Genomic DNA, 227,203 nt, shown 5'->3' on the forward strand with positions numbered 1-227,203 from the left:
TGTCGAACAGGCCATCTTCCAGCATCAATTTGGCGCCCCAGCTGGCATCCTGGCCCGGTTGCACCAGGCTCGAACCTTCCTCGGCGGGCTGGAAGATGAACATGACGGTGCCTTCAAGCTCCTCCTGCATGCCTGCCAATATCTCGGCAGTGGCCATCAACATGGCAGTGTGGGCATCATGCCCGCAGGCGTGCATTACATCGACCTCGGTGCCGTGGTAGATGCCGGTCGCCTGGGAAGCGAAGGGTAGGCCGGCGGGCTCTTTCACCGGCAGGGCGTCCATATCGGCGCGCAGAGCAACCGTGCGGCCGGGCTTGGCGCCCTTGAGAATGCCGACCACACCGGTGCGGCCGACCTCGGTCTGTACTTCCATGCCGAGTTTCTTCAGGTGTTCGGCGACCAGTCTGGCGGTGCGGGTTTCCTGTTCGCCCAACTCCGGGTGCTGATGAATGTCCCGGCGCCAGTCGATGAGTTGTGATTCGATTGCTGATGAATCCTTGCGGATCTGCTCTTCAAGGGAGGAGGGAGTGGTCTGTGCAGCAGTATGGGCACTGAATACCAGACCAGTCAGCAGTGCGGAATAGAGAGGTTTGCGTAGAAAGTTCATATGGTTACCTTGGTGTTGGGGCTGTCCTTGCGCATTTGCAGTACCATTTCCCTAGGTCAGACAAGTTTAACGTATTGATGTGCCACCGAATTGCGAACGGAGTAACTGAATGTGTGAATTGATGGGTATGAGCGCCAATGTCCCGACGGACATCTGCTTCAGTTTTTCCGGGTTGATGCAGCGCGGTGGCAAGACCGGACCGCATTGTGATGGCTGGGGTGTGGCGTTCTACGAAGGCAAGGGGGTGCGCTGTTTTCATGATCCGGCGCCCTGCCATAGTTCCGCTGTTGCACAGCTGATCGAGAGTTATCCGATTAAGTCGGAGAATGTGATCTGTCATATCCGTCAGGCCAACGTTGGCCGGGTCAGCCTGGTCAATACTCATCCATTTACCCGCGAGCTATGGGGGCAGTACTGGACCTTTGCCCATAACGGTCAGATCAATGACTTTGTTGCCGGTCCGGGGCCTTTCCAGCCGGTTGGCAATACCGACAGCGAAGCTATCTTCTGCGATCTGCTCAATCGCCTGCGTGGGCGCTTTGCTGAGCAGCCTGATCAAGCGCAGATACTGGCGTCGTTGACTGAAGCCTGTGCCGAATATGCGGCGCGCGGCGTGTGTAATATGTTGCTGAGCAATGGGGAATGGCTTTTCACGCTGTGCACCACCAAGCTGGCGTGGATTACCCGTCGTGCGCCTTTCGGACCCGCCCATTTGCGGGATGTGGAGATGGCGGTGGATTTTCAGGAGCACACCACGCCGAATGATGTGGTGACCGTGATTGCCACTGAACCGCTGACCAGTAATGAGCAATGGCGTGCCTGTGCGCCTGGGGAATGGCGCTTATGGCAGGGCGGCGAAACCATTAGCCAGGGTATGTTGGCAGGCCGTCGATCTGTCTGAACTCGCGGCAACCAACCCCGTCGTAATTCAGAGTCAGTTGAAATTACGAGGTCATTGCCATGCATAAGCACATCAGCCAATCCGCCCTGACAGATCTATTGAAATGGCAGGGCCAGACTTGCCTTTCGCTTTATATGCCGATGGAGCGCAGATTTCCTGACAGGGAACAGAACCCGGTCCGCTATAAGAACTTGTTGCGCCTGTTGAGTGAACAGCTGGGCGAGGGTGCGAATGCGCAGACACGGCAGTCGCTGCAACAGTTCGAGGGGCTGTTGAGCGACGCGGAGCTGTGGAGCAAACCCCGTGGCGGACTTGCCGTGTTGGCGGGTGGAGACGAATTTCGCGTTTTCGTGCTGCACCAATCGGTACCCGAGCAGGTGCGGGTGGACCGTCAGCTCTATTTGCAGCCGCTGTTGCGTATCAGTCAGACGGACGGCCATTTCCAGTTGCTGAGTCTGACGCGGGATAAGGTGCGGTTGTTCGAGGGCAATCAGGATTCGCTTGAGGAAGTGGAGCTGCATGAGGCGGTGCCGCGTAATCTGGAACAGGCGCTGGGGACGGAGCTGACGCCAAAGGACCAATCCGGCCAGCCGGGTGGGTTCAGTAAGGCGTCGGAAAAATCCGCCGGCATGACCATGCATGAGGCTGGGGGTGGTGGCAAACAGGCTGAAATCAACATTGATCGAGAGCGGTATTTTCGCGTCGTGGACAAGGCGATCAGCGAGCACCATTCGCGGGGCATGCCATTGATTCTGGCTGCGTTGCCGCGCAATCAGGCCGCTTTCCGCGCCGTCAGCCACAATCAGCAGTTGCTGGCAGAAGGTGTTGCTCTCGACCCTGCGCTACTGGATGTTGCCACGCTACGCCAGCACTGCGATGAAATCATGACCCGGCGTTACAACGCATGGCTGGATGGCTTGCTTGAGCGTTTTGGGGCAGCTCAGGGTACCGGCCTGGCTTGTCAGGATCTGAACGAGATCGGTCAGGGCGCTGTTGCAGGACGGGTGTCGCTGCTGTTGGTTGAATCAGGACGCAAGGTGCCCGGGGTGGTCAGCAGTACCAGTGGGGCGGTTGATCTGTATCCGGTCGACGAGGGCGGCGCTGTTGAAAATGGCGCGGATGTACTGGATCAGCTGATTCCGCAGGCTTTGCGCAATGGCGCTGAAGTGGTGGTCGTATCTCCGGGCGTGATGCCAACCGAAGCGGGTGCTGCTGCAGTTTTCCGCTTCTGATCTTTTACAACGAGGGTTGAGATGGAACTTAACCGTTCTGACCTATGAAGAGCGAAGGGGCTATTCCTTCAGAGATCTGGAGCCAAACCACTGCTCTATTCTGTCACTTGCCTGGGTTTTGACATCGTCGGTGATATACACCGAGACGGTAGCCAGCGCGGCTAACAGCACGCCGAGGTCGTCGGTGTAGCCGAGCATGGGCGCAAAATCGGGGATCGCATCGAGCGGGAAAATGAAATAACCCAGCGCGCCATAGATGGCGGTCTTGGCCCAGCGGGGCGTCTGCGGGTCCTGAGCTGCGTAATACAGCCAAAGCACCTTCTCAACCACCTCTTTGCCAGCGGTCTTGGCGTAGCGGGACAGCTTGCTCCATAAGCCGCTTTCACTGAATTTCTTTTCGAAGCTGTGGAATTGTCTGGTCATGGTCGCTCCTGTAGATCATAAGGCGCGCAAGAAAATACGCCTGTGCTCAGACTACAGACCACGACAGACAGTTGAAAGTGCGGATGACTGGAAGGAGAGAGATGCCCCGGGGAACCGGGGCATCTGATAGTGCTTAGAGCAGAACGAAGTTGTAGGTCAGGTAGACGCGAACCTGGTCCTGGTCGCGGCCGCCATTATTCTCAGCAGCGCCGGAGCGCAGGCTGGCGTGACGCAGCGATACACCCAGATCCTTCAGGAAGCCCTGCTGCACGGTGTAATCCAGGCGCAGGTTACGTTCCCACTCGCTGTCGCGCTCGCCGGCACGGGTATCGAAGTCGCTGCCGCGCAGGTACTTGGCGGTGAACTTCAGGCCCGGTACCGTGTCGGCGAAGTTGTAGCTGTACTGGCCAACCCAGGTCTTCTCGCCGGCACGCTCGAACTTGTTGATCTGCGAGTCGGTGATCAGGTAGGCAGTGGCACCGCCACCATTGTTGAGGTAGGCAAAGTCGCTGTCGCCGCTCATCTTCTGGTAGCCCAGGCCCAGGCCGTGGTTGCTCAGCTTGTAGGTGAACATGGCGCTCATGGCGCGGTTGTCTACTTCGCCGTTGTTGTAAACGCCCTTGGCAGCGTAGCCAGCTTCACCACTGTCATTGGCACCGGTGGAGCCGCTGTCGAAATAGCGCAGGTCGGTAATCAGCTGACCGGCACCCAGGTCCAGGGTGTGGACGGCACCGAGGTAATGCTGCTTGTAGTAGTCCTTGAGCTTGGCGAAGTAGTAACTGGCAACCAGATTGTCACCAAGCTGGGCATCACCACCGGCATACTGGAACTTGTTCACGCGCTCGGAACCGCCACCCAGCAGCAGGCCTTCATGGGAGGTGGAGTTACGGCCACTGGCTTCGTCGAACTGACCGAGGCGCAGGGTCAGATTGTTGATTTCCTTGGAGGCCAGCATCGCGCCGCTGTAGGTTTGCGGCAGCAGGCGACCGTCGTTGCGGCTCACTACCGGCAGGCTGGGCTGCAGGCCGCGACCGATTTTCAGCTCGGTCTCGGATACCTTGGCCTTGGCGGCGAAGTCGATCTGGCTGAATTCATTGACGGCGCTGTCGTCATGATCCAGCGGGAACATGGTGCCGGGGTTGCGGCTACGGTCAGCTTTGCTGGTGCGGCTGCCCGAATCCAGGCGGATACCCGAGCGGGCGAATACGTCCAGACCGAAGCCGATCGGGCCCTGGGTGTAGCCGGACTGGAAGTTGAGCATGAAGCCCTGGCCCCACTCTTCATCCTTGGAAACGCCGTCACCTTCACGGTAATCGCCATTGAAATACAGGTTACGCAGGCTCAGATTAGCCTTGGCGTCTTCGACAAAGCCGGCGCTTTGAGCGACAGACAAAGTAGGCAGAGCCAGCAGGGCAGCGGTTACGCTGCTGGCGATCAATGTTTTTTTCATTATGTTATTCCTCGAGTGCACATTCTCAGGGTTGCCCAGCGGGCGGACGTTTTTCAACCGCTGTAACATAGACGTAACAGCTAGAAAATCAAGTAATTAAGACTTGAACCTAGACTAATGTATTAGAGGCTCACTTTTATTTAAAGCCCTATGGCTATTTGGCAGCATCATAGAGTGGGCGTACTTTCGGAATATTGCTCTGCAAATTCTGAATTCGACCCGAAGATGTCGGGTGCGTGCTCATGAACGCCGGTGGCTGACCTTGGGAGGCGCTTGCCATTTTCTGCCAGAGTGTCACCGCTGCATCAGGCTGATAACCCGCGCGAGCGGCCAGTTCCAAGCCGATCAAGTCGGCTTCGGTTTCGTTGGAGCGACTGTTTGGCAGGGTCAGGCCATACTGTACCGCCATATCGGCCACCTGACGCGTACCTTCCCCCAGGCCCAACAGCGAGCCGATTACCTGGGTGCCCATTTGCGTGGTATAGGCGCGGGAAATCGCTTCGCGGCCATGTTCGCGCAAAGCGTGGGCAATTTCATGGCCCATGATCTGGGCTATTTCATCGTTGGTCAGCTTCAGTTTGTCGACGATACCGGTATAGAAGAGAATCTTGCCGCCCGGCATGCAGCTGGCATTCAGCTCATCGCTCTTGATCAGGTTGACTTCCCAGTTCCAGCTGCGGGCATCGGGACGGAAGTGATCCACCTCTTTCACCAAACGGTCGGCAATGGTGCGCAGGCGTTTGAGCATCGCTGCGTCGGTGTTCAGCAGCTTCTTGTTTTTCGCTTCGGTGAGCATTTCGTTATAGGACTCGGCCGCCATTTGATCGACCTCGGTGCTCGATAGCGCACTGAACATGTACTGGCTGCGGTCAACGCCGACAGCTCCGCCCTGGGTGGTTTGGACGCTTTCGCAGCTGGCGAGCAGCATGAACGGCAGACAGCAAAATAAACGAATACGCATGACGGATTTTCCTACCGTAATGTTTGGGTAATGGACGTTCTGCACAATACCAGATCATCGCTGAAGGTTTGACCATTCCTGCCGATAAAGTACTCACGACGGTTTTCACGAGTTCCCCCATGAAATTCAGATCCATACAGTTTTCCATTGCAGCGCTTGCCGGCGCCTGTCTGTTTGTCGCAGTAGGAGGTATGACCCTGTATGCGTTGAATGCTTTTGATCGCAATCAGAGCATGGTTGCCGAGCGCACTGAGCAGATCCTTGACGAGCATGTGCGCAGCGAGCTGGAAGCGGTAGCCAATGCCGAAATGCTGCGTATCCGCCAGCAGCTGGAGCAACCCTTTGCTGTGAATGAACAGCTGGCGCTGCTCAATCGTCAGGTCGGTGATATACAGGATGGTCTGCCGGCGCTGATGATCAGCCGTAAGGAGATGTTGCACTATGTCCGCAAGCTATTGGAGGATCGGCCCGAGCTGCTGGCTCTTTATGTAGCCTGGGAGGCGGGCGCATTTGATGGACTGGATGATTTTCATGCAGGAACCGGGCTGCCCGGGCATAGCCAGAGTGGGCAGTTCATTCCTTACTGGTACCGGGACGAGGATGGCTCGATAGGGCTTGATCTGCTGACGGAGCTGGATGACGAGACACTGTTGGATAACGGTATTCGTGCCGGTGAGTATTATTTTTGCCCCCGAGATACTCAGGGCCCTTGCGTGATTGATCCGGCTCCCTATGAGGTGGGGGATCGTACGGTAATGCTGGCATCCTTTACTGCCCCGATCATGCTCAATGGTGAATTTCTCGGGATTGTCGGTGCGGACCTGTCGCTGGACTTTCTGCAGTCCATGTTGGAACAAAGTAATAACCGCCTGTACGACGGGGTGGGGTATCAGGCACTGATCAGTACCAACGATAGGTTGGTAGCCTGGACAGGTGACGAGGCCGCACTCGGCCAGCCCGCCGAGCAAGTGCTGGATGCTGCTGGGATGGCCAACCTGAAGCGGTTGGCCGATCAGCCGATCTATGAAGTGGACCGGGCCAATAACCAGATCGAACTCTGGATGCCGGTTCCGCTGGGTAACTCCGGTACCCGCTGGGCATTGTTGATCAGTCTGCCGTTGGATGTGGTGATGGCGAAACTGGACGTGTTGGAAGCTGAGCTGGCGCAGCAGCAGTCGAGCGCGACTGTGACCCTGGCGGCCATCGGTGCGCTGATTGCGTTGATCGGCCTGGGCGTGATGCTGCTGGTCGGTTATAGCCTGGCCCGACCGGCACGTCGCCTGGCAACCATGCTTAATGAAGTGGCCCAGGGAGATGGCGACCTTACCCAGCGGCTGGCGGTCGACCGTGCCGATGAGTTCGGCGACATTGCCCGCGGATTCAACGGCTTCCTCGATAAGCTGCAGGGCATGATGCGTGACGTGGTGGACTCGGTGCAGCAGGTGACTGATGCTGCCGAAAACACGGCGGATATCGCCATGCGCACTAATGATGGTGTGCAGACTCAGCTCGGTGAGATCGAGTTGGTGGCAACGGCTGTAACGGAGATGACCGCCACGGCTCAAGATGTTGCACGCAATGCTGGATTGGCCGCAGAGGCGGCAGGCAATGCCCACGGCTCGGCCAGCCACGGGCGCAAGGTGGTGCAGGATACGGCAGACACCATTCAGCGCCTGGCGGCTGATATGGAGCGCGCGGTGCAAACCGTGCAGACCCTGGCCCATGACAGCGAGAATATCAGCTCGATTCTGGATGCCATTCGTGGGATTGCCGAGCAGACCAACCTGTTGGCGCTGAATGCGGCTATTGAAGCGGCGCGCGCCGGGGAGCATGGCCGCGGCTTTGCGGTGGTTGCGGATGAGGTGCGCAATCTGGCATTGAAGACCCAGAGCTCCACCGAAGAGATTCAGCGGATGATCGAGCAGCTGCAGACCAATACCCGGCAGACGGTCAAGGTCATGGAGAAAAGCCGTGTGCGTACCGAGGAAAGTGTCCTGCAGGCCGAAGAAGCTGACGCAGCACTCACCTCGATTACTCAGGCGGTGTCGGTGATCAATGACATGAACATCCAGATCGCCAGCGCAGCGGAGCAGCAGAGCGCGGTGGCCGAGGACATCAACCGCAATGTCAGCACTATCGGTCAGGTCGCCCATTCGGTGGCCGAGGGCGCCGGTGATGCGTCCAGCGCCAGCGCTGGCCTGACCAAGCTGGCCGAGCACCAGCGGCGTTTGATCAATCAGTTCAAGGTGTAGGCTGGGGGGCCGGGACGTAGAGCAGGGGAGCGATCATGTCCCTGCCAGGACCACTAATCCAGCCTGACGGCATGGCCTGTGGGGTTGCAGCAATGGGGGCCTTGAGTGGCGGGGCTGCTGACCGCGGGGTTGACCGGGTACATCAACTGTACCTGGGAGTCGGCATTCAGCAGCAGCGGTTGCAGAGCACTCGGCGCGGTAGCATCAGCTAGCCAGATGGCCTGTTCGGCCTTGTTGAGAGTGACGGGCATGCGTCCGCCCAGGCGTGCCGGGAGGCCTTTGGCAGGGGCCGTGATCAGCGCGCAGCTGTCCCAATAGGTACCATCATCCAAGGCGTAACGGTCCCACAGGCCAGCCAGCGCAAGGCCTCCATTCTGCTGGCGCAGATACCAGGGTTGCTTACGCCGCCCCTGCTGCTGCCAGACATAGAAACCGTCCACTGGGATCAGGCAGCGCCGCTGTACCAGTGGTTCGCGGAACATGGGCTTGTCATGCAGAAACTCGGCCTGTGCGGAGAAGGCTGCGCGGCTCAGGTCGCGCAGCCAGCTGGGCGTCAGATTCCACAGCACCTGGCTGCACTCGAGTTGGCTGTTCACCTTGCGCAGAATCAGCAGTCGATTACCGGGGCAAACATTCCAGTTGGGTTTCCAGTCTTCGGGCATCTCTGCCAGCGGCGCGCTGAACTGGGCGAGTCGGCCGCTCACAGCGGATCTTCCTCGCGACGCAGGTCCAATTGGTAATTTTCCATATCCGCATCGACCCATAAATGAACCAATATGGGTTGGCAGCATACCGAGCAGTCTTCTACATAGCTTTGCGAGCCGCCACTGAGATCGACCAACAGCCTGATCGGCTCGCCACAATGCGGGCAATTGCGGGCGCATTCATCCAACAATGGCATGGGCGTTCTCCTGGAAAGGGGCAATATGGGTAGCAGCCAGAGAGTCTAGCCCGTCCGTCAATTCGACGAAACAGCTACAGGGGAATTGTGAGTCGAATCGCGGCACCGCATAATGCGCGGTTTCCACCCCAAGGTAATGAGGAATACATGGGCGAGTTTGATGCCATCCGGCCCTATGGAGATGTTGAAGTGTCTGAGGTTCTGCAGCGTCTGCTGCGGGATGAGGAGTTGCTGCGGATGCTGGCCGGGTATCGGTTTCCGCGACTCAGCCGCTGGCTGCCGGGGGTAGCATCGACACTGATCGCAAACGGATTGCGTCGCGAGGTCCGCGGTATCGATAGCGTGGATGCGCTACAGCATCGCCTCGAACCCTGGTTGGACAAGGTGATCGAACGCAGCGCGCTGACTGTCACCTACAGCGGGCTGGAGCATCTCAGCAAGACCCAGCCATATCTGTTTCTGGCCAATCATCGGGATATCGCCATGGATCCGGCGTTCGTCAACTACGCGCTGTATCACGGTGGGCATCCCACGCCGCGTATTGCGATCGGTGACAACCTGTTGCAACGCCCTTTCGTCAGCGACCTGATGCGCTTGAACAAATGCTTCATCGTGCACCGTTCGGTTGCCGGTCGGCGGGAAAAGCTCACGGTTTATCAGACCCTGTCTGCCTACATCAACCATTCGATTCTGAGCGGACATTCAGTGTGGATCGCCCAGGCCGAAGGTCGCGCCAAGGATGGCTGTGATCGCACCGATACGGCGATCATCAAGATGCTGTGCATGAGTCGCAAGGGTGAGGACTTTGCCGATGTAGTGCGCTCGCTGAATATCGTTCCGGTGTCCATCGCGTATGAATGGGACCCCTGTGACCAGATGAAGGCACGGGAGTTGGAGCAGCGAGAGCACACCGGTGCTTACAGCAAGCAGCCGGGCGAGGACGACCGTTCCATCGCCATGGGCCTGACCGGTTATAAAGGTCGAGTGCATATTGCCTTCGGCAAGCCTCTGACGGGCGAACATCGGGATGCCAAAAGCGTGGCGGCGGAAGCGGATCGGCAGATTCTGGGTCTGTATCGCCTTTATCCCAGTAATTATCTGGCGATGGAGCAGTTGCTGTCGGAGCAGACGGAGGTCGATATCACTGGCTGGCGCGACCAGTTCGAAGTAGCCATGCTGGCCGCGGAAGAGAAGCGGTTTGCCGAGCGTCTGGCGGCTTGCCCCGCGGAGCAGCGGCTGTGGTGGTTACGACAATATGCCAATCCGGTAGCCAGCCGGCAGTGGGTATCAGACCAGGCGGGCAGCGAGGGTCAGCAGTAGAGCCAGCCCGAGACACACACCACCGACCAGCATGAACATCCGGTTGGCGCGGTGATTGACGGTGACGCCATTCAGCGTCAGTACGCCGCTTGTGTCAGCTGCCAGACGGTCGGCGCGGGCTGTACGCAGTTGCGTGGCGATGATCAGCCAGCTGCCGCTGAGACCATAGAACAACGCCAGGCAATTGAGCACAAAGGCGCTATTGTTCAAATAGTACATCCACGCAACCTGCAAAATGGGCATGCAACTGTCTCCGGATAGATTCGGTGCTCGTGACCCGCGGGTATAGTTGTTATTCTGGCTGGAGCTTGAATAGGTCGATGATCGGCGCGCATTCTAGAACAAACATCAATCAACCTCGATCCATGGCCTTGAAAACCCGATGAAAGGCAACTGCGCAACATTTGTCGCCTCGCCGGGTCCAACTACTCAGGCGCTGACCACAGACTCACCAGGGAGCCGTAAGGGTTTCCTGCACAGATACAGGATGGTGACACCATGAATACACAAATTCTCAAGAGCTGCCTGCTAGGCGCGGCGCTGGTGCTGGGCGGCTGTGCTTCAGGTCTGACCGGCGACACCTACAGCCGCGATGAGGCGCGTGCGCCGCAGACCGTGCGCATGGGTACCGTTGAATCGGTACGACTGGTACAGATCGAAGGCACCAAAACCAATATTGGTACCGGCGCTGGTGCTGTGGTCGGCGGTGTCGCCGGCAGCTCGATCGGCGGTGGGCGCGGTAGCATCATTACCGGTGTACTGGGGGCAGTCGCGGGCGGGATGGCCGGTGCGGCTGCCGAAGAGGGGATCACGCGCAACCAGGGCATCGAGATTACCGTACGCGAGGATGGTGGCCAGACACGGGCCTACGTGCAGGAAGTTGATCCGAACATCTCTTTTGCTGCGGGCGAAAGGGTACGAGTATTGACAGTTAATGGCGTGTCACGCGTCAGCAAGTAGGGTCCAGGGCGGGGTGGTCTCCGGCCCGCTTGCCGGTTTTTATACGGAATTCGGCGCATTGTTTAACTTCTCAGTAGGCCAGCCGTCACCCATGGTGGCGGCTGGCCTTCGTTTTTTATGTGAGAAAGCTGGCCTTTATTTCGATTCCCGCTATTAATTTGTAAAGCTTTTTCGTAGCCCCGCTGCGCTCACTGTGGATAATGGTCGCCCTGCCCGTGAGGGGGAGTAGCTAAAACGTGGAGTCTGAACTGAATGACCTTGGCACTGATTGTCTTACTGCCTTTGATATGTGTTTTCCTGCCATTGTTGGCGGAGAGAAAAGGCCGTTCCCTGTGTGCCTTAGCGACCATGCTGGCCCCGGTACTGGGGTTGGTTCTGCTGTGGAGCCAAGCCTCCACCGTATTCGACGGTGGTGTGGTGGTGCAGAGCTGGTCGTGGATTGAACGGCTCGGGCTGAACATCAGTTTTCGCCTGGACGGCCTCAGTTTCCTGTTTGCCCTGTTGATTCTCGGCATCGGCATTCTGGTCATCATCTATGCCCGTTATTATTTGTCGAAGAACGATCCGATGGGACGCTTCTTCTTCTTCCTGCTGTTGTTCATGGCCGCTATGCTGGGCGTGGTGCTGTCGGAAAACTTGCTGCTGATGATGTTCTTCTGGGAGCTGACCAGTCTGTCGTCCTTCCTGCTGATTGGCTATTGGTCGCACTCCTCGGACGCGCGCAAAGGTGCGCGTATGGCGCTGGCGATCACCGGTGGCGGCGGCCTGGCACTGCTGGCGGGGGTTCTGCTGCTGGGCCAGGTGGTTGGCAGTTACGAACTCAGCGTGGTGCTCGCCTCTGGCGATCTGATTCGCGAGCATGCGCTGTATCCGGTGATTCTGATATTGGTGCTGTTGGGTGTATTCACCAAATCGGCGCAGTTTCCATTCCATTTCTGGCTACCCCATGCCATGGCGGCGCCCACGCCGGTGTCGGCGTATCTGCATTCGGCAACCATGGTCAAGGCCGGGGTGTTTCTGCTGGCGCGGCTGTATCCGGCGCTGTCTGATACCGATCTGTGGTTCTTCCTGGTCAGTGTCACGGGCATGGCCACCTTGCTGTTGGGTGCCTGCACCGCGCTATTCCAGCATGACCTCAAGGGGCTGCTGGCCTATTCGACCATCAGTCATCTGGGCCTGATCACCCTGTTGTTCGGGTTGGACACACAGCTGGCCGCCGTCGCCGCCGTGTTCCACATCATCAATCATGCGACATTCAAGGCCTCGCTGTTCATGGCCGCGGGGATCATCGACCACGAGACCGGTACCCGGGACATGCGCCGGATCAATGGCTTGTGGAAATATATGCCGCATACTGCAACGCTGGCGATGGTGGCGGCATCCGCGATGGCCGGTGTGCCACTACTCAATGGCTTCCTCAGCAAGGAAATGTTCTTTACCGAGACACTCCAGCAACACCAGTTCGGTAACTACAGTTGGATAGTGCCCTTGGTTGCGGTGTTGGCCGGTCTGTTTTCGGTGGCCTATTCGCTGCGTTTCATCCATGACGTGTTTTTCAACGGCAAACCGGTGAACCTGCCGAAGTTTCCACCGCATGAGCCGAGCCGCTACATGAAGATTCCGGTGGAGATCCTTGTCGCGCTGTGCCTGCTGGTGGGCTTGCTGCCGGGCTTTACAGTGGCTGCGCTGCTGGCGGTAGCGGCGAGTGCGACCCTGGGTGGAGACCTGCCGGAATATAGTCTCGCCATCTGGCACGGCTTCAATTTGCCGTTGGCCATGAGTTTTGTGGCGTTGATGCTGGGCGTGCTGATCTACTTTGGTCGGCGTCAGCTATTGGGTTGGTACGTGCATCTGCCGCAGCTGGATGCGAAGGATACCTTCGAGCGCTTTATCCAGCGTCTGGTAAACCTGGCTGCGGTGTTTACCCTGCGTGTCGAGGCCGTGTCGCTGCAACGCTATTTGCTGTGGATGTTGCTCTCGGCACTCTTGGTGAGCGGCTATTGGTTACTGCAGTTGCCGTCGCTGCGCGGCGCGGTGCCGATGACGCCGGTGGACGGTGCTACGCTGGCCTGCGCGCTGTTGCTGATGGCGGCGGCAGCCGCGACGGCGATCTGGCATCGGCGTCGGTTGGTTTCCTTGGTCATGCTCAGCGTGGTGGGGTTATTCGTGGCGCTGGCCTTTGCCCGGTTCTCTGCACCGGATCTGGCACTGACTCAGTTATCCGTTGAGTCTGTCACCATTATTCTGCTGATGTTGGCGCTGTTTTTCCTCCCGCGTACCACGCCAGTGGAGTCATCAGCATTAGGTCGTGGTCGCGACCTGCTGATCGCCGGGCTGACCGGGGCGCTGGTGACCGTGTTGTGTCTGGCGGTACTGACGCGCCCCTATGACAGTATTGCCGGGTTCTTCCTGGCCAACAGTCTGACCGGGGGCGGCGGCACCAATGTGGTGAACGTGATATTGGTGGACTTCCGTGGCTTCGATACCATGGGCGAGATCACGGTACTGGCGATCGCGGGTGCGGCAATCTACGCGTTGATCAAGGGGCTACGCCTCAGCAGGCCGACAATGGATACCGTCGAACGCGCCTGGGCGCGGGACACACATCCCTTCATGTTGGTGAACCTCTCGCGGCTCATCCTGCCGCTGGCATTGATGGTGTCGATGTACATCTTCCTGCGCGGCCACAACCTGCCGGGTGGAGGCTTCATTGCCGGCCTGATTACAGCCGTGGCTCTGATTCTGCAATATATCGCCAGCGGCAATGCCTGGGCGCACGCACGCTGGGGTGTCGATTATCATCACCTGGCGGGCGCCGGTGTTGTCATCGCAGGTCTTACCGGTGTGGGCAGTTGGCTGTTTGGCTATCCATTCCTGACCAGTGCCTTCGATCACTTCGCCATACCTCTGGTGGGTGAAATCGAATTGGCTACGGCGATGCTGTTCGATCTGGGGGTCTATCTGACCGTGGTCGGAGCCACCCTGCTGATCCTGTCCAATCTGGGCAAACTCTCAATCAATGCTGTCAGGGAGCCGCAATAATGGAGCTGCTGTATGCCCTCACACTGGGGGTGTTGACCATGTCCGGAGTCTATCTGCTGTTACGGGCACGTACCTTTCCGGTGGTGGTGGGGCTGACCTTGATCAGTTATGCGGTCAACCTCTTCCTGTTTGCCATGGGGCGGTTGCATACCGGTAAGCCGGCGGTGCTGACTGCAGCAGCTGAATATGCCGATCCTTTGCCGCAGGCGCTGGTGTTGACGGCGATCGTGATCGGCTTTGCCATGACCGCCTTTGCTCTGGTGCTCGCGTTGCGGGGGCAGGGCGAGCTGGAAAGTGACCATGTCGATGGACGGAGAAAGTCTTGATGGGTCATTTACCAATTCTGCCGATTCTGCTGCCCATGTTCACAGGTGCACTGTTGTTGTTGAGTGGTCGGCGCGGTGAGGGGGTCAAGCGCCAGCTGTGCCTGCTGGCGACGTTGCTGCAGATCCCGCTCGCGCTGCTGCTGATGGGGCAGGCCAGCGACGGGCTGCAGGTCTATGCTGCCGGTAACTGGATGCCGCCATTCGGTATCGTGTTGGTGGTGGATCATTTGTCAGCACTATTGCTGATGGTCACCGCAATACTGGCGGCAGCAGCCGTGATTTACGCCATCCGCGGCGATGACCACCTCGGTCCGAACTTCCACGCGTTGTTCCAGTTCCAGTTGATGGGTATCAACGGTGCGTTCCTGACTGGGGACCTGTTCAACCTGTTCGTGTTTTTCGAGATTCTGCTCATTGCCTCCTATGCCTTGCTGCTCCATGGCAATGGATCAGCTCGCGTGCGTTCAGGGATCCACTACGTATTACTCAATCTGTTTGGTTCGGCGCTGTTTCTAATCGCGGTAGGCACTTTGTACGGTGTCGTCGGCACGCTGAACATGGCTGATCTGTCACAGCGCATTGCGTTGCTGTCGGTAGAGGATGCGCCGCTGGTGGGCGCAGCAGCCATGTTATTGCTGGTGGTCTTCGGTCTCAAAGCCGCGGTATTCCCCTTGTATTTCTGGCTGCCGAGAGCCTATGCCGCGGCCACGCCCCCGGTGGCTGCGTTGTTTGCCATCATGACCAAGGTCGGTATCTATTCGATTCTGCGAGTCTATACGCAGATCTTCGGCGAGACGGCCGGCCCACTGGCCCATCTGGCCGAGGTATGGTTATGGCCAGTGGCGCTGCTGACGTTGGCGCTCGGGACTATCGGCGCGCTGGCGGCCGGTACACTGAATGGCCTGGTCGCTTACCTGCTGTTGGTCTCGGTCGGTACCTTGCTGGCGGGGATATCCCTGGGGAGTCATGAGGCCCTGGTAGGCAGTCTCTATTATCTGGTGCATTCCACCTGGATCTGCGGAGCCTTATTCCTGCTTGCAGGTGTCATTTCCCGTTGCCGCGGTCCGCGCTTTGTCAGTCGCCTGGTTCCGGGGCCTGCGCTGCCAAAGCCGATGCTTCTGAGTGGGCTGTTCTTTGTCGCGGCGATATCGGTGATCGGGCTGCCACCGCTGTCCGGCTTCCTCGGTAAGCTGTTGCTGCTGCGTTCTGCTGGTACCGGTGCGGACGCGGCCTGGCTCTATTCACTGTTACTGGGTAGTGGTCTGATCGTGATCATTGCCGCCAGTCGCGCCGGCAGCAGCCTGTTCTGGCGGACCGACCCAGCTGCCAGCGGCGGAGAGCCGCTGGATGGCATGCGTGTGGTGTCGGTGATATTACTGTTGTTGTGTTCACCCCTCCTGGTGGTGTTTGCGGACCCCATGCTCGACTACCTGGATGCCACCGCCAGGCAATTGCTGGATCCTGCGAGCTACACCCAACAGGTTCTGAACAGCCAGCCCACAGCCGCCGGAGGTGGACATTGATGACCGTAAAATCCTGGTTCCCGCACCCCTGGCTCAGTCTGCTGTTGCTGGTGGTCTGGCAACTGTTGATGAATGGGGTGTCGGCTGGCTCATTGATCATGGGCGCAGTGCTTGGCCTGCTGATCCCCATTCTGACTCACCTGTTCTGGCCGGACCCGCCCAGAGTGCACCGGCCGCTGGTGTTTATGAGGTTTGGTTTTCGCGTGCTGGGCGATATTCTCATGGCTAATTTCGAGGTGGCCAGACTGATCCTCGGGCCCAGCCGTCGGTTGCAGCCAGCCTTCGTTGTCTATCCGCTGGAACTGCGCCATGAGTTCAGTATCAGTCTGTTGGCCACCACCGTCTCACTCACTCCGGGCACGGTGTCGGCGGACATCAGCCAGGATCATCGCAGCCTGTTGATACATGGACTGGATGTGCCTGATGAACGGGAGCTGATCAACACCATCAAACAGCGTTATGAGAAGCCCCTGATGGAGGTATTCGAATGCTCCAGAACGTAATCATCATCTGTCTGGGCATGATATCGGTGGCGATGGTGCTCAACCTGCTGCGCCTGTTCAAGGGGCCGGACCTGCCCGACCGCGTACTGGCGCTGGACACTCTGTATATCAACGCCATTGCGCTGATCGTGCTGATGGGCATGTTGTTGCGCTCCAATCTGTATTTTGAGGCGGCATTACTGATCGCGGTCATGGGCTTTGTCGGAACGGTGGCAGTAGCCAAATATTTGTTGCGTGGCGATATCATCGAATAAGGAGCACTCATGGAAAGCGCTATCGAATGGCTGGTGGCTGCCTTGTTGCTACTTGGCAGTCTGTTTGCTCTGATCGGCTCATTCGGCCTGTATAAGTTGCCGGATTTCTACATGCGCCTGCATGGCCCGACCAAGGCGACTACTTTGGGTGTTGGCTCGCTGGTGCTGGCATCCGTATTGTATTTCAGTGCGGCAGGGGAAATCGGGTTGCACGAGCTGCTGATAACGCTGTTTCTGTTCATGACAGCACCCACCAGCGCCAGCATGTTGGCCAAGGCGGCGATGCAGGTGCATGTTCAGCGGGTGGAGCGTACCAAGGGTGAGCCTTGGGAGCAGTAAGAGAGCAGTACGCGATCAGGACGGCATATGCCGGCCTGATCCGTGGCGCTTACTCCGCCAGCGCAATGCTGGTGGGGTAGGGGGTAAGGATGATTTCGACTCGGCGGTTCAACTTGCGGCCGGTGTAACTGGAGTTATCGGCACGGGGCTGGTTGTCCCCCATAGCACGCAGATGCATACGCTGACGCTCGATGCCACCAAGGCGCAGCACGCTGGCCACGGCCTGGGCCCGTTCCAAGCTCAATTTCTGGTTCAATTCATGGTTGCCATCGCTATCGCTGTGGCCTGTCACTGTCAGCTGACTGGCGCCGTCGACCTTGAGAGCTTGGGCGATTTTACTCAGCGGTACCAGACCGGAGGGCAAAAGCAGGGTACGCTTGGGGTGGAAATTGCCGTCTACCGGGATCAGTAAACGGATCTGTTCGCCTTCGCGTTCAACTTCGTAGCCTTGCTGTTCGGCAATGCTGGTGATGTTAACTATGCGCGACTCGGCCCAGGAGGGCGCTGGGGGAGCCTGTACGCTTTCCTGCTTTGAGGAGCAGGCTGCCACGAAAACCAGCGAAGCAAGAGCGAACGTTTTTATGATATTCATGTTCTATCCAGACAGTAGGTAGCGAATTTGAAAGTGCATACAGATTAGCACCGCATAATCGAATTGTGATCATCAAACACAAGCAATTCATCGGTTTATGGCCGATTCTTCAAAGAGGTTCACATTATGGCAGTTTGGTTTGGCCGATTACCGGTATTGGCCGTTGCTTTTTTCACCCTGACACTGACTGGTTGCGCCTCCTGGTCATTCTGGCCATATGGGCAGGAGTCCTCCGGGCAGAAGCGGGTGTCCGGGCTGCTGGAGCGTGGTGATCACTGGACACTCAGAGCCTGTGGCCAGGAGCATGACCGGTTGCTTCAACCGACTCCGGAACTGGAAAAACTGTTCGATAATGTCAGTCAGCCGGGGCAGCTGTCGATGTTCGCGGAATTGCTGGTAACCGAAGAAGAGGGTCGCTGGGTGGTACAGAAAACCCATCGCCTGCAATCCACGGGGCGTGGCTGCATGGACAACAGTGCCAACGCGAGCCAGTGGGTGGGCTTCAGCTACGACCCGGCATGGCGGGTGGATATCACGACGCAGGGTATGCAGCTGACCACCGAGGATACGGAAAACGGTCGTCAATTATCAGTGATCAGCGAACAGCTGCCTGACGGCGTGCTGGGCTTTCGGGGCGTGCAGGATCAAGGCCTGGAGTTGTGGTTGTATCCATCAGGTTGCATCGAGCGCAGTACCGGTGATTACCATCACTTGAGTGCCATCCTGGTGCGTGATGGCCAGCGGCTGCGGGGCTGTGGGTATCAGGGTGCTGAGCCCTAAGCAACTTCCACACAGGGTTAAAACCGGGATGCAGAGCGTCGCGGCATGCACTTCCAAGCCGGAGCGTGGGAACGATCATGTACGCCGTGTGGGGTGGCCGCTCCCTTCAGGCCCCCAGATAGGCTTCCCGGACCTGGGGGTTGGCCAGTAGCTCTTCGCCGCTGCCCTGCATGAGAATGCGGCCGTGCTCCATGACGTAGCCGCGGTCGGCGAGTTTCAAGGCCTGGTTGGCGTTCTGTTCAACCAGAAAGATGGTCACACCCTGACGGCGAAGCTCTTCGATGATCTCGAAAATCTGCTGGATGATGATGGGTGCCAGTCCCAGTGAAGGTTCGTCGAGCAGCAATAATCGCGGCTGGCTCATCAATGCCCGGCCAATGGCGAGCATCTGCTGTTCACCACCGGACATGGTGCCGGCGCGCTGCTGAAAGCGCTCTTCAAGGCGCGGGAATAACGCTAAGGTGGCTTCCAGTTGGGGCTGTATCTGGTCGCGCTCCAGGAAAAAGGCGCCCATCGCCAGATTTTCTTCCACGGTCAGACGCCCGAACACCCGCCGCCCCTCGGGCACTATGGCGATATCACGACGCATGATGTCGCAGGTATCCATGCCTGCCAGTTCTTCACCCAGATAGAGAATCTTGCCGCTGGCGGGCGCAGGATCACCGCACAGGGTCATCAGCAGTGTGGTCTTGCCGGCGCCATTGGCGCCGATCAGGGTGACGATTTCACCAGCCTCTACCTGCAGGCTGACGTTATGCAGCGCCTGGATCTTGCCGTAGAAAGTATTAACCTCATCGAACGACAGCATGGTTCAGGTTTCCCCCAGGTAAGCTTTGATGACATCCGGATTGCGGCAGACGGCATCCGGGGTGCCGTCTGCCAGCGGGCAACCCTGGTTGATCACCACGACATGGTCGGAAATGCCCATGACCAGTTTCATGTCATGCTCAATCAGCAGGATGGTCAGGCCATGCTCGCTGCGCAATTCCGCAATCAACGTCTGAAGATCAGCTGTTTCCCGGGGGTTGAGACCGGCGGCGGGTTCATCGAGCATCAGCAAGGTAGGACGGGTGACCATGCAGCGGGCGATTTCCAGGCGGCGCTGCTGACCATAGGCCAGAGTGCCAGCGCTGCGGTTGGCAAACTCCATCAGGCCGGTACGTTCCAGCCATTGCGCAGCGCGATCCAGCGCTTCCTTCTCGCTGCGGCGAAAGCCCGGTGTTTTCAATAATCCGGCGAGCATACTGGTGTTCATGTGGTGGTGCTGGGCTACCAGCAGGTTCTCCACCACGCTCATCTGCTTGAACAGCCGCACATGCTGGAAGGTGCGGACCATACCCATGCGCGCCAGCTTGAAGCCGGGCATGCCGCCGACTTCTTCACCGCGGAAGCGGACGCTGCCAGCACTTGGTTTGTAGAAGCCGGTCAGGCAGTTGAAAACGGTGGTCTTGCCAGCGCCATTGGGGCCGATCAGCGAGACGATCTGGCCTTCCTCGACCTGCAGCGCCACCTGATCCACTGCCAACAGCCCGCCGAAGCGCATGCACAGGCCTGATACATCCAGTAATGGCGCGGCGGCGGTCATGTGCGCAACTCCATATGCGGACGCTTCATCGGCAGCAGCCCCTGGGGCCGCCAGATCATCATCAGCACCATCAGCAGGCCGAACAACAACATGCGGTACTCATCGAACTGGCGTGCCACTTCGGGTAACAGCGTCATGATGATGGCGGCCAGAATCACGCCCAGCTGCGAGCCCATGCCACCGAGCACGACGATTGCCAGAATGATCGCCGACTCGATGAAGGTGAAGGATTCGGGGCTGATGAAGCCCTGACGCGCGGCGAAGAAGCAGCCGGCGAAACCGGCGAAGGTGGCACCAATGGTAAAGGCATTGAGCTTGACTGCGGTGGGATTAATGCCCAGCGAGCGGCAGGCAACCTCGTCCTCGCGCATCGCCTCCCAGGCACGGCCCACCGGCATGCGCAACAGTCGATTGATGACGAACAGGGTCAGCAGCACCAGTAACAGGGCGAGGAAATACAGGAACATCACCCGGTGCACCGAGTTGAACGAAATGCCGAAGAACTCGTGGAAGGTCTGCATACCTTCACTGGCGCGGCGGCTGAACTCCAGGCCGAACAGGTCCGGTTTGGGGATGCTGCCGATGCCGTTGGGACCATTGGTCAGACTGGTGAGGTTGTTCAGCAGAATGCGGATGATCTCGCCAAAACCCAAGGTGACGATAGCCAGGTAATCGCCACGCAGACGCAGCACCGGAAAACCCAGCAAAAAGCCGAACAAGGCGGCCATGGCCCCGGCGGCAACCAGTCCGGTCCAGAAACCAATGCCAAAATACATCGACAGCAAGGCATAGGTATAGGCGCCCACGGCGTAGAAGCCGACGTAGCCGAGATCCAGCAGACCAGCCAGACCGACCACGATGTTCAGCCCTAGCCCGAGCATCACATAAATAAGCACCAGGGTAGCCATGTCGATGTTGCTGCGATTGCCGAAGAATGGCCAGATTAACGCGGCGGCGATCAGAAAACACCAGACCAGTCTGTGTACTGCCGGTCGAGCGGCCAGGATGCTGAATGCCGCTGGGGTGCGAGGCAGGGCAGGGACGCGGGTCCATAGCGCCCTCAGGTGATCACGGAACAGGTTGAAGAGGAAAATGAACAGGGTGGCGCCGGCAATTTTCAGTGCCGCATCCTGCCCGGCGCCGGTCAGTACCAGGTTGATGCCCTGCTGGTTCAGCCGCACGCCCATCAGCAAGCCGCTGAGTACCACCACAACCACGGCGGAGATCAGCGCCGGTTTAAGATTGCGCATCATACCTTTTCCACCTCCGGACGCCCGAGAATGCCGCTGGGGCGAAACAGCAGGATCAGGATCAGCAAGCTGAAGGCCACCACGTCCTTGTATTCTGCGCTGAAATAGGCGGATGTCATCGCCTCGGCCACGCCGAGCAACAGACCGCCCAGTACCGCGCCGGGAATGCTGCCGATGCCGCCGAGCACGGCGGCAGTGAATGCCTTGAGTCCGGCCATGAAGCCGATATGAGGATTGATTACGCCGTAGTACATGCCCAGCAATACCCCGGCGACGGCCGCCAGCGCTGCACCGATGATGAAAGTCAGGGCAATGATGCTGTTGGTGTTGATGCCCAGCAGGTTGGTCATCTTCAGATCTTCGGCGCAGGCACGGCAGGCACGACCCATGCGCGAGCGAGTGATGAACAGCGTCAGCAAGGTCATACTGATCAGGGTCACCACGAAGATGATGATCTGCATGTAGGACAGGGTGGCGTGGAAGCCGGTGGCGGGACCTATGTCGATACCGCCGCGAACCAGATTGGGCATGGCGATGTCCCGTGAGCCTTGGGCCAGACGGACCAGGTTCTGCAGGAATATCGACATGCCGATCGCGGAAATCAGCGGAATCAGTCGATTACCGCCGCGCAGTGGCCGGTAGGCGACCCGCTCGATGCTGTAGCCGTAGGCACTGGTAACTACCATGCTCACCACCAACGCCGCGATGATCAGCAGTGGCAATGACTCGATACCCAGTAGGGCGAGAGCAGCCAGCACGATGAAGGCAATATAGCTGCCGATCATGTACACCTCGCCGTGGGCGAAGTTGATCATGCCGATGATGCCGTAGACCATGGTGTAGCCGATGGCGATCAAAGCATAGGTACTGCCGACGGTCAGTCCGTTGAGTAATTGCTGGAGTAGATAATAGAAACTGTCGGACATGGCAGCAGACCCTTCCGGTACGTCCTTGAACTCGGAGTCGGCGGTTGCCGCCGACTCCGAACTGCGTTACTTGCTCAGTGCGGTCTTGGTACCGTCTTCGTGCCACTCATAAACAACGAAGTTGAAGTCCTTCAGGTCACCCTTTTCATCAAAAGCCAGCGTGCCGGTGGGAGTGTCAAAGGTATTGTTGCGCAGCGCCTCGGCGACATCCGTGGGGTCGGTGCTTTCAGCCAGGCGTATGCCATCGGCAATCACCTGTACTGCTGCGTAGGACGGGAAGACGAAGGGACCGCGTGGGTCCTGTTTGCGCTCCTTGAAGGCTTCCACCAGTGGTGCGTTGGCCGGGTCCTCATCGAAGGCCTTGGGCAGGGTCACCAGCATGCCCTCGGCGGCCGCGCCCGCGATCGCGCTGATATCGCTGTTGCCGACGCCTTCAGGTCCCATGAAAGTGACATCCAGGCCTTGCTCACGAGCCTGGCGCAGGATCAGGCCCAGCTCGGGGTGGTAACCGCCGAAATAGACAAAGTCCACCTGCGCCTGGCGCAGACGTGCAATCAGTGCGGAAAAGTTCTTGTCGCCGGCGGTAATGCCATCAAAGATCGGCACATCAATGCCGGCTTCGGTCAGCACGTCGCGCACGGCGGTGGCGATACCTTCGCCGTACTGCTGCTTGTCATGAATGACCGCCACTTTTTCGGGCTTGATGTTCTCGACGATGAACTTGCCGGCGGTCGGGCCCTGCAGGCTGTCCAGGCCAATGGTGCGGAAGATCAGTTCATAGCCACGGTTGGTGATATCCGGGCTGGTCGCCGCAGGCGTGACCATCAGAATGCCTTCATCTTCGTAGATGTCGGTGGCGGGCTGGGTAGAGCTGGAGCAGAGATGACCGACCACAAAGCTGATACCGTCGTTGACGATGCGGTTGGCCACCGCGACCGCCTGCTTCGGGTCGCAGGCATCATCGAAGATCACACCTTCCAGCTGGCTGCCATTGACACCGCCAGCCTTGTTGATCATGTCGATAGCCATGTTGGCACCGGTGAACTGCATATCACCATACTGGGCGACCGCGCCGGTGACCGGGCCGGCAAGGGCTATCCTGATGGTCTCAGCCGCCAGGGTCAGACTGCTGACGCCTGCCAGGGCGGTGATTGCCATGAACTGAGAAAGGACTTTGCGATGGGTCTTTTTCATGCCAGTTGCTCACTGTTTTATTGGAGTTGTAGCTGAACTGTAGCGGAGGCGATGCCGTCTGGCCATACCGCCGTGCATATCCCCAACTGGATATTGCATATGACGCTGTGATGGTTACCATGCGCAGCATCCATTTTCAGTGAGGTAGAAAATCATGTCCGCGCCAAGCGAAACCTACGCCGCCATTCTCGGCGCCACCGCTCAGATCGAATGGAATGCTCTGGAACGGCATTTTGCCCGAGGGGAGCTATTGGTGGTTGATCGGGTACTGGATCTGGTGGTCGTCGCCCAGGCATTCATCGACGATGATAGCGAGAAAGTACAGAGCTGGATGGCGAAGAAGCAGTTGGCAGTGGCGACCGACGAGCAGGCGGCGGATTGGTTGGAGCGTAATCCAGATACCCTGTGGGCGGTGGTGATCCGGCCCTGGGTATTGATGCAGGAGCGAGACTGAACGGTCGGGCAGAGTATTACCCCCAGCGCCGCCGCAGCCAGGCGCTCAGCGCATCGACCAGCAGCACCATCACCAGCATCGCCAGGATCACGCTGGACGCTCTTGATTGCTGGAACAGACTGAGGGTGACGTAGAGCATCTGTCCCAGTCCGCCGGCGCCGACAAAGCCCAGCACCGCGGCCATGCGGATATTGTTTTCCCAGCGGTACAGGGTGTAACTCAACCACTGCGCCAATACTCCCGGCAGTGTGCCGTAGCAGAATGCTGCGACCGGGCCGGCGCCAGCGTCGCGCAGGGCGCGGGTCGGGCCGGGTGGGGTGTTTTCCAGCGCTTCGGCAAACAGTCGGCCCAACACTCCGGCGGTATGCAGTGCCAGCGCCAGAGTACCGGCGAAGGGGCCGAGGCCGGCTGCCAGCACCATGAGTGCGGCCCAGACCAGTTCCGGTACTGAGCGCAGGGCATTGAGCAGCAGTCGGGCCAGCATCTTGGCCACGGCGCCGAGCCGCCCGGCCGCCAACAGGCTCAGTGCGGCGCCGGCCAGTGCCGCCAGCAACGTGCCGATAGCGGAGATGGCCAGGGTTTCCAGTGCGCCGTGAAAAATCTGTCGCAGCCAACTGGGGGAGGTGTCCGGCGGGAAGAACGAGCGCGCATAGCTGTTCATCTGCTCCAGGCTGTCGCCCCGAAACAGCGCGGTCAGATCCAGCTTCAACCAGCTGAATGACGCTACCAGCGCCGCCAGCAGCAGACCGACCCACAGCAGGACTTCCAGATGGCGCTTCATGCCAGCCGCCGTCGCAGCAGGTTGCTGAGCTGATCGGCGGCGAGTACCAGCACCAGGAAGGTCAGCAAAATGGTCACCACCTCGCCGCCGGCAAACATGCGGATCGACAGGTCGATCATCTGGCCGAGCCCGCCGGCCCCGACAAAGCCCATGATCACCGAGGCGCGGATGGCGCACTCCCAACGGTACAGCGTGTAGGAGGTCAGCTCCTGCGCAGCAGCAGGCAAAATGCCGTAGAAAAACGCCGCCAGCCGTGAGCTGCCGGCCTGCAACAGTGCCTGGGCTGGCCTGCGATCCACCGACTCGTATATTTCTGCATAGACCTTGCCGAGCATGCCGCTGTAGGTAATAGCGATGGCCAGTACACCGGCGGTCGGTCCCAGCCCCACCGCGCGGACAAACAGCAAGGCCCAGACGATTTCCGGGATGCTGCGCAGGACGATCAACAACAGTCGTGCCGGATAGCGCAATAGATGCCCGAGGCGGCTTGGTTGCCCCCGCGACAACGCCGACACCGACAATGCCTGAGTGGAAGTGAGGCTCAGCGGTACCGCCAGCAGCAGTGCCAAGGCCAGTCCGGCGGTGGCCATGGCCAGGGTTTCCAGGGTCGCTTTGCCAAGCAGGGCGAGAAAGCCCGATGACAAGTCCGGTGGCCAGAAGCCGGCCAGAAAACGGGAAAAGATATCGATGTTGCGCGGATCAACCAGCGTCGCCGGGTTGAACTCGGTCAATACCAGACCGGGCCAGAGCAACAGCAATGCCAGGGCGGTCAGCAGTAACCGGGGCAGGGCCGCCGGATCGCGTGAGCTGGCCGTAACGCCGGGAGGGGTGCCGCTCAGGTGCATCGGCGTGGTGCTTTTGCCGAAACTGCTGGCAGTACCGAGTCTGGATCTGCGTCCATGACAGACTCGTTGAAGCTGTCATTGCTGTACAGCTGATCCAGTTCAGCCTGAGTGACCCGTTCGGCCGGTAGATCGAACAGCACCTGGCCTGCGCGCAGGCCAATGATCCGGGGAAAATGTCGCAGTGCCAGGTCCACTGCATGCAGGCTGGCAACCAGGCTGATCCCGCGCTCGGCCGCGACCTTGCCGAGCAGGCTGAGGGTATGGTCGGCCAAGACCGGGTCCATGGCTGACACCGGTTCGTCCGCCAGTAGCAGATCGGCGCGCTGGTACAGCACCCGGGCGATACCGACGCGCTGCAGCTGGCCGCCGGACAGTTGATCGCAGCGGGTGAACAGCTTGTCCTGCAGATCCAGCGGCTCCAGCGCGGCGCGGGCGCCGGCGGCATCCAGTGGATAGAACAGGGAGATCAGCGAGCGCAGCAGCGACCATTGGCCCAGCCGGCCGGCCAACACCGCAGTGACTACCCGCTGACGCGGCGGCAAGGGTGGGCTCTGGTGAATCAGGCCGATGCGACTACGCAGCTGGCGCAGGGCGCGACCCTGGAGTGCAGCGGGGTTGCTGTTCAGCAGTTGCAGCCGTCCGGCGCTCGGCTCAAGACTCGTACCCAGCAGCCGCAACAAGCTGGTCTTGCCTGCACCGGAGGGGCCGATGATGGCAACCCGTTCGCCTTGGGCAATGCTCAGGTCGATGTCGTGCAGGGCTTGAAAACTATTGGCGTGGGTCAGTCCCACGCCTTCAAGCCGTAGGCTCACTGCAGCAGGCCGGCGGAGCGGGCTGCCTCTTCGATGCCCTTGTAGTTGTCGGCACTGGTTTCAACGAAGCGCGAAGCTCGTTGCAGGTCCAGGATCGCCTTGTGCTCGGGGTTTTCCGGGTCCAGCTTGAGGAAGGCAGCCTTGATGTCCTGTACCAGCTGGGCATCCAGGTCACCGCGTACGGTCCAGTTGTAGTCGAAGTAGGTCGGCGTGGTGCTGTAGACGCGCACCTTGTCGGTATTGACCTTGTTTTCCTCGACCAGTTTGTCCCACACCGAGGTGTTCAGTACGCCGGCATCCACGCGGCCGGCTTCAACCCAGGCGACGGTGGCGTCATGCGCACCGGAAAAGCCGACACGGCTGAAGTCGTCATCCGGGCTGATACCGTCCTGCATCAGGAAGTAGCGCGGCATCAGGTGACCGGAGGTCGAGGATACTGAACCGAAAGCGAAGCTCTTGCCTTGCAGGTCCTTATGGTCATTGATCTCGGGATCGGCGGTGATGAAGGTGCTGGTGAAAACTTCATCCTGCTCGCGCTGCACCAAGGGGATGGCATCGCCGGTGCGCAGCCGCGCCTGGACGAAGGTGAAGCCGCCCAGCCAGGCCATATCCAGCCGGCCAGCGCCCAGTGCTTCAACCACGCCGGCGTAGTCGGATACCGGCTGGAACTTCACTTCCATGCCCAGTTCCTGCTGCAGATAGGCGCCCAGCGGTTCGAACTTGCGCAGCAGTTCGGTAGGTGCTTCATCAGGAATGGCGGATACGCGCAGTACTTTGGTTTCGGCGTGGGCGGGCAAAAAACTGGCGGCAAGGGTCAGGCAAGCACCGGCCAGGATGGCCAGCGGGCGGCGAAAAGTCGACATGTTATGCTCCGGTTCAATAGCGGAAGACTCCCGCCCAGTGGTCGAGGCTGGGCGAGGCGTGGCGCAAGTTTACTGGAACCGAGCGGGCGGGCAAACTGCTATACAGTAATCAGACGATGTTTCGGAGGGTTCATCCATGTCCTGGCCGCTGGCTGCCAATTTATCCATGCTGTTCGCCGATCTGCCCATGGAGGAGCGGTTTCATGCCGCCGCCGACGCGGGGTTCGATGGGGTCGAGATCCAGTTTCCCTATGACTTGCCCGCCGCCACGGTACAGAACCACCTTGCCGCTTCTGGCATGCCACTGGTGCTGATCAATGTGCCCGCTGGCGATCTGATGACCGGCGGCCCCGGCCTGGCCGGTGTGCCGGCGCGGCAAGCGCAGTTTGATGAGGCCGTGGAACTGGCATTGGAATATGCGCTGGTGTTGCGACCGGAAAAGGTCAATGTTCTGCCGGGGCGATTTGCCGAGGGTGTCAGCCGAGAGGCGGCGCTGGATACTCTGGCCAGTAATCTGGGAAAAGCCGCCGCAGCCTTTGCGGACATTGGCGTGTGCCTGGTCTGTGAGGCCGTGAACCGCCATGATATGCCCGGCTTTCTGCTGGGCAGTTCCGCCGAGTTGCTGGAAATGCTGGACCGGGTGGGCCACCTCAATCTGTCGGCTCAGTTGGATCTGTATCACCTGATGCGGATGGGCGAATCGCTGCCCGAGTCGATTGCGCTGCTGGAAGGGCGGATCGGCCACGTGCAGTTTGCCGATGCGCCGGGGCGCGGCGAGCCGGGCACCGGGAATCTGGATTTTCATGAAGCTTTCGGCGCTCTGTCTCAACACGGGTACCGGGGGTGGCTGGCAGCGGAGTACCGGCCGACGTTGCCTGCAGAGCAGTCCCTGCAATGGTTGGTGCAGTGGACCGCCGCCGGTACCTTCAGACTCCAAGGCCGCAGCGTATGACGCGGGCGCGCACCAGTCGCTCGCCAGTCTCATTTTCCAGCCAGCCCAGCGGATTCCAACCCAGACGGTAGGCCGTCACCCGGTAGTGTTTCCCAGCGACAAACTCCCACTGCAGTCCGAGAATACAGGTGCGGCGTCGAGGCTCGGATAACCGGTCTGAACCTCCCGTTCCGCCCGGTACCTCGAATTGGTAGCGCACCTGCAGTTCATGGAGTCCCGGAGGAATATCTGGAAAACGTAACTGGCGTACCAGATCACCATCCAGCCGATAGGCGCGCATATCAGCCCGTGAGCCGCTGTCCAGCATTACCCGTGCAAGGTCGGCAGCCAGCGGCTGTAGCGGGGGGTGGGCGCAAGCGGTAAGTAACAGCGCCAGAAGCGACAGGGCTTTCAAGGACATGCAGGTGCTCCAATGCTCTTTATAAACCGGATTACTGTCCTCCGATCAACCGGGCGCATAGCGCTGGCGGCAGCGCCCTGTGCGCGGCATGCTCCGCGCATCGGGTTAATCGCGCTGCGTACTTTCAGTCAGCGCACCAACAGGGGAACTCAGGCATGCAGGACTTTAACAACAGGGTAGCAGTGATCACTGGTGGCGGCAGCGGTCTGGGCCGAGAGCTCGCGTTGTGTTGCGCTGGTCGTGGCATGAGGCTGGTATTGGGCGATGTGGACGAAGCCGGGATGCAGGAGACCTTGCGTCTGGTTGCAGAGGCGCACCCGGGCACCGAGGCGGTCACCATGCGTCTGGACGTATCCAGGCTGGAGCAGGTTCAGGAGTTGGCGGCGCTGAGCAAGAGCCGCTTTGGTGGCGCACACCTGATCTTCAACAACGCTGGTGTCAGCGTCAACGGACCGATCTGGCAGAGCACGGAGCATGACTGGGACTGGGTGCTCGGCGTGAACCTGTACGGCGTGGTCTGGGGTATCAAGGCATTCACCCCGATGCTCATTGAGCAGAATGAAGGTCACATCATCAATACCGCTTCTGCCGCCGGCTGGCTGAATGGTCCGAGCAGCGGCATCTACAACGCCAGCAAGACCTCGGTGGTGGCCATCTCCGAAACCCTGGCGCTGGACCTGCGCGACGCCCAGGCCAATGTCGGGGTGACCGTGCTGTGCCCGGCTTTCTTCCCCACCGGCATCCACCAGTCCGAGCGCAACCGCCCGGCGGACAAGGCCGACACTGTCGAGAAGAGCGAGGTCTCGCTCAAGCGCGCCGCCGCGCTGAAATACGCCGTCGAGCATGGCCGCATCCCGGCTGCCGATATCGCCGAAATGACCCTCAAGGCCGTGGAGAAGGATCAGTTCTACGTCTTCCCGCACCGCAAGATCAAGCAGCTGGTCAAGCTGCGTGCCGAGGCGGCAGACCGGGAAGAGGGTGTGTTTGATTCGATGAATCCCTGAGGTCGCCGCTACCTGCAGGAGTGGCATCAGTTTTTTCGACACTGGCGAACTGAAGCTTATTGACTACGCTGAGGATGTAATCCCAACGCGAGTCCACATCATGACTTCAGTTTCGCAGGATAGGGAGGGGCGAGCCGCACGGACTTCTGTCGAGGCGCCTCTGGTCTCAAGGCGGGTAATCCTCGGCGGCCTGTTGACCGCTTACACTGCTTCGCTGATTCCCTGGGCGGTGGCGCAATCGGCGCCGGATGCTGATCGTGGTAATTTCCTTGCTCTGTCAGCGCTGATTGCCGGCCGCCAGTCGCTGGATAATGACCTGGCGATGCGTTACTACGATGCCCTGGTGGCAGCCGATCCCGATTTCCCCTCCGCCGTGACCGCACTGCTGACGCTGATCAACCAGCAGCAGATCGATCCGTTGCAATTGCAAGCGATCCTGGACGAAAACCATCCCGAACTGGCGGGCGTGCCGCGCAAGATCGCCACTGCCTGGTTCCTGGGTATAGTCGATGCCGGTGACCGGGTGAAGGTCTTGGCCTATGAGCATGCGCTCAATGCCGACGCCGTCAGTGATGTGCTTAAGCCGCCAAGCTACTGCTTTGGCGGCTACGGCAGTTGGGCCAATAAACCAAGCTGAGGAGCGCCCCGTGTCCGAACAGTTATCTGCTGATTTTGTGATCGTCGGCTCCGGTATCTGCGGCGCACTGACTGCCTTGGTGCTGGCGCAGCGGGGCGCCTCGGTGATCATGCTGGAAGCCGGGCCGCGGGTCGGTCGAGCCGAGTTGCTGGCCAACTTTCGCAACTCTCCCCGGCGCGGTGACTGGATGTCACCCTATCCCTTTTCGCCCTGGGCGCCACATCCGGTCTACCGTCCGGAGGACAACGAGCATCTGGTGCAGGCCGGGCCTTATCCCTATCCGGCGGAATACATTCGCATGGTCGGCGGCACCACCTGGCATTGGGCAGCGCTGGCCTGGCGCTACGTCCCCAATGACCTGCGCATGGCCAGCCTGTATGGGGTGGGCGTCGACTGGCCCTTCGGTTATGACGAGATCGACCCCTACTATCAATGGGCCGAGGAGTTGATGGGCGTGGCGGCGGCAGGGGAGGAGCATCCCGAATCGCCGCGCAGCAAACCTTATCCGCTGGAACCGGTGGCCGAACCCTGGGCCATGCGTCGCATTCGCGAGCGTCTGACCGGCACCTATGCGGTGGCCAACAACCCCGTAGCGCGCAACAGCCGCACCTTCGACGGCCGGCCCGCCTGCTGTGGCAGTAACAACTGTCAGCCCATCTGCCCGGTCGACGCGCAGTATCACGGGGGTATCTCCGTGGCGGCAGCGGAAGCCGCCGGGGTAAGGCTGATCAGCAGCGCGGTGGTCTACAATCTGGAGCACGACGAGCAGGACCGGATCGTCGCCGCCCATTATTACGATCCGGACAAGAACAGCTATCGCGTTACCGGCAAGACCTTCATCGTCGCCGCTAACGGCATTGAAACGCCGCGGCTGCTGCTCATGTCCACCAGCGACCGCTTCCCCAACGGCATCGCCAACAGCACCGATATGGTTGGTCGTCACCTGATGGATCACCCCAGCACGTCGCTGACCTTCGACGCCGATGAGGAGATCTGGCTCGGCCGGGGACCGCAGAGCCCGAGCTCCATCAGCGCCTTGCGCGACGGCGCCTTTCGCTCGGAATATTCCGCCTACCGGCTGGACTTTACCAATATCTCGCGGGTGGACAGCACCACCCAGCGGCTATTGAAAGAAGGTGTCTACGGTCCCGAATTCGAGCGGCGGCTGCGCTACAGCGCGGCCCATGAAATGAGTGTGAAAACCGTACTCGAAGTGCTGCCCGTACCGGACAATCGCATCGCCCTGAGCGAGCGCAAGGACGCCCTTGGTCTGCCGCGGCCGCAGGCGCATTACGATATCGATGCCTATGTCCGCGGCGGCGCCCGAGACGCGAAACAGCACTTCACCCGGATAGCTGAGCTGATGGGCGGCAGTAACCTGCGTTTCACCGCGGATGACTATTTCGCCAACAACCAGCATATCTGCGGCACCGTGAGCATGGGCGATGATCCGGCTGTGTCGGTCTGCGACGGCTGGGGGCGGACCCATGACCACGAGAATCTGTTTCTGGTCGGCACTGGCGTGCTGCCGACCGCCGGTACCTGTAACTCCACCTTGACGGCGGTGGCGGTGGCGTTGCGCTCAGTCGATGCGATGTTGCCCGATCCGGCCATCGCGCGAGAACCCGCGGCGGCTGCCGATGCCTGAGCATCTGAGGACAGGTTCATGACGATCAAGATACTGCCGAAACAGCGCATCTGCCAGTTGCTCAGCGGCCTGCTGATAGCCGCCAGCCAAGCGCTGACAGCGGCCCCCGTGGACAATGAGCCGCTGAGCCATGGAGAATATGTAAGCATCCTCGGCGATTGCGTTGCCTGTCATACGGTGCCCGGCGGTGAGCCATTCGCCGGTGGGGTCAAATTGCCGACACCGATCGGCGACATCATTGCCACCAACATCACGCCGTCGACCAGTGCTGGCATCGGCAACTACAGTCTCGAACAGTTCGATGCCGCCGTCCGCAAAGGCATCCGCGCCGATGGCAAGCGTCTCTACCCGGCCATGCCCTATACCGCCTACGCCAAGGTGTCGGATGAAGACATAGCGGCTGTGTATGAATGGTTCATGAATGAAGTTGAGCCGGTCGAGCAACGGCCACCCGCCACCGAACTGCCTTTTCCCTTCAATATCCGACTGTCCATGGCGGCCTGGAATCTGCTGTTTCTCGATGATGAGCCTTTCACGCCAGACCCGTCCCAGAGTGAGGAATGGAACCGAGGCGCCTATCTGGTCGAAGGGCTCACCCACTGTGGCACCTGCCACACACCGCGCAATTTGCTGATGGCCGAGGATTATGACCGTGCGCTGGCTGGCGGCGCGGTCGGCGTCTGGGCTGCGCCGGATATCACGCCCAACGTGGAGACTGGCATCGGCGATTGGAGCACCGAGGAGATCGTCCAATATATGAAGACCGGCAGCATCGCCAAAAGCCAGGCCTCCGGGCCGATGGCCGAAGCGGTCGACCACAGCTTGCGTTACGTCACTGACCAGGACCTGCAAGCCATGGCCGTGTATCTGAAAAGCGTGCCGGCAGCGGAAACGGATGAGGTGGCGCAGGTCGTCCACACCTGGGGCGAGGCGGGAGATCAGCTGGCCGAGGTGCGCGGTGTCGACTGGCCGGACGACCCGGATCAATTGAATGGTCCGCAACTGTTCGATGCCTACTGCGCAGCCTGCCACCAGGCCTCAGCGCAGGGCACTCCAGACGGTGTCATGCCTGCGCTGTTCAACAACACCGCCACCGGCCGCACCCAGACCAACAATCTGGCGTTGGTGATCCTCGGTGGTATTCATTGGGTAGCCGAAGGGCATGAGATCCATATGCCCGGCTTCGCCCATGAACTGTCGGACCAACAGATAGCAACCCTCAGCAACTATCTTACCGATATGTATGGCAATCCCGAGGCCGAAGTGACCGCCGATCAGGTGGCTGCGTTGCGTGAGGGTACGGCTACGGCTGACGGGCAGCCCGATCTGTTGCTGCTGGCGCGGATCGGCATGCTGGTGGGCGTGGTCGTGGTGATCTTGCTGGTGATCTGGCTGCTGCGCCGCCGGCGTCATAACAGATCGCGTTATTGAAAGATGGCACCTGGGGCCGGTAATCCGGTCGTAAACAGAGACGGCCCCTGTTTTGGAGAATTGCCATGCGACTGACTTATCTTTGCGTACCCCTGTTCACCCTGCTGCTGGCCGGTTGTGGTGATGATGAAGAACCCACTTTCCCGGAAACCAACACCGCACCGCAGACCGAGGAATACGGTACCCCAACCGACCCGACCAATGACCCGATGGACCCCAACAACACCACCGATGAACCACCAGCTGACAGCGGCACCGGCCTGGGCACCGAATACGGCACCGATAGCGGTGAAGTAACCGACCCAGCTACCGGCGCAGGCTCCGGCACCACGCAGTAACCCGCACCCCGCCACGACCGGGCTCCCTCTTTTCAGAAGAGGGAGCCCGGTCGTGGCGAGTATCAATTTCTCCTGCTGAAAATCCAATCTGGCATCAATATTGCTATTAAATCTGCAAAGCTGATCTTGCCGTCAAAATATTTACGGCCTGGAGAATGAGTGATGACGCAGGGTGTTGAGTTCAATCGTCTGATGTTGCAGATGCGTTCCATGCAGGTGGAGGCGATGAGCCGACCACAGCCTGTGGCGCCGACTGCGCCGCAGGATGTCAAGGCCCCGGCATTCGATGACCTGTTGCAGCAGGCCGTCAATCGCGTCAATGAACTGCAGCAGACTACCAGCGAATTGCAGACCGGCTATGAAAAAGGCGTGCCCGGTATCGATCTGGCCGAGGTGATGGTCGCCTCGCAGAAGTCCAGCGTTGCCTTCCAGGCCATGACTCAGGTGCGCAACAAGCTGATCACCGCATACGAAGACATCATGAAGATGCCTATCTGACTCAGCCTGTTGTTTTTGTTTGATCGAGGATTTGATTGATGGATGCTGCGAGCACCCCGAATACCCCCGCTACTCGACCTGACCCGGCTGCCGATACTGTGCGCAAGCCTTTCATGGGGCTGGGTTTTCTGGATAACCTGGCGCAGCTGCCGATGCTGCGTCAGTTTGCCTTGCTGGTTGGTCTGGCCGCCAGCGTGGCGATTGGTTTTGCGGTGGTGCTATGGTCGCAGCAGCCGGAATACCGGCCGCTGTACGGGAGTATGGATAACCTCGATGCCACCCAGGTAATCGAGGTGCTGCAGCAGAGCCGTATTCGTTACAAGGTCGAGCCCAGCAGTGGCGCGCTGTTGGTACAGGCGGACGATCTGGCTGACGCACGCCTGCGCCTGGCCAGTGCCGGCGTCATTCAGGGTGACGGCAATTTGGGGTTCGAGATTCTCGACCGTGAAAAGGGCTTGGGCACCAGCCAGTTCATGGAGGCTACCCAATACCGCCGTGGTCTGGAAGGTGAGATGGCGCGGACCATTTCCAGTTTGTACAACGTCAAGGCGGCGCGGGTGCATATTGCCATGCCGCGCTCCACGGTATTCGTGCGCGATGATCGCAAGCCCAGCGCCTCGGTGCTGCTGGAGATGTATGCTGGCCGCAAATTGGAGCCGGCGCAGGTCATGGCCATCGTCAATCTGGTGGCGACCAGTGTGCCCGAGCTGAGCAAGGATCAGGTCACCGTGGTCGATCAGCACGGCAACTTGCTGTCTGATCAGAACGAATTGAACGAGCTGACCATTGCCGGTCGCCAGTTCGACCATACCCGACGCCTCGAGGATACCTATACCCGCCGGGTGCACAATATCCTGCAGCCGGTGCTGGGCACCGGCAATTACAAGGCGGAAGTCTCCGCTGATGTGGATTTCAGTACCATGGAATCCACATCCGAAAACTTCAACCCCGAGTCGTCGCTGCGCAGCGAGCAGGTGGTCTCCGAGCAGCGCGCCAGCGGTCAGTCGCCACAGGGTATTCCGGGCGCCTTGAGCAACCAGCCGCCGGGTGCTACGCAGGTGCCTGAGCAGGTAATCGACCCCGAAACCGGCGAGCCGGTCGTTGTCGCACCGCCGCGTGATTCGCGAGAGCAGGCAACACGCAACTATGAGCTGGACCGGCAGATCAGCTATACCCGGCAGCAGCAGGGCCGCTTGAATCGTCTGTCCGTGGCGGTGGTAGTGGACAATCACCAGCAGGTCAACGCTGAAACCGGCGAGACGACCAGTGTGCCACTGAGCGAAGCCGAGTTGACCAGTCTGACTCAGCTTGTGCGTAACGCTGTGGGCTACGACGCGGCGCGCGGCGACAGCGTCAGCGTGGTCAACAGCGCCTTCATGCCTGCTGGCGAGGCCGCTGAACTGCCGGAGATACCGTTCTGGACCCAGCCCTGGTTCTGGGATATCGCCAAGCAGGCGTTGGGTATTCTGTTCGTGCTGGTGCTGGTATTCGGCGTGCTGCGGCCGGTACTGAAAAGCCTCAGTGGCGGTAATCGCAATGCGACTGCCGAGGGTGCTGACTACCCGGCCTTGAGTGATGCCGGATTATTGGCGGATGATTTGCGTGACGATACCGTCAGCCTGTCCGGACCGACCAGCGGGCCGGCATTGCTGCCGCCACCGGGGGCCGGATACGAGCAGCAGCTCAATGCAATCAAGGGCCTGCTGGCGGAAGATCCGGGTCGGGTAGCGCAGGTAGTCAAAGAATGGATCAATGCAGATGAGTGAAGAAGCCAAGCGTACACAGAAACTCAGCAAACTCGACAAGGCGGCGATCTTCCTGCTGAGCCTGGGTGAGTCTGATGCTGCTGCCGTATTGCGCCACATGGGCCCGAAGGAAGTACAGCGGGTCGGCAGTGCCATGGCCGGGTTGCGTACAGTACAACGTGATCATGTGCAGCAGGTAATGACGGACTTCATTGAAGTGGCTGGCGATCAGACCGGCCTCGGTGTTGGTGCCGACGGTTACATCCGCACCATGCTCACCCAGGCCCTCGGAGAGGACAAGGCCAACAGTCTGGTCGACCGCATTCTGATGGGTGGCAGCACCTCGGGACTGGACAGCCTTAAATGGATGGAGCCGCGTGCGGTGGCCGATGTCATCCGTTATGAACATCCGCAGATTCAGGCCATCGTGGTGGCCTATCTGGATCCGGACATGGCTGCCGAAGTCATAAGCTATTTCGATCACAAGGTGCGGTTGGACGTGCTGTTGCGTGTCGCTGCGCTGAATACAGTACAGCCCTCGGCGCTCAAGGAACTCAACGAGATCCTCGAAAAACAGTTCGCCGGCAACTCCAATACCACCCGCGCCAACATGGGCGGGATCAAGCGCACTGCTGACATCATGAATTATCTGGAGAGCGGCGCCGAAGCGCAGCTGATAGAATCCATCCGGGATATGGATGAGGATCTGTCGAACAAGATCGAGGATCTGATGTTCGTGTTCGACAACCTGGCCGATGTGGATGATCGCGGAATTCAGACGCTGCTGCGCGAGGTATCGACCGATGTACTGGTCATTGCGCTCAAGGGCGCCGACGAAATGATCAAGGACAAGATCTTCCGTAACATGTCCAAACGTGCCTCGGAACTGTTGCAGGACGATCTCGAGGCCAAGGGCCCGGTGCGTATCAGCGAAGTGGAAGCGGCGCAGAAGGAAGTGCTCGCCATCGCCCGCCGTATGGCCGACGCCGGAGAAATCGTGCTCGGTGGCAAGGGCTCCGAGGAAATGATCTGACGAAGTCCTGCACTGCGCGGATGCAGAGGTGACAGAAAATGACCGAGAAAAAGGACAGCGAGCTGATTCGCGCGGACCAGTTGCAGGTTTTCAACCTCTGGGATATGCCCAGTTTTGATGAAGCACCGCACCATGTGCCGCTTGATGACAAGGAGCCGGAGGAGGTGCTGGAGCCGGAATTAGAGGCCCCGGCTGCGGACGAGCCATTTGACGAGCCGGAGGTGAAACCTTTCACCGTCGAAGAGCTCGAGCAGATTCGCGCCGAAGCCTATAACGAAGGTTTTGCCACTGGTGAGCGTGACGGCTTCCATTCTGGTCAGCTGAAGGCTCAACAGGAAGCCAAGACTCGCGTGGACGCCCGGCTGGCCGAGCTGGAGGGGATTATGGCTCAACTGCTGGAGCCGATGAACCAGCAGGATGAGCAGATCGAAGATATGCTGCTGCAGCTGCTGGAAAGCATGGTTCGCCAGGTCATACAGCGCGAACTGCACAGCGACTCCAGTCAGATTGCACAGGTGTTGCGCGGGGCGCTCAAGGCGCTGCCGATGGGGGCTGACAACATTCGCATCTACCTCAATCCCGCCGACTTCGAGACGGTGAAGCAGATCCGTGAGCGCCATGAAGAAAACTGGCGCCTGCTTGAGGATGATCAGTTGCTGCCCGGCGGCTGTCGCGTCGAGACCGAGCACAGCCAGGTGGATGCCACCCGCGAGACACGTCTGCAGCAGATCATCGAACAGCTTTACGAACAACAGCGCGAACAGCGTGCGCATCCCCCCGAACCCGATCTGATCATTGATGCCGTTCCAACGGAGGCTGACAGTGGGCAGGCCTGAGCGCATCAGCTTTGCCCGACGCCTCTCGCGTTACACCGTCGCTACCGAGTTGCCTGCAGCGCCTGTAGTCGAAGGTCGTCTGATCCGCATGGTCGGCCTGACCCTGGAAGCCGAAGGACTGCAGGCAGCGGTTGGCAGCCGCTGCGTGGTGATCAATGAAACCCCGCAGGGCGAAACCCGCGTCGAAGCTGAAGTCATGGGCTTTTCCGGCAGTAAAATCTACCTGATGCCGGTGGATCGCATGCAAGGTCTGCAGCCCGGCGCGCGGGTGGTGCCTTCTGCCGGTGGCGGCAAGTTGCCGATGGGTAGCGACATGCTGGGCCGGGTGCTCGACGGTATTGGTCGTCCGCTGGATGGCAAGGGCGCCTTCAAATGCGAAGACTGGGTCGACCTCAGCGGCCCGGTGATCAACCCGCTCAAACGTCATCCCATCGAAGAGCCACTGGATGTGGGTATTCGCTCGATCAACAGCATACTTACCGTGGGGCGCGGCCAGCGTCTCGGCCTGTTTGCCGGCAGTGGCGTAGGCAAGAGTGTGTTGCTGGGCATGATGACGCGTTTTACCGAGGCGGATATCACCATCGTCGGCCTGATCGGTGAGCGGGGCCGTGAAGTCAAGGAGTTCATCGAACAGATTCTTGGCGAAGAAGGTATGGCCCGCTCGGTGGTGGTCGCCTCGCCAGCCGATGATGCGCCCTTGATGCGCCTGCGTGCAGCCATGTATTGCACTCGGGTGGCCGAGTATTTCCGTGACAGAGGCAAGAACGTCTTGCTGTTGATGGATTCGCTGACCCGCTTTGCGCAGGCCCAGCGCGAGATTGCCCTGGCCATCGGCGAGCCGCCGGCGACCAAAGGTTATCCGCCATCGGTATTCGCCAAATTACCGGCACTGGTCGAACGTGCCGGTAATGCGGAGGAGGGCGGTGGTTCGATTACTGCGTTCTACACCGTGCTGTCCGAAGGTGACGACCAGCAGGATCCGATTGCCGACGCCTCGCGGGCAATCCTCGATGGCCACGTGGTGCTGTCACGGCGACTCGCCGAGGAGGGGCATTATCCGGCAATTGATATCGAAGCCTCGATCAGCCGCGCCATGCCGCAGATAGTGCCACCTGAGCATCTGCAGCAGGCCCAGTTGCTCAAACAGTTATATGCCCGTTACCAGCAGAATCGTGACCTGATCAGCGTGGGTGCCTATGTCGCCGGCTCGGACCCGATGACTGACAAGGCCATTGCCAAGATTCCCGGCATTCAGGGCTTTCTGCGCCAGGGTCTGCGTGAGAGCTTCAATCTCACCGATAGTCGCGCTGCCATGGAGCAACTGATCAATGAGTGACAGCCGTGTGCGACGCATGGCGCCCGTGCTGGATCTGGCGCTGGAAGAAGAGAAGAAGGCCGCTGGTATGCTCGGTGAATGTCAGAAGCAGCTTGATGATGCGTCCCTCCGGTTGCGTGATCTGGAACATTACAGCGGCGAATACGCCAAGGGTTGGAGCCAGCGCGGCGGGGAAGGGGTCGGGCGCGATTGGCTGATCAACTATCAGGCTTTCATGGCGCAGATGCAGGCGGCTATCGAACAGCAGAAGCAGACCTTGGGCTGGCATCAACAGAGTCTGGAGCGCGCGCGGGACACATGGCGCCAACGCTATCAACGGGTCGAAGCCCTGCGCAAGTTGATTGCCGGCTATCGAGAAGAAGCCCGGGCTCGAGCCGATAAACAGGAACAAAAGCTGCTGGATGAGCTGACTCAACGGGCCTTCGCCCATCGCCGACAACCCGATTGAAGTATGTGTTCAGTATGTGAGCCAGTTGGCATTTACATAAAAGGGTAACCTGTCGAGCGTAGCCTTTACCGGGTTGCTTGGGCATACTCCTGTCGCGCTTCGTGACCAGCGTTGTATGTTTGACCCCCGTTGATTTCTTTACCGGATGCCCCCCATGCCTGAACGACTTTCCGATCTCGATCCGGATGTGCAGACCATGCTCCGTGACCTGATGCAGGATGAGTACGGTATGTTGCTGCAGACCTTTCTGCAGGACACTGACCGGCGCTTATGCCAATTGCATGAGAACCTCGACCGCAATAACTGGGAAGGCTTTCGCCAGGCTGCCCACAGCTTCAAGGGTAGTTGCGGCAATATGGGCGCGCTGGCTCTGCTTCAGGCCTGTCAGCAAGCCGAGGAGGCGGCGGCGAATGCCGACTCTATCACCGCAGCCAATGTCTGCGACCTGATTGACCGCCTCTGCCTGCGCATCAGACCCCAGCTCACCTGCCACCACTGACCGCTCCCTGAGTTTGTGGCCCGGACCTTGCTATATCCATGTATCGCACGTGATTTTTGCGCCTTCATGGAGAATGTCCGATGTCCGCCAGCCACCCCTTGATGGCTCTGATGAGTACCGATGTGCGGCCGACCGCTCGGGTCGATAATGCCCGCGCCGCGTTGCCTGCAGACAGTCACGCTGATTTTGCCGGCTTGTTGGCCGAGCAGCTGCCGGCGGAGCTGAAGTCGGCATTGAATCAGTTGAGCGCTGAACAGCTGGCTGCTCTGGAGCAGGCCACGCTTGCCGCAGACGGCAAGACCTTGCCGCCACAGCTGCAGGATTGGCTGGAGCATTTGCCGCTGGAAGGTGAGGTGGCTGAGCAGACTGGCGAGGGTGCGCTCGGTGTCATCGGGCAATGGATGCAATGGTCGCAGGAGCCAGCCAGCCCGAACGCGGGGCAGGCGCAGACATCCGCAGCAGCTGGAACAACAACGTATACATTGGGTGGTCGCGAGGCAGCCAGCGGTATGCAATTGGCTGTCGATGGCGACGCGGCGGATCCAGACATGGAAAGCGGGCAGCGCGGTCGTGAACAGTCAGCCAGGGAGCAGCTGGACCGGCAGCTGAGCAGAGAGCAGCCGCTCACCAATGATCTGAATCGGCCGTCACGCCAGGCTGTCAACGCTCAACAGAATGCCCAGCAGGATTTTTCCGCCGCGCTGCAGCGCGCCGCTGGCAGCACCGCTGAAAACCAGCTGCTGTCGTCAGCCATGCTCGGAAAACTCGCAGAGCAGCTGGAGCGGACCAGCAGTCGTAGCAGCGGTGAAATCGATACGCTCGATGGTCTGGCGCGACCGGGCTCCTATAGTGCCGCCGCCGCGGCATTGACCGCGCGCCCGGTAGCTGCGCCGACGCAAGCCATGGGTGTACCCTTCGGTCAGCCGAGCTGGGGCGAGGCGATGGTTGAGAAGGTCATGTGGATGTCCAGCCAGAACCTGCGCAGCGTTGAAATTCAACTGGACCCCGCCGAGCTGGGTCCGCTGGAAATTCACATCCAGCAACGTGGTCAGGAATTGCAGGTTCAGTTTGTCAGTCAGAATCCATCCGTACGTGAGGCCCTGGAAGCCCAGATGCATCGGCTGCGTGACATGTTCGGGCAGCAGGGAATGGAACAGGCGGATGTTACCGTGGCTGATCGTTCTGCAGGCGAGCAGTCGCGCCAAGGGGATGGTCGGCCGTCTGAACGAAGCATCGCTCAGACGCAGGGCAGCAGCGCTCTCAATGCCGGCAGCAATGGCGATATCGATGAGCAACCAAGGTCCGCAGCACAATGGTCGCCGGCTCAGCGGCTGGTGGATTATTACGCCTGACGCCAGGCCGAGATGAGTCTGGCCGGGCATTACCCCGGCCAGAGTTGTCTCAGATAATCTTTGTCGAGATGGAGCTCTTCTCTGCCGGCGCTTATTTCCTCTCTGAAGTGCTCGGAATATAAGACATTTCCCACCCATGGCTTTATCCTAGCCGGGCATCTGCAGCCAGCGGCTGCGAGTGCGGCATTTCTGGCATGATCAATGCAGATATTCATATAAACGGGCTTGGCCCGCATTTGGCGACGGAATTTTGTCATGGCAAAGAATCAGGCAGGGGCTGTGGAAACGGCGCCATCCAACAAGCGCAAACAGCTGATACTGATCTGCATCGGTCTGGCAGCATTGCTGCTTTCTGCCGGCGGAGTGGCTTATGCGTTGCTGGCGAACAAGGGCGACAGCACCGCCGCCGTCAGTCAGGAAGCTGTCAAACTGCCGGCGTTGTATCAGCCGTTGGAGCCCGCTTTTACTGTGAACTATGCTCATGGCGGTCGGCAGCGTTACATGCAGGCCAACGTAGTGCTGATGGGGCGTGATCCGGAAGCGATGGCCGCCGCGGCCGAGCATCTGCCATTGATCCGCAACCAACTGGTCATGCTGTTCAGCAGCGCGGAATTTGAAACCCTGATGACGGCTGAAGGCAAGGAGGCGTTGCGCGCACAGGCAACCCTCGCAGTGCAGGAACTGATGGAACAGGAACTCGGCAAGCCGGCTATCGAATCGGTACTGTTCACCAATCTGGTTCTGCAATAGGAATAAGAATATGGCGGTTCAGGATCTACTTTCCCAAGATGAAATCGATGCGCTGCTGCACGGCGTTGATGAAGGCGTCATCGACGACGAGCAGAACGGTGAGCCGGGCGCGGTCAAAAGTTATGATCTGACCAGCCAGGATCGCATCGTACGTGGTCGCATGCCCACGCTGGAAATGATCAACGAGCGCTTTGCCCGTTACACCCGCATCAGCATGTTCAACCTGTTGCGCCGCTCTGCCGATGTGTCGGTAGGTGGAGTACAGGTGATGAAGTTCGGTGAATACGTGCATACCCTGTATGTGCCGACCAGCCTCAACCTGGTGAAGATGAAGCCGCTGCGTGGCACAGCGCTGTTCATTCTGGATGCCCGATTGGTATTCAAGCTGGTCGACAACTTCTTCGGTGGCGATGGTCGGCATGCCAAGATCGAGGGGCGCGAATTCACTCCCACCGAGCTGCGCGTGGTACGCATGGTGCTGGAGCAGTCCTTCGCCGACCTGCGTGAGGCTTGGCAGGCGGTCAAGGACGTGCAGTTCGAGTACGTCAACTCGGAGGTCAACCCGGCGCTGGCCAATATCGTCAGCCCCAGCGAAGTGGTGGTGGTTTCTACTTTCCATATCGAGCTCGATGGGGGCGGCGGCGAGATGCATGTGACTATGCCCTATTCGATGATCGAGCCGCTGCGCGAGGTGTTGGATTCGGGCGTGCAGTCGGATGTGGATGAACATGACGAGCGCTGGGTGCGGGCATTGCGCGAGGAAATCACTGCAGCCAAGGTGCCGCTCAGTGCCTCTGTGGTGCGCCGCGAACTCAAATTACGTGACCTGCTGAGCATGCAGGCGGGTGATGTTATACCCGTGGAAATGCCCGAGCACATGGTGATGTGCGCCAACGGTGTGCCTACCTTCAAGGCCCGGTTGGGTTCGGTGAAGGGCAATCTGGCACTGCAGATTCTCGGGCCGATCACGCGTCCGCGCTGATCGATTCGTAACAGCAGCACTTTTGACAGAGATAAATGAGGATCAGGCAAGATGGCTGAGGACAAACAGGACGACATCAGTCCGGAAGAGCAGGCACTGGCTGATGAATGGGCTGCCGCACTCGATGAGGCTGGGAATGCAAGTCAGGACGACATCGACGCAATGCTGGCCGACAACGGCGGCTCCAAGCCGCTGCCCATGGAGGAGTTCAGTGCTTCCGAGCGTCGTCCATCGGGTGAGCTGTTTGGTGGTGCTGATGGCCCGAATCTGGATGTGATTCTGGATATTCCGGTGACTATCTCGATGGAAGTGGGTGACACCAACATCACCATCCGCAATCTGCTGCAGCTCAATCAGGGCTCGGTGGTGGAGCTGGACCGACTGGCGGGTGAACCGCTGGACGTGAAGGTCAATGGCACCCTGATCGCCCATGGCGAAGTGGTGGTGGTCAACGAGAAGTTCGGCATCCGCCTGACTGATGTGATCAGCCAGTCCGAACGTATCAAGAAGTTGAGCTGATATGCGTCTGCTGCGTGCGCTGACTGCCGCGCTGACGGTATCTGTACCCTTGCCGTTATTCGCTGCGCCGGCGGCGCAAGGCGAATCCGGTACAACGCTGACCGGGCAGCTGGCCCAGTTGGGTATGGGCCTGATCATCGTGGTCGGGCTGATTTTTCTGCTTGGCTATCTGATGCGCCGTGTCGGTCCGATGGCCCCACAGGGCGGGCAGCATATTCAGGTGATCAGCAGCTACCCGCTGGGGCCGCGTGATCGTCTGGTGCTGGTCGACGTTGGCGGGCAACAGATGCTACTGGGTATCTCACCGGGGCGCATCAACACCCTGCATGTATTCGATGAACCCGTGGCCGATGCCGAAGGCGGTGCAGTGGGTGGCGATTTTGCACGTAAGCTGCAGGCGATACTCAAGCGGGAGCGTAAGCCATGATCCGCTGGAGTCTGGTGTTGCTGATGTTGTTGGCACCCTCGGTATTCGCGCAATCGGCGGGTGATCCGCTGAGTTTGCCGGCCATTACCCTGACCACCGACGCCGAGGGCGAGCAGACCTATTCGGTCAGTCTGCAGATTCTGCTGCTGATGAGCGCGCTGACGTTCATCCCGGCATTTGTCATGATGATGACCAGCTTTACCCGGATCATCATCGTATTCGCCATTTTGCGTCAGGCGCTGGGGCTGCAGTCCACGCCGTCGAGTCAGATCCTGGTGGGGTTGGCGCTGTTTCTGACGCTGTTCATCATGGCGCCGGTATTCGAACGAATCAATGAAAGTGCACTGCAGCCGTATCTGAACGAGCAGCTGACGCCGCCACAGGCACTGGAGCAGGCGAGTGAACCGCTGCGCGAGTTCATGCTGGCGCAGACCCGTGAAACGGATCTGGAACTCTTTGTTCGCCTGGCCAAGCGCACCGATCTGGCCGGTCCGGAAGACGTGCCGTTCCACATTCTGGTGCCGGCCTTCGTTACCTCCGAGCTGAAAACGGCTTTCCAGATCGGCTTCATGATCTTCATTCCGTTTCTGGTGATTGATCTGGTGGTCGCCAGTGTCTTGATGGCCATGGGTATGATGATGCTGTCGCCCTTGATCATCTCGTTGCCATTCAAGATCATGCTGTTTGTGCTGGTGGATGGCTGGGCGTTGATCATAGGTACCCTGGCCGCCAGTTTCGCGGTCACATAGGAGCAACGCGAATGACGCCTGAAATCGCTGTTGATCTGTTCCGTCAGGCGATCTGGCTGACCACCGTGATGGTGGCGGTCATTGTCCTGCCGAGCCTGGCGGTAGGTCTGATCGTGGCGGTATTTCAGGCCGCTACTCAGATCAACGAACAGACTCTGAGCTTCCTCCCCCGCCTGCTGTTCACTTTCATGACCTTGATTGCTTTAGGTCCCTGGCTGGTTCGCCAGCTGATCGAGTTCACCGAGCAGCTGTACCACAATATCCCCGGATTGATTGGCTGATGATCGAGTTGGCCGGCAGCGATATCGGCCGCTGGGTGGCTGGCTACCTGTGGGTGCTGTTTCGTATCGGCGCGCTGTTCATGACCATGCCGGTGATAGGCACAGCCTTGATCCCGATGCGCATCCGCCTGTATTTCGCGGTGGCGCTGACCGCCCTGGTGGCGCCGCAGATTGCCAATGTACCCCAGCTGGATGCGCTGGCGCTGAGCACCTGGGTGGTGATCGGCGAGCAGATCCTGATTGGTGCGGCAATGGGGTTTCTGCTGCAGTTGCTGTTCCAGATCCATGTGGTGGCCGGACAGATCATCGCCATGCAGATGGGGCTGGGTTTCGCCTCGATGAACGATCCGGCCATGGGTATTTCCGTGGCGGTGGTGGCGCAGGTGTTCACCATGTTGATCACGCTGCTGTTTCTGGCGATGAATGGGCATCTGGTGGTCATCGAGGTGCTGGTCGAGAGCTTCACCACCTTGCCCATTGGCGAGACGCTGCAGGCCGCGCACTTCCAGACGCTGGTGCTGCGGTTTTCCTGGGTGATGGCGGCGGCACTGCTGATCGGTCTGCCCGCCATTACCGCACTGTTGATCGTCAACTTGTCCTTCGGGGTGATGATGCGCGCCGCGCCGCAGCTGAACATCTTCTCCATCGGCTTTCCGCTGACCCTGGTTTTTGGTTTGTTCATCCTCTGGGTATTGCTCGGCGCCGCGGCGGAGCAGTATCACCTGTTTGCTTCTGAAACGCTGATCTGGCTGCGTGAAATGGTCGGAGCGCGCTGATGGCCGAAGATAGCGGTCAGGAACGCACAGAAGACCCCACGGCGAAACGCCAGAAGGAGTCCCGCGAGAAAGGGCAGGTGGCGCGTTCCAAGGAACTGAACACCCTGGCGGTGGTGATGGTCGCCGCGCTGGGGCTGTTGCTGCTCGGCCCGGAAATGGCTCGCAAGTTGATGGATCTGATGGTCTACAACTTCTCGCTGGAGCGTGAGGTGCTGTTCAGCACCGATACCATGGGACTGCATTTACTGGTTTCCATCCGTCAGGGTTTTAGCGTCCTGGGTCCACTGTTTCTGATGCTCCTGATCGCTGCGCTGGTCGGTCCGGTGATGCTCGGCGGCTGGTTGTTCAGTGCCAAGCTGCTGGCACCCAAAGGGGAGCGACTCAATCCGCTGGCAGGTATCAAGCGCATGTTCTCGATCAAGGCGTTGGTTGAGCTGCTCAAGGCGCTGGGCAAGTTCTTCGTCGTGCTCGCCATGGCATTGCTGGTGCTCTATATGCGCACCGACGACCTGCTGGCGCTGAGCAATGAATCCCTGCCCGGAGCGATTTTCCACAGCGGCTGGGTGCTGGGCACCTCGCTATTGCTGCTGGCCTGCTCATTGATCCTGATTGCTGCGGTGGATGTCCCATTTCAGATATGGGACAACAAGCAGAAGACGCGCATGACCAAGCAGGAGGTGCGTGACGAGTACAAGGATTCCGAAGGCAAACCCGAGGTCAAGTCGCGGGTGCGGCAACTGCAGCGGGAAATGGCCGAGCGACGGATGATGGGCGAAGTGCCCAAGGCCGATGTGGTGATTACCAACCCGACGCACTATGCGGTGGCGCTGAAATACGATCCGGTGCAATCTGGCGCACCTGTGGTGCTGGCCAAGGGCGCGGATTTTCTGGCACAGAAGATTCGCGAAGTGGCGAGCGAGCACGATGTAATCGTTCTGGAGTCCCCGCCGTTGGCGCGAGCGGTGTACTACAGTACCGAGCTGGATCAGCCGATTCCCGCCGGCCTGTACCTGGCGGTAGCGCAGGTACTGGCCTATGTCTACCAGGTACGCCAGTTCCAGGAAGGTAAGGGCAAGCGGCCCGAGCCGATGCCCGAGCCGCCGATACCGGATGATCTGCGCAAGGATGAGTGATGGGCAGTTTGCCGCTTGTGGCTTGCGACCGGGGCGGGTATAAGCAGAACAATTGATACTCATAAACAGGAGCAGGTCGATGTCTGACAGTTCACGTATTTCATTCTTTGCAGTAGTGGCGGCGGCATTATTGGCGTTGGCGCTGGCCTTCATGGCGGTGAGTATCAAGACTGGCCTGCTGCAGTTTCGCGATGCCGATCGGGTGGTCAGCGTCAAGGGTCTGGCTGAGCGCACGGTGGAAGCGGACCTGGCGCTGTGGCCGATCAACTTCACGGTATTGGGCGATGGCCTGGATGCGCTGCAGAGTGATATCGAAACCCAGCAGAATCTGATTCGCTCCTTCTTGTTGCTCAAGGGGTTTGCTGAAGGTGAACTGCAGCTCGCCATGCCGAAGATTACCGATCAGCACGCCAACCTGTATGGCTCGAACATGCCGCCGCAGCGCTATCGTGCCGAGGTGACTGTGCTGGTGCGTACCGGAAACATCGAACAGGTCAAAAGCGGCATGCAGAGCGTTGGTGAGCTGGTCAAATCCGGGGTTGCGCTGACCCAGAGCTACGAACATCAGCCGCAGTTCATTTTCACCGAGCTCAATTCGATCAAGCCGGAAATGATCGCGCAGGCTACTCAGGAGGCGAGGGCGGCAGCGGACCAGTTTGCCCGCGATGCCGGCGCGGAGGTCGGGAGTATCCGTCGGGCTTCCCAGGGTTACTTCTCGATTGAAGATGTGGATCCCTATACGCCGGAAATCAAGAAGGTACGCGTGGTCACCAGCGTGGACTATATCCTGCGCTGAGTGGCGCTCAGGGCAGATCGCTCGATCTGTCCGTTGCCCAATAAGCGCAGCGGAGCCTGACAGTCGGGCGCCCGCGTAATAGACTGGTGCACCCTGTTTGAGAAAGTGGTGTGTTGATGACGTTGTTGCCTTGGTCTCACCTGTGTTCCGCCGGCTTCACTCTGCGTGGCTGGCATACTCCCCCCAGCGGTAAGCCGCTACTGCATTTCATTCATGGCAATGGGTTCTGCTGCCGTACCTACGAGCCGATGCTGACGCTGCTTGCCGAACATTTCGACCTGTGGTTGTGCGACATGCAAGGCCATGGTGACAGCGATCATGGTGGTGCCTTCGTTGGCTGGAACCGCAGCGCTGAACTGGCGGTGGAAGCCTTTGTCGCTGGCAAGGCGATATTCGGTCAGGCACCGCGTTATGCGCTGGGCCACAGTTTTGGTGGTGTGATGACCAGCCTGATCCTGGCTGCCCATCCTCAGCTATTTCAACGTGCGGTGTTGCTGGATCCGGTGCTCTTCCCGCGACGGGAGATACTCAAACGCCAATGGTTGGGCTGGATGGTAAGTAATCCGCTGGCTGAGGGCACGCGCAAGCGGCGCAGTCAGTGGGAGGATCGCCAGACCGCTTTCGGCAGGTTGCAGGGGCGAGGCATTTTCCAAGGCTGGGAAGAGGAGGGTTTGCGCGCGCATATCGAACATGCGTTGCGTGACGAACCGGAGCAGGGTGTGGTACTGAAGTGCGCGCCCAACCGCGAGGCTGAGGTATTCGAGTCCGCACCCCATGGCTTGTGGCAGGCGCTGAGCCGGATTCAGACGCCAGTGCGGCTGATTCATGGTGATCAGACCTATCCCTTCGTGCAGCAGTCGGCTGGGCGCTTGTCCGCTACCAACGCGCACGTCACTGTCGAGCAGTTGCCCGGCGGGCATTGTTTCATGCAGGAGAATGCGCAGCTGGCGGCGCAGCGGGTGGTTGGATCTCTGTTGCCGCAATAATTTGGCGCGCTCCGGCGTCCGAGCAGGCGTTCCCACGCGGAGCGTGGGAACGATCAATGGTGGCAGGTCTGGTGGGAGCCCCGAGGTGGTGGACTCAGGCGGCGACGATCACGTCGCCGTGGTTCTCTGGTTCGATCAGTGCCTGGTGCAGCGCTACCACGGCGGCATCATAATCTTCTTCATTGATGATGCACTGCATTTCCACCTGACGAATCGACTGGTGAATGGCCTGGATGCTGATATCGGCCTTGGCCAGTGCCGCGACCGTTTTGGCCAGAATACCCTTGACCTTGAGGTCGGAACCGATGGCCGAGACGATGGCGATGTTGTGCAGGTGCAGATCGGCCATCGGGTAACGCTCCTTGATCAGGCGAATGGCCCGAGTCAGCGCTTTGCGCGAGCCGGAGATATAGTAGGTGATGCTGTTGGCATCTGAATCCTTGTTCACTACATAGAGTTTCAGCTGCTTGAGCAGGCGGGTGATCTCGATGTCATAGCCGACATCACCCAGCATCTCCTGGTCGAACACTTCCAGTCCGAAAACATCCTTGCGACCGGCGATGATTTCCACGCAGGGCTTCTCGCTGCAGTAGTTCTGGCTGATGGTGGTGCCGCCATGATCCGGCTCGAAGGCATTCTTGATGCGCAGCTGAATCCCGGCCCGACGCAGGGTGCGTGCCGCTCTGGGGTGGATGGCTTCCATACCCAGGTTGGACAGCTGGTCGGCCACGTCATAGTTGGTGCGGCCGATGGTCACCACCTTGTCGACACCCACCTGATTCGGGTCGGCGCTGGACAGGTGATACTCCTTGTGAATGATCGCTTCGCGGGCGCCCGTGCTGGCAGCAATCTGCGCGAAGGTGATTTCGCTGTAGCCGCGGTCGAAGGTATTCATCAGGCCTTCACCGCAATGCGTGTAACCGGTGGCAACCACCAGCTCGCGGTTGAGGTCGATCCCGGCGAAGCTGTCGCTGATCATGTCCTGGAAGGTTTTGGGTTCGCTCTGGTTCCAGCCGGTCAGGTCGACCATGCGCGCGTTCACGTTGCTTTTCTTCAGCGCCAATACGGTATTGAAGGCACTGTGCGCTTCGCCCAACGAGGCGAGCATTTCGCGGACCTTGATCAACTGGCCGGTCAGCTGGAAGTGCCCGTAGGAACACAGTTGCTGAAGGCTCAGCATGCAGTCGCGGGCATCATTGATACGGCCGTTGATGAAGCGGTCGGCTGCCTGGCGTTCATAGTCGGTGCTGAACAACTCGGCATTCTTTTCCAGCATGCGCTCACGGACTTTTTCCAGAGCGTCGGCCCAGGCGTCTTCATTGTCTGCATCAGCGAAGCGTTCATACACGCCAGGCTCGCCGCTTTTCTTGTGCTCGAGCAGCAGGTCGGTCATGCCGCCATAGGCGGAGACCACGAAGATGCGATTATATAATTCAGCGTTACGACGCTCGCCGATAAAGAGGGTGTCCAGTACTTCGTCGAAGCGGCTCATTGAAGTGCCGCCGATTTTTTCTACTGTATGCATAATCCCGGTTCTTTTTTGAAATGAATGTCGTCCCTGCTCACGGATACTGCTGGGGACCGATCTCCAACGGCTCGACCGGGCCGCGCTCGGCGACGAAGTCGGGACGTGGCGGCCTGCCGTCAAAAGGCGTGGTCGGCCGGTTGTCCACATGGTTGTAGACGAAAAACAGATTGCTGCGGGGGCTTGGAGCAATGTTGCTGTTGGACCCGTGCAGGGTATTGCAGTCGAACAGCACTATGCTGCCAGCCTTGCCGGTGGCTTGTGCAATGCCACCACGCTCAACCAGTTTGCTGAGGCTGTCATCATCCGGAATACCAAACTCCTGTCGGCGCAGGGAGCTTTCATAATGGTTTTCCGGCGTTTCTCCGACGCAGCCGATATAGTGTTCATGCGAGCCTGGAATCAGCATCAATGGGCCATTCCAGTGGTGATTGTCGGTCAGGAGCACAGAGCAACTGATGGTGCGCATGCGCGGCAGGCCGTCCTCGGTGTGCCAGGTTTCGAAGTCGGAGTGCCAATAGAACTCCTTGCCCTTGAAACCCGGTTTGAGATTGAGCCTGGACTGATGGACGTAAATGTCGCCGTCCAGCAGAAAGCGAACCAGTCCAGCGGTGCGTTCATCCTGAGCCACTCGGGCCAGCAGCGGATTGCTGTGGTGAATGGCGAACACTGAGCGCAGTGCGCCGCTGCCGGGTTCGCGAATGGCAGCAGGTGATGCCAGCACATCGGGGTCGCGGCTCATGCGCTCAAGCTCCTGCTTGAAGATGGCCACTTCCGCTGCGGTGAAAACGTCCGGCAGAACCAGAAAGCCATCGCGCTCGAAGCGCGACAGCTGTTCTGTGGTCAGCGGGCCATTGTGCGGATTGTTCCGGTAGATCACCGGGTCCATCCGTTGTTGCCAGCTGGGTGCTATGTGCTGGCGTGACGGGTAAAGGTCAGCTTGCACGGTAGACATTGCGTCTCCTGTTCTGGTGAACGTTCAGGTCAGGTCGGCGGGGTAGACACCGTTTTCGTCATGTACTTCGCGACCGGTCAGTGGCGGGTTGAATACGCAGGCCATTTTCATGTCCTCGGTACCACCGCGCAGCATGTGCTCATCGTGCTTGTCGAGAATGTACAGGGTGCCAGGTTCGATCTTGTAGATCTTGCCGTCGGCCAGGGTCTCGATCTCGCCGTTACCGCTCATGCAATACACTGATTCCAGATGGTTCTGATACCAGATGTGCGTTTCGGTTCCAGCATAAATGGTGGTGATATTGAAGGAGAAGCCCATCTGGTCTTCCTTCAGGATCATCCGGGTGCTGTCCCAGGTCTCAGTCACTACTTTGCGTTCGGATGCTTCACAGTCTTTCAGGTTACGTACGATCATGTGTTTCCAATTCCTCAGGATGCTTGGTTCTTGACGTCGGCGCTCATTACCTTGGCAAAGGCGGCGTCAAGAATGGTCATGGCCTTGTCGATCTGTTCTTCACTGATGATCAGCGGGCACAGGCATTTGACGACCTGACTGTGGTTGCCGCTGGTTTCGATGACCAGACCGTTTTCAAAGGCTTCAGCGCAAATGGCGGCGGCGGTCTCGCCGTCCGGGCAATTGATGCCGACCATCATGCCGCGACCCTTGACGTACAGGGAGTCGGGGCCATGGCGACGGACAATCTTCTGCATGCGATCACGAATGATGGTGCCTTTGGCCTTGACGCTGTTGGCGAACTCATCGGTGGTCCAGAAGTGCTCCAGTGCGGCGGCAGCGGTAACAAAGGCGTGGTTGTTGCCACGGAAAGTACCGTTGTGCTCGCCTGGCTCCCACTGGTCCAGTTCACGGCGCATGACGACGACTGCGAAGGGCAGACCATAGCCGCTGAGTGATTTGGACAGGGTAATGATGTCTGGCTTGACGCCCATCTCTTCAAAGCTGAAGAAGGTACCGGTACGGCCACAACCAGCCTGGATGTCATCGACGATCATCAGCATGTCGTGCTTGCGGCAGAGTTTTTCCAGCTTGCGTACCCACTCGGCTGAGGCGGCATTCAGACCGCCTTCACCTTGAACCACTTCGACGATGACGGCGGCGGGCTTGTCAACGCCACTGCTCGGGTCGCTGAGCAGCTTGTCCATCATCGAGATAGTGTTGACCTTGTCACCGAAGTAGTTGGCGTAGGGCATGCGGCTGACGTCGGTCAGCGGTACGCCGGCGGCGCCACGGTGGTGCTGGTTGCCGGTGGCAGCCAGGGCGCCGATGGAGCAGCCATGGAAGCCGTTGGTGAAGCTGATGACGTTGCTGCGCCCGGTCACCTTGCGAGCCAGTTTCAGTGCTGCTTCGACGGCGTTGGTGCCGGTCGGGCCACTGAACTGTACGACATAGTCACCAAAGCCGCGGGGGTTGAGAATGACGCGGTCGAAGGTTTCCAGGAAGCGCTCTTTGGCAGCGGAATACATGTCCAGACCATGGGTCAGACCATCGTGCTGCAGATATTCGATCAGCGCCTGCTTCATTACCGGATGGTTGTGCCCGTAGTTCAGGGTGCCGGCACCGGCGAGAAAGTCGATGTAGGATTTGCCGTCGCGGGTAAACAGCTCGGCGCCGCGAGCCTGGTCGAAGATGACCGGAAAGGAGCGGCAGTAGCTGCGAATACCCGATTCGTTCTGTTCAAACTGTTCAAAAGTGTTCATACAGTCTCCTGGTTATCAAGTTGGACTGGTAAGGCAAAGGGACCGGCGCGATACAGCACTTCGTCATCATGCTGGCCGTTGAAATGGTGGGCCCGACTGAATACCACCTCGGTGCTGGCAGTGACGTCCAGCTGGCGGAAGGCCTTGGCAAACAACGCTTCGGAGGCGCCGTTGCCCGGAGAAATAGTGGTTTCCAGCCAGCGCACGCCCTCAGCGGCGGTACGCTCGATCAGTGCCATCAACATGCTGATACCCAGTCCCTGACCGCGCATGCTGCTGTCGACTGCGACCTGCCAGATGAACAGGGTGTCGGGGCGGGCGGGTGGGCGATAGCCGGAAATGAAGCCGACCAATTCGCCGTCATTGTTATCAGCGGCGATGGCGGTGGCGGAGAAGTCAGTGCATTGCAGCAGGTTGCAATAGACGGAGTTGGTGTCCAGTGGAGGGCAGCGCTCAATCAACTGGCTGAGCGCATAACCATCAGTGGCGACTGGACGGCGTAACGAAAATGCGGTGGAAGACATCGTTTCCTGATATTTACGTGTAAATTCATTTTCATGATAAACACATCCAAAAAATTATCACAACCGGCCAATCTTGTGGCTTGTACGCCATATGAGTGTTTCAGGAATGTTTACAGGTGTTATCTATTTGTCATAAATATCGCTATAGCCCCGCTATCACAAGTGCTTCAGCGGAGTGTCCTCAGGCTGTCCGACGAGCGCCGATGCGTGATTTTCCCGGATGTATTTTTTTCTGTAACAGAGCTCTGACTCGACGGTCAAAGTGGCTGCTATTGCAACCAGACGGGAGAAACTGGTTTATCCTGAGGTCCACTGAACACAATTCTCAGGAGTCTTTCATGGTGTCACCGCGGCGTTCGCGCAAAGAGGATGCTTCCGCTTGGACTGTTGCAGACAGTCGAAGTGTCTACGGCATTCGTCATTGGGGGGCGGGCTATTTCAATGCCAGCGATCGGGGCAATGTCGAGGTGTGCCCGCGAGCTGTTGCTGATGCACCGATTGATCTGCATGAGTTGGTCGGCCAGCTGCGCGGCAGCGGCCTGGATCTGCCGTTACTGTTGCGCTTTCCCGATATCCTGCAAGACCGTGTACGCAAACTGACCGGGGCATTCGAGCAGAACATCGCCGAGCTGGAATATGCCAGTGGGTATACGGCGTTGTACCCGATCAAGGTCAACCAGCAGGAAGCGGTGGTGAAGAACATCATTGCCACCGAAAACGTATCCATCGGCCTGGAGGCGGGGTCCAAGCCGGAGCTGATGGCCGTCCTGGCCATGGCGCCCAAGGGCGGGACTATCGTCTGCAACGGCTACAAGGATCGGGAGTTCATTCGCCTGGCCTTGATCGGGCAGAAGCTCGGTCATAACGTGTTCATCGTTATCGAGAAAGAGTCCGAGGTTGGACTGGTGATCGAGGAGGCGGCTGCACTCGGATTGATGCCGCAGGTCGGGCTGCGTGTGCGGTTGTCTTCCCTGGCATCGAGCAAATGGGCGGATACCGGCGGCGAAAAGTCCAAGTTCGGGCTGTCGGCTGCGCAATTGTTGCGCGTTGTCGAACAGTTTCGTGGTGCTGGGTTGGAAGCTGGTGTGCGTCTGCTGCATTTTCATATGGGCTCGCAGATAGCCAACCTGGCTGATTACCAGCACGGTTTTCGCGAAGCGATTCGTTATTTTGGCGAGTTGCGGGCGCTGGGGCTGCCGGTTGATCATATCGACGTTGGCGGCGGGCTGGGAGTGGATTACGACGGCACCCATTCACGCAATGCCAGCTCGATGAATTACGACATCCATGAGTACGCGCGTACCGTGGTATCGATGCTGCGTGAGTTCTGTGACGAACAGGGCTTGCCGCACCCGCATATTTTTTCTGAAAGCGGCCGGGCGATGACCGCCCACCATGCCGTGCTGGTGGTGCAGGTGACCGATGTCGAGCGGCACAACGATACGGTGCCGCCCATTGACGATCTGGATGAGCTGCCACAGGTGGTACGCGATCTGGTTGGTCTGCTGGGACAGACAGACATCGAAATGGTCACCGAAACCTATTGGCGTGCGACCCATTACATCAGCAACGTGGCGGCTCAGTATGCCGAGGGTAAGGTCACGCTGGCGCAGAAGGCGCTGGCGGAGCAATGCTATTTCGCGTTATGCAATCGACTGCATGCCTTGCTCAAGGCACGCCAGCGCTCGCACCGGCAGGTGCTCGATGAGCTGAATGACAAGATGGCGGACAAGTACATCTGCAACTTCTCGGTGTTTCAGAGTCTGCCGGATACCTGGGCGATCGATCAGGTGTTGCCGATCGTGCCGCTCAATCGTCTCGATGAAGAGCCGTTGCGCCGGGCGGTGCTGCAGGATCTGACCTGTGATTCCGATGGCAAGATTCGCCATTATGTGGATGAGCAGAGCATTGAAAACAATCTGCCAGTCCACGAGTTGCGCGACGGTGAAGATTACTTGCTGGGCATCTTCATGGTGGGGGCTTATCAGGAGATCCTGGGTGATATGCATAACCTGTTCGGTGATACCGATTCAGTGAATGTCTATCAGCTGGAAGATGGTCGGGTGGTGCACGGCGGCATCGAGACCCACGACACCATCGAGGACATGTTGCGCTATGTGCATTTCGAGCCGGATGAACTGATGGCTCTCTATCGTGACAAGGTCGCGAGTGCATGCCTGAACGCGGCGGAGCGGGCGCGTTACCTGGATATTCTGCGTCTTGGCCTGACGCGTTCGTCCTACCTGGGAGGTAACTGATCAATCAGGCGATGTGAAGCCGTTGATACCAGCGGCAGCCAGGCGGGCGCGCAACAACTCCACCTGCGGGTGGCTGAAAAAAGCAACCAGTTGCCTGGCACGATACGGCCCGATTCCGGGCTGTGTCTGCCAGTTGGCCTGAGTGCGTGCTGCCAGTACCGACCATTGTCCTGGCAATTCGGACGCGCCGGCAGGCGGCATGCCCAGCGCCCGCAACCATTGGCTGAAGCTTCGCCCCACGGCCTGTTGCAGTCGTTCAGGCAGGAGAGCTGAACAATGATGAAGCTCAGCCTGAGGATCAAGCCAGTCAAGCAGACCGGTCAGCTGCCCGGCATCAAGCAGGCATTCCCAGGTGCCAAGACCCACGCCCGATAAATCCAATGCATTGGCACTGCTCAGCCAGTCCAGCCGCGCCAGAAACTGTGCCCGACAGTCGCTTTCCACAGTCCAGCAGCTCAGCTGATGATGACGCGCCGGGTCGGGCACCCTCAGTGTCGGGCGATAGGCTGCGCGGCTGATGACCTGTTCCAGTTGTGGAATGGTCTGTCCGGCCAGTTTGATCGAGATCAGATCGCCGGGTAGCACATCAAGCTTTCTCCAACGCTGCAAGGAACCGGTACTGACGCGCCGGATGCGGCGATCATCGAGTTGGACCGGGTCGAGCTGCAGTACCGGCGTGATACGCCCGCTACGGCCGATACTGAAATCCACTCCGCGCACCCGCGCCAGTGCCTGTTGTGGCGGATGCTTCCAGGCAACGGCCCAGTATGGGATCTCGGCTTTCCAGTCAGACCCGTGCGGACGTTTGCCCTGGCGCAGCACCACGCCATCGGTGGCAAAATTCAAAGGCTGACTGAACCAGCGTTGGCGTTGTGTCTGAGCGTCCCGCAGGTCGCTGATCGGCCAGGTGTACTGGGCGGTGTCCAATCCCGCCTGGGTCATCTGCGCCAGGCGCTCACGCATCGGGACCGGGCCGTCTGGCCAATCCCAGACGAATAAGCCTATGCGTTCAAGCTCGTCACTGGTGAGTTGTTGGCGGTTCATCAGTCCGGCAATACGGCTGCGCGCACCGGCGCCACCATCGCGCGACTGCACGTGCTCGGATAATCGCCAGTAAAGCTCACCCTGCAATACCAGATTCACCGGATGCGGCCATTGCTGCAGAACGGCGGGAATGCCTCGCACGGCAGCAGTCCAGTCTTCGCCCTGCCAGCCGTCACCGCGGCTGGTTGCACGCATCAGCCGGCCGTCACGGTATTCCAGGGTGACGGCTACGCCGTCAACTTTGGGCTGGATCCACAGGTCGTCGCGGTGGCGAATCCAGTCTGCTACCTCGGCATCGGTATGCACCTTGGCCAGCCCTGTCTGCGGCACGCCATGCGCATGCTTGCCGGCACGGGGCTGGTACCGGATAGGCACTTGATCGGCAGTACAGGCTCGCCAGTGCTGCAGACGCAACAACGCCTGATCATATATCTCGTCCGGTACCAGCGAACGGCCCTGTTCATGATAAGCCTGATCCCACTGCTGGATTTGCTTAGCAAGATGTTCGACCTCGCTGGGCTGCTCGGCGAAAAGGTCGGGACAATCCGCGCCGGCCAGACGAATGCTCAGACAAAGCCCCACACATACTGTTAAACGCAACATCGCAGCCTCCTTGCCGATTGATCAGTGGGGCAGTGTTGCGGGCGTGGCTGAGGCAAGCAAGCGGCCAGGGCTGGAAATGTGGGCGAGGTGGCATTTTTGGGTGGGGCCCCGGCTACTGGGTGAGCGTGGGCTTGCTGGAGCTAGGGCTCCCACACCCGCCTCAGGCGCTGGCGGGCTGCCGACCAGCCAGCAGACGCAGAATGGCGTTCAGCAGGATCCCGTACAGCGGGACGAACAGCATCAGGCTGATGATCAGTTTGATGACATAGTCGACAGCGGCAATCTCCACCCAGTTGGCGGCCATGAAAGCGTTGTCGCTGCGCCAGAAGGCCACCGAGAAAAACACGAAGGTATCAACCAGATTACCGGCGATCATAGCGGCGCTGGGCGCTACCCACCATTGTGGGAGTTTGCGCAGGCGGTCGAAAACCTGGATGTCCAGGAGCTGGCCGACCACATAGGCGAGAAAGCTCGCCAGCGAGATACGCAGCACGAAGTGGTTCAGCTGATTCAAGGTGTCAAAACCGCGGAACACGCCCTCCTGGAATAGCACCGAGAATACATAGGACACCACCAATGCGGGCAGCATGACCCGAGCAATGACTTTGCGCGCGGCTTGCTTGCCGAGCAGGCGTATGGTCAGGTCGGTGGCCAGGAAAATGAACGGAAAGCTGAAAGCGCCCCAAGTGGTGTGCCACCCAAATAGCGAGAAGGGCAGCTGGACGAGGTAGTTGCTGGCGATGATGATGATAATGTGGAATGCGACCAGGCAGGACAGCGCCATGCGCAGCCGCGAAACGGATGCAGGATTCATGCGTCACCTTTTTGAATGATGGGGTTAGGGAACCCATGTCGCCGGGATGACGACGGCACGTACTATACCGGATTGGGGGCGAGGAGGGCCAGCCTCGCTCCACCCGGCACGTCACGGCCGGGTGGAATGATCCAGACTCAGGTTGCCAGGTGCGGTGTCCCGGCTCTCCGAACAGACCAGAGGGCCAGGGCAATGGCCGGGATGATCAGGAAGCCGCTAAGCAGAGACAGCTCCATATTGGACAAAGGCACGGGACCACCTCCCGGCACCGCGAGAACGAGCCCCCCGGCGATCAGTGAAAGCCGTATTGGCCACTCGAATACCCGGCTGGCGGCAAGATTGCCAACGCCCAACAGCCAGCCCTGCATGGAGCCCGCTATCAGAACAACGCCTGTCACGGCCTGAGCGATCACCACGATAATGTCCTGCCAGTTACCCTGAAAGATGAGGGCGGGGTTCAGCACGAACAGAAATGGAATAAAATAGATCACGCTGCCGAGTCGCATTGCCTGAATGCCCGTCTCCATGGGTCTTGCCCCGGCCAGTGTGGCCGCTGCAAAGGCACCCAGGGCAACTGGCGGAGTGATGTAACTGAGCATGCCCCAATACAGGATGAACAGGTGCACTGCCAGAGGGTTCATGCCGCCTCCGTTGATCAGCGCTGGGGCAAGGGCTACCGCAAGGAAAATGTAAGCCGCCGTCACGGTCATGCCGATTCCAAGGATAAAGCTGGTCAGCGCCCCCATCAGCAGCAATACCAGAACGTTGCCGCCTGCGAGGAAGATCAGGTCGCTGGCGATGGTGCCCGACAGTCCGGTAATCGACAGGGCACCGACAAGCAGGCCTACCCCGGCCAGGATGGAGATCAACTCTGCAAACAGCTTGCCTGACGATGAAAAGAACTCTTTCACATTGTCCCAGCCCCAGCGTTGGTACGGCAGGATCTGGTTGATAGCCAATAGCAACGCGGTAGCATAGAAAGGCGCTACGGCTTCCTGGCGCAGAAAGAACAAGAGCCATATAAGCAGGGCAAACACGAAGATAAAGTACCAGCCCTCTTTCAGTGTTGTTTTCAACGATGGGAGATCTTCTGCCGCGAGGCCTTTGAGGTCATGGCGGGCAGCGTAGGCGTCGATCTGGATAAACAGCCCAAGGAAATAGAGTACCGAAGGTACGACCGCAGCCAGGGCGATTGTGCCATAGGGAATATTCAGGAACGTCGCCATGATGAATGCTGTAGCACCCATGACCGGGGGCATCAAGACACCGCCTGTAGAGGCGCAGGCTTCGACACCGGCGGCATAGGATTTGCTGAAGCCCACCCGGCGCATGGCCGGAATGGACAGCGCCCCGGTTGTTATCACGTTGGTAATCACGCTACCGCTCATGGAGCCCATCAGGCCGCTGGAGAAGACAGCCACTTTGGCCGGCCCGCCACGAACATGCCCCAGCAGCGCGAAGGCAAGGTTGATGAAAAATTTGCCGCCGCCCGTTTGTTGAAGGGCCACACCGAATAACAGAAAACCGATAACCAGGTTGGCGAACGCCTGTAATGGTATGCCCATGATGCCTTCGCGGCTCATGGCGAGATAAATGGCCGTTTGACCGGGGCTTGAGGGAAAGCCCTGTATCGGCCCGGGCATAACGCCTGCGAAGATGGGGTATATGCTGGCCAGGCCGACGATAATCGCTATGGGAAGTCCACCTGCCCGGCGAATGGCTTCAACGACGGTCACCCATAGCATGAAGCTCCAGACCACCGCATATTGCGGTGCAGAGTACTCCCATCCGCGATCGACAATATTCTCCGCGTTATAAACGAAGAAAGAGCAGATGATGATTGCAGAGATAAAAAGCACAACATCATACCAGGGCACCCGGTCTCTCGATGCGGACCGGTTCATTGGCCACAATATAAATACCTGCGGCAACATGAGCCCGACGATGACGTAAAAGAACTGGCTTTCAAGTTGCGTAACGATGTTGATTAACTGCAGGTTGAACAAGTAATCCAGGGTGAGAAGAGTGAGCGCCAATGTAGCCAGACGCGGTATCCAAGTCCAGGCTCCGGTCAGCTGTCGGATGCCGAAAGCCTTCTCTTGTTTATTGTCGACGCTTTGTGGGTGACTCATTGCACGGAAACTCCGAAGTGCTGGGAAGAACCGGCCAGAGACTAACGTTGTCTGGCCGGTAAGCCGGTCTGGTGAATTAACGGAAAATCGGGTCCATTCCCGCCGCGTCTAACGCTGTGGCGCGGGTTTTCATCCACTCAGCCTGGAATGCAACTTCGTCACTCGATGAGTTGTTTGCGACGAAGCTATCCCAAGTGTCGATCAGGATTTGCTGGCGCTTTACAAGCATATCCTGATGCTCCTGCATTTCGTCTGTCCAGTGGCCGATCTCCTTATAGTAATCCACCACGGCATCATGGAATGGAATGACCCAGAACATATTCTGGTTTTCCAGACCATAGCCGGCGGCTCCCGGAACAGTGTCCTTGTAACTATCGTACTCTTCGGTCATTACCTTTATCAGGTTATAAACGGTATTTGAGTCGTAATCCTGGTTGGAGATGAGAATGGGGTAGGGGTAGCTTGCAAAATCCTGGGGGTTGTCCTTATTGATGCCTTCGCCTGCGGCCATCGTTATTACGTGGGGCTGAAAGTAGGGTGCCACTTTCGCCATACGCTTCCAGCCTTCTTTGTTGTCAGCGCTGAGCTCAGGCCAAACGTGACCACGGGGGCCCGCAGCCACCTGCTCTGGAGCGGGGGATGAAGTCGCCGTGAAGGCAGCGTCAGCCTGTCCCTGGATAATTCCGTCAAAGGCTCTGTTGTAGCCGGGAAAATCGACGCGCTCAACATCGTCCCAAGTCAGGTCGCCGAAAGCGAGGAAGGCTTCTGTGCCCAGGTTCAGAGCGGGGGATCCCCTGATCCAGGCTACCTTCTTTCCTTTCAGGTCAGCTGGTGTTTTGACACCAATATCGCCGGCTACGACTACCCCCATGCCAAACTCACCGATTGAGGTGCTGATAACCCGAATCGGCTGAGGACCCCAATCCGGTCTGGAAAACAGAAAAACGCCTTCCGCCGCGAAATAACTTGCAATCCCACACCCACAAAGATCCACACGACCATTTTTCATCGGGGTCATTCTGGAGACATCATTATCTCCGGGGAGAATTCGTATTGATGTGCCAAACTTATGTTTAAGTACGTTTCCAATTGTTACCAGCTGAGCGTAGCTCGCTGAAGAGGTCGGGTAGGCGGTCCAGGCCATGGTGGATGGCAACCCTCCCTCGGAATACTGAGCGGCAAAACTCAACGTGGAACTGCAAACCAGCAATGAAGCGCCGAGTATGTTTCGGATTGCTTTCATAGGAAACTCCGTTGTTTTGTATTTATTTTGGCAACTCTTGTTGTTTCTTCAGATGAACTGCTGCTTCATTTTTTTCTTGGAAATCTTCCCGTTGTCGTCTCTGGCTATGTCGTCCACCAGATTGATGTTTCTTGGTACCTTGTATTTGGCCAGTCGCTGCGACAGGTGGCTCTTTATTGTCGATACGGTATCTTCAGACGGGTTATTGAACTTGACCAGTCCTATGAGGGATTCTCCGTATTCAGGGTCAGGAATACCAATGACCGCACAATCCTGGACCCCTTCTATTTCCAGTAAGACATGCTCTATTTCGGCGGGATAAATATTGACACCTCCCGATATCACCATGTCGGAGACTCGGTCGCACACAAACAGAAAGCCATCGCCGTCAAAGTAGCCAACGTCCCCTACCGTTACCAGTTGGCCCAGCGAAGCTCGTTCTCTTGCCTCCTGATTATTCTGGTAGGTGAATTCCGGATAAGCTGGTTGATACCCGTAAATAACGCCAATATCACCGGGAGCGCACTCGCGCCCATTCTCATCAATGATCTTTATTTCCGCACCAAGCGCGGCTTTGCCAACGCTTCCAGGCTTGATAAGCGAATCCTCGGGTTTCTGGACGGTCAACATCCCGGTTTCGCTGGAGGCGTATGTTTCATGAATGACATTTCCCCACCATTTGATCATTGATGCTTTGAGCTCCGGCGCACAGGGCGCGCCAGTGGACGCGACAAAGTTGACGGATGATATGTCGTACCTGTGCTTTATTTCATCTGGCAGGCGCAGGAGTCTCACGTACATGATCGGGACGAGGTACGCCGTTGTGATCCGATGCTTTTCTATGAGGCGCAAGATGTCTTCGGGATCGAAGCTCTGAGTTAATACCAGTAGCTCGCCATACAGCAGCGTCTGCAACGTCATGCTGTTAGGGGCGCTATGGTACAGAGGGGCCGGCATCAATGTCCTCACGCCAGGTTTAACCCCCCAGGCCTGTTCAGAAAGCTCCTGCATCAATGGAATGTTGTGCGGGGCAAGGGGGAAGCGTCGAACCCCTTTGGGATTGCCTGTAGTGCCTGAGGTATAGGGCATCATCCCTCTGGGGGCTCTCTCAGGGCCGTCGTATGCAGGTTGTTCGTCCAGCCAACTTTCGTAATCTTGCTGTGCTGCGTCCTGAGGATCTACGACCAGAACCGGCATCTGGTCAGGGATAATGCTCTGAATTTCATTCAGAAACTCGGCCTGGATGATGATCGCTTTGGCATTTGAATCGTTGATGATGTGTTGGGCTTCACCGGCTTTAAAGTGCCAATTAATGGCGCAATGATGGATTCCCATGGTACGGCAGGCCATCATTACATCGATGAAGGCAGGGTTGTTTCTCATCATGACGGCGACCACGTCCCCCTCATCCAACCCCAGTGCCGTCAGTCCTCCAGCCAGTTTTAGCCCGCGTAAATCCAGGTCAGATCCTGAGCGAGAGACGCTTTCAAAGATGAGTTCAGCTGTCATTTTTATTCCTGTTATTTATCGATAGCTCGTGCAAAGACACCTTAGGGGTCTTCTGGGTGGTCGACAATGCATCATATTTGTCCCAGACTGTTTCTTGATTGGAAACAATGAGAGTCGGACCTTGGACATTAAAGACTTGAAGATGTTGGTCGCTGTGGTAGAAGCGGGCAGCATGAGCTCTGCAGCGCAGCGTCTGTATACAAGCCGTTCGAATATCAGCCGCCAACTGAAGAAGCTGGAATCTGATTTTCGGGTACAGATATTCAGGAGAACCACGCGCCAGCTGGAACCTACCCAGATTGGCTGGGCAATGTACGAGCACGCCGTCAAAGTGACTCAGGAGCTGAATGCGCTTGAGGCTACTGTGCGAGACATGGGGCGGAGCTTGAGAGGACATGTGCGGGTGAGTGTGCCGATTGGGCTTGGACAGCTGGCCCTGGGAGAAGTCTTGCTCGAATTTTGCAAATTGCACCCTGATGTAACGATACAGATAACGTTCAATAACCGGATTTTCGATCTTCTGGAGGAGGAGGTTGATATCTCTATTCGGATTGCCAATTCGCCACCCGGCAGCTATGTCGCCCGGGAGCTGTCAGACGTTGAGTGGGTTGCATGTGTTTCCTCGCCCTACGTAGAACAGCATGGGAATCCGGCAACGCCTGAAGAGCTGGTAGGCCACCATCTGGTGACGCCGCCGGTAAGGAATAATCGACTGATCCTGGGGTTTCTGTCGGGGCAACAACGGCACGTGATTGAATTGATGCCCAAGCTGCAGTGTGCCGACATGATTTTTCTTAAACGGTCGGTAATTCTGGGTAGCGGCATTGGCGTTCTGCCTTATTATTTGATCAGTGATGAGCTCAAGGATGGAACACTGGTCCGATCGTTGCCGGACTACTCTCCGGATCCGAAGATATGGGGCGACAAGATCTTTCTGATAACTGCACCAAGTCTCTACCCCTCACAGATGGTCCGCGCATTGATGGATTATCTCAAGCAGGCATTTTCTGACGAGGGCGCTGTTGGCGCTCTGATGAAAGGGCAGTTCGGCGGCGCTCGTCATCCCCCGTCCGGGACTTAGATGATCCAGTGGACAGGGGTATCTGCAGCGCGATAAGCGGACGTGTTGGCTGACGACCGACCGGGTCCCCCCCCCCGGCCAGTGGATGCCATGTCGAGCTGGTACGCCACCCCTTCCGGGCATCAACACATTAGCGCGCGTCGTGATACTCCCGTTGCAGAAACGCCAGCAGCAGTGGGTTCACCTCTTCCGGCTTCTGGCTTTGTACCCAGTGACCGCAGCGCTCGATCACATGCTGCTCGACCCTGGGCACGACCTGGGGCATGCGTTCGATGGTGAAGGTTTCCAGTTTGGCGACCGGGTCACGGTCGCCGATGATGAACTGGGCCGGCTGCAGAATCTGCTTGCCGGCCAGATCAGCGGTGCGTTCCCAGTTGCGCTCATAGTTGCGGTACCAGTTCAGCGGGCCATGGAAACCATTATCGATATAGGTTTCAACGTAGACATCGAAGACCTCTGGCGGGCACCAGGCTGGCGGTACTTCCGGGTCGGTGTAATCGTCAAGCCAGCGCGAGTCGGCGGGCTTGTCCGAGATAAGACCGTTGTAGCCACCCGCAGGACGCCCGTGCATCACGGTACGCAGGGTGCGGGGGATATCTGCTTCCAGCTCGGCTTCGGCCGGACCGGGTTCCTGAAAGTAGAGAATGTAGAGGAACTTGTCCTTGAAGCGCTCGCGCATCATGTCAATGACGGGACGCTTCGGCCTGCCGCCGAAAGGAACGGACATGCCTGATACCACCTTGACCCGCTCAGGCTCGAATAGCGCCAGGTACCAGGCGATATTGGCGCCCCAGTCATGGCCGACCATGGCGACCTGCTGATGGCCGAAGTGGTCCATCGCCGCCTGGATGTCGCCGCACAGAGTGGGAATGTCATAGGCTTCGATAGCGGCTGGTGCGCTGCTGCGACCGTAACCACGCATCTCCGGGGCAAAGGCCCGGTAGCCCGCGTCCGCAAGTGCCTGCATCTGGTGACGCCAGGAGTACCAACACTCGGGAAAGCCATGCAGCAGCCAGACCGGCTGACCGTCCTCCGGCCCAGCGACATGTACGCTGAGCTGGATGTCATTGACGTCCAGAATATGTTGTTCTATTTGCAGCATGGTGACGCTCTCCTTCTATTTTCGGCCACTATGGCAAATTCACTGGGCGCTGGCTCCTACATTGGCAGGATAAATAGTGCGCCGGTGGCCCGGCTTATCGTGCTGGGAGGGAGGCGGTCAGGGCAGGACAGCCGAAGCAGGAGTGTCAGTTGCTGGCTGCCAGATGAAACTGCGCGCCCTCTGCCTCCAGAGGCCGCAGGCAGGTTTCACAGAAGGTCAGAGAGTCGAGCAATTGGCCGTGATTGGCGCCGGACACTTCCCGTGGACGGTTGCGTTGCAGGTGGCCACTCAAGGCTTCGATAGTGGTCATGCCGGTGCTGATGGGATACCAGTCCATATCCTCGATACCCCACGCCAGCCCGGTTTCCGGATCCAATGGCGCTGGGGCGGCAGCCTTGGCTCCCAGTAGCTGGGCCGCTTCCTGAAACTCCAGTGCGGTGAGGTCGACAAACTGACTCAGCGGGGTGACGCCCAGCGTCCGGCACAATGTATCCAGCCCCTGCAGGTGCTCTGCCAGTTGCTGCAGAACGGTGCTGTGAAGCTGGAAGTGACGCTGATCCAGGGTGGCGAGACGCAAGACGGCTGACAAGAGGTTCTCCCGATAAGCTGGTGATTCCAGGCAGGCTAGCTTACCGGGACATCTTGCCAGCCGCCACCCAGGGCCCGATACAGGTCCACCGTGGCCAGCAGCCAGGCCGCATGCTGCTGTACCAGACTGTCCTGACTCTGGAAATAGGAGCGCTGGGTATCGAGCAGGTTCTGCAGGTCGATGGCACCGGCCTTGTAACGGGCCTGGGCCAGCTCGAAGGCCAGCTCCGACTCCTCGGTCGCGGCTTGTTGCAGCTGATATTGCCGGCGTGCCTGCTGCAAGGCGCCCAATGCCGTATCGGCATCCACCAGGGCATCCAGAATCACGCGCTGATAGCTGATCAGGGCCTGTTGCTGGCTGGCTTCGCTGATCTCGACCTGGGCGCGCAGGCGCCCGCCATTGAAGATCGGCTGGGTCAGCCCGGCTGCCAGACTCCAGGGGTTCAGGGGGTTATTGACCAGATCCGATAGCACCGAGCTTTGTGCGCCGTAGCTGCCGGTCAATTGAATGCTGGGATAGAGCGCCGTGCGGGCCACAGTCAGGTCGGCATTGGCGGCCTGCAGACGTTGTTCGGTAGCGCGGATGTCAGGACGGCGGCTGAGCAACTCGGATGGCAGGCCGGCGCCTGGTTCGGGGACGCTGATATCGACCAGGTCGGGCAGTTCGCCCAGTTGGAAGTCCGGTCCCTGGCCCAGCAGCAGCGCCAGGCTGTTGCGCAGCTGCAAGGTCTGTTGCTCCAGGGCTGGCAGGTTGGCACGCAACTGGGCGACCAACGCCCGCTGTTGGCTGACCGCCAGGCTGTCATCGGCGCCGTAGCGGTAGCGTGCCTCGACAATCGTCAGTACCTGCTCGGCGGCTGCCAGGTTTTCCCGTGACAGTTGTAGCCGTGACTGGTTCTCGACCAGCTGGAACCAGCTGCTGGCAACGCCTGCGTCGGTGCTGATGGCCAGCGCTTCGAGATCGTAGCGGCTGGCATTCAGATTAGCGGTGGCGGCTTCGACGGCGGCGCGGTTGCGTCCCCAGAAATCCACCTCGTAACTGGCGTTGAGAGTGGCGCCGAAACTGTTGTTGACGCTGCTGCTGCCACTTTGCGATTCGGAGCCACTGCGTCGTCCGCTGACACTGCCGTCAAGTTGCGGGAGCAAGGCCGCGCCACTCTGACGCAACTGCGCATCGGCTTGCAGTAAACGCGTCGCGGCGCTGGCCAAGTCCAGGTTGCCGGTGCGCGCCTGGGCCATTAACTGGGAGAGCTGTGGTGCGTCGTACAGGGTCCACCAGCGCGCTTCAGGCCAGAGCTGCGAGTCCGGCACCTGATTCCACTGAGCAGGTGGCTGCAGCCCGGTCTGCGGCACGGGTGTGTTCAGGCTGCAGCCCGCCAGCAATACGGCGAACGTAAGGGGAAGAAAGTGTCTAGTCCGCACTGAGAGCCACCACTGGGTCAAGATGGGCTGCCTTGTGGGCAGGCATGAAACCGAAAATCAGACCGGTCGCGAAGGCGCAGCCAAACGCCAGTAGAACGGGGCCGGCAGTGAACTGGATCGGCGTGCCGAAGGATTGCAGCATGGCTGCAAAGCCCAGGCCGACTGCGACACCGATGGCGCCACCAATGGCCGAGACCACCATGGCTTCGACAATGAACTGCTGCAGGATATTGCGCGTGCGCGCCCCGGTGGCCATGCGAATACCGATCTCCCGGGTACGTTCGGACACGTTTACCAGCATGATATTCATCACGCCGATACCGCCGACCAGCAGGGAAATTGCGGCGATCGAACCGAGCAGCACGGTAAAGGTGTCCTGGGTGCTGGCGATGTTTTCCAGCAAGGAAGCCATGTTGCGGATCTGGAAGTCCTCGATCCCCGAATGGTTGGCCATCACCGCCTGACGTACCGCTTCCTGGGTGGCGTCGGACAGGCTGAGATCCTCAATCAGCACGCTGATACTGCTCAGATGCCGTGAGCCGATCAACCGGTTGCTGGCCGTATTCAGGGGCACGAAGACCGCATCGTCCTGATCCTGCCCCCAGGGCGTGGCACCTTTCTCCTGCATCACGCCGATGACCAGAAAGGGCACGTTGCGGATCAGCATATATTGGCCCAGCGGATCGGTATCGCCATACAGGTTGGTGGCGACGGTACGGCCGATGACCGCGACCGCAGCGTAACGGCGGTTGTCGTCATCATTGATGAACACACCGGAGGCCAGCGGCCAGCTTTTGGCTTGAGGGTAGGCGGCCGTCGTGCCGGTGATCTGGGTCTGGGCGTCGGTGCTGCCGGCGCGTACGGTGGCGCGGGTATCGACTTCCGGTACCGCAGCGACCACGTTGTCCACCCGTGCTGCAACAATGGCGTCCTCGGGTGTCAGCGTATTGGTGGTGCCGTCGGCCGAGCGCCGTGTATTGGGCGCGCCGGGTCTCACCAGCAGCAGATTGGTGCCCATGTCGCTGATGCGTTCGACCACATCCTGGCGTGCGCCATTGCCGACCGCCAGCATGACGACCACCGAGGCCACGCCGATAACGATGCCAAGGAGGGTCAGCACAGTGCGAAACAGATTGGCCTGCAGCGCACGCAGGGCCATGCGCACCGCTTCGTTGATATCACCGAAAGCGGCCAGGCCCTGTTTGGGGGCAGGGCGGGGGGGGGGCGCTTCCAGCTGTTGCGCGGGACTGGGCTTGCGTCCGCTGTCATGAATGATGCGACCGTCGCGGATCTCGATCAGACGGTCGGCATGACTGGCGACCTCGCGATCGTGGGTGATGACGATCACGGTCTTGCCGCGGCCATGCAGATCCTTCAGCAGCTCAAGTACATCATGGCCGCTCTTGCTGTCCAGTGCGCCGGTGGGCTCGTCGGCCAGCAGGATACGTGCATCGTTCATCAAGGCGCGGGCAATGGAGACGCGCTGCTGTTGGCCGCCGGACAGTTGATTGGGACGGTTCTGCAGACGGTCACCCAGGCCCAGCCCGGTGAGCAGTTCCTCGGCGCGGGCATGGCGTACATCACGCGGCAGACCGGCGTAGATGGCGGGCACTTCCACGTTCTCGGTGGCATTGGCCGAGGAGATCAGGTGATAGCTCTGGAAGATGAAACCAAAGGTGCGGCTGCGCAGACTGGCCAGCTGATCGCTGTCCAGCCCGGCGATATCCTCACCTTCGAACAGATAACGGCCGGTGGTGGGCTTGTCCAGACAACCGAGCAGATGCATCAGCGTCGACTTGCCCGAACCTGAAGCACCCATGATGGCGACGAACTCGCCGGCATGGATATCCAGTGCCACATCATGCAGTACAGTGGTCGACAGCTCGCCGTTGCGATAGGTGCGACCGATGCCTTCGAGGCGGATCAGGGGCTCGCTCATCAGAATCTCGGGCGGCGCTGGCCGCGCTCCGCTGAAGGCGGTGCGCTGGTGCCGCCGGACACGACCACTTCATCACCTTCCTCAAGCCCTTCCAGCACTTCGGCGCTGACTCGGGTCATGGTCCCGACGGTAACGACGCGATGCTGCGGCTGGCCATCGTCCAGTACCTGAACGGTATAGCGCTTGTCTGCGCCGGTGCCCGGCCGTTGCTGCACCGGCTGCAACGCAGATACCGGAATGGTCAGCACATTGTCCGCGGCGGCCTTGACGAAGAATACCTGCGCGCTCATCTGCGGCAGCAGCTTGCCGTCAGGGTTGGGCACGTCGAACAGGGCATTGAACAGCACCACGTTGTTGACGATTTCCGGGGTCGGCAGGATCTGGCGCAGTACGCCTTCACGACGCACGTCCGGTTGGCCGAGCGTGGTGAACCAGACCGGCATGCCGACTTTCAGCTGGGTGATGTCGGCCTCGGATACCTGGGTGCGTACGGTCATGGTGCTCAGGTCGGCAATCTGCACGATGATCGGCGCGGTCTGATTGGCGTTCAGGGTCTGCCCCTGGTTGGCCAGTTGATCGACGACGGTGCCGGTCATCGGCGCGTAGATGCGGGTGTAGTTGAGATCGGCGCGGGCTTCCTTGAGCTGGGATTCCAGTTGACGGATCTGTGCCTTGAGCGCGGCGATCTGAGCGGTGGCGGAGCGCAGGGTGGCGTCGGCCTGCTCCACCGCTTCCTGACTGGTGGCATCGAGCTTGATCAGGTTGCGCTGACGCTCGGCTTGCAGGCGTGCCAGCACTTGAGTGGATTCGCGGTCGGCGAGTTGTGCCTGGAGATTCTCCAGCTGAGCTTCATTGGCTTCCACCTTGGCCAGATAGATAGTGTCGTCTATCTCCGCCAGCAATTGACCTTCTTCGACCTGATCCCCTTCCTCGACGTGCAGCACGTCCAGTTGGCCGGAAACCTGGGTGCCGACGTCAACGTAGTTGAGTGGCTCCAGGGTGCCCAGAGCCGTTACGCTGTCTTCGATGTCGGTGCGTTCGACGGGCGCAGTAACCCGTTCCGGTGCCTTGTCAGTCGGCCAGAAATACCAGGCCAGTCCGACAATGACTGCCAGTACGGCTAACAGCCAGAGAAAACGCCTGGAAGATGACATAGGGTAATTCCTTGATTCGAATCGGGTGCAATGGCGCACAGTTTACCGAGGTGCAGTGTCAATCGGGGAGCCGGCTGGGTAAAGAAACTGTAAAGCCGGGGGGCGATTATTCCAGCCAGCGATACAGCGTGCGGCGGGTGATGCCCAGAATATCTGCAGCGCGCCGTTTGTTGCCGCCGGTGGCCCGCAGCACCTGATGGATGTACTGGCGCTGTACCGTCTCCAGAGCCGGCATGCCTTCCGGATCGCCGCTGACCGAGGGGGGCGATGTCGCTCCGCTACTGGCCGCGGATGCGGGTATCTGATCTGCCGGTTGCTCGCAGATGCGTTGGGGAAGGTGGCGCGCTTCGATCAATGGGGTGTCGCAGAAAGTGGCGGCACGCTCCACGGCGTTCTGCAGTTCACGCACATTACCGGGGAAGGCATAGCTCTGCAGCAGAGCCAGTGCTTCGTCGCTGAAACCCTTGATGCTGCGCTGCTGGCGGGCATTGAAACGGGTCAGGAAAAACTCCGCGAGGCGCTGGATATCTTCTCCCCGGGCGCGCAGCGGCGGTACTTGCAAGGCAAAGGTCTCCAACCGATAGAACAGATCCTCGCGGAAGCTGCCGTCAGCCACTGCCTCGGTCAGCTTGCGATTGGTAGCGCCGATGATGCGCACATCGAGTTGGATTTCATGATCACTGCCCACCGGCCTCACCTTACCATCCTGCAGCACGCGTAGCAGCTTGGCCTGAAGTGAGAGGGGCATTTCGCCCAGCTCATCGAGCAGCAAGGTGCCGCCATCGGCCTGTTGAAACAGCCCGGCTCGTTGGTTGCGTGCGCCGGTGAAGGCGCCAGCGGCATGACCGAAGAACTCGCTTTCCATCAGCTCGCTGGGAATGCCACCGCAGTTGACCACCATATAGGGGCCACTCCTGCGGCTGCTCTGATCATGCAGGGCGCGGGCGACCAGCTCCTTGCCGGTCCCACTTTCACCTTGTACCAGCACCGGGCCGTCGGCCGAGGCGATCTGGCGAATGTTGTGAAACAGCTGCTGCATGGCCGGGCTCTGACCGATAATGCCGTTGAACTGTTCGACCGCCAGCAGGCTGCGGTAGTGTCGGACTTCGTTGCGCAGGCGGCGGTTTTCCAGCAGACGGCTGACCGTCAGCAGAAAATGGTCCATCTCCAGCGGTTTGGTCAGAAAGTCATCGGCCCCCGCCTGCAGCGCCTTGACGGCCTGCTGCACCGAGCCGAAGGCGGTGATGATGAGCACCGCCGGAGGCGTATCGCACTGGGAAAGTGCCGGCAGCAGGCTCAGGCCATCGGCGCCGGGTAGGCGCAGATCGCTGACCAGCAGATCAGGCGTCTCGCTGTGCAGCACCTGCAAACCTTGCTCGGCATCGGCGCAAGCGGTCACCCGATAACCTTCGGCTTCAAGCTCTTCCTGCAGCAGTTCGCGCAGGCCGCGGTCATCTTCCACCAGCAATATGTGGTCCGTCTGAGTCATTGCTGCAGCTCCTTTGCGGTCAGGGAGAGGGGTAAGGTCAGACAAGCCGAGCAACCGCCGTCGGTTCGGTTGCTCAGGATCAGGCTGCCACCGTGTTCTTCGGCTACCGCCTGAACGATGGCCAGGCCAAGGCCGGTGCCTTCACCGGGTGATTTGGTAGTGAAAAAGGGTTCAAGCAATGTTTCCAGACTGTGGTCCGCGGGCAACCCCGGGCCGTCATCAGTCACGCGGATGATCAATGTTCGGGCATCCGCCTCCGCGGTAATGCCTATCTGGCGTTCCGATGCCTGCAGGGCATTGCGTAGCAGATTGAGCAGGGCGAGCTCCAGACGCCCTGCGTCGGCGCAGAAGGCGGGCAGGGTCGCGGGGATATGCGCGCCCAGCGTACGTTCGGCGGCTTCCAGTTCCGGGCGTATTGCTTCAATGACACTTTCAATCAGCAGCGCCGGCGTCACGTCCCGCGGCTGGGTGGCGGCGGGCCTGCAATAGTCCAACAATTGCCGCACCGTGCGAGTCAGACGGCTGACCTGATTGCGGATGCCGTCGAGGTTGCGAAGTTGCTGCTCGTCCAGGCTGCCGGAGCGTTGCAGGCGTCGCGCGCGGCCATCGATCACGCTCAGCGGAGCACCGAGTTCATGGGCAATGCCTCGCGCCATGCTGCCGATGGCGACCATCTTCTCATTGTCCTTGAGCCGGGCTACCAGCTGGGTTTCCGCGGCACGGTGCTCGTCCAGGTCTCGATGTGCCTGTTCGATGCTGTCGAGCATCTGGTTCAGCCCGCGGGCGATACTGGCCACTTCGCTGGGGCCTTCGAGCGCGGCGCGGTGCGACAGATCGCCTTTGGCAACGCGTGCCATATGGGCCAGAAGTTTATCCACATGGCGGCCAACACCACCGTAATGACCGAGCAGGACGCCGGCAAGAATAACCAGGCTGAACAACCCCCAGACCAGCCAGGCCATGATGGTCAGCTGTTGTAGCGCATGCCCGAAGTCGCTGGCGCGGCGGGTGATCTGGATCAACCCCTGGATCTGGCCGGTCGCATCGAACAGCGGCAGGAAATGGGAGAACAGGCTGCGCCCGGCGACCCGGCTGAAAGCTTCCTGGCCTTCGCCGGTGCTGCGAATGCGATCGGGAATGGTGGTGCCGGTCAGGTCGGTTTCGGTGATTCCGGCTGAGGCGATGCGGTTCCCATCAACATCGAATACCGACGCTCCGTAAACCTCGCCCAGCACGAACACCGACCCCAGAGCCAGCTCCACTGCCTGCATATCGCCCTTGTTCAGAGCGGTACCGACGGGAATGCTGATGGCACGGCCAATCAGCTCCAGGTCATTTTTCAGTCGTTGTTCCTGAAACTGGCTGGCCTGACCCAGGCCGAAGCGGATGCCCAGGGCAGTGAGCAGCACTATAGGCAGCACCACGAACACCAGCAGGGTTCGTTGCAGGCCATTAATGCGCAGTCGGGGTTGAAAGGACGAGATTATGTTCATTTTTGACCGGGTAATTTTTGCTCATGTGCAGTATGTATACATATTCTTCGGTGCTGAGTACAGCAGGAGGCTGTGTGTTTTTAGTTTCGTTTTCTATGTTTTACTTTAAAATCAATTAGTTGTGGTGTTGCATGGAAAGCTGGCATGGATAGTGAAAGGTGTTAATTACTTTTCACAGTAGGAGATGCATCTATGAACAATCTCAAAACACTGACCGCTGCCATCGCTTTTGCCACCTTCGGAATCGGCGCACCTGCCGCCATGGCGCAAGCCGGCGGCACGGCTCCTGCTCAGCAATACGAACAGGGTCAGCCAGCTGCTGCACCGATCAGCGAAGAGAACCTGAAAAAGTTCGTTGAGGCTGATGCCGATGTTGCAGAACTGCGTGATGAGTTTTCCGAAAAGCTGAGCAAGGCGGAAGACCAGGAAGAAGCCCAGAAGCTGCAGCTCGAAGCGCAGGAGAAAATGGTCGAAGCCGTACAGGATAGCGATCTGGACGTGCCCACCTATAACGAAATAGCCACTCGCATGCAGACTGACCCAGAACTGCAACAGCGTGCTCAAAGCCTGAAGTAAGGCTGCAGCGAAGTACAGAGGGGAACCTTCGGGTTCCCTTTTTTGTGGCTGTTATTCAGCCTGCAGATACTCGGTTCGCGCGCTGAGGCCATCCTTGAGATGCTCGACCAGCTTTCTGACCTTGGGTGACAGATGCCGTTGCTGAGGATAGAGCGCCCAAACCGCGGTATGTGGAGGCTGGTGTTGGGTGAGCAGGGAGCGCAGGGCGCCGCTGCGCAGATGCTCCTGCACATAATAGTCCGGCAATTGGCACAGACCGAATCCGCGCAGTGCCGCGTCCAGTACGGAGCGCCCGCTGTTGCAGCGCCAGTTGCCGGTGATCCGCACCGGTACCTCGCGTCCGGATTCGAGGAAGGTCCAGGTGTCGCTGCTGCCAATCAGACAATTATGACGGGGCAGCTCTGACAGGCTGTGCGGTGCGCCGTGATGTTCGAGGTACCCAGGTGCAGCGCACAGAAACATGCTGCGTGGCGCCAATCGGGTGGCGACCAGGCGGGAGTCTTGCAACCGTCCGAGGCGGATGGCCAGATCGAACTGGCCATGCAGTAGATCCAGGGTCTGGTTGGTCAGTGACATCTCGATGCGCAATTGCGGATGTTGCTGCATGAAGTCGTTGACCAGCGGCATGATGAACTCTTCGCCGTAGGCCACCGAGCAGGTCATGCGCAGCAGTCCCTTGGGTTCACTGGACAGGTCGCTGATGGCCTGCAAGGCTTCATCACGGGCATCCTGCAACCGTTGGCAATGATGCAGGAAGGTCTGACCCGCTTCGGTGAGAGTGACCCGGCGGGTGCTGCGGTAGAACAATCGGGCCTGCAAGCGGTCTTCCAGTCGGGCGATCTGGCGGCTGACATGGGAGGAGGAAACACCGAGCTTGTTGGCGGCGCCGCTGAAATGGCCCAGCTCGGCAACGGCGACGAACTCGTCCAGCCCGCTCCATTGGCTCATATCCGGCTTTCTCGCATTGATTGTCCCTGTATGGCAATAATGTTTTGTCTGGCAGCCTATTATCCATACTTGGCTGGTTGACTACACTCTCATCTGTTGTTTCATTCATCTGGAGACGGAGGGTCCCCCATGATCAAGTCCCGCGCCGCTGTGGCGTTCGAAGCAGGCAAACCCCTGGAAATCGTTGAAGTGGATGTGGCTCCGCCGAAGGCTGGCGAGGTGCTGGTGCGCATCGTCGCCACCGGGGTCTGTCATACCGATGCCTTCACGCTGTCGGGGGATGATCCGGAAGGCGTATTCCCCGCTATTCTCGGCCACGAAGGCGGTGGCATTGTTGAAGCCGTGGGCGAGGGCGTGACCTCGCTGGCGGTCGGTGATCATGTGATCCCGCTGTACACCGCCGAATGCCGTGAGTGCAAATTCTGCAAATCCGGCAAGACCAACCTGTGCAGCTCGGTCCGCGAGACACAGGGTAAAGGCCTGATGCCCGACGGCACCACCCGTTTCTCCTACAAGGGGCAGCCGATCTATCACTACATGGGGTGCTCGACCTTCTCCGAGTACACCGTACTGCCGGAAGTATCCCTGGCGAAGATCCAGAAAGAAGCCCCGCTGGAAGAAGTCTGCCTGCTCGGTTGTGGCGTCACCACCGGCATTGGCGCTGTTCTGAATACCGCCAAGGTCGAGCCTGGCTCCAGCGTGGCGATCTTCGGTCTGGGCGGCATCGGTCTGGCAGCCATCATCGGTGCGAAAATGGCTGGCGCCACGCGCATTATCGCCATCGACATCAACCCCTCCAAGGCCGACAAGGCACGTGAGCTGGGCGCTACCGAGTTCGTCAATCCGAAGGATCATGACCAGCCGATCCAGCAGGTGATCGTCGAGATGACCGATGGTGGTGTGGATTACTCCTTCGAGTGCGTCGGCAACGTCGATTTGATGCGCGCGGCGCTGGAGTGCTGCCACAAGGGTTGGGGTGAGTCGACCATCATCGGTGTGGCCGGTGCCGGTCAGGAGATCAGCACCCGTCCGTTCCAGCTGGTCACTGGCCGGGTCTGGCGTGGCAGCGCTTTTGGTGGGGTAAAAGGTCGCACCGAACTACCTGGTTATGTGGAGAAGGCGCAGAAAGGCGAGATTCCGCTGGATACTTTCATCACTCATACCATGGGACTGGAAGACATCAACAAGGCCTTTGATCTGATGCATGAAGGCAAGAGCATTCGGTCAGTCATTCATTTCTAAGTCACGGCGAGCGGCAAGCATGAAGCCTGCCGCTCGTATTGAGTTCGGAGAATTTCATGTCTATCGAGTTGATTTCTGCCAATAAGAGTTTCGGCGGATGGAACAAGCGTTATCGGTATCGCTCGGCGGTGCTGGGTGGCGATACGGTGTTTGGTATCTATTTGCCGCCCCGGGCCGATCAGGGCGAGCCGCTGCCGGTGCTGTATTGGCTGTCTGGATTGACCTGCAACGATGAGAACTTCATGCACAAGGCCGGTGCGCAGAAGCTGGCGGCCGAGCTGGGCGTGGTCATCGTTGCGCCGGACACCAGCCCGCGCGGTGAGGGCGTGCCGGATGATCCTGAAGGTGCCTGGGACTTTGGTCTCGGGGCCGGCTTTTACGTCAACGCGACCGAGCAGCCCTGGGCCGGGCACTACCGCATGTATGATCATGTTGTCAGCGAGTTGCCTGCGGTGATCGAGGCGAACTTCCCGGTCTCGGATCAGCGCAGCATCAGCGGTCATTCCATGGGCGGTCATGGCGCACTGATCTGCGCTTTGAAAAACCCGGGACGTTACCAGTCGGTATCGGCCTTCGCGCCCATCACCAATCCAATGGATTGTCCGTGGGGTCACAAGGCCTTCGGCAATTACCTGGGCAGTGATCGGGAGACGTGGAAGCAGTGGGATACCTGTGCGCTGATCGCCGATGCGCCGGAACGTCTGCCGCTGCTGGTCGATCAGGGTGAGGCGGATAACTTCCTCGCTGAACAACTCAAACCTGAAGCGCTGGAAGCGGCCGCGGCAGCAGCAGGGCATCCATTGACCCTGCGTCGCCAGCCAGGCTACGACCACAGTTACTACTTCATCGCCAGTTTTATCGATGATCATTTGCGCCATCATGCTCGGGCGTTGGGGCGGCTTCTTTGAAAGCATCAGGTGTTTTCGCTGGATTGTGGGGAGGGCAAGGTTGGTCGGCAGGGCGGTGCCGACACGCTGCAAGTACATCCCTGTAAGCTCGCGGTCGCCATCCATGGCGACACGACGGTCGGCCCCACCCTGCCGACCAACCTTGTCCAGAGCCTTTTGTAGGGCTGATGGTTTTAAACCTTCAGCGCCCCAATATCCCGCTGCAGAGGCCACTCAGAACATGAAGCGGCAACAGACCTGAGTCTTCGCAACATGCACAAAACCCCGCAACGCTTCTGCCTGTAACCCGGACGCTGTAATATCCCCTTTCGTTTTTCAGCTCAGCAGGTATTCCATGCGCATTGGTCACGGCTATGACGTCCACCGTTTCGGTGAGGGCGACTTCATTACTCTGGGTGGGTTGCGGATTGCCCATGATCGAGGGTTGGTGGCCCATTCCGATGGAGACGTGGTGCTGCATGCATTGACTGATGCCATTCTCGGCGCTGCCGCGCTGGGCGATATCGGTCGGCATTTCCCCGATACCGACCCGCAGTTCAAGGGCGCCGACAGCCGCGTATTGCTGCGCCACGCCTTGTCGCTGGTACATGCCAAGGGTTGGCAGGTGGGCAACGTGGACGTGACCATCGCCGCCCAGGCGCCGAAACTGGCACCGCATATTGACACCATGTGCCAGCGGGTGGCGGAGGATCTGCAGGTCGAGCTCGATCAGGTCAATATCAAGGCTACTACCACCGAGAAGCTCGGTTTCGTCGGCCGCAAAGAGGGGATTGCCGTGGATGCGGTAGCCCTGCTGCTACCCCGATGAGTAGCGATGACAGCCAGTGGCTGGGTCCGCGAGCGCTGGGTGAGCCCTGCGGGCGGGCGGTGCTCAAGGCGCAGCCGGAGGACTTCCGGGTTACTGAAGTACTTGATATTGAATTGAGCGGGCAAGGTGAACACCTCTGGCTGTTGATTGAAAAACGCGATCTCAATACTGAAGACGTGGCGCGTCAGCTGGCCAAGGCGGCCGGCATCAAGTTGCGCGATGTCAGCTACGCCGGCATCAAGGATCGCCGGGCGATCACCAGTCAGTGGTTCAGTCTGCAGTTGCCAGGGAAAGCCGATCCGGATTTTTCCTCATTGTGGAGTGACGCTTTACACTGCCTTGCCAGTCAGCGCCATTCACGTAAATTGCAGCGCGGCGCGCACAGCGCCAACCGTTTTGTTATCCGCCTGAGCAGTCTGAAGGCCGAGCGCGAGCAGCTGGATGCGCGGTTGCAGACTGTCGCCAGTACGGGTGTGCCGAATTACTTCGGCCCGCAACGCTTCGGTCGTGACGGTGGCAATATAGATCAGGCGCGCCAATGGGCTGAGCGCGGCGGTTTGCCTCCGGCACGTGGGACCCGGTCGCGGTTGTTGTCCACTGCGCGTAGCCTGCTGTTCAACCAGGTGCTGGCGCAACGGGTTGGCGATTCGAGTTGGAATCAGCTGCTGGCCGGCGATTGCCTGGCGTTCACGGATAGCCGCAGCCACTTTTCAGCGGAGCGGCTGGCTGCCGATGATCGGCGCTTCGATGAGTTGGATATTCATCCCACGGGCCCTTTGTGGGGCGTTGGTGAGTTGCCGAGCGCGCAAGCTGTGCAGGTGCTGGAGCAGAGGGTGGCGGCGGCTGAGCCAGTACTGTGCCAGTGGCTGGAAAGTGCCGGGCTTGAACAGCAAAGGCGTATCTTGCGCCTCCCCATAACCGGGCTGACGTGGCATTATCCCTCACTGGATTGTCTTGAAATTGAATTCACCCTGCCGACCGGCTGCTTTGCTACCGCTGTGTTGCGAGAATTGCTGGTGTTGGCTGATGAGCCTGGCGGCGGACTGGAAAGTGAAACCTGATGCGTATTCTCATTGCCAATGATGATGGTGTACTGGCGCCGGGGCTGACAGCCCTGCACGGTGCGTTGCACGACTATGCCGATTGCGTGGTGGTCGCCCCCCATGAAGACCGAAGTGGAGCCAGCAGTGCGTTGACGCTGGACAAGCCGCTGCGCCCCTTCTACCTGGAGAACGGCTTTGTCGGCCTCAATGGCACGCCCACCGACTGCGTGCATCTGGGAGTCAACTCGCTGTTTGCCGATAGCGTCGATATGGTGGTGTCCGGTATCAACCTGGGTGCGAACCTGGGCGATGACGTGTTGTATTCCGGGACAGTCGCGGCGGCGCTGGAAGGGCGCTTCCTGTCCAAGCCGGCCATGGCGTTCTCGCTGGTCAGCCGCCAGACCGACAATCTGCCCGCTGCGGCAGCGATCGCCCGCACGCTGGTTGAGGCTCACGATCAGCTTGATTTGCCACCACGTACTATCCTCAATGTGAATATTCCCAACCTGCCGCTGGAACGCATCAAGGGCATAGTGTTGACCCGGCTGGGGCATCGCGAGCGTGCGGCCAAGCCGGTCAAGTGGACTGACCCCCGGGGCAAGGAAGGTTACTGGATTTCCGTGGCCGGAGACGCCGAAGACGGTGGCGAAGGAACCGATTTCAATGCGGTGATGCAAGGTTATGTGTCGGTTACGCCACTGCGTATCGACAAGACGCATTATGAGGTGTTCGATCATCTGGATGGCTGGCTGGGCAATCTGAGGGCGAAAACCCATGCGTGAGGAGCTCTTGAAGAGCGGGATCGGGATGACCTCGCAGCGCACTCGTGAACGCTTGCTTGCGCGCCTGTTCGAGGAGGGCATCCGCAACCTGCATGTGCTCGAAGCCATTCGCCGTACCCCGCGCCATCTGTTTCTGGACGAGGCGCTGGCCCATCGCGCCTATGAAGATACCGCTCTGCCCATAGGGCACAATCAGACGCTTTCCCAGCCCTATATAGTCGCGCGAATGACCGAATTGCTGCTGGGTGGCGGACCCCTGGACAAGGTGCTGGAAGTGGGTACTGGTTCGGGGTATCAGACCGCCATTCTGGCGCAGGTGGTCGAAAGGGTGTTTTCCGTGGAGCGGATCATGCCCCTGCAGGAGCGAGCCAAGGCGGTACTGAAAGACATCAATATTCGCAACGTGGTATTCCGGCATGCCGACGGTAACTGGGGCTGGCCGCAATACGGACCCTATGATGCGATTCTGGTCACTGCAGCGCCTGCTGAAGTGCCCATGGAGCTGCTCAGCCAGCTGGCGGATCGTGGACGTATGGTGATTCCGGTTGGCGAACATGAACAATTTCTCACTGTAGTCACTCGCGACGGGGATCAATTCATCCGTCAGCAGGTCGAACCTGTACGTTTTGTTCCCTTGCTGGCAGGAGCTATCAGCTTTTGAATCGTCTTTTCTCCGAGTATTTACTGATTTTTTTCAAGGGCATGGCCATGGGCGCTGCCGATGTCGTACCGGGCGTGTCCGGTGGCACCATCGCCTTCATCACGGGTATCTATGACCGGCTTCTGGCAGCTATCGGTGCCTGCACTCCAAATAAACTGGTGTGGCTGCTACGTGGCCGGATTCGGGAAACCTGGCAGTCCATTGATGGTGGTTTTCTGGCGGCTCTGCTGGCCGGGGTGCTTACCAGTGTCGCCACCCTCGCGAACCTGATCAGTTATCTCCTGGAGAAGCACCCGGAACTGGTCTGGTCCTTCTTCTTCGGCTTGATCCTGGTCTCTGTGGTATTGGTGGGTCGGGAAATTCGGCGCTGGAATTTCTGGACCATCTCGGTCTTGCTGGCCGGGGCGGCCTTCGCTTACATGATTACCGTGGCGGTACCGCTGCAATGGCCGGTCAATCCACTGATGATCTTCCTGGCTGGCGCCATTGCCATCTGCGCCATGATTCTGCCTGGTATATCCGGCAGCTTCATCCTGCTGCTGCTGGGCCTGTATGCAGCAGTGCTCGGCGCAGTCAGATCCTTCGATGTGGCCTTGCTGACGGTTTTCGCCTTTGGTTGTCTGGTCGGTATTCTGAGCTTTTCCCGATTGCTGTCCTGGCTGCTGCAACACGCACGCAATGTCACCCTGGCGTTCCTGACAGGGCTGATGCTAGGGTCGCTGAATAAGGTTTGGCCATGGAAGCAAACATTGACCTGGCGAGAAAACAGCCAAGGCGTCATGGAGCCGTTGCAACAGATCAACCTGTTCCCAAGCAATTATGAAGTTCTGACGGGAGCAGGATCTTATTGGATCGGTGGCGTACTGTTGATGCTGGCGGCCATCGTATTGGTGCTGGGGCTGGAGTGGTTCGGCCAGCGCATGCGCCAGGATTGAAGCACCAGTGAAAAAAACCTACCCGCGCGAAATATGGGGGACGATTGTGAGGCAATGGAGCAACAGCAGAGCGGGGTTACCTGCAGTCTTGCTTCTGGCAGCGCTGTTGACAGCCTGCGCGGGTCCCATGGGCAGCGTTCCGGTTGATGATCGCAGCCGCGGCGGTAGCCGTGCAGATCAGGTTACCTCGGGGTCCCATACCGTCCGCCGTGGTGAAACTCTCTATCAGATTGCCTTCCGTTACGGCTGGGACTGGAAAGCCCTGGCTGCCAATAACGGCATGCGTGAACCCTTTACCATCTACCCGGGGCAGCGTATCAGTCTTGCCACCCGGACAGGGGGTGTCACTCGCACTGCCACACCAATACCTTCGGCGAAACCAGCAGCCCGTGGACCGGTGAAGTCCACTCCGGTCTCGGTACCCGCTCCGGTTAAAAGCGTGCCGCAGAAACAACCCGTTACAAATAAACCGCCAGTCAGTCCGGCGCCCGCTGCGCTGACTGGCTGGAAATGGCCGGCCCAGGGCCCGCTCATCGCACGTTTCCAGTCGAACGCCAGTTTGAATAAAGGGATTGATATTGCTGGCGAGTTGGGTCAGCCTGTTCTAGCCGCCGCAAACGGTACGGTTGTGTATGCGGGGCGTGGGTTGCTGGGTTACGGGGACATGATCATCGTCAAACATGATGAGGATTTTCTCAGCGCCTACGCGCACAACAGTCGTTTGCTGGTTAAGGAAGGGGAGCAGGTCAGAGTCGGGCAGAAAGTCGCCGAAATGGGTAACAGTGGCACCGACAGGGTCAAATTGCATTTCGAGATCCGCCGTCGCGGCCAGCCGGTAGACCCCCTTGGTTATTTGCCCAAACTGTGAACTTGCTTCAAGACAAATCGGTATCAGCGTTGTCATAATTTCCAGGCACACTGCAGGGAGCACTGGATTGGCGAAGCGGGGTTGCCAATCCCGGCGATAGTCAGCGGAGGCTGACACGCACCGGATTGTATTATGTGATCCGTTCGTGTTTCGACTGAAGATGGGGCATGCACAAATGGCTGTTAATAATAATGCGTCTGATGATCTCGAACTCGTAGATCAGATCAGGCCGGACGAACCCGAGACCGCCGATGAGCCGGATCGTGTTCGAGTTGCCACTCCTCGCAATCACAAGCGCGAAAATGCGTTTGAATTCACTCGGCAGCTTGATGCCACTCAGATGTACCTCAATGAAATCGGTTTCTCGCCGCTTCTCACTCCCGAGGAAGAAGTCTATTTCTCCCGGCTGGCGTTGAAGGGGGATGAAGCTGGTCGCAAGCGGATGATCGAGAGTAACCTGCGCTTGGTGGTCAAGATTGCCCGTCGCTACATCAACCGGGGGTTGACTCTGCTGGACCTGATCGAAGAGGGTAACCTCGGGCTGATCCGGGCAGTTGAAAAATTCGATCCCGAGCGCGGTTTTCGCTTTTCGACCTACGCCACCTGGTGGATTCGTCAGACCATTGAGCGAGCGATCATGAACCAGACGCGCACCATACGTCTGCCGATTCATGTGGTGAAAGAACTGAATATCTACCTGCGCGCAGCGCGTGAGCTGACCCAGAAGCTCGACCATGAACCAACACCCGAGGAGATCGCCGAGCTGCTGGATCGCCCGGTCGCGGACGTCAAGCGCATGCTTGGATTGAACGAACGGGTAGCCTCGGTAGATGTCTCCCTGGGAGCGGATTCGGACAAGACCCTGCTCGATACCCTGGCGGATGACATGGCTGAGGATCCTCTGGAGCGACTCCAGGATGATGACCTCAATGCCAGTATCGATATGTGGTTGTCGGAGCTGAGCGAAAAGCAGCGGGAGGTCGTCACCCGGCGCTTTGGCTTGCGTGGTCATGAAAGCAGCACCCTGGAAGAAGTGGGCCGGGAGATCGGTCTGACCCGCGAGCGCGTGCGGCAGATCCAGGTTGAGGCCCTCAAGCGTTTGCGCGACATCTTTGAGCAGCATGGCCTGACAGGGGAGTCACTGTTCCAGTGACATTTCGCCACCTCCGTGGCGCCAGTGGCATACGAAAACGGGAACCTGCAGGTTCCCGTTTTTCGTTCCTCCATTCTGTGCGAAGATAAGCCGCACTGCGTCAGGCAGCATGGAAAAGGAGAGTGGCGAATGGATTGGAATCACGTGCCGGTATTGGTAATGGTGGCCGCGTTGATCGTGTTGTTGATCTACGGCATCACCCTGTATAACCAGCTGGTCACCATCAAGCATGCGGTCAGTCGAGCCTGGGCCAATATTGATGTGCTGCTGCGTCAGCGTCACGAGGAGTTGCCCAAGCTGGTAGAGGCCTGCCGGCAGTATATGCAATATGAGCAGAGCACCCTGGAGCGGGTCATCAGCGCGCGCAATGCGGTTAGCCAGGCGCGAGGCCGCTCTGACCTGAAACAGCTGGGACAGGCCGAAACCGCGCTGCGCAGTGGGCTTGGTCAGTTGTTCGCGCTCGCGGAAGGTTACCCTGAGCTGCAAGCCAATACCTCGTTCCAGCACCTGCAACAGCGTATCTCCGGATTGGAGAGCGGCATTGCCGATCGTCGTGAGCTGTATAACGCTGCGGTGAACATCAATAACGTGCGTATCGAGCAGTTTCCCGATGTGCTGGTCGCACGAATGTTTTCTTTCCACTGCGCGGAGTTGTTGCAGTTTTCCGAGGCGGAAAAGGCTGACGTGGATCTTCGCCAGCTGTTCTCATGATCGATCTGTACGGCATTTTTCTGGTTTCCAGAGGCGTACACGCCGCTGCGACCGGAGCAAGCTCATTGCTGGCTCTGTGGTTGCTGTATCGCATGTTCAGCCGTTTGCGCCGAGCCCGCTGGGTTGAGGATACACCAACCTCGAAAATCCGCTCCGCAGCTCAGGGGTTGGTTGAACTGGTCGGGCAAGTGGGGGGAGGGGGGCATGCACCGCTGCTTTCTCCCTTGGCCGGCCGGCCCTGCCTGTGGTATCGCTTCAGCGTGGAGGAGCTGCAGCGCCGGGGCAGGAATACGGAATGGCGCACAGTGGAGCGTGGCAATTCCGATCGACCCTTCCTGTTGCGTGATGAGACTGGCAGTTGCTGGGTCCTGCCCGGCGAGGCAGAGGTTCACCCTCGGCTGCGCAGGCGTTGGGAAGGCCATCGGCGGTGGCCACTGGGAAACAAGGCGCAGACCGGTGTGCTGGGTGCGTTGCTCGGGCGTCGCTACCGTTATACCGAGGAGTATCTGCAAGAGCACGACTTTCTCTATGCGTTGGGTTGGTTCGAGAGTCGCGGTGGTGGCCGAGATGCCATGGATCCGCAGTCGGTGGCGCGGCAGATCATCAGCGGCTGGAAGGCTGACTATCCGGATCTGCTGGCGCGTTTTGATCGCAACCGCGACGGCCAGCTTGATCCGATTGAATGGGAGCGGGTGCGGACGGCGGCTGCTCTCGAGGCGCAACGCCAGATACGCCGCGCGGGAGAATCACCGACAGTGCATGCGCTTGCCAAGCCGCCGCATAAGGGACTGCCTTTTCTCTTGTCTGATCACCATGAAGAGGAGCTCAGTCGCAAGCTGCGGCGCCAGTCGGTCTGGAGCCTGGCTGGCATGTTGATCGCGGGCGGTCTGGCGGGCTGGTTGTGGCTTGCTTTGCTGTATTAAGGATGGCTGGGCGACGTGCGTTTCAGTTGCCCTGTTCATAGTCGCGTAACCACTCGATCAGAGCAGCGGCACTCAATGGGCGGCTGTAGAAGTAGCCCTGGCCCTCGTGACAACCTTCCTGTTGCAGGTAGGTCTGCTGTTCGAGCGACTCCACGCCCTCAGCGATGACCTGCATGTTCAGGTTGCGGCCAAGCTGGATGATGATCCGCACAATGTTCTGGTCGCCCGAGTCGGACAGCAGGTCGTGGGTGAAGCTCTTGTCGATCTTGATCTTGTCCAGCGGCAATCTGCGCAGATAGCTGAGTGATGAGTAGCCAGTACCGAAATCGTCCAGTGCGATCAAGACACCGGTGCGCTTCAGTTCATTCAGGTGCCGGGCCGCGGCAGGAATGTCTTCCATCAAGCCGGTTTCGGTGACTTCCAGTTCCAGGCTGTTGCGCGGCAGCGCATAGCGCTGCAGCACTTGGGTGACCATCATTGCCAGGCCGGGGTGATGTAGTTGTACGGTCGAGAGATTGACCGACATGCGCAGATGCGTTCGGCCCGCGTCGTGCCATTCCCGCAGTTGTCGGCAAGCCTGATCCAATACCCATTCACCGATGGCGATGATGGCCCCGCTCTGTTCCGCCAACGGGATAAACAGATCCGGTGGCACCAGGCCGCGGTCGGGGTGATGCCAGCGTAACAGCGCTTCGACGCCCACCACCCGATGATCGGCCAGATTGACCTGTGGCTGATATACCAGATGAAATTCATTGCGCGGCAGCGCTTCGCGCAAGCTTGAGGCCAGCTCGCGGCGCACGCGCATTTCGCTGTCCACACTGGCTATATAGAACTGGTAGCGGTTTCGTGAGCGGACCTTGGCTAACATCATGGTCTGTTCGGCCTTCTGCAGCAGTTTCCCTGCATCCCTGCCGTCTTCAGGGAACAGGGTAATGCCTGCGGTGGCCTGAATGGTTATCCGGTGTTTGTCTATCAGGAGCGGCTGGCCGAGTTCTTCAAGCATCTGTTGCGCCAGCTCGGCTACCTCGTAGGGCTCGTCGACATCGGGGATGACCAAGGCGAACTGATCACCGCCGAGGCGAGCGATACTGGCCAGTCGTCCGCTGTGCGAGCGCAGACGTTCGGCCACGGCGATCAGTACATGGTCGCCGACCTGATAGCTGAACTTTTCATTTACTTCCTTGAAATCATCCAGTCCGCAGCACAGTACAGCGACGCTGCGTTGGCGGCGGTCGGCCTCGGCAAGAATCCGTATCAGTTGGTCCAGCAACAGGCTGCGGTTGGGCAGGCCGGTCAATTGATCATGCCGGACCATGTGGCGCATGCTGGCTTCTGCCTCGTGGCGTTGGCTGCGGTTGCGCTCGATGGAGTCCAGCAGTTCGTTGACCTTGGTGATCCACAGCCCCAGTTCGTTCTTTTCGTGGCCGGTCAACACGGGGATCAGTATTCTGCCCGGTTGTTCGGGGTTGATATTGGCGATGTGATCGAGGATGCGAGCCAGCGGGCGGGTCAACAGGACGTGGTATACCAGATAGACCGCGACGGCCATCAGCAGGGCGCGCAGCAGGCCGGTAATCAGGATGATCAGCGAATTGCGCAGGAAAACCTGGCCATAGGGTGCGGTGTCCAGCGTCAGTCGCAGGTCACCATAAAATTCGTTATAGGGTGCGCGACCATAAAGCCCCGTGCTGAAACTTTGCTCGACATCAAGCACCAGGTCGGTGAGATAACGATAGGAAGAATCGTCCAGCGGGCGTTCGCGACTGGCAAGAGGGGCTTCATCCGGGTGACCGATGGCAGCGAAGCGGACTGCCTTGTGGGCGAACAGGCCTTCAATGACCTGAGTGGCCATCTCCTTGTCGAGACTGAATATCGCCTGGCTGGCCGGATCATGAAACATGGCCAGAATCTGGTTGGCATCTCGAGCGATAGCCTGCCGTTCAGTGCGTAGATCGAACAATATCTGGGCCAGGCTCAACAACATGCCTATCAGTAGCGCCCATAACAACACCAGCTTCAAAAGCTTGACTGAAAGACTGTGCCGGCGATCCACTTTCAACTCAGGCTGTCCTTTTCTCTGTTTACCGCATCATGCATTCGTAACTGAGGTGGCGCAACCGCTGAAAACAAAACACCCCGCACGGGGCGGGGTGTTTTGAAGGGAAACCAGACTCAGCCAGCGAAGTTTTTCGCGACGAAGTCCCAGTTGACCAGATTCCAGAACGCTTCGACATATTTCGGGCGGGCGTTGCGGTAATCGATGTAGTAGGCGTGTTCCCAAACGTCACAGGTCAGCAACGGAGCGTCGCCGGAAGTGATCGGGTTGCCGGCGCCAATGGTGCTGGCCAATGCCAGGGAACCGTCAGCTTTCTTCACCAGCCAGCCCCAGCCGGAACCGAAGGTGCCAATGGATGTTTTGCTGAACTCTTCCTTGAACGCGGCAAAGGAGCCGAACGCCTTGTTGATAGCCTCAGCCAGCTCGCCGGTAGGCTCGCCGCCGCCATTGGGGCTCAGGCAGTTCCAGTAGAAGGTGTGGTTCCACACCTGTGCTGCGTTGTTGAATACGCCGCCGCTGGAGGTCTTGATGATCTCTTCCAGGCTCTTGCCTTCGTAATCGGTACCAGCGACCAGATTGTTCAGGTTGACCACGTAAGTGTTGTGGTGCTTGTCGTGGTGATATTCCAGAGTCTCGGCGGAAATGTGCGGCTGGAGGGCGGTTTTTTCATAGGGAAGTGCAGGTAATTCGAAAGGCATGGTCTCTCTCCATCTTCAGGTTATCGGGGTCGCTTCAGTATTGCGCAGTCCTGGCCGGGGTCTCTTCACGCCAGTCAATGACAGGCGCCGCCCCTGTTTATAGCAGCCAAGATCATAGCATTCTGTATCGGGGCTAGCCATGTTGCATCAGCCTCTGTTGGATCGATTGATCTGTCACGCGGGCCAGGCCAGGGTCCAGGCGACCCGCAGCATCATCGCGGCGACACCGAGGTCGATCAGCCGCCAGGTAAGTGGGCGGCGCAATACCGGAGCCAATCTGGCTGCACCGAGCGCCAGACTGAAGAACCAGACCACGGACGCACTTGCTGCACCGAGGGCGAACAGCCCCGGCAGGCTTTGCTGGGCCCCCACTGAACCGATAAGCACCAGGGTATCGAGATAGACATGGGGGTTGAGCAGGGTGACTGCAAGAGTGGCCAGCAGGACAGTGCGGCGTGAGCGTTCTGGCCGGTCGGCAGCCATGCCGATCAAGCCCTGGTTGCCCAGGGCGCGGTGCAATGCCCGCAGCGCGTAGCCGACCAGAAACACGATGCCGCCCCAGCGCGTGACCTCCATCGCCAGCGGATATTGCTGCAGTAACGAGGCCAGGCCAAAGGTGCCGGCGGTCACCAGCAAGGCATCGCAGGTCATACAGACCAGCGCTGCGCTGAGGTGGTGCTCCCGGCGTAATCCCTGGGCCAGAACAAAAGCGTTCTGCGCCCCTATGGCCATGATCAGGCCGGCTGCGACCAGAAAACCATTTATATAACTGCCGAACCCTTGCATGCCATATTCCATTGTGAAAAAGAGAAGTGGCAGTCTGCGGTGTTATTGAATATAAGAGAAACCAATATTGCTGATGGGATATAAGAATATTTCATGCTGGACTACAAGTTATTACAGGCGCTGGCGGCGATAGTGGAGGAGGGTGGTTTCGAGCGGGCCGCGCGGATGCTTGGGCTATCCCAGTCGGCGATCTCCCAGCGCATCAAGCTGCTGGAGTCGCGGGTTGGGGCACCGGTGCTGCTCAGAGCCACACCGCCCGCACCGACGGAAACGGGCAGAAAGCTGCTCAACCATGTGCAACAGGTGCGATTGCTGGAGCGCGACCTGCAGCGGGAAGTGCCTATGGATGACGAGGCTGATGTCGCACCGCGCCTGCGCATTGCATTGAATGCCGATAGTCTGGCGACCTGGTGGGCTGGTGCGGTGGCTGACCTGTGTGAAGCGCAGAATCTGCTGCTGGAGCTGCTGGTCGATGATCAGGACGTCGGGCTACGCCGCATGCGTGCGGGAGAAGTGGCCGGCTGCGTCTGCGCTACGGAGCAACCGGTGGCAGGTGCGCGTTCTTTGCCATTGGGTGCGATGCGCTATCTGGCGGTGGCCAGCCCGGCGTTCATGGCGCGGTATTTTGCCGAGGGGGTCAGTCATGCAGCGCTGCGCCGTGCACCGGTGATCGTTTTCGGGCCGGATGATCAGCTGCAGCACCGATTTCTGGCCGGGTGTGGCTTCACTGAGAATTTCCCGCATCATCTGTGTCCGTCATCGGAAGGGTTCGTGCGGCTGATCGATGCCGGGCTGGGTTGGGGATTGGTGCCCGCGCTGCAGATTCACTCGGAACTCGCCGCCGGCAGATTGCAGGAAGTATTACCTGGCAATCCGGTGGACGTACCGTTGTACTGGCATTATTGGCGCAATGGTGGACGGCTTCTGGAAGCGCTGACCGACCAGCTTGCGCGCACGGCGTTGCAATGAATCCCTGGGGCGGTATGGGTGGTCAGGGGGCTGCTCAGCGAGCAGAATAGAGGTAGATGAGAAGTGAGGTATAACCGCAGAGGATTGTATGGGTGATGATGATATCCGGGACCTCCCGGGAATTCGCGCAACCGATGATGATCGGGTAACCGCACAGCCGGGAGCGCGTCGCACAGACGCGGAGCCGCCCGTGGTGCGGGCCCGGCGCGAACTGCCGCCGCGCCGACAGCGCAATGGCGCGCTCTGGGCGGTTTGCCTGAGTCTGCTGATTGCTTTGGTCGGGCTGGGCTACTGGAGTCATCAGCAGCAGACCCGTCTTCAGCACCAGTTGGTGGCGACCCAGGAAAGCTTTGCGCGGATCAGTGAGGAAGCGGCGGGTCGGTTGCAGGACATCAGCGGCAAGGTGGTGGCCACCGAGTCCAGTCTGAGCCAGAACGAGCAGGCTCGTATACAACAACTCAACCAGCTGCAAAAGCGGGTAGAGCAACTGACCACGGCCCAACAGACCCAGCAGGAGCGACTGCAGGAGCAGCAACAGGGGCTGGAACGGTTGCAACAGGCGGATGTTGCCCAAGTGCAGCGGTTGACGGCGCTGGATAGCTTGGCAGATACACTCGGTGAGCAGGTCGAGCGCCAGCAGCAAGCCTCCACCGAGCTGGCGCAAAAGGTGGAGTCAGCCAGCTCTGCTCAGGCCGCCTTGCGCAGCGATCTGGAAAAATCCAATGAGCGGCTGCAGGCGCTGGCCAAACTGGAACGCCAACTGGCCGAGCAGGATACCCAGTTGGCTCGCCAACGTGGCGAACTGGAGGCATTGCTGCAGGCATCAGCCGGTGCCAGTCTGGAGCAGGAAATGCTGGTGCTGCGCAGTGAGATCGATGAACGGTTGGCCATGACCGAGGACTCGTTGCAGGCCATCGACAGCTTCCGCCTGCAAACCAACCGCAGTATCTCCACGCTACGCAATCAGCTCGGCAATCTCCAGCAACAGCTGGGTCAGCGCTGATGAATTTTCTCGCCCATCTGCGACTGGGACCGGACGACCCGCAGCAGGCACTGGGTGGGCTGCTCGGTGACTTCGTCAAGGGACCTGTGGCCTCCATGACCTTGCCGGACCCGGTGCGACAGGGTATCTGGTTGCATCGGCGTATCGATGCTTTCACTGACCAGCATCCGCTGGTACTGCGCAGCAAGGCGCGGGTCAGTGGCGAGCGGCGGCGCTACGCCGGGATCATGGTCGATATGTTCTATGACCATCTGCTGGCGCGCCACTGGCATCAGTTTGATGACCAGCCACTGGCTGTGTTCACCGCCCGCATGTACCAGGCGGTGCTGACTCAGCAGACGCTGATGCCAGAGCGGGCGCGAACGGTTCTGGTACGCATGGCCGAGCAGGACTGGCTAGGCAGTTATGCTGATCTGCAGAACCTGCATCAGGCGCTGAACAACATGGCCCGGCGCTTGCGTCCGGCTAACCCGCTGCCGGGCGCGGTTCACGAGCTGGAGCGGGATTATTCAAGCTTCGAGGCCGATTTTCTGGAATTCATGCCCGAGGTGATCGCCTTTTCCGAGGCTCAGGCGGCCGCGCTCAGGGAATCGGCAGATTGGCAGTTGCTGCTGCCGTCTTCCAGTCCCAGCGCCTGAATCACCGCCTGCCGGGCGCTGCGCGCCAGCTCGTTGCGTCCAGCGTGGTTGCTGTTGATCAATGGCAGGAAGTGCAGCTCCACATCAATGACCGAGGAGCCCAGCAAGCGCCATAAATGGCGGGAAAACTCATCATTGTCGATAAACGGGGCAATTGTATCCCGTCGGTCATCGCGGCGGTAAGCCAGAGCTATCGGCTGAATCGGCAGGCTCTGCTCAACGGCGCAACCTAGCAGCCGACCGTGAAAAGTACGGACCCGGTCACCGGCAGTGGTGGTGCCTTCGGCGAAGATCATCAGGTTATGGTCCCGCTGCAGGACATCACCCAGGCGCTGGTTCAGGCTGTCACTGCTGGCCTGCCCGCGCTGGATGAACAGGGTGCCTGCTCGATCCGCCAGCCAGCCCAGCAGGGGCCATCGGCGTACTTCGGCCTTGGCCACAAAACGCACCGGTGCGCGGGCACCAAGCACGATGATATCCAGCCAGGACACATGGTTGCCGATCCACAGGGCGGTACTGGGTACCGGCTGGCCGTGGCAGTGAATGCGCAGCGGCAACAAGCCAAGCAGGCCGCTCATCCACAGACAGGTAATGCGCTGGCGTGGCGGCTCACGCCACCGGACAGGAAGCAATTGGAGCAGCACGGTCAGCAGCAGGCCGAGTAGTACCCAGAGCGCCACGGCGGGTGCCCGCCACAGGCGATGTACTCGCGATATCAACTGACGGCCTTGAAATGGCGGGCATAACGCGGGCACAGCTGTTCCCGGTGCAAGAGGATGAACACGTCGGCGACGTTGAACTCCGGGTCCCAGCAGGGCTCGCCGCAGATCTTCGCTCCAAGGCGTATATACGCCTTTAGCAGGGGCGGTAACTGGGCAGTGATATTGCTCGGCAGATGCAGTTCGGCAAGCGGGCGTCGTGGTATCGCATTCAACCACTCGCGGCTGAGATGGCGCTCGCGCAGCCGTTGCATGATGGCATGCGCCTGAATGCCGCCATCACCCATGCCGATGCTGGCACACCCCATCAGGAAGCTGTAGTTGCGCTCTTTCATCAGTTGCGCCAGTCCTGACCAAAGCATCGAAATGGTCGCGCCATCGCGATAGTCTGCGTGCACGCAGGTGCGACCGATTTCCAGTATCGGCCCATGCAGATGACGGAGCCCCACCAGCTGGAATTCACCCTCGCTGTAAAAGCCGCCAGCCCGGCCTGCACCATTGCTGTCGAGCAATCGGGTGGTGGCAACAACCTGACCACTGTATCGGTCGCGTACCAGTAGATGCTCGCAGTGAACATCAAACTCGTCATGATCCAACCCGTCGAGCGGACTGTGCAGACTGGCTCCACACTCTTCGCTGAAGATGGCGTAGCGAAGCGCCTGTGCCTCCCTGAGCCTGGCGGGGTCGGTGGTCAGCTCGATCATCAGCGGAGCTGAACTGACCTGCTCTCTTGCCTGTGCTACATGCGTCATCACTACCTCCAGCGCAGCATCGATCCTGAGATCATGCTGAACAATCGCCATGTCACGAACATGAACACTATGTGGCGGTTGGGTGACACTGGCCGGAGCTTGACCCAGATCAGTATGTCGGTGGAACTCCTCGCTTATAAAGGCGCCCGTGAAACTCAAGACAAGGAGATGACATGTCGAGTACCCCGAGGGTGCTGTTTGATAACGGCCCGCACAAAGTGTTGTGTTTCGATCAGTTGGTGACCGGAGACGGCGTGCAATCGAACCAGTTTCTGATCATCGATCATGACCAGCATGCATTGTTGGATCCGGGTGGCGATCTGACCTATATGCCGCTGTCGCTGGCATTGAGTCAGCAGATATCCCTGCGTGATCTGACTTATGTGTTCGCCTCGCATCAGGACCCCGATATTATTTCTTCGCTGGACAAGTGGTTCTTGCATACCAATTGCATGGTGGTCTGCTCGACACTCTGGGCGCGCTTTCTGCCGCACCTGTCCGCTGCCTTCCTGACCAGAGCATCCGGCAAGAGCACCACTGAACGCATGATTGCCGTCCCTGACCGGGGCCAGAATATTCCGCTGGGTGACTGTGTGATCAAAGCGTTGCCGGCGCACTTTCTGCATTCGGTAGGTAACCTGCAGTTCTATGATCCGATCAGTGGGATTCTTTTTTCCGGGGATATGGGGGCATCCCTGGTTGATGATGCCGAGCCGGTTACCGATTTTGCTGCGCACCTGCCGACCATGGAAGGTTTCCATCGACGTTACATGGCAGGTAACAAGGCCTGTCGCCTGTGGGCGAATATGGTTCGCCAGCTCCGGCCGAAGATGATAGTACCGCAGCATGGCAGTCCATTTGTCGGGACTGCTATGATCAATACGTTTCTTGATTGGATCAGCCAGCTGCAATGCGGCATGGACCTGATGGAGCAGGACGATTACCGGATACCCTGACGGCAGGTGATAATGGCGGCCTCGATCTATCCATGGCGTGAAGACAATAGCTTCGAACTGATGATGGACGGGGACTGCTTCTTCCCGAGGATGCTGCAAGCCATGGACCAGGCGTGCTTCAGCATCGACATCGAGCTGTATCTGGTCGAATCCGGACGCAGTACCCAGCGGGTCATGGATGTCCTGCTGCAAGCGGTCGCCCGCGGCGTGAAGGTGCGCTGCCGCTTTGACGGCCTTGGCAGCCGTGAGCTGCAGGAGGCCGATCGTCAAGGATTGATACAGGGCGGCGTTGAATTGCGATTCTATAACCCGTTGAACCTGCTGGGCGGGCGCTCCAACCTGCATCGCGACCATCGCAAATTGGTCATTGTTGACGATAACGTGGCATTTATCGGCGGCGCCGGGTTTACCGATGACTTCTGCATCCCCGGCCCGCAGGGTCATTGTCTCTGGCATGAACAGATGCTGAAAGTGTGTGGGCCGGTCGTGGCGGACTGGGTGGAGTTGTTTGAGCGTCAGTGGCGGACCACCGAGCGGCATAATGGCAGGCAACCGGCGCGTCTGCGTCGAGTGCGCGTGCCGCCACATCCGCCGAAGGCCGATGGCCTGGCGCGGGTATCGCTCACCGATGGGCGTACTCACCGAGAAATGGTCCAGGCGTTGCTTGCCAGTATTGCCAGGGCCGAACGCCGGGTCTGGCTGGCTACACCTTATTTTGCGCCGACCAGGCGCATTCGCCGGGCGTTGACCCGGGCCGCTCGGCGCGGAGTGGATGTTCGCTTGCTGCTGTGTGGCGAGGTGACCGATCATCCGGGCGTACGCTACGCCGGCCAACGTTATTACAAGCGGTTGCTGGCTGCCGGTATACGGATCTTTGAGTACCAGCCGCGCTTTCTGCATCTTAAAACGGTGTTGGTTGATGATTGGGTGAGTCTAGGTTCATCAAACTTCGATCACTGGACACTGCATTGGAATCTGGAAGCCAATCAGAACATTATCGACAGTGAGTTGGTCCTGACGGTGGAGCAGAGCTTCCTAACTGATTTTGCCGAGTCGCGGGAATGGACGTTGAATGACTGGTTGACCTTGCCATGGGGGCACCGCATGAAGATCCGCCTGTGGGGATTGATCAATCGCACGGCCATTGTCTGGCTGGATATCAGGCGCTGATATCCAATCGACAGAATGGGCGTGGCGGCTTCAGGCATAGACGTCCTGGTGCGTTCTGGAGCAATTGCGGCCACCTGCCTTGGCCCGGTACAGAGCTTCATCTGCCTGGCTGATGCGCACTTCGAGACTGTCTTCCGGATGGATCAGACAGAGTCCGGTAGACATGGTGCATTGCACACCTTCCGGCAGAGAAGGGTAGCGCGCGTTGGCAAAGCTCAGGCGAATGCGTTCCACACAATGTTGCAGCGTGGCGAGATCACAATTGCCCAGCAGCACCACGAACTCTTCGCCGCCGAATCGGGCGACCATATCGTCGCCGCGCAGGTTGGTACGGGCGATATGCGCAAAGCTCTGCAACACCTCATCACCCGCGGAATGGCCATACAGATCATTGATGCGTTTGAAATGGTCCAGATCGATCAGGGCCAGCCCCAGGGTCTGACCATTGCCCAGCAGGGCCATACGGCGTTGCACTTCATCGAGAAAATGGCGGCGGTTCGGCAGCCCTGTGAGGGTGTCGGTAGTGGCGAGATTCTGCAGCTGCTCCATCATTCCGCGCAACGATTGCTGATGCTGCTGCAAGGTGGTGTGGCGTTGTTGCAGGCGCTCGCGCAACTCTCGAATATAGCTGCCGAGAATGGTCAGCCAGAGCATGAAGCAGGCGAGTACGAACCATTCCAGCAGCGCAATGGACAGCGTCTGCGGATAGAGCTCGAAGCGCATGTTGATAACGATGAGGCTGCCATAACAGACCAGCGCAAACGCAGCGTGGGCCAGGTAGGCAAGGCGCGACAGCTGGAATACACCGAACAGCAGAATCAGACAATAAGCCACCAGAATGGTGTTGCGTACCGGGCCGGCCAGGGCCAACAGGTAGGTCTGTAGCAGCAGGGCAACAATGATCTGTGCGCTGGTCAGACTGGGGTCTTTGAAGCGTAGATTTTGCCCGGTCTTGAACATGAAGAAGAAAATGGCCTGGGTGCCAAAGCCGAACAGATAATGACTCATTGCCATGGCGTTACTGCCGCTATAGGTGCCAGTAGCCCAGGTGGTTGCTATGACGAGATAACATATTCCGTATATCAGCTGCGCCAGGTAGAAGCGCTGCAGGCGCAACGCTTGAAAGCGGGCCTGTCGATCAAAGTCCATTTCAGTCATCTTGGATTCTTTATTAATGGCATACTAACATCACTGTAGCTATCCCTGTCAGGTTTTCCCAGCTTTTTTACCTTGTTATAGCCCAAAGCTATCAGCTCAACGGCTGCCCCGGATTCGCCAGCTCGGGTATACTCTGTCGCCTGCTTTCATTCAGCCGGGGTCTATCGGCCCGGCCCAAGCATCCGTGAACCTGGTCGCATCGCCATTCCTCGGCGAGCCTGCGGCCAGCAAGCCTATAGAGGAGCCTGTCCGAGAATGGCCGTAATCAAGCAAGATGACCTGATCCAAAGCGTTGCCGGTGCACTGCAATATATCTCCTATTACCACCCCGTAGATTTCATTCAGGCTGTGCATCAAGCCTACCTGCGTGAAGAGTCCCCGGCGGCGCGTGATGCCATGGCGCAGATCCTGATCAACTCGCGCATGTGCGCCACTGGCCACCGGCCCATCTGTCAGGACACCGGCATCGTCACCGTATTTGTCAAGGTCGGCATGAACGTCCGTTGGGACGGTGCGACCATGGGTATTGACGACATGATCAACGAAGGTGTTCGTCGCGCCTACCAGTTGCCCGAGAACGTGCTGCGCGCTTCCATCCTGGCCGACCCGGCGGGTAAGCGTACCAATACCAAGGACAATACGCCGGCGGTGATCCACTATCAATTGGTCCCCGGTGATACTGTCGAATTCCATGTTGCGGCCAAGGGTGGCGGTTCCGAGAACAAGGCGAAAATGGTCATGCTCAACCCATCCGACTCCATCGTCGACTGGGTGATCAACACCGTACCGACCATGGGTGCCGGCTGGTGTCCGCCGGGTATGCTCGGCATCGGTATCGGCGGTACCGCCGAGAAGGCTGCGGTGCTGGCCAAGGAATCACTGATGGAGCCGATCGACATTCACGAGCTGCGCCAGCGCGGCCCGCAGAATCGCGTCGAGGAACTGCGTCTGGAAATCATGGACAAGGTCAACGGACTGGGCATCGGTGCTCAGGGTCTGGGTGGCCTGACCACGGTGCTGGATATCAAGATCATGGATTACCCGACCCACGCCGCCAGCCTGCCGGTGTGCATGATCCCCAACTGCGCTGCCACCCGTCACGCGCATTTTGTACTTGATGGCAGTGGTCCGGCCGAACTGGCTCCGCCGCCCATGGATGCCTACCCGGACATTACCTGGGAAGTCGGCAGCGGTGTGCGTCGTGTCAACCTGGATACGCTGACCCCTGAAGACGTGCTGAGCTGGAAAACCGGCGAGACAGTATTGTTGTCCGGCAAGATGTTGACTGGTCGTGATGCTGCGCACAAGCGCATGGTCGATATGCTGAACAAGGGCGAAGAACTGCCGGTGGATCTGAAAGGCCGCTTCATCTATTACGTCGGCCCGGTTGATCCGGTGCGTGACGAAGCCGTTGGACCAGCCGGCCCGACCACGGCCACACGGATGGACAAGTTCACTCGCCAGATCCTGGAGCAGACCGGGTTGCTGGGCATGATCGGTAAATCCGAACGGGGTCCCACCGCCATTGACGCCATCAGAGATAACAAGGCGGTGTATCTGATGGCTGTCGGCGGCGCTGCCTATCTGGTATCCCAGGCAGTCAAGAAAGCCAAGGTGTTGGCCTTCCCGGAGCTGGGCATGGAAGCTATCTACGAATTCGACGTGCAGGACATGCCGGTCACAGTGGCAGTCGACAGCAGCGGTGAGTCAGTGCATATCACCGGTCCGCAGATCTGGAAGCAGAAGATTGCTGACAGTCTGGCGGTGGAAGTGCAGTAATATCTGAGGCGCACAAAAAACCCGGTTCGAAGACCGGGTTTTTTGTGCGTGCTATCTGCTCATCGCGTGTGTGACAGCGCTCAGACGAGTTGCTCACCCACATGCAGCAGCTTCATCGAGTTGGTACCGCCGCGCGAGTTGTAGACGTCGCCCTTGGTCAGCACCACCCAGTCGCCCGGTTTGACGTGTCCCAGCTCCAGCAGCTTGTTGACTGCATGCTGGTTTACTTCACTGGACGGCATCTCGCTGGGGTTGAAGGCAATGCTCTGCACGCCGCGCATCAGCGCCACCCGACCCAGGGTCTGGGCGCTGGGCGACAAGGCGTAGATCGGCAGGTGCGAGCGGATGCGCGACATGATCAGCGGGGTATAGCCACTGTCGGTCAGGGTGATCACCGCAGTGACACCGGGGAAGTGGTTGGCTGCATACATGGCCGCCAGCGCGATGGTTTCATCGCAACGCTCGAACTCCATGTTCAGGCGGTGGCCGGACTGCTGACTGGTGGGGTTCTTCTCAGCGCCGCGGCAGACGCGGTCCATGGCAGCTACGGCTTCCACCGGGAAGTCGCCGGCGGCAGTTTCGCCCGAGAGCATGACCGCATCGGTGTAGTCCAGCGCGGCGTTGGCCACATCAGAGACTTCCGCCCGGGTCGGCAGCGGACTGCTGATCATGGACTCCATCATCTGTGTAGCGGTGATCACTGTCTTGTTCTTGCGTCGAGCACGGGCAATGATGATCTTCTGGATACCGACCAGTTCGGCATCACCGATCTCCACGCCCAGGTCACCACGGGCAACCATGACGCAGTCGCTGGCATCGATCAGACCGTCCAGCGTAGCCTCGTCGGCCACTGCTTCGGCACGCTCGATCTTGGCGACCAGCCAGGCTTGGGAGCCGGCGTCGGTGACCAGTTTGCGGGCCTGATCCATGTCCTTGGCGTCGCGCGGGAAGGACACGGCGACGTATTCCATTTTCATCTCGGCCGCGAGCAGAATATCGGCACGGTCCTTGTCGGTGAGTGCTGCGGCAGACAAGCCGCCACCGCGCCGGTTGATGCCCTTGTGGTTGGACAGGGGGCCACCAGCGGTAACGGTGCAGAGTGCTTCGTCCGCTGTCACACTGTTTACCAGCAACACTACGCGGCCATCATCCAGCAGCAATTCATCGCCGGCGCGGCAGTCGGATACCAGTTGCGGGTAATCGATGCCCACGACATCCTGATTACCTTCATCCAGCGAATGGCTGGTGGACAGGCGGAACTTGTCGCCCACATTCAGGTGGATCCTGCCGTCCTTGAAACGGGCGATGCGGATCTTCGGACCCTGCAAGTCACCCAGCAGCGCAACATGGGTACCCTGTTGCGCGGCAATCTCGCGTACCAGCAGTGCTCTGGCGCGGTGTTCATCATGGGTGCCATGGGAGAAATTCAGGCGGGCTACGTTCATCCCGGCTTTGATCAGGGCTTCTATACGTTCCGGAGTGCTGCTGGCAGGTCCGAGGGTGGCAACGATCTTGGTGCGACGCAGGGTCATGAATGTTTTCCCTTGAGTTACATTTCAGTGGCTTACAATAGATCATACGCTCTATGTATGACAGGCAGAAGCCAACATGACACTGGTCTGACAGGAGAAATGTATGCATCCCCGTGTAATCGAGGTTACCGAGCGGTTGGTGGAGCGCAGTCGGCTGTCACGCGCGGCCTATCTGCAGCAGATGGCCGAGGCGGCGGCGCGGCCGCGGGGGCGCCGCGACCTGTCCTGCAGCAACTTTGCCCACGGCATGGCCGGGTGCTCGGCGGCGGACAAGGACCGCCTGCGGATGGTCGATGAAGTGAATATCGGGATGGTGACCGCTTATAACGACATGCTGTCGGCGCATCAGCCCTATGAAACCTATCCTGCGCAGATCCGTGAAGCCCTGCGTGCCTTCGGCGCTACCGGACAGGTCGCTGGTGGTGTGCCGGCTATGTGCGATGGTGTCACCCAGGGCGAACCGGGAATGGAACTGTCGCTGGTCAGCCGTGATGTCATTGCCATGGGCACGGCGATCGCCTTGTCGCACAACATGTTCGATGGCGCGCTGTGTCTCGGTATCTGCGACAAGATCGTACCGGGACTATTGATGGGCGCGTTGCGCTTTGGTCATCTGCCGATACTCTTTGTACCTGCCGGACCTATGCCCTCAGGTCTGCCCAACAGCGAGAAGGCCCTGGTGCGGCAGCGTTTCGCCGAAGGCCTGGCCACCCGCGAGGAACTGCTGGATGCTGAAAGCAAGGCCTACCATGCGCCCGGCACCTGCACCTTCTACGGCACTGCCAACACCAACCAGATGCTCCTCGAAGCCATGGGGCTGCAATTGCCCGGTGCCTCCTTCATCAATCCGGGCACCCCATTGCGTGACGCACTGACTGTCCATGTGGCTGAGCAGGCGGCGCGGCTGGCGCGGGCAGGGGACGGGAGTCTGGCATCGATTCTGGATGAGCGTGCCTTGATCAACGCGCTGGTGGTCTTGCTGGCCACTGGCGGCTCGACCAACCTGACATTGCACCTGATTGCGATCGGCCAATGTGCCGGCTTGCAATTGAACTGGAGTGACATGGCCCAGTTGTCCGAGGTAGTGCCGACACTGGCGCGGATCTATCCCAATGGTCAGGCCGACGTGAACCACTTTCAGGCAGCGGGCGGTAGTGCTTTTTTGTTTGCCCAGCTGCTGGAAGGCGGATTGCTGCATGCCGATGTGAATACCATCGCCGGTCCCGGTTTGCAGCGCTATACCCAAGAGCCGATGCTGGATGATGGTCGTCTGGCGTGGCGCGATGGCCCCAAGGCCAGCCTTGATGACAGCATCCTGCGCAAACGGCAGACTCCATTCAACGTTGATGGTGGGTTGCGACTGGTGGAAGGTGATCTCGGTCGGAGTGTGATCAAGGTATCTGCTGTCAGCCCCGAGCATTGGCAGATCAGTGCGCCATGCCGGATCTTCGCGACCCAGGAAGCTTTCGTCGACGCCTTCAAGAACAATGAGTTCGAGCGTGATGTGATAGTCGTCATTCGTTTCCAGGGACCGGCGGCCAACGGCATGCCCGAGCTGCATAAACTCACTCCCTATCTGGGTATTCTGCAGGACCGTGGTCTACGGGTGGCGCTGGTGACGGATGGTCGTATGTCCGGGGCATCGGGCAAAGTGCCGGCGGTCATTCATGTCAGTCCCGAAGCTCATGCGGGTGGCCCCATTGCGCGGCTGCGCGATGGTGATCTGCTTGATCTCGATGCTGGCCAGGGCCGTTTGCGGGTGCGAGTGGAGGAGGCCGAATGGCAAAGCCGAACCCCAGCCGTGCATCCACAGCCGGTCCGGCGGGGATGGGGCCGTGAGCTGTTTGCGTTTGCGCGCAGCACTGCCAGCCCGGCGGAGCAGGGCGCCAGCTGTTTTACTGATAGCCTGATTCAGGCCGATGGAGGGACAATATGATGATCGAAGAACAGGCCAGTTCCCACGGGCTGGGTTGGTACACTGCAGCCTCGCCGCAGTTGCAGGCTGAGGCGGTGGCCACGCATATAGTGTCGCTGCTCAAGGAAGCCATCGAACAACGCGGGCATGCCAGCCTGGCGCTTTCCGGCGGACGCGGCCCTGAATTGTTTCTGCGACGACTGGAGCAGAGTCCGCTCGACTGGGAAAAAGTGACTATCACCCAGGTGGACGAACGCTGGGTGCCAGCGGAGCATGAGCAGAGCAATGCTGGCTTGATTCAACGTTGCATGCCGCAGGTGTTGCAACGTGCCACTTGGTTACCCCTATATCAGGGCCGAAGCCCGGAGGCCGATGCCCAGCATTGCCATGCCATGTTCGAAACGCTGATGCCGGTGGACGTGGTGGTGCTTGGCATGGGGCCAGACGGTCACACTGCCTCGCTGTTTCCACATATGCCGAAGCTTGCGGATTACCTGTCCGAGCAGTCACCGGAGCTGTGCATCGCGGTGCCCGAGACAGACCAACGGCTGGCTCGACTGAGCATGACCGCAGCGGTCATCAACCAGGCGCGCAGCAAGATTCTGGCAGTCTCCGGTGAGGACAAGCGTCGACAACTGGCTACCGCACTGGAAGTGAGAGATCCGCTGGCATTGCCGATTGCGGCTTTTCTCACGCCTTCCATGGATATTTTCTACAGCCCTTGAGGCACCCGGACCCTTGAATGAGATTGACTGAAAACACCAGAACCCTTGAGCAGATGTTTACCGGGCAGCGCATCCTGCCGGTACTCAGCATTCAGCGTGAGGAGGACGTGCTGCCGTTGGCTGATGCACTGGCTGCCGGCGGTATCACCAACCTGGAAATCACGCTGCGCACGCCGTTGGCGTTATCGGCTATCCGTCTGCTGACGGCACAACGGCCGGAGCTGTGCGTGGGTGCCGGCACCGTGCTGGATGGACGTCAGTTCCAATCGGTGCTGGATGCTGGAGCGAAGTTTGTGGTCAGCCCCGGTAGCACTCAAGAGTTGCTGACTCTGGGGCTGGATAGTCCGGTGCCGCTCTTGCCGGGGGTGGCGACGGCCTCGGAAATCATGATGGGTTATCGCCTGGGCTATCGCCATTTCAAGCTGTTTCCCGCGGAAGTCTGTGGCGGCGTGGCATTGCTACGGGCTTTTTCAGGGCCCTTTCATGACGTGCGCTTCTGCCCGACCGGCGGGATAACAACCCGGACTCTGCCGGATTACCTGGCGCTGAACAATGTGATGGCCACCGGCGGCAGCTGGATGGCGCCGGTGGCCATGGTGGAGGCGGGAGATTGGGCTGGTATCACGCGGCTTTGTCGGGAGTTTGCCCAAGGGGCTGTCTTATAGGTGGTTGCGTGGTAAGAGAGATGCTGGTCGAGAGGAAGCGTTGATCATACGCAAGGCTCGTAAGCGCGTTCGGCACCCCTGCTGGAGCGGACCGTCGGTTGCCAGGGATGGCAACCGCGAGCTACAGGGACGTACTTGTGCGTGTCCGGTCCAGCAGGGGTGCCGAACGCGCAGACACACAATGCCTTCCGATCAACGCTTCCCAGCACAGGGTCAGTTCGGTTTTGACGGATCCACAAAGCCATCCGGCTTGACGATGAGCACATCGCAAGGCACCTCATCCAGCAGGCGTTCGGCAGTATGCCCGACGAGGGCGCTTTCCAGACGTGAACGGGAAATGGCACCCATGATCAGCAGGTCGACTTGCTGCTGTTTGACAAAAGCCGGGACCGCCTGCTCAGGATAGCCGCGCAACAGATGCTGTTCTGCCGGAGCTATCCCGGCCTGGCTGGAAAACTCACTGAAGGCAGTAGCGTGATGCTCCTGCACCTGCGCCGCATACCCATCATAATTCGCCACCAGACCGGTATCGAATGCCAGGGTGTGGGGCAGGGGGTTGTAGCAATGCAGCGCCTGAACCTCAGCGCCCGTCGCTGCCGCCAGTGAGCGCCCGGTCGCAAGCAGTTTGTAGTCGAGCGCGGCGGGTTTATCCGCCTCGTGCAGGGGGTCGACGCTGACGCCCAATACCTTCAATTTGCCCTCCGGCTGCTTGACCAGCCACAGCGGCGCCGGGCAATGGCGGATCAGATACCAGTCGGTGTTGGTCAGCACCAGACGCTTCAGCAGGTTGTGATGATGAGTGGTCTTGAGTACCACATCCGGCCGCTGCTCGTGGATGGCTCGCAGGATGTGTCGCTCATGGCGTTTCCCCCAGACGGCCGAGGTATTCACCGTAAAACCCTTGGCCCGCAACGGTTTCGCCAGCTGCTCCAGACATTTTTCGCGGTGACCAAGCAAAGTGTTGCGAGCATTGGCCAGGCTGTCGGTATCGAACAACACGCCGCCATCGAGCGCAGGGATATAATCACTCAGAAACAACGTGAAACGCGCTGAAGGATAATGTTCAGCCAGTTGTTCGGCCCGCCGCAAACAGGGTTGATCCGTATCGCTGGTCGGGTCGATTACCACCAGGATGTGCTCAATATTCATTGCGCTGTCCCTCATTTCTGCTGGGTTTCTGTCGGATTGTTCCAACCTTAGCCATTTTCTGCAGTATAGCGCTGATGTAGATCAATCTCGCCTGAACGGGGTATTGTGTTTTGCGCACAGGGCTTGGCCTATGTATGCAGCTGGTCTATTCTGTACGCAGCCTCTTCCAGGGATGAGCCGGCACAGGGAAGCCACATGATGCGCTCAGCTATTGCTATTTCATTACCGCGTTTCAATCACCTACCCGCCCAGAGGGAACTCGACTTTTGGGTGGATGTTGATGGCCGTGGGTATTTTCTGTCGGTGACGGACGTCGGGCAGCAGGGGCTCTTGCTAGCCGAAAAACAGGAACATCGCTGATTATGCAAAGTACTTCTTACCATGGCGCGAGGCCCGAACCTTCTGATCAGTTCAGCCGCAGAATCACGCGACATCAGCTGCCCGCCTACCTGAATGTGTATAACAGTCATACGGGGCGGTTTATGGGGGGCATGGGTAATGTTTCCTGTAACGGTTTCATGTTGATCAGCCCGCTGCCGGTCATGCTTGGCGCGGAATACGATATGCAGTTGCACTTGCCGTCGGCCACCGAAGAGGAAGTGCAGACATTGGTTTTTCGTGCGCTCAGCCGCTGGTGCCGCCCGGATCTGACCCCCGGCCATTACGATGCCGGGTTCAGTGTCGTGGAGAATACGCAGGTTTTTGCCAATCTGGCGGATGCATTGCAGCGCTACTTCACATTCGTGCATGCAGTGGATGCCTGACCGGCCGGCGTAGGTTACCCTGCCGGTATTATCGCAAACGTGCCAAGAACCGCGTTTGCCGTCAGGCTTCTTCAGGACCCCTTCATGAGCAAAAGCATCTTCTGGTACGACTTCGAATCCACTGGTATCGATCCTCGACGCGACCGTCCATTGCAGGTGGCCGGTGTCCGTACGGATGAAAATCTGCAGGAAATCGGGGAGCCGCTCTGCATCGACTGTCGGATTTCCGAGGACATTCTGCCCCATCCCATGGCTTGCCTGATTACCGGCATCAGTCCAGAGCGCGCGTTGAGCGGCTTGCCGGAAGCACAGTTCATCCATCTGCTGCATGAGCAGATGGCCGCACCGGGAACCTGTACCGCAGGTTACAACAACCTGCGTTATGACGATGAAATGACGCGCTTCTCCCTGTATCGCAATTACTTTGATCCCTATGCGCGGGAATGGCAGGGAGGCAACAGCCGCTGGGATCTTCTGGATGCGCTGCGCACCGCCCATGCGCTACGGCCTGATGGCATCAATTGGCCGCAGCTGGACGGGTTCACCAGTCTGCGGCTGGAGTTGTTGACCGCGGCCAATGGTATCGACCACGGTCAGGCGCATGATGCTCTGGCCGATGTGCGAGCGACGATCGCCATGGCCCGATTGCTGAAGCAGGCGCAGCCGCGATTGTACAAATATCTTTATGATCTGCGCAGTAAACACAAGGTCAGCGAGCTGATCGATCTGCAGAGTGTGCGGCCATTGGTGCATGTGTCCGGGCGCTTCGGTCGGGAACGCAAAGGGTTGGCGTTGATACTGCCGCTGGCCTGGCATCCGCGTAACCGCAACGCGTTGATTGTCTGGGACCTGGCTGTCGAGCCGCAACTGTTGCAGGATCTATCGGCTGAGCAACTCTGCGAGCGACTTTATACGCGCAACGATCAGCTGGCACCCGGTGAACAGCGCCCCGGCCTCAAGCTGGTGCATATCAACAAGTGTCCGGTGTTGGCTGATGCAAAAGTATTGCGTGCACAGGATATAGAGCGTCTGCAGCTGGATATGCCGTTGTTGAACGAGCGTGCCCAGTGGCTGGCGCAATGGCGTTTATCCGGACAGCAGAAACTGGCTGCGGTATATACTGACCGCCAACAGGCGACCCAGAGCGATGCTGGCGAACCGGACCCCGAAACGCAGCTGTATGATGGGTTCATGGCGAATGGAGATCGGCAGTTGCTACCGGCTATCCGGCAAGCTGATGGCGCAACACTGGATGCAGCACATTGGCCGCTCCAGGATCAACGCCTGGTGGACATATTGAAGCGCTATCGCGCGCGTAACTTTCCTGAATCTCTGAGTGTCGCTGAGGCCGAAGAGTGGCTTTATTTCTGCGGCCAGAAACTCAGTGGTCGTGCACCAGGTGCGCCACTTACATTTGAAATGTTCATGCAGGATATGGAACAGGCGATGAGTGGGGCGGACGAGACGCAGCGCGAACTGCTCAGACAATGGCAGGAATATGCGTTGGCGCTGATGAATAAATTGAAAATGAAAAGCCCCGGCATATAGCAGGGGCTTTTTCTTGGTATCAACCCGCTGAGTCGAAACTCAGCCCAAAATGGTTGCCCAACCTTCTACTGTTTCCGCACCGTACTGTTCTTTCCAGGCTTTCAGCGTCTTGTGGTTGCCGCCTTTGGTTTCGATGATGTCGCCGGTGTTCGGGTTCTTGTACTGCTTTACCTTGCGAGCCCGTTTGACAACAGGTGCACTGGCGGCCTTACTGCTGGTGGACAGCTTGTTTTGCGGGTCAAGGAGAGCGATAACATCTTTCTGCCCCTTGCCGTACTGTTCCATCAGCTTGTTCAGCTTTTCTTCAAATTCGAGTTCTTTCTTCAGCTTGTCATCATTTGACAGTGAATTGAGACGGTCAGTCAGATCGCGAATGGTTTCTTTGATCTGGCGGTATTCCTGCAACATGGACATGTGGGTTCCTTTTTGAAGTATATGAATCAGTGAGGGTAATAATAGTTTATGGCTGGAGGAATGCACAAGAAGTTAAAGCATTATTATCCTGTTTAAATGAATCTTTTTGTTAAGGTGCATCTGAATACTTCGATACGTCGTTGAGACAGCGTTGAATAATTTGAAAACACACAGATGATAAGTTCCCGCTTTCTTTGAGTTGATGCGGCGAACCGGCTGAAATTTTCCTTGACCCAGCGTAGAATATGCCGCTTTCGAGCTGTAGCCCGACCCTGTGGAGTTGATTTGATGCGCACCTTTCGATTGGTAATTGCCTGCCCCGACCGCGTGGGGATTGTGGCCAAGGTCAGTAACCTGCTGGCAACTCACAATGGCTGGATCACTGAAGCCAACCACCATTCTGACAACCTGTCCGGTTGGTTCTTCATGCGTCACGAAATTCGTGCCGACTCGCTGCCCTTTGATGTGGACGGCTTGCGCGCTGTATTCGCGCCCATCGCGGAAGAGTATGAAATGGAGTGGCATGTCAGTGACTCCGCGCAACGCAAGAAAGTGGTATTGATGGCCAGCCGTGAATCACATTGTCTGGCTGATTTGTTGCATCGCTTCCATAGCGGCGAGTTGGATTGCGATATAACCAGTGTTATCTCCAACCATGATGATCTGCGCAGTATGGTCGAATGGCATGGCATACCTTTCCACCATGTTCCTGTTGACCCGCAAGACAAGAAGCCGGCCTTTGATGAAGTTACTCGTCTGGTGAATGCGCAGCAGGCCGATTGTATTGTGTTGGCGCGCTATATGCAGATTTTGCCTGCCGATCTATGTGAGCAATATGCACGGCGAGTGATCAACATTCATCATAGCTTTCTGCCTTCTTTTGTTGGCGCTCGCCCCTACCATCAGGCAGCGCAGCGTGGGGTGAAACTCATCGGGGCTACTTGCCACTATGTTACCGAAGAGCTGGATGCCGGTCCGATTATCGAACAGGACGTAGTGCGAATCAGCCACCGACATAACGCCGATGACATGGTTCGTCTCGGCAAAGACGTAGAAAAAATGGTGCTTTCCCGTGGTTTGCGCTATCACTTGGAAGACAGAGTGTTAGTTCACGATAATAAAACCGTGGTGTTTGGCTGAGTTTGACCTGCCTGATGCCCCGGCGATAACAGGCGGGAGCGAGACGGCATGCTCAAGTCACTGAAAGTGCGCGACTATATGAATTCCGAGGCGGTGACCTTTTCTCCGGGGACCGACTTGCTCACGGCAGTCGAGCTATTGCTGATGCATGGGGTTTCCAGTGCCTCGGTACTGGATGCCAGTGGTAACCTGGTCGGCGTGCTGTCAGAGAGTGATTGTCTGCGGGGTATTCTTGTTGGCAGCTATTTTGAGGAGACGGGTGGTTCGGTCGGCTCGTTCATGAGCGTGGTAGTCGATACAATCGATGCCGATGCGAATGTTCTCGAGGCGGCGGAGCATTTCGTCAAAAAGAGTCGCCGACGTTTGCCGGTAATGGCGCAGGGCCGTTTGGTGGGGCAGATCAGTCGTTGCGACTTGCTGGGGATACTGAAGTCATTCAATAGCCCCCAGCTGAAGAGCAGGTGATTCACGGCGCGCCCCACTCGGTGCTCGGCTGAAAGAAGGAGCATGACTCGATGGAAAGCTATTTGCAGCTGGGCGGTGCGCAAGGGCGATTGATAGCCCAGCCGCTGAAAATGTGTAATCGTCACGGTTTGATTGCCGGCGCCACAGGCACCGGCAAGACGGTGACCCTGCAGGTACTGGCAGAGACCTTTGCCCATGCGGGCATTCCGGTTTTTGCCGCTGATATCAAAGGCGACCTGTCTGGTGTGGCGGTAGCGGCTGTGCCATCCGAGCCGGTTGACCAGCGTCTGGCCAAGATGCCGGGCCTGGAGTGGCAGCCGGGTTCGGCGCCAGTGGTGTTCTGGGATATTCTCGATAACGCCGGCCACCCGCTGCGTACGACCATCAGTGAGATGGGGCCATTACTGCTGGCCAGCCTGCTGGATCTTAACGACAACCAGCTGTCTGCCTTGTACGGTATCTTCGCCTGGGCTGATCAACAGGGCATGTTGCTGCTGGATCTGAAAGACCTGCAGGCATTGATGGATTGGTTGTTGAAGCATCCGCAAGAGCTTTCCAGTCTGTCTGGCGGCATTTCCACCGCCAGTATTCAGGCGATTCAGCGCCGCCTGCTGATCCTGGAGCAGCAGGGTGCCGAGCGTCTGTTTGGTGGGCCAGCGTTGCAATTGGCTGATCTGATGCAGCGTGATATTTCCGGTCGCGCACATATTCACCTGCTTGAAGCCAGCAGGTTGATTCAGGAGTCACCGCGGGTCTACGCCTCCTTTCTGTTATGGCTTTTGTCCGAATTGCATGAACAGCTTCCAGAGCAGGGTGATGCCGACAAGCCTCGGTTGGTTTTGTTCTTTGATGAAGCCCATCTGCTGTTCAAGGGTACCCCCAAGGCATTGCATGAGCGCATTGAGCAGGTTGTGCGTCTGATTCGCTCCAAGGGCGTGGGTGTTTTCTTTGTTACCCAGTCGCCCAGCGATCTGCCTGATGCGGTGCTCGCTCAGTTGGGATTGCGTATTCAGCACGCGTTGCGTGCTTACACACCCAAGGAGCAGAAAGCGCTCAGGGCCGTCGCTGAGGGTTTTCGCAGTAACCCTGAATTTGATACGCGGGAGGTGCTGACCGAGTTGGGCGTAGGTGAAGCATTGGTCAGCGTCCTGGATGAGAAGGGCCGTCCTTCGGTGGTTGAGCGGACATTGATCGCACCACCGCGTTCACGCATTGGTGTGCTGTCAGAGGGGGAGCGTGACGCGGTATTCCGCTCCTCACCGTTGGCTGGGCGCTATGAGCGTGGTATTGATCGTGAATCGGCCTATGAGCTGTTGGCGACCAGGGCCCAGCAGACCCAGGTGGAGGAAGAGGAGCAGAAAACGCAGAAAACGCCAAAGTCTGCAGCAAAGAAGACCGAGAAGGGCATGCTCGATGGGTTGATCAATAGCACGGTTAGATCGACGCTGCAGACGCTGGCCAGGCAGATTGGCCGGGAACTGGCGCGGGGGTTACTGGGTTCACTGACCGGCCGGAAATAAAAAAGCCGCACTTCAAGGTGCGGCTTTGTGTTTATCCCTGATCAGGCTTCCTGTTCAGCCGGAGCCGATGTGCGGATCAGGTGGTCGAAGGCAGCCAGTGACGCTGTGGCACCTGCGCCCATGGAAATGACGATCTGCTTGAAAGGCACCGTCGTCACATCACCTGCGGCAAACACACCGGGCACCGACGTGGCACCGCGAGCGTCGATCTCGATCTCGCCGAAGCGGGTCAGGTTGACGTCGCTGTCCTTCAGCCAGTCGGTATTGGGGATCAGACCGATCTGGACGAAGATACCGGCTACATCAACGTCAGCACTTTCACCCGAGGCGCGGTCGGTGTAGGTCAGACCAACAACCTTGTTGCCGTCACCACGCACCTGAGTGGTAGCGGCGTTGCGGATGATCTTCACGTTCGGCAGTGAGCGGGCCTTGCGCTGCAGAACCTCGTCAGCACGCAGGGTGTCGCTGAACTCCAGCACGGTGACATGCTCAACGATACCGGCCAGGTCAATGGCGGCTTCGATACCCGAGTTGCCACCACCAATGACTGCAACGCGCTTGCCCTTGAACAGCGGGCCGTCACAGTGCGGGCAGTAGGCTACGCCCTTGCCACGGTATTCCTGCTCGCCGGGCACGTTCATTTCTCTCCAGCGTGCGCCGGTGGCCAGAATGACCGACTTGCTGCGCAGGGTAGCGCCGCTTTCCAGCTCGATCTCAACCAGGCCGTTGCTGGACAGCTTGGCCGCCGTCTGTTCGGTGATCACGTCAATGTCATATTCCTTGACGTGTTGTTCCAGACTGGCAACCAGTTTCGGGCCTTCGGTGTAGGGCACGGAAATGAAGTTCTCGATGCCAACAGTGTCCATCACCTGGCCACCAAAGCGTTCGGCGACCAGCGCAGTACGGATACCCTTGCGTGCGGAGTAGATAGCTGCGGCGGCACCAGCAGGACCACCACCAACAACCAGTACTTCGTAGGGAGCTTTGTCATTCAGCTCGGCAGCGACGCGTTGCGCAGCACCGCTATCCACCTTGTTGACGATCTCAGCCAGTGTCATGCGGCCCTGTCCGAAATGTTCACCATTCAGGAATACGGTAGGCACGGCCATGATCTGGCGGCTCTCGACCTCATCCTTGAACAGCGCACCGTCGATCATCACGTGAGTGATGTTCGGGTTCAGTGTGGACATCAGGTTCAGCGCCTGAACCACATCTGGGCAGTTCTGACAGGACAGGGAAATATAGGTCTCGAAGTGGAACTCGCCTTCGAGGTTGCGGATCTGCTCCAGCAGCGCCGGGTCAGCCTTGGACGGGTGACCGCCAGCTTGCAGCAGAGCCAATACCAGAGAGGTGAACTCGTGACCCATCGGGATGCCGGCGAAACGTACGCGGGGACTTTGACCGGCCTCTGCCACGGCCATGCTCGGGGTACGCTTGTTTTCCACGGCGATCAGATCGATCTTGCCCGACATGTCGGCGATCTCGGCCGCGAGTTCATACAATTCTTTGCCCTTGGGGCTGTCATCTACGGACACGCTGATTTCTATCGGCTTGGCGATATTCTGCAGGTACGTGTCCAGTTGCTTCTTCAGATTGGCGTCCAACATAGTGTGCGTGTCCTTGAGAAAAAGTGGATTTGGAGGAATTCTGGATATAAAAAACCCAGCCCGCCGACTGGGCGCAGAGCGCCGCAGCGGGCCGGGTTATCAGGCAGACTTAGATCTTGCCAACCAGGTCCAGCGAAGGAGCCAGAGTGGCTTCGCCTTCTTCCCACTTGGCCGGGCAAACTTCGCCAGGGTGGGCTGCAACGTACTGGGCGGCTTTGATCTTGCGCAGCAGGTCAGCAGCGTTACGGCCGATGCCTTCAGCAGTGATTTCAATCGCCTGGATGACGCCTTGCGGGTCAACGATGAAAGTACCGCGGTTAGCCAGACCCTGATCTTCGCGCAGGATTTCAAAGTTGCGGCTGATCTGCAGAGTCGGGTCTCCGATCATGGTGTACTGGATCTTGCCGATGGTCTCGGAGCTGTCGTGCCATGCTTTGTGGGTGAAGTGGGTATCGGTAGATACGGAGTAAACTTCAACGCCCAGCTTCTGCAGCTCTTCGTAATGGTCAGCAACGTCGCCCAGTTCGGTCGGGCAAACGAAGGTGAAGTCGGCTGGGTAGAAGAAGAATACGCCCCACTTGCCTTTAACGTCGGTGTCGGAAACGGTGATGAACTCACCGTTCTTGAACGCTTCAGCGGTAAACGGCTTGATTTCAGTGTTGATAACGGACATTGAAGACTCCTTGTTGAGCTTTTGTCTATGGGTTGGAAACAGTGTCTATAGTAGAGCTGTCGGATGGATACTTAAAATGAATTCACTCTAAGCACCGGATAGCTTTTCTCTATATGGCGGCGAGGCTGGGTTTTTCAAGTCTGAATCAATAAAATTGATTTAAGTCAATTCGTATTATTCATTTCATGAATCGTGATGATTCAGCCGCTGATACAAGATAGCCAGAATAGCATCCCGCTCCTAGCCTTTGAGAGTAAGCCCTCGGCATGTCGGTTCAATGAATGCCGGGTTTCACTTTTCGAGGAGGTCATGGGATGGATTTTTCCTACAGCGTCAGAGCCGAAGCACTCCGCCAACAGGTTCGCGGTTTTCTCGACCAACACATTGTACCGCGTCTTGCCGAATGGCAAAGGGAAGTTGCTGCCGGACAGTTTCCGGTGTCTTTCATGGAAGATTTGAAAGCGCTGGCGAAGGAAGAGGGGCTATGGAACCTGTTTCTCCCTTCCTTGCATGCCGGCGAACCGGGGCAGGGGCTGAGTAATCTCGAGTATGCACCGCTGGCGGAAATCATGGGCCGCGTCAGTTGGGCCTCGGAGGTATTCAACTGCAACGCACCGGATACCGGCAACATGGAGCTTTTGCACATGTTCGCTACCCCGGAGCAGAATGCGCGCTGGCTGCAGCCGTTGCTCAAGGGTGAGATTCGCTCGGCCTTCGCCATGACCGAGCCGGATGTGGCCTCGTCCGATGCGAGCAATATCCAGACGCTGATCCGCCGTGAGGGTGATGAATATGTAATCAATGGCCGCAAGTGGTTCATCACCAATGCGTCGCATCCTGATTGTGCCTTTCTGATTGTCATGGGCAAGACTGACCCGGATGGCGAGGCGCGTCGTCAGCAAAGCATGATCATAGTGCCGTTCAATACGCCCGGCGTGGAGCTGGTACGCAATATCCCGGTCATGCATCACCTGGCTCCCGAAGGGCACAGTGAGCTGGTGTTCCGCAACGTGCGGGTGCCGGTGGGCAATTTGCTGGGGGGCGAGGGCGACGGATTCATGATGGCTCAGGCACGCCTCGGGCCAGGTCGGGTGCATCACTGCATGCGTGCGATCGGTATGGCCGAGCTGGCCCTGGAGTTGATGGTGGACCGGGCTCAGGAGCGCAAGACCTTTGGCCGCTATCTGCATCAGCATGGCAGCATATCCGAATGGATTGCCCGCTCGCGGATGGAGATAGAGCAGGCTCGGTTGCTGGTACTGAAAACCGCCTGGATGATCGACAACGTCGGCGCCAAGGGCGCGCGCAAGGAAATCGCCATGATCAAGGCGGTGGTACCGGGCATGCTGAGCCAGGTGGTGGACCGGGCCATGCAGGTGTTCGGTGCCATGGGCCTGACGCCAGATACACCGCTGGCCGATCTGTGGATCAGCTCGCGCTGCCTGCGTATTGCCGACGGCCCGGACGAGGTTCATCTGCGCAGCATCGCCCGCCTGGAAATTGACGGCGCCCAGAACCGGCGTGGCAGCAGCAGCGACTACCTGACCCCGGCGGATATCCTGCGCACCAGGTAGGAAGCTGTTCATCTGGTGGGAGCGGCCGCTCCCACCCATCCCATGCAGGCCCGTATGTACCCCGAATATGGCCGAGTCATGCCCCTGTCTTGACCTTGATCAAAGACCTTTACCGCCATCGAGCGCAGAGTCTCGGGCTGTCTTTGATCACAGGGAGTTCCCATGCAACTGGTCTGTCCTGCAGGTAGTCTGCCTGCTCTCAAGGCGGCGGTGCGTCAGGGCGCCGATGCTGTCTATACCGGCTTTCGCGACGATACCAATGCCCGTCATTTCGCTGGTCTCAATTTCACCGACAAACAATTGGAGCAGGGGCTTCAGTTGATCCGCAAGGAAGGCCGCAAGCTGTTCATTGCGGTCAATACCTATGCCTTGCCGGATGGCTGGCGGCGCTGGCAGCGGGCGGTGGATCAGGCGGCGGATCTGGGAGTGGATGCCTTGATCGTGGGCGATCCGGGCATCATGGCTTATGCCAGCAAACGCTATCCTGCGCTCAATCTGCATCTGTCGGTACAAGGTTCTGCCACCAACGCCGGTGCATTGAATTTCTATCATGAACACTACGGCATCCGTCGCACGGTATTGCCGCGTGTGCTGTCCCTGAATCAGGTGAAGCAGGTGGCAGCATCCAGTCCGGTCCCGGTGGAGGTCTTCGCTTTTGGCAGTCTGTGCATCATGGCCGAAGGGCGCTGTCATCTGTCTTCGTACGTCACCGGCGAGTCGCCGAACCTGTCCGGTGTCTGTTCGCCTGCCCGCGCGGTGCGTTGGCAGGAGGAGCCTGACGGGCTTACCTCGCGGCTCAGCGGCGTGCTGATCGACCGCTATCAGGAGCATGAGGCAGCAGGTTATCCGACCCTGTGCAAAGGTCGCTTCATGGTGCACGGCAAGCGTTTCCACGCGCTGGAGGAGCCAACCAGCCTGAACACCATGGATCTGATTCCCGAGCTGACCAGTATCGGCGTCAAGGCGGTCAAGATCGAAGGTCGCCAGCGTAGTCCGGCCTATGCAGAACAGGTTACTGGGGTCTGGCGCCAGGCATTGGACAGCTACAAGGCCAACCCGCAGCGGTTTGCCGTTGAAGACCGTTGGCGCCGTGTGCTGGATGGCGTATCCGAGGGCAGCCAGACCACCCTGGGCGCGTATCACCGCGCCTGGCAGTAGGAGAGCAAAGATGAAGCTGACGCTGGGTCCGATTTTGTTTTACTGGCATCGCCAGCAGATCATGGATTTCTATGCCGACATGAGTGAGCAACCGCTGGATGTGATTTATCTGGGTGAAACCGTCTGCTCCAAACGCCGTGCCTTGTCGTTGGATGACTGGGTTGGATTGGCCCGCGATGTGCGCGAGGCCAGCGGTGCCGAGGTGGTGTTGTCGGGGCTGGCATTGATCGAGGCGGCTTCGGAGTTGTCGAGCCTGCGGCGACTCTGTGAGAACGGCGAGATCAAGGTCGAGGCCAACGATATGGCCGCAGTGCATTACCTGAGCCGCAAGGGCGTCGAGTTCGTCGGTGGTCCATCGTTGAATCTGTACAACGCCTTTGCCCTGGAAGAGCTGACGCGCAATGGCATGACCCGGTGGGTACCGCCGGTGGAGTGTTCCGCAGACCTGTTGGCGGCGTTGATGCAGCAGGCGCAGGATAATGACCTGGACCTTCCGGAGATTGAAGTATTTGCCTGGGGGCATCTGCCGCTTGCCTATTCTGCCCGCTGCTTCACTGCCCGTGCGGAGAACCTGCCCAAGGATGATTGTGGGTTCATCTGCCAGAACTACCCCGAAGGGGTGCCATTGACGAGTCAGGAGGGGCAGGCGGTATTCACGCTGAATGGCATTCAGACCATGTCTTCGGCGCCGACCAATCTGCTGGCTGAATATGCACGCATGGCGCGTATGGGAATCGATGCGCTGCGGCTGAGCCCGCGTGCGCAGGATATGGCGCAGGTGGTGCAGATGTTTGATGCGGTGCGTCAGGGCGCGAATCCGCCGCTGGCGCTGGATGGCTGTAATGGTTATTGGCATGGCCAGGCGGGCATGCTGCGGGTAGAGGAGGTCGGATTATGCTGAACGCAGCCAATCTATTGCTGCGCGCCGGGGCGCCGGTGCTGCCGTTGAGCCGGCATGTGCCATTCATCGTGCAGAAGAAGGTGATCGAGAAGGCCATGGCACGGCTGTTTGCTCAGCCGCTGGAGGACGGGGAATTCGACGTGCTGCAGGATCGCTGGCTGCGCATTGAAGTAACCGATCTCGGGCTGGGCTGGAGTCTGACGCGGGCTGAGAAGGGGCTGCGCTTGCAGAAGCACTCACCGGTGAACGTGTGTATACGGGGCAACTGGAAGGAGTTTCTGCTGTTGGCCAGCCGTCAGGAAGATCCGGATACCTTGTTCTTCCGCCGTCGGCTGATCATCGAAGGTGATACCGACCTGGGGCTGGCGATCAAGAATCTGGTGGACAGCCTGGATGCGGATCTGATGCCGACGCGGCTGTGGCGGCTGATCAGTTGGTTGGGTGCAGCGGCGAAAGAACAGCAGCATGGGCCCGTGGCATCAGGCGCTCGAGCATAGGCGCGCGCTACTTCGAGTGTCCCGGTTTTGACATTCTGCAAGCGGCGGGCTCGGACGCTGGAGCGTCCACGGCGCGGGCTCCCACGCAGAGCATGGGAGCCATCAGATATAGAGCGCTGGCTCCCTGGTGGATCGTTCCCATGCTCCAGCGTGGGAATGCCTGCCGGGACGCTCCGCGTCCCGGTTTCCGTGGCCTCAGATATTAAACAACGCCGTCATCCCCACCAGCAGTACCAGCCAGCCACTGATCACCCAGCGCAGCCACTGCGGAGCGTGGCGCAGCTCCATGAACTCGTCGATCAACCACTGACCTTTGACGAAGGTGATGGCCAGCACGCAGCCGACGACCCAGGTTCCGGTCATTTCGTGTCCGAGCAACCAGGCGCCCAAGGTCAGTAACAACAGCCCGGCGAGGCCGATTTCCAGTGCGAAGCGTTTCATCGATAGCTCCCTCAGGGCAGTACATATAAAAGCGGGAACAGCACCAGCCACACCAGGTCGACCATGTGCCAGTAGCTGGCGGCGGATTCGCCGGCCATGCGGGCTTTCTCCCGGTTGGCATACTGGCCGCTGCGGTAGCGCTGGGCGACGACCAGCAGTATGGCCATGCCGATCAGTACGTGAGCCATATGGAAGAAGGTGGTGAAGAAATAGAAGAAGTAGAAGGTGCTGGTGCGCAGGTTGTAGCCATTACCAAACAGGATTGCATATTCGCTGATCTTGATGCCGACGTAACCCAGCCCGCACAGCGCGGCCAGTACAAATCCGGTGACCAGCGCCTGGTGGTTGCCTGCCGCGGCACGTCGCACGCCCCGGGCGGCAAAGTAGCTGCCGGTCAACAGAATCAGGGTGTTGATCAGTCCCGCCTCGGGGTGCAGGGTGGCGATGCCGGCACTGAACATCTCTTCCCAGTGTCCCCGGGCAAAAGCCATGCTGCCCAGCAGCAACAGGAAGGCCAGCAGCTCAGCCAGAATGAAACACCACATGGCCAGATCGCCTGGCAGGCGATGTGCCTGCGCGATCTCGCCGGTTTCAGCAAGGGCGGATTCGGAGCTGTACATCAGGCAGTCCTCCCGGTCAGCAAGAGATAGAGTTTCGGCAGCAGGCCAGGCAACTCGGAGGCCTGGCGGATCAATTGGTAGCGCTGTTGACCGAACAGATAGGGCAGATAGTCGGCGGCCTTCTGATCGATAGTCACGCAGAATGGCTGGATACCGGCCTGGCGCGCTTCCAGCAACGCATGACGGGTATCTTCCATGCCGTAGCGGCCTTCATAGACGTCCAGATCGTTGGGCTTGCCGTCAGTCAGCAGCAACAACAGCCGTTGCTCTGCGGGTTTGTCCTTGAGGATGTCGGTGGCCTGGCGAATGGCTGCGCCCATGCGCGTGTAGTAGCCGGGCTTGAGTCCCTTGATACGTCCGTGGATGGCTTCACCCCAGGGTTCGGCGAAGTTCTTGATCAGGTTGAAGCGCACATGATCACGGCGTCTGGAGGAAAAGCCGTACATGGCAAAATCGTCCTGCCCGGCATCCAGTGCCTCGCCCAGCAAATGCAGGCTGTCGCGAATCACATCAATGACCTGATGGGTATTGTCCGCCCAGGCTTCGGTGGACAGCGACAGGTCAGCCAGCACCAGGCAAGACAGATCGCGGTGGCGTGCGGTTTCGCGGCGCCACAGCGCTGGTTGCGAGGTGGCTTGGCCGCGACGCATATCTGCCGCATGGTGCAGACAGGCATCCAGGTCGAGCAGGGTGCCGCTGGCCTGGCGCTTTTCCCAGATGCGTTGTGGCTGCAGGCCCTGGAAGCGTTGTCGAAGATTTCTCGCCAGCGCTTGCAGGCGCTCCGGCAGCGGCGCTGGCTCCGAGTCGCGTGGTAGCATGGGAATGACTCGACAATGATTCTCTCTGAGCTGCTGTTTTTTCCAATCCCACTCGGGATACAGGCAGCCATCATTCAGCTGGATGTCGTCCTCCGAGGCAGAAGGTAGATCCATGTCCAGCTTGATGCGTGAAGCGCTGGTGCTGGGGCTGCGCGACAGGCTCAGGAAATCGAGATCCTCGGCAATCTGCTCGGTATCTTCATCGTCATCATCATCCTGGCAGCGGTCGACCGGTACGAACTCGGACCAGGAGAACAGACTTTCCAGGCGGAAGATCATCATGCCATTGCGTTTCTGATTGTCATCCACATAGCGCGCCTGTTTGCGCTGCTTGCTCTGGCGAATCTTGCCGTTGCCACTGGACTCCCCATCCTTGCCATCATCGTTTGCCGCGGTCGGGCTCAGGCGGGGTTCTTCCGGTAGCGGGTACAGCCACAGCGGGACGGGCCAGGGCTCGCCTGGCGCGGCGGGAAAGACAGATTGGCTACCGGGAGCAAGCAGGGCAGTCTGCAGCGCGGCTTCCCGTTCGGCCTGAGCCGCAGGTAAGCGGGTGCGGGTGCGACGAATATCCACCAGACACTGTGCGAGTGCGTGATACAGGGTGGTCAGACCGGGGTAGGCGGCCAGCGTCTTCAGCACCAGTTGCTGGTTCGTCTGCAACCAATCGCCGTGAACACGGGATTCGGCCTGACTGGCCATGGCGGTCAACCACAGATAAAGATCACGGTTCAACGCCTTGTCGGGAAACACCGCGAGGCTTTCCGGTACCCGCAGTGCCTCGGCTTCGCGCCAGGCCAGGGCATGCCGGCGGCCTGTGCCTGCCAGCTTGTGAGCCAGTGGTCGCCAGGTGTTGATGCTGCGTTCGGTGCTGGCCTTGATGGACAGCCCGGGATCGCCACTGAGAGCGCGGAAGACCATGGCCAGGCGCGGGCCTTCATCCTCGAGACGGACTTGCGCTTCGGGAAATCCGTTGCCGGCCAACCGGGTAATCAGCTTGTGCCAGCGGATACCTACGGCTTCTTCCATTGTCTTTCTCCCAGTGATCGTGGGTTGATTGCGGCCAGAGGCCGAAATCAGGAAATAGGGCGCTGCCGAGCATGAAGCCGCGCGGCAGCGCAGTACTGCAGCCGGTATCGAGCGTATGCTCGATACCGGCGTTGGGTCACGCAGCCGTGATCAGCGCCGGTGACTGTTCACGGGTGTTGCGGGCAACGATGAAACTGTACAGATACATACCCAGGCCGACGGCGAAGCCGATGCCAGCGATCAGTCGCATCCAATACACATGCATGATGGCGTCCTGAGTCTGCATGTAACCGAGCGCGCCAGCGTCATCGGGAAAGCGTTGCAGCTCGATCTGGATCCAGCCAGCCCAGGACAGCAGCAGCGTGATTGCCAGCATGCTGATGCTCATCACCCAGCAGGACCCGATTTCCATGCGTTGCGCCTGCGGACTGTTGCACTCTCGGCCATGCAGCTTCGGCCAGGAGTAGGAGATGATGGCCATGGCAATCATCGCGTAGGCACCAAAGAACGCCAGGTGACCGTGGGCAGCAGTGAGCTGGCTGCCGTGGGTGTAGTAGTTCACCGGAGCCAGAGTGTGCAGGAAGCCCCAGACGCCAGCACCCAGGAACGCCATGATGGTGCAACCAACAGCCCAGGTGACGGCGGCCTTGTTGGGGTGCTCACGGCGACGCTGCTTCAACATGCTGAAGGCGAACAGCACCATCAAGAAGAACGGCAGTGGTTCGATGGCGGAGAAGATCGAACCGATCCACAGCCAGTACTCGGGTGCCCCCATGTAGAAGTAATGGTGACCAGTGCCCAGGATCCCGGAGATCAGCGCCATGGCGATAATCAGATACAGCCACTTTTCCACCACTTCACGGTCAACACCGGTGGTCTTGATCAGGATGAAGGCCAGGATGGCACCGAGGATCAGTTCCCAGACGCCTTCCACCCACAGATGCACAACCCACCACCAGAAGTATTTGTCCATGACCAGCGACACGGGGTTGTAGAAGGCGAACATCCAGAACACGCCCAAGCCGATCAGACCGGTGATCAGGACCATGTTGACCACGGTCTTGCGGCCTTTGAGTACGGTCATCAGGATGTTGAAGATAAAGCCCACAACAACCAGTGCGATACCTACTTTGGTGATTGTCGGCTGCTCAAGGAACTCCCGGCCCATGGTCGGGAAGTACTTGTTGCCGGTGATTTCCGCCAGGGTGGAATAGGGCACCAGCAGATAGCCGAGAATGGTCAGCACGCCGGCGATGGCGAAGACCCAGAACAGTACATAGCCGAGCTTGGGACTCCATAGTTCGGTCTGGGCTTCCTCCGGCACTAGGTAGTAGGTGGCGCCCATGAAAGCGAACAGCAACCACACGATAAGCAGGTTGGTATGCACCATGCGGGCGACGTTGAAGGGGATTTCCGGAAACAGGAAATCGCCGATGATGTACTGCGTGCCGAGGATCAGACCAAACACGATCTGACCGACGAACAAGAGCATGGCAAAGGCAAAGTAGGGTTTTGCCACCGCCTGTGAAGCGTATTTCATGATGTGATTCCTTATGCTGTCAGAGTCTGCTCAGGGGTACTCAGCCTTCCTTGTTCGGCGGCCAGTCGTTGATATCGATCCGCGACGACCAGATCAGGAAGTCCGACATGGCATCCAGCTCTTCTTCGCTCAGGTTGAATTGAGGCATCTGCCGACGGCCTTCCACGCCGGTGGGCATGGCGCCCATCCAGGCGCCGAAATAGGCCCGGAATGCCATTTCGTTGCCCATACCGCGGCGGTCGAATACGTTGACCAGTTCAGGCGCGAAATACGCTCCTTCGCCCATCAGCGAGTGGCAGCCGGCACAGTTGTTGTTCTCCCACAACTCCTTGCCATGGGCGACTGAGGCGGTGAGCTGGTCGCGGTTTTCCCTTTCCGGGATCGCCGTGACCGTATCCACCGTCAAGCCAATGAACAGCAGCATGAAAAACATGCCGCCACCGTAGTAGATGTTGCGGGCCATGCCCTTGGTAAAGCGCTCCGACATATTGATCTCCTCGGGTTATGCGGATTGCATGCTCGCCGGTCAGGCGATTTTTCTGGTTGGTTGTTGTCCGGGTTCGGCAAAGTGCACCCTGACGATGTCCATGATCGCTGCGTGGGCGGTGGGTTCGTCGGTGAGCGGTTGTGCCATGCAGGCTTCGCAGGCCTGACGCGGGTCCATGCCAGCGGCAATCAGCCGGCCGGTATGAATCAGCAAACGGGTTGAGGGGGCTTCCTCCAGATCATGCTGTCCGAGGTGGCGCAGGGCGTTACCCAGCGCGACCAGTTGGTCGGCATTGAGCGGGTCAAGGCCGGATTCGTGTTGCACAATGCGGCTCTCCGCCGCTGCTTCGGGGTAGTCGAAGGCCATCGCTACAAAGCGCTGGCGGGTACTGGGCTTGAGCCCTTTGAGCAGGTTTCGATAACCGGGGTTATAGGACACCACCAGCATGAAGCCGGGCGCGGCCTGGAGTTCTTCCCCCGTTGCTTCCAGTGGCAGAATCCGCCGATCGTCGGCCAGCGGATGCAATACCACTGTGATGTCCTTGCGCGCTTCGATGACTTCATCCAGATAGCAGATGGCGCCTTCGCGCACGGCGCGGGTCAAGGGGCCGTCCTGCCAGAAAGTGCCATTGCTGCCGATCAGGTGCCGGCCAACCAGGTCAGCGGTGGTCAGGTCATCATGGCAAGCCACGGTGTACAGCTTGCGGCCGAGGCGCTCAGCCATGTGCTGAATGAAGCGAGTCTTGCCACAGCCAGTGGGACCTTTGATGAGCACCGGCATACCGAAACGGTCAGCCTGCTCGAAGAGATCAACCTCTGCGCCGCTGGCGTGGTAGAACAACCCGCCGGGCTGTTCGCGGTGGTGGTGTGGGCGGGATGGGTTCATTGATGAGTCCTTGCGGTAATTGCATTTACCGATTACCTATCAAGGACCGTGCCACATATTAAGTGGTTGATTATTAAAGAAATAATAAATATATGGGTTAAATGTACCGATACGGTAAATGGTTGTTTGAACCGTATGTGGTGTTTTTTACCAATTAATGGGGTGTGGTGGTATGTCGCACCCAGTTTGTGCGTCGGCTTGACGCATATGAAGGGGTGTAGGGAGGCGCTCGGGACAGGAAGGGGATTATGTAAGCGTCACGATACGTTCGGTGCTTTCATGTTTGATCGGACTCCGGACGAGTCCACAACCACAGTGCAACGCACGGCAGGAACAGGCTGAGGAACCCGCGCAGCAACATCGGTGCCGGCAATAACCAGATCATCACGATACTGCTGAGCATCAGTACGCTAGCCAGCCATTTGGCCCGGCGCGGTACGGCGCGATGTTCACGCCAATCACGAATCAACGGACCGTACTTGGGGTGAGTCAGCAGGCGCTGTTCCAGTTCCGGCCAGCCGCGAGCACCTGCCCAGGCCGCAAGCAGCAGGAAAGGCGTGGTGGGCAATCCAGGCAACAACACTCCCAGCGCACCCAGGCCCAGCGCCAGCGACGCCACGCTGCGCCATATCAATTTCATCAGCATGTGAATCTAGAGGCTATCAGAGGCAATAATGCTCGCCTTGTGCTCGGTATGCTGCTGACCTCCGGCGACCTCATCCAGCAGATTGCGGATGCTGGGAATACTGATCTGGCGTGCGCGGCTGTCGATCAATCCGCGCTCACGCAGGTTGGCGATGGCGCGTGAGAAGGTTTCCGGCTTGATCGACAGGCGTGCGGCAATCAGGCTCTTGGGCAGTACCAGTTCAATTTCGGCGCTGTCCCCAGCGCGGTCGCGCACCTGACTGACCAGATACAGGGCCAGTCGCTGGGTCGCGTTCTGCAGTGTCAGGTGTTCCAGTTCGTCCAGCCGCTGGTGCAAACGCACACTCATGTGGCCCAGCAGGTGCAGACAGGTCTGCGGGTTCTGCTCGAGATGGCGCAGCATCAGGCGGTTGGAGAAGCCGATCAGCTTGACCGGCTCAAGCGCTTCGGCGCACACAGGGAAGACCGACTTCTGCATGAACATGATGGCCTCGGCAAAGGTATTGCCGGCGGTGATGATCTCGACGACCTTTTCCTTGCCATCGGCCGAGATGCGGTACAGCTTGACCTTGCCGGACTGCACCAGATAGAAGCGCTCCGCCGGATCACCCTGACGCTGGATCAATGCCTGAGGATCATAATCGCGCACCAGGGCATCAGCCAGCAGCTCTTCCTGAGCCGGTGCGTTGAAGTGAGAAAACAGCGGATGACGGACAATCATCTGCCGTTGTTCCTGAGTCAGAGCCATATTTGCCCGCCTTTGATTGAATTGATGCAGAGTAAGCATTTCCAGCTGCTCAGACCATACCTCTGCGGCGAATTCATAGTGAACGCGATTCGGGGTTCTTGATATGCGTCAACGTGGCGCACCGGGGAAGAGGGTAATCTCGTCAGCATCAGAATAAATCGCTGCGGAGCATCCTTCCATGTCCGATCAAGTCAAGTGGGACGCCAGCCTGATCCGCCGTTACGATAAGCCGGGCCCGCGTTATACCTCTTACCCGTCGCCGGCGCAGTTCGTCGACGGCGTATTGCCGGCCGATCTTGTCACAGCCTTGCAGCAGAGCCGTGATGCCTGCCGACCGTTGTCACTCTACGTGCACATTCCGTTCTGCGCCAACGTTTGCTACTACTGCGCCTGCACCAAGATCATTACCAAGGACCGCAGCCGTGCGCAGCCCTATCTGCAGGCATTAAGCCGCGAGATAGAGCTGATCAGTGCGCATCTGAACCCGGCGCAGCGGATCGAGCGATTGCATCTTGGTGGCGGCACACCGACCTTCCTCAGTCATGAGAATCTGCGTCAACTGATGACCAGGTTGCGTGGCTGTTTCAATATGCATGAAGACGACATAGCCGACTACAGCGTCGAAATCGATCCCCGTGAAGCAGACTGGCCGACCATGGGACTGCTGCGCGAGCTGGGTTTCAACCAGGTCAGCTTTGGCGTGCAGGATCTTGACCTGGATGTCCAGCGTGCAATCAATCGGCTGCAGAGCCTGGAGCAGACACAGACGGTAATGGACGCAGCGCGTGCATTGGCGTATCGGTCGGTCAATATCGACCTGATATATGGTCTGCCCAGGCAAACCCTGGACTCGTTCGCTCGCACCGTGGCGGCGGTCATCGAGATGAATCCGGATCGCCTGACGCTGTACAACTACGCACATCTGCCGGATCTGTTCCTGCCCCAGCGCAAGATCAGTTTGGCCGAGCTGCCCGGTCCCGACAGGCGCCTGGAAATCATCAGCAACAGCGTCGCCCAGCTGCAGAGTGCTGGATATCGGCATATCGGCATGGGGCAGTTTGCATTACCCGATGACAGCCTGAGCAACGCGCAGGAAACCGGGCAGCTGAATCGAGGATTTCAGGGTTATATCGCTGGTGGCGACTGCGACCTGATTGGGCTGGGTGTATCAGCCATCAGTCAGGTGGGCGATTTTCATTGTCGCAACACCAGTGATCTCAAGCTGTACCAGCAAAGTCTGGAAGAGCGCCGCCTGGCGCTGCGTCGAGGGCTGAAATGCACAGCCGATGACCGGGTGCGGCGGGTGGTAATCAACTGCCTGATGTGCAGCTATGAATTGAGTTTTGCGGACATTGAGCAGCGCTTCAATATTGATTTCGCCATTTATTTTGCTGATTGCCTTGGTGCGCTGCGGCAAATGCACCGCGATGGGATGATTCACCTGAGTGACGCGGGCATCGATATTCTACCCGCCGGGCGACCGCTGGTGGCGCGCATCTGCATGGTGTTCGATGCCTATCAGTATCATGCAGACGAGGCCCGATACACCCAGGTGGTGTGACTGGTCCCCCTTTGTCGCCCCTTGCGTTTACAATACGGGATCGGATTCGCACAGGGGAGAGAACATGCCACGCTTTCTGCATACGGCTGACTGGCAGATTGGTCGTCAGTACGACCGCTTCGGCCCGGAAGATGGTCCTGCACTGGCCCAGGCGCGCCTGACTACTGTGGAGCGCATTGCTGCACTGGCGGCGGAGCTGGCCGTCGATGCGGTGCTGGTGGCGGGGGACATATTCGATGCCCAGACCATCTCCGATCGCACAGTGCGGCGGTTGTTCATGGCGTTGCAGGCCTTTGACGGGCCATGGATCATGTTGCCGGGCAACCATGATGCGGCCCTGGCGGAAAGCATCTGGACCCGCGCCAGGCGCCTGAATGCGGTGCCGGACAATGTGCATTTGCTGCTGACCCCCGAGGTCATGCTGTTTGCTGATCGGGGGTTTGCCATCCTCCCGGCGCCGTTGACCCAGCGTCACACCTTCAACGATCTGACCGATTGGTTCGACCACGTGTCGACGCCGCCGGAGCTGTTGCGTATCGGCATTGCCCACGGCAGTGTGCAGGGTATTCTCGCCGAGGATATCGACTCCCCCAACCCGATCGACCCCCAGCGCGCTGAACGCGCTCGGCTGGATTATCTGGCGTTGGGCGACTGGCACGGTTGTCGGCAGATCAACAGCCGCGTCTGGTACAGCGGCGCGCCGGAGCAGGACCGTTTCAAGAGCAACGGTGCCGGGCAATTGCTGGATGTGCGGATTGACGCTCCCGGCGCCGAGCCGCAGGTAACGCCGGTAGCCATCGGTGAATTTACCTGGTTGCAATGGCAGCGACGGTTGAGCGTGGCCTCGGATCTGGACGCCTTGATTGAAGAGCTGGACAGCGTCGAGCGCAGCAGCGTCATCAGTCTGACCCTCGAAGGCGAGCTGGATCTTGCCGGAGAGCAACGCCTGCAGGCCGCGCTGGGACGCGCGCAAGCACGGCATCGGGTGTTGGAATGCCATCTGGATGAACTGCGGCTGATTCCGACTGACGAGGACATTGCCGCGCTGCAGGCTGATGGTTATCTGGGAGAGGTGGTCAATCAGCTGCGCGATCTGCAGCAGGCGGATGATCACGATACTGCCCGCGAGGCGCTGGGCATTCTGTCGAGCCTGCTGCGTGAGCGGCATGCGGGAGGTACGCCGGCATGAAGTTGCAGCAGCTGCGGGTAAATCAATTTCGGCAGTTCCGTGAGCCTCTGAGCATTGACGGATTCGGCGCCGGTATCAACCTGATCTGCGGACCCAACGAGTCCGGCAAGAGCACCTTGGTGCGGGCCATTCGCGCTGCCTTTTTCGAGCGCCACAGCTCCGGCACATTGGGCGACCTGCGCCCGTGGGGTGATTCCGGCGCCGCGCCGGAGGTCGAACTGGTGTTCAGTCACGCTGGCAAGCAATGGCAGCTGACCAAGCGTTTCCTGCAGCGCAAGCGTTGTGACCTGACCGTGGAGGGTGAACGTTTCAGTGGCGACGAAGCGGAGGACAAGCTCGCCGCCATGCTGGGGTTCACTGTTGCCACCCGTGGCGCCAGCAAGGCAGAGCATTGGGGAATCCCCGGCCTGCTATGGATAGAGCAGGGCATGGGGCAGGAGCTTGGCGAGGCGGTCACCCATGCTGGCGACCACCTCAAGTCGGTGCTGGGTGCCAGTCTCGGGGAAATGACCAGCAGTGATGGTGACGAGATCACCCGGCAGGTTCGCGGCCAACTGGAAGAACTGTTGACGGGCGGCGGCAAGCCGCGCGGTGACTACAAGGCAAGCATTGAACGGCTTGCAGCGCTCGACAGTGAACTGCACGAACTTGACCAGCGCATCATCAGCTATCGTCAGCAGGTGGATCGCCTGGGCGAATTGCGTGAGCAGCAGGCCAGCGATGAGGCCGAGCGCCCCTGGCAGACACTGCGCGCGCAGCAGCAGGAAGCGGAACAGAAACAGGTTGAGGTGACATTGCTGGCAGACCAGCAGCAGCGTGAAGTGCAGGAACTGGAGCAGAACCGCAACAGCCGGCAGATGGTGCTGGATCAGCTGCGTGCTCACGAGGAGCAGGCTGACGACCTGCAGCAACGCCAGGCGAAATCGCAACAGCTGCAAGAGCAGCTCGAGCGCCTGTCCGCGCAGCATGCAGAGCTGGCGGCCACGCGGGATGCAGCGCTTGCCGCCTATCAACAGACGCGCGAACAGGAACGCAAGGCGCATCAGCTGGCCCGGCGCCAGACCCTGGAACGTGAGCAGCAACAATTGCTGCGCCAACAGCAGCAGTATCAGGCCAGCCTGGCGCAGGCCCGTCAGCTGCAGAGTGATCTGCTTGAGCAACAGCAAAGGCTGGCGGCAATTCGTGTCGACGATAAGCAATTCGCTCGACTCGAAGCGCTGCATACTCAATTGCGTGAGCTGAACATCCGTCAACAGAGTATTGCCACAAGATTGCACTTTGAGTTGTTGCCTGATCAGCAGATGGCCGTTGGCAGTGAATTGGTCAGCGGCACCGGCGAATCCCTGTTGTTGCAGGAGACCCGGATCGAGATTACCGGGGTTGGCCAGCTCACCATTGCGCCTGGGGGGCAGGACCTGGGCGAACTGGTACGGCAGATCGAACGCGGTCAGGAGCAACTGCAGGCGCTTCTTGATGAACTGCAGGTCGTCTCGCTGGACGCTGCCCGTGAGCAGCTGGAACTGGGCCGAACCTTGAACACCGCGATTCTGACCAGCCGCAGGCTCCAGTCTGGCCATGCCCCGGAGGGGATCGACGCGCTGGCGCAGCATTTGACCGTTGGCGCGACGCGTCTGACGGAATTGGAGCAGGAGCTGCACGGCCTGCCGGCGCTGGCGGACGAGCAGCTGCCGCCGACCGATATCGCCGAACAGGCTCTGGAGCAGGCAGCAGGGCGTCTGCAGCAGGCCGAGAAGGCAGCCAGTGAACATAACGAAACGCTGATCAAACTGCGCCAGAGTGTTGCCAGCGCAGACGAGGAATCTCGCCTGCTGCAGATGAAACTGGACGACCCGCAACGCCGTCAACAGCAACAGCAGCTCAACGACAGCTTGCTGGCGCTGCGCGCCGATCAGACGCGACTGGAGCAATTGACCCAAGAGCGGGCCGCACGCATCGCCGGCGCCAGACCGGATATCCTCGAGCAGGATATTCAGCGCTACCGCGCCAGCGCCGCACAGCTGGAGCAGGCCTTCAATCAACGCCGCGAAGAGCTGATTGCGCTGCAGGCACGGCTGCAAAGCGAAGGTGCAGACGGGCTGGAAGAAAACCGTGCCAGACTGGCTGTCGAGCTGGAAAGCGAAAGCCGTCGACATCAGCAACTGGAACGCCGCGCTAACGCGCTGAATCTGCTGCATGGGCTACTCAGCGAAAAACGCCAGCAACTCACCCGACAATTGCAGGCACCGCTGCAGAAGCATCTGGATCACTATCTGCAACTGCTGTTCCCCCAGGCAAGGCTGGAGGTCGATGAAAACCTGTTACCCGGACGCCTGGTCCGTCATGGGCAGGAAGCGGGGGAGTTCGACGCCCTGAGTTTTGGCTCGCGTGAGCAGATGGGGCTGATCAGCCGCCTGGCCTATGCCGATCTGCTGCGCGAGGCCGGCCGCCCGACACTGATTATTCTGGATGACGCCCTGGTACACAGCGACCAGCCGCGCTTGGAGCAGATGAAACGTATTCTGTTCGACGCTGCCCAGCGGCATCAGGTGTTGTTGTTCAGCTGTCACCCGGACAAATGGCGCGATATGGGCGTGCCGGTGCGGGAAATGGAAGGACTGAAAGCCGCCGGGGCAGAGGGTTGAAATAACGCATTGGCCTTCGGGGCCGAAAATGTCGTCACAGTCTGTATAATTCGCGCTTTACTCCGTGGTTTGATGAGGCGGGGTGGGCACACATACAAGGTCAGGTCTTCTTATGCAGCGCAAAATCAGAATCGGCATCGCAGGTTACGGCAACCTCGGCAAGGGCGTGGAAATGGCGATTGCCCAGAGCCCGGATATGGAACTGGTCGGCGTTTTCAGTCGGCGTAATCCTGCGGACGTGCAACTGCTCGACAGCAACGTTGCGGTGCATGCCCAGAACGATATCGAACAGTTTCGCGACCAGATCGACGTCCTGATCCTGTGCGGCGGCTCGAAAAATGACCTGCCTGAACAGGGTCCGACGCTGGCAGCCATGTTCAATACTGTCGACAGCTTCGACACCCACGCCACTATCCCCGAATACCACGCCGCCATGGACAGTGCCGCTCATCCGGCAGGCAAGACAGCAATGATCTCCGTGGGCTGGGATCCGGGATTGTTTTCCCTGAATCGTCTGTATGGTGAAGCCATCCTGCCTGTGGGCGCGACCTACACCTTCTGGGGCAAAGGGTTGAGTCAGGGCCACTCCGATGCTGTGCGTCGGGTCGATGGCGTGAAGGCCGGCGTGCAATACACCCTGCCTGCAGAAGCCGCGATCGAGCGCGTGCGCAACGGCGAACTGCCGGAACTGACCACTCGTGAAAAGCACAAACGCGAATGCTATGTGGTGCTGGCCGAAGGCGCCGATGCAGCGGAAGTGGAGCAGAGCATCGTCAGCATGCCGCACTATTTCGCCGACTATGACACCACGGTCAACTTCATCAGCGAAGAAGAGCTGCGCCGCGACCACGCCGCCATGCCCCACGGTGGTGTAGTGATCCGCAGCGGTACTTCTGCTGCAGGCACCAACCAGGTGGTGGAGTACACGCTCAAACTGGGCAGCAACCCCGAGTTCACCGCCGCGGTGCTGGTAGCCTACGCCCGCGCCACCTGGCGTCTGAATCAGAGTGGCGTGATGGGTGCGCAGACGGTGCTGGATGTGGCGCCGGGACTGTTATCACCCAAGTCGCCGGCGGAATTGCGGAAGGAACTGCTGTAAGGCGGGGCTTCCTGCTTCCTGTTCCGAGCCTCCCTTAGCGCCGGGAACGACCTACCTGCGACACGCCGTAAATACATCCCTGTAGGCTCATTGATGCCATCCCTGGCATCAAGCGGTCGCAGGTAGGTCGCTCCCGGCGCTAGGGTGTGAGCAGCTGATGCGGCTGAGGGTTCTAAAACCATCAGCCACATAAAACTCTGTGGAATGGCTCACGCTCTCTTTCTCTACCTATCCTTCCACTCCGCCGCCCGTTTCTCGATAAACGCAGCCATCCCTTCCTTTTGATCTTCGGTTGCAAAGCTGGCGTGCAGTAATCGTCTCTCGAATAACAAGCCTTCGGCCAGGGTGGTCTCGAAGGCGCGATCGACGGCCTCCTTGTTGAGCATGACGGCCAGGCCGGAATAGCTGGCGATGGCCCGCGCCGCGTCCATGGCCTCTGCCAATAGCTCTTTCACCGGCACGATACGGCTGACCAGACCACAGCGCTCGGCTTCCTGGGCATCCATCATGCGTCCTGTCAGACACATATCCATGGCTTTGGCCTTGCCGACTGCGCGGGTCAGACGTTGGCTGCCGCCAGCACCGGGCAGGGTGCCGACCTTGACCTCCGGTTGGCCAAAGCGCGCATTGTCGGCTGCAATGATGAAGTCGCACATCATGGCCAGCTCACAGCCACCACCCAGCGCCAGACCAGCCACTGCAGCGATGACCGGCTTGCGGCAGCGCGCGATCTGCTCCCAGTTGGCGGTGACGAAGTTATTCCGGTAGGCATCGGCAAATGTCTGATGGCGAATCTCGGCGATGTCCGCGCCGGCAGCAAAGGCTTTTTCGCTGCCGGTAATGACGATTGCTCGGATACCTTCATCCTGTTCAAAACTCTGCAATACCTCGGTCAGCTCATCCATCAGTTCGCCGTTGAGTGCGTTCAATACCGCTGGGCGGTGCAGGCGTATAAGACCGACTGAATCCTGTATTTCAACCAACAGGTTGTTGTAATTCATTGGCACGGACCTTTTGTCTTGGTGGTTTGTTTGCCATTTCGTTGGCCTTGATCGGTATTTGACTTTAATTTCAATAGAAAACAAAGACAACATGTTGACATAAAAAAGAGCTGGTCGTATTGTCGTTAGCACTGGGTTGCACAATCAGGCCCTGACCCAACAACAAAAGCCACAGACAGTGGGGACGATATGAAAATTACAGCAAAGGGTTTCGACGAGCGTCGTGCTGCCATGCTTCAGGTTGGCGCCTGGCAGGACAAGACGATTGTTGATTATCTGGATCAGGCGGTCGCTGCTGTACCTGACAAGGCGGCGGTGGTGGCCTATCGCGTTGCCGGTGATGAGCGCACTGAGCTGAGCTACCGCAGGCTGAATGAGCTGGCCACCCGTCTGGCTGCGGGGCTGGTCGGACTGGGTGTTGGCAAAGGTGATGTAGTGGCATGCCAGTTGCCCAACTGGTGGCAGCTGACCTTGCTGAGTCTGGCCTGTGCCCGGATCGGTGCTGTGATCAACCCGCTGATGCCCATTTTCCGTGAGCGCGAGCTGCGCTTCATGCTCGGGCACGCTGAAACTCGCGTATTCATCATCCCCAGGTCCTATCGAAGCTTCGACTATCCCGCCATGGTGGCCAGCATCCGTGATGATCTGCCTGTCCTTGAGCATGTCCTGGTAGTCGATGGTGAGGGAGAGGACAGCTTTGAACGAGTCCTGCTGGATCGTGCATGGGAAACTGAAATGGATGTGCAGGCGCTTTTTGCCGAGCGCCAGACGGGCGCTGATGATATTGCCCAGATGCTGTACACCTCGGGCACCACCGGCGAGCCTAAAGGGGTGTTGCATACCTATAACACGCTGTTCAGTAACGTGGTTCCCTACGCTGATCGGCTGGGCCTGAATGCCGAAGACCGCGTGATGATGGCCTCGCCGCTGGCGCATCAGACGGGCTTCCTTTATGGCGTGTTGATGCCGGTATATCTCCAGACCACCGCAGTACTGCAGGATCTGTGGGATCCTGCCTACGCCGTGAAGGTGGCACATGCTGAAAAGCCGACCTTTACCATGGCATCGACTCCCTTCCTGGCTGACCTGATTGATATCGCTCCCAAATACCCCGGCCAGTTGGACTCACTGAAGGTCTTTGTATCCGCCGGCGCACCCATCCCTGGCGCACTGGTGGAGAAAGCTGCCGACGTGGTGAATGCGCGCGTTGTATCCGCTTGGGGTATGACCGAAAACGGTGCGGTGACCATGACGCGGCTGGATGACCCGGTCAGCCGTGCCAGCTCCTCGGATGGCATTGCTCTGCCCTGGATGGAGGTCAAGGTAGTAAACGATCAGCATGAGCCTGTCGCCATTGGCCAGGAGGGCAACCTGCTGGTGCGCGGTGCGAGTCTGTTTGTCGGCTATCTGAAGCGTCCAGAGTTGTACCAGGTCGACGCCGATGGCTGGTTTGAAACCGGTGATCTCGCCACCAAGAATGCCGAGGGTTATATCCGTATCACGGGCCGTACCAAGGATGTGGTTATCCGCGGTGGCGAAAATATTCCCGTCGTCGAGCTCGAAAATCTGCTCTACAAACACCCTGCAATCGCTTCTGTAGCGCTGGTGGGCTGCCCCGATACACGTCTGGGCGAACGGCTATGCGCCTATGTGACGCTGCACGACGGCTATGAGCCATTGTCGTTGGAAGAGGTTGCCAGTTACCTGTCCGCCCAGGGGGTATCGCGCAACTATCTGCCCGAGTACCTGGAAGTGATGGCCGAATTGCCACGCACCCCGTCGGGCAAGATCCAGAAATTCAAACTCCGGGAGCTGGCGCAGCAGGTGCAGATCGCACCCGCCAAGCGCAGCTGAACCCGTGCCACAACCCATATAAAGCACATGAGAGAGGTCGCTATGCGAGGACTTGACGGAAAAACAGTCATCATCACCGGCGGTGGTGGTGGAATCGGGCGGGCAGTATCACGTCGGTTTGCCGAAGAAGGCAGTCTGGTCGCGGTGCTGGATCGGGATGCAGCGGCAGCCCAGGCCACGGCTGATCTGATCACCGAGGCCGGCGGCAAGGCCAAGGCCTATGCGGCGGATATCACCGATTACGCAGCGATAGAAACCACTGTGGCAGCCATCGAGCGGGATCTGGGCATCCCCACGGTACTGGTCAACAACGCCGGCTTCGACCGTTTCATGCCATTTCTCAAGACCGAACCGGCCATGTGGGATCAGCTGATCTCGATCAACCTGACCGGAGCGCTGAACATGCACCACGTGGTGCTGCCACGGATGCTCGAAGCAGGCGGTGGCAAGGTGATTAACGTTGCTTCTGACGCGGCACGGGTAGGTTCTTCAGGTGAAGCTGTGTATGCGGCATGCAAAGCCGGGCTGGTCGGCCTGAGCAAGACTCTGGCTCGCGAGCTGGCTACCAAGAACGTCAACTTCAACGTGGTTTGCCCAGGCCCGACGGATACCGCACTGCTGAAAGCCGTGGCGGACACCTCGAACAACCCGGAGAAACTGCTGGAAGCCTTCAAGAATGCAGTGCCCAAGCGTCGTCTGGGGCAGCCGGAAGACTATCCGGGAATCATCGCGCTGCTGGCCAGTGACGATGCCGATTTCATTACCGGACAGGTTATCAGCGTGTCTGGCGGCCTGACCATGGCCGGTTAATCAGGAGAAAAGATCATGAATTACGAAGATATCCTCTACGAAGAAAAAGACGGCGTCGCCACTATCACCATGAATCGCCCGGAGCGTTACAACGCCTTCCGTGGCCAGACCTGCATGGAGCTGCTGGACGCTTTCAACCGCGCCGGCTGGAACAAGGAAATCGGCGTCATCGTACTGACCGGTGCCGGTGACAAGGCGTTCTGCACCGGCGGTGACCAGGGTGCACATGACGGCCAGTACGACGGCCGCGGCATCATCGGCCTGCCGGTGGAAGAGCTGCAGACACTGATCCGTCAGGTGCCCAAGCCGGTTATCGCCAAGGTCAATGGCTTTGCCATCGGCGGTGGTCACGTACTGCATGTGGTCTGTGACCTGAGTATCGCGTCGGACAACGCTATCTTTGGCCAGGCAGGACCCAAAGTCGGCTCGGTCGATCCGGGCTTCGGTACAGCCTATCTGGCCCGGGTGATCGGCGAGAAGCGTGCCCGTGAAATCTGGTATCTGTGCCGCAAATACACTGCCCAGCAGGCGCTGGAGTGGGGCCTGGTCAACGCCGTGGTACCCCAGGCTGAGCTGGATGCCGAAGTGCAGAAGTGGTGTGATGAAATTCTTGAGAAGAGCCCGACGGCCCTGTCCATCGCCAAGCGCTCCTTCAACGCTGATAGCGAAAATATCGCCGGTATCGGCGCGCTGGGTATGCAGGCTCTGAGCCTGTACTACGACACTGAAGAGTCGAAGGAGGGCGGTCGGGCATTCCTCGAGAAGCGCAAGCCCGAGTTCCGCAAGTACTACAAGTGATGATGAGGCCGGCGACCACTGTCGTCGGCTGCTTCCCGGATCAGCGGGTGGGAGAGCAGATATGAATTTCGGATTCAGTGAAGACCAGAATGCCATTCGCGACAGTGTCGCGCGCTTCAGCGCCGATGTGTTGGCGCCGGGTTATCGCCGTCGTGACCGGGAAGGTCGTATCGAGCGCGAAACCATTCGGCAGATGGGTGAGATGGGCTTTCTCGGCGGCGAACTGTCGTCGCGTTTCGGTGGCAGCGATCTGGATTGTGTCACCAGTGGCATCATCATCGAGGAAATCTCCAAGGGTGATTTCAACGTGGGTTATATCCCGCTGCTGACCTCACTCAACGGTCAGATCATTGCCAACTATGCCGCACCACACCTGGCCGAAGAATGGTTGAGCGGTATGATCAGTGGCGACAAGGTCGCCTGTATTGCGCTGACTGAACCCCATGGTGGTTCGGACGCAGCCAGTTTGCGGCTCAAGGCTGAGCGCCGTGGTGATATGTTCGTGCTCAACGGTGAAAAAACCTCGATCTCGATGGCCGACCAGTCGGATGTGACCGTGGTGTTTGCCCGTACCGGTACTCAGGAGCAGCGTGCCAGCGGTATCAGCGCCTTCCTGGTGCCGATGAATACGCCAGGCATCACCACTACCCGTTTCGAGGACGCGGGCCAACGGGCCATCGGACGTGGTTCGATCTTCTTTGATAACGTCGAAGTGCCAGCGGAAAATATGTTGGGTGAGGAAGGGCAGGGCTTCAAGCAGGTGATGCAGGGCTTTGACTACAGCCGCGCGCTGATCGGCTTGCAGTGCCTGGCGTTGGCACAGGTGTCGCTGGATGAGACCTGGGTCTGGCTGAACGAACGCCAGGCTTTTGGCCAATCGTTGTCGGCGTTCCAGGGGTTGACCCATCCGCTGGCCGAATATCAGACCTATGTGCATGCGGCGCGCCTGCAATGCTTCCATTCACTGTGGTTGAAAGACAATAATCTGCCGCACAATGCCGAAGCGGCGATGAACAAGTGGTGGGGGCCGAAACTGGCCTTCGATGTCATCAAGCAGTGCCTTCTGGCGCATGGTCATACCGGCTATGGCGAAGACTTGCCCATGGCGCAGCGTCTGCGTGACGTGCTGGGCCTGCAGATCGGTGATGGCACCGCCCAGATCATGAAGAACATCATCGCCAGAGAAACACTGAAGAAATGAGCTCCGCCGGCGGCGGGCTCTTTGAACCGGTTGCCGGGGAATGGAGAGGCATGAATAGCAGTGAATACAACAGCGTAGCCAACAGGCTGTTCTTCCGTCTGTTTCAGACAGGCAATACCTTGCAGCGCCAGGTTCAGAACGAGATGGGCGTCAGCACCGTGCAATGGGCGGTACTGGGCGCGCTGTCCCGGGAGGGTTACGAGCAAGGTATTTCCTTCAACATGTTGACAGAATACCTGGTGGTCAGCCGTCAGAGTTTGGACGGCGTGCTCAAGCGCATGGAGCGTGATCAACATGTATTGCGGGTGCCTCATCCGGATGATGGGCGTGCGCGGCTGGTGGTCATGACTGAGCAGGGCCGGGCGTACTGGGAGCAACTGCAACAGCGCATCTATGATTTTTATGCACAAGGACTCAAGGGTTTTGGCTTTGATGATGTAGTGAGCATCCTGCATTACCTGAACAAACTGCAGATCAACCTCGCGGAAGTGGATCTGCAGGCTGGCGCTGCAGATTCTGATCAATCTTGAAAGAGGCAGTCATCTGACTGCCTCCATGGAGAGATATGGCTGTCAGCCTGGCCGCCCATCTGGCCGAGGCGCCGTCAAGATTGCAGTGTAATTCCACACATAGAGCCCAAAGGCTGCTGCCCAGCACAGACTGGCCAGCCAGAAGCCGGTCTGCGGCATGGGTATGGTCAGCCAGACGCGCAGCGGCACCGCAAGATTGAGCAGGATGAAGGCGAGGCTCATCGAGGCCGCTGGTTGCAGAGGGCGCCCGGTGTGGCCGAGGCTGACTCGGGCGATCATGGCCAGGATCATGCCGCCCATGCCGCCGATGGCCAGCAGATGCAGCGCCTGACTGAAGCCTCCGAGCCAGCCGCCATGCCACAAGGCCATGGCGATCAGCGCCAACGCCAGCCAGGCGTAGGACAGGTGCAGGGACCAGAGCAGCGGCACCGTCCAGATTTTCGGGTGATGCCAGCGCAGCAGCCTGACGATGTGACCCAGACCCAGAGACAGATAAATGGGCGCTTGCCAGGGTGAAGGCCGCAGTCCGACACCGCTGAGCATCAGCAGGGCAACCAGAATACTGCCGACCATAAGCAGGTTGTCCAGACGCGGCCAGGCCTCCACCGGTTCTGTCAGGCCCAGGCCACGCTGGGTGAAGAAGGGGATAACGCGCCCGCCGATCAAGCCCATCAAGCCGGCGATCAACCATAATGCCGCGACTGCGCCATGGCGCTGCAGGAAGAAGTCTTCCTTCTGCAGACCGATCAGCACAAGCAGGTTGCACAGGGTCAGCAAGGACAACATGACCACGATCGGATAGTTACGTGCCTGACGTACTTTCCATAACGAATGGCCGATGGCCAAGGCCACCAGTGGCAGAAATAACAGGTCGACTGGAATCAGCAGCCACAAGGGTGCGCCGAGCAGCCAGCACAGGCGTCCGGCCAGCCACAAGCCGGCCATCAGCAGCACGGGTTTGCCGGTGAGCGCCGGTACGCCGGTCCAGGCCTGAATGGCCGTCAGCAGAAAGCCTGCGACAATGGCGACGCCGAAACCGAAGACCATCTCGTGTCGGTGCCAGGCCAGCCAGCCCCCGGCGGGGGACAGCTCGATATGGCCGAAGAAAGCGGCGATCCACAGCGGGATGGCCAGCACGGCAAACAGACTGCCCGCCAGAAACAAGGGGCGAAAGCCCAATGCAAACAGCACGGGTAGTTGAGTGCGATTGTCCGGCATGAAAATCTCCTGATTGCTTGTTATGCTCTTTGCGCCGCCGTATCAGGCGACGCTTTCATCACTGGAATAACGTATGACATATCTGCTGATTAAAATTCTGCATCTGCTCGCGGCCATGGCGTTTATCGGCACGCTGTTCTTTCAGGTGCTGATTCTGACGCCGGCCGGTCGTCGCCTGGACGCCGGCGTTCGTACTCCCATGAGCCAGGCTCTGGGTCAGCAGGCCCGACGGGTCATCCACGTCGTTGCCCTTGTGCTCTATGGCGCCGGGCTGACGCTTGCCTGGCCCTATCGCAGCCTGCTGGCCGACCCGTTTTCCAGCCACTTCGCCACCTTGCTCAGCCTGAAGATCTTGCTCGCGCTGCTGATCATCGGTCATTACGCGGCGCTGATCTTTCTGCGACGTGCTCAGCGGGTAACCGAGCGAACCATGCACCTGTTGAATATAAGCCTCTTGGCGCATGCAGTGTTGCTGGTTATATGCGCCAAGACCATGTTTGTTCTATAGCGCTTTCGCGGTTACCGGGGCAACGAACAGAATGTTGTTCTCCAGGTGAATATGGTCCATCAGGTCCGCGCAGAATTCGTTCAGTCCTCGGTACAGAGCCTGCCAGGTATTGCAGGCATGAGGCGGCGGGGTGACATCGTTGGTCAGCGCGTACAGCTTGTCCAGCGCCTGGCTGTGCTGGTCATGCTCGAAGCGCATCACGCTGATCGGCCCGCGTGACAGGCTTTCTTCGCCCCGCATCAGCATCGGGAACAGAATCTGTTCCTCCTTAGCCATATGGCTTTCCAGTTCCTGTTGCATATCGGAGAGATGATCAGTCAGCCCGTTCGGGCAATCGGGGTTATTGCCATGCACCTGTTCGACACGTCGGGCCAGCCTGATCAGCTCGGGTAGCTGTTCCCGATGGCATTCGTGGTAGCGCGTCAGAATATGCTGGATCAACTGGTCGGCAGACGCGTGGTTCCAGTTCTGCTCGTTCTGGTCGACGGCGCATAGCTGCTCCAGGGCGGCAACTGTCGCGGCAGGATCAATGCCTTTACGAAGGCAAGCTTCAGCCAGGGTGCGCTGACCATTGCAGCAGAAGTCCAGACGCTGGGCGTGTAATACGCGGGTGGCGCCGGGAAGCTCTCGAGCGATGGTGCCCAGCTGAGTGTCAAGGAAGTCGTAAGGCATCAGATGTGCTCCGATAAAGTGGCGGTAACAGCTGTAATGTGTCGCTATCAATAGCCTAGCAATTCACGTGCCATTTATAACTACCTGATATTTAAGCTAATTAAGTATTGTTGGTGCAATATACCTAGACGCGCTATGGTTTATAAAACCATGCAAGGGTGAATTGAACCATGATCGAGCATTTTCTGCTGCCAGACCTGGTGGCTGAGTTACCCGCTGCCGTACGCTTGCAGCGCCTGGTCCAGGTATTACGAGAGAGCTTCGCTTGCGGTGCTGTTGTGCTGTTGCAACATGAAAACGACTCTCTGCGTCCGGTTGCGGCCGTTGGCCTGGTCCAGGATGCACTCGGCAGACGTTTTGAAGTGGCCCGCCAACCGCGCCTTGCCGCACTACTTTCCCGCCGCGAACCCACCTGGTTCGAATCCGACAGTCCGTTACCTGATCCCTATGATGGCTTGCTGGATGAAAGCCCCGGCGAGCCGCTGCCGGTGCATGACTGCATGGGTATAAGCCTGTATGTGGAAGGGGAGCTGTGGGGCGCTCTGACACTCGACGCGCTGGACGCCGGCACCTTTGATGAGGCGGCCCGGCAGAAGCTGCAGCACCTGTTGCCGCTGGTGGAGGCGCTGCTGCGCGTGACACGCCTGGAGCAGGAGAATCGTGCTCTGCGTCTGGTTCGCGCCGACGATCATCGAGCCTTGCCGGGGCTGCAGCAGCATGGGATTGTCGGTCACAGCCCGGTCGTCACGCGTCTGCTTGACGAGCTGGCTGTAGTGGCGGATTCGGATCTGACAGTCCTGATCACCGGCGAGACAGGGGTGGGCAAGGAGTTGTTCGCCCATTGGCTGCACAGGCACTCGCCGCGCGCTGACAAGCCGCTGGTGCAGGTCAACTGCGCAGCGCTGCCCGAATCTCTTGCTGAAAGTGAGCTGTTCGGTCACGTCAAAGGTGCGTTCTCCGGAGCCAGCACTGATCGGGGAGGGCGCTTTGATGCGGCCAATGGCGGCACGCTGTTTCTTGATGAAGTGGGCGAGCTGCCGCTGCATGTGCAGGCCAAACTGTTGCGAACCTTGCAGAACGGCGAAATCCAGCGCCTGGGCGCCGATCAGCCGCTGCGTGTGGATGTGCGCATCATTGCCGCGACCAACCGCAACCTGGCGGATTCGGTGGCCAAGGGCGACTTCCGCGCCGACCTCTATCACCGTTTGTCAGTCTATCCGGTCCCGGTTCCGCCGCTGCGCGATCGCGGCAACGATATCCTGTTGCTGGCCGGACACTTTCTCGAGCTGAACCGCGCGCGCCTGGGTGTGCGCAGTCTGAGATTGTCGCCGGACGCCGAGCAGGCGCTGCTGACCTATGACTGGCCGGGCAACGTGCGCGAACTGGAACATGTGATCAGTCGGGCGGCGATCAAGGCGCTGGGTCGCAATGGCTCGCGTCAGGCAATGCTTTCACTGGATGCGGCGTTGCTGGATATCCCAATCAGCGGCGTCGCCGTGCAGGCGGCGGCCGATCCCTTGATTACACCCTCTGAAGCAGACATTCAGCCCTTACGCATTGCAGTGGAGTCCTGCCAGCGCGAGCAGATCCGTCAAGCCTTGATAGCGACCGATGATAACTGGAGCGCCGCCGCACGCCTGTTGGAGCTGGATGCCAGCAACCTGCACAAGCTGGCACGGCGGCTGGGTCTGAAATAGCGCCTTCCCATCAAACACCCTTGTGCCCCTCGCATATCTTGTGGGAGGCCCGACTCGGGGCGACGCTGGCCGTCAGACCAGTTGAGATCAGCAGATAGGGTGAGGGTTGACTGCCATGGGGCGGTGCAGACTCACCCATTTCAGTGATGCGTTTCTGGGGTGATATCAACGTAACTTATGCAGCAGCACATTAAGCAGGCTTGACTATGCTGTGAAATGCGCTGGGCCGCTTCGTGCCCGGGTAGCGATTACAAAAACAATGGAGGTTTACCTTGCGCAACGCACCTTTTTATCTGGCTGTGTTACCCCTTACTCTCAGTACTTTGCTGCTCTCCGGTTGTCTCAGTGGAGGCGGCGGTAGCAGTAGTAGCGGTGGTTCTGATGACGATGTTGCTCCGCCCGATATGACCCGCGTACAGGACGAGCGTGTTTTCGTTCCAAAGGAGGGTCCGATCACTGCCCGTGCCGGCAGCAGCGCTTATGTCGGTACCTATGATGGGTTGCAGGGCAAGGCCGTCTACGCCATCGAGGTCCCCGACGCTTGGGATGGTAATGGATTGATCATGTATACCCATGGCTATCGTGGCACGGGAGTGGACCTGCCGACGTCGGTGCCGCGGGACGCGTGGCGCGATGCGGTATTGGCGGCGGGTTACGCCTGGGCATCCTCATCCTATTCGGCTAACTACTACGATGTGCGAGCCGGCATTGAGGATACCAACAAGTTGGCGCTGAATATCGTTGATTATCTGGAAGCAGACCATGGTGTACGGCTTGCAACGGCTGACCAGTACCTGATTTCCGGTGAGTCGCTGGGTGGTCATGTCGCTGCCGCGGCGGTGGACCGCGAGAACATGGAAAGAACGTTGAACAAAGTGCCTTACGCGGGCGCGATGCCGATGTGTCAGGCGGAGCAGAACCAGTTTCAGTGGCTGGGCGACTATCCGCGGGTGATGATGGAGTTGAGTGGCTACGGTGACGCGGACTATAGCGACTTCCAGGATTTGCTGCCGCAGATGCTGGGTACGCTGTTCAACTTCAGCGGCTCTTCGCCGGACTGGCGGTCCCCGCGTGGAGTGGCCGGCGAGCGCCTGATAGCCGCTGCGCGTAATCTTACGGGGGGAGAGCGGCCCATCTTCGAGCAGGGTTTTGCGGTTGATATGTGGCAGTTCGCGGTGCTGGGGACGGGCGGCTCGGAAGGTGATATCGAGGGTATCCTGGCGCGTAACGGCTATGGCAATGAGGATCAGGTTTACCGTTGGACCAGCGATTCAGAGCCAACCGGAGACGAACTGACGTTCAACGAAAATATCGCAAGAGTCAGTGCCGATGAGGATGCCAACCTCAAGCGGAAAGATGGGGTGCGCTGGATTCCCCTGATCCAGGGTGATTTTGATGTGCCTGTGCTGACTTTGCATACTTTGGGCGACTTCTATGTGCCGTTCCGCCATCAACAACTGTATCGCGAAGGGGCTGAGGAGTATGGCAACGAAGATCTTCTGGTACAGCGCGCTATTCGGGCAACGGGCCATTGTGAATTCTCCAATCAGGAGATTACCCGGGCGATGAACGACTGGCTGGATTGGGTCAATGACGATGACAAGCCGGCCGGGGATGAGGTGCTCGACCCTGCCATGGTGGCTGATGCGGATTACGGTTGTACCTTTACCAACCCTCAGCGGCCGGGCTTGCCTACCTGCGGAGCGAACTGAGTTGAACTGAACCAGTCATGGCGAGAGATCGCCATGACTGTCCGCGCATCACCTGACCGTGCAGGATTCGGCCGTAACAGCTACAATCGCCGGTTTCCACCAGTGCGGTCCTGTCCATGTCCCTACCCAAGCACCACCTCGAATTGCTCAGCCCAGCTCGGGATGTCGCCATCGCCCGTGAGGCCATTCTGCACGGCGCTGATGCCATCTACATCGGTGGCCCGAGCTTCGGTGCCCGGCACAACGCTGAAAACAGCGTAGCCGATATCGCCGAGTTGGTGCGCTTCGCCAGATTGTTCCATGTGCGCATCTTCGTCACGCTCAACACCATCCTGCATGACGACGAGCTGGAAGGTGCGCGCCTGCTGATCCATCAGCTATATGATGCCGGCGTGGATGCGCTGATCATTCAGGACATGGGCATCCTCGAGCTGGATATCCCGCCAATCGAAATCCATGCCAGCACCCAGTGTGATATCCGCACCCTGGACAAGGCCCGATTCCTCGGTCAGGCCGGTTTCTCGCAGCTGGTATTGGCCCGTGAACTGAACCTGCAGCAGATCCGCAGCATTCATGAGGAGGTGGATACCACACTCGAGTTTTTCATTCACGGTGCGCTGTGTGTGGCCTTCTCCGGGCAGTGCAACATCTCCCACGCCCAGACCGGCCGCAGCGCCAACCGCGGCGACTGTTCCCAGGCCTGCCGTCTGCCGTACACCCTCAAGGATGAGCACGGCGGCGTCGTCGCTTACGAAAAACATCTGCTGTCCATGAAGGACAATAATCAGAGCGCCAACCTGCTGGCGCTGATCGATGCCGGCGTGCGCTCATTCAAGATTGAAGGGCGTTACAAAGACATGGGCTACGTGAAAAATATCACTGCCTATTACCGCCAGCGACTGGACGAGATTCTGGAAGGTCGCCCTGACTTGGCCCGCGCTTCCAGTGGCCGCACCGCGCATTTCTTCGTACCCGACCCGGACAAGACCTTTCACCGTGGCAGCACCGACTACTTTGTCAGTGATCGCAAGATCGATATCGGCGCCTTCGACTCGCCGACCTTCACCGGGCTGGTGGTAGGTGAGCTGCAACAGGTGCGCAAGAACGACCTGCTGACCGTGACCCATGAGCCGCTGTCCAACGGCGATGGTCTGAACGTGCTGGTCAAGCGGGAAGTGGTGGGCTTTCGGGCCAACATCGCTCAGGAACTGGCCCGCTTCGAAGAAGACGGTCAGCCGCGCTGGCAGTACCGTATCGAGCCCAACGAGATGCCGGAACAACTGCAGCGAGCGCGGTTGCCGCAGACGCTCAGTCGCAACCTTGATCACAACTGGCAGCAGGCTTTGCAGAAAGTCTCAGCCGAGCGCCGCATCGGTCTGCGCTGGCAGGCTGAGCTGAGCGCAGACAGCCTCAAACTCAGCGTCACCAGCGAAGAAGGTATCAGCGTCAGCAGCCAGCTGGATGGTCCGTTCGAGCCGGCGAAGAAACCGGAGCAGGCTGAGGAGCAGCTCCGCGATCTGCTGGGTCAGTTGGGTACAACCCAATACCACGCCGAGCAGGTCGAGATTGCCGCTTCCTTCGTTCCTTTCGTGCCCAATTCGCAACTCAAGGGCCTGCGCCGCGAGCTGATCGAAAAGCTGAGCGAGGCGCGCATCGCCGCTTTCCCGCACGGCAGCCGCAAGCCGGTCAGCGTTCCGCCACCGGTCTATCCGCAATCGCACCTGACTTTTCTGGCCAACGTCTACAACGAGAAGGCCCGCACTTTCTACCGCCGCTACGGTGTGGAGCTGATCGATGCGGCTTATGAAGCGCATGAGGAAACCGGCGAAGTGCCGGTGATGATCACCAAGCACTGCCTGCGTTTCTCTTTCAACCTGTGTCCGAAACAGGCCAAGGGTGTGACCGGTGTGCGCACCAAGGTAGCGCCTATGCAGCTGGTTCATGGTGACGAAGTGCTGACGTTGAAATTCGACTGCAAGCCCTGTGAAATGCACGTTATTGGCAAGATCAAAGGCAACATTCTCAACCTGCCGCAGCCGGGCAGTGGCGCCAACATTGTAGGCTCGATCACGCCCGAGGATCTGGTCAAAACCATTCGCCGCGCACCGCGCTGAAATACGCGGATGCTGACGCACTGGGGCCTGCCGAGATTCTAGCGTTTTGGCCGCGCCCCGGCGAGGAACAGATTCATGGCTGAATTCGTCTGCCGCATTAGTGGCAAGGGGAAAAAGCTGAGAGTAAATCGAGGAAAAGCCGAAATCATGGAGCGGGTGAAGGGAATCGAACCCTCGTCGTAAGCTTGGGAAGCTTCTGCTCTACCATTGAGCTACACCCGCAACGCGACGCATTCTACGCCGCTTTCCACGGCTTCGGCAATCTATTATGTCGCGCTGCCGCTCTGCACCTGGTCGATCACAAAGCGGCTCTGCACTATTGCCGGCATGCGGGACAGGCGGATGCTCAGATCCTGCTCGGGTACCTGGTAATTCATCCCGCTGGAGAGCATCTTCAGCGCCGACTTGATCACTTCGACCGTGAGCCATTCCCCTGCGCAGCGATGGCCATGCGAGTATTCGCCACCACCCTGAGGGATGAAGTTGTAGGGACTGTGATCCCAGTCGCTGAAGCGCTCCGGGTAGAAGCGTTCAGGTTGCCGCCAGATACGTGGGTCGTGATTGGTGCCGTGCAGGTCGAGCAACATCCAGTCGCCCTGATGGAACGGGTGACCGCGCCATTCGAAATCTTCCAGGGCGATACCGCCGACGGCGGGGAAGAAGGGGTAGAAGCGGCGGACTTCATGGGCGAACAGTTCGGCCAGGCCTTCTTCGCCGTTACGCAGCCGCTGCCGATATTCGGGGTGGTGATGGAGGGCCAGCGCCGAGTAGGTAATGTAACGAGCAATGGCGACGATAGGCCGGAGCAGATTGAGCAGTTCCACAGCGGCAGTGCGGTAGTCCACGCCATGGCCGTGCAGCGCGGTGTGATGAGCAATGATATCCAGCGGTGTGTGCGGATCTGGGCGAGAGTGATTGCGGGCCTGGCGGATCAGCTCTCGGGCCCAGTATTCAGTCCGTTGGCGTAGCAGTTGGGCATTCCAGTTGCGTGGACCTATGCTGCCGGCGCCGTCGATCATGGCCGCCAACTCCGTGGTGCGCTGTCTGGCCTGGGTTTCATCGAGGGTGATGCCGGCCCAGCGGCAGGCGCTGCGGCATAGAATATATTCGGCTTCGTTCTGCAGTACTACCGAGGGTGTTGTCTGCCAGCGGGGCAGTTGTGCTTGCCACTCCTGCTCGAAAATCTCCACCAGTTGCTTCAGGCGGGCCGGCCCCATCAGCGCCATGAACATTTCCTTGCGGCGGGCATGGGCCTCGCCGGTCAATGTCAGGCTGCTGCCCTTGTCCTGCAGCAATGAAAGGGTGGTTGGCGGCATGGCATGGTTGCGGGTGAAGCGCCCCGGCACGTAGAACATTCGCGCTGCGTCCTCGCCGCTGACGCAGTACACCGGCCGCAACATGATGCGGGTCTGGAATATGTCGCTGGCATGTTCCCGGCAGCGATCGGAGATGAAGTTGTAGCCGTTCTGCAGAAAGGCGGTGCTGCTGTCAAATGCGGTGTCCCGGGGGATGCTGCTCATGATGGGCTCTCGACTTTTCCAGACGGGGTTACCGTTTTGGAAAGGTCGGAGCCGGCAAAGTTCGGGTCATCTTGGCGGGCCGCTCAAAGACCTGCGGCGGCAGCCATCAGGCGGCGATAACTGTCACAGCGTTTGTCCGGGTCGTAGATCGGACTGTTGACGATCAACTCGTTGGCGCCGCTGCGCTCGAGCAGGTCGGCCATCTGTTGGGCAACCGTCTGCTCATCGCCGATCAGGGTGCCAGCCAGGGTCGACAGTACCTGATGGCGTTCATGGGGCTGCCATAGCGCATCCATGTCTTCGACCGGGGGGCGCAGCTGGCCGCGCTCGCCACGGATCATGTTGAGGAAGGACTGCTGGTGTGAGCTGGCCAGGTAATGGGCTTCGTCACGGGTGTCGGCGACAAAGGCATTGATGCCGAGCATGGCGTGGGGCTGCTGCAAGGTGTCCGAGGGTACGAAGTTGTCCTGATAGGCGCGCATGGCGACCATCAGGTAGTCCGGCGAGAACTGTCCGGCAAAGGCGAAGGGCAGACCGAGACTGGCCGCCAGCTGGGCGCTGAAGGTGCTGGAGCCGAGTAGCCAGATGGGCACATCAAGGCCGGCACCGGGCACGGCGACCAGGCGCTGGCCCGGCTCCGGTTCGGCAAAATAATGGCGAAGCTCCTCGAGCATCTGCGGAAAATCTTCCCCATCGGTACGGCCGCGGCGCAATGCGCGTGCGGTGGCCATGTCGGTGCCAGGTGCGCGTCCCAGACCCAGATCGATACGACCGGGATACAGCGATTCCAGGGTGCCGAACTGTTCGGCGATCTGCAGCGGCGAGTGGTTCGGTAGCATGATGCCGCCCGAGCCGAGACGAATACGTTCGGTACCGGCGGCGAGATAGCCGATAACCACCGAGGTCGCGGCGCTGGCAATACCGACCATGTTGTGATGCTCGGCCACCCAGAAGCGCCTGTAGCCCAGCTGCTCGGCCTGTCTGGCGAGCTGCAGGCTGTTGCGCAAGGCCTGAGCCGGGGTCGAATCCAGGGTGACGGGACAGAGATCCAGAATCGAGAGTGGTACGGCTGGGGTGGTCATAGGGGCTCCGGAACAGCAGGGATGTGCCGGTCATGCTAACCCCGGATGTCACCAAGGCATAGCCCAGCGGGTGATCATCAGACCGGGCTGGGCATAGCGCCATCGGTTGATGCCACCCACAGTGCCGCGCAGATCAACAGCAGTAGCGCAGCCAGAGCGAAAGGCAACAATTGCCCATAGACCCGCCGTTCTTCCCCATAGCCGCCGGTCAGGCTGGCGGCGATCGACATTCTTACCGGCGAGAAGAACCCCAGACACATACCCGAGGCATGCTGCAGTGCGGCTACCGCCGGGATGCTCAATCCGGCCTGGGCGGCCAGCGCCACTTGCGATGGCATGAACAGGCTATTGGCCGGGTTGCCGCTGTTGGCCAGGATACTGAATCCGCCCGACAGCAGCGGGGTGACCAGAATCGCTTTTTCACCCAGCGCGCTGAAGGTGGCGCTGGCGAAGGCGCCGGAGATACCGGAAGCAGTCAGCACCTCGGCCATCATGGCGAACAGGAACAGCGTCAATACTGCGTGCTGGCCGGTGCGCCAGGCGGTGCTGAGTTCCTGGCGCAGACTGCCGGTCTGCCGGCGCAACAACAGAATGATCAGCGCGCCGACAATCAGCCAGCTGCCGGCATGGAACAGCGGCGACCAGGCAGGCAGGTCCTCGAACAATGCTACTTGAGCAAAGGTACTCAGGGTGCTGCGCAGTTCAGGCAGCAGCCGGCTCAAGGCCAGGCCACCGATCAGCAGAACGTAGGGCAGGATCTTGCGCGCCGCCGTCCGTGTCTGATGCCGGTCTGGCCGCAGGTCCAGCAGATAGCGGACGACGATCAGCGGGCCGTAGGCTGCCAGCAAGGCTGTTTCCGGTCCCAGATAAAAGGAAGTGAGCACCAGTGTCAGCAGGCTGGCGGCGATCCAGGCCACCTCGCGTAGGCATTCTGACCAGGGAGCGGAGATGCCGGCCCGGCGAGCGGTCTGCCAGAACAGGGTGAGCCAGACCAGCATCAACAGCGCCACTGGTGCCGCTGTGTACAACGCCAATTGCACCGCAGGAATGCGTGCATAGGCTGCGGCCAGCAGGGTGCCACTGCTCATTGCACCCCAGGGGATCACCGTCTGACTGAGTAGCGCGAAGATCATCAGGTGCCGGGCCGCGAAATTGAAGCGGCGCAGCAGGATAACCGTACCCAGCATGCCGACACCGAACCCGGTCACTGATTCGGCAAAGGGGCCGACCAGGAAGCAGGCGAAGAACACCAGCCGGCGCCGGGCCAGCGGCGTCCAGGTACTGCTATCCAGTTCGGTATTGCCGGTGGTCGGGGTAGAGGAGGGGTCAGATGGTCCGCGTGCGGCTATCTGCCAGAACAGCAGACCACCGAGGATGTAGGGCGCGATCACCGCGCCGATCCACAGTCCGCGCAGCAGCGCCTCGGATAACTGGGCGGTCTCGAAACCGATGGGGCCGGCAAACAAGGCCACGGGAATGGCCGTCATCAGACCCAGGATCGAGGCGACGGTGATGTTGGCATGGCCGCTGAGGATGGTCGCCAGAACGACCAGGGCGGGCAGTGACCAGAGAAAATACAGCATTTGTTGTTCTTGCTTGATGGCAGAAAGTCGTCGGCATTCTAGCCTTTGAAGCTTGCCTGGGCACAGCCCTGCGGGCAGCCAGGTTGGATGATGGGTTTTATTGGCATTATGGAACAGTTCTTGCTTTGGGTAGGTCCACGGAACTTTTTCGTCAATTTATTGTTTTGAGGTAACTCAGGGGAATGCCAGTCGATCGTGGTGAGATGATGAGCTCCATGCGCAGCAATCTGGCGGGTCTGCGCCACGGTAGCCTGGGTGTGCCGATTTTGCTGCTGGCCATGCTCGGCATGATGATGCTGCCGGTCCCGCCGTTTCTGCTGGACGTGTTCTTCACCTTCAATATTGCGTTGTCACTGGTCGTACTGCTGGTCTGTGCCTACGCCCTGCGGCCACTGGATTTTGCCGCCTTCCCAACCATTCTACTGGTGGCCACCTTGCTGCGCCTGGCGCTCAACGTGGCCTCGACCCGGGTGGTATTGCTGCACGGGCATGAGGGCGGAGATGCGGCGGGCAAGGTGATCCAGGCCTTCGGCGAAGTGGTGATCGGCGGCAACTTCGTGGTCGGTCTGGTGGTGTTTACCATCCTCATGATCATCAACTTCGTGGTGGTGACCAAGGGGGCCGGACGCATATCCGAGGTCAGTGCGCGCTTCACTCTGGACGCCATGCCCGGCAAGCAGATGGCGATTGATGCTGACTTGAACGCGGGTCTGGTCGATCAGGAAGAAGCCAAGGTTCGCCGTATGGAAGTGGCCCAGGAAGCGGACTTCTATGGTTCGATGGACGGTGCCAGCAAGTTTGTTCGCGGCGATGCGGTGGCCGGTCTGCTGATCCTGTTCATCAACGTCATTGGCGGTCTGGCCATTGGCATGGCGCAGCATGGGCTGGGCTTTGCCGAGGCCGGTGAAATCTATGTGCTGCTGACCATCGGTGACGGCCTGGTGGCGCAGATTCCCTCGCTGCTGCTGTCCACCGCCGCTGCCATCATGGTGACGCGGGTTTCCACTTCCGAAGATATGGGTGGTCAGGTTAAGCGGCAGATGTTCGCGTCCCCAAAGGCGCTGGGTATCGCGGCGGCGATCATGATCGTCATGGGCCTGATTCCGGGTATGCCGCACCTGTCCTTTCTGAGTCTGGGAGCCATGGCCGCTGGCGGCGCTTATTTCATTGCCAACCGGCAGCGGATCAAGGCTGAGGCGGAGCAGGCTGTTGAGCAGCAGGCGCAGCTGCCGGCGTTGCAGCGACCGGAAAGCCGGGAGCTGGGCTGGGATGATGTCACCCCGGTGGACATGGTTGGGCTGGAAGTCGGCTACCGGCTGATCCCCTTGGTCGATCGCAGTCAGGGGGGGCAGTTGCTGGCGCGGATCAAGGGGATCCGCAAGAAGCTGTCACAGGACCTGGGTTTCCTCATGCCGTCCGTGCATATCCGCGACAACCTGGATCTGGCACCGAACGTCTATCGCATCACGCTGATGGGGGTGGGCGTGGCGGAGGCCGAAGTGCATGCCGACCGTGAGCTGGCAATAAATCCGGGTCAGGTGTTCGGTGAGATCAAGGGTATTCCGGGCAAAGACCCTGCGTTTGGCCTGGAAGCCGTGTGGATCGAGCCCATGCACAAGGATCAGGCGCAATCTCTGGGCTACACAGTGGTGGATGTCAGCACCGTGGTCGCCACTCACCTGAACCAGATTCTTTACAAGCATTCCCATGAGCTGCTCGGCCATGAGGAAGTTCAGCAGCTGCTCAAGGTGCTGGCCAAGGCGTCGCCCAAGCTGGCTGAGGAATTGGTGCCGGGAATCATTTCCCTGTCCGGCCTGCTCAAGGTGTTGCAGGGGTTGCTGCAGGAGCAGGTACCGGTAAGGGATATCCGTACCATTGCCGAGGCCATCGCGAACCAGTCGGGCAAGAGTCAAGATACCGGCGCTTTGATCGCCGCGGTGCGCATCGCCTTATCCCGCTCCATCGTGCAAAGCATTGTCGGGCTTGAGTCCGAGCTGCCTGTAATTACCCTGGAGCCCAGGTTGGAACAGATATTGCTTCAGAGTCTGCAGAAGGCCGGTCAGGGCAATGATGACGGCATTTTGTTGGAGCCGGGTATGGCGGAGAAGCTGCAGCGATCGCTTGCCGATATGGTGCAGCGTCAGGAAATGCAGGGCAAGCCGGCGATATTGCTGGTCGCCGGTCCGGTACGCAACATGATGGCAAGGTTCGTCAGATACGCGGCGCCCGGAGCGCAGGTGTTGTCCTACCAGGAAATACCCGATAGCAAGCAGGTCACCATCGTTGCCACCGTCGGACAGAATTGATTTACACAGGGGTGAGTCAGGCCATGAGAGTCAAACGTTTTTTTGCAGCAGACATGCGCTCGGCAATGAAACTGGTGCGCGATGAGATGGGAGCGGATGCTTCCATCATCGCCAACCGGCGGGTAGCTGGTGGTGTCGAGCTGACTGCGGCGCTGGATTATGAAGCGCCGCGCCTGACACCGCCCACGCCCGGCCTGGATCTGGAGCTGAAGAAGACCCAGGAGCGCATCATCAGCGCCCGAGCCAGTCTGCAGGAAGGCGAGCGTCCGTCCGATGGCCCCAGTGTGAACCGTCAATTATTCGGTGACAGCATGCGCCAGGCTGCAGAGCAAGGCTCGCCAGTGGCGCGTGATCTGCTGGAACGGCTGCACAGTGAGCGTGCAGCGCCAACAGCACCCATAGAGGCGGCAGCCAAGCCTGCTCCTGTGGCGACGGATGATTTTGACGCTATGCGTTCGGAAATTGCCGGTTTGCGCGACATGCTCGAATCACAGCTGGGTGGCCTGGCCTGGGGGCAGGTCAATCAACATCAGCCGCGGCAGGCCAGCCTATGGCGCCGTTTGGTGCACCTGGGACTGCCCCCGGAGCTGTGCAAGGAATTATTGGCCAAGGTGGTCGATGTGACCGACATACGCCAAGCTTGGCGCCTGTTGCTGGCACATCTGGCCCAGGGCATTCCCGCTCTGCGGGAAGAGCTGATCGATCAGGGCGGCGTAATTGCCCTGGTCGGGCCGACCGGTGCCGGCAAGACCACCACGCTGGGCAAGCTGGCGGCGCGCTACGTGCTCAAGCACGGCAGCCAGAGTGTGGCGTTGGTGACCATGGATACCTACCGCATTGGCGCGCATGAGCAGTTGCGCACCCTGGGCCGAATCCTCAACATACCGGTACGGGTGGTGGATGAGCAGAACAGTCTGAATGACGTCCTTGAGGAGTTCGGTAACAAGCGTCTGGTGTTGGTGGATACGGCCGGGCTGCAGGCGCAGGATCCGCAATTGCGCGGTCAGCTCAGTGAGTTGGCAGCGCAAGGCTCGCGTATCAGCACCTTGTTGGTATTGGCGGCTACCAGTCAATATCGAGTGCTCAAGGCGGCGTGGCACAATTACCGCAGTTGCAACCCGGTGGGCTGCGTTCTGACCAAAGTGGATGAGGCCGCCACGCTGGGCGAGGCCATGGGGCTGGCTATGGAGCAACGTCTCCCGGTAGCCTATGTGGCTGATGGCCAGCGCATCCCCGATGATCTGGCACGGGGTGTCGGACATCAGCTGGTCAGTCGCGCCGTAGGTCTGGCAGGCAACGAGGTGGCAGCCGACCAGACCATGGCCGATGTTTTTGCCGGTATACTCCATAGTCAGCGCGCAGGTTAACGATTTGATAAAGGCGACAGTATAGATGGGCAATCATCCGGTTCAGGTAATCGCAGTTACCGGCGGCAAAGGCGGCGTCGGTAAGACCAACGTGTCGATCAACCTGTCCCTGGCGCTGGCCGAACTCGGGCGTCGCGTGGTGTTGATGGATGCTGACCTGGGGTTGGCCAATATCGATGTGCAGCTGGGGCTGCGGCCCAAGGCGACATTAGCGGATGTATTGGCAGGCAACTGCGATCTGCGCGAAGTGATGATCACGGGTCCGGGTGGAATACGTATCGTGCCCGCGGCCTCGGGGGCCGCTGAGATGGTCAATCTCGGGCCACGTGAGCATGCCGGGCTGATTCAGGCGTTCAGCGACATCGGCGATGACATGGATGTGCTGATTGTCGATACCGCTGCCGGCATCGGTGATTCGGTGGTCAGTTTCGTCCGCGCCGCCCAGGAAGTCATTGTGGTGGTGTGTGATGAACCGACCTCGATCACCGACGCCTATGCGTTGATCAAGCTGCTCAATCGCGACCACGGCGTGACCCGCTTCCGGGTACTGGCGAATATGGTTCACACCCCGCAGGAAGGGCATAATGTTTTCAACAAGCTGCTGCAGGTGACTGACCGTTTCCTGGAAGTGGCTCTGCAGTACGTTGGTGCCGTGCCCTACGATGAATCCATCCGCAAGGCAGCGCAGAGGCAGCGCGGAGTATACGAGGCTTTCCCGCGGAGCAAGGCCTCGCTGGCCATCCGCGGCATCGCCCGCAAGGTCGACGCCTGGCCATTGCCTTCCAGTCCGCGCGGGCATCTGGAATTCTTCGTCGAGCGCCTGGTGCAGCGGGCCGAAATACCGTCATGAGCATAGGGGCAGGGGGCGGCGTCAATATGTATGCGCGTACCATGGGGGCTGCCACTGAGCAGGACCGCCTGGTGCAGCAGTATGCGCCGCTGGTCAAACGTATTGCCTACCACATGCTTGCCCGCCTGCCCGCCAGTGTGCAGGTGGATGATCTGATTCAGGCTGGCATGATTGGTTTGCTGGAAGCCTCGCGCAAGTTCGATCATGGCAAGGGTGCCAGCTTTGAGACCTATGCTGGGATCCGCATTCGTGGTTCGATGCTGGATGACGTGCGCAAAGGTGATTGGGCCCCCCGCTCGGTCCATCGCAACACCCGCCTGGTCAGCAGTGCAATCCGTGCCGTTGAGGCGAAAATTGGCCGTGATGCTAAAGATCACGAGGTTGCGGCCGAATTGGACATGAGCCTCGAAGATTATTACGCGATTCTCAATGACACGGCTGGCAGCAAGTTGTTCAGTTTTGAAGACCTGTTGGAGGCCGGCGCGCCAACCGAGATCGGCTCCGATCATGAGCCCTTTGATGGGGTGGAGGACGAGCGCTTTCGCAAGGCATTGGCCGAAGCGATAGACAAGCTGCCCGAACGCGAGCGGCTGGTGCTGTCGCTGTATTACGACGAGGAGTTGAACCTCAAGGAAATCGGTGCGGTGCTCGGCGTAAGCGAGTCCAGGGTCAGTCAGTTGCACAGTCAGTGCGCAGCGCGTCTGCGCGGCCGTATGGCCGACTGGCGCGACGGTTGATTCGGGTTTCCCAGCGTTACGTCTGGTCAGTGGCAACAGTTTCGCAGAGTGCAAGGTGACTGCACTTCTTCTGGTTTGTATGGAGGTCCACTTGGACAAAAACATGAAAATTCTCATCGTCGATGATTTTTCGACGATGCGACGCATTATCAAGAACCTGTTGCGTGATCTCGGTTTCACCAATACCGCAGAAGCCGATGACGGCACCACGGCGTTGCCGATGTTGCAAAGCGGCAACTTCGATTTTCTGGTGACCGACTGGAATATGCCGGGTATGAGCGGGATTGACTTGCTGCGTGCGGTGCGTGCAGATGAACGCTTGAAGCATCTGCCGGTGTTGATGGTGACGGCAGAAGCCAAGCGCGACCAGATCATCGAGGCGGCCCAGGCGGGCGTCAATGGTTATGTAGTCAAACCCTTTACTGCCCAAGCGCTGAAAGAAAAAATCGAGAAGGTTTTTGAGCGGGTCGAGGCCAGATGACTTCCGGGGGCAAGATGGCACTGAGCAGTAATCCCGGCCAGACGATCGCCGATGAGTTCGAGCATTCCCTGAAAAACAATGCCCGGAAGTTGGTGGATCACCTTGAAGACGGCGATTACCGCGAGGCAGTCCTGGTCATCCACGAGATCAATCAGGCCCGCGACCGCGGCCTGTATTACGAGGTTGGCAAGCTTACCCGCGCGCTGCACAACTCGATCATCAATTTCCAGATCGACACTGTGCGTACGCTCGATAGCGAAGCTGAAGCCGCGGAAGCATCGAAGATCTCCGACGCCTCTGACCGCCTCGACTACGTGGTCAGACTGACGGACAAGGCTGCCAACCGGACCATGGATCTGGTCGAGAGCAGTGCGCCGGTGGTATCGGCGCTCGGCCGCGAGGCGGCAACCTTGCGTGCCGAATGGGCACGGCTGCAGCGGCGGGAGATGAGCGCGGCGGAATTCCGTGAGTTGTCACGCAATATTCTGGCGTTTCTCGAGCGCAGCGAGCAGCACAGCGGCGAAGTATCGGCGAACCTGAACGATATCCTTATGGCTCAGGACTACCAGGATCTGACCGGTCAGGTGATCAAGCGCGTCATCACTCTGGTGCATGATGTTGAGGAGAGTCTGCTGAATCTGGTGCGCATGGCCGGCCAGGTCGACCGGATAGCGGGTATTCAGCACAACCTTTCCGAGCTGGATGAAAAAAAATCATCGCAGAAGGGTGAAGGTCCGCAGATTCATGCCGATAAGAGGGATGATGTGGTGTCGGGACAGGATGAGGTCGACGACCTGCTGTCCAGCCTTGGGTTCTGAGGGAGTACTAAATGAGCTTTGATGCGGATGAAGAAATTCTCCAGGACTTTCTGGTAGAAGCTGGGGAAATTCTCGAATTGCTGTCGGAACAGCTGGTCGACCTGGAAAACCGCCCCGACGATACCAATCTGCTCAACGCCATTTTTCGTGGCTTTCATACCGTCAAAGGTGGTGCTGGCTTCCTGCAGCTTGATGCGCTGGTGGCCTGCTGCCATATCGCCGAAAACGTATTCGATATCCTGCGCAAGGGTGAGCGTCAGGTCGATGCCGAGCTGATGGATGTGGTATTGCAAACCCTGGATACCATCAACAGCATGTTCACCCAGGTGCGTGAAGGTGCGGCGCTCACGCCTGCTGAGCCGCAACTGCTGTCTGCGCTGTCAGTGCTGGCGCAGCCTGCTGCCGATACCGCTGGGCCTGTTGCAGAGGTCGCAGCTCCTGCCGTAGAGCCAAGCGTTGCCGAGGTGCAACCGGAAGCCGGAGATATCACGGACGATGAGTTCGAGCTGTTGCTCGAGGCGCTGCACGTCAAACCGGAAGAAGACTCGACGCCCGAAGCGCCTGCTGCTGCCAGTGATGACATCACCGATGACGAGTTTGAAGCTCTGCTAGACCAGTTGCATGGCACGGGCAAGGGGCCGGGTAGTGCCGAGCCCGACACAGCCGCACCGGCTCAGCCCGACACCCTCCCGGAATCGGTGGCTGACGTTATTACCGATGATGAGTTCGAAGCGCTGCTGGACCAGCTGCACGGTCCTGGTAAGGGGCCCGGTGTTATTGCTGACGTAGCGCCTGTCAAAGCGACTCCGGTTCCTTCCGAGCCGGCGGCCGGGCCTGTGTCCGTCGTTGCCCCCAAAACACCGGCACGCGAAGAAAAGAAGAGCGAGCCGGTCAGCGAGGCGCCTGCGGCTGAAACCACAGTGCGAGTGGATACTGCGCGCCTCGATGACATCATGAACATGGTGGGTGAGCTGGTGCTGGTGCGCAACCGGCTGATGCGTCTGGGTGTCGACCGGGAAGATGAAGAGCTGGCCAAGGCGGTGGGTAATCTGGATGTGGTCACCGCTGATCTGCAGGCCTCGGTGATGAAGACCCGCATGCAGCCGATCAAGAAAGTGTTCGGCCGCTTCCCTCGGGTGGTACGCGATCTGTCGCGCAGCCTGAAAAAGGAAATCACCCTGGAACTGATCGGCGAAGACACTGATCTGGACAAGAACCTGGTCGAGGCGCTGGCTGATCCCTTGGTGCATCTGGTACGCAACTCGGTGGACCATGGCATCGAAATGCCCGACGAGCGGGAAGCTGCCGGTAAACCGCGGGTTGGTCGGATGGTCCTTGCTGCCCGTCAGGAAGGCGATCATATCCTGCTCACCATCACTGATGATGGGCGCGGCATGGATCCCGAAGTACTGCGCGCCAAGGCAGTGGAGAAGGGCATGATGGATCGCGACGCCGCCGAGCGACTGAGCGACGGGGAATGCTTCAATCTGATTCTGGCTGCGGGCTTCTCTACCAAGACCGAGGTGTCCGACGTGTCCGGTCGCGGTGTCGGTATGGATGTGGTCCGGACCCGTATTTCCCAACTCAATGGCACCATTGCCATCGAATCGACCAAGGGCAAGGGCACGCAGATTGCCATCAAGGTGCCGCTGACCCTGGCGATCATGCCGACGCTGATGGTGATGCTGGACAATCAGGCGTTCGCCTTGCCGCTGGTCAGCGTGAACGAAATCTACAGTCTTGATCTGTCGCGTACCAACGTAGTGGACGGGCAGGAAGTGATTCTGGTGCGCGACAAGGCGTTGCCGCTGTTCTGGCTCAAACGCTGGCTGATGCCCGGTGCTGAACAGGATGCCGACCGTTCCGCTGCCAGTGTGGTGATCGTATCGGTCGGTACCCAGCGGGTAGGCTTTGTGGTCGACCAGCTGGTGGGCCAGGAAGAAGTGGTCATCAAGCCGTTGGGGCGCATGTTGCACGGTACCGCCGGTATGGCGGGTGCGACTATCACCGGCGACGGGCGCATAGCGCTGATTCTGGATATTCCCGGCCTGCTCAAGCGCTACGCGCGCCGCGGCTGAGGGGAGACGATATGGTGGTCAAGGTGCTGGTGGTGGATGACTCCGGGTTCTTTCGTCGTCGGGTGGCGGAAATCCTCGGGGCCGATCCGCAGATCAAGGTGGTGGGTACGGCAACCAACGGCAAGGAGGCGGTTGAGCAGACCCTGGCGCTGCATCCTGACGTCATCACCATGGATTACGAGATGCCTGTGATGGATGGCATCACTGCGGTACGCCAGATCATGCAGCGTCAACCGACCCCGGTGTTGATGTTTTCCTCGCTGACCTACGAAGGTGCACGGGTGAGTCTCGATGCGCTGGATGCCGGTGCGGCCGACTATCTGCCGAAGAATTTCGAGGATATCTCACGCAATCCGGACAAGGTTCGCCAGTTACTGTGTGACCGGGTGCACGCCCTGGCGCGCAGCAATCGACGTTCGTTGGGTTTTTCTGCGCCCACCACGGTACCAGCGCCTGCGAAAGTAGCGGTGCCGGCGTCGTCCTCCAGATCGACGACTGGCTCAGTTGCGCCGCCGGTGCATGTCACCTCCGAACCGGCCCGACGCAGTCCGGCACCGCGCAAACGCGACTACAAACTGGTGGCCATCGGTACCTCTACCGGTGGCCCGGTGGCGCTGCAGAAAGTCCTGACTCAATTGCCTGCGGACTTTCCGGCACCGCTGCTGCTTATCCAGCACATGCCGGGCGCTTTCACCAAGGCTTTCGCCGAACGACTGGACAAGCTGTGCCGGATTTCCGTCAAGGAGGCAGAAGATGGCGACACCCTGCGCCCCGGCGTGGCGCTGCTCGCACCAGGCGGCAAGCAGATGATGCTCGACAGTCGTGGTGTGGTCCGTATTCTGCCGGGCGACGAACGTCTCAACTACAAACCCAGTGTTGATGTGACCTTCGGCTCCGCAGCCAGGGCACTGCAGGATCGGGTGCTGGCTATTGTCCTGACCGGTATGGGTGCCGATGGCCGGGAGGGCGCACGCATGTTGAAGCAGGCCGGCAGCTCAGTTTGGGCGCAGGACGAGGCCAGTTGTGTCATCTACGGCATGCCGATGGCGGTCGCCAAGGCCAATCTGGCTGATGGTGTTTATGACCTCGACGATATTGCTCGCTACCTGACCGAGCTGCGCTGATGGATATCCTCAGCATCATTGGCATGATCCTGGCGTTTGTCGCCATTATCGGTGGCAATCATCTGGAAGGCGGGCATGTCAGCGCGCTGCTGAATGGCCCGGCAGCGCTTATCGTCATCGGCGGCACTCTGGGTGCGGTCTTGATTCAGACGCCGTTACCGGTATTCAAGCGAGCGTTGGGGCTGTTCCGTTGGGTGTTCTTTTCCCCAGCCAACCCGCTGCGCGAAAGCATTGGCAAGATCGTCAACTGGAGCAATGTGGCGCGCAAGGACGGACTGCTCGGGCTGGAAAGCATCGCCGAAATGGAGCCCGATCCATTCGCCAGCAAAGGCCTGCAGCTGCTGGCCGATGGCTGCGAGCCGGATGCCCTGCGCAGCATCCTGGAAGTTGAGCTGGTCAGTCGCGAAAACAATGATCTGCGCGCTGCCCGAGTCTACGAAAGCATGGGCGGTTACGCGCCAACCATTGGCATCATCGGTGCAGTCATGGGGCTGATTCACGTCATGGGTAACCTGGCCGACCCGTCGATGCTCGGCAGCGGTATTGCTGTGGCCTTTGTCGCCACCATCTACGGGGTGGCGCTGGCCAACCTGTTGTTGTTGCCCATCGCCAATAAGCTCAAGGCGGTCATATTGCAGCAATCCTGCCACCGGGAAATGATGTTGGAAGGACTCCTGTCGATCGCCGAAGGGGAAAATCCACGCTCCATCGAAATGAAGCTCGAAGGCTTCCTGGACTGAAGCATGCGCCGTCGCCGCGAAGAGGAAGAGGTCAATAATGAACGCTGGATGGTGTCCTATGCCGACTTCATCACGCTGCTGTTCGCCTTTTTTGTGGTTATGTATTCGATCTCCTCGGTCAATGAGGGCAAATACAAGGTGCTCTCGGATTCGCTGATCGGGGCATTCAGCCAGACTGCGAAAACCATCGATCCGATCCAGATTGGCGAGCACATGCCACGCTCTGTGGTACCACTGCCGGAAACGGCACCCCAGGCGTCGATGGTCACGGCACAGACCGGCAGTAGCGGAGCGGCCAACGATCCGTTGGAAGACATCGCCGAGGCCATGCAGGCAGCGTTCGGTGAGCTGATCTCGGTGGGTGATCTGCAGGTGCACGCCAATGAATTATGGATTGAAATCGAGCTGAATTCGGGGCTGTTGTTTCCCAGTGGCGATGCGCTGCCGCTGGATGCCGCTTTCGCTCTGATCGAGCGGATTGCCGATATTCTGACGCCCTATGACAATCCGATTCATGTAGAGGGCTTTACCGACAACGTACCCATCAGCTCGATGACCTATCCCACCAACTGGGAACTGTCAGCGGCACGCGCCGCGAGTGTGGTACGCATGCTCAGCGCCGGCGGTATCGATGCTGCGCGGCTGGCTGCAGTGGGTTATGGAGAGCACCGGCCGGTTGGCGATAACACGACAGCGGCGGGGCGGCGGGCGAATCGCCGGGTGGTGCTGCTGGTATCGCGTTACACGGACACACGACATCAGAACCTGCAGGCTGGGTCTGCTGAGCTGCAGGGCATGCGTCAGGCGCGGGCCGAGACCGGTGATGGCAGCAGGATAAGTGGTACCAACTGATGCAACAGCGAATCGGCAGGAGCAATAGGTCATGAGAGTCTGGGCAGTAGCCAATCAGAAGGGCGGAGTGGGCAAGACCACCTCGGCGGTGGCCTTGGCGGGCCTGTTGGCGGACCAGGGTCAGCGCGTATTGGTGGTTGATCTGGACCCGCATGGTTCGATGACCAGCTATTTCGGCCATGATCCGGATCGCCTGACCAGCAGTGTCTACAACCTGTTTCAGCATCAGGGCCGAGTGCCGGAGGGGTTGGCTGCCGCCTTGCTGTTGGAAACCTCCCATGAAAATATCCGACTGCTGCCGTCCAGTACTTCACTGGCGACTCTGGAGCGTCAGTCTGCTGCTCAGGGTGGGTTCGGTCTGGTGGTTTCCCGTGCGCTGGAGCAGCTGCGCAGCCAATTCGACTTTGTCGTCATCGACAGCCCGCCATTGCTCGGGGTGTCCATGATCAACGCCCTGGCAGCCTGCGAGCAGCTGGTCATCCCGGTTCAGACCGAGTTTCTGGCCATGAAGGGATTGGAGCGTATGGTGCACACCCTGAACATGATCAACCGCTCGCGGCAGCAGGCGCTGCCGTACACCATAGTGCCCACCCTGTTCGATCGCCGGACCCAAGCCTCTCTGAATACCCTGCGCATGTTGCGCAAGGGCTACGCCGATCAGCTGTGGCAGGCCTATATTCCGATCGATACCAAGTTGCGCGATGCCAGTCTCGCCGGCATCGTGCCGTCGCGCCTGGAAAACAATGCCCGTGGCGTTCTGGCCTACCGAGCGCTGTTGCGCTATCTGCTGGTGCACGTTACCCCGAAACCCCAAGAGGTGGCCTGACACAACCGGCCTCATGCTCGGCGCGCCGCTGCCGATAAGCTGATTGACCCGGCGCGTGTGTCGGCTTTGCAGATTAGATTCGGAACCACAAACGACCCATGAACAACTCCTTGTCCGTACAGCATTACGTCCCTGAGCAGACCATTCAGTCCTACCTGGATGCGCTGCTGCAGGACGCCGCCGCGGAGCTGGCGCTGGCCGAGCAGACGCAGGCGTTGCCGGCGGACTCTGAGCGGGTGCCTGAACGGGTGCTCGAGCCGGTTGCCGCTGAAGTGCATGAGTCCGTTTTTTACAGTTTCACCGATCCACAGCCTGAACAGGCTGAGCCGGAAGTGGCACCCACTGCCGCCTGGCGTGACGCCCCCTTCGAGGCACTGCTGTTCGATGTCGGCGGTCTGACTCTGGCTGTGCCGCTGGTGTCTCTGGGCAGCATTCATTCACTGGACGGCCCGATCACGCCGCTATTCGGCCAGCCGGACTGGTTTCTCGGTATTCTGCCGACCCCGGTGGGCAACCTGAAAGTCTTGGATACCGCCCGCTGGATCATGCCCGAACGCTACAGTCCGGAGCTACGCGATAACCTGCGCTTCGTGATTTCCGTGCAGGGTCATGAATGGGGCATGGCGGTGCACGGTGTCAGCCAGTCGATCAAGCTGGATCCCGAACAGGTGAAGTGGCGGTCCGGTCAGGGCAAGCGACCCTGGCTCGCCGGTACCGTGATCGATCAGATGTGTGCATTGCTGGATGTTGAAGCGCTTGCGGAGCTGATCACTGCTGGCAAACATGTCAGTGCACGTTTAGGATGAAATACATTATCTCCCTGGTCGCGCCGCAGAGCCTGGCAGGGAATCATTGAGGTCGAGAGTAACAAGATGAAAGCCAACACCGCACAGCACGCCGACGATCCGATCCTGCAGTGGGTTACCTTCCGTCTGGATAACGAAACCTACGGCATCAATGTGATGCAGGTGCAGGAAGTGCTGCGCCATTCCGAAATTGCTCCGGTGCCGGGTGCGCCTTCTTATGTGCTGGGGATTATCAACCTGCGCGGTAATGTGGTCACGGTCATCGATACGCGCCAGCGCTTCGGGCTGATCCCGGCGCCGGTCACTGATCAGACGCGTATCGTCATCATCGAAGCTGATCGGCAGGTGGTCGGTATTCTGGTCGATAGCGTGGCTGAAGTGGTCTATCTGCGTCAGTCGGAAATCGAGACTGCGCCGAATGTCGGTACCGACGAATCGGCCAAGTTCATCCAGGGCGTCACCAACAAGGACGACGAGCTGCTCATTCTGGTCGATCTGGAAAAGATGATGACCGACGATGAGTGGGCCGAGCTGCAGGACATCTGATCCACATGGATGAGCGCACGCTGCTTCTGTTGTCGGGCTTGTTTCTGGGATTGCTGGTTGCCGCGCTGGTGGGTACGATTCTGGCTATTCGCCGGTTGGGCAGACAACAGATCGAGCAGGACGCACGCAATGATGTCCGTCTGGGCAAGCTCACGCAGAATCTGGCGGAGTATCAGCAGAGTCATATCCGCATGGGCGAAGAGTTGATTGCCCTGCGCAGCAAGATATCCCAGCTGGAAAACAAGCAGCAACGCTTTGAACAGCAGGACGTGCAGAGCATGCCCTACAATCAGGCCAGTCGCCTGGTCGGCATGGGTGCCAGTCTGGATGATCTCATGCAATCCTGTGGGCTGACGCGCAGCGAAGCGGAGTTGATGTTGAAGCTGCACGCTTCGAAGAACTGATCCTGAATTACTCGTCCAGCGCTACAAACCCCTCTGGCGTTTTGCCCTGCAGATGCCAGGCAAAGGCAATGATTTCAGCAATGGTGCGGTATAACGCCTCGGGAATCTGATCGCCCAACTCCATGCGCGTCAGCATGCTCGCCAGATCGGCGTTTTCATAGATGGGCACTTCATAGTCCATCGCCAGCTGGATGATCTGCTCAGCCAGTTCACCTTCGCCTTTGGCCGTTACAGTCGGAGCCTGCTCGCCGCCGTCGTAGAGCAGGGCAATGGCTTCGCGGTGTGTATTCATCAGGTTACCTCGTCTATCCAGCGTTGCTGTACCGCCTGCTGCGGCTCCGGTGGGCTGCCTCGATGGCAGCTCAGCTCGCCGACTTCCAATCCTCTGGTCAGCAGTCGATCACGCAACCGGTCCATTTGGTGGGTGATGCGCTGCAGAGTGTCGGCCTGCTCGGCCCAGAATTCGCTGCTGACACGGCCTTTGTACAGTCGGGCGATGGCCTGCAAAGGGCCAAGCTGGTCCAGGTTGAAGGCCAGGCGTATTTCCCATTGAGGTGCCTGTTCCGTCTGGCGGTCGTCCGGCGCGTTACTGTCGCGCTGAATACGCATCTGCACCTGGGTGAATTGCTGGCCATCACGCAGGGGGATTTCCAGCTGCCAGACCGTTTGCGTGCTGCCGTCGGCAAAAGCCTGGGTCTGGCCGAGACTCTGAAACTGATGGTGCTGGATGCGCGACAGCAGTGCGGCGGTCAGGCGTAGCAGGCTGCCCAGGTCAGGGGTGTCGGTCAGGGTTTGCAGTGCGCGCGGAGGCAAGGGGAACAAACCGGGTTTCGCCGTCAGGGCCGCTTGCCATGGGCCGGGTGGCAAGGTCAGGGCTTTGCTGGCGTCGGGTGGCAGATGCTGTTGCAGGGTGAGCAGCAGCGTCAGCAAACTGGCCTTGAAGTCCGCTCCGGGTAGCGGCTCGGTACCGGGTGGCGTTGCCAGACTGGATAGCAGTGGCAACAGGCGTGCCAGGGGCGGCAGAAGAGCCTGAGGGGGTTGGTCGGATGCTGGCTGCGCAGTTTGTGCCGTATTGCCGGCCTGCAATGCGCGATTCAGCTGGCCCAGCCCGGCTTCCAGAAACACACCGCTTTGGCGTATCGCCTGGGCGACCCCACTGGTGGTGCTCAGATGTTCAGGGGTAGTCACATGGGTCAGCGCTTGACGCATGGCAGCCTGCAGCAAGGGCGGCAGGTCGGGGAGGGCGGCCAGTTTATCGAGCATGCGCAACATGGGTTCGGCAGACGCTTGGGTCTGCAGGGTGGCGCGCATGCCCTGAAGCAGATCCAATTGGCGGATCTGCTCATTGCTGGAAGTGACACGCAGTTCTCCCTGGCCACCTACCTGAGCCGTCAACAGGCTGCCGGGTGTCGCTGGGCGAGCGCTGTGCAGGCTGAGGAGTGCGCCGGTAGCCGGCCCCTGCAGAACTTTGGCCAATACCGCAAACCGTGCCTGGTCGCTGCCGGCCTGCAATGTCTGACTGCTGATGATGCGCGCCTGCAGCACGCTGCCTTGGGGAAACAGCTGCGGATCCAGACGGGTGGCGACCTGCTGACCCGTGGGGCTGCCGGCTACGCTGTCCAGTATTGCCATTAACCGGGTGGGACTGACGGCCTGGACTGTCAGGCTGGTGCCGGGGGCGAGTGCCTGACGGCTGGTGACGCTGACTTCGGTCGGCGGGATGCCTGCTTTGGCCAGACGCAGCAGTACTTCGAACTGCCCGGTCTGGGCCTTGCTGCTGACGACCTCGGCGCGGGCACTTTCACCGGGGGCGAGGGTCGCTGCGGCAATCGGACGCAGCAGTTCCAGAGCCATCGCTGACGCAGCGGCAGTCGCGCTGGAAGGCCCGGTTCTGACGGTGTTGGCGGTTATGGGTGGCAGGTTCAGATCCGGCGTCATGTGTGTCACATATTGATGTAAATCAGAGCCCTCAGGGTAGGGGGCGTATGTATAATGGCGCCAGCAATTCTTAGGGGTCAGCTGGGTATTTCAAGGGTTCTGGTATTGACTGGTGCCTATAGCAGTATAGCGGCAGCGCGCCAGCAAACATGAATGAACGGTAACTCTCGGTTTGGAGCAAAGGTGAAGCCACTGCCTGTAGAGCTGGACAGTCTGGCGTGTGAGCGGGATCAGCGTGAGCTGTTTGCGTCGCTGTCTCTGCGGCTCGAACCGGGAGAGCTGTTGCAGGTTGCCGGCCCCAATGGTTCCGGCAAGACCAGTCTGCTGCGCATCATGGCTGGATTGCTGCCACCATCGGCAGGTGACATGCGTTACGGTGGTGAGTCGGTATTCCGTGGTGTTGGGCGAGAGAGCTGGCGTCAGCAGCGGCTGTATATCGGCCACGCACCGGCAGTTAAGGGTGCATTGAGCGCCGAGGAAAACCTCGCCTGGCTCTGCGCGCTCAGCAGTCCGGTGGAAAGCGATCGCATCTGGCACGCGCTGGAGCAGGTCGGCCTGCGCGGGTTTGAGGATATTCCCTGCCATAACCTGTCAGCCGGCCAGCAGCGTCGGGTGGCATTGGCGCGCTTGTATCTGGAGCAGCATCCAGTATGGATTCTGGACGAGCCCTTCACCGCCATCGACAAGGCCGGGGTTGCGACGCTGGAGTCACACATTTTGCAGCATGCGAAGCAGGGTGGTCTGGTGATCATGACCACCCATCACGGCCTTGAACATCTGCCAGGCGTGCGCTGCCTGGATCTGGGACAGGTAAACTGATGCGGCGGATTGTCTGGTTACTGTTCTGCCGTGAGTGGCGTCTGGCCTGGCGTCGACCGGGCGACCTGCTCAACCCGTTGGTGTTTTTTGCTCTGGTAGTCAGCCTGTTTCCGCTGGCCGTCGGGCCGGAGCCATCGATGTTGCGGAGCATGGCGCCAGGGGTGATCTGGGTAGCGGCGCTGCTGGCCACCTTGTTGTCGCTGGATGGGTTGTTTCGCAGCGACTATGAAGATGGATCACTGGAGCAATGGGTGCTGTCGCCACATCCGCTGGCGTTGATGGTACTGGTCAAGGTACTGCATCACTGGCTGATGTCGGGGCTGGCCATGGTTATTCTGGCACCCTTGTTTGGTTTGATGCTGGCATTGCCGCTGTCATCGCTGCCGGTGCTGGCAATGACATTGTTGCTGGGTACGCCGATACTCAGCCTGTTGGGCGCCGTGGGCGCCGCCCTGACGGTTGGCCTCAAGAGTGGCGGCCTGCTGCTGGCCCTGTTGATCCTGCCGCTGTACATTCCGGTGCTGATTCTCGGTACCGGCGCCATGGACGCGGCGTTGCAGGGTATGCCGGTAACCGGTTTTGCGCTGTGGCTGGGCTGTCTGGCGGTGCTGGCGCTGAGTCTGGCGCCGATCGCCATAGCCGCCGGTTTACGTATTGGGGTAAGTGAATGAGTTCATTAGCAGGTAACGCATGAATTGGAGCTTCTTTCATAAACTGGGTTCGCCCAAGTGGTTCTATGACATCAGTGGCCGCTGGCTGCCCTGGTTTGCCGTGATCGGCGTGCTGCTGCTGGTCGGTGGCTGCATCTGGGGGCTGTTTTTCGCGCCGCAGGATTACCAGCAGGGCAACAGCTTCCGGATCATCTACATCCACGTGCCGGCGGCCTTTGTCGCTCAGTCCTGCTATCTGATGCTGGCCACCGCGGGGGTTGTCAGTCTGGTCTGGCGCATGAAGCTCGCCGATGTGGCACTCAAGTGTGCCGCGCCCATTGGCGCCTGGATGACCTTTGTCGCACTGCTGACCGGCGCTATCTGGGGCAAACCGACCTGGGGCACCTATTGGGTATGGGATGCACGTCTGACGTCCATGTTGATTCTGCTGTTCCTGTATTTCGGCATCATTGCGCTCGGTCAGGCAATCAGCAACCGGGAAACCTCGGCCAAGGCCACGGCGGTACTGGCGATTGTCGGCATGGTGAACATTCCCATCATCAAATACTCGGTGGATTGGTGGAATACCCTGCATCAGCCTGCCACCTTCAAACTCACCGAAAAGCCGGCCATGCCAGTGGAGATGTGGCTGCCGCTGCTGCTGATGGTGTTGGGTTTCTATGCACTGTTCACCGTCAGTCTGCTGATGCGCATGCGGCTTGAGGTGTTGCGTCGTGAACACAAGACTCGCTGGGTGCGTGACACGCTGGAGAAATTGTCATGAGCAACCTGGCGGAAATGTTGGCGATGGATGGGCATGGTGCCTATGTCTGGTCGTCCTATGCCATAACGCTGGTCGTATTGGCGCTGAACGTGGTGCAGCCCTGGCTGGCCCGTCGGCGTCTGGTCAATGAAGAGGCGCGTCGTCGCCGTCGGGAGATGAAATGATGCATCCGCAGCGCAAGAAACGCCTGTTGCTGATTCTGTTGGTCGTGGTGGGTGTCTGTGTCGCCGTAGGCCTGGCGCTGAGCGCCCTGAAGCAGAACATCAACCTGTTCTATACCCCCACTGAAATCGCTACCGGGGTCGCCCCGCAGGATGCACGCATTCGCGCTGGGGGAATGGTGGTTGCGGGCAGTCTCAAACGGGCTCCGGACAGTCTGGAAGTGATATTTGCCGTCAGCGATGGCAATGAAGATGTGCTGGTTTCCTACGGCGGCATTCTCCCGGATCTGTTCCGCGAGGGGCAGGGTATCGTCGCGCTGGGGCGCCTGGACGAAAACCGCATGTTGATTGCCGACGAAGTGCTGGCCAAGCACGATGAGGAGTACATGCCTCCGGAAGTGGCCCAGGCGCTGGAGCAGGTCGAGCACATGAAAGTGGATGGCGTCTATACGCCGTCCTCCAACTGATCCGGAGGCAGAATGATTCCCGAACTTGGCCAGATTGCCCTGATCATCGCCTTGGTACTGGCGGTGCTGCAGGCTACCGTCCCTCTGTATGGCGCCTGGCGTGGAGATACTCTGGCGATGGGCTTTGCCCAGCCAGCCGCGCTGGCACAGTGTCTGTTCGTGCTGTTCGCCTTTATCTGCCTGGTGTATGCGTTCGTCAGCAATGACTTCAGCGTGACCTATGTGGCGCTCAACTCCAACTCTGCGCTGCCCTGGTACTACCGGGTCAGTGCGGTGTGGGGCGGTCACGAAGGCTCGTTGTTGCTGTGGGCATTGATTCTCGCCGGCTGGACCTTTGCGGTGGCAATCTTCTCCCGCGATCTGCCGGAAGAGATGCTCAGTCGCGTATTGGCGGTGATGGGGATGATCAGTATCGGCTTCCTGCTGTTCATGCTGATGACCTCCAACCCCTTCGATCGCCAGCTGCCGTATTTCCCGGCCGATGGTAACGACCTCAACCCGCTGTTGCAGGATTTCGGCCTGATCGTGCACCCGCCGATGCTGTACATGGGCTATGTGGGTTTCTCGGTGGCCTTCGCGTTCGCCATTGCCGCGCTACTGGGCGGTCGGCTGGATGCAGCCTGGGCACGCTGGTCGCGGCCCTGGACCATCGTCGCCTGGGCTTTTCTCGGCTTGGGTATCGTGCTCGGTTCCTGGTGGGCCTATTACGAATTGGGCTGGGGTGGCTGGTGGTTCTGGGACCCGGTGGAGAACGCCTCCTTCATGCCCTGGCTGGTGGGTACCGCACTGATTCACTCGCTGGCGGTGACTGAAAAGCGTGGGGTATTCAAGAGCTGGACGGTGTTGCTGGCCATTGCCGCCTTCTCTCTGAGTCTGCTGGGTACCTTCCTGGTGCGCTCCGGTGTACTGACCTCAGTGCACGCATTTGCTACCGACCCGGAGCGCGGGGTGTTCATCCTCGGCTTTCTGCTGCTGGTGGTCGGCGGCTCTCTGGCGCTGTACGCGGTGCGCGCACCGGTGGTCAAGAGCCAGATCGGCTTCGCCCTGTGGTCACGGGAAACCCTGCTGCTGGTGAATAACGTGATTCTGATAGTGGCAACCTTGATGGTGCTGCTGGGCACTCTGTACCCGATGGCGCTGGACGCGATTACCGGCACCATGGTGTCGGTGGGCCCCCCCTACTTCAATGCGTTGTTCGTACCCTTGATGGCCGTGCTCATGCTGGCCATGGGGGTCGGTGTACTGAGTCGCTGGAAGGACACTCCGGTCAAATGGCTGGTCGGCCAGTTGAAGTGGGTGCTGATCCTCTCAGCGCTCGGAGCCATCGCTCTGGCAGTATGGATTGGTGATCATCATCTGGCCGTGGGCAGCATGCTGTTCCTGGTGTTCTGGGTGACCGGCGCCAGCCTGCGTGACGTTCTCGACAAGACCCGTAACAAGGGTCTGGCGCGAGGCGTTCGAGCGTTGCCGCGCAGCTACTGGGGCATGACCATGGCGCATATCGGCATTGCCGTCTGTGCCGTAGGTGTGGTCGGTGCCAGCCTGTTCGACAGCCAGCGCGATCTGCGCATGGCGCCGGGCGACACGTTGGAACTGGGTGGTTACAGCTTCGTGTTCCAGGGCGCTACGCACCTGGAAGGTCCGAACTGGATTTCCGATGAGGGGCAAATCGAGGTGTTGCGCGACGGTCGTCGGATCACCGTGCTGAACCCTGAAAAGCGCCTGTACACCGTACAGAACATGCCGATGACTGAGGCCGGTATCCATGCCGGGTTCACCCGCGACCTGTTTGTTGCCATGGGTGAACCGCTGGAAAACGGTGCCTGGGCGATTCGCGTGCACATCAAGCCGTTCGTGCGCTGGATCTGGGGTGGTGGCCTGCTGATGACGCTCGGTGGTCTGCTGGCAGCCACTGACAAACGCTATCGGCTGAAGGTGCGCCAACGACGCACCGTGCCCCAGGCGACAAAAGGGGAGGCTGTCTGATGCGCAGACCCTGGATGCTGATTCCGCTGGTGCTGTTCATGCTGCTGCTGGCGTTGTTTCTGGTCACCCTGAAGGACAAGAAGACACAGCAGGATCTGGCTATTGACCCCAGTACGCTGCCCTCTGCACTGATCGACAAACCCTTCCCGGAATTCAATCTGAGTGCGGTGGAAGAGGGTGCGCCGGGGCTTACCCGGGCGGACATGCTCGGCCGGCCGGCATTGGTCAACGTCTGGGCTACCTGGTGCGTTGCCTGCCGCGTGGAACACCCCGTGCTGAATGCTCTGGCGGAGCAGGGCGTGATCATTCACGGTGTGAACTACAAGGACAATACCGTCGATGCACGGCAGTGGCTCAAGGAGTTTCACGATCCCTATCAGTTGAATATCAGTGATGCCGAGGGACGACTCGGGCTGGATCTGGGCGTCTATGGCGCGCCGGAAACTTTCCTGATCGATGCCGAAGGGGTGATCCGTTACAAGTTCATCGGCGTTGTCGATGAACGTGTATGGGAAACCCAGCTTGGACCGCGCTACCAGGCGCTGGTCGATGAAGGAGCTCAGCCATGATCCGCTGGTTAGGTGTATTGCTGGTATCGATGCTGGCACCGCTTGCGCTGGCCGCGGTGGATACCTTCGAATTTGACACTGAGGCGCAGCGTCAGCAGTTCTATCAGGTCAGTTCCGAACTGCGCTGCCCCAAGTGTCAAAACCAGAATATTGCCGATTCCGACGCCCCCATCGCCACGGACCTGCGCCGCGAGGTGCACCGCATGGTCGTTGAGGGCAAGGATGATCGTGAGATTCTCGACTTCATGGTCAGCCGCTATGGTGACTTCGTACGTTACAAGCCCGCCCTGACACCGGCAACAGTGGTGTTGTGGTTTGCTCCGGGTGCATTGCTGCTCGGCGGGTTTGTGTTTCTGATCGTTCTGCTCCGCCGCCGCCAGCGAGCGCTGCGTGAGTCTGCAACACAGCACTTGAGTCAGGACGAGCAACTACGCCTGCAATCCTTGTTGGAAAGAGAAGAAGACAGCTGATGACTGATTTCTGGTTGTATAGCGCGCTGCTGATGCTGGCGGGCATGCTGATTGTGGTCTGGCCGGTATGGAAAATGCGCGGTCAGAGCAAAGTTGATAGAACCGCTTTGAACGTGGCCCTGTATGAAGAGCGTGTGGCCGAGCTGGGGAATCAGCAGGTGGCAGGAGAATTGACCCGGGAGCAGCATGATGCGGCGCTGGAAGAGGCCGGAAAGCTGCTGCTGGAAGACACTGCTCGGGCAGATGAAGAGCGTCGCCCGCTGCGCCGCGGTGGCCCCTGGCCGCTGATACTGGCCGCCGGTGCCTTGCCCCTGGTGGTAATCAGTCTGTATATGAGTTGGGGTAACCCGGCTGGCGTTGCCCTGTTGCGTGAAATAAAGCACGAACCGGCACCGGCGAATCTGGAAGGTTATATCGACCGTATGGAGCGCATCACCGAAGTCCAGCCGGAAAACGGTGAAGTCTGGTACATGCTCGGTCGGGCTTATCTGGCGGACCAGCGTCCAGATAAATCGGCGGAGGCGTTTGCCAACAGCCTGCAGCGCATCGGTGAGCGTGCCGAAGTGCTGGCGCAACTGGCCCAGGCCCGCTTCTTTGCCAACAACAACCATCTCGACAGCGAGTCCGTCGCCGCGCTGGATCGAGCTCTGGAACTTAACCCCTACGAGCCGACGGCGCTGGGCCTGCTGGGCATCGCTGCCTTTGAATCCGGTGAGTACGTGGGGGCGATCAGCTACTGGGAGCGTCTGATGGCAGGTATGCCGCCGGACAGCGAAGGTGCGAAAGCCATTCAGGGCGGTATTGATCGGGCGCAGGAGCGTTTACAGGCCTCGGGTGCCGCTGATGTAGGTGCCGCTGTTGATCAGCAGGTACACGTCAAGGTGCGGATCGAACTGGCTGATGACGTGGCCGCGCAGTTTACGGACGATGCTGTGGTATTTATTTCCGCTCGGGATCCCGACGGCCCACCCATGCCGCTGTTCGCTCAGCGTCTGGGTAAGGGGCAGTTGCCGATTGAAGTGACGCTGGATTCCGGCGACGCGCTGATGCCCGGTGTCGAAATGCAGCAAGGTCAGGTCCTGCAGCTGAGTGCCCGCATTTCCGCAACCAGCGACGTCATGCAGGCAAGCCATGCAGCCCAGGCCATAGATATAACGCTCGGCGAACAGCCGGAACAGCCTCCCATCCTCCGGATCGACCGCGCCCTTTGACCGACCGCTGACTCCAGCCCCCGATCCCACCGCCGCGCAAACTGCCAGTCCGGACGCTGGAGCGTCCAAAGCGCGGTTCCCACGCAGAGCATGGGAACCATCATATACTGAGCGCTCTGCGTCCCGATCCCGCCGCCGCTCAGGCTACCAGCCCGGACATAAAAAAACCGCCGTCACAAGGACGGCGGTTCGGTCATGCAGATCGCTGTCGGATCAGATCCCGAATACCCAGAACATCAGGTAGTAGGCCAGCAGTCCGGCGATGACCACGCCAGCGAGGTTCAGTTTGAACCCGGCGGTGATCATGTCGGTGATCTTCATGTGGCCGGTACCGAATACGATGGCATTCGGTGGTGTGGCCACCGGCATCATGAAGGCGCAGCTGGCTGCCACGGCGGCCGGTACGGCGTACAGGATAGGTGACACATCCTGAGCCATGGCCAGAGCACCCATCAACGGCAGGAAGGCCGCTGCTGTGGCTGTGTTACTGGTGATCTCGGTGAGGAAGATGATCACCGCAGTAATGATCAGCACAATGGCCAGGGTCGGCAACATGCCTACCACGGACATGGATTCTGCGATCCACACGGCCAGGCCGGAGGAGGTGATCACGGATGCCAGAGTCAGACCACCACCAAACAGCAGCAACACACCCCAGGGCATTTTCGAGGCGGTTTCCCAGTCCATCAGGTTACCCTTCTCGCGGCTCACTGGAATCATGAACATGATAACGGCCGATGCAATGGCAATGATGGTGTCGTTCAGCCAGGGGAAGAGCGACTTGGATAGCAGGGGCTGGAAGATCCAAGCGGCAGCGGTAATCACGAAGACGATACTTACCAGCTTCTCACCTTTGGCCATTGGTCCCAGATCATGGAGTTGCTTTTGCAGGAGTTCGCGGCTGTTGTTTTCCGCTTTCAGACCGAAGTCCTTGCGTGCCAGCATAAACCACACCACCGCCAGCATTGATATCGAGATCGGCACACCAAGTAGCATCCATTGGCCGAACCCAATATGGATGTCATGGTTTTCGGCCAGATAGCCTACCAGCAAGGCGTTAGGTGGGGTGCCGATGATGGTACCGATGCCGCCAAGGCTCGCCGCATAGGCAATGGCCAGCAACAGGGCGGTGGCATACTTGCGTACGGCAATGGGGTTGTCGTTCTCGAACATGCTGACCACCGAGAGGCCAATTGGCAGCATCATGATGGTGGTGGCCGTATTGCTCACCCACATACTGAGAAAGGCGGTGGCAATCATGAAGCCACCGATCTGATGGCTGGGTTTGCTGCCGACAGCCAGTAGCGTAGCCAGTGCGATACGTTTGTGCAGGTTCCAGCGTTGCATCGCCAAGCCCAGCACGAAACCACCCATGAACAGGAAAATGATCGGGTTGGCGTAGGGGGCAGTTGCCTGACCGACGCTACCCAGCCCCAGTGCAGGGATCAGTACGATCGGCACCAGCGAGGTAGCCGGAATCGGTAGCGCTTCAGTAGACCACCAGGCTGCCAGCAGCAGCATGATGCCGGTGGCCTTCCAGGCGGCGTCACTCATGCCGCCAGGTGCAGGCAGCAGGATGGTCATGGCCAGCAGGCCAAGGCCAATGATCAGGCCAATGATACGACTGGTGGACCAGCCATTTGACGGTGATGTGGAGGGTGTCGTAGCAGACATTCAGTTATCCAGTCTCGAATTTATCTTTGTTCATATTTGCAGCAGCAAAGCTGTCTCGCCGCCAACCAAGAGTAAAGCCTATTGCATACCTGCTAACCAGAATAGCCTGTCAACCAGGCATGAACCTCAATGCTTGGCCGCAGGGGCTTCTATTCAGGGAGTATTACAGGTAAAAAGGGACGTTTTTCTATTGTGTTAATATCCGCCGATTGGCTGCCAGACACTTACCGAACGGCAAGGAATGACATTTCTCAATGCGACTCAAGTGCATCAAGCTGGCGGGTTTCAAGTCCTTCGTGGATCCTACCACAGTTTTCTTCCCGACCAATATGGGCGCGGTTGTCGGGCCAAACGGCTGCGGCAAATCGAACATCATCGATGCGGTGCGCTGGGTGATGGGCGAAAGCTCGGCAAAGAACCTGCGTGGCGAGTCGATGACCGATGTCATCTTCAATGGCTCGAATACTCGCAAGCCAGTGGGGCAGGCATCTATCGAGCTGATTTTCGATAACAGCGATGGCACCCTGCAGGGTGAGTATGCCGGTTACAACGAGATATCCATCCGCCGCAAGGTGACCCGTGAAGCACAAAATCAATACTATCTCAATGGGACCAAATGCCGGCGTCGGGATATCACCGAACTCTTCCTTGGCACCGGCCTCGGTCCGCGCAGTTATTCGATAATCGAACAGGGTATGATCTCCAAGCTGATCGAGGCCAAGCCCGATGAGCTGCGGCTGTTCATCGAGGAAGCGGCGGGCATCTCCAAATACAAGGAACGTCGTCGGGAAACCGAAAACCGCATCCGCCGCACCCATGAGAACCTCGAGCGTCTGACCGATCTGCGCGATGAGTTGGAGCGGCAGTTGGGGCACCTGCATCGTCAGGCTCAGGCAGCCGAGAAATACAAAACCTTCAAGACCGAGGAGCGTCTGCTCAAGGCGCAGTTGCAGGCGTTGCGCTGGCAGACGCTGGATGCAAAGACCGCCGAGCGTGAGCACCAGGTACGCAGCCTGGAGGTGGCGCTCGAGGCTATCATTGCCGAGCAACGCAACGCCGACAGCGAAATCGAGAAGCAGCGCGACCAGCACGGCGACCTGAACGAAGGCTTCAATCAGGTACAGGCGCGGTATTACAGTATCGGCGCGGACATCAGCCGTATCGAACAGGTTCTTCAGTTCAGCCGTGACCGCCAACGCCAGGTACTGGATGATCTGGAGCAGACCGAGCAGGCCTGGCAGGAGGCGCAGAGCCATCTGACTCAGGATCAGGCGCTGCTCGCCGATCTGCGCGACGAGCTGGCTCGCACCGAGCCGGAGCTGGAGCTGGCCGGAGCTGCCGATGAGGACACCGCTGGCCGGATGCAGGAAGCCGAAGCGGCGATGCAGGAGTGGCAGACCCGTTGGGATGAGTTCAACCAGCGTGCTTCCGCGCCGCGCCAGCAGGCGGAAGTCGAGCAGTCGCGCATCCGGCATCTGGAACAGAGTGTAGGGCGCTTTGGTGAGCGCATTCAGCGGCTTGAGGAAGAGCGCCTGGGGCTGTCTGTGGGCTCGCTGGATGATGAGCTCGATGAGTTGAATGAACAGTTGGTTGAGCTGGACATACGCGGCGAGACTGATCAGTTGGCGCTGGATGATCTGACCGAGAACCTGCGACAGGAGCGGGAGACACTGGGTGCTTTGACTCAGGAGCTGGATATTCGTCGGGGTGAATACCAGCGTCAGGGTGGCCGCTTGGCCTCCCTTGAGGCGCTGCAACAGGCGGCGCTGGACCAGGGGGCAGGGGTGCAGCAATGGCTGCAGGCGCAAGGGGTGGATAGTGCTGACGTGCTGGCCGGGCAGATGCGTGTCGAGCCCGGCTGGGAGCGCGCTGTGGAGGCGGTGCTGGCCGATGATCTGCAGGCTGTATGTCTGGGCTCACTGGATGAGCAGGCCGCGGCGCTGGACAGTTTACAGCAAGGCACGCTGCGTCTCATTGATACCTCCACGACCACAGCGGTCGCAGCGCCTGCCGGGGGGTGCCTGCTGGCCAAGGTCGACTCTCCGTTGGATCTCGGCGCTTGGCTGGGCAACATCCGCATCGCGGAAAACCTGCAGCAGGCGCTGACCATGCGCGGATCCCTGGCCAGCCACGAATCCGTGGTGACCCCTGCCGGGCACTGGTTGGGTCCGAACTGGCTGCGATTCCAATGTGGTGATGATCAAGGGGCCGGAGTGCTGGCCCGGCAGCAGGAAATGCAGGATCTGCATGCCACCCTCGAACAGCAGCAGGCGCGACTTGACGCCGATGAGCAATGTATTTTCGAGCTGCGCGAGCACACTCGGCAGCTGGAGCTGCAACGTGACTCCCTGCAGCAGCGCTTGGCCCAGCTGGGGCGTGAGCAGGGCGAACTCAAGGCCCAGCGCTCGGCGCGGCAGGTGCGTCTGGAGCAGGTCACTGCCCGGCGTGAGCGTATTGTGGCCGATCTGCAGGATATTCAGGCGCAGCGTGCCGATGAGATCGAACAGCTTGGCGAAGCCCGGATGACGCTGCAGGAAGCGCTCGATAGCATGGCCGATGACAGTGCTCGTCGTGACGCCTTGCAGCAGCGGCGTGAGCAGGTTCGCGAACAGCTTGAACAGGCACGTCAGCAGTCACGCGAGCAGCATGACCGGGCACATCAGCTGGCGCTGCGTGCACAATCACTGCAGGCGCAGCTCGATTCTACGCGGCAGGGGTTGGAGCGATTACAGGTTCAGGTCGAGCGTCTGGCAGAACGCCGCGAGCAGCTGCAGATGTCGCTGGAAGAGGCTCAGGGACCGGAGGAAGATCAGCGTATCGAGCTGGAGTCTCTGCTTGAGCGTCGTCTCCAGGCTGAGCAGGATCTGGGCATGGCGCGTCAGGCGCTGGAGCAGGTCGATCAGCAGATGCGCGAGCAGGAGCGGCGACGTCAGCAGGCAGAGCAGCAGGCACAGGCGCTGCGCAGTCAGCTTGATGAGCAGCGCCTGCTGGCCCGTGATATGCAAACGCGGCGTCAGGGGTTGCAGGAGCAACTGCTGGAGGCCGGTTACGATCTGCAGGGCGTCATTGCCACGCTACCTGAGGGCGCCAGTGAAGCCGAATGGGAGCAGCAGTTGGCGCGGTTGGACACGCAGATCCAGCGGCTCGGTGCGATCAACCTCGCGGCGATCGAAGAGTACGAGCAGCAGTCCGAGCGCAAGCGTTATCTGGATGCACAAGATGCCGACCTTGTGGAAGCGCTGGATACACTTGAGCAGGTGATCCGCAAGATCGACAAGGAAACCCGTAGCCGCTTCAAGGAAACCTTCGACAAGGTCAACGCGGGTTTGCAGAATCTGTTCCCGAAAGTATTCGGCGGTGGCAGCGCCTGGCTGGAACTGACCGGTGATGATCTGTTGGATACGGGCGTGACCATCATGGCGCGCCCACCGGGCAAGAAGAACAGCACTATTCATCTGTTGTCCGGTGGCGAAAAGGCGTTGACGGCTATCGCGCTGGTGTTTTCGATCTTCCAGCTGAATCCCGCGCCTTTCTGTATGCTCGACGAGGTCGATGCGCCCTTGGATGATGCGAACGTAGGACGTTACGCGCGGATGGTGAAAGAGATGTCGAGTCGGGTGCAATTCATTTACATTACGCACAACAAGATCGCCATGGAAATGGCTGATCAGCTGATGGGTGTAACTATGCATGAACCAGGATGCTCTCGGCTTGTCACAGTCAATGTTGAAGAAGCGGTGGCGCTCGCAGAAGTATAGATTCGGCCGCTGCACAATATTGCGCGAGCATGTTACTGTCTCGCATAAGTTCGGGGTGTGGAGTTAAAACGCCATGTTCCAAGAGCCTCACAAGTTCTTCATTGGTATGGCATAACGGGAACTGCTATTCATGGATTTTGGTTTGCGAGAGTGGCTGATTGTCATCGGCCTTTTGTTTATTGCGGGAATTCTTTTCGATGGTTGGCGGCGCATGGGCGGTCGTTCGCGTATCCGTTTCAAGCTTGAGCGTGATTTCAAGGGGGGGGCGCAAGACGTTGCCAATGACGAGTTGCTGGGGCCACCCCGCATCATTGCGCGCGGCGAGCGGGAAGAACCTTCTTTTGGCGATGACTTCTCGGATGATCCAGAGCTCGAGGAGTTGGAGCCTGTCAGGCCGCCCGAGCAGGCAGGTTTGGATCTGGATGTGCCGCCTGCGCCTAAACCAGCGCCCGTCCAACGGTCGGCCTCTGATGTCCGGAGCACGCCTGAGCCGGTCGAGCCGGTGTTGCAAGCCACCGAAACAACCGAGAGGGTTCAGCCATCGGCGCCTGAGCCGAAGCCGGTGGAAGAGGTGTTGGTTATTCTCGTGGTTGCCCGCGGCGAGGCAGGCTTCCCCGGTGGCGCGATGATGCAGAGCATCATGGAGAGCGGTCTGCGTCATGGTGACATGAGTATCTATCATCGCCACGAAAGCATGACCGGGAATGGTGATGTGCTGTTTTCCATGGCCAATGCACTGAACCCCGGCACCTTTGACCCTGAGGAGCTGGAGCATAGTCATGTCCGTGCTGTGAGTTTCTTCATGGGGCTGCCCGGTCCGCGGCACCCGAAACAGGCGCTGGACCTGATGATTGCCTCGGCGCGCAAGTTGGCGCAGGAGTTGGGGGGGGATCTGAAGGACGAAAACCGCAGCGTACTGACCGCCCAGACCATCGAGCACTACCGTCAGCGCATCGCTGAATTCGAACGCAAACGCCTCGGTCATCGCCGCTGAGCTGACCCGACGGCGACCCCATACCTGCGCCATGGACGCTCCAGCGTCCGGGCTGGCAGTCCGCAGGGTGGTGGGATGGGACGCAGAGCGTCCCGGCAGGCATTCCCACGCGGAGCGTGGGGACGATCGGGAGTGGAGTGCGGTATCCGAGAGCGCTCACACTTTGTGCCGGGAGCGTGTGGAGTGGATGCTCCAACCGACCAGCCACCAGAACGCCCAGCGCCCAGCGCCACAACCAGACCCAAAACCCGCCCAAACCGATGGTTCCCACGCTCCAGCGTGGGAACCGCGCCGTGGACGCTCCTGCGTCCGAGCTGGCAGTGTGCAGGGCGGTGGGATGGGACGCAGAGCGTCCCGGCAGGCGTTCCCACGCGGAGCGTGGGGGCGGGTGTGTCAGCCGCGGGCGTCCAGTGCCTGGCCGTTGACCTGCTTACTGTCCGGGCCGAGCAGATACAGGAATACCGGCATGATATCCGCCGGCTCAGGGTTCTTCTCTGGCTCTTCTGCGGGGTAGGCCGCTTTGCGCATGGCTGTGCGGGTGGCGCCGGGGTTGACGCTGTTGACGCGGATCTCGCTGGTGCCGTCCTGCTCGTCGGCCATTACCTGCATCAATCCTTCGACGGCGAATTTGGTCACCGCATAGGGTCCCCAATAGGCACGTGCCTTGCGGCCGACACTGGAGGAGACGAAGATCACCGATGCGTCGGGCGCGGCGCGCAGCAGGGGAAACATGGCCTTGCTCAGGAAGAAGGGCGCGTTGACGTTGACCTGCATGAGCTCCAGCCAGGCTTCACTCTTGACGTTGTCGATCAGCGTGCGCGGACCAAGCTGGGCGGCGTTGTGCACCAGTCCGTCGAGCTTACCGAAGGTGTCGAACAGCTGGTCCGCCAGATCGTTGTAGTCCTTCTCCACGGCGGTTTCCAGATTCAGCGGGCAGATAGCTGGCTGTGGGTGGCCGGCGGCCTCGATCTCGTCGTATACGGCTTCCAGTTTGCTCAGGGTGCGGCCGAGCAGTACCACAGTGGCACCATGGGCGGCGCAGCTCAGCGCACAGGCTCGGCCGATGCCGTCCCCGGCTCCGGTTACCAGAATCACTCGTCCCTGCAGCAGGTCGGCGGGGGCGCGGTAGTCAAACATGGGGAAACTCCTTGGTCCGTTGCTGCTCCAGCCAGGGGCGCAGGGCAGCGGCATTCTCGATACTGTAACTGGCATTCCACAATTGCGGATCATCGCCCGCCGGCAGATAGCCGTAAAGGGCGGCCACGGTGCGCATGCCGGCAGCCTGTCCGGCCTGGATGTCGCGCAGGTGGTCGCCGACGAAGACGCTGCGAACAGGATCGACACCCATGTCCGCGCAGGCCTTGAGCAGTGGCTCCGGATGCGGTTTGCCATGCTGAACCTGATCCGGGCAGACCAGGCTGCCGCAGCGTTCGGCCAGGCCGGTGGCTACCAGTAAGGGGATGCTGAAACGGCTCATCTTGTTGGTCACCACGCCCCAGGGCAATCCCTCGGCATCCAGCCAGTCCAGCAGTTCGGGGACGCCTGGGAAGAGGCGCGTATGCACCGCCAGCTGATGTTGATAGCGATCCAGGAAGTCGTCGCGCAACTCGGCGAACTCGGGATGTTCGGGTGTGATGGAGAACGCTGCGCAGAGCATGCCGGCGGAGCCATCGGACACCGTCGAGCGAATCAGGTGCAGCGGCGAATCAGGCAGGCCGCGCTCCTCACGCATGGTCTGGATGATGGCGAGAAAATCGTCTGCCGTATCCAGCAGAGTGCCGTCCAGATCGAAGAGTACGCTGTCGAGCATCCTCAGACTCCGCGCTGGCAGTGGATCATGTAGTTCACGTCCACATCTTTGGCCAGCTTGTAATGGCGCAACAGCGGGTTGTAGGTCATGCCGATGATGTCCTGCATATCCAGCCCGGCTTCGCGCGACCAGGCGCCAAGCTCGGCGGGTCGAATGAATTTGGCATATTCATGGGTGCCGCGTGGCAGCATGCGCAGCACGTACTCGGCGCCGACGATGGCGAAGGCGAAGGCTTTGGGGTTGCGGTTGATGGTCGAGAAAAACACGTGGCCACCGGGCTTCACCAGCGTGGCGCAGGCGCGGATCACTGATGCAGGGTCGGGTACGTGTTCGAGCATTTCCATGCAGGTCACCACATCGAAGCGGCCGGCATGCAGTTCGGCCATTTCTTCAGCGGTGCACTGCTGGTACTCCACCTCAACACCGGATTCCAGCTGGTGCAGCCGGGCGACGGCCAGCGGCGCTTCGCCCATATCGATACCGGTGACGCGAGCGCCACGCTGGGCCATCGCTTCCGACAGAATGCCGCCGCCGCAACCGACGTCCAGCACTTCCTTTCCGGCCAGCGCTGCTTTCTCGTCAATCCAGTTGGTGCGCAGCGGGTTGATCTCATGCAGCGGTTTGAATTCGCTTTCGCGATCCCACCAGCGGCTGGCCAGGGCTTCGAATTTGGCGACTTCCGCCCGGTCGACATTAAGCGTCATCATGATCCCCTTGTTGAATCTGCCTTGCCCATGTCTGGGTCCTGGCATCTGTGTCATGAGCGGCAGTATACCTTCTGTTTTGACCCTTGCAGCGACATTTGATCACGCCGTGAAGTCGTCCGGGTATAATGGCGTTTTCGTGTTGGAGTCGTTCATGCAGTTTCAACCCCAAGCCGCCGACCTGAGCGGTGTTCAGGCCATGGAGTGGTGCGGCAGCAGTCTGCGTCTTCTTGATCAGCGGCGTTTGCCTGGCGAAAGTGTCTGGGTCGAGTGCCAGGACGCGGCGCAGGTCGCCGACGCTATCCGCGACGGTGTCGTGCAGGGTGCGGCAGCGATCGGAATCGCCGCTGCCTATGGTATTGCCCTTGCTGCCAGACGCATTGGCCAGGCGCAGGACTGGGCGGCGGCACTGGAGGCTGATTTTGCGCTGCTGAGTGCCACTCGGCCTTCGGCAGCCAGTCTCGCCTGGGCGCTGCGCATGTTGCGCGAGCGGTTGCGTCGTCCTGTTGGGTCTGCTGCGGATGTACCCGGGTTGCTGGCGCAGGCGGCCATTTCGATACATATCAGTGATCGCGAAGCCAATCTTGCCATGGGCAAGCTGGGTATGCAGGTCATTCGCCGGCATGGTCGTCAGCCACAGAATATGCTGACCTTGGGGAATGCTGGCGCCCTTGCAGGGGGCGGCTACGGCAGTGCATTGGGTGTTATTCGCGCCGCCCATGCTGCCGGCCTGGTTGCCGAACTGTATGCCTGTGAAACCCGTCCGGGGCAAGCTGGCCAGCGGACCCTGTGGGAACTGACGCAGGATCAATTGCCCGTTACGCTGCATGTTGATGGCGCCGCCGGACATCTGATGAAGTCGGAGAATGTGAGCTGGGTGGTGGTGGGGGCTGAATACATTGCCGCCAACGGCGACGTGGTCAGCGCCATTGGTACCTACGCGCTGGCGATACTGGCGATGCATCACGGTCTGCGGTTCATGGTGGTGGCGCCGAGCTCCAGTGTTGATCTGGCACTGGAAACTGCCGATGAGGTTGATCTCGGTGTGCCGTTACCGGGGCAGGGCGGGCAGCAGTTGTTTGATGTGACACCGGCGGACCTGATCGATGTGATCGTCACCGAGAAGGGAGTCGTTGAGCGTCCCGATCAGCCTCGGCTGGCAGAACTGCTCAGTCACCGTCGACTGCACTGAGATTTGCCGCCGATGTTTGTGCAGGGAAGTGTGATCAGGATCTGTTCTTCAACTCCCGCGGAATCCTGCGATGTGGTATCATTCCGGGCTTTGATCCGGCCCCTAAACCGGGGCCCGTTCCGCGTTGCGTACGCATTGGCGCCGTCAGGTTGCCGACAATAAAAGGAATGCCGTTTCATGGGTGAGCTGGCCAGAGAAATTCTTCCAGTCAATATCGAAGATGAGCTGAAGCAATCGTACCTTGACTACGCCATGAGCGTGATCGTCGGGCGGGCATTGCCTGATGTGCGTGACGGCCTCAAGCCGGTGCACCGTCGCGTATTGTTTGCGATGAGCGAGCTCAACAACGACTGGAACAAACCGTATAAGAAGTCCGCCCGTGTGGTCGGTGACGTTATCGGTAAATACCACCCGCATGGTGATTCCGCGGTATACGACACCATCGTACGTATGGCGCAGCCGTTCTCGCTCCGTTATCTGCTGGTTGATGGTCAGGGCAACTTCGGTTCGGTCGATGGTGACAGCGCCGCGGCAATGCGTTACACCGAGATCCGCATGACCAAGCTGGCCCATGAGCTGCTGGCTGACCTGGACAAGGAAACGGTCGACTGGGTGCCCAACTACGATGGCACCGAGCAGATTCCCGATGTGTTGCCGACCCGGGTGCCGAACCTGCTGGTCAACGGCTCCAGTGGTATTGCCGTGGGCATGGCCACCAACATTCCGCCGCATAACCTGACGGAAGTCATCAATGGTTGTCTGGCGCTGATTGAAAACCCGGATATGACCATCGAAGATCTGATGGAACACATTCCGGGCCCGGATTTCCCCACCGCCGGCATCATCAATGGCCGCGCCGGTATCGTCGAAGCCTACAAGACCGGTCGTGGCCGCATCTATGTGCGCGCGCGCTGCACCATCGAAGACATCGACAAGGTCGGTGGTCGTCAGCAAATTCTCATTCACGAGCTGCCTTACCAGGTGAACAAGGCGCGGCTGATCGAGAAGATTGCCGAGCTGGTCAAGGAGAAGAAGCTCGAAGGCATTTCCGAGCTGCGCGATGAGTCCGACAAGGACGGTATGCGCGTGGTCATCGAGTTGCGCCGCGGCGAAGTAGCCGAGGTGATCCTCAACAATCTCTATTCCCAGACCCAGATGCAGAACGTGTTCGGCATCAACGTGGTAGGTCTGCTCGATGGTCGTCCGCGCATCCTCAACCTTCGGGAACTGCTGGATGCCTTCATCCGCCACCGCCGCGAGGTGGTCACCCGTCGGACCGTGTACGAGCTGCGCAAGGCGCGCGAGCGTGGACACATTCTGGAAGGTCAGGCGGTTGCGCTGTCCAACATCGATCCGGTCATTGCCCTGATCAAGGCCTCGCCATCCCCGGCCGAAGCCCGTGAACGCCTGCTGGCCGAAGCCTGGGAGCCGGGCACGGTCAACGAAATGGTCGAGCGTGCCGGGGCAGACAGCTGCCGTCCGGACGAGCTGCCCGAGCAATATGGTCTGCACGACGGTAAGTACTATCTGTCACCAGAGCAGGCTCAGGCCATTCTGGATCTGCGTCTGCATCGCCTGACCGGCCTCGAGCACGAGAAGCTGCTGTCTGAGTATCAGGAAATCCTGACCCAGATCGGCGAGCTGCTGCGGATTCTGAACAGCGAACAGCGACTGATGGAAGTCATCGTCGAGGAGCTGGAGCACATCAGAACCAATTTCGGCGACGCGCGGCGTTCCGAGATTGTCGCTTCGCGTATGGATCTGAGCATTGCCGACCTGATTACCGAAGAAGACCGCGTGGTGACTATTTCCCATGGTGGTTATGCGAAGAGTCAGCCGCTGGCTGATTACAACGCCCAGCGTCGCGGCGGTCGTGGCAAGGCGGCCACCGGCGTCAAGGATGAGGATTACGTATCGCATCTGCTGGTCGCCAACAGCCATACCACGCTCATGCTGTTTTCCAGCAAGGGCAAGGTCTATTGGCTGAAGACCTATGAAATCCCTGAAGCCTCGCGCACCGCGCGTGGCCGGCCGCTGGTCAACCTGTTGCCGCTGGATGAGGGTGAGTACATCACCACCATGCTGCCGATCGAGGAATACACCGAAGGCTGGTTCATCTTCATGGCCACTGCCAAGGGTACCGTTAAGAAAACGCCGCTGCCGCAGTTCAGTCGTCAGCGCAGTGTGGGTCTGATCGCTCTGGATCTGGACGAGGGCGATACGCTGATCAGCGCCGCTCTGACCGACGGCAGCAAGCAGGTCATGCTGTTCTCCGACGGTGGCAAGGTTACCCGCTTCAACGAAGCCGACGTGCGCGCCATGGGCCGTACCGCCCGCGGTGTTCGCGGCATGCGTTTGGCCGAAGGGCAGGATCTGGTGTCGATGATCATTGCCGAGGAGGGTACCCAGATCCTCACGGCTTCCCAGCACGGTTACGGCAAACGCACCCCGGTCGAGGATTTCCCGCAGTACAAGCGCGGTGGCCAGGGTGTGATCGCCATGGTCACCAGCGAGCGTAATGGCCCGCTGGTCGGCGCCGTGCAGGTGGTTGATGGCGAGGAGATCATGTTGATTTCCGACCAGGGCACCCTGGTGCGTACCCGTGTTGCGGAGGTATCCAGTCTGTCCCGCAATACCCAGGGCGTAACCCTGATCAAGCTCGGCAACGGTGAGAAGCTGGTCGGCCTGGAGCGGGTGCAGGAGCCCGACGAGGACGATCAAGACCTCGATCTGGACGAAGAAGATACGGCAGCCGATGTGGCTGGCGAGACCGATTCCGGAGCAGCTGACGACAGCGCCGGTACCACTGACGATCACGAGTGAGGCCAAGGTGAGCGAGCGACTGTTCAATTTCTGTGCCGGCCCGGCAGCGTTGCCCGAGGCTGTATTGGAAACCGCCAAGAGCGAGTTGACGGACTGGCAGGGCAAAGGCCTGTCGGTCATGGAAATGAGTCACCGTAGTGACGAGTTTGTCGGTATCGCCGAGCAGGCCGAACAGGACCTGCGTGAGCTGCTGAATGTTCCTTCGGACTACAAGGTGTTGTTCCTGCAGGGCGGCGCCAGCCAGCAGTTCGCTCAGATTCCGCTGAATCTGCTGGGCGAAGATGGCAGTGCCGATTACATCGATACTGGCATCTGGTCGCGCAAGGCCATCGAAGAAGCCTCCCGTTACGGCCACATCAATGTGGCTGCCTCGGCCGAGGCCTACGATTATTTCGCCATCCCAGGGCAGAACGAATGGACCTTGTCCGCTGATGCGGCCTATGTTCACTACACGCCGAATGAAACCATCGGTGGTGTGGAATTCAACTGGATTCCCGAGGTGGGCGACACGCCGCTGGTGGCGGACGTGTCCTCGACCATCCTCTCGCGTACGCTGGATGTGTCCCGGTTCGGCCTGCTCTACGCCGGCGCGCAGAAGAATATCGGTCCCAGCGGTCTGACCGTGGTCATCGTTCGCGAAGACCTGTTGGGTAAGGCACACAGCCGCTGCCCGACCATGCTCGACTACAGCGTCGCGGCAAAGAATGCTTCCATGTACAACACGCCACCGACCTTTGCCTGGTATCTGTCGGGTCTGGTCTTCAAGTGGCTCAAGGCCCAGGGTGGTCTTGACGTCATGGAGCGCATCAACGACGCCAAACAGCGCAAGCTGTACGCGGCGATTGATGCCAGCGAGTTGTACAGCAACCCGATCAACGTCGCCGATCGTTCGTGGATGAACGTCCCGTTCCGTCTGGCTGATGATCGTCTGGACAAGCCGTTCCTGGCGGGGGCCGAGGAGCATGGTTTGCTCAACCTCAAGGGTCACCGCTCGGTGGGTGGCATGCGTGCCTCCATCTATAACGCGGTGCCGGAATCGGCAGTGGATGCGCTGGTGGCCTATATGGCCGAATTCGAGAAACAGCACGGTTGAACAATCATGTCAGATGAAGCGCAACTCAAAGCTCTGCGTAACCGGATCGACTCGATGGACGAGAAGATCCTGGAGCTGATCAGCGAGCGCGCCCGCTGCGCCCAGACGGTGGCCGAGGTCAAGCAGAAGACGTTGGCCGAAGGCGAAAAGCCGGTTTTCTACCGGCCCGAACGGGAAGCCTGGGTGCTCAAGCACATCATGGAGCTGAACAAGGGGCCGCTGGATAACGAAGAGGTGGCGCGACTGTTCCGCGAGATCATGTCTGCCTGCCTGGCGTTGGAAGAGCCCCTGCGGGTGGCCTATCTGGGCCCGGAAGGTACTTTCACTCAAGCGGCAGCGTTGAAGCATTTCGGTCACTCGGTGGTCAGTGTGCCGATGGCGGCGATCGATGAGATCTTCCGTGAAGTGGCAGCTGGCGCGGTGCACTTCGGTGTGGTCCCGGTGGAGAACTCCACCGAGGGTGCGATCAACCATACTCTCGACAGCTTCCTCGAACACGACCTGGCTATCTGTGGCGAGGTGGAGTTGCGTATTCACCACCATCTGCTGGTGGGCGAGAACACCCGTACCGACAAGATTTCCCGGGTCTATTCCCATGCGCAGTCATTGGCGCAGTGTCGCAAGTGGCTGGATGCGCATTATCCGAACGTCGAGCGGGTCGCTGTGGCCAGCAACGCCGAGGCGGCGCGTCGGGTCAAGGGTGAATGGAATTCGGCAGCGATCGCCGGGGATATCGCCGGCGAGCTCTATGGCCTCACCTGTATCGCCGAGAAAATCGAGGACCGCCCGGATAACTCCACGCGTTTCCTGATGATCGGTAATCAGGAAGTGCCGCCGACCGGCGATGACAAGACCTCGATCATTGTCTCAATGAACAACCGTCCGGGGGTATTGCATCACCTGCTGCAGCCATTCCACGAGAACGGTATCGACCTGACCCGTATTGAAACCCGCCCTTCACGCAGCGGTAAGTGGACCTACGTGTTCTTCATCGATTTCTTCGGTCATCAGCACGACCCGTTGATCAAGGATGCACTGGAAAAGATTCGCGAGGAATCGGTGGCGCTGAAGATATTGGGTTCTTACCCGAAAGCGGTTCTTTAACTGTAGCGACAGGCTGCAAGCGGCAAGCTGCAAGCGGTTCGGCAGATGGGTGTTGCTTGTAGCTTGTGGCTCGAAGCTTGAGGCTTTGTCATGAGTTGCGATTTTCTGAGCCTGGCGCTGCCGGGTGTGCAAAAACTGTCCCCTTATGTTCCCGGCAAACCGGTGGAAGAGCTGGCCCGGGAGTTCGGCCTTGATCCGAATGAAATCATCAAGCTGGCCAGCAATGAAAACCCCCTCGGTCCAGCACCCATGGCGCTCAAGGCCATTCAGGCAGCCCTGCCGGAACTGACCCGCTATCCCGATGGCAATGGCTTCACCCTGAAGCAGGCGCTGTCCCGGCACTTCGGTTTCGATCTGTCGATGATCACGCTGGGCAACGGCTCCAATGACATTCTCGAACTGCTGGCGCGCGCCTTTGTCCTGCCTGAGCACGAGGTCGTATTCAGCCAGCATGCCTTTGCCGTCTATCCCATCGTCACCCAGGCGGTGGGCGCCACGGCGGTGGAAGTGCCTGCGCGGGAGTGGGGGCATGATCTGGAGGCGATGGCTGCGGCCATTACCCCGGCCACTCGGTTGCTGTTCATCGCCAACCCGAACAACCCGACCGGTACCTGGATCGAGCGCGCCGAGTTCGAAGCCTTCATGCAGCGCGTGCCGGAGCAGGCGCTGGTGGTACTGGACGAGGCCTATACCGAGTACGTGGATGCCAAAGACGCGCTCAACGGATTCGACTTTGTGGGGCGTTACCCCAATCTGATCGTGTCACGCACCTTCTCCAAGGCCTATGGCCTGGCAGCACTGCGGGTCGGCTATTGCATCAGCCATCCGCAGGTAGCTGATGTGCTCAACCGTGTGCGTCAGCCATTCAACGTCAACAGTCTGGCGCTGGCGGCGGCAGTGGCCAGTTTGCAGGACAACGCCTATCTGGCGGAAAGCCGACGCGCCAACCGCGAAGGTATGCTGCAGTTGGAGCAGGGTTTCCGTGCGCTGGGTCTGAGCTGGATCGCCTCCCGCGGCAACTTCGTTGCGGTGGATCTGGGTCGTGAAGCGGCACCGGTATACCAGGGTTTGCTGCGCGAAGGTGTGATTGTGCGTCCGGTGGCGGGGTACGGTATGCCCAATCATCTGCGCATTTCCATCGGTCTGCCCCAGGAGAACAAGCGCTTCCTCGACGCGCTGGCACGGGTCCTGACCGGTGAATAGAGATGTAACCACGATGTCACCCAAGGCGCCGATAATCGACCGCCTGGCGGTAATCGGTCTTGGCCTGATTGGCGGCTCCTATGCCAAGGGGCTGCGCCAGACAGGGTTGTGTCGTGAAGTGGTGGGCTGCGACCCTGACCCGGAAACCTGCCGGCTGGCGGTACCGCTGGGGATCGTCGACATGATGACCGATGATCTGGCCACAGCAGTGCAGGGCGCTGACCTGATCATGCTGGCGGTCCCCGTGCTGGCCATGGAACGGGTACTGGGCAAGCTTGCGGCATTGGATATCGGGCAGGCTGTGGTCACCGATGCCGGAAGTACCAAGAGTGCAGTGGTGGACGCAGTACGCAGTGCTTTTGGTCATGTTCCGTCGCAGTTCGTGCCAGGTCATCCGATTGCCGGCTCTGAACGTAGTGGTGTTGAAGCGGCTGATGCCGGATTATTTCGCAACCACAAGGTGATCCTGACACCGCTGGAAGAAACTGCTGAGGCAGCGCTGACATTGGTGCGTCGTACCTGGCAGGCGCTGGGCGCGGATGTCGAAGACATGCCCCTGGCCGACCATGATGAAGTGCTGGCTGCGACCAGTCATCTGCCGCACCTGCTGGCATTCTCGCTGGTTGATACCTTGGCCTCGCGTAGCGAAAATCTGGAGATATTCCGCTATGCTGCCGGTGGTTTTCGAGATTTCACCCGGATTGCCGCCAGCGACCCCGTCATGTGGCGGGATGTATTCCTGGCCAACCGTGATGCGGTACTGCGCAGCCTGGACGATTTCACCCACGATTTAAGCCGCTTGCGTGCGGCGGTTGATGACGGTGATGCCAACGCCCTGTTGGGCGTATTCACCCGAGCGCGATCCGCACGCGAGCATTTCAGCAAGATTTTGGCCCGCAGGGCTTATATGGAACCCATGCAGACTCAGTCGATCAACTTCATTGCCAGTCCCGGTGCCAGCGTACAAGGTCGTATCCGCGTACCCGGCGACAAGTCCATTTCCCACCGTTCTATCATGCTCGGCTCATTGGCCGAAGGTGTGACTGAAGTGGAGGGCTTTCTGGAAGGTGAAGACAGCCTCGCCACCTTGCAGGCATTCCGCGACATGGGCGTGGTTATCGAAGGACCGCACCATGGGCGCGTCACCATCAACGGTGTCGGTCTGCACGGTCTGCAGGCGCCTCCGGGGCCCATCTATGTAGGAAACTCGGGCACCTCGATGCGCCTGTTGGCTGGTTTGCTGGCGGGGCAGAAGTTCACCACCGAGCTGACCGGTGATGCTTCCCTGACCAAGCGTCCCATGGGCCGTGTCGCCAATCCGTTGCGCGAGATGGGCGCGAATATCGATACCGACCAGGAAGGCCGTCCGCCGCTGCATATCAATGGCGCCGAGAGTCAGTTGAAGGGTATGGACTATGTCATGCCCATGGCCAGTGCTCAGGTCAAATCCTGCCTGCTGCTGGCCGGCCTGTATGCCGAAGGCAGCACCTCGGTGACCGAGCCGGCACCGACTCGTGATCACACCGAGCGCATGCTCAAGGGCTTTGGTTACCCGGTACAGGTCGATGGTGCCAAGGCCACCGTCGAATCCGGCCACCAGCTGACCGGCTGCAAGATCGACGTGCCGGCGGACATTTCCTCTGCGGCGTTCTTCATGGTGGCCGCCAGTATTGCGGAAGGCTCCGACCTGACACTGGAGCACGTGGGCATCAACCCGACTCGCGTTGGTGTGATCAATATCCTGCGTGCCATGGGCGGTGATATCACTCTGAGCAACGAGCGCGAAGTGGGTGGCGAGCCGGTGGCTGACGTGCGTGTGCGCTATGCCGGCCTCAAGGGTATTGAGATCCCGCTGGATCAGGTGCCCCTGGCGATTGACGAGTTCCCGGTGTTGTTCATTGCCGCGGCCTGCGCCGAAGGGCGCACCGTTCTGCGTGGTGCTGAAGAGCTGCGGGTCAAGGAATCCGACCGTATCCAGGTCATGGCCGATGGCCTGCAACTGCTGGGTATCAAGGCCGAGCCGACACCTGATGGTATCATTATCGAGGGTGGTGTCATGGGTGGCGCTACCGTAGATAGCCACATGGATCACCGTATCGCCATGTCCTTCGCTATTGCCTCGCTGCGCGCCACTGCGGACATCTGCATCACCGACTGCATCCATGTCGCCACGTCGTTCCCCGGGTTTGTTGATCTGGCGCGTTCGGTGGGCATCAACATTCGTCAGGAGGGTAACGCGTGAGTGCTGGTAACGACATGGTCCCGGTCATCACCATCGATGGCCCCGGTGGCTCCGGCAAGGGCACACTGACGGGTATGCTGGCCGCGCGACTGGGTTGGCATCTGCTGGATTCCGGCGCGCTGTACCGGGTATTGGCTTTTGCTGCACGTAACCACGGAGCGGATCTTACCAACGAAGAGATCCTCACTACCCTGGCTGCGCATCTGGATGTGCGCTTTGTTGCCGGGGGCAGTGACAAGGAGCAGTGCATCATTCTGGAAGGCGAAGATGTGACCCGGGGAATCCGTACCGAAGCAACCGGTGCCGGCGCTTCCCAGATCGCATCGCTGCCTGCCGTTCGTCAGGCGCTGCTGGCGCGGCAGAAGGCATTTCGCGAAGCGCCCGGGTTGGTCGCAGACGGGCGCGACATGGGTACCGTGGTGTTTCCCGATGCCCAGTTGAAGATATTTCTGACTGCCAGCCCGGAAATCCGTGCTGAGCGCCGCTACCGGCAGTTGCTCGAAAAGGGCGAAACTGCTAATCTTGCGGGTCTTCTCGATGAGATTACCGCGAGGGATGAGAGGGATATGAATCGCAGCATCGCGCCATTGCGGCCGGCTGAGGATGCCATCCTGATCGACTCCTCGCATATGAGCATCGAAAATGTACTTGAAACAGTTCAGATGGAAGCGCGCAAACGCAACCTGCTGGACTGATCAGGCGAGTCTTTTGCCGGGTAACCAGCACCACCGGCAAAGGTGTATTTATAATCAACCCATGCAAGCTGGTGGCGTGGCGGGCAAGTTGGCTGCAGGGCGCGCAGTAGAGCGGCCAGGCGGTTACTGCCTTATTAAACATTGACAGGAATCCAAATGAGCGAAAGCTTTGCCGAACTTTTTGAAGAAAGCCTAGTAACCCTTGATATGGAGCCAGGCTCCATCATCACCGGTATTGTTGTGGACATCGACTCCGACTGGGTCACTGTTCACGCCGGCCTGAAATCCGAGGGTGTCATTCCACGCGAGCAGTTCCTGAACGATCAGGGCGAACTGACCATCAGCGTGGGTGATGAGGTTCACGTTGCACTGGAAGCCGTTGAAGATGGCTTCGGTGAAACCAAACTCTCCCGTGAGAAGGCCAAGCGCGCCGAATCCTGGAAAGTTCTCGAAGCAGCTTTCGCCGCAGAAGAAATCGTCAAGGGTGTCATCAACGGCAAGGTCAAAGGTGGCTTTACCGTCGACGTCAACACCATTCGTGCGTTCCTGCCAGGCTCCCTGGTCGACGTCCGTCCGGTTCGCGACACTGCGCACCTGGAAGGCAAGGAACTGGAATTCAAGGTCATCAAGCTCGACCAGAAGCGCAACAACGTTGTCGTTTCCCGTCGTGCCGTCCTCGAAGCCGAGAACAGCGCCGAGCGCGAAGCCCTGCTGGAAACTCTGCAGGAAGGCCAGGTTGTCAAAGGTATCGTCAAGAACCTCACCGACTACGGCGCGTTCGTTGATCTGGGCGGCGTAGATGGTCTGCTGCACATCACCGACATGGCTTGGAAGCGTATCAAGCATCCTTCCGAGATCGTCAACGTTGGCGACGAAATCGACGTCAAGGTGCTGAAATTCGACCGCGAGCGCAACCGCGTCTCCCTGGGTCTGAAGCAGCTGGGCGAAGATCCATGGGTTGCCATCACTGGTCGCTACCCAGAAGGCACTCGTGTCAACGCCAAGGTCACCAACCTCACCGACTACGGCTGCTTCGCCGAGCTGGAAGAGGGTGTTGAAGGCCTGGTGCACGTGTCCGAAATGGATTGGACCAACAAGAACATCCATCCTTCCAAGGTCGTTCAGGTTGGCGACGAAGTGGAAGTCATGGTTCTGGATATCGACGAAGATCGTCGTCGTATCTCCCTGGGCATCAAGCAGTGCAAGATGAACCCATGGGAAGAGTTCTCCAGCAAGTTCAACAAGGGCGACAAGATCTCCGGCTCCATCAAGTCGATCACCGATTTCGGTATCTTCATTGGTCTGGACGGCGGCATCGACGGTCTGGTTCACCTGTCCGACATCTCCTGGAACGAAGTTGGCGAAGAAGCCGTACGTCGTTTCAAGAAGGGCGACGAGATCGAAACTGTCATCCTGTCTGTTGATCCAGAGCGCGAGCGCATCTCCCTGGGCGTCAAGCAGCTGGAAGACGATCCGTTCTCCAACTTCGTTTCTCTGAACGAGAAGGGCACCATCATCACTGGTACCGTCAAGGAAGTTGACGCCAAGGGCGCAGTAATCACCCTGGGTGAAGAGATCGAAGGTACTCTGAAAGCCTCCGAAATCAGCCGTGACCGCGTTGAAGACGCGCGCAACGTCCTGAACGTCGGTGACGAAGTTGAAGCCAAGATCATCAGCGTTGACCGCAAGAGCCGTGTCATCAGCCTGTCGATCAAAGCGAAAGACGTGGAAGACGAGAAAGAAGCCATCCAGGACCTGCGCAAGCAGGAAATGCTGGCCGCTGGTCCGACCACCATTGGTGATCTGATCAAGCAGCAGATGGAAAACAAGGGCAACTAAGTAGCCTTTGTAATGAAAAAGGAGTGACTTCGGTCGCTCCTTTTTTTTGCGTTGGAAAAATGGCTTGAGCGTGCTGCTTGCCCCGCCCTGCAGCTGCGTGGTACAAACAATAAAAACGGATCCTAGCCGATTGAATAAAAAGGAAAAATCATGACGAAGTCGGAGTTGATCGAACGCATAGTCGAGCAACAGGGCCAGTTGTCAGCCAAGGATGTGGAGCTGGCCATCAAGACCATGCTGGAACATATGTCCGCGGCGTTGGCGACAGGCGAGCGTATTGAGATACGGGGTTTTGGCAGTTTTTCATTGCACTACCGTGCGCCGCGCATTGGTCGCAACCCCAAGACCGGTGAATCAGTGCAGTTGGAAGGTAAGTACGTCCCGCATTTCAAACCGGGCAAGGAGTTGCGCGATCGCGTCAACGATTCTCTGGAAACCGCGTGACTCAAGCGGTATGACTGATCGTCAGGCTGCGCTATACTGCTCTCCTGCTTAACGGATGGGAGTGGTGGCATGCAATGGCTGAAACGCGCGGTGCTGATCATCGTTCTATTATTGGTGGCACTGGCGACCATTGATTTCATGCTGGAAAATCAGCAGAACATCGCGTTGCAATTTCTCGAAATATCCTCCCCCGAGTTACCTATCTCCCTGTTCATCGTTATTGCCTTTATTCTTGGCAGTCTGCTGGGTATTTTCATTGGCTGGTTGCTGACGGCCCGTCTGCGTCTGCGCATGATGGTCCAGAGTAATGAGCTCAATCGCTATCGCAAGGAAGTCGACAAGCTGCGCACCCAGGCTATCAAAGGCTGATTACCATGCAGGAGCTGTTGTTCCTCGGGTTGTTCATGGGGGCGCTGGGTGTGGGTTGGTTTCTCGGGCGACGAGAAGCAATCAAAGTCGGTTTCATGTTGGCTCCCCATGGCAGTGCGCTCGACAAGCAATACTTCATCGGTCTCAACTATCTTCTCAACGAGCAGCCGGACGAGGCGATCGAAACTTTTATTCGAGCCCTTGAGGTCAACCCGGAAACAGTCGAAACGCACATAGCCATCGGCAAGCTATTCTGTCAGCGCGGTGATGTGGAACGTGCCATCAAGGTTCATCAGAATCTTCTGGCGCGGCCTAATCTCACTTCCCTGCAGGCCGATCGAGTGCAATTCGAACTGGCCCGCGATTATCTCGCGGTGGGGCTGCATCATCGTGCTGAGCGCTTGCTGGATGAGTTGGTGGACTCGGGCTCCAGTCTGCGTGCCGACGCGTTGGCCGACCTGGTACGCATTTATGAGCGCGAGCGCGATTGGCAGCGTGCTGTGGCGGTGGGGCAGCGCCTGGTCAAGGAGCGGAGCGCCTTCGCTACCACGCTGGGGCATTATCATTGCGAGCTGGCCCGCGAGGCGCAGGCGCGCAATGAGTGGCCGCAGGCACGGCGTCATTTGCTGGACGCGCTGGCTGTCCATCGCGGGAGCGTGCGCGCCATGCTCATGCTGGCCGAGCTGGAGGCGGGGCAGGGACGTGAGCGGGACGAGCTCAAGTGGTTGCGCCGGTTGGCGACGCACGATGCGGATTTCGTGCCTCAGGCGTTGCCCTTGCTGCGACATCTGGCCGATGGAGGGACGCTGGATCTGCTGGCCTATCTTGACGATGTGCTGGAAAATAAACACCCCCCGATGGTGGCAACGGTGCTGGCACGCGCCGATGAGCTGCATAAGCGTGCCGGGCTCGCTGCGGCCAGTGAATATGTGCTTGCCCACCTGCAACAGCAGCCATCACTGAGCGGACTGCTGTACCTGATCGATCTGCACAAGGATAATGTCGAGCCGCGAGGATATGCCAACCTCATGATTCTGCGCGGGATCGTCGAAACGCTGTTGATCGATAAACACAAATATCGTTGTCAGGCCTGCGGCTTTTCCGGTAAGCAGTTGCACTGGCAATGCCCGACCTGCCATGGATGGTCGACGATAAGACCGTTGAAGGGGCGAGAATTGGCTGTAGCCACTCCGTCGCTGCGACCCATTTGATACAGGAAAGATAAATGCCCTGCAATACCCCGATAATCGTTGCTCTGGATTTCCCTGATGCAGCATCAGCGGTCGCGATGGCCGAACGCCTCGATCCGGCATTGTGCCGCCTCAAGGTGGGCAAGGAGTTGTTTACCGCAACTGGACCCGCTGTAGTGCAGACGCTCCAGGACAAGGGCTTCGACGTGTTTCTGGATCTCAAATTCCATGACATTCCCAATACCACTGCCAGCGCGGTGCGCTCGGCTGCTGAGTTGGGAGTATGGATGGTGAACGTGCATGCCGGCGGTGGTCGGCGCATGATGGAAGCTTGCCGCGAGATCCTTGAGCGCCGCTCGGGCCCACGTCCGCTGCTGACGGCGGTTACAGTGCTGACCAGCCTTGAGCAGGAGGATTTGCTGGAGGTGGGTATCGATATCGAGCCCATGGTGCAGGTGCAGCGTCTGGCGCGTCTTACACAGGACTGTGGACTGGATGGCGTGGTCTGCTCGGCGCGGGAAGCTAAGGCGCTCAGAAGTGTGCTGAATGAGGATTTCAAGCTGGTGACGCCGGGTATCCGCCCGGATGATGCCAGTGCCGACGATCAGAAGCGTATCGTGACGCCACATCAGGCCATGGAAAACGGCAGCAACTATCTGGTGATCGGTCGCCCCATCACGCGCGCTGAGGATCCGGCTGCGGTGTTATCCGCTATTTTGGAAAGTTTGGATAACTGAAAGCGATAGAAGGTTGTTGGTGTCTACTGGTGCTTGCTGGGAACAGGTTGGCCGGCAGGGCCGTGCCGACACGCTGCAAGTACATCCATGTAAGCTCGCGGTCGCCATCCATGGCGACACGACGGTCGGCACGGCCCTGCCGGCCAACCTCTTCTGCGATGCACTGTGTGGCTGATGATTTTAAACCCGCGGCGCCGACGATATCCATCCTTTGCAGCGGGAGCGGCTTGCCTGCGACCGTTTGATGCCAGGGATGGCATCAATGAGCCTACATGGATGTATTTACGGCGTGTCGCATGCAGGCCGCTCCCGCTGCAAAGGTAACTCAAAGCATGAAGCGGGCCGGGTCAGGTCAGCACAGAGCTATCAGCTGATCTGCGACTGCTGATAGTTCTCTATACCTACCTTGTCGATCAGGCTGAGCTGAGTCTCGATCCAGTCGACGTGTTCTTCTTCCGACGTCAGGATGTCCTCTGCCAGCTCACGGCTGCCGTAATCAGCGATGCTCTCGAAGTAGGCGATGGCGGCCTTGAGGTCGGGGATGCCTTTCATTTCCAGGCGCAGGTCGCACTCGAGGATTTCGCGGGTGTTCTCGCCGATCATCAGCTTGCCGAGATCCTGCAGGTTCGGGATGCCTTCGAGAAACAGGATGCGCTTGGTCAGGGCATCGGCGTGCTTCATTTCATCGATGGACTCGTGATATTCGTGGTCGCCCAGCTTGTCCAGACCCCAGTCCTGCAACATGCGTGCATGCAGGAAGTACTGGTTGATGGCAACCAGCTCGTTGCCGAGCAGAATATTGAGATGGCGGATTGCCTGTGCGTCGCCTTTCATGACGGAATTCCTCAGTGCGGGATCAATCAACTGAGTGTGCTACCGGAAAGGCGGACTGTCAAACACAGCCCTTGCAAATCAAATAGATAGAAATGTTTCTCGGCAGAATACAAGACGCATTCACGCCATTGCGAATTGCCCTGCATTAATAAAGCTGGCGGTGGCGGCCTCACGGTATTCACCGATAATGGATTTGCACTCACGGCCGCATTTGCCGCATTGATTAGCTACATCCAGACGCTCTCGAAGGTCACGCATACTGCAGGCGCCGTCGGTAACGGCATCGCGAATCTGAGTATCGGTAATCCCCTTGCAAAGACATACGTACATCGGCGCCACTCCAAGGTTTTCAATAATGGCTACAAGCTAATCGCAATGAGAATAATTGTCAAACAACTATTAATGTTATTCGCATGTAGCGGGACGAGCGGTCGTGGAAACGTTTATCAGCGTTCTGAATAGCCACCATCTTTGCGCCTGATATTGTCCGGAAGCCGCGGTGGCGTTGGGGGTGGAGCGGGAGGGGTGGTCATCTGGCCATTTTCGGTAACATCTGCAATGAAATCACACTCGGATATTGGTTACCGACTGACATAGACTCGAATCGACCCTGCGCACTCGCTTGCCGTACCGGCGGGCTGATCTGGCAGAGGTGAGAACAACTAGAAAATAAAGGCGGTGCCAGCTTCCGCCTGATCAATGGAGTCGCTCGATGAGTCAGTCCGGTATTCTGAAACGCTCTACTATCCTGATCCACGGCTCGGTGGGCATCCCTCTGGCCATCATTGGTTACCCGCTGGCGGTGTACCTTCCTCCTTTCTATGCCCAGGAAATGGGCCTGAACATGGCGCTGATGGCATTGGTGCTGGTGCTCGCGCGGTTTTCCGATGTGCTGACTGATCCGCTGATCGGCATGCTCAGCGACCGTTGGCAGACGCGGTTTGGCCGGCGCAAACCCTGGCTGGTCATGGGCACGCCTTTGATGTTGCTGGGTACGGTGATGATCTTCATGCCGCCGGATGGCGCCGGTATTCTGCATCTGCTGATCTGGACCGTGCTGATGTACTTCGGCTGGACCATGGTGACCTTGCCCTATGGCGCCTGGGGGGCGGAGCTGTCAACGCAGTATCATCAACGCAGCCGGGTTACCGCGTCGCGTGAAGGGTTCATTCTGCTGGGTCTGTTCATTGCGGCCCTGGCACCCGCGCTCGTTCAGGCCCTGGGCGCGCGTTATGCGGCCGGTGACACCGATAGTCTGGTGATGCGTGTTGCCGTTTGGTTGGTTGGGCGCGACGGTGAGCTGGGTATCGGCTACGGTCCCATTCTGGCTTCCATGGGCTGGCTATTGTTGATTCTGTTGCCGATTACTGTGCTGCTGGTGGTCACGCGGGTGCGTGAAGCGCCGCCGCGCTCGGTCCAGCGCACTGACTGGAAGAAGGGCTGGCGGGTGATGAAGAACAACGGTCCGTTCAAACGGCTGATGTTGATTCTGCTGATTGTCATCACCGGTGAGTCGTTCCGCAATGCCATGTCGGTGTTCTTCATGCAACATGTCATCCAGATACAGGCGCACATCGGCATGATGTATCTGCTGTATTTCGGGATCGGTATTCTGGGTATTCCGTTCTGGTTGGCGCTGGGTCGCAAGATTGGCAAACACCGCGCCTTCTGTGTGGCGGTCAGCGTATCCAGTATCAGTATTCTCGGCATGTTCTTTCTGCAGGCCGGCCAGCTGTTGCCGTTCGCTATCATGTTTGCGATCAAGGGCTTCTGCTTTGCTGCGTTCCAGTTCCTGCCGTTGTCGATGTTGGCGGATATCGTCGATCTGGATACCGCGCGCAGCAAGGAGCACCGTACTGGGCTGTTCTTCGCGATGTCCGGGATGGCGCAGAAGATGGCTATGGCGGTCGGTCTCGGCCTCTCGCTGGGCATGCTGTCGCTGGTCGGTTTTGATGCCACTCAGGCGGTGCATACCGAGCAGCAGCTGATGTCCCTGCGGGTGCTCTACATCATCGGGCCGGTGGTCATGTACATGGCTGCCTTCATGTTGGCGCGTAAATACCCTCTGACTTCCGACCGGCAGGAGCGTATCCGTCAGTGGATCCAGCGGCGTAACCTGCGTCTGCAGATTGTTGAGGTGGAGTAACTCGGCCAGCTGCGGCTGATGCCTTGTCGCGCAATGGATATGTTGTTCCGTTATGCTGTCATTTTTCAGCGAAGGTTAAGAGAAGGATGACAGCGATGTCTGAGCGGTCTCAGTTCAGTCTGTTGCGCAGCAGGCGCTTCTTGCCGTATTTCATCACCCAGTTTCTGGGTGCGTTCAATGACAACGTATTCAAGCAGGCGCTGGTCCTGGCCATCCTGTTCAAGATTGGTGTTACTGCCGATCCCAATGTGTTGATCAATCTCAGCGCACTGTTGTTCATCCTGCCGTTCTTCCTGTTTTCCGCCTTGGGCGGACAGTTAGGGGAGAAATTTCCCAAGCATGTACTGATTCGTATCATCAAGTTTGCCGAGATCATCCTCATGTTGACGGGGGCTGCCAGCGTGCTGTTAGGCAGTTTGCCGATGATGTTGATGGTGCTGTTTGCCATGGGAGCGCAATCATCGCTGTTCGGCCCGGTGAAGTATTCGATACTACCGCTGCATCTGGCGGAACGTGAGTTGATCGGCGGCAACGCGCTGGTGGAGATGGGCACCTTTCTGGCGATTCTCGGCGGTACCCTGTTCGCTGGCGTGTTGATGGCGGGCGAGGAATGGGCGAACTGGGTATCCGTGGCGGTGGTGAGTCTGGCGCTGCTGGGGTTTCTCGCCAGTCTGGCGATTCCGCCGACCGCGGCTGCGCTGCCGGGATTGCAGCTGGACTGGAACATCCTGCGTCAATCGGCACGGATTCTCCATCTGGGGTTGGTGCAGCAATCCAAACCGGTTTCCCGTTCACTGCTGGCCAACTCCTGGTTCTGGTTTCTCGGGGCGACCTACCTGGCACAGATCCCCGGTTTCACCCGGGATTACCTGGGCGGCGATGAGACCGTGGTGACGCTGATTCTTGCGGTGTTTTCCATCGGCATTGCCGCCGGCTCGCTGCTCTGTGAGCGCTTGTCCCGCAAGACCGTGGAGCTGGGCCTGGTGCCCCTCGGTGCCAGTGGCCTGACGCTGTTTGGTTTGCTGTTGTGGGGTGGCGCGGGCTTCATTGATATGCAGGCCGGCCAGTTGGGCTGGTTGCAGCTGTTACTGCAGCCGGCAGCCTGGGCGGTCATGTTCTGCATCCTTGGGCTCGGGATGTTCGGGGGACTGTACATAGTGCCGCTGTACGCATTGATTCAAGCCCGCACCGAGGACAGCGAGCGCTCCCGGGTCATCGCTGCAAACAATATTCTCAATTCCCTGCTGATGGTGATTTCGGCGGTGTTCGCCATGCTGATGCTGGGAGTCGTAGGGATCAGCATTCCGCAACTGTTTCTGGTGGTCTCTGTACTCAACGTGCTGGTCAGTCTGTATATCTTCCTGGCTGTCCCTGAATTCACCGAGCGGCTGAAGATATGGATGGGTCAATGGATCTGAATAACGATATACGGCGGCGTGATCAGTTGCTCCGCTGGACAGAGCAGGGACTGTTGACGCCCGAGCAGCTGGCCCCGGAGCAGCCACAACCGGCTGCGCGGCATTGGCTGCTGGCCCTTGATCGCGTGCTGGCCTTTTATGGCTGTCTGTTATTGGCGCTCGGGGTGATCTTCTTCTTTGCATTCAACTGGGAACAGTTGCACCGTTTCATCAAACTGGGCCTGGCGATGGCCGCTCTCAGTGGTTTTGCGGGTGCGGCGCTTGTCGTTGCCAGGGGCTCGGTTGCCTATCGCGCCGCGCTGTTTGGCGCATCGCTGACCACCGGCGGTTTACTGGCGCTGATCGGTCAGACTTATCAGACCGGTGCGGATATCTGGCAATTGTTTGCGGTCTGGGCGGCATTGAGTCTGCCCTGGGCGCTGCTGTCACGTTCGGTTGCCTGCTGGGCACTGTTCTGGGGTATCGCCAACCTGGCGCTGCTACGTTATCTCGCCTTGAGCACAGGCTGGTTTGTCGGGGATAGCACTGACACCGTGGCGGCGCTGATGAAGGTTGCTGTTTTCAATGTGTTGCTGTTGCTGCTGTTCGAAAGCCGTAGTAGCTGGTTGCCGCAGACGGCCAGAGCCATTCAGCGCCTGGCCGGCGCTGGTTTGCTTGCTGCCTTGGCCCTGGCTGCGATGCTTACCTGGTGGCGGCCGGAACAGCTCTATCCGTTGCTCGTGCTGGGCGCGGTATATCTGTTGGGCATTCCGGTTTATCAGCGGGTACGGCGCGACCTGCTGATGCTCGCCTTACAACTCTATTCGCTGGTCGTTGTGCTTGCCGCTGGACTGGCGCGCTTGCTGGAAGATATCGACGGCTTGGTGCAGTTCTGGGCTCTGGGGCTGTTCCTGCTGTTGGGTAGCGCCGTGGTCTCGGTTTGGCTGCAGCGCTGGCATCGGGAGGAGGGCGTATGAATACTCCATGGAAACAGGCCTTGCTGGATGATCTGCTGCAGCAACAGGTCATCCAACAAGACGGATATGCCCAGTTGCAGCGGGAAGAGGGAGCGCCATGGTATGTGATGCTTCTGTCTGCCATTGCGGCCTGGTTTGCGGCAATGATGTTGCTGGGCGCGTGGGTGATGATGACGGATGCCAGTCCGCTTCCGAGCATCTTTGCTGCGGCGATCCTGCTGCTGTCAGCCATCTGGTTGTTGCGCAGTTCAGGGGCTTTTGCGGTGCAGCTGGGGTTGGCATTGTCCCTGCTCGGCCAGGCCATGCTGGTGTTTTCCATTATCGAACTGGAACTGCATACGGGCGCTGACGAACGCATTCCCGCGTTGGTTGCGCTGGTACTGAGTTGCGGCATGTTGATGGCCAGAGCCGGTTCGGCGCATCGATTTTTCTGTGCGTTGATTGCCATGGTGAGCCTGGCAGTATTGGTAGGAAACAATCCCTTATTGGCGTTGTATGGCGTAGCCCTGGCCGCACTGGCTGTCTGCTTGTGGCTCAGGCGTGCTCGCTGGGCTGCTTCAAGTCGCGCGGCCGTGCTTCGCGCTGTTACCGGTGCGGCAACGCTCCTGGCACTGGCCCTTGGGGTGCTCGGGCAGCCTTATGCGCATGCCGCATCGTGGTTTGGTTCGGTTGCAGTCGACGCCGCTCATCTGCGATGGCTGTACCCCACCGGCGCTGCGGTTATCTTGTTGGCGACACTGGTGTGGCTGATGCGTGGAGTGCAGCAATCGATTCGGTTGGGTGCTCTGGCGGGTGTTCTGATCCTCATTGCGTTGTGTGTTCAGACGCCGGGATTGCTGATCGGTGCGGCTTTGTGGCTGGCGGTATTTCACGCCTGTGACCGTTTGTGGTGCATGCTGGTAGGCGCTGGCGTTGCCTTGTACCTCGGCGATCTGTATTACAGTCTGCATATCACCTTGCTGACCAAGTCCATGCTCTTGGCGGCAAGCGGGTTGTTGCTGCTGGTGTTGCGTCGGACGGTCATAGTGCCGATGAGGAGAGTTCCGTGAGCAAAGCGCGTGTGGGTATTGTTGCTGCCTGGTTGCTGGTGATGGCGGTGGCGGGGTATGCCGTGAACGGGCATGAAAAGACCCTGCGCGATGGTCAGCTGGTACTACTGCGCCTGGCCCCGGTGGACCCGCGCTCATTGATGCAGGGAGACTACATGGCGTTACGTTTCGCGGTGGATGAAGAGTTGCGCGCCGACGCCGGAGAATGGCCGAAATATGCCTATCTGCAACTGGGTGCGGAGTCGCGGGCGAGTTTTGCCGGCACTGGCGACGCGCCGACCGGAGAGCCGGGCAGGGTGTCCATGCGGATCAGACCGGGAGGGCGTGGCGCCAGTCTCGGACCCAATGCGTTCTTTTTTCAGGAAGGGCATGCAACGCTGTATGAAAATGCGCGTTGGGGTGGGTTTCGTGTAGCAGCTGACGGCACTGCGCTGCTTACCTCGCTCTATGACGAGGAGTTGGAACTGCTGGGTAATAATCGCCGCTAGGTTCCGTGGAGACCGCCGTCAGGTTCTGCGTCCGAGATCAGGCTTTCTGAGTCTTGGCCGGTGCCGCTTTGGTAGCGGGTTTGCCATAGGTCTGGCCGCTGGTGCCATTGGGAATGTTCTGAATTTCGCCGCCGGAGGCGAGGAACGCGCTGATCTGATCATTGATCGAGGCGCTGGTGGCCACAGCTGCATCAGCCTTGCGTTTGGCCGGGGCTGTTTTAGGTTTGGCTACGATCTTGACGGCAGGTTTAGTCGACATGAATTGCACCTCTTGGCAGGAAAAACAACCATAATACACTTTATCTGTCAATAATGCTTGGTTGCTTTTTTCCGTCCGTTTTCGTCGAGTGCGGAAACGGACGGAAAGAGGCTTTCAATCAGTCACAATCAGTGCTGATGACCACCTGCACCGTGGGCATGGCCATGGGCAAGTTCGTCTTCAGTGGCGGCGCGCACCGACAGGATTTCCACCTCAAAGGTCAGGTCGCGGCCAGCCAGAGGGTGATTGGAGTCCACTTCGGCCTGGGACAAGCCTACCTTGACCACAGTGACCTGACGCGGACCCTGTTCGGTCTGAATCACCGCCAGCATACCAGGCTTCCATTTCTTAGCGCCTTGCAGGTGCTTGACCTGAACCTTCTGCGTGGCATTGTCCTTGCGTGGGCCATACGCCTTGTCGACCGGCAGGTCGATGCTGAAAGCATCACCCGCTGCGCGACCTTCCAGTGCCTCGACCAGACCTTCAAGCAGGCCGGGCTGACCATGCAGATAGAGGACGGGATCGTGCTGGCGTGAACTTTCGATCTCGCCGCTGGCATCGGACAGGGTGTAGTGGAATTCGACCACTGAATTTTTTGCAATCTGCATGAAACGACTCGTCAGGTTGGTTGGGATCGCCATTATCCGGGGCTGTCGGGCTCTTGCCAAGCCGGCAGCCAGACATTCAGGCCGAAGAGCTCGCTTCCAGCACCTGCTCGAGCGGCAGTTGGGCACTGACATTGACGCTGCCCTGCGCAGCAAACACCACCAGATGATCGGCGGAGATGCGGATACCCAGCACTTCGCCCAGGGGGTGATCGTCATGACTGGGAAAGATGGTTTCCAGGGTGCTGCCGGTGGGCAGTTGCAGACGGTACAGGGTGCTGGCGCCGAGGAATACCTTGCCGGTGATGGTCGCCGTCAGACTGCTGCCTTCCTCGCCGACGATGTCATCGGGACGCAGCAGCACATCGACCGCACTGCCCGCCGCCAACTGATAGGCACGGTTGCCGCGGATCACGCCCAGCTCGGTCTGTACCGTGTCCGGGGTCAGCAGTTGCCCGCGAATGAAGTACCCCTGGCCGATAAAGCTCGCGACGAAAGGGGTGGCGGGCTCGTGGTACAGGTTGTAGGGCGTATCCCATTGCTGCAGTTGCCCCTCGCGCAGTACACCAACCTGATCACAGACGGCAAAGGCCTCGCTCTGATCATGGGTCACCAGCATGGCGCTGGTTCCCCGGGCTTTGAGAATATCGCGCACTTCGCCCGACAGGCGGCGACGTAATTCGCCATCCAGATTGGAAAAGGGTTCATCCAGCAACAGCAGTTGAGGTTCCGGTGCCAGTGCCCGAGCGAGGGCCACGCGCTGCTGTTGACCGCCAGACAGCTCATGCGGATAACGCTGGCCCAGCTTGCCGAGTTTGACCATCTCCAGCAGCTCGCCGACGATCTGTTTGCGCTTGGGATGTTTGTTGATGCCGAAAGCGATGTTCTGCGCGACCGTCAGGTGTGGAAACAGGGCATAGTCCTGAAACACCATGCCGATCCGCCGCTGTTCCGGCGGTACGTTATGCGTCAGGCTCGACAATACTTTGCCGCCCAGACGAATCTCGCCGTCGTTGATGGGTTCAAAACCGGCAATACTGCGCAGTGTCGTGGTCTTGCCACAGCCTGACGGGCCGAGCAGGCAACCGATATCGCCTGCGCGCAGATGGATGCTCAGATCCTGCACTACCTTGTGTCCGCCATAGCCGCAGGCGAGGTTATTCAGCTCGAGAACAATATCGGACATCGGCTTACCGTCAATCAATCAGCAGAAATTCAACCAGTGCCTTCTGGGCATGCAAACGGTTTTCCGCTTGATCCCAGACCACACTGCGCGGGTCATCCATCAACTCGGAGGACACTTCCTCGCCACGGTGAGCCGGCAGGCAATGCATGAAAATCACTGACTCATCGGCGCGGTCCAGCATCGCCGGGGTTACCTGGTACGGGGCGAAGCGCTGCATGCGCGCCTGGGCCTCGTCTTCCTGGCCCATCGATGCCCATACATCGGTGCTGACCAGATGCGCGCCCGCCACCGCTTCATTGGGATCGCGCACCACGGTGACCCGGTCACCGGCCTTGTCGAGAAATACCTGATCCGGTTCATAGCCTTCAGGGCAGGCGATACGCAGCTGGAAGTCGAATTGGATAGCGGCATGGATGTAGCTGTGACACATATTGTTGCCGTCGCCGATCCAGGCTACAACCTTGTCCTTGATGCTGCCCCGGTGCTCCATAAAGGTCTGCATGTCGGCCAGTAGCTGGCAGGGATGCAGGTCATCGCTCAGACCGTTGATCACCGGTACCTGGGAATGGGCAGCAAAGGTCTCCAGGGTGGCATGGGCGAAGGTGCGGATCATAACGGCATCGCACATGCGCGACAGTACCCGGGCGCTGTCTTCGATCGGCTCCCCACGGCCCAGCTGGGTATCGCGGGGTGACAGGAAAATGGCCTGGCCGCCCAACTGAATCATGCCGGCCTCAAAGGACACCCGAGTACGGGTGGAGGCCTTTTCGAAAATCATGCCCAGCACGCGGTTCTTCAACGGCTCGTAGATGACCCCCTGACGATGCAGAGACTTGAGCTCGGTGCCGCGTTTCAGCAGTCCAGCCAGTTCTGCCGGGGAACAATCCATCAACGAAAGGAAATGCCGTACAGTCATCTTGTGCTACCTGGTTACATTGGCCAGCTGTCGACCGGAAAACAGTAGGCCTTACCATGGCCTGACGGCCCGGTAGAAGCCATACCTGAAAAAGTGAGAATCGGTGATCTTATAGGGAAAATCCGCTGCAAGGCAAATCAGCTCTGTTTCCCGATGGGAGTCATTGCGCAAGGTGCTGAGGTTTGCGGTACACTGGGCGCCATTTCGGGCAACCAAACGTCATTGAGGACCCTCCATGAGCACCATCGATACCATTCAAGAGCAAATCACCAGCAATCCGGTTCTCATCTACATGAAAGGAGCGCCGAACGCGCCCCAGTGCGGCTTCTCCGCCCGGGCTGTTCAGGCGCTGATGAGCTGCGGCCAGAAGTTCGCCTACGTGGACATTCTGCAGAATCCGGACATACGTGCCGAACTGCCAAAATACGCCAACTGGCCGACTTTTCCGCAACTGTGGATCAGCGGTGAGCTGGTCGGCGGCAGCGATATCATCCAGGAACTGTTCGATTCCGGTGAGCTGGCGACGATGATCACGGCAGCAGTCGAAGACTGAATCCGGCTGCACACCAAAACCCGTCCCGGTATTGCCGCGACGGGTTTTTTTGACTTGGCTGGGCAGGCTGATCAGACAGGGCTCAATTCCAGCTAACCACCGGGCAGCAAAAGAAATTTTCCATAGTCCCTCTTGTGAAAAAACAACGATTATGTAAAATGCCGCATCACGAATACGGAGCGTAGCGCAGCCTGGTAGCGCGTCTCGTTCGGGACGAGAAGGTCGCTGGTTCGATTCCAGTCGCTCCGACCAAATTAACAAAACCCGCCATAAGCGGGTTTTGTTGTTTTTGCCCTGCGCTACTCCTGACTATCCTCCTGACCCATGCTGTTGATCTCCTGCAATGCCTTGCTGGAATGCACGACACAACCTTCTTCATCGCCATTTGATTGGGCTTCGCCCGCCAGGCGTATATGGTCTTCCAGCTGGGTGCGAGCCTCATCAGAGAGCTGGTCGAGGGGGGCTGCGGAGTGTCTTGCCAGTTCTTGCATATTGGATGTGCAGCTGATGTCCTGAGCGAATGCGACCGGGCTGGCCAATAATGCGGTGGCAATGATCAACGAAGCGGTCTTCATGTTGTCTCTCCCATCTGCAATGAAATGTCTCTTCAACTGTGACAGCGGTCTCAATGGAGGGTTTGATCTTTTGCTCCGGAGCACATAGTCAGCGCAAATAGTCTCCCGTGTGCTATCTGCAATTGCCCGCCACTGGTATCCTCGACGGCTTCTATGGAATCAGGAGTGGCCCGCTGGTCATGACTAACGACAATCTCGAAAACAAGAGCTTCCTTCTGCTGTTGGCACTGGTTTCAGTGGCCTTCGTCTGGTTGCTGCTGCCGTTCTACAGTGCGGTATTCTGGGGCACCATCCTGGCGCTGATCTTTCAGCCGATGCAGCGCCGCTTCGAGGCACGTTTCAATCAGCGGCGCGGCATGGCGGCTCTGGCCACACTGTTGATCATCCTGTTTATCGTGATTCTGCCGGTCAGTCTGCTGGCTGGGGCTCTGGTTCAGGAAGGGGCGGCCGTCTATCAGCGCATCGATTCGGGCACGCTGGACTTCGGTGGCTATCTGGAGCAGGTCATCAATGCCTTGCCGAGTTTCGCCCAGGACCTGCTGGTGCGCTTCGGTATGACGGATATCTCCAGTGTGCAGGAGCGCATCTCCAGCCTGGCCATGAGCGGTAGTCAGTACCTGGCGACCAAGGCTTTCAGCATTGGTCAGAATACCTTCCAGTTCCTGATCAGCTTCGCGATCATGCTCTATCTGCTGTTCTTCCTGTTACGCGACGGGCGCCATGTGGCGGCGAGGGTGCAGCGGGCGATCCCGCTGGGGGAAATCTACAAACACCACCTGCTGAGCAAATTCACCACTGTGGTCAAGGCCACCGTCAAGGGCAACATCGCCGTGGCGGTGATTCAGGGCGCGCTGGGCGGCTTCATTTTCTGGGCGCTGGGGTTGCAGGGCGCCTTGCTCTGGGGCGTGATAATGGCCGTGTTGTCATTGTTGCCGGCAGTAGGCGCGGGCCTGATCTGGGGGCCGGTAGCGATCTACTTCCTGGCTACCGGAGCCATCTGGCAAGCGGCGGTATTGACGGCATTCGGTGCTGTGGTCATCGGTCTGGCGGATAACGTGCTGCGCCCGATTCTGGTCGGCAAAGACACCAAGCTGCCGGACTACGTGATACTGATTTCCACTCTCGGCGGGATGGCTCTGTTCGGGCTCAACGGCTTTGTCATTGGACCGTTGATCGCGGCCCTGTTCATAGCCGCCTGGAGCCTGTATGCCGAGGCGCGGGAAGAGCATGAGGTGGTGGCGGTACCGACCGAGGAAGTGGCGACGCTCGACGAGATGGACGAGGTCGTCGGTGCGCCGCCGGAGCCCCCGCTCAAGGGCTCTGATTCCTGATCCGTCGCACCGCATCCAGCCAGCCCGTGTACAGCGCTTCGCGGCGCTCTTCGGGCATGGCCGGATGAAAGCTGCGTTCGCAATCCCAGCGCGCGGCGAAGGTTTCCAGACTGTCGAACAATCCCTGTTGCAAACCCGCTAGAAAGGCCACGCCCAAGGCGGTGGTTTCCGTCACCTGGGGGCGATCCACCGGCACGCCGAGGGTGTTGGAGAGCGCCTGAACCATCCAGTTATTGACCACCATGCCGCCATCCACGCGCAGCGATGAGGTGGCGATGGCGCCGTCGGCAGTCATGGCCTCCAGCAGATCGCGGGTCTGGAAACACACCGACTGCAAACCGGCCGTGACGATTTCGGCAATCCCGGTATCCCGCGTCAGACCAAAGATGGCACCGCGTGCCTGCGGGTCCCAATAGGGCGCGCCCAGACCCGTGAAGGCCGGCACCAGATACACGCCACTCTGATCACCCACCTGTTCGGCCAGCGCTTCGGTTTCGTCGGCGTGGCGGATCAGTTTCAAACCATCGCGCAGCCACTGGATCGCCGCTCCGGCGACAAAGATGCTGCCCTCCAGGGCATAGGTGGTCTGGCCGTTGAGTCGATAGCCAATGGTGGTCAGCAATCGATGGGAGGAGATTACCGGTTGGTCGCCGGTATTCATCACCATGAAGCAACCCGTGCCATAGGTACTCTTGACGCTGCCGGGCGTAAAGCAGGCCTGCCCGACCAGTGCCGCCTGCTGGTCACCGGCCATCGCGGAAATCGGCAGGCTGACGCCGAACAGCTCTGCATCGGTATGCCCGAAATCCGCTGCGTTATCCAGCACCTCGGGCAGCAGGCTGGATGGGATATCGAGCAGTTGCAGCAGCTCCTGGTCCCACTGCTGGTCATGGATATTGAACAGCATGGTGCGTGAGGCATTGGTGGCGTCGGTACGGTGTACCCGGCCACCGGTCAGGCGCCACAGCAGGAAGCTGTCCACCGTGCCGAAGCGCAGCTCGCCCCGTTCAGCGCGCTCGCGCGCACCTTCCACATTGTCCAGCAGCCAGCACAGCTTGGTGGCAGAGAAGTAAGGATCGATCAGCAGACCGGTGCGCTGGCTGACCAGGGGCTCATGACCCTCGGTCTGCAGCTGATCGCAGAAGGCCGCCGTGCGCCGGTCCTGCCAGACGATGGCCGGATAGACCGGCTCACCGGTAGCCGCATCCCAGACCACGGTGGTCTCGCGCTGGTTGGTGATGCCGATGGCCAGCACATCCGCGGCGTCCAGTTCGGCCTTGCTCAGCGCTTCGCGGACCACGGCCAGCACGCTCTGCCAGATTTCCTCTGGATCGTGTTCCACCCAGCCATCCTGGGGAAAATGCTGGGTGAACTCCTGCTGCGCCACGCTCACCGGATGGCATTGCGCGTCGAATATCATGGCGCGGCTGCTGGTAGTGCCCTGATCGATGGCGAGAAGGTGTGTTGGCATTGAGGTGGTCCCTGGGGTCCGATGGATGATCAGCCGGCCCGGCCGATGGCGGCGAAGCGGGCGCCGGTCTGGCTGGCCAGATCCTGTGGTGGCAATTCTATCTCCAGACCACGCCGTCCCCCGCTGACGAACATGTTTGACCAATCACTGGCACTGGCATCAATGAAGGTGCGCAGGCGCTTCTTCTGGCCCAGCGGACTGATACCGCCCAGCAGATAGCCGGTGCTGCGCTGGGCGGCGGCGGGGTCGGCCATGGCAACCTTCTTGGCGCCAGCGGCCTTGGCCAGCAGCTTCAGGTCCAGCACCCCGTTGACCGGCACCACCGCGACCAACAGTTCGCCGGTATCCGTGCTGGCCAGCAGCGTCTTGAATACCTGCCGTGGGTCGAGCCCGAGTTTGTCGGCGGCCTCGCCGCCATAGGATTCGGCCTGCGGATCGTGCGCGTAGCGGTGCAACTGATAACTTACCTTGGCTTTGTCGAGCACCTTTGTTGCTGGAGTCATGCGTTGTCTCAGTCGGCTATCTTGACCACCATTTTGCCAAAATTCTGCCCTTCGAGCAGCCCGATGAACGCCTCGGGTGCATTTTCCAGCCCTTCGACCCGGTGCTCCTTGACCTTCACCTTGCCCTCGGCGACCCAAGGCGTCATTTCCTTGAGAAAGTCCGGGTAGTGCGGGCCATAATTGTCGAAGATGATGAACGCCTGCATGCGGATGCGCTGGCTCAACATCAGGCGCATCAACTGCGGCAGGCGGTCCGGGCCCGACGGCAACTCGGTGGCGTTGTACTGGGCGATCAGCCCGCACACCGGCACCCGGGAATGGGGATTAAGCAGCGGCATGACCGCATCGAATACCTTGCCGCCGACGTTTTCGAAATACACATCGATGCCCTCGGGGCAGGCATTGGCCAGATCATCAGCCAGGCTGTCGAGTTTATGATCCAGACAGGCATCGAACCCCAGTTCGTCCACCGCATAGGCGCACTTGTCCGGTCCGCCGGCGATACCAACCACGCGGCAGCCCTTGAGCTTGGCCACCTGACCGACCACGCTGCCGACCGGGCCGGTGGCCGCGGCCACCACCACCGTCTCGCCGGCCTTGGGTTGGCCGATGTCGAGCAGACCCATATAGCCGGTGAAGCCGGGCATACCGAGCACGCCAAGGGCCTGGGATGGCTCCGCCATATTCGGGTCCAGCTTGAATACCATGCTGCCATTGGACAGGCTGTAGTCCTGCCAGCCGGCGGTGTAGCACATCACCAGATCGCCGGCGGCAAAGCCATCGAGGTTGGACTCCATTACCCGGCTGACCGCACCACAGGGCATCACGTCGCCCACTGCCACCGGGTCGGCGTAGGATTTGGCATCACTCATGCGGCCACGCATGTAGGGATCCAGCGACATCCACACATTGCGCAGCAGCATCTGGCCCTGGCCGGGATCGGGAATCTCGGCTTCGACCAATTTGAAGTTATCCGGCACCGGCGCGCCCACGGGACGCGAGGCGAGCAGGATCTGACGGTTAATGGTGGTGGTTTGCGGCATGTGACTTCCCCGGTGTGAAACAGATGACTGAGTCACCCAGTATAGAGGTCACGGCTCCCGAGGCAATCAACCCACGTACGTACCGGGAATCATCGTGTGTAGGAGAGGGCGTGGCCAGGTGGTTCTGACGAACAAGGTGGTCGTTATACCAAACTCGTCAGGCAGAAGCCGCCTTGAGAGGTTTGGGTTGTGCGTCAGTTGGCAGAACAGGCGCATTGTGGCGGCTCGGCGGGGTTTTGGCGTAGGCTTGGCGCAGTGCTGAATGAAACAGGACAACAAGAACATGATGGACGTCGTCACCAACGCGCTGGATGAACCCGGCTTGCTGGCCCAAAGTCGTCGCCTTGGTCGGCTGCGGCTCCCGCCATCGATCGAGGCCGACTTCCAGGCCTATCTGCACCGCAAGATGTGCAGCCGGGTATGGCCGGTGGCGGTGTCCAGTATCGGCTTCATGTTGCTGTTCATCTGGGTGGATTACGCTTTCCTGCCGGCGTCCGTGCATCAACTGAGCATCACCGTGCGGGTGCTGGTGCTGCTGCTGATGTGCTTCTGCCTGTGGTACTCCAATCGGCCGGGGCGGGTGGCTCCGCGATCCGCCTTCAATACCGCCACCCTGGGATATGTATGCACCGGGCTGATGGTGATCATGGTCATCCTGGCTTGCCGGACGCAGCAGGTACCGGTGGCGGTCACCCACGATGGTCTGTATCTGATACTGCTGTCGGGCTGCTTCCTGTTGGGCCTGCCTATGCGCAACTCGGTGCTGGGCTCCTGGTTCATCGTGCTTGCCTATCTGGTCGGGGAGGTGGCTATCGGTTCGTCGCGGCAGAGTGTGCTGGGCAATGGTCTGTTCCTCGGCTGTTTCACCCTGATGGGCAGCATCGGTGCCTACGCCTATGAACATATGCTGCGCCGCGCCTATCTCAACGAGCAGCTACTGCAGGCGGCGCGGGACCGCGCGGAGCGGGAAAGCCATGGCAAGACGCGCTTTCTGGCCACCGCCAGTCATGATTTGCGTCAGCCGCTGCATGCTATGACCCTGTTCATTCGGCATCTGGAAGAAAAGGTGATCGAACCGGAGACTCGCAAAAGCGTCACGCGCCTGGCCGAATCGACCCATTTGCTGCAAGCCATGCTCAACTCGCTGCTGGACATCTCTCGACTCTCGGTGGGCATGGTGCGGCCACAGCTCCGCCACATCAATCTGCATGGCTGGCTGCAGCGGCTGATCGCCGGCTTCGAGGTCAGTGCCCGGGAGCGGGATATTGAACTGGTACTCAATTGCCCGCTGCGCAGCGCGCTGTATACCGATCCCATGCTGCTGGAACGCCTGGTGCGCAACTATTTGAATAATGCCTTGGTGCACGCGGGCGCGACGCGTGTGCAGGTCGTGGTGAGCGAACGGGACGAGCAGGTGCGCATCGCCGTGGTGGATAACGGTTGCGGGCTGAGTCGCGACGAACAGGCGCGGGTATTCGAGGAGTTTACCCAACTGCGCAACCCCGCACGTACCTTGGAAAAAGGCGTTGGACTGGGATTGTCGATCTGCCGACAGCTTCAGCATCTGCTGGAATACCCCTCTGGCGTGGAGTCCGAACCGGGGCAGGGTGCCTGTTTCTGGATAGAGGTGCCGGTGGGTGAGTGGCAGGAAGAGGCCATGCTCAACCCGATGCTCGGCAGTACGACGCTGCAGGGGCGGGTGCTGCTGGTTGAGAATGATCTGGTCAACCGCGAAGCGATGGAAACCCTGCTGCGCCATTGGGGCTGCGAGGTCGAGTGTCATGAAAAGGGTGATCGACTGCTGCAGGGCGGACCGCGGGATGAACAGGTGGACCTGATACTCACGGATTACCATCTGGAAGGCGACATGACCGGACTGGAGCTGATCGAAGCGCTGCGCGAGGCGGGCATTTACACAGGCCCGGCCGCACTGGTCACCGCCGACACAAGCAGCACCCTGTCTCCCGCCGCAGAACAAGCCGGCATACCCGTCATCTACAAACCCGTCCTCCCCGCACGCCTGCGGCGGATCGTGCAAACATTGCTGCAGAAAGCAGAAGCATAGTGCTGGCCGTCTGCCCCCCCTTTGATGGTCCCATGCTCCTGCGTGGGAACCGCGCCGTGGACGCTCCGACGTCCGGGCTGGCCGTCTGCGCGGTGGTGGGATCGGGACGCAGAGCGTCCCGGCATGCATTCCCACGCTGGAGCATGGGAACGATCGGGTGGGGAGTCAGCGTTGGTTTCTGCTGGCTGTCCATATGCTGCAAGGCGCTTGTTTTTTGCAGGTTCCCCACGTTCTGCGAAGCGTCTGGGCTGTGGACGCTTTCCATCGGGTGGGGAGCCGGCGCTTGGCTAGCTGCTGATCAAGCCTTGCCTGCGTGCGGTGTTTACGCATTCGGTGCGGTTGTGGCAGTTGAGGGCGGCGAAGACGGCTTTCAGGTGGGTTTTGACGGTGTCTTCGGACAGCGACAAGCGCTGGCAAATCACCTTGTTTGGCAACCCTTCGGCCAGCAGGTCGAGGATTTCCAGCTGCCGTGGGGTAACGCCCAGGGTGCGGGCGTTTGTCTGGCGGTCCAGCGGTTGGTGTTCGCTGGCCATGACCACCTGCTCACCGAACAACAGTCGCAGCGCGGCGCTGACCAGCATCTGGCCGTCGGCGGTCTTGCTGATGAAGCCGGCCGCACCGAGGCGCAGGGCAGCATCCATATCGCTCGGGTTATTGCTGCCGGTGAGGATCGCCACCGGAGTCAGCGGATCGATGACGCGCAGCTTTTCGAGCAGGGCCAGGCCGTTGCTGTCCGGGAGGTGCAGATCCAGCAGAATCAGGTCATAGGTATGTTGCTTGACCTGCTGTTCCGCCTCGCTGGCGTTGCGCGCGTGGTCCAACTCAATGCCTTTGCACAAGGTATTCAAGGTAAGGGTCAGGCCATCGAGATAGATCTGATGATCATCAATCAGCAGTAGACGGGTATCGGGGGGCAAGGTAGCTATGGGCATGCCGACATTTCCTTGGCTTGTCGTATCCTGAGACAGGATTCGGTTTTTGTTCTGCGAGTGATGATAAGCAAGCGCGGCGGCGACGTCCAGTCAGGCGTGCTGTGAGCGTCCTGATTGACCCCGGTATAGATAAGCAATCAGCGCTAGATTGACGACCAGTATCAACAGGCTGCCGCCAACCACGGCCGGCCAGCCGGCGGCTTTCCAGAAGGGCCCGAGATAATAGATACCTGCCGCCGCACCGAGGTAATAGAACACCGAATACAACGATGACGCACTGGCCTTGCCGTGTGCGGCGTGCTGATTGACCCAGCTATTGGCCAGCGAGTGGGTAAGGAAGAAGCCGAAGGAGTTGAATATCAGGCCGGTGATGATGATCCACAGCTGATCCGACAGGGTGATCAGGCAGCCGACCATGAACACCAGCACACCCAGCACCATACCCTGGGGAGCCTGGGACGCGCCGACACGTCCAGACATGCCGGCGGAGAAGGTGCCGGCCATATAGGTCAGAAACAGCAGGCCGAGGCTGCCAGCGCCCAGTTGCCATGGCTCGGCACTGAGGCGGAAGGTGATGAAGGTGTAGAGATTGATGAACACCATGAATCCCAGTCCACCGACCAGATAGGCCGGGAGCAGGGCGCGATTGCTCAGGTGGCTGCGAAAAGTGCGCAGACTGCCGCCCAAGGATAATGGCTGAGGCCTGAAGGCACTGGCAGGAGGCAGCAGCAGTGCGACCGCCAGAGCGCAGACCAGACTGCTCGCGCCGATGATCATAAACACCATCTGCAAACCGAAATGGTCGGCAATGAACCCACCCAACACACGCCCTCCGGCGCCTCCCAGGGTGTTACCGCCAATATACAAACCAACGGCGGCAATCAGCGCCTGGCGGTTCATGCTGTCGCCCAGATAAGCAATGGCGGTGGCCGGCAGCACGCCAAGTGCAACGCCCTGAGCCACACGCAGCCACAGCAGAGTCTCGAAATCGCCGGCGAAGGCCATGCCCAGGGTCAACAGCGCCGTTACCGTCATGCCTGTTATCAAGGGCGCGCGGCGCCCGAACGCATCAGACAAAGGGCCGTGCAACAGCAATGACAGACCCAGCGTCAAACTGGTCAGGGTGAAAGCATTACTCGCCCGCAGCGTGCTGACCTGATACTCCGCAGAGATCAGGGGTAGCAGTGGGTGGATGGCATAGAGGTTGCCGAAGATGACCAGCGAAGCGAGAAACAGCGCCAGGCTGGCGCGGCGGTACGTGGGTGTTCCCCGCTGGATCAGGTCAGATCCTGCAGCCGCCGCGGGCATGAATTATTCGGACTCTTCGAAGGCACACAGCGTAAAGGTGGCGATCCCGGAATCCTGCATGAGACGTGAGCCGCCAAGATCAGGCAGATCGATGATCGCAGCTGCTTCGTATACTTCCGCGCCGAGCAGTGACACCAGCCGTGCCGCGGCGAGGAAAGTGCCGCCGGTGGCGATCAAATCATCCAGCAGCAACACCTGATCGCCCTCACTCAGGGAGTCGCGGTGTACTTCGAGATGTGCCTCACCGTACTCGGTGTCGTAGGCTTCGCGCAGGCAATCGGCGGGCAGCTTGCCAGCCTTGCGGAACAGGACCAGCGGCTTGTTCAGCTCGTAGGCCAATACCGCGCCGAGTAGAAAGCCGCGGGCATCGATGGCGCCGATATGGGTGACCGGGGATTCCACGTAACGCTGAATCAGGCTGTCAGCCACCATGCGCATGGCGCGCGGCGACTGGTACAACGGCGTGATGTCACGGAAGGTGACGCCTTCCTTGGGAAAGCCCGGCACCGGGCGGATCAGCGATTTGATGGTGAATTCGTCAAAAATCATGGGATAAGCGGGCCCTGGTTCAATTCAATCGTTCTGGCCACCGGCCAACGCACACAGCTGAATATAGTCGACTATCTCGATCTGCTTGCCTTCGGCGGTGATCAGCCCCTGCTGCTGGAATCGGGTGAATACGCGGGAAACGGTTTCCACTGCCAGGCCCAGATAATTGCCGATCTCGCTGCGCGACATCGCCAGACGGAAGGAGCTGGCCGAGTAGCCGCGCATACGAAAGCGCGCCGAGAGGTTGATCAGCAGCGTGGCGATACGCTGATCGGCATTCTTGCGCGACAGCAGCAACATCATTTCCTGATCCTCGCGCAGCTCCCGGCTCATCAGCCGCATCAGTTGCTTGCGCAGCTGCGGCAGGACGGCGGTCAGCTCGTCGAGGGTTTCGAAGGGGATCTCACAGACGGAAGTGGTTTCCAGCGCAGTGGCGGTAACCGTATAGCGGCCACTGTCCATTCCTGACATGCCGATCAATTCGCCAGCCAGATGGCAACCGGTGATTTGCTCGTCACCTTCATCAGACAGGCTGTAGGTCTTCAGCGCACCGGAGCGCAGGGCAAAGATTGATGTGAACTCGTCGCCCTGGCGAAACAGCACGTCACCCCTGTTCAATGGACGCCCACGTTTGACGATGCGGTCGAGCGCATCCATCTCGTCTGCCTGCAGAGAAATGGGCAGGCACATGCAGGCCAAGCTGCAATCCTTGCAGTGCGGCTCGCGGGCGAGCAACGGCGTCGCGGTGGTCATGAAGACATATCCTCAGCTATCTGGCTCAGCGAGCAGGCAAACGGCCTGTGAAACAACCGTCTGTCGTATAAGCCGGGATTCTATCATTGGTTTGGGTTCAATGCCCGGAATGGGGCGCTGCATGATGCGGTTCTGCGCCGTGATGACCACCCATGAGCCAGGCCGTATGCGGGCCGGGAATGGTCCAGATACCGAACAGGATAATCAGCAGCCCGGCGGTGATGCGCACGGCACGCTTTTTCAGGATCGCCATCATGCGATTGGCGAACAGCCCGGTGGCCAGCAGGGTAGGTAGGGTGCCCAGGCCGAAGGTGGCCATCAGGCCGGCGGAGACCGCTGCGTCACCCTGGCTACTGGCCCAGACCAGCGTGCTGTAGACCAGCCCACAGGGCAGCCAACCCCATAACGAACCCAGTAATATCGCCTGCGGCAGCCGGCTGACCGGCAGCAGTTTACGGGCGTGGGGTTCAAGGTGTTTCCACAGGCCGCGACCCAGCGCTTCTATGCGGGTAAGACCGGACCACCAGCTGGCCAAGTACAGGCCCATGGCGATCATCAACAGACCGGCGAGAACTCTCAGTCCCTGTCCCAGACCGAGATCCTGGATCAGCCAACCCAGACTGCCGACCAGCGCACCGGCCAAGGTATAGCTGGCAATGCGGCCGAAGTTGTAGCCAAGCAATACGCGCCACAGGCGCCAGCCATGGCGTTGTTCGGCTGGGATGGCCAGGGTCAATGCGCCCATCAGGCCGCCGCACATGCCGATGCAATGACCACCGCCCAACAACCCCAGAACCAGCGCGGTGAGAAACAGCGGTAACAGTTCCATGCTCAGGTGCCCTCGTCCGGCTGATCATCCTTCGGCGCCGTGCCGTCTGCCTGGGTATCGGCTGCCTTGCGGGCGGCCAGATGCGCAGGGTCTTCCTCATCGAACAGAATGCTGTGGGCGGGACTGTCGAGATCATCGTACTGACCACTGTTGACAGCCCAGTTGAATACACAGATGGCGATGATCACCAGCACAATGGCGACCGGCACCAGAATATAGAGAATGGTCATGCAGTCTGCTCCTGTAGAGGGGTGGGCTTCAGGCGCTGCGGGCTGCGGGGCAACCGATTGAGGCGCAGCGCATTGAGTACCACCAGCAGCGAGCTGGCCGACATGCCTGCTGCCGCCAACGCCGGGGATACCATGCCGAGGGCGGCCAGTGGCAGTACGCCCGCATTATACGCCCCTGCCCAGAACAGGTTCTGGATCATGATTCGACGGGTGTTGGCCGCCACCACAAAAGAATCGGTCAGTACATGCAGGTGACTGCTGAGCAGCACTGCATCGGCGCTGGTCTTCGCCAGATCGGATGCTTCGCCCATGGCCACGGAAATATCGGCGCTGGCCAGTACCGGGACATCATTCACCCCATCACCCAGCATCAGCACCCTGGCGCCCTGACTCTGCAGTTGCTGAACGAAGGCCAGCTTGTCCGCCGGGGTGGCATTGCCGATGGCCTCTTCAATGCCCAGAGTCCGCGCCATTCGCTCAACCACCGGAGCATGATCGCCCGATAACAGCACGACGCGCATGCCGCGGGCTTTGAGATTGGTGATCAGCGCGCTGGCATCGGCTCGCAGCCGATCATTGAGTACAAACCAGGCAATCGGACCGTCATCGTTGCCCATCAGCAACCATTGGCCGGCCTGTTCGGGTATGTCGGGGACAGTCCAGTTGCCGAGCTCGGCAACGTACTGGGGCTTGCCGATGCGCAGCAGCTGCTGGTCGCACAGACCTTCCAGACCCAACCCCGGATGACTGGTGACGCTATCGGCCTGGGCGGCGCTGCGGCCGAAGGCGCGGGCAATGGGGTGCTCGGAGCGGGACTCGATCATGCGCGCCTGCTGCAGCGCCAGATCGCCGTCATGACCGGGGAAGGGCAGGACGCGCTCCAGGGTCATGCGCCCCTCGGTCAGCGTTCCGGTCTTGTCGAGAATCACCGTGTCGACCTTGTTCAACCCTTCCAGCACATGGCCACGGGTGATCAGCAGACCGAGCTTCTGCAGGCTGCCGGTGGACGTGGTCAGGGCCGTGGGTGTAGCCAGTGACAGGGCGCAGGGGCAGGTAGCGACCAGCATGGCGATGATGATCCAGAATGCGGTGTCACCATTGACCTGCCACCACCAGAGACCGCCGACCACGATGATGGACAGCAGTACGATGATCAGAAAATACTGTGCCACCTGATCAGCCAGATAGGCGAGTCGGGGCTTGTCGGCCTGGGCTCGCTCCAGCAGCCGGACAATGGCCGACAGACGTGTTTCGGCGCCCACCGCACTCACCTGAATCTGCAGCGGTCCTTCCACATTCAGGGTGCCTGCAGTGACGCGATCGCCCAGCTGTTTGGCCAGCGGCAGGTACTCGCCGGACAGTGCCGATTCGTCAATGCTGCTCAGACCCCGGGTAATGATGCCGTCGGCAGGAATGCTTTCACCGGGTTTGATTTCCAGCAGGTCGCCGGGGCGCACTTCATCCAGCATGATGCGCTGCGGCTGTCCTGCGTCATCCAGCCGGAGGGTGCTGGGTGGCAGCAGGTTGACCAGCTTGGCGGTGCTTTCCACCGTGCGCTGGCGCGCGCGGCGTTCCAGATAACGGCCGGCCAGCAGGAAGAAGGCAAACATGACCACGGAATCGAAATAGATTTCGCCGGAGCTGGTCAGTGTTGCCCAGATGCCGGCCAGGTAGGCTCCGCCAATGGCCAGCGACACTGAGACATCCATGCTCAGCCGGCGGTTTTTCATATCCCGCCAGGCGCCGAGGAAAAACGGCGCACAACTGTAAAGTACCACCGGCGTAGTCATCAGCAACGCGGCCCAGCGCAAGGTGACGGCCATCTGCGGGGTCACGTCCTGATTGAACCCATCCCACAGGGCCATGGTCGCCATCATCACCTGCATGAACATCAGACCGGCGAGGCCGAGGCGGCGCAGGTAGCGGCGGTTTTCCAGGGCGATCTGCTCGCTGGCCTTGTCCGGTTCATAAGGATGACCGACATAGCCGATGCGCTTGATCTCGCCGAGTAGGGCGGACAACCGGTTCTGGGTGGCGTCCCAGCTCAGGTTCAGTCGATTGTTGCCGAGATTGAGATTGGCCTCGATAACCCCGGGCATCTGCTGCAGACGCTTTTCAATCAGCCAGCCGCAGGCAGCGCAACTGATACCCTCGATCAGCAACTGGATCTGCTGCTGATCGCCGTCGCTGTGCACATAGCGCTGCTGCACATCGCTGCGGTCGAGCAGTTCCAGCTCATCCTGCAGGGATTGTGGCAAGGCTTCGGGGTTGGCGGAGTTTTCCGTGCGGTGCGAGTAGTAGGATTCAAGCCCGCCAGCGACGATGGCATCAGCCACTGCCTGGCAACCGGGGCAGCACATGGCGCGCTGTTCACCCAGAATAGTGCTGAACCACGACGAGCCGGCCGGAACCGGTTCGCCGCAGTGATAGCAGGGCGTGAGTTGGGTCATTTTGCGGAGAGCTGGTGCTGCTGTCCCATGACCAGAGTGACTTCGCCGGTCAGGCGCCAGCCGTCTTCGCCCGGCTGGGCCGGGTCGCTGAGGTCGATGTAATGCCGGCCCTGAATACCGCGCTCCAGCTGACCGGTATAGTGATTGCCGGAAATCTGCTGCAGCATCAGCGTGCGGTCACGCTCGGCATGCGTCGGCGATATGAGCTCCAGCAGCAGACGGGGCGGCAGCTGCTCCAGCTGACCATCCAGTGCCAGGCTGATGTCCCCGGTCAGCTCGTCGACCGAGAATTCCGCGCTCAGGTCCAGCTCGCTGGCCAGGTGGTCACGGCCCATGTGCATGTTGATAGCCCGACCTTCCTTGTAATAGTTGTCACGCACCATGCTGTCGGGATTGAGCATGGAGACGTACAGCAGCCCCAGGCCGATGACCACGGCAAGTACCAGAATGCTGATCAGGAACCAGGGCCAGAACTGCTTGTACCAAGGTGGTATGTTTTCGTCGTGTTGCATGCTTATTACCTGATTGTCGGGCCCATGAAGCGGCTTTCGGATGTGGCCGAGATACTCTCGTCATCTGCCGCGGTAACGATGAAGGTGATCGGTATATTGGTACCTTGCATGAACTCGGGATCCAGCTGCACGTTGACCGGCACCTGCAGCAGGCTGCTGGGCTGGATGGTCAGACGGTCATTGGCCAGTTGCAGATTCAGCTCCGGATGGCCTTCCACCGTCAGGTTGAAGGTGCGGGCTTGCTGACCCTTGTTCATGACCTTGATTATGTACACGTTTTCGATGGCACCGCCACGCGCTTCCCGATACAGAACGTTTCGGTCGCGCTGCACATCCAGGTTCACCTGGGCCATGTTGCCGATGGTGAGTATGAACATGCCGATCATGATCGCCAGCGCTATTCCATAGCCGATCAGACGCGGACGCAGGATGCGGGTCTTCTGCCCAGCCATGTTGCTCTCGGTAGTATAGCGGATCAGACCACGCGGGTAGTCCATCTTGTCCATGACTTCGTCACAGGCATCGATACAGGCGGCGCACTGAATGCATTCATGCTGCAGGCCATCGCGGATGTCGATGCCGGTGGGGCAGACCTGTACGCACATGGTGCAATCGATACAATCACCGAGACCCAGCTCAGCCGGCTCCACACCTTTCTTGCGTGGACCACGGTCTTCACCGCGATGGTAGTCGTAGGTGACGACCATGGTGTCCTCGTCGAACATCACGCTCTGGAAGCGGGCATAGGGGCACATGTAGAAGCACACCTGCTCACGCAGCCAGCCGGCGTTGATATAGGTTGCTACGGTGAAAAAGAAGATCCAGAAGGCAGCCCAGCCATTCAGATTGAAGGTGGCCAAGTCCACCACCAGCCCGCGGATGGGAGTGAAATAACCGACAAAGGTCAGCGCGGTAACCAGCGATACACCGATCCACAGCGCATGCTTGGCGCTGCGGCGCAGGACTTTGTTGACGCTGATGGGCGCCGCATCGAGTTTGATGCGCGCGTTGCGCTCACCCTCGGTGACGCGCTCGGCCCACATGAAGATCCAGGTCCAAACGGTCTGTGGGCAGGTGTAGCCGCACCAGACACGACCGGCAAAAGTGGTGATGAAGAACAGGCCGAAGGCGCAGATGATCAGCAGGAAGGACAGCAGAAAGAAGTCCTGCGGATGGAAAACCGAGCCGAAGATGTGGAACTGACGCGCTGGCAGATCCCACAACACGGCCTGCTGGCCGCCAATATTCAACCAGACGGTGCCGAAGAACAGCAAAAACAGGGCAGCGACACCTATCAGACGGATGTTCTTGAAGAAGCCCTGGTAGGAGCGCGTGTGAATATTCTCGCGCTTGGCATACAGATTGACTGTTTCGATCTTGTCCGCCGAGACATCTTTGACGGGTATTTTCTCGCTCATATCAGGCTGGCCATATCGTTATAAGAAGGGATAGCCTGGCCAGGAGATATCTGGTCAGGAGACGTGCGTCACCGCCCGGCCAGAATAACTGGGCCGGGCGGTGTGCACCATGCGACATGGCGTCGCTGAGGGTTACTTGTCTTCCAGCGAGAGGCCGTAGACGTAGGCGGCAAGCATGTGCAGCTTGTCGTCACCCAGGTGAGCCTGGGCAGGCATGTTGCCGTTACGGCCGGCACGAATGCTGTGCTGAACCTGCAACATGCTGGAACCGTACAACCATACATCGTCGGTCAGATTAGGTGCGCCCAGCAGCGGGTTGCCCTTGCCGTCCGGACCGTGGCAGGCCACGCAGTTGGTGTTGAACACCTGCTTGCCTGCTTCCAGATCCATACCTTCGGATTCCAGACCGGCCAGGCTGCGCACGTAACCTGCCGTGTTGCGCACGCCTTGCTCGCCGATGACTGCCAACCATGCCGGCATGGCAGCCTGACGGCCTTGACGCAGTGTGGTCATGATCTGTTCCGGCTCGCCGCCCCAGATCCAGTCATTGTCGGTGAGGTTAGGGAAGCCGAATGCACCACGGGCGTCAGAGCCGTGACATACCGAGCAGTTGGTGGCGAACAGACGCTGACCGATGCGGCCTGCCTCTTCATCACGGGCCACGTCGGCGATCGGCATATCGATGTAGCGGGCGAAGATCGGCGCAAACTGCGCTTCAGCACGTTCCACTTCACGCTCGTACTGACCAACCTGAGTCCAGCCCAGTACGCCGGGGAACTTGCCCATGCCTGGGTACAGGATCAGATAGATCACTGAGTACGCGATGGTCGCGACGAACAGCATGAACCACCAGCGGGGCAGGGGGTTATCCAGTTCCGCGATGCCATCGTACTCATGGCCGGTAGTGTCGTCAGTCTGGTCCGGCCGTTGTCCCTTGCGCGTGGCAAACAGGATCCAGGTGATCAGCAGAAGGAAGACGACGGTGAGGGTAATGATATACCCGCTCCAGAAATTGCTCATTTTTCATTACTCCTGGTGTCTTGCTGCTCACGCGTTTTCTGGTCTTCATCATCGTCAGCGAAGGGCAGATGAGCGGCTTCATCAAAATCCTTCTTCTTGTATGAGCTATAGGCCCACAAGACGATGCCGATAAAGGCCACCATGGCGAAGATGGTGGCGATGCCGCGTAGAGTATTGATATCCATTGGTAGTTACCGGCGGTCGGAGATGACAGTGCCCAGATGCTGCAGGTAGGCGATCAGCGCATCGATTTCAGCTGCGCCCTTGACCGCTTCAGTGGCTCCGGCAATGTCTTCATCGGTATATGGAACGCCCAGCTTGCGCATGACTTCCATTTTCCGGGCGGTGTGCTTGCCAGTCAGGACGTTTTCCTGCAACCAGGGGTACGAAGGCATCTTCGACTCGGGTACCACGTCACGCGGGTTGATCAGGTGCGCGCGGTGCCAGTCGTCGGAGTAACGCTCGCCAACACGGGCCAGGTCCGGACCGGTACGCTTGGAGCCCCACAGGAAGGGGTGTTCCCAGACGCTTTCACCGGCGACGGAGTAATGGCCGTAACGCTCGGTCTCAGAGCGGAACGGACGGATCATCTGCGAGTGGCAGCTGACGCAGCCTTCACGGATGTAGATGTCGCGACCTTCCAGCTCCAGCGCGGTGTAGGGCCGCAGGCCCTCAACCGGCTGGGTGGTTTCGTCCTGGAAGAACAGCGGCACGATCTGGGTCAGGCCACCGAAGCTGATCGCAACAACGATCAGCACGATCAGCAGGCCAACGTTCTTTTCAACAATCTCATGCTGTCTCATCAATCAATTCCTCAGGCGATCTGGGCTGCGGCTTGGGCTTCGGCCGGCTGGGCAGCACGGATGGTGCGCCAGCTGTTGTAGGCCATCAGCAGCATGCCGATCAGGAAGAACAGGCCGCCGATCCAGCGGACGATGAAGCCCGGATGGCTGGCTTCCAGCGCCTCGACGAAGGAGTAGGTCAGCGTGCCGTCAACGTTGACTGCGCGCCACATCAGACCCTGGGTGATACCGTTGACCCACATGGATACGATGTACAGAACAGTACCGATAGTGGCCAGCCAGAAGTGCGCATTGATCAGGCCGATGCTGTGCATCTCCTCGCGACCGAACACCTTCGGCAGCATGTGGTAGATGGCGCCGATCGAGATCATCGCAACCCAGCCCAGAGCGCCGGCGTGTACGTGGCCGATGGTCCAGTCAGTGTAATGCGACAGGGCGTTCACGGTCTTGATGGCCATCATCGGGCCTTCAAAGGTGGACATGCCGTAGAAGGCCAGTGCCACTACCAGGAAGCGCAGGATCGGGTCGGTGCGCAGTTTGTGCCAGGCGCCGGACAGCGTCATCATCCCGTTGATCATGCCACCCCAGCTTGGAGCCAGCAGAATCAGCGACATCACCATGCCCAGGGTTTGAGCCCAGTCAGGCAGTGCGGTGTAGTGCAGGTGGTGCGGACCAGCCCAGATGTACAGGCCGATCAGTGCCCAGAAGTGCACGATGGACAGGCGGTAGGAATATACCGGACGCTCGGTCTGCTTGGGCACGAAGTAGTACATCATGCCGAGGAAACCCGCGGTCAGGAAGAAGCCTACGGCGTTATGACCGTACCACCACTGAACCATCGCATCGGTAGCACCGGCATACATGGAATAGGCTTTCCACATGCTCACCGGCATCGCCATGTTGTTGACGATGTGCAGAATCGCGATGGTGATGATGAACGCCCCGTAGAACCAGTTGGCTACGTAAATGTGCTTCATCTTGCGCTTGGCGATGGTGCCGAAGAACACGTGACCGTAGGCCAGCCACACGATCGTGATCAGAATGTCGATCGGCCACTCCAGCTCGGCGTATTCCTTGGTGCTGGTATAGCCCAGCGGCAAGGTGATCACGGCGAGCACGATAACAGTCTGCCAGCCCCAGAACACGAAGGCGGCCATTTTGTCTGATATCAGTCGTGCCTGCGTAGTGCGCTGCACCACGTAAAACGACGTGCCGATCAGGGCACAACCGCCAAAGGCAAAAATGACCGCGTTGGTGTGCAGCGGGCGCAAGCGTCCGAAGCTGGTCCAGGGCAGGTCAAAGTTGAGTGCGGGCCAGACCAGCTGGGCCGCAATAAAGACACCTAATGCCATACCTACGATACCCCAGACCACCGTCATGACGGCGAACTGGCGTACCACCTTGTAGTTATAGGCTGTCGGAGTGGTAGCTGTGCTCATGCGAGAGATTCCACGGATAGCAATGGTTAAAGGGGGTCAAAGCGGCGGCAAGTATGAGGAATGCCCATACTGTTTGCAATGACACGTGTCAATGTAATGGCCACTTAAGGGGGCAGCACGGCAGGATTCACAGCGGTTCGCTGATGTTTGTCGAGGAAGGTTTTTGAACGATGAAAGCTCCCGCGACAAGGCGAAATCGCGCTGCTACCCTGGCGTCTGCCCGGAGGCCGGGCGGTGCCGGCCATAGGCTCAATGACCGGGTGGACAAGGATAGTCCCCGTGGGTGCCTCTGTGAAGAGATGGCACCCGGCCTCGATGTGGCATGATGTCGCACATGGCCTGCGTCAAGGTGTCTGGTTGGAAAAACCTGTTGTCGATGTAAGGTAGATGTCAGCGCATCGCTACGTGAACCCAAGGCAATAATATTCGGAGCACCCGTGTCGTCCTCTTTTCTCGAAACCAACCCTTCCACTCGGGTGCAGGCAACGCTGTTACTGGCCCATGGCGCTGGCGCGCCGATGGACAGTGACTACATGAACCAACTGGCCGAGGCACTGGCTGCGCGTGGCATACGTGTGTTGCGTTTCGAGTTCCCTTATATGGCCACAAGGCGGGCAGGGGGTGGCAAACGACCGCCCAATCCCATGCCGGTTTTGCAGGACAGCTTTCGCGAACATTACCGGGCAGGGCCGCAGCCGCTGTATATCGGCGGCAAGTCTATGGGGGGCGGGTTGCCAGCCTGCTTGCTGACGAGCTGCAGTCGGCAGGGTTGATCTGTTTCGGTTACCCATTCCACCCGCCCGGCAAGCCGGAAAAGCTGCGTACCGAACACTTGGCCCCGCTGCGCACCCGCAGCCTGATCCTGCAGGGCACCCGCGACGCGCTCGGCAAGCCGGAGGAGGTGGCGACCTATACTTTGTCGAATCAGCTGCAGGTGAGCTGGCTGGACACTGGAGACCATGACCTCAAACCGCTGAAAAGCAGCGGCCTGACCCAGGCAGACCTGATCGACCAGGCCGCAGAGCGGGCAGTAGCCTTCATGACGCTGAGCTGAATATAGTGGCGTGACGGCCCGCTGCATCCGCAGGACGCCCGGGGATTGCCGTCTGACTTCGTGCCTGCCGAGATCGGCTGGCCTGGCGGCCAGCGTCGCCCCGAGTCGGGCCTCCTACAAATAACCACCAGATCGCCGCACCGTTTGTAGGAGAGGCGCCTCGCCGCGACGGCGTGCGAAGCGCGCCCGGGGATTGCCGCCTGAGTCCGTGCCTGCCGAGATTGGCTGGCCTGGCGGCCAGCGTCGCCCCGAGTCGGGCCTCCTACAAAAAGCCACCAGACCGCCGCACCGATTGTAGGAGGGGCGCCTCGCCGCGACGGCGTGCGAAGCGCGCCTTGGGGGTTGCCGCCTACGCCGGGATTAGCTGGCCAGCGAGGGTAGCCACAGGGAGATCGAGGGGAACAGGATCAGAAGGATGGTCGCCAGTATCAGCAGCGCGATAAACGGAGGCGTACCGCGGATTACATCGAAGTACGGCCGACGGAAGATCGCCATGGCGGTGAAGATATCGCAGCCGAAGGGCGGTGTCGCCGAACCGATGGCCGCCTGCAGGGTGACGATGATGCCCACATGCACCGGGTCCAGCCCGGCGGCGGCAACCGCCGGCTTGAACAGCGGCGTAAGAATGAGAATGACCACGATAGGGTCAACGAACATGCAGCCGATAAAAAAGGAGACCGCGATCAGCGACAGCACCATCATCTGGCTATGGCCAATATCGGCAATGATCGGATTGAGAATCGCCTGGGGAATACCGGCAAAGGAAATGGTGTAGGTGAAGGCGTTGCCCGCCGCCACCAGAATGAACACCACGCCAGTGATCAGGCCAGTCGACAGCGCTATATCCCACAGCTCGGTTACCTTGACCGAGCGCAGAATGACGATCTCCAGCACCACCGCATAGAGCACCGCGATCGCCGCTGCCTCGGTCGGACTGAACAGACCGCCATAAATACCGCCGACCACCACCAGCGGAAAGCCTAGCGGCAAGGCTGCCTTTTTCAGCGCCTGCCAGCGGTACCGCCAGGTAGCCTTCGGCTCGGGCTCGATCCCCATGCGAATGGAGGCGATCCAGCAGTACGCGGAGAACAATAGCAGCAACAACAGGCCGGGCAGGATGCCGGCAATGAACAGGTTGCCGATGGATGCGCCGGACACCACGCCATAAATGATCAGACCGATGCTCGGCGGAATCAGCAGGGCGATGTCGCTGGCGTTGATGATCAGCGCGATGCTGAACTTGTCCGAATAACCCTTTTCCAGCAACTTCGGCCGCATTGGCCCGCCCATGGCCACCACCGTTGCCTGGGTCGAGCCGGACACCGCGCCAAACAGGGTGCAGCTGGCCGCGGTGGTGATCGGCAAGCCGCCGCGTAGATGCCCGACAAAGCTCTGCACCAGATCCAGCAACCGATTGGCAGTACGCCCACGGGTCATCAGGTCGGCGGCAAAAATGAACAGCGGCACAGCCGCCAGCGCCCAGGTCTGCACACCACTGATCATCTGCCCGATCAGCAAACCGACATTGTCCATCTGCAATACCAGAAACAGCAGCATGAGGCTGGCAGCGAGCAGCGGGAACATCATCGGGAAGCCCAGCAGCAGCAACAGGACGGTAATGATGAGGATCAGCGTCAGCATGCGTTATTCCTGATTACTGTGATCGACAGGCACCTCGTCATAGCGCTCCAGCTCGGTGAACGAGCGGTAGAGCTTGTCCGAGGTCAGATTGCGTATGGCCGTCAGCCAATACTGGATGGTGGCCAGGGCAAAGCCGATCGGTGCGATCAGATAGGGAATCCAGAGAGGAATGCTCAGTGCGGAAGAGGTGCGGCTCATGGCGCGGATGGAATCCACGTAAGCCCAGGCATGCCAGGCGAGAAACAGCATCAGCGCACCCGACGTAATGCAGATACAGACCAGCAGGGCCTT

The 227,203-nt window shown here is 59.4% G+C and carries 220 protein-coding genes, 2 tRNA genes and 1 pseudogene (1 of these 223 cut by a window edge); 130 read left to right on the forward strand and 93 right to left on the reverse strand.

Annotated features, from left to right (window positions below):
- Positions 1-607: amidohydrolase (locus tag INT39_RS14335; protein WP_193074679.1), on the reverse strand; the 607-nt coding region annotated here is incomplete at its 3' end.
- Between the two features lie 109 nt (positions 608-716).
- Here INT39_RS14335 and INT39_RS14340 point away from each other — a divergent pair.
- Both INT39_RS14340 and INT39_RS14345 read left to right on the forward strand, forming a co-directional pair.
- Positions 717-1,508: a class II glutamine amidotransferase gene (locus INT39_RS14340; protein WP_193074680.1), complete on the forward strand. Its 792-nt coding sequence runs from the start codon at positions 717-719 to the stop codon at positions 1,506-1,508.
- Positions 1,509-1,567: 59 nt separating this feature from the next.
- Positions 1,568-2,740, forward strand: a complete 1,173-nt coding sequence (locus INT39_RS14345) for a hypothetical protein (protein ID WP_193074681.1) — start codon at positions 1,568-1,570, stop codon at positions 2,738-2,740.
- Between the two features lie 60 nt (positions 2,741-2,800).
- Here INT39_RS14345 and INT39_RS14350 read toward each other — a convergent pair whose 3' ends face one another.
- The 3 genes from INT39_RS14350 to INT39_RS14360 all read right to left on the reverse strand — a co-directional run bounded on the left by INT39_RS14350 (position 2,801) and on the right by INT39_RS14360 (position 5,574).
- Positions 2,801-3,163, reverse strand: a complete 363-nt coding sequence (locus INT39_RS14350; RefSeq protein WP_193074682.1) for a YkvA family protein — start codon at positions 3,161-3,163, stop codon at positions 2,801-2,803.
- 133 nt (positions 3,164-3,296) lie between these two features.
- Complete coding sequence (locus tag INT39_RS14355; protein ID WP_193074683.1) at positions 3,297-4,613, reverse strand: OprD family porin; 1,317 nt, start codon at positions 4,611-4,613, stop codon at positions 3,297-3,299.
- A 154-nt stretch (positions 4,614-4,767) separates the two neighbouring features.
- A complete protein-coding gene (locus INT39_RS14360; protein WP_193074684.1) occupies positions 4,768-5,574 on the reverse strand; it encodes a M48 family metallopeptidase in 807 nt (268 codons plus the stop codon).
- Between the two features lie 119 nt (positions 5,575-5,693).
- Here INT39_RS14360 and INT39_RS14365 point away from each other — a divergent pair, with 119 nt between their 5' ends.
- Positions 5,694-7,826: a methyl-accepting chemotaxis protein gene (locus INT39_RS14365; RefSeq protein WP_193074685.1), complete on the forward strand. Its 2,133-nt coding sequence runs from the start codon at positions 5,694-5,696 to the stop codon at positions 7,824-7,826.
- A 53-nt stretch (positions 7,827-7,879) separates the two neighbouring features.
- Here INT39_RS14365 and INT39_RS14370 read toward each other — a convergent pair whose 3' ends face one another.
- Both INT39_RS14370 and INT39_RS14375 read right to left on the reverse strand, forming a co-directional pair.
- The gene (locus INT39_RS14370) at positions 7,880-8,530 is read right to left on the reverse strand and encodes an SOS response-associated peptidase (RefSeq protein ID WP_193074686.1); all 651 of its coding nucleotides are present in this window, start codon (positions 8,528-8,530) and stop codon (positions 7,880-7,882) included.
- Complete coding sequence (locus INT39_RS14375) at positions 8,527-8,727, reverse strand: CPXCG motif-containing cysteine-rich protein (RefSeq protein ID WP_193074687.1); 201 nt, start codon at positions 8,725-8,727, stop codon at positions 8,527-8,529. The genes INT39_RS14370 and INT39_RS14375 overlap by 4 nt, the downstream gene beginning before the upstream one ends.
- A gap of 147 nt (positions 8,728-8,874) precedes the next feature.
- On the opposite strand from INT39_RS14375, the gene INT39_RS14380 reads away from it, so the two are divergent.
- Complete coding sequence (locus INT39_RS14380) at positions 8,875-10,047, forward strand: 1-acyl-sn-glycerol-3-phosphate acyltransferase (protein WP_193074688.1); 1,173 nt, start codon at positions 8,875-8,877, stop codon at positions 10,045-10,047.
- On the opposite strand, the gene INT39_RS14385 is transcribed toward INT39_RS14380, so the two are convergent.
- Positions 10,015-10,290: a hypothetical protein gene (locus INT39_RS14385; RefSeq protein ID WP_193074689.1), complete on the reverse strand. Its 276-nt coding sequence runs from the start codon at positions 10,288-10,290 to the stop codon at positions 10,015-10,017. The genes INT39_RS14380 and INT39_RS14385 overlap by 33 nt on opposite strands.
- Positions 10,291-10,557: 267 nt before the next feature.
- On the opposite strand from INT39_RS14385, the gene INT39_RS14390 reads away from it, so the two are divergent.
- The 7 genes from INT39_RS14390 (at position 10,558) to INT39_RS14420 (ending at position 16,994) form a co-directional block, all read left to right on the forward strand.
- Positions 10,558-11,007 carry a glycine zipper 2TM domain-containing protein gene (locus tag INT39_RS14390; RefSeq protein ID WP_413468932.1) on the forward strand — a complete coding sequence of 150 codons (450 nt, stop codon included), beginning with the start codon at positions 10,558-10,560 and terminating at the stop codon, positions 11,005-11,007.
- A 252-nt stretch (positions 11,008-11,259) separates the two neighbouring features.
- Positions 11,260-14,049: a monovalent cation/H+ antiporter subunit A gene (locus INT39_RS14395; protein WP_193074691.1), complete on the forward strand. Its 2,790-nt coding sequence runs from the start codon at positions 11,260-11,262 to the stop codon at positions 14,047-14,049.
- Positions 14,049-14,375: a Na+/H+ antiporter subunit C gene (locus INT39_RS14400; protein ID WP_193074692.1), complete on the forward strand. Its 327-nt coding sequence runs from the start codon at positions 14,049-14,051 to the stop codon at positions 14,373-14,375. Before INT39_RS14395 ends, INT39_RS14400 begins: the two co-directional genes overlap by 1 nt.
- Positions 14,375-15,898, forward strand: a complete 1,524-nt coding sequence (locus INT39_RS14405; RefSeq protein ID WP_193074693.1) for a monovalent cation/H+ antiporter subunit D — start codon at positions 14,375-14,377, stop codon at positions 15,896-15,898. Before INT39_RS14400 ends, INT39_RS14405 begins: the two co-directional genes overlap by 1 nt.
- Positions 15,898-16,401, forward strand: a complete 504-nt coding sequence (locus INT39_RS14410; RefSeq protein WP_226944809.1) for a Na+/H+ antiporter subunit E — start codon at positions 15,898-15,900, stop codon at positions 16,399-16,401. The genes INT39_RS14405 and INT39_RS14410 overlap by 1 nt, the downstream gene beginning before the upstream one ends.
- Positions 16,386-16,655, forward strand: coding sequence for a K+/H+ antiporter subunit F (locus INT39_RS14415; protein ID WP_193074695.1), 270 nt, complete (start codon positions 16,386-16,388; stop codon positions 16,653-16,655). Before INT39_RS14410 ends, INT39_RS14415 begins: the two co-directional genes overlap by 16 nt.
- A gap of 9 nt (positions 16,656-16,664) precedes the next feature.
- Positions 16,665-16,994: a Na+/H+ antiporter subunit G gene (locus INT39_RS14420; RefSeq protein ID WP_193074696.1), complete on the forward strand. Its 330-nt coding sequence runs from the start codon at positions 16,665-16,667 to the stop codon at positions 16,992-16,994.
- A 49-nt stretch (positions 16,995-17,043) separates the two neighbouring features.
- Here the strand turns inward: INT39_RS14420 and INT39_RS14425 are convergent, their stop codons facing one another.
- Complete coding sequence (locus INT39_RS14425; RefSeq protein WP_193074697.1) at positions 17,044-17,586, reverse strand: OmpA family protein; 543 nt, start codon at positions 17,584-17,586, stop codon at positions 17,044-17,046.
- Between the two features lie 126 nt (positions 17,587-17,712).
- Between INT39_RS14425 and INT39_RS14430 the strand changes: the two genes are divergently transcribed.
- Positions 17,713-18,366, forward strand: a complete 654-nt coding sequence (locus tag INT39_RS14430; protein ID WP_193074698.1) for a hypothetical protein — start codon at positions 17,713-17,715, stop codon at positions 18,364-18,366.
- Positions 18,367-18,472: 106 nt separating this feature from the next.
- Here INT39_RS14430 and INT39_RS14435 read toward each other — a convergent pair whose 3' ends face one another.
- The 5 genes from INT39_RS14435 to INT39_RS14455 form a co-directional block, all read right to left on the reverse strand.
- Positions 18,473-19,174 carry an ABC transporter ATP-binding protein gene (locus INT39_RS14435; RefSeq protein ID WP_193074699.1) on the reverse strand — a complete coding sequence of 234 codons (702 nt, stop codon included), beginning with the start codon at positions 19,172-19,174 and terminating at the stop codon, positions 18,473-18,475.
- Between the two features lie 3 nt (positions 19,175-19,177).
- Positions 19,178-19,951, reverse strand: a complete 774-nt coding sequence (livG, locus tag INT39_RS14440; RefSeq protein WP_193074700.1) for a high-affinity branched-chain amino acid ABC transporter ATP-binding protein LivG — start codon at positions 19,949-19,951, stop codon at positions 19,178-19,180.
- Positions 19,948-21,204, reverse strand: coding sequence for a high-affinity branched-chain amino acid ABC transporter permease LivM (locus INT39_RS14445; protein ID WP_193074701.1), 1,257 nt, complete (start codon positions 21,202-21,204; stop codon positions 19,948-19,950). Before INT39_RS14445 ends, livG begins: the two co-directional genes overlap by 4 nt.
- A complete protein-coding gene (gene livH, locus INT39_RS14450) occupies positions 21,201-22,127 on the reverse strand; it encodes a high-affinity branched-chain amino acid ABC transporter permease LivH (RefSeq protein WP_193074702.1) in 927 nt (308 codons plus the stop codon). Before livH ends, INT39_RS14445 begins: the two co-directional genes overlap by 4 nt.
- A gap of 66 nt (positions 22,128-22,193) precedes the next feature.
- A complete protein-coding gene (locus INT39_RS14455) occupies positions 22,194-23,321 on the reverse strand; it encodes a branched-chain amino acid ABC transporter substrate-binding protein (RefSeq protein ID WP_193074703.1) in 1,128 nt (375 codons plus the stop codon).
- Positions 23,322-23,475: 154 nt separating this feature from the next.
- Here INT39_RS14455 and INT39_RS14460 point away from each other — a divergent pair, with 154 nt between their 5' ends.
- Entirely contained in the window at positions 23,476-23,775 is a 300-nt protein-coding gene (locus tag INT39_RS14460) for a DUF2288 family protein (protein WP_226944810.1), read from the forward strand.
- A 16-nt stretch (positions 23,776-23,791) separates the two neighbouring features.
- Here INT39_RS14460 and phnE read toward each other — a convergent pair whose 3' ends face one another.
- From phnE to INT39_RS14480, 4 genes are read right to left on the reverse strand one after another with little or no spacing between them, the layout of a single operon-like run.
- On the reverse strand, positions 23,792-24,556 hold the full coding sequence (gene phnE / locus INT39_RS14465) for a phosphonate ABC transporter, permease protein PhnE (RefSeq protein ID WP_193074704.1): 765 nt from the start codon (positions 24,554-24,556) through the stop codon (positions 23,792-23,794).
- Positions 24,553-25,401, reverse strand: coding sequence for a PhnE/PtxC family ABC transporter permease (locus tag INT39_RS14470; protein ID WP_193074705.1), 849 nt, complete (start codon positions 25,399-25,401; stop codon positions 24,553-24,555). Before INT39_RS14470 ends, phnE begins: the two co-directional genes overlap by 4 nt.
- On the reverse strand, positions 25,392-26,213 hold the full coding sequence (locus tag INT39_RS14475) for a phosphonate ABC transporter ATP-binding protein (protein ID WP_193074706.1): 822 nt from the start codon (positions 26,211-26,213) through the stop codon (positions 25,392-25,394). The genes INT39_RS14470 and INT39_RS14475 overlap by 10 nt, the downstream gene beginning before the upstream one ends.
- Positions 26,210-27,076 (reverse strand): putative selenate ABC transporter substrate-binding protein, encoded by an 867-nt coding sequence (locus INT39_RS14480; protein WP_193074707.1) that lies wholly within the window; start codon positions 27,074-27,076, stop codon positions 26,210-26,212. The genes INT39_RS14475 and INT39_RS14480 overlap by 4 nt, the downstream gene beginning before the upstream one ends.
- A gap of 136 nt (positions 27,077-27,212) precedes the next feature.
- Here INT39_RS14480 and INT39_RS14485 point away from each other — a divergent pair, with 136 nt between their 5' ends.
- Positions 27,213-28,028 (forward strand): hydroxypyruvate isomerase family protein, encoded by an 816-nt coding sequence (locus INT39_RS14485; protein WP_193074708.1) that lies wholly within the window; start codon positions 27,213-27,215, stop codon positions 28,026-28,028.
- Here INT39_RS14485 and INT39_RS14490 read toward each other — a convergent pair.
- Positions 28,003-28,428 carry a hypothetical protein gene (locus INT39_RS14490; RefSeq protein ID WP_193074709.1) on the reverse strand — a complete coding sequence of 142 codons (426 nt, stop codon included), beginning with the start codon at positions 28,426-28,428 and terminating at the stop codon, positions 28,003-28,005. The genes INT39_RS14485 and INT39_RS14490 overlap by 26 nt on opposite strands.
- 155 nt (positions 28,429-28,583) lie before the next feature.
- Here INT39_RS14490 and INT39_RS14495 point away from each other — a divergent pair, with 155 nt between their 5' ends.
- The 23 genes from INT39_RS14495 (at position 28,584) to INT39_RS14605 (ending at position 48,632) form a co-directional block, all read left to right on the forward strand.
- Complete coding sequence (locus tag INT39_RS14495) at positions 28,584-29,432, forward strand: SDR family NAD(P)-dependent oxidoreductase (RefSeq protein ID WP_193074710.1); 849 nt, start codon at positions 28,584-28,586, stop codon at positions 29,430-29,432.
- Positions 29,433-29,532: 100 nt separating this feature from the next.
- Positions 29,533-30,069 carry a sugar dehydrogenase complex small subunit gene (locus tag INT39_RS14500; protein ID WP_193074711.1) on the forward strand — a complete coding sequence of 179 codons (537 nt, stop codon included), beginning with the start codon at positions 29,533-29,535 and terminating at the stop codon, positions 30,067-30,069.
- 10 nt (positions 30,070-30,079) lie between these two features.
- The gene (locus INT39_RS14505; RefSeq protein ID WP_193074712.1) at positions 30,080-31,717 is read left to right on the forward strand and encodes a GMC family oxidoreductase; all 1,638 of its coding nucleotides are present in this window, start codon (positions 30,080-30,082) and stop codon (positions 31,715-31,717) included.
- An 18-nt stretch (positions 31,718-31,735) separates the two neighbouring features.
- Positions 31,736-33,148: a c-type cytochrome gene (locus tag INT39_RS14510; protein WP_193074713.1), complete on the forward strand. Its 1,413-nt coding sequence runs from the start codon at positions 31,736-31,738 to the stop codon at positions 33,146-33,148.
- 65 nt (positions 33,149-33,213) lie between these two features.
- Positions 33,214-33,486 carry a hypothetical protein gene (locus tag INT39_RS14515; protein WP_193074714.1) on the forward strand — a complete coding sequence of 91 codons (273 nt, stop codon included), beginning with the start codon at positions 33,214-33,216 and terminating at the stop codon, positions 33,484-33,486.
- A 162-nt stretch (positions 33,487-33,648) separates the two neighbouring features.
- Complete coding sequence (gene fliE, locus INT39_RS14520) at positions 33,649-33,984, forward strand: flagellar hook-basal body complex protein FliE (RefSeq protein WP_090272121.1); 336 nt, start codon at positions 33,649-33,651, stop codon at positions 33,982-33,984.
- A 38-nt stretch (positions 33,985-34,022) separates the two neighbouring features.
- Entirely contained in the window at positions 34,023-35,750 is a 1,728-nt protein-coding gene (fliF, locus tag INT39_RS14525; RefSeq protein ID WP_193074715.1) for a flagellar basal-body MS-ring/collar protein FliF, read from the forward strand.
- Positions 35,743-36,762 carry a flagellar motor switch protein FliG gene (gene fliG / locus INT39_RS14530; protein WP_193074896.1) on the forward strand — a complete coding sequence of 340 codons (1,020 nt, stop codon included), beginning with the start codon at positions 35,743-35,745 and terminating at the stop codon, positions 36,760-36,762. Before fliF ends, fliG begins: the two co-directional genes overlap by 8 nt.
- A gap of 38 nt (positions 36,763-36,800) precedes the next feature.
- Complete coding sequence (fliH, locus tag INT39_RS14535; protein ID WP_193074716.1) at positions 36,801-37,598, forward strand: flagellar assembly protein FliH; 798 nt, start codon at positions 36,801-36,803, stop codon at positions 37,596-37,598.
- Complete coding sequence (fliI, locus tag INT39_RS14540; protein ID WP_319021367.1) at positions 37,585-38,934, forward strand: flagellar protein export ATPase FliI; 1,350 nt, start codon at positions 37,585-37,587, stop codon at positions 38,932-38,934. Before fliH ends, fliI begins: the two co-directional genes overlap by 14 nt.
- Entirely contained in the window at positions 38,927-39,382 is a 456-nt protein-coding gene (gene fliJ, locus INT39_RS14545; protein WP_193074718.1) for a flagellar export protein FliJ, read from the forward strand. The genes fliI and fliJ overlap by 8 nt, the downstream gene beginning before the upstream one ends.
- A gap of 154 nt (positions 39,383-39,536) precedes the next feature.
- Positions 39,537-39,881: an Hpt domain-containing protein gene (locus INT39_RS14550; RefSeq protein ID WP_193074719.1), complete on the forward strand. Its 345-nt coding sequence runs from the start codon at positions 39,537-39,539 to the stop codon at positions 39,879-39,881.
- Positions 39,882-39,961: 80 nt separating this feature from the next.
- Positions 39,962-41,233, forward strand: a complete 1,272-nt coding sequence (locus tag INT39_RS14555; protein WP_193074720.1) for a flagellar hook-length control protein FliK — start codon at positions 39,962-39,964, stop codon at positions 41,231-41,233.
- Positions 41,234-41,488: 255 nt separating this feature from the next.
- Positions 41,489-41,983, forward strand: coding sequence for a flagellar basal body-associated FliL family protein (locus INT39_RS14560; protein ID WP_193074721.1), 495 nt, complete (start codon positions 41,489-41,491; stop codon positions 41,981-41,983).
- Between the two features lie 10 nt (positions 41,984-41,993).
- Positions 41,994-42,965, forward strand: a complete 972-nt coding sequence (fliM, locus tag INT39_RS14565) for a flagellar motor switch protein FliM (protein ID WP_193074722.1) — start codon at positions 41,994-41,996, stop codon at positions 42,963-42,965.
- 51 nt (positions 42,966-43,016) lie between these two features.
- Positions 43,017-43,484 (forward strand): flagellar motor switch protein FliN, encoded by a 468-nt coding sequence (gene fliN / locus INT39_RS14570; protein ID WP_193074723.1) that lies wholly within the window; start codon positions 43,017-43,019, stop codon positions 43,482-43,484.
- A 1-nt stretch (position 43,485) separates the two neighbouring features.
- The gene (gene fliO, locus INT39_RS14575) at positions 43,486-43,911 is read left to right on the forward strand and encodes a flagellar biosynthetic protein FliO (RefSeq protein WP_193074724.1); all 426 of its coding nucleotides are present in this window, start codon (positions 43,486-43,488) and stop codon (positions 43,909-43,911) included.
- Positions 43,908-44,660 (forward strand): flagellar type III secretion system pore protein FliP, encoded by a 753-nt coding sequence (gene fliP, locus INT39_RS14580; RefSeq protein ID WP_193074725.1) that lies wholly within the window; start codon positions 43,908-43,910, stop codon positions 44,658-44,660. The genes fliO and fliP overlap by 4 nt, the downstream gene beginning before the upstream one ends.
- Positions 44,661-44,671: 11 nt before the next feature.
- Positions 44,672-44,941, forward strand: a complete 270-nt coding sequence (gene fliQ, locus INT39_RS14585; protein ID WP_193074726.1) for a flagellar biosynthesis protein FliQ — start codon at positions 44,672-44,674, stop codon at positions 44,939-44,941.
- Entirely contained in the window at positions 44,941-45,717 is a 777-nt protein-coding gene (gene fliR / locus INT39_RS14590) for a flagellar biosynthetic protein FliR (protein WP_193074727.1), read from the forward strand. Before fliQ ends, fliR begins: the two co-directional genes overlap by 1 nt.
- A complete protein-coding gene (gene flhB, locus INT39_RS14595) occupies positions 45,717-46,850 on the forward strand; it encodes a flagellar biosynthesis protein FlhB (protein WP_193074728.1) in 1,134 nt (377 codons plus the stop codon). Before fliR ends, flhB begins: the two co-directional genes overlap by 1 nt.
- A gap of 79 nt (positions 46,851-46,929) precedes the next feature.
- Entirely contained in the window at positions 46,930-47,646 is a 717-nt protein-coding gene (locus tag INT39_RS14600) for an SIMPL domain-containing protein (RefSeq protein ID WP_193074729.1), read from the forward strand.
- A 116-nt stretch (positions 47,647-47,762) separates the two neighbouring features.
- Positions 47,763-48,632 carry an alpha/beta fold hydrolase gene (locus tag INT39_RS14605; protein ID WP_193074730.1) on the forward strand — a complete coding sequence of 290 codons (870 nt, stop codon included), beginning with the start codon at positions 47,763-47,765 and terminating at the stop codon, positions 48,630-48,632.
- 94 nt (positions 48,633-48,726) lie between these two features.
- Here the strand turns inward: INT39_RS14605 and INT39_RS14610 are convergent, their stop codons facing one another.
- From INT39_RS14610 to ectA, 5 genes are read right to left on the reverse strand one after another with little or no spacing between them, the layout of a single operon-like run.
- The gene (locus INT39_RS14610) at positions 48,727-50,157 is read right to left on the reverse strand and encodes an aspartate kinase (protein ID WP_193074731.1); all 1,431 of its coding nucleotides are present in this window, start codon (positions 50,155-50,157) and stop codon (positions 48,727-48,729) included.
- Between the two features lie 37 nt (positions 50,158-50,194).
- The gene (thpD, locus tag INT39_RS14615) at positions 50,195-51,112 is read right to left on the reverse strand and encodes an ectoine hydroxylase (protein WP_193074732.1); all 918 of its coding nucleotides are present in this window, start codon (positions 51,110-51,112) and stop codon (positions 50,195-50,197) included.
- Between the two features lie 24 nt (positions 51,113-51,136).
- Positions 51,137-51,526 (reverse strand): ectoine synthase, encoded by a 390-nt coding sequence (locus INT39_RS14620; RefSeq protein WP_193074733.1) that lies wholly within the window; start codon positions 51,524-51,526, stop codon positions 51,137-51,139.
- A 14-nt stretch (positions 51,527-51,540) separates the two neighbouring features.
- On the reverse strand, positions 51,541-52,827 hold the full coding sequence (gene ectB, locus INT39_RS14625; protein WP_193074734.1) for a diaminobutyrate--2-oxoglutarate transaminase: 1,287 nt from the start codon (positions 52,825-52,827) through the stop codon (positions 51,541-51,543).
- Entirely contained in the window at positions 52,824-53,351 is a 528-nt protein-coding gene (ectA, locus tag INT39_RS14630; RefSeq protein WP_193074735.1) for a diaminobutyrate acetyltransferase, read from the reverse strand. The genes ectB and ectA overlap by 4 nt, the downstream gene beginning before the upstream one ends.
- Positions 53,352-53,692: 341 nt before the next feature.
- Here ectA and speA point away from each other — a divergent pair, with 341 nt between their 5' ends.
- The gene (speA, locus tag INT39_RS14635; protein WP_193074897.1) at positions 53,693-55,609 is read left to right on the forward strand and encodes an arginine decarboxylase; all 1,917 of its coding nucleotides are present in this window, start codon (positions 53,693-53,695) and stop codon (positions 55,607-55,609) included.
- On the opposite strand, the gene ligB is transcribed toward speA, so the two are convergent.
- The 5 genes from ligB to INT39_RS14660 all read right to left on the reverse strand — a co-directional run bounded on the left by ligB (position 55,610) and on the right by INT39_RS14660 (position 62,954).
- Positions 55,610-57,256, reverse strand: a complete 1,647-nt coding sequence (gene ligB / locus INT39_RS14640) for an NAD-dependent DNA ligase LigB (RefSeq protein WP_193074736.1) — start codon at positions 57,254-57,256, stop codon at positions 55,610-55,612.
- A 160-nt stretch (positions 57,257-57,416) separates the two neighbouring features.
- Positions 57,417-58,070, reverse strand: coding sequence for a 7-cyano-7-deazaguanine/7-aminomethyl-7-deazaguanine transporter (locus INT39_RS14645; protein WP_193074737.1), 654 nt, complete (start codon positions 58,068-58,070; stop codon positions 57,417-57,419).
- A gap of 137 nt (positions 58,071-58,207) precedes the next feature.
- Positions 58,208-60,202, reverse strand: coding sequence for a TRAP transporter permease (locus INT39_RS14650; protein ID WP_193074738.1), 1,995 nt, complete (start codon positions 60,200-60,202; stop codon positions 58,208-58,210).
- 76 nt (positions 60,203-60,278) lie between these two features.
- Complete coding sequence (locus tag INT39_RS14655) at positions 60,279-61,445, reverse strand: TAXI family TRAP transporter solute-binding subunit (RefSeq protein WP_193074739.1); 1,167 nt, start codon at positions 61,443-61,445, stop codon at positions 60,279-60,281.
- Positions 61,446-61,493: 48 nt separating this feature from the next.
- Complete coding sequence (locus tag INT39_RS14660; RefSeq protein ID WP_193074740.1) at positions 61,494-62,954, reverse strand: AMP-binding protein; 1,461 nt, start codon at positions 62,952-62,954, stop codon at positions 61,494-61,496.
- Positions 62,955-63,075: 121 nt separating this feature from the next.
- Here INT39_RS14660 and INT39_RS14665 point away from each other — a divergent pair, with 121 nt between their 5' ends.
- On the forward strand, positions 63,076-64,035 hold the full coding sequence (locus INT39_RS14665; RefSeq protein ID WP_193074741.1) for a LysR family transcriptional regulator: 960 nt from the start codon (positions 63,076-63,078) through the stop codon (positions 64,033-64,035).
- A 130-nt stretch (positions 64,036-64,165) separates the two neighbouring features.
- Here INT39_RS14665 and INT39_RS14670 read toward each other — a convergent pair whose 3' ends face one another.
- The 7 genes from INT39_RS14670 to INT39_RS14700 form a co-directional block, all read right to left on the reverse strand.
- Positions 64,166-65,137, reverse strand: coding sequence for an alpha/beta fold hydrolase (locus INT39_RS14670; RefSeq protein ID WP_193074742.1), 972 nt, complete (start codon positions 65,135-65,137; stop codon positions 64,166-64,168).
- A gap of 145 nt (positions 65,138-65,282) precedes the next feature.
- Entirely contained in the window at positions 65,283-65,726 is a 444-nt protein-coding gene (locus tag INT39_RS14675; RefSeq protein ID WP_193074743.1) for a hypothetical protein, read from the reverse strand.
- 35 nt (positions 65,727-65,761) lie between these two features.
- Positions 65,762-67,147 (reverse strand): efflux transporter outer membrane subunit, encoded by a 1,386-nt coding sequence (locus tag INT39_RS14680; protein WP_193074744.1) that lies wholly within the window; start codon positions 67,145-67,147, stop codon positions 65,762-65,764.
- A complete protein-coding gene (locus INT39_RS14685) occupies positions 67,137-69,086 on the reverse strand; it encodes a MacB family efflux pump subunit (RefSeq protein ID WP_193074745.1) in 1,950 nt (649 codons plus the stop codon). Before INT39_RS14685 ends, INT39_RS14680 begins: the two co-directional genes overlap by 11 nt.
- Positions 69,086-70,240 (reverse strand): efflux RND transporter periplasmic adaptor subunit, encoded by a 1,155-nt coding sequence (locus INT39_RS14690; protein ID WP_193074746.1) that lies wholly within the window; start codon positions 70,238-70,240, stop codon positions 69,086-69,088. The genes INT39_RS14685 and INT39_RS14690 overlap by 1 nt, the downstream gene beginning before the upstream one ends.
- A 106-nt stretch (positions 70,241-70,346) precedes the next feature.
- Entirely contained in the window at positions 70,347-71,729 is a 1,383-nt protein-coding gene (locus INT39_RS14695) for a sigma-54-dependent transcriptional regulator (protein WP_193074747.1), read from the reverse strand.
- Positions 71,726-73,222: a sensor histidine kinase gene (locus INT39_RS14700; protein WP_193074748.1), complete on the reverse strand. Its 1,497-nt coding sequence runs from the start codon at positions 73,220-73,222 to the stop codon at positions 71,726-71,728. The genes INT39_RS14695 and INT39_RS14700 overlap by 4 nt, the downstream gene beginning before the upstream one ends.
- Positions 73,223-73,414: 192 nt before the next feature.
- Here INT39_RS14700 and INT39_RS14705 point away from each other — a divergent pair, with 192 nt between their 5' ends.
- Positions 73,415-73,798, forward strand: coding sequence for a DUF4168 domain-containing protein (locus tag INT39_RS14705; RefSeq protein WP_193074749.1), 384 nt, complete (start codon positions 73,415-73,417; stop codon positions 73,796-73,798).
- Positions 73,799-73,849: 51 nt separating this feature from the next.
- On the opposite strand, the gene INT39_RS14710 is transcribed toward INT39_RS14705, so the two are convergent.
- On the reverse strand, positions 73,850-74,746 hold the full coding sequence (locus tag INT39_RS14710; protein ID WP_193074750.1) for a LysR substrate-binding domain-containing protein: 897 nt from the start codon (positions 74,744-74,746) through the stop codon (positions 73,850-73,852).
- A 129-nt stretch (positions 74,747-74,875) separates the two neighbouring features.
- Here INT39_RS14710 and INT39_RS14715 point away from each other — a divergent pair, with 129 nt between their 5' ends.
- The 11 genes from INT39_RS14715 (at position 74,876) to INT39_RS14765 (ending at position 84,780) form a co-directional block, all read left to right on the forward strand.
- On the forward strand, positions 74,876-75,988 hold the full coding sequence (locus INT39_RS14715) for an S-(hydroxymethyl)glutathione dehydrogenase/class III alcohol dehydrogenase (RefSeq protein WP_193074751.1): 1,113 nt from the start codon (positions 74,876-74,878) through the stop codon (positions 75,986-75,988).
- A 56-nt stretch (positions 75,989-76,044) separates the two neighbouring features.
- The gene (fghA, locus tag INT39_RS14720) at positions 76,045-76,896 is read left to right on the forward strand and encodes an S-formylglutathione hydrolase (RefSeq protein ID WP_193074752.1); all 852 of its coding nucleotides are present in this window, start codon (positions 76,045-76,047) and stop codon (positions 76,894-76,896) included.
- A gap of 334 nt (positions 76,897-77,230) precedes the next feature.
- A complete protein-coding gene (gene ispF / locus INT39_RS14725; protein WP_193074753.1) occupies positions 77,231-77,704 on the forward strand; it encodes a 2-C-methyl-D-erythritol 2,4-cyclodiphosphate synthase in 474 nt (157 codons plus the stop codon).
- Complete coding sequence (gene truD / locus INT39_RS14730; RefSeq protein WP_193074754.1) at positions 77,701-78,765, forward strand: tRNA pseudouridine(13) synthase TruD; 1,065 nt, start codon at positions 77,701-77,703, stop codon at positions 78,763-78,765. The genes ispF and truD overlap by 4 nt, the downstream gene beginning before the upstream one ends.
- Entirely contained in the window at positions 78,765-79,529 is a 765-nt protein-coding gene (gene surE / locus INT39_RS14735; protein ID WP_193074755.1) for a 5'/3'-nucleotidase SurE, read from the forward strand. The genes truD and surE overlap by 1 nt, the downstream gene beginning before the upstream one ends.
- Positions 79,522-80,190, forward strand: a complete 669-nt coding sequence (locus INT39_RS14740; RefSeq protein ID WP_193074756.1) for a protein-L-isoaspartate(D-aspartate) O-methyltransferase — start codon at positions 79,522-79,524, stop codon at positions 80,188-80,190. The genes surE and INT39_RS14740 overlap by 8 nt, the downstream gene beginning before the upstream one ends.
- A gap of 41 nt (positions 80,191-80,231) precedes the next feature.
- Positions 80,232-81,125, forward strand: coding sequence for a DUF368 domain-containing protein (locus tag INT39_RS14745; protein ID WP_193074898.1), 894 nt, complete (start codon positions 80,232-80,234; stop codon positions 81,123-81,125).
- A gap of 127 nt (positions 81,126-81,252) precedes the next feature.
- Entirely contained in the window at positions 81,253-81,993 is a 741-nt protein-coding gene (locus INT39_RS14750) for a peptidoglycan DD-metalloendopeptidase family protein (protein WP_193074899.1), read from the forward strand.
- Between the two features lie 175 nt (positions 81,994-82,168).
- Complete coding sequence (gene rpoS / locus INT39_RS14755; protein WP_226944813.1) at positions 82,169-83,146, forward strand: RNA polymerase sigma factor RpoS; 978 nt, start codon at positions 82,169-82,171, stop codon at positions 83,144-83,146.
- Positions 83,147-83,305: 159 nt separating this feature from the next.
- Positions 83,306-83,857, forward strand: a complete 552-nt coding sequence (locus tag INT39_RS14760) for a LemA family protein (RefSeq protein WP_193074901.1) — start codon at positions 83,306-83,308, stop codon at positions 83,855-83,857.
- Entirely contained in the window at positions 83,854-84,780 is a 927-nt protein-coding gene (locus INT39_RS14765) for a GIDE domain-containing protein (protein WP_193074757.1), read from the forward strand. The genes INT39_RS14760 and INT39_RS14765 overlap by 4 nt, the downstream gene beginning before the upstream one ends.
- A gap of 22 nt (positions 84,781-84,802) precedes the next feature.
- Here INT39_RS14765 and INT39_RS14770 read toward each other — a convergent pair whose 3' ends face one another.
- The 3 genes from INT39_RS14770 to INT39_RS14780 all read right to left on the reverse strand — a co-directional run bounded on the left by INT39_RS14770 (position 84,803) and on the right by INT39_RS14780 (position 88,323).
- Entirely contained in the window at positions 84,803-86,842 is a 2,040-nt protein-coding gene (locus INT39_RS14770; RefSeq protein WP_193074758.1) for a putative bifunctional diguanylate cyclase/phosphodiesterase, read from the reverse strand.
- Positions 86,843-86,955: 113 nt separating this feature from the next.
- Positions 86,956-87,537 (reverse strand): superoxide dismutase [Fe], encoded by a 582-nt coding sequence (sodB, locus tag INT39_RS14775; protein WP_193074759.1) that lies wholly within the window; start codon positions 87,535-87,537, stop codon positions 86,956-86,958.
- A gap of 174 nt (positions 87,538-87,711) precedes the next feature.
- Complete coding sequence (locus INT39_RS14780; protein WP_193074760.1) at positions 87,712-88,323, reverse strand: LysE/ArgO family amino acid transporter; 612 nt, start codon at positions 88,321-88,323, stop codon at positions 87,712-87,714.
- A gap of 93 nt (positions 88,324-88,416) precedes the next feature.
- On the opposite strand from INT39_RS14780, the gene INT39_RS14785 reads away from it, so the two are divergent.
- The 3 genes from INT39_RS14785 (at position 88,417) to INT39_RS14795 (ending at position 90,933) form a co-directional block, all read left to right on the forward strand.
- Entirely contained in the window at positions 88,417-89,292 is an 876-nt protein-coding gene (locus INT39_RS14785; RefSeq protein WP_193074761.1) for a LysR family transcriptional regulator ArgP, read from the forward strand.
- 88 nt (positions 89,293-89,380) lie between these two features.
- Positions 89,381-90,295, forward strand: coding sequence for a hypothetical protein (locus INT39_RS14790; RefSeq protein WP_193074762.1), 915 nt, complete (start codon positions 89,381-89,383; stop codon positions 90,293-90,295).
- Positions 90,295-90,933 (forward strand): ACP phosphodiesterase, encoded by a 639-nt coding sequence (locus INT39_RS14795; protein ID WP_193074763.1) that lies wholly within the window; start codon positions 90,295-90,297, stop codon positions 90,931-90,933. Before INT39_RS14790 ends, INT39_RS14795 begins: the two co-directional genes overlap by 1 nt.
- Here the strand turns inward: INT39_RS14795 and INT39_RS14800 are convergent.
- Together INT39_RS14800 and INT39_RS14805 are read right to left on the reverse strand one after the other, a co-directional pair.
- Complete coding sequence (locus INT39_RS14800; RefSeq protein WP_193074764.1) at positions 90,864-91,652, reverse strand: lysophospholipid acyltransferase family protein; 789 nt, start codon at positions 91,650-91,652, stop codon at positions 90,864-90,866. The two genes, INT39_RS14795 and INT39_RS14800, sit on opposite strands and share 70 nt — an antisense overlap.
- The gene (locus tag INT39_RS14805; protein ID WP_193074765.1) at positions 91,649-92,404 is read right to left on the reverse strand and encodes a GNAT family N-acyltransferase; all 756 of its coding nucleotides are present in this window, start codon (positions 92,402-92,404) and stop codon (positions 91,649-91,651) included. The genes INT39_RS14800 and INT39_RS14805 overlap by 4 nt, the downstream gene beginning before the upstream one ends.
- Positions 92,405-92,577: 173 nt before the next feature.
- On the opposite strand from INT39_RS14805, the gene INT39_RS14810 reads away from it, so the two are divergent.
- Both INT39_RS14810 and INT39_RS14815 read left to right on the forward strand, forming a co-directional pair.
- Positions 92,578-93,360, forward strand: a complete 783-nt coding sequence (locus INT39_RS14810; protein WP_193074766.1) for an MBL fold metallo-hydrolase — start codon at positions 92,578-92,580, stop codon at positions 93,358-93,360.
- Between the two features lie 12 nt (positions 93,361-93,372).
- Positions 93,373-94,530 carry a phospholipase D-like domain-containing protein gene (locus tag INT39_RS14815; RefSeq protein WP_193074767.1) on the forward strand — a complete coding sequence of 386 codons (1,158 nt, stop codon included), beginning with the start codon at positions 93,373-93,375 and terminating at the stop codon, positions 94,528-94,530.
- Between the two features lie 30 nt (positions 94,531-94,560).
- Here INT39_RS14815 and INT39_RS14820 read toward each other — a convergent pair whose 3' ends face one another.
- The gene (locus INT39_RS14820) at positions 94,561-95,688 is read right to left on the reverse strand and encodes a GGDEF domain-containing protein (RefSeq protein ID WP_193074768.1); all 1,128 of its coding nucleotides are present in this window, start codon (positions 95,686-95,688) and stop codon (positions 94,561-94,563) included.
- Positions 95,689-95,943: 255 nt separating this feature from the next.
- Here INT39_RS14820 and INT39_RS14825 point away from each other — a divergent pair, with 255 nt between their 5' ends.
- On the forward strand, positions 95,944-97,467 hold the full coding sequence (locus INT39_RS14825; RefSeq protein WP_193074769.1) for a fumarate hydratase: 1,524 nt from the start codon (positions 95,944-95,946) through the stop codon (positions 97,465-97,467).
- A gap of 80 nt (positions 97,468-97,547) precedes the next feature.
- Here INT39_RS14825 and pyk read toward each other — a convergent pair whose 3' ends face one another.
- Positions 97,548-98,999, reverse strand: coding sequence for a pyruvate kinase (gene pyk / locus INT39_RS14830; protein WP_193074770.1), 1,452 nt, complete (start codon positions 98,997-98,999; stop codon positions 97,548-97,550).
- Between the two features lie 103 nt (positions 99,000-99,102).
- Here pyk and edd point away from each other — a divergent pair, with 103 nt between their 5' ends.
- From edd to INT39_RS14845, 3 genes are read left to right on the forward strand one after another with little or no spacing between them, the layout of a single operon-like run.
- Positions 99,103-100,935: a phosphogluconate dehydratase gene (edd, locus tag INT39_RS14835; protein ID WP_193074771.1), complete on the forward strand. Its 1,833-nt coding sequence runs from the start codon at positions 99,103-99,105 to the stop codon at positions 100,933-100,935.
- Positions 100,932-101,639 carry a 6-phosphogluconolactonase gene (pgl, locus tag INT39_RS14840; RefSeq protein ID WP_193074772.1) on the forward strand — a complete coding sequence of 236 codons (708 nt, stop codon included), beginning with the start codon at positions 100,932-100,934 and terminating at the stop codon, positions 101,637-101,639. The genes edd and pgl overlap by 4 nt, the downstream gene beginning before the upstream one ends.
- A gap of 17 nt (positions 101,640-101,656) precedes the next feature.
- Positions 101,657-102,304, forward strand: a complete 648-nt coding sequence (locus tag INT39_RS14845) for a bifunctional 4-hydroxy-2-oxoglutarate aldolase/2-dehydro-3-deoxy-phosphogluconate aldolase (protein ID WP_193074773.1) — start codon at positions 101,657-101,659, stop codon at positions 102,302-102,304.
- 213 nt (positions 102,305-102,517) lie between these two features.
- Here the strand turns inward: INT39_RS14845 and INT39_RS14850 are convergent, their stop codons facing one another.
- Positions 102,518-103,453 (reverse strand): universal stress protein, encoded by a 936-nt coding sequence (locus tag INT39_RS14850; protein ID WP_193074774.1) that lies wholly within the window; start codon positions 103,451-103,453, stop codon positions 102,518-102,520.
- A gap of 195 nt (positions 103,454-103,648) precedes the next feature.
- Here INT39_RS14850 and INT39_RS14855 point away from each other — a divergent pair, with 195 nt between their 5' ends.
- The 3 genes from INT39_RS14855 (at position 103,649) to sbcB (ending at position 105,765) form a co-directional block, all read left to right on the forward strand.
- A complete protein-coding gene (locus tag INT39_RS14855; protein WP_193074775.1) occupies positions 103,649-103,813 on the forward strand; it encodes a hypothetical protein in 165 nt (54 codons plus the stop codon).
- A 2-nt stretch (positions 103,814-103,815) separates the two neighbouring features.
- Positions 103,816-104,217, forward strand: coding sequence for a PilZ domain-containing protein (locus INT39_RS14860; RefSeq protein WP_193074776.1), 402 nt, complete (start codon positions 103,816-103,818; stop codon positions 104,215-104,217).
- Positions 104,218-104,301: 84 nt separating this feature from the next.
- A complete protein-coding gene (sbcB, locus tag INT39_RS14865) occupies positions 104,302-105,765 on the forward strand; it encodes an exodeoxyribonuclease I (protein WP_193074777.1) in 1,464 nt (487 codons plus the stop codon).
- A gap of 39 nt (positions 105,766-105,804) precedes the next feature.
- Here sbcB and mvaT read toward each other — a convergent pair whose 3' ends face one another.
- Positions 105,805-106,179 carry a histone-like nucleoid-structuring protein MvaT gene (mvaT, locus tag INT39_RS14870; RefSeq protein WP_193074778.1) on the reverse strand — a complete coding sequence of 125 codons (375 nt, stop codon included), beginning with the start codon at positions 106,177-106,179 and terminating at the stop codon, positions 105,805-105,807.
- Positions 106,180-106,467: 288 nt separating this feature from the next.
- On the opposite strand from mvaT, the gene purU reads away from it, so the two are divergent.
- The 3 genes from purU to INT39_RS14885 are packed head-to-tail and all read left to right on the forward strand — an operon-like array spanning position 106,468 to position 109,304.
- On the forward strand, positions 106,468-107,319 hold the full coding sequence (purU, locus tag INT39_RS14875) for a formyltetrahydrofolate deformylase (protein WP_193074779.1): 852 nt from the start codon (positions 106,468-106,470) through the stop codon (positions 107,317-107,319).
- 48 nt (positions 107,320-107,367) lie between these two features.
- Positions 107,368-107,784, forward strand: a complete 417-nt coding sequence (locus tag INT39_RS14880) for a CBS domain-containing protein (RefSeq protein ID WP_193074780.1) — start codon at positions 107,368-107,370, stop codon at positions 107,782-107,784.
- 50 nt (positions 107,785-107,834) lie between these two features.
- The gene (locus INT39_RS14885) at positions 107,835-109,304 is read left to right on the forward strand and encodes a helicase HerA-like domain-containing protein (protein WP_193074781.1); all 1,470 of its coding nucleotides are present in this window, start codon (positions 107,835-107,837) and stop codon (positions 109,302-109,304) included.
- A gap of 41 nt (positions 109,305-109,345) precedes the next feature.
- Here the strand turns inward: INT39_RS14885 and ahpF are convergent, their stop codons facing one another.
- A complete protein-coding gene (gene ahpF / locus INT39_RS14890; protein WP_193074782.1) occupies positions 109,346-110,911 on the reverse strand; it encodes an alkyl hydroperoxide reductase subunit F in 1,566 nt (521 codons plus the stop codon).
- A 109-nt stretch (positions 110,912-111,020) separates the two neighbouring features.
- Positions 111,021-111,584, reverse strand: a complete 564-nt coding sequence (gene ahpC, locus INT39_RS14895; RefSeq protein WP_193074783.1) for an alkyl hydroperoxide reductase subunit C — start codon at positions 111,582-111,584, stop codon at positions 111,021-111,023.
- A gap of 314 nt (positions 111,585-111,898) precedes the next feature.
- Between ahpC and INT39_RS14900 the strand changes: the two genes are divergently transcribed.
- From INT39_RS14900 to ubiT, 4 genes are all read left to right on the forward strand, one after another.
- Positions 111,899-113,158, forward strand: coding sequence for an acyl-CoA dehydrogenase family protein (locus INT39_RS14900; protein ID WP_193074784.1), 1,260 nt, complete (start codon positions 111,899-111,901; stop codon positions 113,156-113,158).
- Positions 113,159-113,320: 162 nt separating this feature from the next.
- Positions 113,321-114,316 (forward strand): ubiquinone anaerobic biosynthesis protein UbiU, encoded by a 996-nt coding sequence (gene ubiU, locus INT39_RS14905; RefSeq protein WP_193074785.1) that lies wholly within the window; start codon positions 113,321-113,323, stop codon positions 114,314-114,316.
- 10 nt (positions 114,317-114,326) lie between these two features.
- Positions 114,327-115,217, forward strand: coding sequence for a U32 family peptidase (locus INT39_RS14910; RefSeq protein ID WP_193074786.1), 891 nt, complete (start codon positions 114,327-114,329; stop codon positions 115,215-115,217).
- Positions 115,211-115,714 carry a ubiquinone anaerobic biosynthesis accessory factor UbiT gene (ubiT, locus tag INT39_RS14915; RefSeq protein ID WP_193074787.1) on the forward strand — a complete coding sequence of 168 codons (504 nt, stop codon included), beginning with the start codon at positions 115,211-115,213 and terminating at the stop codon, positions 115,712-115,714. The genes INT39_RS14910 and ubiT overlap by 7 nt, the downstream gene beginning before the upstream one ends.
- Before the next feature lie 195 nt (positions 115,715-115,909).
- Here the strand turns inward: ubiT and INT39_RS14920 are convergent, their stop codons facing one another.
- The 8 genes from INT39_RS14920 to INT39_RS14955 all read right to left on the reverse strand — a co-directional run bounded on the left by INT39_RS14920 (position 115,910) and on the right by INT39_RS14955 (position 122,924).
- Complete coding sequence (locus tag INT39_RS14920) at positions 115,910-116,155, reverse strand: cytochrome C oxidase subunit IV family protein (protein WP_193074788.1); 246 nt, start codon at positions 116,153-116,155, stop codon at positions 115,910-115,912.
- A gap of 11 nt (positions 116,156-116,166) precedes the next feature.
- Entirely contained in the window at positions 116,167-116,775 is a 609-nt protein-coding gene (locus INT39_RS14925; protein ID WP_193074789.1) for a cytochrome c oxidase subunit 3, read from the reverse strand.
- On the reverse strand, positions 116,775-118,619 hold the full coding sequence (locus tag INT39_RS14930) for a nitric oxide reductase activation protein NorD (RefSeq protein ID WP_193074790.1): 1,845 nt from the start codon (positions 118,617-118,619) through the stop codon (positions 116,775-116,777). The genes INT39_RS14925 and INT39_RS14930 overlap by 1 nt, the downstream gene beginning before the upstream one ends.
- A gap of 136 nt (positions 118,620-118,755) precedes the next feature.
- Complete coding sequence (locus tag INT39_RS14935) at positions 118,756-120,159, reverse strand: cbb3-type cytochrome c oxidase subunit I (RefSeq protein ID WP_193074791.1); 1,404 nt, start codon at positions 120,157-120,159, stop codon at positions 118,756-118,758.
- Positions 120,160-120,199: 40 nt separating this feature from the next.
- Positions 120,200-120,646, reverse strand: coding sequence for a c-type cytochrome (locus INT39_RS14940; protein WP_090272191.1), 447 nt, complete (start codon positions 120,644-120,646; stop codon positions 120,200-120,202).
- A gap of 39 nt (positions 120,647-120,685) precedes the next feature.
- Positions 120,686-121,531 carry a CbbQ/NirQ/NorQ/GpvN family protein gene (locus tag INT39_RS14945; RefSeq protein WP_193074792.1) on the reverse strand — a complete coding sequence of 282 codons (846 nt, stop codon included), beginning with the start codon at positions 121,529-121,531 and terminating at the stop codon, positions 120,686-120,688.
- Between the two features lie 277 nt (positions 121,532-121,808).
- Positions 121,809-122,171 carry a YbaN family protein gene (locus INT39_RS14950; protein WP_226944815.1) on the reverse strand — a complete coding sequence of 121 codons (363 nt, stop codon included), beginning with the start codon at positions 122,169-122,171 and terminating at the stop codon, positions 121,809-121,811.
- Between the two features lie 12 nt (positions 122,172-122,183).
- A complete protein-coding gene (locus tag INT39_RS14955; protein WP_193074793.1) occupies positions 122,184-122,924 on the reverse strand; it encodes a Crp/Fnr family transcriptional regulator in 741 nt (246 codons plus the stop codon).
- Positions 122,925-123,102: 178 nt separating this feature from the next.
- Between INT39_RS14955 and hemN the strand changes: the two genes are divergently transcribed.
- From hemN to INT39_RS14975, 4 genes are all read left to right on the forward strand, one after another.
- The gene (gene hemN / locus INT39_RS14960) at positions 123,103-124,485 is read left to right on the forward strand and encodes an oxygen-independent coproporphyrinogen III oxidase (protein WP_193074794.1); all 1,383 of its coding nucleotides are present in this window, start codon (positions 123,103-123,105) and stop codon (positions 124,483-124,485) included.
- A gap of 64 nt (positions 124,486-124,549) precedes the next feature.
- Complete coding sequence (locus INT39_RS14965; RefSeq protein ID WP_193074795.1) at positions 124,550-125,674, forward strand: metallophosphoesterase family protein; 1,125 nt, start codon at positions 124,550-124,552, stop codon at positions 125,672-125,674.
- Positions 125,671-128,316 carry an AAA family ATPase gene (locus tag INT39_RS14970; RefSeq protein WP_193074796.1) on the forward strand — a complete coding sequence of 882 codons (2,646 nt, stop codon included), beginning with the start codon at positions 125,671-125,673 and terminating at the stop codon, positions 128,314-128,316. Before INT39_RS14965 ends, INT39_RS14970 begins: the two co-directional genes overlap by 4 nt.
- 112 nt (positions 128,317-128,428) lie before the next feature.
- Complete coding sequence (locus INT39_RS14975; RefSeq protein ID WP_193074797.1) at positions 128,429-129,415, forward strand: diaminopimelate dehydrogenase; 987 nt, start codon at positions 128,429-128,431, stop codon at positions 129,413-129,415.
- Between the two features lie 224 nt (positions 129,416-129,639).
- Here INT39_RS14975 and INT39_RS14980 read toward each other — a convergent pair whose 3' ends face one another.
- A complete protein-coding gene (locus tag INT39_RS14980) occupies positions 129,640-130,416 on the reverse strand; it encodes an enoyl-CoA hydratase (protein ID WP_193074798.1) in 777 nt (258 codons plus the stop codon).
- Positions 130,417-130,605: 189 nt separating this feature from the next.
- Here INT39_RS14980 and INT39_RS14985 point away from each other — a divergent pair, with 189 nt between their 5' ends.
- The 5 genes from INT39_RS14985 to INT39_RS15005 all read left to right on the forward strand — a co-directional run bounded on the left by INT39_RS14985 (position 130,606) and on the right by INT39_RS15005 (position 135,609).
- Positions 130,606-132,270 (forward strand): AMP-binding protein, encoded by a 1,665-nt coding sequence (locus INT39_RS14985; protein WP_193074799.1) that lies wholly within the window; start codon positions 130,606-130,608, stop codon positions 132,268-132,270.
- A 42-nt stretch (positions 132,271-132,312) separates the two neighbouring features.
- The gene (locus INT39_RS14990; RefSeq protein ID WP_193074800.1) at positions 132,313-133,080 is read left to right on the forward strand and encodes an SDR family NAD(P)-dependent oxidoreductase; all 768 of its coding nucleotides are present in this window, start codon (positions 132,313-132,315) and stop codon (positions 133,078-133,080) included.
- A gap of 15 nt (positions 133,081-133,095) precedes the next feature.
- Positions 133,096-133,878, forward strand: coding sequence for an enoyl-CoA hydratase-related protein (locus tag INT39_RS14995; RefSeq protein ID WP_193074801.1), 783 nt, complete (start codon positions 133,096-133,098; stop codon positions 133,876-133,878).
- Positions 133,879-133,939: 61 nt separating this feature from the next.
- Positions 133,940-135,079: a cyclohexanecarboxyl-CoA dehydrogenase gene (gene aliB / locus INT39_RS15000; protein WP_193074802.1), complete on the forward strand. Its 1,140-nt coding sequence runs from the start codon at positions 133,940-133,942 to the stop codon at positions 135,077-135,079.
- Positions 135,080-135,129: 50 nt separating this feature from the next.
- On the forward strand, positions 135,130-135,609 hold the full coding sequence (locus INT39_RS15005; protein ID WP_193074803.1) for a MarR family winged helix-turn-helix transcriptional regulator: 480 nt from the start codon (positions 135,130-135,132) through the stop codon (positions 135,607-135,609).
- Positions 135,610-135,651: 42 nt separating this feature from the next.
- Here INT39_RS15005 and INT39_RS15010 read toward each other — a convergent pair whose 3' ends face one another.
- Entirely contained in the window at positions 135,652-136,833 is a 1,182-nt protein-coding gene (locus tag INT39_RS15010) for an NnrS family protein (RefSeq protein WP_413468933.1), read from the reverse strand.
- A gap of 67 nt (positions 136,834-136,900) precedes the next feature.
- Here INT39_RS15010 and INT39_RS15015 point away from each other — a divergent pair, with 67 nt between their 5' ends.
- Complete coding sequence (locus tag INT39_RS15015) at positions 136,901-137,335, forward strand: hypothetical protein (protein WP_193074805.1); 435 nt, start codon at positions 136,901-136,903, stop codon at positions 137,333-137,335.
- Here the strand turns inward: INT39_RS15015 and ytfE are convergent.
- Positions 137,330-138,007 (reverse strand): iron-sulfur cluster repair protein YtfE, encoded by a 678-nt coding sequence (gene ytfE / locus INT39_RS15020; RefSeq protein ID WP_193074806.1) that lies wholly within the window; start codon positions 138,005-138,007, stop codon positions 137,330-137,332. The two genes, INT39_RS15015 and ytfE, sit on opposite strands and share 6 nt — an antisense overlap.
- Positions 138,008-138,177: 170 nt before the next feature.
- Here ytfE and norR point away from each other — a divergent pair, with 170 nt between their 5' ends.
- The 3 genes from norR to INT39_RS15035 all read left to right on the forward strand — a co-directional run bounded on the left by norR (position 138,178) and on the right by INT39_RS15035 (position 143,530).
- Positions 138,178-139,704 (forward strand): nitric oxide reductase transcriptional regulator NorR, encoded by a 1,527-nt coding sequence (norR, locus tag INT39_RS15025; RefSeq protein WP_193074807.1) that lies wholly within the window; start codon positions 138,178-138,180, stop codon positions 139,702-139,704.
- A gap of 272 nt (positions 139,705-139,976) precedes the next feature.
- A complete protein-coding gene (locus tag INT39_RS15030) occupies positions 139,977-141,416 on the forward strand; it encodes an alpha/beta hydrolase (protein WP_193074808.1) in 1,440 nt (479 codons plus the stop codon).
- A 116-nt stretch (positions 141,417-141,532) separates the two neighbouring features.
- Positions 141,533-143,530: a peptidase U32 family protein gene (locus INT39_RS15035; protein ID WP_193074809.1), complete on the forward strand. Its 1,998-nt coding sequence runs from the start codon at positions 141,533-141,535 to the stop codon at positions 143,528-143,530.
- A 148-nt stretch (positions 143,531-143,678) separates the two neighbouring features.
- Here the strand turns inward: INT39_RS15035 and INT39_RS15040 are convergent.
- From INT39_RS15040 to INT39_RS15055, 4 genes are all read right to left on the reverse strand, one after another.
- Positions 143,679-143,752: transfer RNA gene (locus INT39_RS15040), tRNA-Gly, on the reverse strand.
- A gap of 44 nt (positions 143,753-143,796) precedes the next feature.
- Positions 143,797-145,050, reverse strand: coding sequence for a cytochrome P450 (locus INT39_RS15045; RefSeq protein WP_193074810.1), 1,254 nt, complete (start codon positions 145,048-145,050; stop codon positions 143,797-143,799).
- Positions 145,051-145,133: 83 nt separating this feature from the next.
- On the reverse strand, positions 145,134-146,132 hold the full coding sequence (locus INT39_RS15050; protein WP_193074811.1) for an LLM class flavin-dependent oxidoreductase: 999 nt from the start codon (positions 146,130-146,132) through the stop codon (positions 145,134-145,136).
- Between the two features lie 77 nt (positions 146,133-146,209).
- Positions 146,210-147,715: an L-lactate permease gene (locus INT39_RS15055; RefSeq protein ID WP_193074812.1), complete on the reverse strand. Its 1,506-nt coding sequence runs from the start codon at positions 147,713-147,715 to the stop codon at positions 146,210-146,212.
- Between the two features lie 203 nt (positions 147,716-147,918).
- Between INT39_RS15055 and flhA the strand changes: the two genes are divergently transcribed.
- The 14 genes from flhA to INT39_RS15125 all read left to right on the forward strand — a co-directional run bounded on the left by flhA (position 147,919) and on the right by INT39_RS15125 (position 161,650).
- On the forward strand, positions 147,919-150,021 hold the full coding sequence (flhA, locus tag INT39_RS15060; RefSeq protein WP_413468934.1) for a flagellar biosynthesis protein FlhA: 2,103 nt from the start codon (positions 147,919-147,921) through the stop codon (positions 150,019-150,021).
- A gap of 23 nt (positions 150,022-150,044) precedes the next feature.
- Positions 150,045-151,388 carry a flagellar biosynthesis protein FlhF gene (flhF, locus tag INT39_RS15065; RefSeq protein ID WP_193074814.1) on the forward strand — a complete coding sequence of 448 codons (1,344 nt, stop codon included), beginning with the start codon at positions 150,045-150,047 and terminating at the stop codon, positions 151,386-151,388.
- 25 nt (positions 151,389-151,413) lie between these two features.
- On the forward strand, positions 151,414-152,238 hold the full coding sequence (locus INT39_RS15070; RefSeq protein WP_193074815.1) for a MinD/ParA family protein: 825 nt from the start codon (positions 151,414-151,416) through the stop codon (positions 152,236-152,238).
- Between the two features lie 2 nt (positions 152,239-152,240).
- The gene (locus tag INT39_RS15075) at positions 152,241-152,975 is read left to right on the forward strand and encodes an RNA polymerase sigma factor FliA (protein WP_413468935.1); all 735 of its coding nucleotides are present in this window, start codon (positions 152,241-152,243) and stop codon (positions 152,973-152,975) included.
- A gap of 103 nt (positions 152,976-153,078) precedes the next feature.
- Positions 153,079-153,456 carry a chemotaxis response regulator CheY gene (locus INT39_RS15080; RefSeq protein ID WP_172828670.1) on the forward strand — a complete coding sequence of 126 codons (378 nt, stop codon included), beginning with the start codon at positions 153,079-153,081 and terminating at the stop codon, positions 153,454-153,456.
- 14 nt (positions 153,457-153,470) lie between these two features.
- Positions 153,471-154,274: a protein phosphatase CheZ gene (locus tag INT39_RS15085; RefSeq protein ID WP_193074816.1), complete on the forward strand. Its 804-nt coding sequence runs from the start codon at positions 153,471-153,473 to the stop codon at positions 154,272-154,274.
- Between the two features lie 11 nt (positions 154,275-154,285).
- Positions 154,286-156,352 carry a chemotaxis protein CheA gene (locus tag INT39_RS15090; protein WP_193074817.1) on the forward strand — a complete coding sequence of 689 codons (2,067 nt, stop codon included), beginning with the start codon at positions 154,286-154,288 and terminating at the stop codon, positions 156,350-156,352.
- An 11-nt stretch (positions 156,353-156,363) separates the two neighbouring features.
- Entirely contained in the window at positions 156,364-157,476 is a 1,113-nt protein-coding gene (locus tag INT39_RS15095; protein ID WP_193074818.1) for a protein-glutamate methylesterase/protein-glutamine glutaminase, read from the forward strand.
- Positions 157,476-158,216 (forward strand): flagellar motor protein, encoded by a 741-nt coding sequence (locus INT39_RS15100; protein ID WP_193074819.1) that lies wholly within the window; start codon positions 157,476-157,478, stop codon positions 158,214-158,216. The genes INT39_RS15095 and INT39_RS15100 overlap by 1 nt, the downstream gene beginning before the upstream one ends.
- 3 nt (positions 158,217-158,219) lie before the next feature.
- On the forward strand, positions 158,220-159,068 hold the full coding sequence (motD, locus tag INT39_RS15105; RefSeq protein WP_193074820.1) for a flagellar motor protein MotD: 849 nt from the start codon (positions 158,220-158,222) through the stop codon (positions 159,066-159,068).
- A gap of 31 nt (positions 159,069-159,099) precedes the next feature.
- Positions 159,100-159,894: a ParA family protein gene (locus tag INT39_RS15110; protein ID WP_193074821.1), complete on the forward strand. Its 795-nt coding sequence runs from the start codon at positions 159,100-159,102 to the stop codon at positions 159,892-159,894.
- Positions 159,895-159,992: 98 nt separating this feature from the next.
- Positions 159,993-160,700 carry a CheW domain-containing protein gene (locus INT39_RS15115; RefSeq protein ID WP_193074822.1) on the forward strand — a complete coding sequence of 236 codons (708 nt, stop codon included), beginning with the start codon at positions 159,993-159,995 and terminating at the stop codon, positions 160,698-160,700.
- A 66-nt stretch (positions 160,701-160,766) separates the two neighbouring features.
- Positions 160,767-161,246: a chemotaxis protein CheW gene (locus INT39_RS15120; protein WP_193074823.1), complete on the forward strand. Its 480-nt coding sequence runs from the start codon at positions 160,767-160,769 to the stop codon at positions 161,244-161,246.
- 5 nt (positions 161,247-161,251) lie between these two features.
- A complete protein-coding gene (locus INT39_RS15125; protein WP_193074824.1) occupies positions 161,252-161,650 on the forward strand; it encodes a DUF2802 domain-containing protein in 399 nt (132 codons plus the stop codon).
- A gap of 7 nt (positions 161,651-161,657) precedes the next feature.
- Here INT39_RS15125 and INT39_RS15130 read toward each other — a convergent pair whose 3' ends face one another.
- Both INT39_RS15130 and INT39_RS15135 read right to left on the reverse strand, forming a co-directional pair.
- Positions 161,658-161,942 carry an EscU/YscU/HrcU family type III secretion system export apparatus switch protein gene (locus INT39_RS15130; protein WP_193074825.1) on the reverse strand — a complete coding sequence of 95 codons (285 nt, stop codon included), beginning with the start codon at positions 161,940-161,942 and terminating at the stop codon, positions 161,658-161,660.
- Complete coding sequence (locus tag INT39_RS15135; protein WP_193074826.1) at positions 161,942-163,588, reverse strand: flagellar hook-length control protein FliK; 1,647 nt, start codon at positions 163,586-163,588, stop codon at positions 161,942-161,944. Before INT39_RS15135 ends, INT39_RS15130 begins: the two co-directional genes overlap by 1 nt.
- Before the next feature lie 153 nt (positions 163,589-163,741).
- Here INT39_RS15135 and ccmA point away from each other — a divergent pair, with 153 nt between their 5' ends.
- The 9 genes from ccmA to ccmI are packed head-to-tail and all read left to right on the forward strand — an operon-like array spanning position 163,742 to position 170,705.
- Positions 163,742-164,407: a cytochrome c biogenesis heme-transporting ATPase CcmA gene (gene ccmA, locus INT39_RS15140; protein ID WP_193074827.1), complete on the forward strand. Its 666-nt coding sequence runs from the start codon at positions 163,742-163,744 to the stop codon at positions 164,405-164,407.
- Positions 164,407-165,078: a heme exporter protein CcmB gene (ccmB, locus tag INT39_RS15145; RefSeq protein WP_193074828.1), complete on the forward strand. Its 672-nt coding sequence runs from the start codon at positions 164,407-164,409 to the stop codon at positions 165,076-165,078. The genes ccmA and ccmB overlap by 1 nt, the downstream gene beginning before the upstream one ends.
- A 19-nt stretch (positions 165,079-165,097) precedes the next feature.
- The gene (locus tag INT39_RS15150) at positions 165,098-165,841 is read left to right on the forward strand and encodes a heme ABC transporter permease (protein WP_193074829.1); all 744 of its coding nucleotides are present in this window, start codon (positions 165,098-165,100) and stop codon (positions 165,839-165,841) included.
- A complete protein-coding gene (gene ccmD, locus INT39_RS15155) occupies positions 165,838-166,005 on the forward strand; it encodes a heme exporter protein CcmD (protein WP_193074830.1) in 168 nt (55 codons plus the stop codon). The genes INT39_RS15150 and ccmD overlap by 4 nt, the downstream gene beginning before the upstream one ends.
- Positions 166,005-166,469 carry a cytochrome c maturation protein CcmE gene (gene ccmE, locus INT39_RS15160; protein ID WP_193074904.1) on the forward strand — a complete coding sequence of 155 codons (465 nt, stop codon included), beginning with the start codon at positions 166,005-166,007 and terminating at the stop codon, positions 166,467-166,469. The genes ccmD and ccmE overlap by 1 nt, the downstream gene beginning before the upstream one ends.
- 12 nt (positions 166,470-166,481) lie before the next feature.
- Entirely contained in the window at positions 166,482-168,455 is a 1,974-nt protein-coding gene (locus tag INT39_RS15165) for a heme lyase CcmF/NrfE family subunit (RefSeq protein ID WP_193074831.1), read from the forward strand.
- Entirely contained in the window at positions 168,455-169,024 is a 570-nt protein-coding gene (locus INT39_RS15170; RefSeq protein WP_193074832.1) for a DsbE family thiol:disulfide interchange protein, read from the forward strand. Before INT39_RS15165 ends, INT39_RS15170 begins: the two co-directional genes overlap by 1 nt.
- Entirely contained in the window at positions 169,021-169,494 is a 474-nt protein-coding gene (locus tag INT39_RS15175; protein ID WP_193074833.1) for a cytochrome c-type biogenesis protein, read from the forward strand. The genes INT39_RS15170 and INT39_RS15175 overlap by 4 nt, the downstream gene beginning before the upstream one ends.
- The gene (ccmI, locus tag INT39_RS15180) at positions 169,494-170,705 is read left to right on the forward strand and encodes a c-type cytochrome biogenesis protein CcmI (protein WP_193074834.1); all 1,212 of its coding nucleotides are present in this window, start codon (positions 169,494-169,496) and stop codon (positions 170,703-170,705) included. Before INT39_RS15175 ends, ccmI begins: the two co-directional genes overlap by 1 nt.
- A gap of 213 nt (positions 170,706-170,918) precedes the next feature.
- Here the strand turns inward: ccmI and INT39_RS15185 are convergent, their stop codons facing one another.
- Complete coding sequence (locus INT39_RS15185) at positions 170,919-172,379, reverse strand: SLC13 family permease (protein WP_193074835.1); 1,461 nt, start codon at positions 172,377-172,379, stop codon at positions 170,919-170,921.
- Between the two features lie 254 nt (positions 172,380-172,633).
- Here INT39_RS15185 and smc point away from each other — a divergent pair, with 254 nt between their 5' ends.
- Both smc and zipA read left to right on the forward strand, forming a co-directional pair.
- The gene (smc, locus tag INT39_RS15190; RefSeq protein WP_193074836.1) at positions 172,634-176,137 is read left to right on the forward strand and encodes a chromosome segregation protein SMC; all 3,504 of its coding nucleotides are present in this window, start codon (positions 172,634-172,636) and stop codon (positions 176,135-176,137) included.
- Positions 176,138-176,267: 130 nt separating this feature from the next.
- Positions 176,268-177,131, forward strand: a complete 864-nt coding sequence (gene zipA, locus INT39_RS15195) for a cell division protein ZipA (protein ID WP_193074837.1) — start codon at positions 176,268-176,270, stop codon at positions 177,129-177,131.
- Positions 177,132-177,524: 393 nt separating this feature from the next.
- Here zipA and INT39_RS15200 read toward each other — a convergent pair whose 3' ends face one another.
- From INT39_RS15200 to ubiG, 3 genes are read right to left on the reverse strand one after another with little or no spacing between them, the layout of a single operon-like run.
- Entirely contained in the window at positions 177,525-178,268 is a 744-nt protein-coding gene (locus INT39_RS15200; protein WP_193074838.1) for a YciK family oxidoreductase, read from the reverse strand.
- The gene (locus INT39_RS15205; RefSeq protein ID WP_193074839.1) at positions 178,261-178,941 is read right to left on the reverse strand and encodes an HAD-IA family hydrolase; all 681 of its coding nucleotides are present in this window, start codon (positions 178,939-178,941) and stop codon (positions 178,261-178,263) included. The genes INT39_RS15200 and INT39_RS15205 overlap by 8 nt, the downstream gene beginning before the upstream one ends.
- A 2-nt stretch (positions 178,942-178,943) precedes the next feature.
- Positions 178,944-179,645: a bifunctional 2-polyprenyl-6-hydroxyphenol methylase/3-demethylubiquinol 3-O-methyltransferase UbiG gene (gene ubiG, locus INT39_RS15210; protein WP_226944816.1), complete on the reverse strand. Its 702-nt coding sequence runs from the start codon at positions 179,643-179,645 to the stop codon at positions 178,944-178,946.
- 154 nt (positions 179,646-179,799) lie between these two features.
- On the opposite strand from ubiG, the gene INT39_RS15215 reads away from it, so the two are divergent.
- The 12 genes from INT39_RS15215 (at position 179,800) to pyrF (ending at position 194,576) form a co-directional block, all read left to right on the forward strand.
- Positions 179,800-180,837, forward strand: coding sequence for a s-methyl-5-thioribose-1-phosphate isomerase (locus INT39_RS15215; protein WP_193074841.1), 1,038 nt, complete (start codon positions 179,800-179,802; stop codon positions 180,835-180,837).
- Positions 180,838-181,014: 177 nt separating this feature from the next.
- The gene (gene gyrA / locus INT39_RS15220) at positions 181,015-183,660 is read left to right on the forward strand and encodes a DNA gyrase subunit A (RefSeq protein ID WP_193074842.1); all 2,646 of its coding nucleotides are present in this window, start codon (positions 181,015-181,017) and stop codon (positions 183,658-183,660) included.
- Positions 183,661-183,667: 7 nt separating this feature from the next.
- On the forward strand, positions 183,668-184,753 hold the full coding sequence (gene serC, locus INT39_RS15225; RefSeq protein WP_193074905.1) for a 3-phosphoserine/phosphohydroxythreonine transaminase: 1,086 nt from the start codon (positions 183,668-183,670) through the stop codon (positions 184,751-184,753).
- 6 nt (positions 184,754-184,759) lie between these two features.
- A complete protein-coding gene (gene pheA, locus INT39_RS15230) occupies positions 184,760-185,857 on the forward strand; it encodes a prephenate dehydratase (protein WP_193074843.1) in 1,098 nt (365 codons plus the stop codon).
- Positions 185,858-185,947: 90 nt separating this feature from the next.
- Positions 185,948-187,060, forward strand: a complete 1,113-nt coding sequence (gene hisC, locus INT39_RS15235) for a histidinol-phosphate transaminase (RefSeq protein ID WP_193074844.1) — start codon at positions 185,948-185,950, stop codon at positions 187,058-187,060.
- 13 nt (positions 187,061-187,073) lie between these two features.
- Complete coding sequence (locus INT39_RS15240) at positions 187,074-189,302, forward strand: bifunctional prephenate dehydrogenase/3-phosphoshikimate 1-carboxyvinyltransferase (RefSeq protein ID WP_193074906.1); 2,229 nt, start codon at positions 187,074-187,076, stop codon at positions 189,300-189,302.
- A 14-nt stretch (positions 189,303-189,316) separates the two neighbouring features.
- Positions 189,317-189,997, forward strand: a complete 681-nt coding sequence (gene cmk / locus INT39_RS15245; protein WP_193074907.1) for a (d)CMP kinase — start codon at positions 189,317-189,319, stop codon at positions 189,995-189,997.
- 156 nt (positions 189,998-190,153) lie between these two features.
- Complete coding sequence (gene rpsA, locus INT39_RS15250) at positions 190,154-191,836, forward strand: 30S ribosomal protein S1 (RefSeq protein WP_193074845.1); 1,683 nt, start codon at positions 190,154-190,156, stop codon at positions 191,834-191,836.
- A 150-nt stretch (positions 191,837-191,986) separates the two neighbouring features.
- The gene (ihfB, locus tag INT39_RS15255; RefSeq protein ID WP_193074846.1) at positions 191,987-192,280 is read left to right on the forward strand and encodes an integration host factor subunit beta; all 294 of its coding nucleotides are present in this window, start codon (positions 191,987-191,989) and stop codon (positions 192,278-192,280) included.
- A 69-nt stretch (positions 192,281-192,349) separates the two neighbouring features.
- Positions 192,350-192,649 (forward strand): lipopolysaccharide assembly protein LapA domain-containing protein, encoded by a 300-nt coding sequence (locus INT39_RS15260; protein WP_193074847.1) that lies wholly within the window; start codon positions 192,350-192,352, stop codon positions 192,647-192,649.
- A gap of 5 nt (positions 192,650-192,654) precedes the next feature.
- Complete coding sequence (gene lapB / locus INT39_RS15265) at positions 192,655-193,860, forward strand: lipopolysaccharide assembly protein LapB (protein WP_193074848.1); 1,206 nt, start codon at positions 192,655-192,657, stop codon at positions 193,858-193,860.
- Between the two features lie 14 nt (positions 193,861-193,874).
- A complete protein-coding gene (gene pyrF / locus INT39_RS15270) occupies positions 193,875-194,576 on the forward strand; it encodes an orotidine-5'-phosphate decarboxylase (RefSeq protein ID WP_193074849.1) in 702 nt (233 codons plus the stop codon).
- Between the two features lie 366 nt (positions 194,577-194,942).
- Here pyrF and bfr read toward each other — a convergent pair whose 3' ends face one another.
- Positions 194,943-195,410, reverse strand: coding sequence for a bacterioferritin (gene bfr, locus INT39_RS15275; RefSeq protein WP_193074850.1), 468 nt, complete (start codon positions 195,408-195,410; stop codon positions 194,943-194,945).
- 120 nt (positions 195,411-195,530) lie between these two features.
- Entirely contained in the window at positions 195,531-195,740 is a 210-nt protein-coding gene (locus tag INT39_RS15280; protein WP_193074851.1) for a bacterioferritin-associated ferredoxin, read from the reverse strand.
- A gap of 382 nt (positions 195,741-196,122) precedes the next feature.
- Between INT39_RS15280 and INT39_RS15285 the strand changes: the two genes are divergently transcribed.
- From INT39_RS15285 to INT39_RS15305, 5 genes are all read left to right on the forward strand, one after another.
- The gene (locus tag INT39_RS15285) at positions 196,123-197,556 is read left to right on the forward strand and encodes an MFS transporter (RefSeq protein WP_193074852.1); all 1,434 of its coding nucleotides are present in this window, start codon (positions 196,123-196,125) and stop codon (positions 197,554-197,556) included.
- 95 nt (positions 197,557-197,651) lie between these two features.
- Entirely contained in the window at positions 197,652-198,974 is a 1,323-nt protein-coding gene (locus INT39_RS15290; RefSeq protein ID WP_193074853.1) for an MFS transporter, read from the forward strand.
- Positions 198,965-199,930 (forward strand): DUF2157 domain-containing protein, encoded by a 966-nt coding sequence (locus tag INT39_RS15295; protein ID WP_193074854.1) that lies wholly within the window; start codon positions 198,965-198,967, stop codon positions 199,928-199,930. Before INT39_RS15290 ends, INT39_RS15295 begins: the two co-directional genes overlap by 10 nt.
- Complete coding sequence (locus tag INT39_RS15300; RefSeq protein ID WP_193074855.1) at positions 199,927-200,979, forward strand: DUF4401 domain-containing protein; 1,053 nt, start codon at positions 199,927-199,929, stop codon at positions 200,977-200,979. The genes INT39_RS15295 and INT39_RS15300 overlap by 4 nt, the downstream gene beginning before the upstream one ends.
- A complete protein-coding gene (locus INT39_RS15305; RefSeq protein ID WP_319021370.1) occupies positions 200,976-201,467 on the forward strand; it encodes a GDYXXLXY domain-containing protein in 492 nt (163 codons plus the stop codon). Before INT39_RS15300 ends, INT39_RS15305 begins: the two co-directional genes overlap by 4 nt.
- Before the next feature lie 37 nt (positions 201,468-201,504).
- On the opposite strand, the gene INT39_RS15310 is transcribed toward INT39_RS15305, so the two are convergent.
- From INT39_RS15310 to argF, 4 genes are all read right to left on the reverse strand, one after another.
- Positions 201,505-201,726 (reverse strand): hypothetical protein, encoded by a 222-nt coding sequence (locus INT39_RS15310; protein WP_226944818.1) that lies wholly within the window; start codon positions 201,724-201,726, stop codon positions 201,505-201,507.
- Positions 201,727-201,854: 128 nt separating this feature from the next.
- Positions 201,855-202,334, reverse strand: a complete 480-nt coding sequence (locus INT39_RS15315) for an FKBP-type peptidyl-prolyl cis-trans isomerase (protein ID WP_193074856.1) — start codon at positions 202,332-202,334, stop codon at positions 201,855-201,857.
- Positions 202,335-202,410: 76 nt separating this feature from the next.
- A complete protein-coding gene (locus INT39_RS15320; RefSeq protein ID WP_193074857.1) occupies positions 202,411-203,517 on the reverse strand; it encodes an ABC transporter ATP-binding protein in 1,107 nt (368 codons plus the stop codon).
- Between the two features lie 10 nt (positions 203,518-203,527).
- A complete protein-coding gene (argF, locus tag INT39_RS15325) occupies positions 203,528-204,433 on the reverse strand; it encodes an ornithine carbamoyltransferase (protein WP_193074858.1) in 906 nt (301 codons plus the stop codon).
- A gap of 235 nt (positions 204,434-204,668) precedes the next feature.
- Between argF and grxD the strand changes: the two genes are divergently transcribed.
- Entirely contained in the window at positions 204,669-204,986 is a 318-nt protein-coding gene (gene grxD / locus INT39_RS15330; RefSeq protein ID WP_193074859.1) for a Grx4 family monothiol glutaredoxin, read from the forward strand.
- A gap of 175 nt (positions 204,987-205,161) precedes the next feature.
- Positions 205,162-205,238: transfer RNA gene (locus INT39_RS15335), tRNA-Pro, on the forward strand.
- A 47-nt stretch (positions 205,239-205,285) separates the two neighbouring features.
- Here INT39_RS15335 and INT39_RS15340 read toward each other — a convergent pair.
- Positions 205,286-205,561, reverse strand: a complete 276-nt coding sequence (locus tag INT39_RS15340; RefSeq protein WP_193074860.1) for a hypothetical protein — start codon at positions 205,559-205,561, stop codon at positions 205,286-205,288.
- A 179-nt stretch (positions 205,562-205,740) separates the two neighbouring features.
- Here INT39_RS15340 and INT39_RS15345 point away from each other — a divergent pair, with 179 nt between their 5' ends.
- Positions 205,741-206,892 (forward strand): AI-2E family transporter, encoded by a 1,152-nt coding sequence (locus tag INT39_RS15345; RefSeq protein ID WP_193074861.1) that lies wholly within the window; start codon positions 205,741-205,743, stop codon positions 206,890-206,892.
- On the opposite strand, the gene glpK is transcribed toward INT39_RS15345, so the two are convergent.
- The 3 genes from glpK to INT39_RS15360 are packed head-to-tail and all read right to left on the reverse strand — an operon-like array spanning position 206,873 to position 209,909.
- Positions 206,873-208,363 (reverse strand): glycerol kinase GlpK, encoded by a 1,491-nt coding sequence (glpK, locus tag INT39_RS15350; RefSeq protein ID WP_193074862.1) that lies wholly within the window; start codon positions 208,361-208,363, stop codon positions 206,873-206,875. The two genes, INT39_RS15345 and glpK, sit on opposite strands and share 20 nt — an antisense overlap.
- Before the next feature lie 29 nt (positions 208,364-208,392).
- On the reverse strand, positions 208,393-208,866 hold the full coding sequence (gene ybaK, locus INT39_RS15355) for a Cys-tRNA(Pro) deacylase (RefSeq protein WP_193074863.1): 474 nt from the start codon (positions 208,864-208,866) through the stop codon (positions 208,393-208,395).
- Positions 208,867-208,874: 8 nt separating this feature from the next.
- Positions 208,875-209,909, reverse strand: coding sequence for an NADP-dependent oxidoreductase (locus INT39_RS15360; RefSeq protein WP_193074864.1), 1,035 nt, complete (start codon positions 209,907-209,909; stop codon positions 208,875-208,877).
- A 262-nt stretch (positions 209,910-210,171) separates the two neighbouring features.
- Between INT39_RS15360 and INT39_RS15365 the strand changes: the two genes are divergently transcribed.
- Positions 210,172-211,974 (forward strand): hybrid sensor histidine kinase/response regulator, encoded by a 1,803-nt coding sequence (locus tag INT39_RS15365; protein WP_193074865.1) that lies wholly within the window; start codon positions 210,172-210,174, stop codon positions 211,972-211,974.
- Between the two features lie 287 nt (positions 211,975-212,261).
- On the opposite strand, the gene INT39_RS15370 is transcribed toward INT39_RS15365, so the two are convergent.
- The 13 genes from INT39_RS15370 to ccoN all read right to left on the reverse strand — a co-directional run bounded on the left by INT39_RS15370 (position 212,262) and on the right by ccoN (position 224,217).
- Positions 212,262-212,906 carry a response regulator gene (locus INT39_RS15370; RefSeq protein WP_193074866.1) on the reverse strand — a complete coding sequence of 215 codons (645 nt, stop codon included), beginning with the start codon at positions 212,904-212,906 and terminating at the stop codon, positions 212,262-212,264.
- Positions 212,907-212,996: 90 nt separating this feature from the next.
- Positions 212,997-214,214, reverse strand: a complete 1,218-nt coding sequence (locus tag INT39_RS15375) for an MFS transporter (RefSeq protein ID WP_226944819.1) — start codon at positions 214,212-214,214, stop codon at positions 212,997-212,999.
- 3 nt (positions 214,215-214,217) lie between these two features.
- Positions 214,218-214,763, reverse strand: a complete 546-nt coding sequence (locus INT39_RS15380; protein WP_193074867.1) for an adenine phosphoribosyltransferase — start codon at positions 214,761-214,763, stop codon at positions 214,218-214,220.
- Between the two features lie 24 nt (positions 214,764-214,787).
- Positions 214,788-215,516, reverse strand: coding sequence for a fumarate/nitrate reduction transcriptional regulator Fnr (gene fnr / locus INT39_RS15385; protein WP_193074868.1), 729 nt, complete (start codon positions 215,514-215,516; stop codon positions 214,788-214,790).
- Positions 215,517-215,613: 97 nt separating this feature from the next.
- On the reverse strand, positions 215,614-216,345 hold the full coding sequence (locus tag INT39_RS15390) for a sulfite exporter TauE/SafE family protein (RefSeq protein WP_193074869.1): 732 nt from the start codon (positions 216,343-216,345) through the stop codon (positions 215,614-215,616).
- Between the two features lie 2 nt (positions 216,346-216,347).
- A complete protein-coding gene (gene ccoS, locus INT39_RS15395; protein ID WP_193074870.1) occupies positions 216,348-216,575 on the reverse strand; it encodes a cbb3-type cytochrome oxidase assembly protein CcoS in 228 nt (75 codons plus the stop codon).
- Positions 216,572-219,025: a heavy metal translocating P-type ATPase gene (locus tag INT39_RS15400; RefSeq protein WP_193074871.1), complete on the reverse strand. Its 2,454-nt coding sequence runs from the start codon at positions 219,023-219,025 to the stop codon at positions 216,572-216,574. Before INT39_RS15400 ends, ccoS begins: the two co-directional genes overlap by 4 nt.
- Positions 219,022-219,537, reverse strand: coding sequence for a FixH family protein (locus INT39_RS15405; protein WP_193074872.1), 516 nt, complete (start codon positions 219,535-219,537; stop codon positions 219,022-219,024). Before INT39_RS15405 ends, INT39_RS15400 begins: the two co-directional genes overlap by 4 nt.
- A 5-nt stretch (positions 219,538-219,542) precedes the next feature.
- Positions 219,543-220,955, reverse strand: coding sequence for a cytochrome c oxidase accessory protein CcoG (gene ccoG / locus INT39_RS15410; RefSeq protein ID WP_193074873.1), 1,413 nt, complete (start codon positions 220,953-220,955; stop codon positions 219,543-219,545).
- 132 nt (positions 220,956-221,087) lie between these two features.
- Positions 221,088-221,975: a cytochrome-c oxidase, cbb3-type subunit III gene (ccoP, locus tag INT39_RS15415; protein WP_193074874.1), complete on the reverse strand. Its 888-nt coding sequence runs from the start codon at positions 221,973-221,975 to the stop codon at positions 221,088-221,090.
- The gene (locus INT39_RS15420; protein WP_193074875.1) at positions 221,972-222,160 is read right to left on the reverse strand and encodes a cbb3-type cytochrome oxidase subunit 3; all 189 of its coding nucleotides are present in this window, start codon (positions 222,158-222,160) and stop codon (positions 221,972-221,974) included. The genes ccoP and INT39_RS15420 overlap by 4 nt, the downstream gene beginning before the upstream one ends.
- Before the next feature lie 6 nt (positions 222,161-222,166).
- Entirely contained in the window at positions 222,167-222,778 is a 612-nt protein-coding gene (gene ccoO, locus INT39_RS15425) for a cytochrome-c oxidase, cbb3-type subunit II (RefSeq protein WP_193074876.1), read from the reverse strand.
- Between the two features lie 11 nt (positions 222,779-222,789).
- A complete protein-coding gene (ccoN, locus tag INT39_RS15430; RefSeq protein WP_193074877.1) occupies positions 222,790-224,217 on the reverse strand; it encodes a cytochrome-c oxidase, cbb3-type subunit I in 1,428 nt (475 codons plus the stop codon).
- A gap of 437 nt (positions 224,218-224,654) precedes the next feature.
- Between ccoN and INT39_RS15435 the strand changes: the two are divergent.
- Positions 224,655-225,271: pseudogene (locus INT39_RS15435) on the forward strand (alpha/beta fold hydrolase).
- A 360-nt stretch (positions 225,272-225,631) separates the two neighbouring features.
- On the opposite strand, the gene INT39_RS15440 reads toward INT39_RS15435, so the two are convergent.
- On the reverse strand, positions 225,632-226,912 hold the full coding sequence (locus INT39_RS15440; protein WP_193074878.1) for a TRAP transporter large permease: 1,281 nt from the start codon (positions 226,910-226,912) through the stop codon (positions 225,632-225,634).
- Between the two features lie 3 nt (positions 226,913-226,915).
- Positions 226,916-227,203, reverse strand: partial view of a TRAP transporter small permease gene (locus INT39_RS15445; protein ID WP_226944820.1) — the end only. The gene runs 312 nt beyond the window's last position; 288 of the gene's 600 nt are visible here — the last part of the coding sequence; its start codon lies off the right edge, out of view; it ends in the stop codon at positions 226,916-226,918.

The organism is Pseudomonas sp. FME51, from assembly GCF_014897305.1.

Bases quoted from the DNA above. Each gene is read 5' to 3' on its own strand.
- INT39_RS14340 (WP_193074680.1), top strand. From the start codon at position 717: ATGTGTGAATTGATGGGTATGAGCGCCAATGTCCCGACGGACATCTGC.
- INT39_RS14345 (WP_193074681.1), top strand. From the start codon at position 1,568: ATGCATAAGCACATCAGCCAATCCGCCCTGACAGATCTATTGAAATGG.
- INT39_RS14350 (WP_193074682.1), bottom strand. From the start codon at position 3,163: ATGACCAGACAATTCCACAGCTTCGAAAAGAAATTCAGTGAAAGCGGC.
- INT39_RS14355 (WP_193074683.1), bottom strand. From the start codon at position 4,613: ATGAAAAAAACATTGATCGCCAGCAGCGTAACCGCTGCCCTGCTGGCT.
- INT39_RS14360 (WP_193074684.1), bottom strand. From the start codon at position 5,574: ATGCGTATTCGTTTATTTTGCTGTCTGCCGTTCATGCTGCTCGCCAGC.
- INT39_RS14365 (WP_193074685.1), top strand. From the start codon at position 5,694: ATGAAATTCAGATCCATACAGTTTTCCATTGCAGCGCTTGCCGGCGCC.
- INT39_RS14375 (WP_193074687.1), bottom strand. From the start codon at position 8,727: ATGCCATTGTTGGATGAATGCGCCCGCAATTGCCCGCATTGTGGCGAG.
- INT39_RS14380 (WP_193074688.1), top strand. From the start codon at position 8,875: ATGGGCGAGTTTGATGCCATCCGGCCCTATGGAGATGTTGAAGTGTCT.
- INT39_RS14385 (WP_193074689.1), bottom strand. From the start codon at position 10,290: ATGCCCATTTTGCAGGTTGCGTGGATGTACTATTTGAACAATAGCGCC.
- INT39_RS14395 (WP_193074691.1), top strand. From the start codon at position 11,260: ATGACCTTGGCACTGATTGTCTTACTGCCTTTGATATGTGTTTTCCTG.
- INT39_RS14400 (WP_193074692.1), top strand. From the start codon at position 14,049: ATGGAGCTGCTGTATGCCCTCACACTGGGGGTGTTGACCATGTCCGGA.
- INT39_RS14405 (WP_193074693.1), top strand. From the start codon at position 14,375: ATGGGTCATTTACCAATTCTGCCGATTCTGCTGCCCATGTTCACAGGT.
- INT39_RS14410 (WP_226944809.1), top strand. From the start codon at position 15,898: ATGACCGTAAAATCCTGGTTCCCGCACCCCTGGCTCAGTCTGCTGTTG.
- INT39_RS14415 (WP_193074695.1), top strand. From the start codon at position 16,386: ATGCTCCAGAACGTAATCATCATCTGTCTGGGCATGATATCGGTGGCG.
- INT39_RS14420 (WP_193074696.1), top strand. From the start codon at position 16,665: ATGGAAAGCGCTATCGAATGGCTGGTGGCTGCCTTGTTGCTACTTGGC.
- INT39_RS14425 (WP_193074697.1), bottom strand. From the start codon at position 17,586: ATGAATATCATAAAAACGTTCGCTCTTGCTTCGCTGGTTTTCGTGGCA.
- INT39_RS14430 (WP_193074698.1), top strand. From the start codon at position 17,713: ATGGCAGTTTGGTTTGGCCGATTACCGGTATTGGCCGTTGCTTTTTTC.
- INT39_RS14435 (WP_193074699.1), bottom strand. From the start codon at position 19,174: ATGCTGTCGTTCGATGAGGTTAATACTTTCTACGGCAAGATCCAGGCG.
- livG (WP_193074700.1), bottom strand. From the start codon at position 19,951: ATGACCGCCGCCGCGCCATTACTGGATGTATCAGGCCTGTGCATGCGC.
- INT39_RS14445 (WP_193074701.1), bottom strand. From the start codon at position 21,204: ATGATGCGCAATCTTAAACCGGCGCTGATCTCCGCCGTGGTTGTGGTG.
- livH (WP_193074702.1), bottom strand. From the start codon at position 22,127: ATGTCCGACAGTTTCTATTATCTACTCCAGCAATTACTCAACGGACTG.
- INT39_RS14455 (WP_193074703.1), bottom strand. From the start codon at position 23,321: ATGAAAAAGACCCATCGCAAAGTCCTTTCTCAGTTCATGGCAATCACC.
- INT39_RS14460 (WP_226944810.1), top strand. From the start codon at position 23,476: ATGTCCGCGCCAAGCGAAACCTACGCCGCCATTCTCGGCGCCACCGCT.
- phnE (WP_193074704.1), bottom strand. From the start codon at position 24,556: ATGAAGCGCCATCTGGAAGTCCTGCTGTGGGTCGGTCTGCTGCTGGCG.
- INT39_RS14470 (WP_193074705.1), bottom strand. From the start codon at position 25,401: ATGCACCTGAGCGGCACCCCTCCCGGCGTTACGGCCAGCTCACGCGAT.
- INT39_RS14480 (WP_193074707.1), bottom strand. From the start codon at position 27,076: ATGTCGACTTTTCGCCGCCCGCTGGCCATCCTGGCCGGTGCTTGCCTG.
- INT39_RS14485 (WP_193074708.1), top strand. From the start codon at position 27,213: ATGTCCTGGCCGCTGGCTGCCAATTTATCCATGCTGTTCGCCGATCTG.
- INT39_RS14490 (WP_193074709.1), bottom strand. From the start codon at position 28,428: ATGTCCTTGAAAGCCCTGTCGCTTCTGGCGCTGTTACTTACCGCTTGC.
- INT39_RS14495 (WP_193074710.1), top strand. From the start codon at position 28,584: ATGCAGGACTTTAACAACAGGGTAGCAGTGATCACTGGTGGCGGCAGC.
- INT39_RS14500 (WP_193074711.1), top strand. From the start codon at position 29,533: ATGACTTCAGTTTCGCAGGATAGGGAGGGGCGAGCCGCACGGACTTCT.
- INT39_RS14510 (WP_193074713.1), top strand. From the start codon at position 31,736: ATGACGATCAAGATACTGCCGAAACAGCGCATCTGCCAGTTGCTCAGC.
- INT39_RS14515 (WP_193074714.1), top strand. From the start codon at position 33,214: ATGCGACTGACTTATCTTTGCGTACCCCTGTTCACCCTGCTGCTGGCC.
- fliE (WP_090272121.1), top strand. From the start codon at position 33,649: ATGACGCAGGGTGTTGAGTTCAATCGTCTGATGTTGCAGATGCGTTCC.
- fliF (WP_193074715.1), top strand. From the start codon at position 34,023: ATGGATGCTGCGAGCACCCCGAATACCCCCGCTACTCGACCTGACCCG.
- fliG (WP_193074896.1), top strand. From the start codon at position 35,743: ATGAGTGAAGAAGCCAAGCGTACACAGAAACTCAGCAAACTCGACAAG.
- fliH (WP_193074716.1), top strand. From the start codon at position 36,801: ATGACCGAGAAAAAGGACAGCGAGCTGATTCGCGCGGACCAGTTGCAG.
- fliJ (WP_193074718.1), top strand. From the start codon at position 38,927: ATGAGTGACAGCCGTGTGCGACGCATGGCGCCCGTGCTGGATCTGGCG.
- INT39_RS14550 (WP_193074719.1), top strand. From the start codon at position 39,537: ATGCCTGAACGACTTTCCGATCTCGATCCGGATGTGCAGACCATGCTC.
- INT39_RS14555 (WP_193074720.1), top strand. From the start codon at position 39,962: ATGTCCGCCAGCCACCCCTTGATGGCTCTGATGAGTACCGATGTGCGG.
- INT39_RS14560 (WP_193074721.1), top strand. From the start codon at position 41,489: ATGGCAAAGAATCAGGCAGGGGCTGTGGAAACGGCGCCATCCAACAAG.
- fliM (WP_193074722.1), top strand. From the start codon at position 41,994: ATGGCGGTTCAGGATCTACTTTCCCAAGATGAAATCGATGCGCTGCTG.
- fliN (WP_193074723.1), top strand. From the start codon at position 43,017: ATGGCTGAGGACAAACAGGACGACATCAGTCCGGAAGAGCAGGCACTG.
- fliO (WP_193074724.1), top strand. From the start codon at position 43,486: ATGCGTCTGCTGCGTGCGCTGACTGCCGCGCTGACGGTATCTGTACCC.
- fliP (WP_193074725.1), top strand. From the start codon at position 43,908: ATGATCCGCTGGAGTCTGGTGTTGCTGATGTTGTTGGCACCCTCGGTA.
- fliQ (WP_193074726.1), top strand. From the start codon at position 44,672: ATGACGCCTGAAATCGCTGTTGATCTGTTCCGTCAGGCGATCTGGCTG.
- fliR (WP_193074727.1), top strand. From the start codon at position 44,941: ATGATCGAGTTGGCCGGCAGCGATATCGGCCGCTGGGTGGCTGGCTAC.
- flhB (WP_193074728.1), top strand. From the start codon at position 45,717: ATGGCCGAAGATAGCGGTCAGGAACGCACAGAAGACCCCACGGCGAAA.
- INT39_RS14600 (WP_193074729.1), top strand. From the start codon at position 46,930: ATGTCTGACAGTTCACGTATTTCATTCTTTGCAGTAGTGGCGGCGGCA.
- INT39_RS14605 (WP_193074730.1), top strand. From the start codon at position 47,763: ATGACGTTGTTGCCTTGGTCTCACCTGTGTTCCGCCGGCTTCACTCTG.
- INT39_RS14610 (WP_193074731.1), bottom strand. From the start codon at position 50,157: ATGCATACAGTAGAAAAAATCGGCGGCACTTCAATGAGCCGCTTCGAC.
- thpD (WP_193074732.1), bottom strand. From the start codon at position 51,112: ATGTCTACCGTGCAAGCTGACCTTTACCCGTCACGCCAGCACATAGCA.
- INT39_RS14620 (WP_193074733.1), bottom strand. From the start codon at position 51,526: ATGATCGTACGTAACCTGAAAGACTGTGAAGCATCCGAACGCAAAGTA.
- ectB (WP_193074734.1), bottom strand. From the start codon at position 52,827: ATGAACACTTTTGAACAGTTTGAACAGAACGAATCGGGTATTCGCAGC.
- ectA (WP_193074735.1), bottom strand. From the start codon at position 53,351: ATGTCTTCCACCGCATTTTCGTTACGCCGTCCAGTCGCCACTGATGGT.
- ligB (WP_193074736.1), bottom strand. From the start codon at position 57,256: ATGTTGCGTTTAACAGTATGTGTGGGGCTTTGTCTGAGCATTCGTCTG.
- INT39_RS14645 (WP_193074737.1), bottom strand. From the start codon at position 58,070: ATGAATCCTGCATCCGTTTCGCGGCTGCGCATGGCGCTGTCCTGCCTG.
- INT39_RS14650 (WP_193074738.1), bottom strand. From the start codon at position 60,202: ATGAGTCACCCACAAAGCGTCGACAATAAACAAGAGAAGGCTTTCGGC.
- INT39_RS14655 (WP_193074739.1), bottom strand. From the start codon at position 61,445: ATGAAAGCAATCCGAAACATACTCGGCGCTTCATTGCTGGTTTGCAGT.
- INT39_RS14660 (WP_193074740.1), bottom strand. From the start codon at position 62,954: ATGACAGCTGAACTCATCTTTGAAAGCGTCTCTCGCTCAGGATCTGAC.
- INT39_RS14670 (WP_193074742.1), bottom strand. From the start codon at position 65,137: ATGCTGCAAATAGAACAACATATTCTGGACGTCAATGACATCCAGCTC.
- INT39_RS14685 (WP_193074745.1), bottom strand. From the start codon at position 69,086: ATGAGCGAGCCCCTGATCCGCCTCGAAGGCATCGGTCGCACCTATCGC.
- INT39_RS14690 (WP_193074746.1), bottom strand. From the start codon at position 70,240: ATGTCATCTTCCAGGCGTTTTCTCTGGCTGTTAGCCGTACTGGCAGTC.
- INT39_RS14695 (WP_193074747.1), bottom strand. From the start codon at position 71,729: ATGACTCAGACGGACCACATATTGCTGGTGGAAGATGACCGCGGCCTG.
- INT39_RS14700 (WP_193074748.1), bottom strand. From the start codon at position 73,222: ATGAACATAATCTCGTCCTTTCAACCCCGACTGCGCATTAATGGCCTG.
- INT39_RS14705 (WP_193074749.1), top strand. From the start codon at position 73,415: ATGAACAATCTCAAAACACTGACCGCTGCCATCGCTTTTGCCACCTTC.
- INT39_RS14710 (WP_193074750.1), bottom strand. From the start codon at position 74,746: ATGAGCCAATGGAGCGGGCTGGACGAGTTCGTCGCCGTTGCCGAGCTG.
- INT39_RS14715 (WP_193074751.1), top strand. From the start codon at position 74,876: ATGATCAAGTCCCGCGCCGCTGTGGCGTTCGAAGCAGGCAAACCCCTG.
- fghA (WP_193074752.1), top strand. From the start codon at position 76,045: ATGTCTATCGAGTTGATTTCTGCCAATAAGAGTTTCGGCGGATGGAAC.
- ispF (WP_193074753.1), top strand. From the start codon at position 77,231: ATGCGCATTGGTCACGGCTATGACGTCCACCGTTTCGGTGAGGGCGAC.
- truD (WP_193074754.1), top strand. From the start codon at position 77,701: ATGAGTAGCGATGACAGCCAGTGGCTGGGTCCGCGAGCGCTGGGTGAG.
- surE (WP_193074755.1), top strand. From the start codon at position 78,765: ATGCGTATTCTCATTGCCAATGATGATGGTGTACTGGCGCCGGGGCTG.
- INT39_RS14740 (WP_193074756.1), top strand. From the start codon at position 79,522: ATGCGTGAGGAGCTCTTGAAGAGCGGGATCGGGATGACCTCGCAGCGC.
- INT39_RS14745 (WP_193074898.1), top strand. From the start codon at position 80,232: ATGGCCATGGGCGCTGCCGATGTCGTACCGGGCGTGTCCGGTGGCACC.
- INT39_RS14750 (WP_193074899.1), top strand. From the start codon at position 81,253: ATGGGCAGCGTTCCGGTTGATGATCGCAGCCGCGGCGGTAGCCGTGCA.
- rpoS (WP_226944813.1), top strand. From the start codon at position 82,169: ATGGCTGTTAATAATAATGCGTCTGATGATCTCGAACTCGTAGATCAG.
- INT39_RS14760 (WP_193074901.1), top strand. From the start codon at position 83,306: ATGGTGGCCGCGTTGATCGTGTTGTTGATCTACGGCATCACCCTGTAT.
- INT39_RS14765 (WP_193074757.1), top strand. From the start codon at position 83,854: ATGATCGATCTGTACGGCATTTTTCTGGTTTCCAGAGGCGTACACGCC.
- sodB (WP_193074759.1), bottom strand. From the start codon at position 87,537: ATGCCTTTCGAATTACCTGCACTTCCCTATGAAAAAACCGCCCTCCAG.
- INT39_RS14780 (WP_193074760.1), bottom strand. From the start codon at position 88,323: ATGCAAGGGTTCGGCAGTTATATAAATGGTTTTCTGGTCGCAGCCGGC.
- INT39_RS14785 (WP_193074761.1), top strand. From the start codon at position 88,417: ATGCTGGACTACAAGTTATTACAGGCGCTGGCGGCGATAGTGGAGGAG.
- INT39_RS14790 (WP_193074762.1), top strand. From the start codon at position 89,381: ATGGGTGATGATGATATCCGGGACCTCCCGGGAATTCGCGCAACCGAT.
- INT39_RS14795 (WP_193074763.1), top strand. From the start codon at position 90,295: ATGAATTTTCTCGCCCATCTGCGACTGGGACCGGACGACCCGCAGCAG.
- INT39_RS14805 (WP_193074765.1), bottom strand. From the start codon at position 92,404: ATGACGCATGTAGCACAGGCAAGAGAGCAGGTCAGTTCAGCTCCGCTG.
- INT39_RS14810 (WP_193074766.1), top strand. From the start codon at position 92,578: ATGTCGAGTACCCCGAGGGTGCTGTTTGATAACGGCCCGCACAAAGTG.
- INT39_RS14815 (WP_193074767.1), top strand. From the start codon at position 93,373: ATGGCGGCCTCGATCTATCCATGGCGTGAAGACAATAGCTTCGAACTG.
- INT39_RS14820 (WP_193074768.1), bottom strand. From the start codon at position 95,688: ATGACTGAAATGGACTTTGATCGACAGGCCCGCTTTCAAGCGTTGCGC.
- INT39_RS14825 (WP_193074769.1), top strand. From the start codon at position 95,944: ATGGCCGTAATCAAGCAAGATGACCTGATCCAAAGCGTTGCCGGTGCA.
- pyk (WP_193074770.1), bottom strand. From the start codon at position 98,999: ATGACCCTGCGTCGCACCAAGATCGTTGCCACCCTCGGACCTGCCAGC.
- edd (WP_193074771.1), top strand. From the start codon at position 99,103: ATGCATCCCCGTGTAATCGAGGTTACCGAGCGGTTGGTGGAGCGCAGT.
- pgl (WP_193074772.1), top strand. From the start codon at position 100,932: ATGATGATCGAAGAACAGGCCAGTTCCCACGGGCTGGGTTGGTACACT.
- INT39_RS14845 (WP_193074773.1), top strand. From the start codon at position 101,657: ATGAGATTGACTGAAAACACCAGAACCCTTGAGCAGATGTTTACCGGG.
- INT39_RS14850 (WP_193074774.1), bottom strand. From the start codon at position 103,453: ATGAATATTGAGCACATCCTGGTGGTAATCGACCCGACCAGCGATACG.
- INT39_RS14855 (WP_193074775.1), top strand. From the start codon at position 103,649: ATGATGCGCTCAGCTATTGCTATTTCATTACCGCGTTTCAATCACCTA.
- INT39_RS14860 (WP_193074776.1), top strand. From the start codon at position 103,816: ATGCAAAGTACTTCTTACCATGGCGCGAGGCCCGAACCTTCTGATCAG.
- sbcB (WP_193074777.1), top strand. From the start codon at position 104,302: ATGAGCAAAAGCATCTTCTGGTACGACTTCGAATCCACTGGTATCGAT.
- mvaT (WP_193074778.1), bottom strand. From the start codon at position 106,179: ATGTCCATGTTGCAGGAATACCGCCAGATCAAAGAAACCATTCGCGAT.
- purU (WP_193074779.1), top strand. From the start codon at position 106,468: ATGCGCACCTTTCGATTGGTAATTGCCTGCCCCGACCGCGTGGGGATT.
- INT39_RS14880 (WP_193074780.1), top strand. From the start codon at position 107,368: ATGCTCAAGTCACTGAAAGTGCGCGACTATATGAATTCCGAGGCGGTG.
- INT39_RS14885 (WP_193074781.1), top strand. From the start codon at position 107,835: ATGGAAAGCTATTTGCAGCTGGGCGGTGCGCAAGGGCGATTGATAGCC.
- ahpF (WP_193074782.1), bottom strand. From the start codon at position 110,911: ATGTTGGACGCCAATCTGAAGAAGCAACTGGACACGTACCTGCAGAAT.
- ahpC (WP_193074783.1), bottom strand. From the start codon at position 111,584: ATGTCCGTTATCAACACTGAAATCAAGCCGTTTACCGCTGAAGCGTTC.
- INT39_RS14900 (WP_193074784.1), top strand. From the start codon at position 111,899: ATGGATTTTTCCTACAGCGTCAGAGCCGAAGCACTCCGCCAACAGGTT.
- ubiU (WP_193074785.1), top strand. From the start codon at position 113,321: ATGCAACTGGTCTGTCCTGCAGGTAGTCTGCCTGCTCTCAAGGCGGCG.
- INT39_RS14910 (WP_193074786.1), top strand. From the start codon at position 114,327: ATGAAGCTGACGCTGGGTCCGATTTTGTTTTACTGGCATCGCCAGCAG.
- ubiT (WP_193074787.1), top strand. From the start codon at position 115,211: ATGCTGAACGCAGCCAATCTATTGCTGCGCGCCGGGGCGCCGGTGCTG.
- INT39_RS14920 (WP_193074788.1), bottom strand. From the start codon at position 116,155: ATGAAACGCTTCGCACTGGAAATCGGCCTCGCCGGGCTGTTGTTACTG.
- INT39_RS14925 (WP_193074789.1), bottom strand. From the start codon at position 116,775: ATGTACAGCTCCGAATCCGCCCTTGCTGAAACCGGCGAGATCGCGCAG.
- INT39_RS14930 (WP_193074790.1), bottom strand. From the start codon at position 118,619: ATGGAAGAAGCCGTAGGTATCCGCTGGCACAAGCTGATTACCCGGTTG.
- INT39_RS14935 (WP_193074791.1), bottom strand. From the start codon at position 120,159: ATGAAATACGCTTCACAGGCGGTGGCAAAACCCTACTTTGCCTTTGCC.
- INT39_RS14940 (WP_090272191.1), bottom strand. From the start codon at position 120,646: ATGTCGGAGCGCTTTACCAAGGGCATGGCCCGCAACATCTACTACGGT.
- INT39_RS14945 (WP_193074792.1), bottom strand. From the start codon at position 121,531: ATGAACCCATCCCGCCCACACCACCACCGCGAACAGCCCGGCGGGTTG.
- INT39_RS14950 (WP_226944815.1), bottom strand. From the start codon at position 122,171: ATGAAATTGATATGGCGCAGCGTGGCGTCGCTGGCGCTGGGCCTGGGT.
- INT39_RS14955 (WP_193074793.1), bottom strand. From the start codon at position 122,924: ATGGCTCTGACTCAGGAACAACGGCAGATGATTGTCCGTCATCCGCTG.
- hemN (WP_193074794.1), top strand. From the start codon at position 123,103: ATGTCCGATCAAGTCAAGTGGGACGCCAGCCTGATCCGCCGTTACGAT.
- INT39_RS14965 (WP_193074795.1), top strand. From the start codon at position 124,550: ATGCCACGCTTTCTGCATACGGCTGACTGGCAGATTGGTCGTCAGTAC.
- INT39_RS14970 (WP_193074796.1), top strand. From the start codon at position 125,671: ATGAAGTTGCAGCAGCTGCGGGTAAATCAATTTCGGCAGTTCCGTGAG.
- INT39_RS14975 (WP_193074797.1), top strand. From the start codon at position 128,429: ATGCAGCGCAAAATCAGAATCGGCATCGCAGGTTACGGCAACCTCGGC.
- INT39_RS14980 (WP_193074798.1), bottom strand. From the start codon at position 130,416: ATGAATTACAACAACCTGTTGGTTGAAATACAGGATTCAGTCGGTCTT.
- INT39_RS14985 (WP_193074799.1), top strand. From the start codon at position 130,606: ATGAAAATTACAGCAAAGGGTTTCGACGAGCGTCGTGCTGCCATGCTT.
- INT39_RS14990 (WP_193074800.1), top strand. From the start codon at position 132,313: ATGCGAGGACTTGACGGAAAAACAGTCATCATCACCGGCGGTGGTGGT.
- INT39_RS14995 (WP_193074801.1), top strand. From the start codon at position 133,096: ATGAATTACGAAGATATCCTCTACGAAGAAAAAGACGGCGTCGCCACT.
- aliB (WP_193074802.1), top strand. From the start codon at position 133,940: ATGAATTTCGGATTCAGTGAAGACCAGAATGCCATTCGCGACAGTGTC.
- INT39_RS15005 (WP_193074803.1), top strand. From the start codon at position 135,130: ATGAATAGCAGTGAATACAACAGCGTAGCCAACAGGCTGTTCTTCCGT.
- INT39_RS15015 (WP_193074805.1), top strand. From the start codon at position 136,901: ATGACATATCTGCTGATTAAAATTCTGCATCTGCTCGCGGCCATGGCG.
- ytfE (WP_193074806.1), bottom strand. From the start codon at position 138,007: ATGCCTTACGACTTCCTTGACACTCAGCTGGGCACCATCGCTCGAGAG.
- norR (WP_193074807.1), top strand. From the start codon at position 138,178: ATGATCGAGCATTTTCTGCTGCCAGACCTGGTGGCTGAGTTACCCGCT.
- INT39_RS15035 (WP_193074809.1), top strand. From the start codon at position 141,533: ATGTCCCTACCCAAGCACCACCTCGAATTGCTCAGCCCAGCTCGGGAT.
- INT39_RS15045 (WP_193074810.1), bottom strand. From the start codon at position 145,050: ATGAGCAGCATCCCCCGGGACACCGCATTTGACAGCAGCACCGCCTTT.
- INT39_RS15050 (WP_193074811.1), bottom strand. From the start codon at position 146,132: ATGACCACCCCAGCCGTACCACTCTCGATTCTGGATCTCTGTCCCGTC.
- INT39_RS15055 (WP_193074812.1), bottom strand. From the start codon at position 147,715: ATGCTGTATTTTCTCTGGTCACTGCCCGCCCTGGTCGTTCTGGCGACC.
- flhA (WP_413468934.1), top strand. From the start codon at position 147,919: ATGATGAGCTCCATGCGCAGCAATCTGGCGGGTCTGCGCCACGGTAGC.
- flhF (WP_193074814.1), top strand. From the start codon at position 150,045: ATGAGAGTCAAACGTTTTTTTGCAGCAGACATGCGCTCGGCAATGAAA.
- INT39_RS15070 (WP_193074815.1), top strand. From the start codon at position 151,414: ATGGGCAATCATCCGGTTCAGGTAATCGCAGTTACCGGCGGCAAAGGC.
- INT39_RS15080 (WP_172828670.1), top strand. From the start codon at position 153,079: ATGAAAATTCTCATCGTCGATGATTTTTCGACGATGCGACGCATTATC.
- INT39_RS15085 (WP_193074816.1), top strand. From the start codon at position 153,471: ATGGCACTGAGCAGTAATCCCGGCCAGACGATCGCCGATGAGTTCGAG.
- INT39_RS15090 (WP_193074817.1), top strand. From the start codon at position 154,286: ATGAGCTTTGATGCGGATGAAGAAATTCTCCAGGACTTTCTGGTAGAA.
- INT39_RS15095 (WP_193074818.1), top strand. From the start codon at position 156,364: ATGGTGGTCAAGGTGCTGGTGGTGGATGACTCCGGGTTCTTTCGTCGT.
- INT39_RS15100 (WP_193074819.1), top strand. From the start codon at position 157,476: ATGGATATCCTCAGCATCATTGGCATGATCCTGGCGTTTGTCGCCATT.
- motD (WP_193074820.1), top strand. From the start codon at position 158,220: ATGCGCCGTCGCCGCGAAGAGGAAGAGGTCAATAATGAACGCTGGATG.
- INT39_RS15110 (WP_193074821.1), top strand. From the start codon at position 159,100: ATGAGAGTCTGGGCAGTAGCCAATCAGAAGGGCGGAGTGGGCAAGACC.
- INT39_RS15115 (WP_193074822.1), top strand. From the start codon at position 159,993: ATGAACAACTCCTTGTCCGTACAGCATTACGTCCCTGAGCAGACCATT.
- INT39_RS15120 (WP_193074823.1), top strand. From the start codon at position 160,767: ATGAAAGCCAACACCGCACAGCACGCCGACGATCCGATCCTGCAGTGG.
- INT39_RS15125 (WP_193074824.1), top strand. From the start codon at position 161,252: ATGGATGAGCGCACGCTGCTTCTGTTGTCGGGCTTGTTTCTGGGATTG.
- INT39_RS15130 (WP_193074825.1), bottom strand. From the start codon at position 161,942: ATGAATACACACCGCGAAGCCATTGCCCTGCTCTACGACGGCGGCGAG.
- INT39_RS15135 (WP_193074826.1), bottom strand. From the start codon at position 163,588: ATGACGCCGGATCTGAACCTGCCACCCATAACCGCCAACACCGTCAGA.
- ccmA (WP_193074827.1), top strand. From the start codon at position 163,742: ATGAACGGTAACTCTCGGTTTGGAGCAAAGGTGAAGCCACTGCCTGTA.
- ccmB (WP_193074828.1), top strand. From the start codon at position 164,407: ATGCGGCGGATTGTCTGGTTACTGTTCTGCCGTGAGTGGCGTCTGGCC.
- INT39_RS15150 (WP_193074829.1), top strand. From the start codon at position 165,098: ATGAATTGGAGCTTCTTTCATAAACTGGGTTCGCCCAAGTGGTTCTAT.
- ccmD (WP_193074830.1), top strand. From the start codon at position 165,838: ATGAGCAACCTGGCGGAAATGTTGGCGATGGATGGGCATGGTGCCTAT.
- ccmE (WP_193074904.1), top strand. From the start codon at position 166,005: ATGCATCCGCAGCGCAAGAAACGCCTGTTGCTGATTCTGTTGGTCGTG.
- INT39_RS15165 (WP_193074831.1), top strand. From the start codon at position 166,482: ATGATTCCCGAACTTGGCCAGATTGCCCTGATCATCGCCTTGGTACTG.
- INT39_RS15170 (WP_193074832.1), top strand. From the start codon at position 168,455: ATGCGCAGACCCTGGATGCTGATTCCGCTGGTGCTGTTCATGCTGCTG.
- INT39_RS15175 (WP_193074833.1), top strand. From the start codon at position 169,021: ATGATCCGCTGGTTAGGTGTATTGCTGGTATCGATGCTGGCACCGCTT.
- ccmI (WP_193074834.1), top strand. From the start codon at position 169,494: ATGACTGATTTCTGGTTGTATAGCGCGCTGCTGATGCTGGCGGGCATG.
- INT39_RS15185 (WP_193074835.1), bottom strand. From the start codon at position 172,379: ATGTCTGCTACGACACCCTCCACATCACCGTCAAATGGCTGGTCCACC.
- smc (WP_193074836.1), top strand. From the start codon at position 172,634: ATGCGACTCAAGTGCATCAAGCTGGCGGGTTTCAAGTCCTTCGTGGAT.
- zipA (WP_193074837.1), top strand. From the start codon at position 176,268: ATGGATTTTGGTTTGCGAGAGTGGCTGATTGTCATCGGCCTTTTGTTT.
- INT39_RS15200 (WP_193074838.1), bottom strand. From the start codon at position 178,268: ATGTTTGACTACCGCGCCCCCGCCGACCTGCTGCAGGGACGAGTGATT.
- INT39_RS15205 (WP_193074839.1), bottom strand. From the start codon at position 178,941: ATGCTCGACAGCGTACTCTTCGATCTGGACGGCACTCTGCTGGATACG.
- ubiG (WP_226944816.1), bottom strand. From the start codon at position 179,645: ATGACGCTTAATGTCGACCGGGCGGAAGTCGCCAAATTCGAAGCCCTG.
- INT39_RS15215 (WP_193074841.1), top strand. From the start codon at position 179,800: ATGCAGTTTCAACCCCAAGCCGCCGACCTGAGCGGTGTTCAGGCCATG.
- gyrA (WP_193074842.1), top strand. From the start codon at position 181,015: ATGGGTGAGCTGGCCAGAGAAATTCTTCCAGTCAATATCGAAGATGAG.
- pheA (WP_193074843.1), top strand. From the start codon at position 184,760: ATGTCAGATGAAGCGCAACTCAAAGCTCTGCGTAACCGGATCGACTCG.
- hisC (WP_193074844.1), top strand. From the start codon at position 185,948: ATGAGTTGCGATTTTCTGAGCCTGGCGCTGCCGGGTGTGCAAAAACTG.
- INT39_RS15240 (WP_193074906.1), top strand. From the start codon at position 187,074: ATGTCACCCAAGGCGCCGATAATCGACCGCCTGGCGGTAATCGGTCTT.
- cmk (WP_193074907.1), top strand. From the start codon at position 189,317: ATGGTCCCGGTCATCACCATCGATGGCCCCGGTGGCTCCGGCAAGGGC.
- rpsA (WP_193074845.1), top strand. From the start codon at position 190,154: ATGAGCGAAAGCTTTGCCGAACTTTTTGAAGAAAGCCTAGTAACCCTT.
- ihfB (WP_193074846.1), top strand. From the start codon at position 191,987: ATGACGAAGTCGGAGTTGATCGAACGCATAGTCGAGCAACAGGGCCAG.
- INT39_RS15260 (WP_193074847.1), top strand. From the start codon at position 192,350: ATGCAATGGCTGAAACGCGCGGTGCTGATCATCGTTCTATTATTGGTG.
- lapB (WP_193074848.1), top strand. From the start codon at position 192,655: ATGCAGGAGCTGTTGTTCCTCGGGTTGTTCATGGGGGCGCTGGGTGTG.
- pyrF (WP_193074849.1), top strand. From the start codon at position 193,875: ATGCCCTGCAATACCCCGATAATCGTTGCTCTGGATTTCCCTGATGCA.
- bfr (WP_193074850.1), bottom strand. From the start codon at position 195,410: ATGAAAGGCGACGCACAGGCAATCCGCCATCTCAATATTCTGCTCGGC.
- INT39_RS15280 (WP_193074851.1), bottom strand. From the start codon at position 195,740: ATGTACGTATGTCTTTGCAAGGGGATTACCGATACTCAGATTCGCGAT.
- INT39_RS15285 (WP_193074852.1), top strand. From the start codon at position 196,123: ATGAGTCAGTCCGGTATTCTGAAACGCTCTACTATCCTGATCCACGGC.
- INT39_RS15290 (WP_193074853.1), top strand. From the start codon at position 197,652: ATGTCTGAGCGGTCTCAGTTCAGTCTGTTGCGCAGCAGGCGCTTCTTG.
- INT39_RS15295 (WP_193074854.1), top strand. From the start codon at position 198,965: ATGGATCTGAATAACGATATACGGCGGCGTGATCAGTTGCTCCGCTGG.
- INT39_RS15300 (WP_193074855.1), top strand. From the start codon at position 199,927: ATGAATACTCCATGGAAACAGGCCTTGCTGGATGATCTGCTGCAGCAA.
- INT39_RS15310 (WP_226944818.1), bottom strand. From the start codon at position 201,726: ATGTCGACTAAACCTGCCGTCAAGATCGTAGCCAAACCTAAAACAGCC.
- INT39_RS15315 (WP_193074856.1), bottom strand. From the start codon at position 202,334: ATGCAGATTGCAAAAAATTCAGTGGTCGAATTCCACTACACCCTGTCC.
- INT39_RS15320 (WP_193074857.1), bottom strand. From the start codon at position 203,517: ATGTCCGATATTGTTCTCGAGCTGAATAACCTCGCCTGCGGCTATGGC.
- argF (WP_193074858.1), bottom strand. From the start codon at position 204,433: ATGACTGTACGGCATTTCCTTTCGTTGATGGATTGTTCCCCGGCAGAA.
- grxD (WP_193074859.1), top strand. From the start codon at position 204,669: ATGAGCACCATCGATACCATTCAAGAGCAAATCACCAGCAATCCGGTT.
- INT39_RS15340 (WP_193074860.1), bottom strand. From the start codon at position 205,561: ATGAAGACCGCTTCGTTGATCATTGCCACCGCATTATTGGCCAGCCCG.
- INT39_RS15345 (WP_193074861.1), top strand. From the start codon at position 205,741: ATGACTAACGACAATCTCGAAAACAAGAGCTTCCTTCTGCTGTTGGCA.
- glpK (WP_193074862.1), bottom strand. From the start codon at position 208,363: ATGCCAACACACCTTCTCGCCATCGATCAGGGCACTACCAGCAGCCGC.
- ybaK (WP_193074863.1), bottom strand. From the start codon at position 208,866: ATGACTCCAGCAACAAAGGTGCTCGACAAAGCCAAGGTAAGTTATCAG.
- INT39_RS15360 (WP_193074864.1), bottom strand. From the start codon at position 209,909: ATGCCGCAAACCACCACCATTAACCGTCAGATCCTGCTCGCCTCGCGT.
- INT39_RS15365 (WP_193074865.1), top strand. From the start codon at position 210,172: ATGAAACAGGACAACAAGAACATGATGGACGTCGTCACCAACGCGCTG.
- INT39_RS15370 (WP_193074866.1), bottom strand. From the start codon at position 212,906: ATGCCCATAGCTACCTTGCCCCCCGATACCCGTCTACTGCTGATTGAT.
- INT39_RS15375 (WP_226944819.1), bottom strand. From the start codon at position 214,214: ATGCCCGCGGCGGCTGCAGGATCTGACCTGATCCAGCGGGGAACACCC.
- INT39_RS15380 (WP_193074867.1), bottom strand. From the start codon at position 214,763: ATGATTTTTGACGAATTCACCATCAAATCGCTGATCCGCCCGGTGCCG.
- fnr (WP_193074868.1), bottom strand. From the start codon at position 215,516: ATGACCACCGCGACGCCGTTGCTCGCCCGCGAGCCGCACTGCAAGGAT.
- INT39_RS15390 (WP_193074869.1), bottom strand. From the start codon at position 216,345: ATGGAACTGTTACCGCTGTTTCTCACCGCGCTGGTTCTGGGGTTGTTG.
- ccoS (WP_193074870.1), bottom strand. From the start codon at position 216,575: ATGACCATTCTCTATATTCTGGTGCCGGTCGCCATTGTGCTGGTGATC.
- INT39_RS15400 (WP_193074871.1), bottom strand. From the start codon at position 219,025: ATGACCCAACTCACGCCCTGCTATCACTGCGGCGAACCGGTTCCGGCC.
- INT39_RS15405 (WP_193074872.1), bottom strand. From the start codon at position 219,537: ATGCAACACGACGAAAACATACCACCTTGGTACAAGCAGTTCTGGCCC.
- ccoG (WP_193074873.1), bottom strand. From the start codon at position 220,955: ATGAGCGAGAAAATACCCGTCAAAGATGTCTCGGCGGACAAGATCGAA.
- ccoP (WP_193074874.1), bottom strand. From the start codon at position 221,975: ATGAGCAATTTCTGGAGCGGGTATATCATTACCCTCACCGTCGTCTTC.
- INT39_RS15420 (WP_193074875.1), bottom strand. From the start codon at position 222,160: ATGGATATCAATACTCTACGCGGCATCGCCACCATCTTCGCCATGGTG.
- ccoO (WP_193074876.1), bottom strand. From the start codon at position 222,778: ATGAGACAGCATGAGATTGTTGAAAAGAACGTTGGCCTGCTGATCGTG.
- ccoN (WP_193074877.1), bottom strand. From the start codon at position 224,217: ATGAGCACAGCTACCACTCCGACAGCCTATAACTACAAGGTGGTACGC.
- INT39_RS15440 (WP_193074878.1), bottom strand. From the start codon at position 226,912: ATGCTGACGCTGATCCTCATCATTACCGTCCTGTTGCTGCTGCTGGGC.